The sequence below is a fragment of the Streptomyces sp. NPDC001443 genome, from assembly GCF_053597355.1.
The window spans coordinates 1-187,690 of record NZ_JBSFIA010000012.1 but is presented as its reverse complement, the minus strand read 5'-3'; the positions used below and the strand labels follow the sequence as shown (position 1 = coordinate 187,690).

The 187,690-nt window shown below is 72.4% G+C and carries 145 protein-coding genes and 7 pseudogenes; 92 read left to right on the top strand and 60 right to left on the bottom strand.

Annotation, left to right across the window (positions count from 1 at the left end):
* Nucleotides 1-834: hypothetical protein (locus ACWC24_RS15995; protein ID WP_450663420.1), on the top strand; the 834-nt coding region annotated here is incomplete at its 5' end.
* Nucleotides 835-1,205: 371 nt separating this feature from the next.
* Here the strand turns inward: ACWC24_RS15995 and ACWC24_RS15990 are convergent.
* The 3 genes and pseudogenes from ACWC24_RS15990 to ACWC24_RS15980 form a co-directional block, all read right to left on the bottom strand.
* A pseudogene (locus ACWC24_RS15990) lies at nt 1,206-1,319 on the bottom strand (IS5/IS1182 family transposase); the annotation flags it as partial.
* Nucleotides 1,320-1,671: 352 nt separating this feature from the next.
* Nucleotides 1,672-3,099 (bottom strand): ATP-binding protein, encoded by a 1,428-nt coding sequence (locus tag ACWC24_RS15985; RefSeq protein ID WP_450663419.1) that lies wholly within the window; start codon nt 3,097-3,099, stop codon nt 1,672-1,674.
* A 55-nt stretch (nt 3,100-3,154) separates the two neighbouring features.
* Nucleotides 3,155-3,832: a response regulator transcription factor gene (locus ACWC24_RS15980; protein WP_450663418.1), complete on the bottom strand. Its 678-nt coding sequence runs from the start codon at nt 3,830-3,832 to the stop codon at nt 3,155-3,157.
* Between the two features lie 150 nt (nt 3,833-3,982).
* Between ACWC24_RS15980 and ACWC24_RS15975 the strand changes: the two genes are divergently transcribed.
* On the top strand, nt 3,983-4,570 hold the full coding sequence (locus ACWC24_RS15975; protein WP_450663417.1) for a hypothetical protein: 588 nt from the start codon (nt 3,983-3,985) through the stop codon (nt 4,568-4,570).
* 83 nt (nt 4,571-4,653) lie between these two features.
* On the opposite strand, the gene ACWC24_RS15970 is transcribed toward ACWC24_RS15975, so the two are convergent.
* Both ACWC24_RS15970 and ACWC24_RS15965 read right to left on the bottom strand, forming a co-directional pair.
* Nucleotides 4,654-5,619 carry a M48 family metalloprotease gene (locus ACWC24_RS15970; protein WP_450663416.1) on the bottom strand — a complete coding sequence of 322 codons (966 nt, stop codon included), beginning with the start codon at nt 5,617-5,619 and terminating at the stop codon, nt 4,654-4,656.
* A 4-nt stretch (nt 5,620-5,623) separates the two neighbouring features.
* Entirely contained in the window at nt 5,624-6,052 is a 429-nt protein-coding gene (locus tag ACWC24_RS15965) for a BlaI/MecI/CopY family transcriptional regulator (protein WP_450663415.1), read from the bottom strand.
* A gap of 140 nt (nt 6,053-6,192) precedes the next feature.
* Between ACWC24_RS15965 and ACWC24_RS15960 the strand changes: the two genes are divergently transcribed.
* Nucleotides 6,193-7,578 (top strand): glycosyltransferase, encoded by a 1,386-nt coding sequence (locus ACWC24_RS15960; protein ID WP_450663414.1) that lies wholly within the window; start codon nt 6,193-6,195, stop codon nt 7,576-7,578.
* Complete coding sequence (locus ACWC24_RS15955) at nt 7,575-8,324, top strand: polysaccharide deacetylase family protein (RefSeq protein ID WP_450663413.1); 750 nt, start codon at nt 7,575-7,577, stop codon at nt 8,322-8,324. Before ACWC24_RS15960 ends, ACWC24_RS15955 begins: the two co-directional genes overlap by 4 nt.
* Here ACWC24_RS15955 and ACWC24_RS15950 read toward each other — a convergent pair.
* From ACWC24_RS15950 to ACWC24_RS15935, 4 genes and pseudogenes are all read right to left on the bottom strand, one after another.
* A pseudogene (locus tag ACWC24_RS15950) lies at nt 8,314-9,040 on the bottom strand (IS200/IS605 family accessory protein TnpB-related protein); the annotation flags it as partial. The gene ACWC24_RS15955 and the pseudogene ACWC24_RS15950 sit on opposite strands and share 11 nt — an antisense overlap.
* Nucleotides 9,041-9,223: 183 nt before the next feature.
* Nucleotides 9,224-10,204, bottom strand: coding sequence for a VOC family protein (locus ACWC24_RS15945; RefSeq protein WP_450663412.1), 981 nt, complete (start codon nt 10,202-10,204; stop codon nt 9,224-9,226).
* Nucleotides 10,204-11,100 (bottom strand): ketopantoate reductase family protein, encoded by an 897-nt coding sequence (locus ACWC24_RS15940; RefSeq protein ID WP_450663411.1) that lies wholly within the window; start codon nt 11,098-11,100, stop codon nt 10,204-10,206. The genes ACWC24_RS15945 and ACWC24_RS15940 overlap by 1 nt, the downstream gene beginning before the upstream one ends.
* 377 nt (nt 11,101-11,477) lie before the next feature.
* Nucleotides 11,478-11,960: a winged helix-turn-helix transcriptional regulator gene (locus ACWC24_RS15935; RefSeq protein ID WP_450663428.1), complete on the bottom strand. Its 483-nt coding sequence runs from the start codon at nt 11,958-11,960 to the stop codon at nt 11,478-11,480.
* 194 nt (nt 11,961-12,154) lie between these two features.
* On the opposite strand from ACWC24_RS15935, the gene ACWC24_RS15930 reads away from it, so the two are divergent.
* Complete coding sequence (locus ACWC24_RS15930) at nt 12,155-12,580, top strand: tautomerase family protein (protein WP_450663410.1); 426 nt, start codon at nt 12,155-12,157, stop codon at nt 12,578-12,580.
* A 116-nt stretch (nt 12,581-12,696) separates the two neighbouring features.
* Here ACWC24_RS15930 and ACWC24_RS15925 read toward each other — a convergent pair whose 3' ends face one another.
* Nucleotides 12,697-13,737 (bottom strand): vWA domain-containing protein, encoded by a 1,041-nt coding sequence (locus ACWC24_RS15925; protein ID WP_450663409.1) that lies wholly within the window; start codon nt 13,735-13,737, stop codon nt 12,697-12,699.
* 211 nt (nt 13,738-13,948) lie between these two features.
* Here ACWC24_RS15925 and ACWC24_RS15920 point away from each other — a divergent pair, with 211 nt between their 5' ends.
* Nucleotides 13,949-15,292: an endonuclease domain-containing protein gene (locus tag ACWC24_RS15920; RefSeq protein ID WP_450663408.1), complete on the top strand. Its 1,344-nt coding sequence runs from the start codon at nt 13,949-13,951 to the stop codon at nt 15,290-15,292.
* A gap of 111 nt (nt 15,293-15,403) precedes the next feature.
* On the opposite strand, the gene ACWC24_RS15915 is transcribed toward ACWC24_RS15920, so the two are convergent.
* Entirely contained in the window at nt 15,404-16,624 is a 1,221-nt protein-coding gene (locus ACWC24_RS15915; protein WP_450663407.1) for a metallophosphoesterase, read from the bottom strand.
* Nucleotides 16,625-16,749: 125 nt separating this feature from the next.
* Nucleotides 16,750-17,349, bottom strand: a complete 600-nt coding sequence (locus ACWC24_RS15910; RefSeq protein WP_450663406.1) for a hypothetical protein — start codon at nt 17,347-17,349, stop codon at nt 16,750-16,752.
* Nucleotides 17,350-17,979: 630 nt separating this feature from the next.
* Between ACWC24_RS15910 and ACWC24_RS15905 the strand changes: the two genes are divergently transcribed.
* From ACWC24_RS15905 to ACWC24_RS15880, 6 genes are all read left to right on the top strand, one after another.
* Nucleotides 17,980-18,315 carry a DUF5132 domain-containing protein gene (locus ACWC24_RS15905; protein ID WP_450663405.1) on the top strand — a complete coding sequence of 112 codons (336 nt, stop codon included), beginning with the start codon at nt 17,980-17,982 and terminating at the stop codon, nt 18,313-18,315.
* A gap of 240 nt (nt 18,316-18,555) precedes the next feature.
* A complete protein-coding gene (locus ACWC24_RS15900) occupies nt 18,556-20,805 on the top strand; it encodes an ATP-binding cassette domain-containing protein (protein WP_450663404.1) in 2,250 nt (749 codons plus the stop codon).
* A 163-nt stretch (nt 20,806-20,968) separates the two neighbouring features.
* Nucleotides 20,969-44,920 (top strand): non-ribosomal peptide synthase/polyketide synthase, encoded by a 23,952-nt coding sequence (locus ACWC24_RS15895; RefSeq protein ID WP_450663403.1) that lies wholly within the window; start codon nt 20,969-20,971, stop codon nt 44,918-44,920.
* A gap of 3 nt (nt 44,921-44,923) precedes the next feature.
* Nucleotides 44,924-45,139, top strand: coding sequence for an MbtH family protein (locus ACWC24_RS15890; RefSeq protein ID WP_450663402.1), 216 nt, complete (start codon nt 44,924-44,926; stop codon nt 45,137-45,139).
* 11 nt (nt 45,140-45,150) lie between these two features.
* Entirely contained in the window at nt 45,151-46,398 is a 1,248-nt protein-coding gene (locus ACWC24_RS15885; protein WP_450663401.1) for a cytochrome P450, read from the top strand.
* Nucleotides 46,399-46,428: 30 nt separating this feature from the next.
* Nucleotides 46,429-47,166: an SRPBCC family protein gene (locus ACWC24_RS15880; RefSeq protein WP_450663400.1), complete on the top strand. Its 738-nt coding sequence runs from the start codon at nt 46,429-46,431 to the stop codon at nt 47,164-47,166.
* 142 nt (nt 47,167-47,308) lie between these two features.
* Here ACWC24_RS15880 and ACWC24_RS15875 read toward each other — a convergent pair whose 3' ends face one another.
* The gene (locus ACWC24_RS15875; protein WP_450663430.1) at nt 47,309-48,010 is read right to left on the bottom strand and encodes a hypothetical protein; all 702 of its coding nucleotides are present in this window, start codon (nt 48,008-48,010) and stop codon (nt 47,309-47,311) included.
* Nucleotides 48,011-48,020: 10 nt separating this feature from the next.
* Between ACWC24_RS15875 and ACWC24_RS15870 the strand changes: the two are divergent.
* A pseudogene (locus ACWC24_RS15870) lies at nt 48,021-48,209 on the top strand (transposase); the annotation flags it as partial.
* Here the strand turns inward: ACWC24_RS15870 and ACWC24_RS15865 are convergent.
* Nucleotides 48,201-48,950 carry a hypothetical protein gene (locus tag ACWC24_RS15865; RefSeq protein ID WP_450663399.1) on the bottom strand — a complete coding sequence of 250 codons (750 nt, stop codon included), beginning with the start codon at nt 48,948-48,950 and terminating at the stop codon, nt 48,201-48,203. The pseudogene ACWC24_RS15870 and the gene ACWC24_RS15865 overlap by 9 nt on opposite strands.
* 146 nt (nt 48,951-49,096) lie before the next feature.
* Here ACWC24_RS15865 and ACWC24_RS15860 point away from each other — a divergent pair, with 146 nt between their 5' ends.
* The 15 genes and pseudogenes from ACWC24_RS15860 to ACWC24_RS15790 form a co-directional block, all read left to right on the top strand.
* Nucleotides 49,097-50,842: a DUF885 domain-containing protein gene (locus ACWC24_RS15860; protein WP_450663398.1), complete on the top strand. Its 1,746-nt coding sequence runs from the start codon at nt 49,097-49,099 to the stop codon at nt 50,840-50,842.
* Between the two features lie 294 nt (nt 50,843-51,136).
* A complete protein-coding gene (locus tag ACWC24_RS15855) occupies nt 51,137-51,421 on the top strand; it encodes a DUF5132 domain-containing protein (protein WP_450663397.1) in 285 nt (94 codons plus the stop codon).
* A gap of 117 nt (nt 51,422-51,538) precedes the next feature.
* Nucleotides 51,539-51,661, top strand: a complete 123-nt coding sequence (locus tag ACWC24_RS15850; RefSeq protein WP_450663396.1) for a hypothetical protein — start codon at nt 51,539-51,541, stop codon at nt 51,659-51,661.
* Complete coding sequence (locus ACWC24_RS15845) at nt 51,658-52,455, top strand: thioesterase II family protein (RefSeq protein WP_450663395.1); 798 nt, start codon at nt 51,658-51,660, stop codon at nt 52,453-52,455. Before ACWC24_RS15850 ends, ACWC24_RS15845 begins: the two co-directional genes overlap by 4 nt.
* A 50-nt stretch (nt 52,456-52,505) precedes the next feature.
* A complete protein-coding gene (locus ACWC24_RS15840) occupies nt 52,506-53,648 on the top strand; it encodes an alpha/beta fold hydrolase (RefSeq protein WP_450663394.1) in 1,143 nt (380 codons plus the stop codon).
* Nucleotides 53,649-53,849: 201 nt separating this feature from the next.
* Entirely contained in the window at nt 53,850-54,110 is a 261-nt protein-coding gene (locus tag ACWC24_RS15835) for a DUF5132 domain-containing protein (protein ID WP_450663393.1), read from the top strand.
* 138 nt (nt 54,111-54,248) lie between these two features.
* Nucleotides 54,249-54,401 carry a hypothetical protein gene (locus tag ACWC24_RS15830; protein ID WP_450663392.1) on the top strand — a complete coding sequence of 51 codons (153 nt, stop codon included), beginning with the start codon at nt 54,249-54,251 and terminating at the stop codon, nt 54,399-54,401.
* 161 nt (nt 54,402-54,562) lie between these two features.
* A complete protein-coding gene (locus tag ACWC24_RS15825) occupies nt 54,563-58,261 on the top strand; it encodes a nitrate reductase subunit alpha (protein ID WP_450663391.1) in 3,699 nt (1,232 codons plus the stop codon).
* A 141-nt stretch (nt 58,262-58,402) separates the two neighbouring features.
* On the top strand, nt 58,403-59,728 hold the full coding sequence (locus tag ACWC24_RS15820) for an MFS transporter (protein WP_450663427.1): 1,326 nt from the start codon (nt 58,403-58,405) through the stop codon (nt 59,726-59,728).
* A gap of 776 nt (nt 59,729-60,504) precedes the next feature.
* Nucleotides 60,505-60,990 (top strand): hypothetical protein, encoded by a 486-nt coding sequence (locus tag ACWC24_RS15815; protein WP_450663390.1) that lies wholly within the window; start codon nt 60,505-60,507, stop codon nt 60,988-60,990.
* Nucleotides 60,991-61,306: 316 nt separating this feature from the next.
* Nucleotides 61,307-61,396: a K(+)-transporting ATPase subunit F gene (gene kdpF, locus ACWC24_RS15810; RefSeq protein ID WP_018566520.1), complete on the top strand. Its 90-nt coding sequence runs from the start codon at nt 61,307-61,309 to the stop codon at nt 61,394-61,396.
* 6 nt (nt 61,397-61,402) lie between these two features.
* Entirely contained in the window at nt 61,403-63,082 is a 1,680-nt protein-coding gene (gene kdpA / locus ACWC24_RS15805; RefSeq protein ID WP_450663389.1) for a potassium-transporting ATPase subunit KdpA, read from the top strand.
* A complete protein-coding gene (kdpB, locus tag ACWC24_RS15800) occupies nt 63,079-65,205 on the top strand; it encodes a potassium-transporting ATPase subunit KdpB (protein ID WP_450663388.1) in 2,127 nt (708 codons plus the stop codon). Before kdpA ends, kdpB begins: the two co-directional genes overlap by 4 nt.
* A gap of 24 nt (nt 65,206-65,229) precedes the next feature.
* The gene (locus ACWC24_RS15795; protein ID WP_450663387.1) at nt 65,230-65,898 is read left to right on the top strand and encodes a potassium-transporting ATPase subunit C; all 669 of its coding nucleotides are present in this window, start codon (nt 65,230-65,232) and stop codon (nt 65,896-65,898) included.
* A gap of 129 nt (nt 65,899-66,027) precedes the next feature.
* Nucleotides 66,028-66,105: pseudogene (locus tag ACWC24_RS15790) on the top strand (DNA-binding response regulator); the annotation flags it as partial.
* A 264-nt stretch (nt 66,106-66,369) separates the two neighbouring features.
* Here the strand turns inward: ACWC24_RS15790 and ACWC24_RS15785 are convergent.
* The 3 genes from ACWC24_RS15785 to ACWC24_RS15775 are packed head-to-tail and all read right to left on the bottom strand — an operon-like array spanning nt 66,370 to nt 71,610.
* Complete coding sequence (locus ACWC24_RS15785) at nt 66,370-68,340, bottom strand: potassium transporter Kup (protein ID WP_450663386.1); 1,971 nt, start codon at nt 68,338-68,340, stop codon at nt 66,370-66,372.
* Nucleotides 68,337-70,178 carry a glycoside hydrolase family 15 protein gene (locus tag ACWC24_RS15780; protein ID WP_450663385.1) on the bottom strand — a complete coding sequence of 614 codons (1,842 nt, stop codon included), beginning with the start codon at nt 70,176-70,178 and terminating at the stop codon, nt 68,337-68,339. Before ACWC24_RS15780 ends, ACWC24_RS15785 begins: the two co-directional genes overlap by 4 nt.
* A 13-nt stretch (nt 70,179-70,191) precedes the next feature.
* Nucleotides 70,192-71,610, bottom strand: coding sequence for a DUF2252 domain-containing protein (locus ACWC24_RS15775; protein ID WP_450663384.1), 1,419 nt, complete (start codon nt 71,608-71,610; stop codon nt 70,192-70,194).
* Nucleotides 71,611-71,921: 311 nt separating this feature from the next.
* On the opposite strand from ACWC24_RS15775, the gene ACWC24_RS15770 reads away from it, so the two are divergent.
* From ACWC24_RS15770 to ACWC24_RS15750, 5 genes are all read left to right on the top strand, one after another.
* Entirely contained in the window at nt 71,922-72,566 is a 645-nt protein-coding gene (locus ACWC24_RS15770; protein ID WP_450663426.1) for a GAP family protein, read from the top strand.
* A gap of 127 nt (nt 72,567-72,693) precedes the next feature.
* Nucleotides 72,694-73,644, top strand: coding sequence for a DUF389 domain-containing protein (locus tag ACWC24_RS15765; protein WP_450663383.1), 951 nt, complete (start codon nt 72,694-72,696; stop codon nt 73,642-73,644).
* A 102-nt stretch (nt 73,645-73,746) separates the two neighbouring features.
* Entirely contained in the window at nt 73,747-74,199 is a 453-nt protein-coding gene (locus ACWC24_RS15760) for a DUF6325 family protein (protein WP_450663382.1), read from the top strand.
* 20 nt (nt 74,200-74,219) lie between these two features.
* Complete coding sequence (locus tag ACWC24_RS15755) at nt 74,220-75,968, top strand: cation:proton antiporter (RefSeq protein WP_450663381.1); 1,749 nt, start codon at nt 74,220-74,222, stop codon at nt 75,966-75,968.
* A 272-nt stretch (nt 75,969-76,240) separates the two neighbouring features.
* Nucleotides 76,241-76,540, top strand: coding sequence for an SHOCT domain-containing protein (locus ACWC24_RS15750; protein ID WP_450663380.1), 300 nt, complete (start codon nt 76,241-76,243; stop codon nt 76,538-76,540).
* 107 nt (nt 76,541-76,647) lie between these two features.
* Here the strand turns inward: ACWC24_RS15750 and ACWC24_RS15745 are convergent, their stop codons facing one another.
* Nucleotides 76,648-77,508, bottom strand: a complete 861-nt coding sequence (locus ACWC24_RS15745) for a CAP domain-containing protein (protein WP_450663379.1) — start codon at nt 77,506-77,508, stop codon at nt 76,648-76,650.
* Between the two features lie 589 nt (nt 77,509-78,097).
* Here ACWC24_RS15745 and ACWC24_RS15740 point away from each other — a divergent pair.
* The 15 genes from ACWC24_RS15740 to hypE all read left to right on the top strand — a co-directional run bounded on the left by ACWC24_RS15740 (nt 78,098) and on the right by hypE (nt 93,888).
* Nucleotides 78,098-79,987 (top strand): enoyl-CoA hydratase-related protein, encoded by a 1,890-nt coding sequence (locus tag ACWC24_RS15740; RefSeq protein ID WP_450663378.1) that lies wholly within the window; start codon nt 78,098-78,100, stop codon nt 79,985-79,987.
* A gap of 119 nt (nt 79,988-80,106) precedes the next feature.
* Nucleotides 80,107-81,195 carry an NADH-quinone oxidoreductase subunit B family protein gene (locus ACWC24_RS15735; protein WP_450663377.1) on the top strand — a complete coding sequence of 363 codons (1,089 nt, stop codon included), beginning with the start codon at nt 80,107-80,109 and terminating at the stop codon, nt 81,193-81,195.
* A gap of 146 nt (nt 81,196-81,341) precedes the next feature.
* Nucleotides 81,342-83,126 (top strand): nickel-dependent hydrogenase large subunit, encoded by a 1,785-nt coding sequence (locus ACWC24_RS15730; protein WP_450663376.1) that lies wholly within the window; start codon nt 81,342-81,344, stop codon nt 83,124-83,126.
* Nucleotides 83,127-83,131: 5 nt separating this feature from the next.
* Nucleotides 83,132-83,731, top strand: coding sequence for a hypothetical protein (locus ACWC24_RS15725; RefSeq protein WP_450663425.1), 600 nt, complete (start codon nt 83,132-83,134; stop codon nt 83,729-83,731).
* Complete coding sequence (locus ACWC24_RS15720; RefSeq protein ID WP_450663375.1) at nt 83,728-84,420, top strand: DUF5947 family protein; 693 nt, start codon at nt 83,728-83,730, stop codon at nt 84,418-84,420. The genes ACWC24_RS15725 and ACWC24_RS15720 overlap by 4 nt, the downstream gene beginning before the upstream one ends.
* A complete protein-coding gene (locus ACWC24_RS15715; RefSeq protein ID WP_450663374.1) occupies nt 84,417-85,199 on the top strand; it encodes a DUF6084 family protein in 783 nt (260 codons plus the stop codon). The genes ACWC24_RS15720 and ACWC24_RS15715 overlap by 4 nt, the downstream gene beginning before the upstream one ends.
* The gene (locus tag ACWC24_RS15710) at nt 85,196-86,638 is read left to right on the top strand and encodes a hypothetical protein (protein ID WP_450663373.1); all 1,443 of its coding nucleotides are present in this window, start codon (nt 85,196-85,198) and stop codon (nt 86,636-86,638) included. The genes ACWC24_RS15715 and ACWC24_RS15710 overlap by 4 nt, the downstream gene beginning before the upstream one ends.
* A complete protein-coding gene (locus ACWC24_RS15705; protein ID WP_450663372.1) occupies nt 86,635-87,198 on the top strand; it encodes a hydrogenase maturation protease in 564 nt (187 codons plus the stop codon). Before ACWC24_RS15710 ends, ACWC24_RS15705 begins: the two co-directional genes overlap by 4 nt.
* A gap of 10 nt (nt 87,199-87,208) precedes the next feature.
* Complete coding sequence (locus ACWC24_RS15700) at nt 87,209-87,313, top strand: DUF6893 family small protein (RefSeq protein WP_450663371.1); 105 nt, start codon at nt 87,209-87,211, stop codon at nt 87,311-87,313.
* Between the two features lie 223 nt (nt 87,314-87,536).
* Entirely contained in the window at nt 87,537-87,932 is a 396-nt protein-coding gene (gene hypA / locus ACWC24_RS15695) for a hydrogenase maturation nickel metallochaperone HypA (RefSeq protein ID WP_450663370.1), read from the top strand.
* 3 nt (nt 87,933-87,935) lie between these two features.
* Nucleotides 87,936-88,784 (top strand): hydrogenase nickel incorporation protein HypB, encoded by an 849-nt coding sequence (hypB, locus tag ACWC24_RS15690; protein ID WP_450663369.1) that lies wholly within the window; start codon nt 87,936-87,938, stop codon nt 88,782-88,784.
* Nucleotides 88,781-91,270: a carbamoyltransferase HypF gene (hypF, locus tag ACWC24_RS15685; protein ID WP_450663368.1), complete on the top strand. Its 2,490-nt coding sequence runs from the start codon at nt 88,781-88,783 to the stop codon at nt 91,268-91,270. Before hypB ends, hypF begins: the two co-directional genes overlap by 4 nt.
* A gap of 125 nt (nt 91,271-91,395) precedes the next feature.
* A complete protein-coding gene (locus ACWC24_RS15680; protein ID WP_450663367.1) occupies nt 91,396-91,713 on the top strand; it encodes a HypC/HybG/HupF family hydrogenase formation chaperone in 318 nt (105 codons plus the stop codon).
* Nucleotides 91,710-92,834: a hydrogenase formation protein HypD gene (hypD, locus tag ACWC24_RS15675; RefSeq protein ID WP_450663366.1), complete on the top strand. Its 1,125-nt coding sequence runs from the start codon at nt 91,710-91,712 to the stop codon at nt 92,832-92,834. Before ACWC24_RS15680 ends, hypD begins: the two co-directional genes overlap by 4 nt.
* The gene (gene hypE, locus ACWC24_RS15670; protein WP_450663365.1) at nt 92,827-93,888 is read left to right on the top strand and encodes a hydrogenase expression/formation protein HypE; all 1,062 of its coding nucleotides are present in this window, start codon (nt 92,827-92,829) and stop codon (nt 93,886-93,888) included. Before hypD ends, hypE begins: the two co-directional genes overlap by 8 nt.
* Before the next feature lie 117 nt (nt 93,889-94,005).
* On the opposite strand, the gene ACWC24_RS15665 is transcribed toward hypE, so the two are convergent.
* Nucleotides 94,006-94,638 carry a DUF6629 family protein gene (locus ACWC24_RS15665; RefSeq protein ID WP_450663364.1) on the bottom strand — a complete coding sequence of 211 codons (633 nt, stop codon included), beginning with the start codon at nt 94,636-94,638 and terminating at the stop codon, nt 94,006-94,008.
* Nucleotides 94,639-94,722: 84 nt separating this feature from the next.
* On the opposite strand from ACWC24_RS15665, the gene ACWC24_RS15660 reads away from it, so the two are divergent.
* Nucleotides 94,723-95,025 (top strand): DUF4177 domain-containing protein, encoded by a 303-nt coding sequence (locus ACWC24_RS15660; protein WP_450663363.1) that lies wholly within the window; start codon nt 94,723-94,725, stop codon nt 95,023-95,025.
* An 84-nt stretch (nt 95,026-95,109) separates the two neighbouring features.
* On the opposite strand, the gene ACWC24_RS15655 is transcribed toward ACWC24_RS15660, so the two are convergent.
* Entirely contained in the window at nt 95,110-96,327 is a 1,218-nt protein-coding gene (locus ACWC24_RS15655; protein ID WP_450663362.1) for a GDSL-type esterase/lipase family protein, read from the bottom strand.
* A 154-nt stretch (nt 96,328-96,481) separates the two neighbouring features.
* On the opposite strand from ACWC24_RS15655, the gene ACWC24_RS15650 reads away from it, so the two are divergent.
* Together ACWC24_RS15650 and ACWC24_RS15645 are read left to right on the top strand one after the other, a co-directional pair.
* Entirely contained in the window at nt 96,482-96,952 is a 471-nt protein-coding gene (locus tag ACWC24_RS15650) for a VOC family protein (protein ID WP_450663361.1), read from the top strand.
* A 182-nt stretch (nt 96,953-97,134) separates the two neighbouring features.
* The gene (locus ACWC24_RS15645) at nt 97,135-97,635 is read left to right on the top strand and encodes a DUF3761 domain-containing protein (RefSeq protein ID WP_450663360.1); all 501 of its coding nucleotides are present in this window, start codon (nt 97,135-97,137) and stop codon (nt 97,633-97,635) included.
* A gap of 582 nt (nt 97,636-98,217) precedes the next feature.
* On the opposite strand, the gene ACWC24_RS15640 is transcribed toward ACWC24_RS15645, so the two are convergent.
* The 4 genes from ACWC24_RS15640 to ACWC24_RS15625 all read right to left on the bottom strand — a co-directional run bounded on the left by ACWC24_RS15640 (nt 98,218) and on the right by ACWC24_RS15625 (nt 103,594).
* Nucleotides 98,218-100,002: a protein kinase domain-containing protein gene (locus ACWC24_RS15640; protein ID WP_450663359.1), complete on the bottom strand. Its 1,785-nt coding sequence runs from the start codon at nt 100,000-100,002 to the stop codon at nt 98,218-98,220.
* Between the two features lie 299 nt (nt 100,003-100,301).
* On the bottom strand, nt 100,302-100,910 hold the full coding sequence (locus ACWC24_RS15635) for a hypothetical protein (protein WP_450663358.1): 609 nt from the start codon (nt 100,908-100,910) through the stop codon (nt 100,302-100,304).
* Nucleotides 100,911-101,139: 229 nt separating this feature from the next.
* Nucleotides 101,140-102,585, bottom strand: coding sequence for a glyceraldehyde-3-phosphate dehydrogenase (locus ACWC24_RS15630; protein ID WP_450663357.1), 1,446 nt, complete (start codon nt 102,583-102,585; stop codon nt 101,140-101,142).
* Nucleotides 102,586-102,631: 46 nt separating this feature from the next.
* Entirely contained in the window at nt 102,632-103,594 is a 963-nt protein-coding gene (locus tag ACWC24_RS15625; RefSeq protein ID WP_450663356.1) for an EamA family transporter, read from the bottom strand.
* A 69-nt stretch (nt 103,595-103,663) separates the two neighbouring features.
* Here ACWC24_RS15625 and ACWC24_RS15620 point away from each other — a divergent pair, with 69 nt between their 5' ends.
* Together ACWC24_RS15620 and ACWC24_RS15615 are read left to right on the top strand one after the other, a co-directional pair.
* Nucleotides 103,664-104,527, top strand: a complete 864-nt coding sequence (locus ACWC24_RS15620; RefSeq protein ID WP_450663355.1) for a LysR family transcriptional regulator — start codon at nt 103,664-103,666, stop codon at nt 104,525-104,527.
* Nucleotides 104,528-104,655: 128 nt separating this feature from the next.
* Nucleotides 104,656-105,063 carry an SseB family protein gene (locus ACWC24_RS15615; RefSeq protein ID WP_450663354.1) on the top strand — a complete coding sequence of 136 codons (408 nt, stop codon included), beginning with the start codon at nt 104,656-104,658 and terminating at the stop codon, nt 105,061-105,063.
* Between the two features lie 243 nt (nt 105,064-105,306).
* On the opposite strand, the gene ACWC24_RS15610 is transcribed toward ACWC24_RS15615, so the two are convergent.
* Nucleotides 105,307-106,290, bottom strand: a complete 984-nt coding sequence (locus tag ACWC24_RS15610) for an AraC family transcriptional regulator (RefSeq protein ID WP_450663353.1) — start codon at nt 106,288-106,290, stop codon at nt 105,307-105,309.
* A 200-nt stretch (nt 106,291-106,490) separates the two neighbouring features.
* Here ACWC24_RS15610 and ACWC24_RS15605 point away from each other — a divergent pair, with 200 nt between their 5' ends.
* Both ACWC24_RS15605 and ACWC24_RS15600 read left to right on the top strand, forming a co-directional pair.
* Nucleotides 106,491-107,585 (top strand): hypothetical protein, encoded by a 1,095-nt coding sequence (locus ACWC24_RS15605; RefSeq protein WP_450663352.1) that lies wholly within the window; start codon nt 106,491-106,493, stop codon nt 107,583-107,585.
* A 191-nt stretch (nt 107,586-107,776) separates the two neighbouring features.
* Entirely contained in the window at nt 107,777-109,333 is a 1,557-nt protein-coding gene (locus ACWC24_RS15600; protein ID WP_450663351.1) for an outer membrane protein assembly factor BamB family protein, read from the top strand.
* On the opposite strand, the gene ACWC24_RS15595 is transcribed toward ACWC24_RS15600, so the two are convergent.
* From ACWC24_RS15595 to ACWC24_RS15570, 6 genes are all read right to left on the bottom strand, one after another.
* Complete coding sequence (locus tag ACWC24_RS15595) at nt 109,323-109,739, bottom strand: MarR family winged helix-turn-helix transcriptional regulator (RefSeq protein ID WP_450663350.1); 417 nt, start codon at nt 109,737-109,739, stop codon at nt 109,323-109,325. The genes ACWC24_RS15600 and ACWC24_RS15595 overlap by 11 nt on opposite strands.
* 113 nt (nt 109,740-109,852) lie before the next feature.
* Nucleotides 109,853-110,203, bottom strand: coding sequence for a VOC family protein (locus tag ACWC24_RS15590; protein ID WP_450663349.1), 351 nt, complete (start codon nt 110,201-110,203; stop codon nt 109,853-109,855).
* A gap of 211 nt (nt 110,204-110,414) precedes the next feature.
* Nucleotides 110,415-111,446 (bottom strand): LacI family DNA-binding transcriptional regulator, encoded by a 1,032-nt coding sequence (locus tag ACWC24_RS15585; protein WP_450663348.1) that lies wholly within the window; start codon nt 111,444-111,446, stop codon nt 110,415-110,417.
* Complete coding sequence (locus ACWC24_RS15580; protein ID WP_450663347.1) at nt 111,443-112,348, bottom strand: carbohydrate ABC transporter permease; 906 nt, start codon at nt 112,346-112,348, stop codon at nt 111,443-111,445. The genes ACWC24_RS15585 and ACWC24_RS15580 overlap by 4 nt, the downstream gene beginning before the upstream one ends.
* Complete coding sequence (locus ACWC24_RS15575) at nt 112,345-113,271, bottom strand: carbohydrate ABC transporter permease (protein WP_450663346.1); 927 nt, start codon at nt 113,269-113,271, stop codon at nt 112,345-112,347. The genes ACWC24_RS15580 and ACWC24_RS15575 overlap by 4 nt, the downstream gene beginning before the upstream one ends.
* Nucleotides 113,268-114,587, bottom strand: coding sequence for an ABC transporter substrate-binding protein (locus ACWC24_RS15570; RefSeq protein ID WP_450663345.1), 1,320 nt, complete (start codon nt 114,585-114,587; stop codon nt 113,268-113,270). The genes ACWC24_RS15575 and ACWC24_RS15570 overlap by 4 nt, the downstream gene beginning before the upstream one ends.
* Nucleotides 114,588-114,827: 240 nt before the next feature.
* Between ACWC24_RS15570 and ACWC24_RS15565 the strand changes: the two genes are divergently transcribed.
* The 14 genes from ACWC24_RS15565 to ACWC24_RS15500 all read left to right on the top strand — a co-directional run bounded on the left by ACWC24_RS15565 (nt 114,828) and on the right by ACWC24_RS15500 (nt 130,137).
* The gene (locus ACWC24_RS15565) at nt 114,828-116,849 is read left to right on the top strand and encodes a beta-galactosidase (protein ID WP_450663344.1); all 2,022 of its coding nucleotides are present in this window, start codon (nt 114,828-114,830) and stop codon (nt 116,847-116,849) included.
* Nucleotides 116,850-116,968: 119 nt separating this feature from the next.
* Entirely contained in the window at nt 116,969-118,528 is a 1,560-nt protein-coding gene (locus tag ACWC24_RS15560) for a glycosyl hydrolase 53 family protein (RefSeq protein ID WP_450663343.1), read from the top strand.
* A gap of 189 nt (nt 118,529-118,717) precedes the next feature.
* Nucleotides 118,718-119,005, top strand: a complete 288-nt coding sequence (locus ACWC24_RS15555) for an ArsR family transcriptional regulator (protein WP_450663342.1) — start codon at nt 118,718-118,720, stop codon at nt 119,003-119,005.
* Nucleotides 119,006-119,108: 103 nt separating this feature from the next.
* Complete coding sequence (locus ACWC24_RS15550) at nt 119,109-120,080, top strand: SMP-30/gluconolactonase/LRE family protein (RefSeq protein WP_450663341.1); 972 nt, start codon at nt 119,109-119,111, stop codon at nt 120,078-120,080.
* Nucleotides 120,081-120,168: 88 nt separating this feature from the next.
* Entirely contained in the window at nt 120,169-120,624 is a 456-nt protein-coding gene (crcB, locus tag ACWC24_RS15545) for a fluoride efflux transporter CrcB (RefSeq protein WP_450663340.1), read from the top strand.
* A complete protein-coding gene (locus tag ACWC24_RS15540; protein ID WP_450663339.1) occupies nt 120,621-121,013 on the top strand; it encodes a DUF190 domain-containing protein in 393 nt (130 codons plus the stop codon). Before crcB (ACWC24_RS15545) ends, ACWC24_RS15540 begins: the two co-directional genes overlap by 4 nt.
* Nucleotides 121,010-121,384: a fluoride efflux transporter CrcB gene (gene crcB / locus ACWC24_RS15535; protein WP_450663338.1), complete on the top strand. Its 375-nt coding sequence runs from the start codon at nt 121,010-121,012 to the stop codon at nt 121,382-121,384. The genes ACWC24_RS15540 and crcB (ACWC24_RS15535) overlap by 4 nt, the downstream gene beginning before the upstream one ends.
* Nucleotides 121,385-121,457: 73 nt before the next feature.
* Nucleotides 121,458-122,294 (top strand): undecaprenyl-diphosphate phosphatase, encoded by an 837-nt coding sequence (locus ACWC24_RS15530; protein WP_450663337.1) that lies wholly within the window; start codon nt 121,458-121,460, stop codon nt 122,292-122,294.
* A gap of 192 nt (nt 122,295-122,486) precedes the next feature.
* Nucleotides 122,487-123,215 (top strand): FadR/GntR family transcriptional regulator, encoded by a 729-nt coding sequence (locus tag ACWC24_RS15525; RefSeq protein ID WP_450663424.1) that lies wholly within the window; start codon nt 122,487-122,489, stop codon nt 123,213-123,215.
* A gap of 11 nt (nt 123,216-123,226) precedes the next feature.
* Nucleotides 123,227-124,243, top strand: a complete 1,017-nt coding sequence (locus ACWC24_RS15520) for an asparaginase (RefSeq protein ID WP_450663336.1) — start codon at nt 123,227-123,229, stop codon at nt 124,241-124,243.
* 228 nt (nt 124,244-124,471) lie between these two features.
* Nucleotides 124,472-125,407 (top strand): glutaminase, encoded by a 936-nt coding sequence (locus ACWC24_RS15515; protein WP_450663335.1) that lies wholly within the window; start codon nt 124,472-124,474, stop codon nt 125,405-125,407.
* Nucleotides 125,408-125,482: 75 nt separating this feature from the next.
* The gene (locus ACWC24_RS15510; RefSeq protein WP_450663334.1) at nt 125,483-126,823 is read left to right on the top strand and encodes a hypothetical protein; all 1,341 of its coding nucleotides are present in this window, start codon (nt 125,483-125,485) and stop codon (nt 126,821-126,823) included.
* Between the two features lie 498 nt (nt 126,824-127,321).
* A complete protein-coding gene (gene mptB / locus ACWC24_RS15505; RefSeq protein WP_450663333.1) occupies nt 127,322-128,716 on the top strand; it encodes a polyprenol phosphomannose-dependent alpha 1,6 mannosyltransferase MptB in 1,395 nt (464 codons plus the stop codon).
* A complete protein-coding gene (locus ACWC24_RS15500) occupies nt 128,713-130,137 on the top strand; it encodes a glycosyltransferase 87 family protein (protein WP_450663332.1) in 1,425 nt (474 codons plus the stop codon). The genes mptB and ACWC24_RS15500 overlap by 4 nt, the downstream gene beginning before the upstream one ends.
* Nucleotides 130,138-130,148: 11 nt before the next feature.
* On the opposite strand, the pseudogene ACWC24_RS15495 reads toward ACWC24_RS15500, so the two are convergent.
* Together ACWC24_RS15495 and rho are read right to left on the bottom strand one after the other, a co-directional pair.
* Nucleotides 130,149-131,111: pseudogene (locus tag ACWC24_RS15495) on the bottom strand (D-alanyl-D-alanine carboxypeptidase family protein); the annotation flags it as partial.
* Nucleotides 131,112-131,210: 99 nt separating this feature from the next.
* Nucleotides 131,211-132,356 carry a transcription termination factor Rho gene (rho, locus tag ACWC24_RS15490; RefSeq protein WP_450663331.1) on the bottom strand — a complete coding sequence of 382 codons (1,146 nt, stop codon included), beginning with the start codon at nt 132,354-132,356 and terminating at the stop codon, nt 131,211-131,213.
* 514 nt (nt 132,357-132,870) lie between these two features.
* Here rho and ACWC24_RS15485 point away from each other — a divergent pair.
* Both ACWC24_RS15485 and ACWC24_RS15480 read left to right on the top strand, forming a co-directional pair.
* The gene (locus ACWC24_RS15485; protein WP_450663330.1) at nt 132,871-136,707 is read left to right on the top strand and encodes a S8 family serine peptidase; all 3,837 of its coding nucleotides are present in this window, start codon (nt 132,871-132,873) and stop codon (nt 136,705-136,707) included.
* Nucleotides 136,708-136,822: 115 nt separating this feature from the next.
* On the top strand, nt 136,823-137,827 hold the full coding sequence (locus ACWC24_RS15480; protein ID WP_450663329.1) for a helix-turn-helix domain-containing protein: 1,005 nt from the start codon (nt 136,823-136,825) through the stop codon (nt 137,825-137,827).
* A 75-nt stretch (nt 137,828-137,902) separates the two neighbouring features.
* Here the strand turns inward: ACWC24_RS15480 and ACWC24_RS15475 are convergent, their stop codons facing one another.
* Nucleotides 137,903-138,352, bottom strand: a complete 450-nt coding sequence (locus ACWC24_RS15475) for a MarR family winged helix-turn-helix transcriptional regulator (RefSeq protein ID WP_450663328.1) — start codon at nt 138,350-138,352, stop codon at nt 137,903-137,905.
* 128 nt (nt 138,353-138,480) lie between these two features.
* Here ACWC24_RS15475 and ACWC24_RS15470 point away from each other — a divergent pair, with 128 nt between their 5' ends.
* From ACWC24_RS15470 to ACWC24_RS15445, 6 genes are all read left to right on the top strand, one after another.
* A complete protein-coding gene (locus tag ACWC24_RS15470) occupies nt 138,481-139,314 on the top strand; it encodes an alpha/beta fold hydrolase (protein WP_450663327.1) in 834 nt (277 codons plus the stop codon).
* Between the two features lie 152 nt (nt 139,315-139,466).
* Nucleotides 139,467-140,237, top strand: coding sequence for an SDR family NAD(P)-dependent oxidoreductase (locus ACWC24_RS15465; RefSeq protein WP_450663326.1), 771 nt, complete (start codon nt 139,467-139,469; stop codon nt 140,235-140,237).
* A 197-nt stretch (nt 140,238-140,434) separates the two neighbouring features.
* Nucleotides 140,435-141,922: an MFS transporter gene (locus tag ACWC24_RS15460; protein ID WP_450663325.1), complete on the top strand. Its 1,488-nt coding sequence runs from the start codon at nt 140,435-140,437 to the stop codon at nt 141,920-141,922.
* A gap of 146 nt (nt 141,923-142,068) precedes the next feature.
* Nucleotides 142,069-142,791: a YciI family protein gene (locus ACWC24_RS15455; protein WP_450663324.1), complete on the top strand. Its 723-nt coding sequence runs from the start codon at nt 142,069-142,071 to the stop codon at nt 142,789-142,791.
* Nucleotides 142,788-143,153 carry a YciI family protein gene (locus ACWC24_RS15450; protein ID WP_450663323.1) on the top strand — a complete coding sequence of 122 codons (366 nt, stop codon included), beginning with the start codon at nt 142,788-142,790 and terminating at the stop codon, nt 143,151-143,153. Before ACWC24_RS15455 ends, ACWC24_RS15450 begins: the two co-directional genes overlap by 4 nt.
* Nucleotides 143,144-144,406 carry an RNA polymerase sigma factor gene (locus tag ACWC24_RS15445; protein ID WP_450663322.1) on the top strand — a complete coding sequence of 421 codons (1,263 nt, stop codon included), beginning with the start codon at nt 143,144-143,146 and terminating at the stop codon, nt 144,404-144,406. The genes ACWC24_RS15450 and ACWC24_RS15445 overlap by 10 nt, the downstream gene beginning before the upstream one ends.
* 61 nt (nt 144,407-144,467) lie before the next feature.
* Here the strand turns inward: ACWC24_RS15445 and ACWC24_RS15440 are convergent, their stop codons facing one another.
* The 4 genes from ACWC24_RS15440 to ACWC24_RS15425 form a co-directional block, all read right to left on the bottom strand.
* A complete protein-coding gene (locus ACWC24_RS15440; RefSeq protein WP_450663321.1) occupies nt 144,468-145,244 on the bottom strand; it encodes an SDR family NAD(P)-dependent oxidoreductase in 777 nt (258 codons plus the stop codon).
* A gap of 67 nt (nt 145,245-145,311) precedes the next feature.
* Entirely contained in the window at nt 145,312-146,295 is a 984-nt protein-coding gene (locus tag ACWC24_RS15435) for a LysR family transcriptional regulator (protein WP_450663320.1), read from the bottom strand.
* Nucleotides 146,296-146,519: 224 nt separating this feature from the next.
* On the bottom strand, nt 146,520-147,497 hold the full coding sequence (locus tag ACWC24_RS15430) for a cyclase family protein (RefSeq protein ID WP_450663319.1): 978 nt from the start codon (nt 147,495-147,497) through the stop codon (nt 146,520-146,522).
* Entirely contained in the window at nt 147,494-148,465 is a 972-nt protein-coding gene (locus tag ACWC24_RS15425) for an amidohydrolase family protein (RefSeq protein ID WP_450663423.1), read from the bottom strand. The genes ACWC24_RS15430 and ACWC24_RS15425 overlap by 4 nt, the downstream gene beginning before the upstream one ends.
* A gap of 383 nt (nt 148,466-148,848) precedes the next feature.
* Between ACWC24_RS15425 and ACWC24_RS15420 the strand changes: the two genes are divergently transcribed.
* From ACWC24_RS15420 to ACWC24_RS15410, 3 genes are all read left to right on the top strand, one after another.
* The gene (locus ACWC24_RS15420) at nt 148,849-149,859 is read left to right on the top strand and encodes a fumarylacetoacetate hydrolase family protein (protein ID WP_450663318.1); all 1,011 of its coding nucleotides are present in this window, start codon (nt 148,849-148,851) and stop codon (nt 149,857-149,859) included.
* Complete coding sequence (locus tag ACWC24_RS15415) at nt 149,856-150,797, top strand: VOC family protein (protein ID WP_450663317.1); 942 nt, start codon at nt 149,856-149,858, stop codon at nt 150,795-150,797. Before ACWC24_RS15420 ends, ACWC24_RS15415 begins: the two co-directional genes overlap by 4 nt.
* 294 nt (nt 150,798-151,091) lie before the next feature.
* Nucleotides 151,092-152,993: a hypothetical protein gene (locus ACWC24_RS15410; protein ID WP_450663316.1), complete on the top strand. Its 1,902-nt coding sequence runs from the start codon at nt 151,092-151,094 to the stop codon at nt 152,991-152,993.
* 21 nt (nt 152,994-153,014) lie between these two features.
* On the opposite strand, the gene ACWC24_RS15405 is transcribed toward ACWC24_RS15410, so the two are convergent.
* Nucleotides 153,015-153,413: a nuclear transport factor 2 family protein gene (locus ACWC24_RS15405; RefSeq protein WP_450663315.1), complete on the bottom strand. Its 399-nt coding sequence runs from the start codon at nt 153,411-153,413 to the stop codon at nt 153,015-153,017.
* 96 nt (nt 153,414-153,509) lie between these two features.
* On the opposite strand from ACWC24_RS15405, the gene ACWC24_RS15400 reads away from it, so the two are divergent.
* Nucleotides 153,510-154,253, top strand: coding sequence for a class I SAM-dependent methyltransferase (locus ACWC24_RS15400; protein WP_450663314.1), 744 nt, complete (start codon nt 153,510-153,512; stop codon nt 154,251-154,253).
* Nucleotides 154,254-154,293: 40 nt separating this feature from the next.
* On the opposite strand, the gene ACWC24_RS15395 is transcribed toward ACWC24_RS15400, so the two are convergent.
* The 6 genes from ACWC24_RS15395 to ACWC24_RS15370 form a co-directional block, all read right to left on the bottom strand.
* Nucleotides 154,294-155,151 (bottom strand): GntR family transcriptional regulator, encoded by an 858-nt coding sequence (locus ACWC24_RS15395; RefSeq protein ID WP_450663313.1) that lies wholly within the window; start codon nt 155,149-155,151, stop codon nt 154,294-154,296.
* 159 nt (nt 155,152-155,310) lie between these two features.
* Complete coding sequence (locus ACWC24_RS15390; protein WP_450663312.1) at nt 155,311-156,480, bottom strand: serine hydrolase domain-containing protein; 1,170 nt, start codon at nt 156,478-156,480, stop codon at nt 155,311-155,313.
* Between the two features lie 154 nt (nt 156,481-156,634).
* Nucleotides 156,635-157,603, bottom strand: coding sequence for an acetylxylan esterase (locus tag ACWC24_RS15385; protein WP_450663311.1), 969 nt, complete (start codon nt 157,601-157,603; stop codon nt 156,635-156,637).
* 107 nt (nt 157,604-157,710) lie between these two features.
* Nucleotides 157,711-158,298: an Rv1733c family protein gene (locus ACWC24_RS15380; protein WP_450663310.1), complete on the bottom strand. Its 588-nt coding sequence runs from the start codon at nt 158,296-158,298 to the stop codon at nt 157,711-157,713.
* A 262-nt stretch (nt 158,299-158,560) separates the two neighbouring features.
* Nucleotides 158,561-159,337: a ferredoxin reductase gene (locus ACWC24_RS15375; RefSeq protein WP_450663422.1), complete on the bottom strand. Its 777-nt coding sequence runs from the start codon at nt 159,335-159,337 to the stop codon at nt 158,561-158,563.
* Between the two features lie 43 nt (nt 159,338-159,380).
* Entirely contained in the window at nt 159,381-159,986 is a 606-nt protein-coding gene (locus ACWC24_RS15370; RefSeq protein WP_450663309.1) for a sulfite oxidase-like oxidoreductase, read from the bottom strand.
* A 332-nt stretch (nt 159,987-160,318) separates the two neighbouring features.
* Here ACWC24_RS15370 and ACWC24_RS15365 point away from each other — a divergent pair, with 332 nt between their 5' ends.
* The gene (locus tag ACWC24_RS15365) at nt 160,319-161,068 is read left to right on the top strand and encodes a GNAT family N-acetyltransferase (protein ID WP_450663308.1); all 750 of its coding nucleotides are present in this window, start codon (nt 160,319-160,321) and stop codon (nt 161,066-161,068) included.
* A gap of 18 nt (nt 161,069-161,086) precedes the next feature.
* Here the strand turns inward: ACWC24_RS15365 and ACWC24_RS15360 are convergent, their stop codons facing one another.
* Complete coding sequence (locus ACWC24_RS15360; RefSeq protein ID WP_450663307.1) at nt 161,087-161,530, bottom strand: MarR family winged helix-turn-helix transcriptional regulator; 444 nt, start codon at nt 161,528-161,530, stop codon at nt 161,087-161,089.
* A 283-nt stretch (nt 161,531-161,813) separates the two neighbouring features.
* On the opposite strand from ACWC24_RS15360, the gene ACWC24_RS15355 reads away from it, so the two are divergent.
* Nucleotides 161,814-162,665, top strand: coding sequence for a putative protein N(5)-glutamine methyltransferase (locus ACWC24_RS15355; protein ID WP_450663306.1), 852 nt, complete (start codon nt 161,814-161,816; stop codon nt 162,663-162,665).
* A 39-nt stretch (nt 162,666-162,704) separates the two neighbouring features.
* Here the strand turns inward: ACWC24_RS15355 and ACWC24_RS15350 are convergent, their stop codons facing one another.
* Nucleotides 162,705-164,783 (bottom strand): SpoIIE family protein phosphatase, encoded by a 2,079-nt coding sequence (locus ACWC24_RS15350; protein WP_450663305.1) that lies wholly within the window; start codon nt 164,781-164,783, stop codon nt 162,705-162,707.
* 396 nt (nt 164,784-165,179) lie between these two features.
* Between ACWC24_RS15350 and ACWC24_RS15345 the strand changes: the two genes are divergently transcribed.
* From ACWC24_RS15345 to ACWC24_RS15330, 4 genes are all read left to right on the top strand, one after another.
* Nucleotides 165,180-166,079, top strand: a complete 900-nt coding sequence (locus ACWC24_RS15345) for a hypothetical protein (RefSeq protein ID WP_450663304.1) — start codon at nt 165,180-165,182, stop codon at nt 166,077-166,079.
* Between the two features lie 191 nt (nt 166,080-166,270).
* Complete coding sequence (locus ACWC24_RS15340) at nt 166,271-166,639, top strand: hypothetical protein (protein WP_450663303.1); 369 nt, start codon at nt 166,271-166,273, stop codon at nt 166,637-166,639.
* A gap of 277 nt (nt 166,640-166,916) precedes the next feature.
* Entirely contained in the window at nt 166,917-168,932 is a 2,016-nt protein-coding gene (locus tag ACWC24_RS15335) for an oxidoreductase (protein ID WP_450663302.1), read from the top strand.
* A gap of 30 nt (nt 168,933-168,962) precedes the next feature.
* The gene (locus ACWC24_RS15330; RefSeq protein ID WP_450663301.1) at nt 168,963-169,550 is read left to right on the top strand and encodes a PadR family transcriptional regulator; all 588 of its coding nucleotides are present in this window, start codon (nt 168,963-168,965) and stop codon (nt 169,548-169,550) included.
* A gap of 17 nt (nt 169,551-169,567) precedes the next feature.
* Here ACWC24_RS15330 and ACWC24_RS15325 read toward each other — a convergent pair whose 3' ends face one another.
* From ACWC24_RS15325 to ACWC24_RS15295, 7 genes are all read right to left on the bottom strand, one after another.
* Nucleotides 169,568-170,137 carry a hypothetical protein gene (locus ACWC24_RS15325; protein WP_450663300.1) on the bottom strand — a complete coding sequence of 190 codons (570 nt, stop codon included), beginning with the start codon at nt 170,135-170,137 and terminating at the stop codon, nt 169,568-169,570.
* Between the two features lie 163 nt (nt 170,138-170,300).
* Nucleotides 170,301-171,314 (bottom strand): fibronectin type III domain-containing protein, encoded by a 1,014-nt coding sequence (locus ACWC24_RS15320; RefSeq protein ID WP_450663299.1) that lies wholly within the window; start codon nt 171,312-171,314, stop codon nt 170,301-170,303.
* A gap of 345 nt (nt 171,315-171,659) precedes the next feature.
* Nucleotides 171,660-172,079, bottom strand: coding sequence for a PTS-dependent dihydroxyacetone kinase phosphotransferase subunit DhaM (locus ACWC24_RS15315; RefSeq protein WP_450663298.1), 420 nt, complete (start codon nt 172,077-172,079; stop codon nt 171,660-171,662).
* Nucleotides 172,072-172,671, bottom strand: coding sequence for a dihydroxyacetone kinase subunit DhaL (dhaL, locus tag ACWC24_RS15310; protein ID WP_450663297.1), 600 nt, complete (start codon nt 172,669-172,671; stop codon nt 172,072-172,074). The genes ACWC24_RS15315 and dhaL overlap by 8 nt, the downstream gene beginning before the upstream one ends.
* Before the next feature lie 46 nt (nt 172,672-172,717).
* Complete coding sequence (dhaK, locus tag ACWC24_RS15305; RefSeq protein WP_450663296.1) at nt 172,718-173,710, bottom strand: dihydroxyacetone kinase subunit DhaK; 993 nt, start codon at nt 173,708-173,710, stop codon at nt 172,718-172,720.
* Nucleotides 173,711-173,896: 186 nt separating this feature from the next.
* On the bottom strand, nt 173,897-174,454 hold the full coding sequence (locus ACWC24_RS15300; protein ID WP_450663295.1) for an NADPH-dependent FMN reductase: 558 nt from the start codon (nt 174,452-174,454) through the stop codon (nt 173,897-173,899).
* 170 nt (nt 174,455-174,624) lie between these two features.
* Complete coding sequence (locus ACWC24_RS15295; RefSeq protein WP_450663294.1) at nt 174,625-175,209, bottom strand: Rv1733c family protein; 585 nt, start codon at nt 175,207-175,209, stop codon at nt 174,625-174,627.
* Nucleotides 175,210-175,797: 588 nt separating this feature from the next.
* Between ACWC24_RS15295 and ACWC24_RS15290 the strand changes: the two genes are divergently transcribed.
* Nucleotides 175,798-178,182 (top strand): phosphoketolase family protein, encoded by a 2,385-nt coding sequence (locus ACWC24_RS15290; RefSeq protein ID WP_450663293.1) that lies wholly within the window; start codon nt 175,798-175,800, stop codon nt 178,180-178,182.
* Nucleotides 178,183-178,607: 425 nt separating this feature from the next.
* On the top strand, nt 178,608-179,612 hold the full coding sequence (locus tag ACWC24_RS15285; protein ID WP_450663292.1) for an ATP-grasp domain-containing protein: 1,005 nt from the start codon (nt 178,608-178,610) through the stop codon (nt 179,610-179,612).
* Nucleotides 179,613-179,671: 59 nt separating this feature from the next.
* On the opposite strand, the gene ACWC24_RS15280 is transcribed toward ACWC24_RS15285, so the two are convergent.
* Complete coding sequence (locus ACWC24_RS15280; RefSeq protein WP_450663421.1) at nt 179,672-181,579, bottom strand: PAS domain S-box protein; 1,908 nt, start codon at nt 181,577-181,579, stop codon at nt 179,672-179,674.
* Nucleotides 181,580-182,024: 445 nt separating this feature from the next.
* On the opposite strand from ACWC24_RS15280, the gene ACWC24_RS15275 reads away from it, so the two are divergent.
* On the top strand, nt 182,025-183,047 hold the full coding sequence (locus ACWC24_RS15275) for a zinc-dependent alcohol dehydrogenase (RefSeq protein WP_450663291.1): 1,023 nt from the start codon (nt 182,025-182,027) through the stop codon (nt 183,045-183,047).
* Nucleotides 183,048-183,105: 58 nt separating this feature from the next.
* On the opposite strand, the gene ppk2 is transcribed toward ACWC24_RS15275, so the two are convergent.
* Nucleotides 183,106-183,945 (bottom strand): polyphosphate kinase 2, encoded by an 840-nt coding sequence (gene ppk2, locus ACWC24_RS15270; protein WP_450663290.1) that lies wholly within the window; start codon nt 183,943-183,945, stop codon nt 183,106-183,108.
* A 117-nt stretch (nt 183,946-184,062) separates the two neighbouring features.
* Nucleotides 184,063-184,428: a DUF6479 family protein gene (locus tag ACWC24_RS15265; protein WP_450663289.1), complete on the bottom strand. Its 366-nt coding sequence runs from the start codon at nt 184,426-184,428 to the stop codon at nt 184,063-184,065.
* Nucleotides 184,429-184,554: 126 nt separating this feature from the next.
* On the opposite strand from ACWC24_RS15265, the gene ACWC24_RS15260 reads away from it, so the two are divergent.
* Nucleotides 184,555-184,935: a ferredoxin gene (locus ACWC24_RS15260; protein WP_450663288.1), complete on the top strand. Its 381-nt coding sequence runs from the start codon at nt 184,555-184,557 to the stop codon at nt 184,933-184,935.
* Nucleotides 184,936-185,154: 219 nt separating this feature from the next.
* Nucleotides 185,155-186,333, top strand: a complete 1,179-nt coding sequence (locus ACWC24_RS15255; RefSeq protein WP_450663287.1) for an acyl-CoA dehydrogenase family protein — start codon at nt 185,155-185,157, stop codon at nt 186,331-186,333.
* 351 nt (nt 186,334-186,684) lie between these two features.
* Here the strand turns inward: ACWC24_RS15255 and ACWC24_RS15250 are convergent.
* The 3 genes and pseudogenes from ACWC24_RS15250 to ACWC24_RS15240 all read right to left on the bottom strand — a co-directional run.
* Nucleotides 186,685-186,816: pseudogene (locus ACWC24_RS15250) on the bottom strand (FUSC family protein); the annotation flags it as partial.
* The gene (locus ACWC24_RS15245; protein WP_450663429.1) at nt 186,774-186,902 is read right to left on the bottom strand and encodes a hypothetical protein; all 129 of its coding nucleotides are present in this window, start codon (nt 186,900-186,902) and stop codon (nt 186,774-186,776) included. The gene ACWC24_RS15245 and the pseudogene ACWC24_RS15250, both read right to left, overlap by 43 nt.
* 491 nt (nt 186,903-187,393) lie before the next feature.
* Nucleotides 187,394-187,690: pseudogene (locus tag ACWC24_RS15240) on the bottom strand (aldehyde dehydrogenase); the annotation flags it as partial.

Sequence of the window (187,690 nt, the reverse complement as noted above, 5' to 3'; positions counted from 1 at the left end):
CTCGCCGTTCTCGTCACCTTCGCCCTCGGCACCGCGACCGGCGACTGGACCCTCGAGCTCACCGGCTGGAGCCCGGGAGCCTCGGTCCTGCTGCCGCTCGGCCTCATCGCGGCGATCACGCTGCTGTGGAAGTTCGGCGCCAACCCGGTGCTGTCCTTCTGGCTCGCCTACATCCTGACCCGCCCGCTGGGCGCCAACATCGGCGACTGGCTCGCCTCCCCGAAGGTCGCCGCGAACCCGGGCGAGCCGACCGGCCTTGCGCTGGGCACCTTCACCACCAGCCTGATCTTCCTCGGCCTGATCCTGGCGACCGTCATCTACCTGACGGTGACACGCTCCGACGTGACCGAGACCTACGACGCCACGCACACCCCGCAGCTCACCGCCGACCCGCGCAGGGAGCGCGTCGCGCTGGCGGGCTTCGCCCTCCTCGCCGTGTTCACGGGGTCCCTGCTGGGCTGGGCGCACAGCCAGCCGCACGTCGGCCCGGCGCCGGAGGAGGACGCCACCTCCACCGTTCACCTCGCCCCCGGCCAGGCCGTGAAGAACTTCCCGTCCACGAAGGTCGACGCTCTGAGGGCACTCGCATCGACCTCGCTCAAGGACGCACGGTCGGGGAACGCGACCGGGGCCCACACGGCCGCCCAGTCGCTGCGCGACCTCTGGGACGCCGACCAGGACACGTTGCAGCCGCTGGACAACACCGGCTGGACGTTCCTCGACGCGCAGATGGACCAGGTCCTGAAGACCTTCGGCATCGACCACTCGAACCCGCCGATGCCGCCGGCACAGCAGGAGGCCGAACTCAACACCCTCCTCACAGACATGCGCTGATGTACCTGATCGGCGGCGACTTCCCTGAAGCCGCCGCCGATCACGCTCTCGCGAGGCATGGGATGCATGACGCAATGGGTCGCCGACGCGACAGCCTTGGACCAGTTGCTGCCCGGGCTGCTGCGCATCCCCGACGGGCGCACGGTGCTGCCGTACAACGAGGAACTTCGACCGCGACGTCATCACCACGGCTGCCGACCTGGCCGGCGCGGGAACGCAAAGTCGAGAGGGATCTGTTCCCTGCGCCGCTTCGCGATACGTTTCCGGTCCTCATCGTCCAGGAAGAGGAACCGCTCCAGCTCGGGTCTTGTCAGCTCCCCGGTCGTCCCGCCGGAAGGCCGCGAACAAGCAGCCTGCCCGCACGACGTCTGCCGGTCCGGTACCCGAGGCCTGCCCTCGACCGGCTTCGGCCCAGGCACGGGCAACAACGGCTCGACGAGCGACCACAGTTCATCCGACACGATCCACGGCCGCGACTGACGTATCCCCGTGATCGGACCAATGACCACCCCGGCCGCCGTTCACCAGGCTGTCCCGTCGGGGGGAGCGGTCAGTTCACCGCGTAGGCGATGGTTGACAACAGCGCGTTGGCGGGCTGCCTGCCGTCGAGGCGAGGGTGCTGCACCGTCCGGCCGGTCGGGTTCACCCGGACGAGGATCCTGCAAGCAGATTCCGTACCTCCGGGTACCGGCACCGGCTTCACGTCACCGCATGGACTGAACACTCTTCACCCGGCTTCGATCAAGATCGACCATGGCGGGCCCTCGAACCGGCCCCGACCGTGCAGGTCCTTCCCAGCCGCCTTGTCGGGCCCGGCTCCGGCAGTGTCCTCCGGGTTCATTCCTGGGCGGTGGTGGTGAGGCGGGTGCGGAACGCGGTGCCGTCCGGGGTGTCGAGGACGGTGACGGTGCCGCCGTGGAGGGCGGCGATGTCCGCGGCGATGGGCAGGCCCAGGCCGGTGCCGCCGTCATCACGGCTGCGGGCGTCGTCGAGGCGGGCGAACCGTTCGAAGATCCTCTCCCGGTCGGCGGGGGCGATCGGCGGGCCGTCGTTGGCGACGTCGAGCACCGCGTCGCCGGTGTCCGGGTCCACCGACAGCCGCACCGTGACGGTGTGGCGGGCATGGCGCTGGGCGTTGTCGAGGAGGTTGGTCAGCAGCCGGCCGATCCACAGAGTGTTGCCGGGCACGGTGATGTCGCCGGGGGCGTGGAGGGTGACCGGGTGGGGGTCGGTGGATCGGGCCGCGACGGTGGTGCGGGCGAGTTCGGTGAGGTCGACGACTTCGTCGGGCCGGGTCTGTCCGGTGGCGTCGAGGCGGGCGAGCAGCAGCAGGTCGGCGGAGAGCGCCTGCAGGCGCTCGGTGTCCTGGAGGGCGCCCGCCACCAGGGTGTCGCGCACCTGGGGATCGGGGTGGGTGAGGGCCACCTCCAGCTGGGTGCGCAGTACGGCGAGGGGGCTGCGCAGTTCGTGCGAGGCGTCGGCGATGAACTGGCGCTGCCGCGCGCCCGCGGCCTCCAGCCGTTCGAGCATGGCGTTCATGGTGTCGGCGAGGCGGGCGACCTCGTCGTCGCTTCGTGGTGCGGGGACCCGGCGGTCCAGACCGCGGTCGCCGATGGCGGCGACCTCGGCGCGGATGGCCTCGACCGGCCCCAGCGCGCGACCGGTCGTACGCCAGGTCAGGGCGCCGACGGTGCACAGCAGCAGGGCGCTCAGGGCGGCGAGGGCCCCGGTGGTCACGTCCTCGGCGGCGTCGGCGGTGCGCAGTGAGGCCCCGACGTGGATGGTGACCGGGCCGGTGGGGGTGGTGGCGGTGACGGTGGTGACGCGTTGGTGGTGTTCCTCGCCGAGGGCGTCGAGCTCGTACGTCCGGTGGCCGTCGCGGGTGCCGGTGGAGGTGAGGGCGGGGTGGCCGGTGAGGTTCTGGCTCGCCGCGACGACCTTGCCGTGGGCGTCGACGACCTGGGCGAAGTCGGTACCGGGGGTGAGCGTCAGCGGTTGGGTCAGGCGGCCGTCGGCGGCGAGGCGGGCGACGGTGCGTGCCTGCGCGTGGGCCCCGGTCTCCACGGTGCGTTCGAGGTTCGCCCGCAGCAGCACCATGACGACGGCCGACGCGGCGAGCATGACGACGGCGACGCTCGCGCACGCGGCGAGAGTGGTGCGGGCACGTACGGAGCGCGGCGCCAGCCGACGGGTCAGCGCGGCCGCCCGGGGACGCCCGGTCAGGCGGCGCAGCGCGGTGCGGGCCCGGCGGCGTGCCGCGCGCACGGGCCCAGGGCGGTGCCCCGGTTCACGGGCCGTGGAAGTGGAAGTGGAGTCCGTCTCAGCCACCGTCGGCCGCCAGCCGGTATCCGGCGCCTCGGACGGTCTGCACCGCGGCCCGCCCGAACGGAGTGTCGATCTTGCGTCGCAGGGCGCTGACATGGACCTCTACGGTGTTGGGGTCGCTGTCGGCGCCGCTGTCCCAGACCTCGTCCAGGATCTCCCGCTTGGAGACGGCCTCCCCGGCCCGCCGCGCGAGGTGGTCCAGCACGGCGAACTCGCGCGGGGTGAGCGATATGGACACGCCCCCGCGGGTGCAGGTGCGGGCGGCGGAGTCGACCACGAGGTCGCCCAGCACGGTGCGCCTCGGGGCCCGGCTGCCGATCCGGCGGGCCAGCGCCCGCAGACGGGCGACGAGCACCACGAAGGAGAACGGTTTGGAGAGGTAGTCGTCGGCGCCGGTGTCCAGCGCCTCGGCCTCGTCCCACTCGCCGTCCTTGGCGGTGAGCATGAGGATGCCGACGTCGCTGCCGGTGGCCCGCAGCCGCTGGCACACCCGGTAGCCGTTGAGGCCGGGCAGCATGATGTCCAGCACGACCACGTCGTAGGCGCGCTCGGTGGCCTTGGCGAGCCCGGACACGCCGTCGTGGGCGACGTCCACGCTGAAGCCCTCGACGGTCAGCCCGTGCTGAAGCGCCAGGGCCAGCCGGCGCTCGTCCTCCACCACCAGTACACGCATTCCCCCAGGGTGTCAGGTCGCGGGACGGGCGAGGCACCAAGCTGAAGGCGTCTTCAGGTCTTCAGCAAGTCTTCAGCACCCTCCAGCGATGCTGTCCCCGGACGTCCGGGCACAGGGCCCGGACCCTTTCGGAAGACCAGGGCGGGCACAGTGAGCGAAACCATGGGCGCGGGGGAGCCGCAGGAGCGGACGGACGAGGACGGTCCGGGCCCGACGGAGAAGAAGCCTTCCGGCATGCGCCGGCTGCGCGGACGCAGAGCGCGCTGGGCGGTGGCCGGCGCGGCGGCCGTGGTGGTGATCGGCGGCGGCGCGGCCGCGGCGGCGATCCACCACCACGAGGAGGAGGACCGCGGTGAGCACAGGACGGTGTTCGCCGGGGGACACGAGTGGCGCGACGGGAAGCGGGCCCGGTCCGAGGACCGCGACGGATCCGACGGTCCGAAGGAGCGCGACGGCCGGGTCCGGGACGGCGAGCGCGGCTCGCGCGCCGAGGACGGCCTCGGGCCGTCGGCCGGCGAGGCCCCGGCCCCGCTGCCCTCGCTGTCCGCCGCGGACGCCGTGGACAAGGCCGCCGCCGCGGTCAAGGACGGCAAGGTCGAGTCGTTGGCGCCGGTCACGCAGCAGGGGGGCGGCCAGGCCTGGCGGATCGTGGTCGTCGGCCCCGACGGGGTGCGGCACGCGGTGACCATCGACGGCACCGGGGGCACACTGACCGGCAACACCGTCCTGGACGGCTGAAGCCGGACCACTCGTGCGGCGCGGCCCCGGCCGCGCCGCACGGAACAGAACGGGACACAGGGGCGAACCTCGGTCCGAAGCGGCTACGGCTGGTGGCCGTGACATGCGCAGTGCGGTCCGGCCGGGTGCGTCACGACCGACTCGCACTGCGCGCGTTGCGCGTCGTCGAACATGTCGTCACTGTCGGCAGCGGCGTTGGCCGGGCCGGCACCGCACAGGAGGAGCAGCAGTGCTCCGGCGGCGATGGGCAGCACACGGCGCGGTGGGGGAGGCGCCGGCAGGGCTCGTACCCGCTGAGGCACGGCACCTCCGGTGGCCGCGAGTGCCCCGGTGCCCGCCGCGCGGGACGAGGTGGCCAGTGCCGCGCGTGTGACCGCCCGGGCCACGACACCGCGGTCGCCCACACGGGCGGCGGCGTCCTCATCGGCCCAGCGTTCCAGGGCGAAGGCGCTGGCGGCGAGTGGCCGCAGCAACGGGTTGGCGGCAGCCGTGAGCTGCCACAACGTCTGGAAGTGGTGGTGGCGGTGGAGCAGATGGGCCCGCTCGTGGGCCGGCAGGGCCTCGCACTCATCAGGGGCGAGGCACTGGAACATTCCGCGGGAGACGACGATCCGGCCGGGCGATCCGGGCAGGGCGAACGCCTGCGGCCTGTCGTCGTCGATGACGGACAGCTCGCTCCCTTGGGACAGGCCGGCGCACTCGCGCCGCGCCCACAGGAGCCGGCGGGTGCGCCGAACGAGCGCGAGGCCCAGGCGGACGAGCCCCGCCGCCAGGACGAGAGCGCTGACCGCCGCGACCGCGAGGCGGACCGGGTCCTCGGTCCGCAACGCGGGTACGGACCAGTGCCCTTCGGCGGCCACCTCGGGGATCCGGGCGACGGCGGTGAACGCGAGCAGCACCATGGATCCCGTCCAGCCGACCGTTGCCACCAGCGCGGCACAGGCCAGGGCCCGGACAGCGGTGCGAGGGGCGAGCGGGCGGGCCACTCGTGGTGCGAGCACGCTCAGCACAGCGGTGACGACGAGCGGGACGTACACGCTGATCGACACGGGTTCACTTCCCGTCGTCGGCGTCGCCCCGGCGACCACGGGGTCCCTCGTGCACGGACAGCAGTTCGTGCAGCAGTTGCTCGTCCTGGTCGCTCAGTTCGGATACGAAACGGCTCAACACCGCTTCGCGGTCGGAGCCTTCGTCCAGCAGCGATCTCATGCGCCGGGCGGTGTGCGTGGCCTCGTCGCGAACCGGTGCGTAGGCGTATCCGCGGCCCTCGCGGTGCCGGATGAGCATGCCCTTGTCGTGCAGCCGGGACAGGGTCGTGAGGACGGTCGTGTAGGCCAGGTCGGACGGCAGCCGCTCCAGCACCTGCCGGGCGGTCAAGGGGTGGTGGGCCGACCAGAGGGCGGCGAGTACGGATCCCTCGAGTTCGCCGCGGGCGCGCCTGCCAGGTGTGCCGGAGGCTCCCTGACTCCTGGGGTCCTTCACCGTTCGCCCTTCTGTCGCCGTGCCGTCGAAGAAGGCTACCCCGGCGACCTACTACTAGATGTAGGAGGTATGCTCCGTCCCCGTCTTGACCTACTACATCTTGTAGTCGCTCGATCTTCCATCTATGCAGAGGAAAGTCCATGGCCAACAGCGGACGAGCGCACCTGACACCCGCGGTCGGGGGCGAGTCCCCCGGGCGGGTGCCGGCGGCACGGCCGGACCGCATCGCGATCGTCTCGGCGAGCATCGGCGCAGGTCACGACGGCGCTGCCACGGAACTCCAGCGCCGTCTGGCGGCGGAGGGCATCGTCGTCGACCGATACGACCTGCTCGACCTCGTGCCCGCCCGCCTCGGCCGAACCGCCAGGGACGCCTACCGTCTGATGCTCGACCGCGCCCCCTGGCTCTACCAGCGGATCTACTCCAGCACCGAACGCGCCGGCGGCGGTGGCCGCGGGGCACGCGCCCTGCTGAGGTCCGCCGAGAACCGCGTCGTGAAAGCCCTCCACCCGCAAACCGGTGCCGTCGTCTCGACCTACCCGGGCGCCAGTCGCGTTCTGGGCAACCTCCGGCTCGACGGACGCCTGCGCATCCCCGTTCTCACCTACCTGACCGACTTCTCGGTGCACCCCCTGTGGGTGGCGGACGGCGTGGACGTCCATCTCGCCGCCCACGCCGTACCTGCCGCTCAGGCGCGGGCGGCGGGAGCCGAGGACGTTCGCGTCTGCGGGCCGGTGACCGACCCCCGGTTCCAGCCCTGCGACATGCGGCAACGCAGCCTCGCGCGCATGAGGTTCGGGCTTCCTCCCCTGGCCCCGCTCGCGCTGCTGGTGGCCGGATCGTGGGGGGTCGGTCCCGTCCGGCAGGCAGCCCGGGAACTGCGCGACTGCGGCGCCGTCGTCCCGGTCGTCGTGTGCGGCCGCAACACGGCACTGGCCGCGCAGTTGCGCGCCGACGGCATCGAGCATGTCCACGGCTGGGTCGACGACATGCCCACCCTGATGCACGCGGCCGACGTCCTCGTCCAGAACGCAGGCGGGCTCACCACGCTGGAGGCGTTCTCCGCAGGGCTGCCTGTGGCCAGTTACGGCTGTATACCCGGCCACGGCCTGACCAACGCCGAGGCCCTCGACCGGGCAGGTGTAGCGGTCTGGATACGTCACCAGGCCCAACTCAAGGACGTCCTGGACAACTTGGTCGACGGGCCGCTCGGGCTGAGCCAACGCGACGCGGGGCTCGCGCTCTTCGCGGATTCCCCGGATCGTGGACCGGCGGCCGAGGCACTGAGCGTGCTGCGTTCCGGACGGCCGCCCGCGACATCGCCGCCCGCCACCCGGCGAAGCGCCCGGCTTCTGCGCCTTGCCGCCACGACCGCCGTCGCCTGCGCGGTGTGGGCGTGCGCCGTAGCCGCCGGGGTCGCGACCAGTTACGACGGCAGCGCCCTGATGCACGTGGTGAGCCAGAGCCTCGACCCGGACCTCGACTCCAGCCACGCCGGTCACGGTCCGGACGGACATCACCGATGACGCGTCTGCCCAGGACAGTGCCCCTGCTCACAGCCGTCGCGACCGCCGTTCCGGCCGTGCTGGCCACCGCCCACTGCGCACCGGTCATCTCCACGTTCGGCCCTCTTCGCAACCGCGTCATGCCCCGCCTCGCCGGCAAGGGCCGCGCGGATCACGTGGCCCTCACCTTCGACGACGGTCCAGACCCCAAATCCACGCCCTCGTTCCTGCGACTTCTCGCCGCGAGGCGTGTGCAGGCCACTTTCTTCCTGCTCGGCAGCGAGGCGCGCCGCTCGCCCGACCTGGTCCGTGAGATCGCCGCGGCAGGTCACGAGATCGGTGTGCACGGCTGGGCACACCGCCCGCTGCTGCTGCGCAGTCCGCGCGCGACCCACACCGACCTGGCCCGCGCACGCGACACCGTCGCCGAGATCATGGGCAGGCGGCCCACGCTCTTCCGGCCGCCGTACGGCGTCATGTCCGGATCGGCCCACAAGGCGGCCCGCCGACTCGGACTCACTCCTGTCCTGTGGACCTGCTGGGGCGAGGACTGGACCGCCAGGGCCACCCCGGAGTCGGTCCACCGCACCGTCGTCACCGACCTGTACGGCGGAGGCACCGTGCTGCTCCATGACTCGGACTGCACCTCCGCGCCCGGTGCGTGGCGCTCCGCCCTCGGCGCCCTTCCACGCATTCTCGACACCTGCGAGGCGCGAGGGTACGAGGCAGGCCCGCTGCGTGACCACGGAACCGTTCCTAAGGACTGAGCGGGAGTGAGTCCTGTCTCCAGGACTGTGGTTGCTCGGCCGTGTGCCCCGAACGGTGTTGGGCACGCTGGTCGCCCGCTTTCGCTCCGCTGCCGGGCGGCACGGATCTTGTCCGTGGTCCGGGGATGCGGGGCGGCCCGCGGCCGGAGGCCGCTGATGAACAGCGCCTCACGCTCTCGGGTGTCCGGTCCGGCCTGGGCGGTCCGATGCCCCTGCTCATCGCTCCGGTCGTGTGGGGGCGGTGCCGTCCTCCCCCAGTGCCTTAAGGGCCTGGGAGGTGCCCCCAGCCGGATCGGGTGTCCGAGGGCGCGTCGCCCGATCGCGATGCTCGCGGCATCGTGCCGGGAAACCTTACGGATGTTGCTGGTCAGGGGCTTTTGCCAGTGCTGGGCACCCCACCGGGAGGTGTAGGCCGGATCGACCGCGACCACCGCGATGTTCTGCTCGGCGGCCATCGACACCAGCCGCGCCCTGAGTCTGGCGGTGGGGAAGCGGGAGATGAGGCGGCGGAAGCGTTTGTTGCGGCCGTGCTGCTCCCGGCAGCGTCCGTCGGTGAAGTCCAGGTCCTCGATCGCGACCGCCGCCGCGCCGGTGGCGCGGGTGTGGTGCAGCAGGCGGGTCAGGGCGTGCCGGATCTGCGCGTCCCGGTGCGCCGCCGTACCCGTGAGGTCGTAGAAGAAGCGCCAGGGCTCGCCGACCGGGTTGCCGTCTGGATCAGGTGACCTCGTTCGAGATCCGCGGCGGTGTCGTGACGGCCGTCTACTGCGTCCGCAACCCGGAGAAGCTCACGTCGGTCAAGGTGTGACCCGCGCGCCCTCGAGGCCAGGACCACGGCCGGGACGGGGACTCGGGCCATGCCCGACATCCCTGTCTCACTTCTCGCTGGCCCGCTCACGTCGTCAGGTGTAGGTGGAGATCTCGATCAGGTTGCCGTCCGGGTCGCGCAGGTAGGTGCTGAGGATCGGGCCGAGGGCGCCGGTGCGCGGTACGGGCCCGTCCTCCACGGTTGCGCCGACGGCGGTCAGGTGGGCCAGCACCTGTTCCTGCGGGGTGTCGGTGACCAGGCAGAGGTCGGCGCTGCCGGGGGTCGGCCGGACGGCGTGGGGGAGGACTTCGTGGCCGGCCTGGTGAAGGTTGATCCTGCTGCTGCCGAAGGCCAGCGCGCGGCGCCCGGCCCCGAAGGTGACGGGTCGCATGCCGAGGACCCGCTGGTAGAAGGCGATGGTCCGTTCGACCTCGGTGACGGTCAGCACCAGGTGGTCCAGGCCGCTGATCGCGAACCCGGGTGCGGGTTCGGGCGCGGGCTTGGGCTTGGGCGCGGGCGTGTAGCGGGCCAGCTGCTCGGCGCAGGCGTTCCACGCGGGCGCGGACAGCAGTTCGCGCGAGCGGGCGAACAGCCCGTACAGGTAAGAGCCGTGGCGATCGGCGAGCTCGGCGTCGTGGGCCAGCACGTCGAGCTCGTTGGCAGCTGTGATCTCCACGACGGCGCGTAGGTCCGCCTCGGTCGGTGTGTGTTCCCGGCCCGTGAAGCGGTCACGGAAGACCACGGGATGTCCGTTGCCGAGGCGCGGGTAGACGGCGGACCGGTCGCAGCCGGCGTACGCGTACACCAGGGCCTCCGCGCGCTCGCCGATGAGTTCGGCGAGCATTTCGCGCTCGGAGAGATCCAGGAGCGACCCGTCGAACCCGTCCGTCCCGTAGGCGGCGTGGCACAGACCCGCAAGTCGGACGGCGGGCTCGGCTTCCCAGGTGGAGAGCCGGCGGGCGACTCGGCGCAGGTGTTCCAGCAGCGTGCCGCCCGGGTGAGGTGTCCGGTCGGCGCCGCGGGCGGACAGGAACTCCTCGACGGCGGCCCACGACACGGGATCGGACCTCTCCATCAGGCCACCCGCCGTTCGGCCCGGGCCACTTCGGCGAGCAGCCGGGCAGTGGCCGGCGTGGCGATGTCGTGGGCGGCTCCGGCGCGGAGGACGGCTCCGCCGATGGCGTCGAGTTCGAGCGGACGGCCGGCCTCGGCGTCGCGCTGCATCGAGGACTTCATCGTCCCGGGGACCCGGTCGAAGAAGGAGAGCAAGCCCTCGGCGCTCACCGGCGTGCCGGTGGCGCGGGCCACGGCCGCTACCTCGTCGAGGACGGTGAGCAGTTCGGTACGGTGCCGAACACGGACGGTGCCGACGTCGGCCTGGTGACGAGTGGTCAGCAGGGCGAACGGGGCGAGGAAGGCCAGCTTGTCCCAGAGCATCGCGTTCTCGTCCTCGCGCAGGATCACGCCCAGGCCGGCCTGCCGCAGCGCCTGCGCGAAGTCTTCTACGGGGGCGGCCAGTTCGAGGTTGGCGAACGGACTGGTGTGGGCGACGCGGCCGGGCGCGAGGCGGGTGGCCTCGACCCGGATGGTGCCCGCGACGACCCGGGCCGAGGGGAGGCGCTCGCGCAGCACCGCGATGTGGTCGAGGCCGTTGAGCAGCGGGACCACGACCGTACCCGCGCCGACCACGTCGACCGGGATGCGGTCGAGGGCCTCGGCGAGCGTGGTCTGCTTGACCGCCACGAAGACGGCGTCCACCGGCTCGCGCAGTTCGGTGTCGGCCTCCACCGCCGCGGTGAACTCCCCGTACTGGGTGCTGTCGACGCGCAGTCCGTCCTGGCGCAGCACGGCGACGGTCCGCTCTCCGGTCAGACAGACGACGCGGTGTCCGGCGCGGGCGAGCAACGCGCCGATCAGGCCGCCGACTCCACCTGGACCGAGAACGGCCACGGTCATTTCGCCGGTGCTCATGTGTACTCCTGTCAGGGAGGCCGCGGAATGAGGCGGCCGGAGTCGGGAACCGGTCAGTCCCGTGGCGGGTGGACACCCGCCCGCGTCCGGATCGCGGCAGAGACGGCGGGCGGGTTGTCGCCCTGGGCCCAGAACGATGATCAAACCGACTGCGACTCAAGTCAATCCACGGGTTTTCTGCAACAAGTCCAAGCTTGAGCTTGGGTCTTTGTCTCCCGTCTCCCGTCTCCCGTCTCCCGTCTCCTGTCTCCTGACGATCTCCGCGTCCTTGCCGCAGCCGGCGGAACCGGTTCGCTCCGCGGTCGTTCCGTCCTGAACGCCGGAGGCGTGGCGCTCTGGCGCTGCGGGGGAGCGGGCCGACTCCCCATGAGACGCCCCTAGCCGCGCCGCCAGGCGGGGTTCAGCCGGATCTCGATCTCGTCGGACCTTGCCTCCGGCGCCGGCTCGGCGGTCACGCGGGCCCGTACCGGACGGCCGGTTTCTGCGTCGACGAACGACAGCGGCGGGCGGTCCTCCTGCAGGTACTTGTCGCCCCATTGCATCAGCGACAGGAACACCGGCAGCAAGTCCTCGCCGGCCCGGGTCAGCCGGTACTCGGTGCGGGCCCGGTCTCCCGGCTCCCGATAGAGAACGGGCTCGACGGCACCCGCGGTCTTCAGCTGCTTGAGTGCGCGCGACACCGCGGGTGCCGAGGTCCCGATCCGCGCCACGAAGTCGTCGAACCTGGTTGTGCCGTAGAAGCATTCCCGGACCACCAGGAACACCGTCTTGGTGCTGAGCAGGCCCAGCACCCGCTCGGCCGAGCATCCGTCGCCGATCGACCACGCGTCCCGGTCGCTCAGCCGCTCCTCGAAGTTCATCGCCACCCCGCCATTGTAACTAACGCTTGCGTTATCCAGCGGGGCGTGATTCGATCTGAATAACGAGATCATTAGTCAGGTGGAGATGGCGGCAGTGGAACTGGAGGTCCGCTCGGCCGGCCCCGTGGAACACCTGACCTTCTCGGCCGCCCGCTGAATGCCCCGACCCAGCAATCGAGGAGTGGCGAACCGTCATGCCGTTGTGGACCATTCATCACACACCCGGAATCTTCACCGACGAGGAGAAGCACCGACTCGCCTCACACATAGCCGACCACTACGAAAAGTTCGGGTTGCCCCGGTTCTATGTGGTCACCGTGTTCCATGAGACCCGGCCCGAGGACTTCCACGTCGGAGGGGAGCCCACCCCGGTCGGGGTCCGTATCGCCATCGACCACATCGCCCGCCGCAGCCCCGACCGGGAGAGCCGGCGACGGAACGCCCAGTGGATCAAGGGCATGCTGCAGCCCTACGTCGAACGGCACGCGGGGTTGCACTGGGAGTTCCACGTCGACGAGACCAGCGAAGACCTCTGGATGATCAACGGGATCGCACCGCCCCCGGCAGGCTCCGACGCCGAGAAGCTCTGGGCCGAGAGCAATGCGGCGTCCCCCTACTGACCGCACCACTGGCCTGATCGCCCGCGGTCACAGCGAACTCGGGCTGCGTGACGGCGGTGACGATCCCCTCGTCCACCGGTGGGCCGACGGCCGTGTCCCAGCCGTCGCCCGAGGTGTCAGAGCATGAGCAGCAGTCGCGTGTTCGGTACGAGCTTCCGGTTCACGCTGGTGCTCTGCACGAAGATCGTGAAGTCGTCGTTGTGGTCGGGCTTGACCCGCACTTCCTCGTCCGGCAGGCCGAGCAGAGCGCGGGCCTCGGGCCCCGAGTACACCCGGTCCGTCTTCTTCTCCAGCACCGCGATCTGCTTCCTGGCCTGTATCTTTTCGGACTTGCTCAGCTGGTAGAACGCGCCACCGGTACGGTAGGTGTGCCCGCATTCGACGACCCAGTCCCGGATTGCCGCGTCACGGGCCACCGGGATCAGCTGGTACCGCGACGGATCCATCGCGGCGAGGCCGACCGCCTTGATGGTGTCCTTGTTGACCGCCTCCGCACCCATGGAGAAGACCGTCCGCGATCCCCGGATGCCCTGGGTGCGGCCCACCATGAATTTCTCGGTGGCCTCCCGGATGACCTGCCCGGCCTCCTCCAGCCCCTGTGTGCTCGTGGCGTCCCAGACGGCGATGTTGTCCCTCGGGAAGCCGCACTGCATGGCCTCGCGCTTGCCCATCTGGTCCGGCACGAGGACGGCCAGTGTCCAGTTGTCCTCCTGCGTCGCGATCATCTCGGCCACGGCCTTGACCAGTTCACGAGGATTCCGGGCAGGGGCGCCCGGACAGCGGTGACTCGCGTTCTCCTGACCGTCCGTGAGCACGAACGTCAGGAAGCTGTGGTCGCCGTACAACTGGGCCGTCTGCGCCAGCTCATGCTGCGACTTCAGTGCGGCTGCCAGCAGCGCCGTCATTCCACCGACCCGGTACAACTGCTTCAGCGACGGCATCCGCAGCACGTCCTTGTCGTAGATGACGCACTCCACCTTGTCCGCGAAGACGTACACCGTGACACGGGTCTCCTGGTCGAGTTCCCTCGACCGGCGAGCAAGATACGCAATCTGCTGGTCGGCGACTTCGACGACCTTGCGGCTCAGATGCGACATGGATGAACTGGCGTCCAGCACAAGAGCAACGTGATTGATGTAGTTCTGGCTTCCGGTCATGGCAGCCCCCCTCGTTCCGACTCGATGCCTCCACTGTGTCACCCACCACTGACAATCGATCTTGGCTCCCGGAACGGAGCGGAACGGAGCGGAACGGAGCGGAACGGTCACGGCGACGGTGCTTGTCGGGACACACCTCACGCAACTCCCGGCGGGCGGTCCGCGCGCGTATCGCCTCCGTCGCCGTCGTGCGGGCCGTTAACCTGTCGGTATGTCGGAGCGTGCTGTGCCCGGTCCTGCGGACGGCCTGATCACCCTGGGTGCCGCGGACGCCCTGTGGGTCGGTCTGACGGCCGACAGCGCGGTGCCGACGGCTTCCGGGGCGTTCACCCGTTCTCCTGCCCGGGCCCAGGTGGGGTACGTCCTGCTCGGCGCCCACGTGGTGGCGACCGTGCGGGCGAGCGGCGGCCGGTGGGGTGTCGCTGAGGCCGAAGTGCGCGGGGCGGCCGCGGAACTTGGCGCGGTGGGGATGGACCGGCAGGACCTGGTCCGCATCGGTCCGTTCCGTGGGGTGCCGAGGCAGGAGAGCGACGAGGCGACGCCGCTGCGTTGGCGCCGTCGCGTCGCGGGGGAACTGTACGAGCCGGGCGGCGCCGAGCGGGCAGCACGACGTGACGTCGCCCGGTCGCACCATCTGGCGGGGATCGACTGGCGACACGTACTTGTGGAACGGACCCGCGACGGGACACAGCGGACGTGGTGGCTGCCGCGTGCCCTGGTCCGGCTGCTCGACGCGGCCGAGCACGCCGAGACGCAGTGGGTGCGTGCCGCGCGGACCCGCCGGGCGAGTGCGGCCGCCACCGTGCCGCCCTCCCCGCTTCGGCAGGCCCCGGACGCCGACGGTCGGCGGACGACGGGCCCCGAGCGCTCCACCGCCTCACCACGCCCGTACGACGGAGAGCTGGAAGGCCGGCTGTACTCGGTGCTCAGCCGGAAACCCGACACCTCCCGCAAGGTGGCCGAATGGGCGTGCGCCGTCTGCCGCACCGCGTCCGCCGCGGTCCTCGACCACTGCCACGAACACGGATACGTCCGCGCCCCGCTCTGCCGGTCCTGCAACACCCTGGAACGCCCCGACCACCTGTACAGCAACGACATCCGCGTGGCGAACCGCTACACACGCCTCTTCGACACCGACACCGACGACTGGCTCCGCCACTGGCACCGCTGCCCCGGCTGCCGTGCCCGCACCACCCTGCCCCTGCCCCATCTCGCCGCGTGGACCGCCCACATATCCTGCGGATCGCTGCGCCCGACCCACCCCGCCTCCCGCGGACGCAAGCCCTGCGGGGTCCTGCGCGTGTCCTGGACGGGCAGTCAGAACGCGCCCCGTTCCTGCCTGCTCACGGTCACCGTCGACTTCTGCCCCTCCGGCGAGCACCGCGTCCTGGCGCAGGTCCCCTACCGCGAAGCCGCCGAACGGTTCCGTGTCTGGCTGGCCGGGACGGCCCCTGCCGTGGCCGCCGCGGCCGGTCCCGACCGCCTGGACGGCCTGCCTGCCCAGGCTCGGCCCATCATCGCGGACACCAGCGGCGAGGGCCTGTCACTGTTCTGAGCGAGCACCGCGAGGCTTGGCACCGTTCTGAGCGAGCACCGCGAGGCCCGGCATCCCGGCACCTTCTCGCGACCGCCGGCCCCGACACGGTCACCCCGCACCCGCCCAGCGCTACGGCGAGGTGGGCGCGTCCGGGGAGCGGAGTACGAGCAGGGTGATCTCGCTCGGGGCGAAGACGCGGAACGGCGGGCCCCAGAAACCGGTGCCGCGGCTGGTGTAGAGGAGGGTGCGGCTGCCGTGCCTGCTGAGGCCGGCGACGGCGGGCTGGTCGAGCCGGACCAGGTGGTGGAAGGGCCAGATCTGGCCGCCGTGGGTGTGGCCGGAGAGCTGGAGGTCGATGCCCTCGGCCGCCGCCCGGTCGACGAACTTGGGCTGGTGTGCCAGGAGCAGGACGGGCAGGTCGGGGTCGGCGCCGTCCAGGGCTCCGGCGAGGTGGGCGCGGTGGCCGGCCAGACCGGAGGACTCGGCGGTGACGTCGTCCACGCCGGCGACCACGAGGGTGTCGCCGCCGCGTTCGAGCAGCAGATGGCGGTTGCGCAGCGGCTCCCAGCCCAGCTCGTCCATCAGGTCGACCCAGCCCTGGGCCTCGCTGTAGTACTCGTGGTTGCCGGTGACGTACACGCGCGCACGGGTGGCCCGCACGGTGCCGAGCGGGAGCGCCTGGGCGCGGCGGCGTTCGGCCGTGCCGTCCGCGATGTCGCCGGTGTGGCACACCACGTCGGCCTCCAGCGTGTTCACCGTCTCGCACACCCGCTCCGACCAGCGGGCGCGATCGAGCGGGCCGTAGTGCGTGTCGGTGATGAGGACGACGCGCAGGCCGTCCAGCCCGGCACCCAGCCGCGGGAGTCGCACGTCGAGCCGGCGCACGCGCGGCACGCGGCGGGCCTCGGCGTACCCCCAGGCGAGCAGCAGGGCGCTCACGCCGAGGACGGCCCAGGTCACGATGCGGGCCCGGTCCTGACCCTCGCCGACGCCGGCCACGGTCAGGGCGAGCCGCAACAGGACGCCGAGCAGTACGGACCAGGTGAACAGGACCCAACTGGTGCCCAGCAGGGTGTCACCGACGATCGCCGCCCGGTCCTGCTGACGCCGGCCGTGACCGCGCACCATCGACAGCGACATGGCGACCAGGCCGAGCGCGAACACGGCGGTGGCGACCGGTGTGACGGGCATCGGCCAGTGCTGGCCGCCGTACAGGAGCACCCAGCAGGGCACGGCCCACAGCAGGCCCGGGGCGATCATGGGGATGTAGCGCATCAGGCGGTGCAGTCGGCTCTGCCGCGGCGCTCGCGCTGCACTGTCGGCGGTTCGGGTGTTGCTGGTGTCGGTCACGCTTCCCCTCCCTGACCAGGCGGCCCTCCCGCGCACTGTATCCGGTCGCCCGCGGGTCGGCCGGGCCGGTGTTCACGGCCCGGCCGGCCCGGCGTTCACGCCCGGTGACACCAGGGCACCTCGACTCAGGACACCGACACCACCACGTTGAACCACGGCGTGCTCAGCGAGGACAGCGGCGACCTCAGCTTCTGCATGTCGACCCGGTAGCTCCCGGCCGGGAGCACCCCGCCGCCCGGGTACGGCGCCAGCGGGAGGTAGCGCCCGTTGAGGGCACCGGTCGCCCGGTCCCGCGTCCAGACCCCGGCGGAGGTGTGCAGCCAGGTCACCGGGCCCCTGCTCAACGACGGGTTCACGGCCGAACTCTGCGCGGAGGTGAGTCGGAAGGTGGCTCCGACCAGCGACGGCACCCGGGCGGGCCGGGTCAGGGTGAACGCGAAGTAGCGGTGGTTGTAGGGGAGTCCGGAGGTCAGCGGCGGGCAGTCGACGGCTACGACGGTGCGCCCGGTGACATCGCCGAGCTGCTTCGGGCTGCTGTACGAGCCCGCACCGGCGAGCCGGCGGCAGTCGTACCGGTAGGTCGCGGCCGAGGCGTCGGGGGCGACGGCGCCGACGACCGCGAGGGCCGCCGCGACCCCCAGCCAGGTCACGGTCCGCCGGGTCCCGGTACGGCGCCGGGTCCCGGGGCGGGTGGCGGGAACGGCGGCGGTGCGGGCTCGGTCCATGGAGAGTCCCCCTCGTGCTCGTGCGGTCGCTGGATCGCGGCGTCTCCCCGTCGGTCGTCGCCTCTCCCGGGCGCGATCGCGAGGAGAGTCGGAGCATAGGCGGTCATGTAGGGACTCCTAGTGATCTATGAAATAAGGCCCGTAATTGACCGAAATGGCACTCGGTGTGGCCGGATGTGTTTGTGGTTGATGCCGGTGGTTTACGGAGTCTGGGCGAACGCCCGGTCCGGAACGCGACGTGACGGCCGCCGTCGGCGGGCTGGGCCTCTCGTCGTCGGCGCGGGGCCCCGGATCTCGTGGGGGCGGTCGGGAAACCCGATAGTCCTCAAGGTGGGGGGAAAACGACCCGGCAGGGCGGTCGGTGAGTGCGCGTACGGTAATTCGCGTCGCCCGGAAACGTCAACGGCACTCGCATGAGTGAAACCGGTCTAGGCGATTTGGTCTCGAAGGACACGACTCGGCTACGGTGATGGAGGAGTGGATTCCGGATCCGTCGGTGAGGAATCAACTCCGGCTGGGAAATCGTAAATTCCGAAGATCGGCGCTCCTGTTCGCCCAGTTGTGCGCCGCTCCACTGTTCGCAGTGTCCCGAATGCCTGTCATTTGTATGCCTGGAGAGAATGGAGCGTCATGCCCCCCGTAGTACCGCCCTTCCTGATCGGCCTCGTCGCCGCGCCCCTGGCCAAGCGTCTCTTCAAGCCGTTGATGCGCGGCCTCGTCAAGACGTCGGTGAGCGTCGCCATGGAGGTGAAGAGGGCGACCCAGGAGGCCGGAGAGAACATCCAGGACCTTGCGGCCGAGGTGACCGCCGAGATGGTGGCGGCGCAGATCGCCGCCGGTGACGGTCATGGAGCTGCCGAGAGCGGGATCTCGAACGGCGCGAAGGGTGAGGGCGCCGCCCGGCCCGAGGGGGAGCCGAGGGCTCCGAAGATCCGCGCGACCGCCGGCGTCGGCAAGACGGACTGACGGCTCGTCCGGCGCCCGGGGGTGCCGCCCGGGCGCATATTCCCGTCGGGCCCGATGAAACGCGCCCCCCAGTTGTAGTCGGCCGCAGGCCCGCCGACCGCGTCGCTTTCTCTGGAATTCCCATTCCGTCGCATTGATCCGTCGTGCTCGTGACGGCATTTGCGACCTCCTAAACAGGTGATCGAACACATGTCATCTCTGCCGGGTGCCGCAGCCGGATACCATTCCACGGTTTTGGACGTGCGTCCGCGTTCGGTCATTTCGGGCCGCCAGCGCTGGGACGTCAAGCTGGTTCTCGGTCGGCCGCAGACGGCCGAGGTCCTCGTCGCGGTTCTGCGGCGCATTCCCGGGATCACCGAGGCACAGGCCAGCCCGATCACCGGCGGGCTCCTCGTCCGGCACGACGCGCGGGTGCGAGGTGCCGACGTCGGCGGCCTCGTCCGCCGAGCCGTCGCCCTGGTCGTGGCGGGCTCGGCCGGGGCCCGGCGGCCGGCTCCGGCGCGGCCCGCCGCCGGGCCGGCCCCGAGCACGGGTCGAGGAGTCGTCGGCCCCGCGCTCGCCGTCGGGGGCGGGGTGGCGGCCGGCCTCGCCCTGATCCGCGGGGCGTCACTGACCAAGCAGCTGGTCGCGCTGGGCGGAGTGGCGGTGGCGACCGGGGTCGTGGTCCGCAAGGCCTGGCGCAGGACGGTCGACGCGGCCCTGGACCTTCCCGAAGCCGAAACCGGAGCCGCACGGCACCCCCTGCTGGAGATCGTCGGACCGCACCGCCGACGTCTCTACCGCGCGTCCGCGCTGTCGGTCGCCTGCCAGGTCTCGGAGATGGCGCTCGGCACCTTCCTCGGCTGGACGGCGCTGGTCCTCATCAAGGGCCGGGCCGCGCCGCTCGGCCACCTCGGTCTGACCACCGCGTCCGCTCAACTCTGGGGCCTGGCAGGGCTGGTGGCCGTCGCCTGTGCCGCCGTGGCGGCCCTCTCGTACTCCTCCAACCTCCAGTGGCGCCGACTGGGCCAGGAGATCGAGCACGACTGGCGCAACCGCACGTACGCCCATGTGCAGCACCTCGAACTGCGGCATCTGGAGGGCGAGCGGACCACCCGGATCGCCGGCGCGCTCACCGACGACGTCCGCCAGCTGGGCACCTTCTTCTCCACCGCGGCCAACGACCTGCTGCAACTGGGCACCAGCCTGGTCCTCCTGGTACCGCTGTTCCTGCTGCTGGCTCCTCAGATCGCCTGGATCGCGTTCCTGCCCATCCCGGTCATCGCCTGGCTGTCGTTCCACTACCAGGACAAGGTCGCGGCCGACTACATCGTCTCCGGCGAGCAGCGGGCCAGGCTGCACAGCCAGCTGGTGAACACGCTGGAGGCGGGCGCCACCGTCAAGAGCTTCTGCACCGAGGACTACGAGTCCGAGCGCATCGACCGGCTGAGCGCGGAGGCTCGGGAGAGCAACCGGCAGACCGACCGGAGCACGATCCGCCACGCCGAGATCGTCCGGGTCTGCACGACCAGTTCGATGGCGGCGACCCTGCTGATGGGCGGCCGGTCGGTACTCAACGGCAGTCTGCGGTTCGAGGTGTTCAGTCCGCTGATCGGGCTGCCTCAGATGGTGCTGCTGCGGATGAACCGGCTCGGCGGCATCGTCGACCAGTACCAGCGCACGACCACCGCCTACGACCGGGTCCAGCGGCTGCGTGCCCTGCCCACCGAGCCGGACGGCACCGGCGGACCGCTCGACGCCGGGAAGGTGCACGGGGAGATCGTCCTCGAGGGTGTGACCTTCGCCTACCCGGGCCGGCCGCCGGCGCTGGAGGATCTCTCGCTGACCATTCCCGCCGGGCAGGTCACCGCCCTCGTCGGCGCCACCGGCTCCGGCAAGACGACGATCGCCAAGCTGCTGATGCGGTTCCAGGACGCGGACTTCGGCAGCGTGCTGCTCGACGGGCGGGACGTGCGAGACCTGCCCCGGCACCATCTGCGCCACGCGATCGGGTTCGTGTCCCAGGACCCCTTCCTCTTCGACGGCACCGTCGCCGACAACATCCGTTACGGCAGCTTCGCCGCCTCGGACGAGGCCGTGGTCGAGGCGGCCACGAAGGCGGAGGCGCACACCTTCGTCGCGACGCTGCCGGACGGGTACGACACGGTGATCGGCGAACGCGGCGCCGCTCTCTCCGGCGGCCAGCGGCAGAGGATCGCGCTGGCGCGCGCGATCCTCAAGGACGCGCCGGTCGTGATCCTCGACGAGGCGACCTCCGCCGTGGACAACGAGACCGAGGCCGCCATCCAGCGGACGCTCCGTGCCTTCGCGGCCGACCGGACGATGCTGATCATCGCCCACCGGCTCTCCACGGTCCGCCACGCCGACCGTATCTACGTCATGGACAAGGGCGGGGTCGTGGCCGAGCAGGGCACCCACGACGAACTCCTCGCCCAGCACGGACTGTACGCGTCCCTCTGGCAGCTCCAGGCCGGCGAACTCGCCGCCTGACCGCGGCCGTCGATCCCCGACCGCCGACCGTGTGATGTCACAGCGGTCGGCGCGTCCGGGCGTGCCCCGCGCACACGCCTGCCCCACTCCTCTCCCCCCTGCTTTCCCCCCCCACGCCCCCCACGCCCCCCACTCCTCCCCCCACTCCCGGAGGTATCCCCCCATGTCCCGTCGCGACGGCGACTCCCTTCCCCTGTCGGCGGCCCAGCGTGAGATCTGGCTCGCCGAGCAGCGCGCGCGGACAGCGCTCGACGCCTACCGCATCGGCGAATACCTGGAGGTCCACGGTCCGGTCGATGCCGAGCTGGTCGAGACCGTGCTGCGCCGGGTCGTCGACGAGATCGACGCGCTGCACGTGACGTTCGTCCACGACGGGCAGGAGCCGCGCCAGATCGTCCGTGCGGCATGGCAGTGGGAACCGACGCGGCTCGACCTCAGTTCGGAGCCCGACCCGAGGGCGGCGGCCCTGGCGTGGATGGCCCGGGACCGGATGCGTCCGCTGGACCTCGCCCGCGATCCGCTCTTCAGCTTCGCCCTGATCAGCCTCTCGCCGGTGCACCACCTCCTGTACCAGAACCACCACCACCTGGTGATGGACGGGTTCGGCCTCTCCCTCGTCCGGCGGCGGATCACGCGGGTGTACGCGGCGCTGGCGGCGGGCGACCCGGTCCCGCCGTCGCCGCTGCGTCCACTGGACGACCTGCTGCGCAGCGACGCCGACTACCGTGCCTCTGAGCAGTTCAGCTCCGACGGGTCCTATTGGACGGAGCGGCTCGCGGGCCAGGCGGAACCGACGCAGCTCACCGGCCGGGCTCCGCACGGCGGGAGCGGCCCGCGTTCCGGGGTGGCGCCGGCGATGCTCGGCGTGGACGTGCTGCGACAGGCCGCGGGGGAGACCGAGGTCCACTGGTCCCGTCCGCTGATCGCGGCAGCGGCTCTCTACGCGCACCGGCTCACCGGGGACCGGGACGTACTGATCGGCCTGCCCGTCACCGGGCGCGAGGGGGCCGAACGTGCCCTGCTCTCCGCACCCGGTGCGGTGTCGAACGTGGTGCCCCTGCGTCTGCCGGTACGGCCGGGGACGCGCTGGCAGGACCTCGTCACGCAGACGGCGGGGGAGGTCGACGCGGCCCTGGCGCACCAGCGCTACCGCGGTGAGGACGTGTTCCGGGCCTTCACGGCTCCCGGTGCCGCCGGGGCGGTGTTCCCGCTCGTCGTCAACATCGTGGTCTTCGACTCCGCGCCGAGCTTCGCCGGACATCCCGCCACCCTGCACTACCTGCTCCCGGAGCCGACCACCGGACTGTCCCTCTGGATCACGGGCCGACGGGGAGACAGCGAACTCCAGGTCGAACTCAAGGGTGCGCCCCGATCCTGGAGTGACGACGAACTCGCCTACCACCAGCGGCAGTTGATCGCCCTGCTGGACACCGTCGCGCACTGTGCCCCGGAAGAACGGCTCGGCCGGATCGGCCTGCTCGCCGCGGACGAGGAGCGTGAGCTGCTGGCGCTGGGCGCGGGCTCGGTGGGCCGGGCGTCCGCCGAGAGCCTGCCGGAGGTGTTCCGGGCGCAGGTACGGGCGACGCCGGACGCGGTCGCGCTGGTGGGACCGGACGCGTCGCTGACGTACGCGGAGCTGGACGCGCGCGCGAACCGGCTGGCGCACGCCCTGATCGCCCGCGGGGCGGGGCCGGAGCGGCTGGTGGCGGTGGCCCTGCCGCGTTCGGCCGAGCTGGTGGTGGCGGTCCTGGCGGTGCTCAAGTCGGGTGCCGTCTACGTTCCGGTCGACCCGGAGTACCCGGTCGCACGGATCGGGTACGTGCTCGACGACGCCCGGCCGGTTCTGGTCGTGACGGACTCCCGCACCCGGGAACGGCTGCCCGAGTCCGGTCGTGGCGAGTGGCTGGTGGTCGACGAGCCGGCCACCGCGGGGACGGTGGCGGCCTGCCCGGCCGCGGATCCCGAGGTCGCGGTGGATCCGCGGCAGCCGGCCTATGTCATCTACACCTCGGGTTCCACCGGACGGCCCAAGGGCGTGATGCCGACGCACGGCGGCCTGCTCAACCTGTTCGCCGACCAGCAGCGGACCCTGTTCCCGCCGCTGGTCGAGCGACGGCGACGGCTCCGGGTGGCCCTGACCACGTCGGTCTCGTTCGACGCGTCCTGGAACCAGTTGCTCAGCCTGTTCGCGGGCCATGAGCTGCACGTCCCGGACCAGGCGACCTGGACCGACCCGGACGCCTTCGTCGCGTACGCCGCGCGTCGCCGCCTCGACTTCGTCGAGGCCACCCCCTCGTACCTCCAGGTCCTCGTGGCGCACGGCATGCTGGACGATCCGCAGTGGCGTCCCGCGCTGGTCGCGGCGGGCGGGGAGGCCGTCCCGGAGCGGCTGTGGGAGCGGCTGCGCGCGGCCGACGGGGTGTCCTGCGTGAACTTCTACGGGCCGTCCGAGTGCACGGTGAACTCGGTCGTCGCGCCGCTGGGGTCGAGCCCGCGTCCGGTGATCGGCCGACCGGTCGGCAACACCCGGCTGTACGTGTTGGACGGCGCGCTGCGGCCCCTGCCCATGGGCGCGACGGGTGAGCTGTACATCGCCGGCACGTGCCTGGCACGGGGTTACCTGAACCGGACGGACCTGACCGCCGGGCGCTTCGTGGCCGATCCGTTCGGGCCGGCCGGTTCGCGGATGTACCGCACCGGCGACCTGGTGCGCTGGGGTACGGACGGGAACCTGGAGTTCCTCGGCCGCACCGACGACCAGGTCAAGGTCCGGGGGTTCCGGATCGAGCTCGGTGAGATCGAGGCGGTGCTCGTCGAGCACCCGCGGGTCGCGCAGGCCGCCGTCGTCGTGCGGCAGGACCGGGCGGAGGACCGGCGCCTGGTCGCCTACGCGGTGCCCGTCACCGGGGAGGAAGCGCGACCGGACGTGCTGCGGGCGCATCTGCGCGAACGGCTGCCGGAGTACATGGTGCCGTCGGCGTTCGTGACGCTTGACACGCTGCCGCTGACGCCGAACGGGAAGCTCGACCGCCGGGCCCTTCCGGCACCCGAGCACACCGCGGTCGCCCCGGGCCGTGCCCCGCGCACCGCGACCGAGCACCTGCTGGCCGGGCTGTTCGCCGAGGTTCTCGGGGTGGCGGTGGCCGGCCCGGACGACAGCTTCTTCGACCTCGGCGGGCATTCGCTGCTGGCCACCCGGCTGGTCGCCAGGGCACGGTCGGTGCTGGGCGTGGAGCTTTCGCTGAGCGACCTGTTCGACGCGCCGACGGTGGCGCGGCTGGCGGCGGTGGTGGACGTCGCGGGCCGGGCGCGCCCGGCGCTGGGGCGGTGCGAGCGGCCCGACGCGATTCCGTTGTCCTTCGCGCAGCGCCGGTTGTGGTTCCTGCACCAGATGGAGGGCCCGAGCGCCACCTACAACATCCCGCTGGCGTTGCGGCTGTCCGGCAGCCTGGACCAGCGGGCTCTGGAGGCGGCTCTGGCGGACGTGGCCGAGCGGCACGAGAGCCTGCGCACCGTCTTCCCGGTGGTCGACGGGGTGCCGTGCCAGCGGGTGCTGGATCCCGACGCGGCACGGCCGCGACTGCGGGTGACCGAGACCGGCGAGGGCGACCTGCCGGAGCGGCTGGCGGAGGCGGCCCGGCGCGGCTTCGAGCTGTCCGTGGAACCGCCGCTGCACGCCGAGCTGTTCCAGTCGGCACCCGACGAGCACGTGCTGCTGCTGGTGGTGCATCACATCGCCGGTGACGGCTGGTCGACGGGACCCCTCGCACGGGACCTGGCGACCGCCTACGCGGCCCGCTGCGAAGGGGCGAAGCCGGAGTGGTCGCCGCTGCCGGTCCAGTACGCCGACTACGCCCTCTGGCAGCGGGAGCTGCTCGGCGAGAGCTCCGACCCGGACAGTCTGCTGGGTGAACAACTGGCCTACTGGAAGCAGCAGTTGGCGGACCTGCCCGAACAGGTCGAGTTGCCGTTCGACCGGCCCAGGCCGACGGCGATGTCCTACCGCGGTGCCGTCCTGCCGATGCGGATCGACGCCGAGCTGCACCAGGGCCTGCGCACCCTCGCCCGGGACGGCGGGGCCAGCCTCTTCATGGTGCTCCAGGCAGGACTTGCCGCCTTGCTGGGCAGGCTCGGCGCGGGCACCGACGTCCCGATCGGCACCCCGATCGCCGGACGCACCGACGAGGCCGCGGACGATCTGGTCGGCTTCTTCGTCAACACCCTGGTGCTGCGCACCGACCTCACCGGCGACCCGACGTTCACCGAACTGCTGGGCCGGGTGCGCGCCGACGCGCTGGCCGCGTACGCGCACCAGGACGTGCCGTTCGAGCACCTCGTGGAGGCGTTGAACCCGACCCGGACGCTGGCGCACCACCCGCTGTTCCAGACCATGCTCGCCCTGCAGAACGCGCCGCTCGGCACGTTCGACCTGCCGGGGCTGCGGGTGACGACCGACCTGGTCCACACCGGGACGGCCAAGTGCGACCTGACCTTCATCCTGGCCGAACAGCCCGCTGCGAACGGTCTGTCGGGCGTGGTGGAGTACAGCACCGACCTGTTCGACGAGGCCACCGTGACCGGGATCGTCGAGCGGTGGCTGCGGCTGCTGCGCGCCGTCGTCGCCGACCCCGGCCGGACGATCGGCCAGGTGGACGTGCTGTCCGCGGAGGAGCTCCGCGCGCTGCTCCCCGCGCCCGCCGGCCCGAGTGAGGAGCCGTCGGCGAGCAGCCTGACCGCGCTGTTCGAGCGGCAGGTACGGGCGAACCCGGCCGCCGTCGCCCTCACCGACGGCGAAGTCGCGCTGACCTACGGCGAGTTGAACACCCGCGCGAACCGGCTCGCGCACGCCCTGATCGACCGGGGCGTGGGCCCGGAGCAGCGCGTGGCACTGGCCCTGCCGCGCTCGGCCGAGCTGGTGGTGGCGGTCCTCGCGGTGCTCAAGGCGGGCGCGGCCTACGTTCCGGTGGACCCGCAGTACCCGGCCGCCCGGATCGCCTACCTGCTCCAGGACGCCCGGCCGACGCTGCTCGTGACGACGGGCCGGACCGGCGAACTGCCGGGCGCGGCCGCGATGGACCGGCTCCTGCTGGACGCGGCCGATCTGGAAGGACTGCCGGACACCGACCCCGGCATCCCGCTCGATCCCGGACATCCCGCCTACGTCATCCACACCTCCGGGTCCACCGGCGACCCCAAGGGCGTGGTGGTGTCGCACCGCAACGTGGTGCGGCTGTTCGGCACCACCGAGAAGCTGTTCGACTTCTCGGCCGACGACGTCTGGACCCTCTTCCACTCCTACGCCTTCGACTTCTCGGTGTGGGAACTGTGGGGCCCGCTGCTGTACGGCGGCCGCCTTGTGGTCGTGGACCACGAGACCAGCCGCTCGCCCCGCCGGTTCCTGGAGCTCCTCGCCCGGGAGCGGGTGACGGTGCTCAACCAGACGCCGTCGGCGTTCTACCAGCTGATGCAGGCGGACGAGGAGGCGCCGGAGACCGGCCGTTCGCTCGCCCTGCGCACCGTGGTGTTCGGCGGCGAGGCGCTGGAGATCGCCCGGCTGGCGAGCTGGTACGAGCGGCACCCGGACGACGCGCCGCGGCTGGTCAACATGTACGGCATCACCGAGACCACCGTGCACGTGACCCACGCCGCGCTCGACCGGGACGGCACCGCCGCCGGAGAGATCGGCACGGCGGTCCCCGATCTGCGCACCCATGTGCTGGACGCCCGTCTGCGGCCGGTGCCCCCGGGCGTGCCCGGCGAGCTGTACGTGGCGGGCGCCGGGCTGGCGCGCGGGTACCTGAACCGGCCCGGTCTGACGGCCGGGCGCTTCGTGGCCGACCCGTTCGGGCCGGCCGGCGCGCGCATGTACCGCAGCGGCGACGTCGTACGCCGGTCCGCGGGCGGCGGCCTGCGGTTCGTGGGCCGGGCCGACGACCAGGTGAAGGTGCGCGGCTTCCGGATCGAGCTCGGCGAGATCGAGGCCGCGCTCGCCACCCACCCGGCCGTGGCGCAGATCGCCGTCCTGGCGCGACAGGACCGGGCCGACGACACCCGGCTGGTCGCGTACCTGGTGCCCGCCCCGGGTGCCGCCCCGGCCCCGGCCGGACTGCGCGCGCATCTGCGGGAGCGGCTGCCGGAGCACATGGTGCCGGCCGCGTTCGTCACCCTGGAGAGCCTGCCGCTGACCGCCAACGGCAAGCTGGACCGACGCGCGCTGCCCGCACCCGACCTGACCCCGGCGGCCAACGGCCGCGCTCCCCGTACACCGCAGGAGCAGATCCTGTGCGAGCTGTTCGCCGAGGTCCTCGGGGTGGCCGAGGTCGGTGTCGAGGACAGCTTCTTCGACCTGGGCGGGCACTCCCTGCTGGCGACCCGGCTGGCCGCCCGGGTCCGCGCGACCCTGGGGGTGGAGCTCGAGTTGCGCACCCTGTTCGAGACCCCGACGCCGGCCGGTGCGGCCGCCTCCCTCGCGGGTGCCCGCCGGGCGCAGGTCGCCCTGACGCCCCGCCCGCGGCCCGAGGCCGTCCCGCTGTCGTTCGCCCAACGGCGGCTGTGGTTCCTGCACCAGCTGGAAGGCGCGGGAGCGAACTACCACATCGCCCTGGCGTGGCGGCTTTCCGGGAACCTGGACCGGCGGGCCCTGGCAGCGGCCCTGGCGGACGTGGTCGAGCGGCACGAGAGCCTGCGCACCGTCTTCCCGGCGGTGGAGGGCGTGCCGTACCAGCGGGTGCTGGACGTCGTGGCGGGCCGTCCGCGACTGGAGACGGTACGGACCACGGAGGCCGCCCTGCCGGACGCGCTGGCGTCCGCCAAGGCCCGTCCGTTCGACCTGGCGGACGAACTCCCCCTGCGGGCAAGCCTGTTCGAGCTCGCTCCGGACGAGCACGTGCTCCAGGTGGTGCTCCACCACATCGCGGGTGACGGCTGGTCGCTGGGACCGTTCGCACAGGATCTGACCGCCGCCTACGCGGCACGCCGCCGGGGCGGGGAACCGCCGTGGGCGCCGCTGCCGGTCCAGTACGCCGACTACACCCTGTGGCAGCACGAGCTGCTCGGCGACGCGGCCGACGGCGACAGCCTCTTCGCCCGCCAGGCGGCCTACTGGACCGAGAAGTTGGCCGATCTGCCGGAGCAGCTCCAGCTGCCCGGCGACCGGCCCCGCCCGGCGGTCGCCTCGCACCGGGGCGGCTTCGTGCACACCCGGCTGGACGCGGAACTGCACCGCGGACTGCGCGAGTTCGCCCGTACGCACGGCGCCAGCCTGTTCATGGTGCTCCAGGCCGGGCTGGCGGCGCTGCTGAGCAAGCTCGGCGCGGGCACGGACATCCCGGTCGGCAGCCCGGTCGCCGGCCGGACCGACCAGGCCCTGGACGACCAGGTCGGCTACTTCGTCAACACCCTGGTGTTCCGCACGGACACCTCGGGCGACCCGACCTTCGCGGAACTGCTGGGCCGGGTCCGGGAGACCGCGCTGGCCGGGTACGCCCACCAGGACCTGCCGTTCGAGTACCTCGTCGAGGCGCTCAACCCGGTCCGGTCGCTGGCGCACCACCCGCTGTTCCAGATCATGCTGGCACTCCAGAACGCGCCCCGGGCCGACTTCGCCCCGCCCGGGCTGCGCGTCGGCGACATGCCGTTGACGACGACCACCGCCAAGCTCGACCTGATCTTCACGATGTCCGAGCGGCACGCGCGGGACGGCTCCCCGGCGGGGATCGACGGGCTGGTCGAGTACGCAGGCGACCTGTACGACCCGGCCACCGTCGAGACGATGACCGGGCGGTGGATCCGGCTGCTGCGCGCCGTGATCGCCGAACCGCGGCGACGGCTCAGCCGGATCGGTCTGCTCGCCGCGGACGAGGAACGTGAGCTGCGGACGCTGGGCACCGGCCCGGTGGTGCAGGTCCCCGCCGGCAGTCTGCCCGAGGTGTTCCGGGCGCAGGTACGGGCGACGCCGGACGCGGTCGCGCTGGTGGGGCCGGACGCCTCGCTGACGTACGCGGAGCTGGACGCGCGCGCGAACCGGCTGGCGCATGAGCTGATCGCGCGGGGCGCGGGCCCGGAGCGGCTGGTGGCGGTGGCCCTGCCACGCTCGGCGGAGCTGGTGGTGGCGATCCTCGCGGTGCTGAAGACCGGCGCCGCGTACGTTCCGGTCGACCCGGAGTACCCGGCCGCACGGATCGCCCACATGCTCGACGACGCCCGGCCGGTCCTGCTGGTCACCGACACCCGTACCCACGACCGGCTGCCCGGGGCCGCCCACACCGCACGGCTGGTGACCGACCACCCGGAGACCGCGGTCCGGGTGGCCGACCGCCCGACGACGGACCCGGAGGCGACCGTCGCCCCGGAGCAACCGGCCTACGTCATCTACACCTCCGGCTCCACCGGACGGCCCAAGGGCGTGCTCGCGACGCACGGCGGCCTGCTCAACCTGTTCGCCAACCAGCGGCCGCTGCTGTTCGAGCCGTGGCCGAAGCGGCGGCTGCGGGTGGGACTGACCACCTCGGTGTCGTTCGACGCGTCCTGGGACCAGTTGTTCGGCCTGTTCGCGGGCCACGAGCTGCACGTCCCGGACGACGCCACCTGGACCGATCCGGACGCCTTCGTCGCGTACGCCGCGCGGTGCGAGCTGGACTATGTCGGTGCCACCCCGTCGTACCTGCGGGTCCTGATCGGACAACGGCTGCTGGACGGTCCGCGGTGGCGTCCGGCGATGGTCGCGGCGGGCGGCGAGGCCGTCCCGGAGCAGCTGTGGGAACGGCTGCGTGCGACCGACGACGTGACCTGCTTCAACTTCTACGGACCGTCCGAGTGCACGGTGAACTCGGTCGTCGCACCGCTGGGGTCGAGCCGGCGCCCGGTGATCGGCCGGCCGGTCGCCAACACCCGCCTCCACGTGCTGGACGACGCGCTGCAGCCCGTACTCCCCGGTGTGACGGGCGAGTTGTACATCGCCGGGGCGGGACTGGCGCGTGGCTACCTGAACCGGCCCGGGCTGACCGCCGGGCGCTTCGTGGCCGACCCGTTCGGGCCGGCCGGCACGAGGATGTACCGCACCGGAGACCTGGTGCGGTGGGGAACGGACGGGAACCTGGAGTTCCTCGGCCGCACCGACGACCAGGTGAAGGTGCGCGGCTTCCGGATCGAACTCGGCGAGATCGAGGCGGTACTGGCGGAACACCCGCAGGTCGCGCAGGCCGCCGTGGCCGTCCGTCAGGACCGGGCGGGCGACACCCGTATGTCCGCCCACCTGGTGCCCGTCACCGGGGCGGAGCTTCGGCCGGAGGACCTGCGGGCGCACCTGCGTGAACGGCTGCCCGACCACATGGTGCCCGCCGCGTTCGTCTCCCTCGACGCCCTGCCGCTGACCGCCGGCGGCAAGCTGGACCGACGCGCCCTGCCCGAGCCCGAGGCCACGACGACGCGGTCCGGCCGGCCACCGCACACGCCCCAGGAACACGTGCTGGCCGGGCTGTTCGCCGAAGTGCTGGGCCTGACACAGGTCGGTGTCGACGACGACTTCTTCGACCTGGGCGGACACTCCCTGCTGGCCACCCGCCTGGTGGCCCGGGTCCGTACGACCCTGGGCGTGGAACTCGCGCTGCGCACCCTGTTCCGCACCCCGACCGTGGCCGGGCTGGCCGCCGGGCTGGGCGGCGCGGACCGGGCCCGGATCGCCCTGGCACGGGCCGAGCGGCCCGAACTGGTGCCGCTGTCGTCCGCCCAGCGGCGGCTGTGGTTCCTGCACCAGCTCGAGGACTCCGGCCCGGCCTACAACATGCCTCTGGCGTGGCGGCTCCGCGGACCGCTGGACCGGGGGGCGCTGGAAGCGGCGCTGGCCGACGTCGTCGACCGGCACGAGAGCCTGCGCACGGTGTATCCCCAGGCCGACGGGGTGCCGTACCAGGACGTGCTGGCGGCGCGGACGGTCCGGCCGCCGCTGCCGGTCACCACGGCCGACGAGAGCGACCTGCCGGAGCTGCTGGTGTCGGCCGCGGCGCGCGGATTCGACCTCGCCGCCGAACCACCGCTGCGTGCCGAGCTGTTCGCGACGGCACCGGACACGCACGTGCTGCTGTTGGTGATGCACCACATCGCCGGCGACGGCTGGTCGCTGGGCCCGCTGGCCGCCGACCTGTCCACCGCCTACGCGGCCCGCTGCCGGGGCGAGGAACCGCAGTGGGTGCCGCTGCCCGTCCAGTACGCCGACTACACGCTGTGGCAGCACGCACTGCTCGGCGACGCGACCGACCAGGACAGTCTGTTCGCCCGTCAGCAGGCTTATTGGACCGACCGGTTGGCAAACCTGCCGGAGCAGATCCGGCTCCCCGCCGACCGCCCTCGGCCCGCGACCCCCTCCGACTCCGGCGGCCACCTCGCGATCGAACTCGACGCCGAACTGCACGCCGGACTCGTCCGGCTGGGCCGGGAGCACGGCGCCAGCGTGTACATGGTGCTGCAGGCCGCCCTGGCCGCGCTGCTGGACAAGCTCGGCGCGGGAGAGGACATCCCGGTCGGCAGCCTGATCGCCGGCCGGACCGACCAGGCCCTGGACGACCTCGTCGGCTTCTTCGTCAACACCCTGGTGCTGCGCACCGACACGAGTGGCGACCCGACCTTCGCCGACCTCCTCGGCCGGGTCCGGGAGAGCGCGCTCGCCGCCTACGCGCACCAGGACCTGCCGTTCGAGCACGTCGTCGAGGCCCTCAACCCGTCCCGGTCGCTCGCCCGTCAGCCCCTGTTCCAGGTGCTGCTCGCGCTCCAGAACGTGCCCCGCACCGAGTTCGCGCTGAGCGGTCTGACCGCCGAGATCGTCCTGGTCCGGACGCCGACGGCGATGTTCGACCTCGGCTTCCACCTGCTGGAGCGCGGTGGCACCGGCGGGCCTGCCGAGGGCATCGTCGGGCGGGTCGAGTACAGCAACGACCTGTTCGACCCCGCCACGGTGGAGGCACTGGTCGGCCGATGGCTGCGGTTGCTGGCGTCGGTGGTCGCCGCACCGGACCGGCCACTGAGCCGGATCGACGTCCTCACCGCCGAGGAACGACACGAACTGCTGGTCGTACGCAACGACACCGCGCGTCCGGTGTCCGCCGCCACCCTGCCCGCCCTCTTCGAGGCGCAGGTCCGGGCGACCCCGGACGCCCCGGCGGTGGTGTTCGAGGACACCGTGCTGACCTACCGGGAGCTGAACCGCAGGGCCAACCGTCTGGCGCACGCGCTGATCGCGCGCGGGGTGGGACCGGAGCAGGTCGTCGCCCTGCGACTGGCGCGCTCCGCCGAGCTGTCGGTCGCCGTCCTCGCGGTGCTGAAGACGGGCGCGGCCTACCTGCCGGTCGACCCGGACTACCCGGCCGCCCGGATCGCGTACATGCTGGACGACGCGCGGCCTGCCGTGGTGCTCGACGACCTCGCGGCCGTCACACCGGACGGGGAGCTGCCGGAGCACGATCCGGCCGTCGCCGTGGACCCGCGGCACCCGGCCTACGTCATCTACACCTCGGGTTCCACAGGCCGGCCCAAGGCCGTGGTGATGCCCGCCGCCGGGCTGCTGAACCTGCTGGCCTGGCACCACCGGGCCGTCGGCGGCGAACCCGGCACGCGCACCGCGCAGTTCACCGCGATCAGCTTCGACGTCTCGGTGCAGGAGACACTTTCCGCGCTGCTGTACGGCAAGACCCTCGTGGTGCCGACCGAGGAACAGCGGCGCAGCGCCGAGCTGTTCGCCCGCTGGCTGGACCGCCACGGCGTCGAGGAGCTGTTCGCGCCCAACCTGGTCGTCGAGGCGCTGGCCGAGGCCGCAGGGGAGGCCGGTCTCGAACTGCCGAAGCTGCGGCTGATCGCGCAGGCCGGCGAGGCGATGCGCCTCGGCGGTGCCGTACGCCGCTTCCAGGCCCGTCGTCCGGGCCGGGAGCTGCACAACCACTACGGCCCCGCCGAGACCCATGTGATCACCGCCTACCCGCTGCCGGCCGATCCCGCCGACTGCCCGCTGCCGGTGCCGATCGGCGTACCGATCACCAACTGCCAGGTGTACGTGCTGGATTCGGCGCTGCGGCCCATCGCCCCCGGTGTGCTGGGCGAGCTGTACCTCGCCGGGGCGGGACTCGCCCGCGGCTACCTGAACCGGCCCGGACTCACCGCCACCCGGTTCGTCGCCAACCCCTACGGTCCGGTCGGCGCGCTGATGTACCGCACCGGTGACCTGGTCCGCTGGCGCGCCGACGGGGAGCTGGAGTTCGCGGGCCGGGTGGACCACCAGGTGAAGATCCGCGGCTTCCGGGTCGAGCCGGGCGAGATCGAGGCCGAGCTGACCGCGCACCCGGGCGTCGCCCAGGTCGCGGTGCTCGCCCGCGAGGACCGGCTCGTCGCGTACGTCGTCCCCCTGGCCGGGACCGGGACGACCGCGGCGGCGCTGGCGGCGTACCTGCGCGACCGGGTGCCGGACCACCTGGTGCCGTCCGCGTTCGTGCTGCTCGACGCGCTGCCGCTCACCCCGAACGGGAAACTGGACCGGGCGGCGCTGCCCGCGCCCGAGCCGGTGACCACGGCGGCCGGCCGGGCGCCGCGCACCCCGCAGGAGCAGATCCTGTGCGAGCTGTTCGCCGAGGTGCTGGGCCTCGCCCGGACCGGGGTCGACGAGGACTTCTTCGAGCTGGGCGGGCACTCGCTGCTCGCCACCCGGCTGGTCTCCCGGGTCCGGGCGACCCTCGGCGTCGAGCTGGAGCTGCGCAGCCTGTTCCGCAGCCCGACCCCCGCCGGAGTGGCGGCCGGGCTGCACGACGCCGGCACCGCGCGACAGGCCCTGGTACCGAGGCCCCGCCCCGAACCGATGCCGCTGTCGTTCGCCCAGCGCAGGCTCTGGTTCCTCCAGCAGTTCGGGGCGCCGAGCGCCACGTACCACATGCCGCTCGCCCTGCGGCTGACCGGTGACCTCGACCGGGCCGCGCTGAGCACCGCGCTCGCGGACGTGGTGGCCCGGCACGAGAGCCTGCGCACGGTCTTCCCGCACGTCGCGGGCGTCCCGCACCAGCGGGTGCTGGACCCCACCGAGGCCGCCGTCCCGCTGACCGTACGCGCGGCGGACGAGGCGGAGCTGCCCGCGCTGCTGCGCGAGGCGGCGGTACGGGCGTTCGACCTGACCTCGGAAGTACCGCTGCGGGCGGAGCTGTTCGAGATCGCGCCGGACGAGCACGTGCTGCTGCTGGTGATGCACCACATCGTCGGGGACGGCTGGTCCATGGGCCCGCTGGCCCGTGACCTGGCCACCGCCTACACCACCCGACAGGGCGGTGGGGCGCCGACCTGGCCGCCGCTGCCGGTGACGTACGGCGACTACACCCTGTGGCAGCACGAGATCCTCGGCGACGAGCACGACACGGACAGCGTGTTCGCCCGCCAGGTCACCTACTGGACCGAGGCACTGGCCGGGCTGCCCGAGCGGTTGCGGCTGCCCGCCGACAGGCCGCGCCCGGCCGCCATGTCGTACGGCGGCGATCTGCTCGAACTCCGGATCGATGCCGAACTGCACGCGAATCTGGTGGAGTTGGCGCGGCGCTCGGGTGCGACCCTGTTCATGGTGCTGCAGGCGGCGCTGGCGGCGCTGTACACGCGGCTGGGTGCGGGTACGGACATCGCGATCGGGTCTCCGATCGCGGGGCGTACCGACGAGGCGCTGGACGATCTGGTCGGGTTCTTCGTGAACACGCTGGTGCTGCGCACCGACACGAGCGGTGATCCGAGCTTCGCCGAACTGCTGGGCCGGGTGCGGGAGACGGCGCTGTCGGCGTACGCGCACCAGGACGTGCCGTTCGAGCACCTGGTGGAGGTGCTGAACCCGTCCCGCTCGCTGTCCCACCACCCGCTGTTCCAGACCGGGTTGGTCGTGCAGAACGCGCCGGGTGACGACTTCGGGCTGCCGGGGCTCCAGGTCCGCCGGGTGAGCGTGCTCACCGGGACCGCACGGCTCGACCTGACCTTCGGGTTCGCGGAGGAGCACGGGCCCGACGGCGCGCCGGCCGGGCTGAGCGGTGCGGTCGAGTACAGCACCGACCTGTTCGACCGCTCGACGGTCGAGGCCCTGGCCGCCCGGTGGACCAGGTTGCTGGCCGCGGTGGCCGCCGCGCCCGACCGGCCGATCGGCGCGATCGACCTGTTGTCCGACGGGGAGCGCCGCGAGCTGCTGCCCGCCGTCGAGGGCCGGGTGGCCGGGGCGAGCCTGCCGGAGCTGTTCGCCGCGCAGGTGACCGCGACCCCGGACGCGGTCGCGCTGGTCTGCGGTGATGTCGAGCTGACATATCGTCAACTCGACGTCCGGGTGAACCGGTTCGCGCATGCGTTGATCGCGCGGGGTGTCGGTCCCGAGCGGACCGTGGCGGTGGCCCTGCCGCGGTCGGTGGAGTCCGTGGTGGCGGTTCTGGGTGTGCTGAAGGCCGGTGCCGCGTACCTGCCGGTGGATCCGGCGTACCCGCAGGCGCGGATCCGGTTCATGCTGGACGACGCACGGCCTGCGTTGGTGGTCGACGACCCGGCGACGGTGGGCGAGGGCGACTGGCCGGACACGGATCCCGTGGTCGGGCTGGACGCCCGGCATCCGGCGTATGTGATCTATACCTCGGGTTCGACGGGTCGGCCCAAGGGCGTGGTGGTGAGTCATGCCGGTGTGTCGGGTCTGGTGGCGGCGCAGGTCGAGCGGCTGGGCGTTGCGCCCGGCAGCCGAGTGCTCCAGTTCGCCTCGCCCAGCTTCGACGCTGCCTTCTGGGACCTGTGCAGTGCCCTGCTCAGCGGCGCCGCCCTCGTCCTGGCCCCGTCCGATGCTCCGCTGGAGGCCCTGACCGACCGCGGGCTCGGTGTCACCCATGTGACGCTTCCGCCGTCGGCCCTGGCCGCGGTGGACAGCGCCGATCTCACGGCCACCACCCTGGTGGTGGCGGGCGAGGCCTGCACGCCGGAGCTGGTGGCCCGGTGGGCGCCGGGCCGTCGGATGATCAATGCGTACGGTCCGACGGAGACGACGGTGTGTGCGACGATGAGCGCTCCGCTGGCCCCGGGGGCCGGTGTGCCGCCGATCGGCCGGTCGGTCGCGGGCTTGCGGGTGTACGTCCTGGACGAGCGGCTGCGCGTCGTGCCGCCCGGGGTGACAGGGGAGCTGTATGTCACGGGCCCCGGTCTGGCACGCGGCTATCTGAACCGGCCGGGTCTGACTGCCGGTCGGTTCGTGGCCTGCCCGTTGGGCCCGGCGGGTGCGCGGATGTACCGCACGGGCGACCTGGTGCGCCGTCGGACCGACGGTGAGCTGGAGTACGTCGGCCGTGCCGACGACCAGGTGAAGGTGCGCGGCTTCCGCATCGAACTCGGCGAGATCGAGGCGGCGTTGGCCGAGCATCCCGCCGTCGCCCAGGCAGCCGTGCTCGCGAAGGACGACCGGCTCGTCGGCTACGTTGCGGCGCGTCCCGGCACGGTCGTACGCCCGGCGGAGCTGACGGCGTACCTGCGCGACCGGCTGCCCGACTATCTGGTGCCGTCGACGCTCGTGCTGCTGGACGTGCTGCCGCTGACGCCCAACGGGAAGCTGGACCGGGCGGCGCTGCCCGCTCCCGCTGCCGACGCCGGTTCGGCCGGGGCCGGACGGGCACCGCGCACGCCGCAGGAGCAGATCCTGTGCGAGCTGTTCGCCGAGGTCCTCGGCGTGCCACGGGTCGGGGTCGACGACGACTTCTTCGACCTGGGCGGGCACTCGCTGCTCGCCACCCGGCTGGCCGCGCGGGTGCGCTCGGTGCTCGGGGTGGAGCTGGGGCTGCGCGCGCTGTTCCTGGCGCCCACCGCGGCGGGCCTGGCCGGGGCGCTGGCCGGGGCCGGCCACGCCCGTCCTGCGCTGACCATGCACGAGCGGCCGGAGGCGGTGCCGCTGTCCTTCGCCCAGCGCCGGCTCTGGTTCCTGCACCGCATGGACGCCGCCGCCGCGACCTACCACATCCCGCTGGCGCTCCAGCTGACCGGGACGCTCGACCGGGCGGCGCTGGACGAGGCGCTGGCCGACGTGGTGGCCCGGCACGAGAGCCTGCGGACGGTCTTCCCGGAGGTCGACGGCGTGCCCTGCCAGCGCGTCCTGGACCCGGCCGAGGCCCGGCCCCGGGCGGGGCTGACCGAGGTGTCGGAGGCCGAACTCTTCGAGCGGCTCGCCGAGTTCGCCCGGCGGCCCTTCGACCTGGAGGCCGAGGCGCCGCTGCGGGCGGAGCTGTTCGAGATCGCGCCGGACGTGCACGTGCTGCTGCTGGTGATGCACCACATCGCCGGTGACGGCTGGTCCACCGGCCCGCTGGCCCGTGACCTGGCCGAGGCGTACGCCGCCCGCTGCGAGGGCCGCGCGCCGCACCGGTCGGCCCTGCCGGTGCAGTACGCGGACTACACGTTGTGGCAGCGCGACCTGCTCGGCGACGCCACCGACCCGGAGAGCCGGTTCGCGGAACAACTCGACTACTGGAAGCGCCAGCTGTCCGAACTGCCGGAGCTGCTCCGGCTGCCCGCCGACCGGCCGAGGCCGGCCGTCGCCGGCTGGCACGGGGACCACATCGGCCTGGAGCTGAGCCCCGAACTGCACACCGCCCTGTTGGAGTTGGCGCGCAAGTCCGGCGCGAGCCTGTTCATGGTGCTGCAGGCGGCGCTGGCGGCGCTGTACACGCGGCTGGGTGCGGGTACGGACATCGCGATCGGGTCTCCGATCGCGGGGCGTACCGACGAGGCGCTGGACGATCTGGTCGGGTTCTTCGTGAACACGCTGGTGCTGCGCACCGACACCAGCGGCGACCCGAGCTTCGCCGAACTGCTGGGCCGGGTGCGGGAGACGGCGCTGTCGGCGTACGCGCACCAGGACGTGCCGTTCGAGCACCTGGTGGAGGTGCTGAACCCGTCCCGCTCGCTGTCCCACCACCCGCTGTTCCAGACCATCCTGGCCGTGCAGAACGCCCCGATGGGCCGGTTCTCGCTGCCCGGCCTGGACGTCACCACCTACGCGGTGGCCACCGGGACCGCCAAGTTCGACCTCGGCGTGAGCCTCGTCGAACAGTTCGGTCCGGACGGCGGCCCGGCGGGGATCGTCGGTGCGGTGGAGTACGCCACCGACCTGTTCGACCGTTCGACGGTCGAGGCGCTCGCCCGGCGCTGGACACTGCTGCTGGAGGCGGTCACCGCCGACCCGGACCGGCCGATCGGCGGGATCGAGATCCTCGACGCCGACGAGCGGCACCGCCTGCTGGAGCGGGGCAACGCGACCGCCCGCGAGGTGGCGGCCGTCCCGGTGCCGCGGGCGTTCGCGGCGCAGGTGGCGACGACACCGGACACCCCCGCACTGGTCTGCGGCGATGTCGAATTGACGTACCGTCAACTCAATGCCCGGGCCAACCGGTTCGCGCATGCGCTGATCGCCCGCGGTGTCGGACCGGAGCGGACCGTGGCCGTGGCCCTGCCGCGGTCGGTGGAGTCCGTGGTGGCCGTCCTGGGTGTGCTGAAGGCCGGTGCCGCGTACCTGCCGATCGACCCGGCGTACCCGGCGGCGCGGATCGCGTTCATGCTGGACGACGCGCGGCCGGCCGTGACGGTCGACGACCCGGCGCTGGTGACCGAGGTGTCCGCCTGGCCGGATACCGACCCCGCGGTCGCGCTCGACGTCCGGCATCCGGCCTACGTGATCTACACCTCGGGCTCGACCGGCCGCCCCAAGGGCGTCGTGGTCGCCCACGGCGGTGTCGCCAGCCTGGTCGCCGCACAGATCGAGCGGTTCGCGATCGAACCCGACAGCCGGGTGCTCCAGTTCGCCTCGCCCAGCTTCGACGCCTCGGTGTCGGAGATCTACACCGCGCTCCTGCGCGGCGCGACCCTGGTGCTGCCCCCGACGGCGGACCCGGTGGCCGCGCTGGCCGACCGGGACCTCACGGTCACCCACGTGACCGTGCCCCCGTCCGTCCTCGCCGCCCTGCCGGAGGGCTCGGTGCGGGTGTCCACGCTGGTGGTGGCGGGCGAGGCCTGCCCGCCGGAGCTGGTGGCCCGGTGGGCGCCGGGCCGTCGGATGATCAACGCGTACGGTCCGACCGAGACCACGGTGTGCGCGACCATGAGCGACCCGCTGTCGCCGGGGGCGGGCGTGCCGCCGATCGGCCGTCCGATCGCCAACTCCCGGGTGTACGTGCTGGACGAGCGGCTGCGGCCGGTGCCGACGGGCGTGGCGGGGGAGCTGTACGTCGCGGGCGCGGGACTGGCCCGCGGCTACCTGAACCGGCCGGGCCTGACCGCCGGACGGTTCGTCGCCTGTCCGTTCGAGGCCGGCGAGCGCATGTACCGCACCGGAGACCTGGTGCGGTGGCTGGGCCGAGGAGAGCTGGAGTACGTCGGCCGGGCCGACGACCAGGTGAAGGTACGCGGCTTCCGCATCGAACCCGGCGAGGTCGAGGCGGCCCTGGCCGAGCACCCGGCCGTCGCCCGGGCCGCCGTCCTCGCCAAGGACGACCGACTCGTCGGCTACGTCGTCGCGCACCAGGACGAGGCCCGGGACAGCGGCCTGGAAGCGGACCACGTGGGGGAGTGGCAGGACATCTACGACGCCCTGCCCATCACCCCCGAGGAAGCCGGTTTCGGCCAGAACTTCGTCGGCTGGAACAGCAGTTACGACGCGAGCCCGATCCCGGTCGAGGAGATGCGGGAATGGCGGGACGCCACCGTGGCCCGCATCCTGGCCCTGCGCCCCCGCCGGGTGCTGGAGGTCGGCGTCGGCACCGGACTGCTGCTCTCGCAGATCGCGCCGCACTGCGAGTCCTACTGGGCGACGGACTTCTCCGCCACGGCCATCGACGCGCTGACCGCGCAGGTCGCCCGACAGGACGACCTGGCCGAGCGCATCGTGCTCCAGACCCGTCCGGCGCACGACACCGACGGTCTGCCGGCCGGGCGGTTCGACACCGTCGTGATCAACTCGGTGGTGCAGTACTTCCCGTCCGCCGACTACCTCGCCGACGTGATCGGGAAGTTGATGCGGCTGCTCGCCCCCGGCGGGGCGCTCTTCGTCGGTGACGTCCGCAACCTGCGGCTGCTGCGTCCGCTGGCCACCGCGGTCCAACTGCACCGCACCGGTGCCGACGGCGACCTCGCGGCGGTGCGCCGCACGGTGGAGCAGGCCGTCAGGGTGGAGAAGGAGCTCCTGGTCGACCCGGACTTCTTCACCGTCCTGCGGGAGCGCACCACGGACATCGGCGCGGTGGCCGTGGAGGTCAAGAGCGGCCGTCACCACAACGAACTGACCCGCTACCGCTACGACGTGACGCTGCACAAGACTCCCGTCGTTCCGGCGGTCCCGGGCCGGACGGTCGAGCTGGAGTGGGGACGCGGGCTCGCAGGACCGGCCGAGCTGCGCGAACTCCTCGCCCAGCCGCCCGCCGACGTGCTGCGGATCACCGGTGTGCCGAACCGTCGGGTGGTGCGGGAGTCCGCCCTGGCCCGGGCGGTGCACAACGGCGACGGCTCGCTCGCCGAGCTGCTGGAGCGGCTGCACGGCCCGGAGGAGAGCGAACTCCCCGACCCCGAGGACTTCCGGGCCCTCGGGCCGGAGTTCGACCGCTGGGTGGGCGTCACCTGGTCGGCCGACGCGGCCGACGCCGTGGACGTCGTCTTCGCCGACCCGCGGACCCGGCACGGCGCCCCGGTCGAGGCGTATCGGACGGCCCGGACCGCCGACGGGCCCCTGTCGTCGCTGACCAGCCGCCCGACCGGCAGCCGGGGCACCGGCGCCCTCATCGGAGAGCTCCGCGACTGGCTGCGCGGGCGACTGCCCGACTACCTGATCCCGTCGGCGTTCGTGGCGCTGGAGACCCTGCCGCTGACGGCCAGCGGCAAGCTGGACCGCCGCGCGCTGCCCGCGCCCGACCTCGGCCCGGCCGGAGCCGGGCGGGCGCCCCGCACCCCGCAGGAACAGCTCCTCGCCGAACTGTTCGCCGAGGTGCTCGGCCTGGCCCAGGTCGGCGTCGAGGACAGCTTCTTCGACCTGGGCGGACACTCGCTGCTGGCGACCCGCCTGGCCTCCCGCGTCCGGGCGACCCTCGGCGCGGAGCTCGAGGTCCGGACGCTCTTCGAGACGCCGACCGTGGCCGGACTGGCGGCCCGCCTCGACGGCTCCGGCACGGCGCGGCCCGCGCTGACCGCCCGGCCGCGACCCGAAGGCGTGGAGCTGTCCTTCGCCCAGCGCCGCCTGTGGTTCCTGCACCGGATGGACGGGCCGGGCGCCACCTACAACATGCCGCTCGCGCTGAGCCTGACCGGCGACCTCGACCGCCCGGCCCTGCACGCCGCCCTCGCGGACGTGATCGCCCGGCACGAGAGCCTGCGCACGGTCTTCCGTGAGACGGACGGCGTGCCGTACCAGGTCGTGCTGAGCGCCGAGCGGGCACACCCGGAGCTGCCGGTGGTCGAGCTCGACGAGAGCCGGCTGGCCGAGCGGCTGGCGCGGACGGCACAGCGCGGCTTCGACCTGGCCGCCGAGCCGCCGGTCCGGGCGGAACTGTACGCGCTCGCGCCCGACCGGCACGTGCTGCTGGTCGTGGTGCACCACATCGCCGCCGACGGCTGGTCGATGGGACCGCTCTCCGGCGACCTCGCGACCGCCTACACGGCGCGCTGCCGTGGCGAGGATCCGCAGTGGTCCCCGCTGCCGGTGCAGTACGCGGACTACGCGCTGTGGCAGCGCGACCTGCTCGGCGACACCGCCGACCCGGACAGCCTGTTCGCCAGGCAACTGGCTTACTGGAAGGACGAGTTGGAGGGGCTTCCGCAGCAGGTCCAGCTGCCCGTCGACCGGCCCCGGCCGCCGGTGGCCTCCCAGCGGGGCGGCCGGGTCGGGGTCCGGCTGGACCCCGAACTGCACCAGGTGCTGCGGGACCTGGCCGCCGCGCGCGGCGCCAGCATGTTCATGGTGCTCCAGGCCGGCCTCGCCGCACTGCTCACCCGGCTCGGCGCCGGTACCGACATCCCCGTGGGCAGTCCGATCGCGGGCCGCACCGACCAGGCGCTGGACGACCTCGTCGGCTTCTTCGTCAACACCCTGGTGCTGCGCACCGACACGAGCGGCGACCCCGGCTTCGCCGAACTGCTCGGCCGGGTGCGGCAGAAGGCGCTCGCCGCGTACGACCATCAGGACGTGCCGTTCGAGTACCTGGTCGAGGTGGTCAACCCGGCCCGGTCGCTGGCGCACCACCCGCTGTTCCAGATCATGCTGGCCCTGCAGAACGCGCCGGTGGGCGAGTTCGCGCTGCCGGGTCTTGAGACCGGCCACCTGGAGGCGTCGACCGGCACCTCGCGGGTCGACCTGACGTTCAGCCTGGCCGAGCAGTTCCGTCCGGACGGTGGCCCCGACGGCATGGTCGGCGCGGTGGAGTACGCCACCGACCTGTTCGAACCGGCCACGGTGGAGCTGCTGTTCGAGCGCTGGGCACGGCTGCTGCGCGCGGCGGCCGCCGACCCCGGCCGGCCGATCAGCCGGATCGACATCATGTCCGGCGAGGAACGCCGTCGGCTGCTGTCCGACTCCACCGGCGCCGCGTTCGAGCTGCCGGAGGCCGCGCTGCCGGAGCTGTTCGCCCGGCAGGTGCGCGCCACCCCGGACGCGGTGGCCGTCGTGGCGGGCGCCACCGAGCTGACCTACCGGGAACTCGACCGGCGCTCCAACCGCCTCGCGCGGGCGTTGATCCGCCAGGGCGTACGGCCGGAGTCCCCGGTCGCGGTGCTGCTGGACCGCTCGGCGGACCTCGTCGTGGCGCTTCTGGCGATCATCAAGGCGGGCGGCGCCTACGCGCCCCTCGACTCGCGCTTCCCGCAGTCCCGGATCGATCTGATCCTGAAGGAGGCCGGGGCCGCGCTGGTGCTCACCGAGGACGTGCTGACCGCGCTGATCGAGGGCGAGCCCGACCCGTCCGATGTCGAAGTGCGCTGCGATCAGCGGCAGTCGGCGTACGTGATGTACACCTCCGGCTCGACCGGCCGGCCGAAGGGCGTGGCCGTCACCCACCGCGACGTGGTGGGCCTCGCGCTCACCCCCGAGTACCGGGGCGGCGGCCACGAGCGGGTGCTGATGCACTCCCCGACCGCCTTCGACCTCTCGACCTACGAACTGTGGGTGCCGCTGCTCAACGGCGGCCGGATCGTGGTCGCACCGCCCGAGCGGCTCGACCTCGACCTGCTCCAGCACACGATCAGCACCCACGGGGTGACCGGACTGTGGCTGACCGCGGGCCTGTTCCGCCTGGTCGCCGAGGAGCGGCCGGGCCTGCTCGCGGGGGTGCGCGAGGTGTGGACCGGCGGTGACGTGGTCTCCCCGGCCGCCGTCGCCCGGGTGCTGGAGGTCTGCCCCGGCGTCGAGGTGGTCAACGGCTACGGACCCACCGAGGCCACGACCCTGGCCACCTGCCACTCGGTGGACAGCCTCCCCGAGAACGCCGCGACCGTGCCGATCGGCGGGCCGATGGCGAACATGCGCGCCTACGTGCTCGACGACCGCCTGCGGCCGGTGCCCACCGGCCTGGTCGGCGAGCTGTACCTGGCGGGCACGGGCGTGGCCCGCGGCTACCTCGGCCGCCCCGGCCTGACGGCGGAGCGCTTCACCGCCGACCCGTACGGGCCGCCCGGGAGCCGGATGTACCGCACCGGCGACCTGGCGTGGTGGCCGGCCGGGGGAACCCTGGAGTTCGCCGGGCGGACCGACCACCAGGTCAAGCTCCGGGGTCTGCGGATCGAGCCCGGCGAGATCGAGGCGATCCTGGCGAGCTGCCCGGGCGTCGCCCAGGTGGCCGTCGTCGCCCGCGAGGACCGGCCCGGCGACAAGCGGCTCGTCGCCTACCTGGTGCCCGCCCCCGAGGGCGTGCCCGACACGACCGAGCTCTCCGGGCGGCTGCGCCGTGACCTGCCCGACTACATGGTGCCGTCGGCGTTCGTCACCGTGGACACGCTGCCGCTGACCGCCAACGGCAAGCTGGACCGGGCCGCCCTGCCCGCCCCCGAGTACGGGCCCCAGGGCTCCGGACGTGGCCCCCGGACGCCGCGCGAGGAGCTGCTGTGCGACCTCTTCGCCGAGGTCCTCGGCCGGGAACAGGTGCGCATCGACGACAACTTCTTCGATCTGGGCGGGCACTCGCTGCTGGCCGCCCGCCTGACCTCCCGGGTCCGCGAGACCCTCGGTCTGGAGCTTGGCCTGCGCATGCTGTTCGAGGCGCCGACCGTGGCCGGTCTCACCGAACGCCTGGTCATGGACAACGCCGACGACGCGCTGGACGTGGTGCTGCCGCTGCGTTCGACCGGGACCGGCACGCCGCTGTTCTGCATCCACCCCGGCGGCGGCATCAGCTGGTCGTACAGCGGGCTGCTGAACCACATCGGTCCGGATCACCCCGTCTACGCGATCCAGGCGCGCGGCCTCGGCCGCCCCGAACCGCTGGCGGCGTCCTTCGAGGAGATGGCGGCCGACTACGCCGACCAGATCCGCAAGATCCAGCCCGAGGGCCCGTACCTGCTGCTCGGCTGGTCCGCCGGCGGCCTGATCGCCCACGCGCTCGCCTGCGAGCTGCAGGCGCGCGGCGAGCGGACCGCGCTCCTCGCCATCCTCGACGCCTATCCGGTGAAGGACGTGACGTTCGACGAGATGGCCGTGCCCACCGAGCGGGACGTCCTCGTCGGTGTGCTCGACGTCGACCCGGACGCGCTGGGCGACCGGCAGTTGACCTATGCCGAGGTCGCCGAGGTCCTGAACGAGCGGGGCAGCGCCCTGGCCGGCCTGAGCGAGCGGCAGCTCGAGGTCATCGTCCAGATCATGATCAACAACGCCAGGCTGGCGGTCGAGTTCGTCCCCGCGGGGTTCGACGGCGACCTGCTGCTGTTCAACTCGACGATCGACCGCGACGGGGACGACGCCGGGCCGGCGACCTGGCGCCCGTACATCGCGGGCCGGATCGAATCGCACGAGATCACCACCCGGCACAACAAGATGACCGAAGCCGGCTCACTGGCCCAGATCGGCCCGATCCTGGCCGCCCGCCTCGCCGAGGCCACCGACGACACCACCCTTACCCACCAGGAGGACTGACCCATGACCAACCCGTTCGAGGACCAGGACGGCACCTTCCTCGTGCTCGTCAACGACGAGAACCAGCACTCCCTGTGGCCGCAGTTCGCGGACGTCCCCGACGGCTGGAGCGCCGCCCACGGCCCCGACACCCACGCCGCCTGCCTGGAGTACGTCGAGCGGAACTGGACCGACATGCGGCCCAGGAGCCTCGCCGACGCCATGGACGCCCGGCGATAGCGCGGCTCGCAGTGAACCTGACCGACACCACCGACGAGGCCCGCGGCACCGCGGGCCTCGCCCGGTCCGACGACCTCGCCGCGGCCCTGCTCACGCCCGAGGCCCGCCGGGACCCGTACCCGTTCTACGCCCGCATGCGCCGCGAGGACCCGGTCCACCGCAGCGCCCAGGGCATCTGGTACCTCACCCGGTACGCCGACGTCGAGACGGCCCTGAGCGACCTGAGGCTGTCCAACGACCGGGACCGGATGACCCGCGCCTACACCGCGCTCGGCGGCGACCTCAAGGCCTTCAGCCGGCTCACCGACCGGCTCGGCCGGGTGATGAGCAACACCGACCCGCCGGACCACGCCCGGCTGCGCAAACTGGCCAACCGTGCCTTCACCGCCCGGCGCGTCGAGGCCCTGCGCGACGGCATCCAGCGGATCGTCGACCGGCTCGTCGACGAGGCGGTCGCGGCGGGGCCGTCCATGGACCTGATCGAAGCGGTCGCCTCCCCGCTCCCGCTCTCCGTCGTCTGCGAGTTGTTCGGCATTCCGCCCGAGGACAGAGCACTGGTCAAGAGGTGGTTCCGCCGCTTCGGCAGGCTCTCCGAGGACATCGACAGATCCGAGGCGGCGATCGAGCAGTACGAGGAGTACCTCGCCCGGCTCGTCCACCGACGCCGGGCCGACCCCGGCGACGACCTCATCAGCGCCCTGGTCGCCACCCAGGCGCAGGACGACCGGCTCACCGACTCCGAACTGCTGGCCACCTGCTTCGTCCTGATCACCGCCGGCGACGAGACCACCACCCACCTGGTCGGCAACGGCATGCTCGCCCTGCTGCGCCACCCCGATCAATTGGCCCGGCTGCGCGAGGACCCGGCGCTCGTCCGTACGGCCGTCGAGGAACTCGCCCGCTACGACACGCCGACCCAGGCGATCGTCCGGGTCGTCGCCGAGGACGTCGAGATCGGCGGGCGGACCCTGCGCGAGGGCGAGTTGGCCTACCTGATCCTCGCCGCGACCAACCGGGACCCCGAGCGCTTCGAGGGCCCCGACCGGCTCGACCTGACCCGCCCCGGCAACCGGCACCTCAGCTTCGGCAACGGCCCGCACTTCTGCCTCGGCGGCCCGCTGGCCAAGCTCCAGGCGGAGGTGGCCGTCGGCACGCTGGTCCGCCGGCTCCCGCACCTGCGACTCGCCGACGGCGCGGTCCTCGACTGGCGGCCCAACCCGCTGCAACGGCGGCTCACCGCGCTTCCGCTCACCTACTGACCCATGAACGACCACGAAGGAGAAGTGACCATGGCCAAAGAGTTCGAGGTCCGCCGGGAACAGGACCTGCCCGCCACGCCCCAACAGGTCTGGGACGCGGTCGCCACCGGCGCCGGCAACCTCGGCTGGCTGTACCCCATGGAGGTCGAGCCGCGCGTCGGCGGAAAGGTCACCCGGGCCGACGGCACCGTCGTGGCGTGGGAGCCACCGGGCCACTTCGCCGTGCGGGTGGCCATGGACGACGGGTTCTCCAACACGCTCACCTACCGGATCGAGCCGGTCGACGGCGCGACCAGTCATCTGCGGATGGGTATCCACTGGGTGCACACGGGAGTCGTCGACGACTACTGGGACACCAAGGCGGACGCGGCCGAGAAGCACGTCGACTTCTACCAGCACTCCCTCGCCGAGTACCTGAGGCACTTCGCCGGCCGCCCCGCCGTCTACGTCAAGGCCGCCCGCGCCGAGCGCACCGAGGACCCCGCCGGCTTCGCCGCGCTGCGCCGACGCCTCGGCCTCGCCGACGACACGGCCGTCGGCGACCGGCTGTCGCTCGACCTCCCGGGTACGGACGGCGGCTCGACGGAGGTGGTCGTGGACTGGCTCGACCGTGACTTCCTCGGCCTGCGAGGACCGGACGCGCTGTACCGGTTCTTCAACGGCAGTTCCTGGAACTGGCCGATCTGGCTGGGCCACCACCTGTTCGCCCAGGACACGGACGAAGAACTGGCCACCAAGGCCTGGAACACCTGGCTCAACGGCACCTGACCCCGTCGCACGACCCTGACCCCGTCGCACGACACGACCGAAGGACCTCTGGTGGAAACACTGCTCTACGCCGCCGAACTCGTCCGGGAGGACGGCGCCTACAAACTCGTGGTGCAGGACGTGGTGCGGGACACCGTCCAGGTCACCCCGGTCCCCGAATCCGCGGTGGCCAAGCTCCCGACCTTCCTGTCGGTGCTGAGTTCCAAGCTCGGCGCGGCACCGGCACGCGGCCGCCGGTAGACCGCTTCCGGCTGCGCGGGACCGGTGCCTGACGTCGGCCGAGGACCGCCCCGGAGGCGGCGTCCTCGGCCACGGGCCGTCTGCGGGAGAAGGCGCCCAGGTCGACGACGAGGCCGGTGTGTTCTCCCGTGCACCGCAGCGGATCGCGGTCGTGGTCGTGGCCGGCCCCGACGCGGTCGACCAGGGTGGCGAGGAAGCGGCCCGCCGGGGGAGCGTCCTTGAACTGGTTGCCGCTCGTGCCCATGGCGACGTGGAAACCGGCCAGATCGGTGCGGTCGTGGACGGGCGACCAGTCGTCGGCGGCGTCGTGGACACCGGCGACGCCGGCGGGCCGGTTCGGCACACCGAGGAGCGGGAAGCGGCGTGCGGCCCTGGTCACCCGGGTCTCGAACCGGGCGGGCGTCGGGTGCGGGTTGCACCCGTCGGGATCGTCGAGCCACTCCTTCGGGTCGCGGGCGGGCAGCGTGCCGCCGACGAGGAGGTGTCCGCCGGAGGGGCGCAGACAGGTCCCGAGGCCGACATCGGCCACGATCGGACCGGACCCGGTCCCGGTGCCGCCCGGACCCGAGGCGCTTCCGTCGCCCTGCCGGACCGGCGCGGCCACCTGGTGGACCTCCTCAAAGCGGCTCGGCCGACACCGCTGGGTCGTCGAGAGAGCCGTGTCCTGGCTCGCCGGCTGCCGTCGCCTCCACCGCCGTTACGAGCGCAAGGCTGAACACTTCCTCGCCTTCGTCGGCATAGCCGCAGCCCTCATCTGTCACCGCCGACTCGTCCGTGTGGACGGGCATCACCAGTCAGCGTGAGGCTCCGACACTGCTGACCCAGACAACGAAGGGCCTGATCTCTGGCTCGGTCGCGGTCTGCTCCGAGAGGTTTTGCGCGTCGTCCAGGTCCGACCAGGCGATGAAGCCGGGCTCCCTGTCGGCCAGAAATCCCTCGACGACCGGACCGAGGTCGTCGGAAGCCACATAGGTACCGCTGAACGGCAACGCATCCGGGGGCAGAGAACCGGTCGCGCACCGGAGCTGTCCTGCCTGCGTGTCGTGCCACACATAGAACGTCGCCACCCCGGAGAAGCCCAGATCCCGAACGCGTTCCTGGATGACAGCAGCAGTCCGCTCGAAGGCAGCCACCACCTCGGCAACGGACAACGAACTCCTTTCCTCGGCAGCCGCACCCAGCGACCAGGAGTTGGTCTCCCACTCCATCCGCCGGTCAGTCGGCTCCAGCACCAGAGGCTCGTCCGCCACCTCAGCAATCCACGTCAACAGCACCACAGCAGTATCCCTGCACAGCTCGGCCCGCGAACCTCCCAAAAGAAACGATGTCCAAGGAGCCAGCGAGGAGCCGAACTGCGAGTACGGGTTGAAGCTCGAGGTCTCGGAGGCGGCGGCGATCGTGACGGTGCCGCCGACGACCATCGGAGTGCGCGTGGACGACACGTCGCCGCCGCAACCGGCCAGCACGGCTGACACGGCGGCGGCCGCCGCCACGACCGACCGGGCCCTGGGAGACGACACGGTGCGGCGGTGCATGGCGCTCATCGTGCCACCAGGATCGACGGCGTCCGCCGGGCTTTCCGGGGCCGGACGCGAACGCGCCGGACAATTTCCTCCGTCCGAGTGAGGCCGTCCGACGCGCGGTCCACCCCTTGCTGACGCTGCGTCACCTCGATGCGCACACTGGTGCCATGGTCATCAATCCAGGGGACTCCTCGGACGGCTCGACGGTGCGAGAGACCGACCGGCTCGCGACCTCGTACTGGGACTTCCTGCTCGCCCGCGAGCCCTCGCTGCGCACCCGCCGCGGGCTGCCGGTCGAGTCGCTGCCGGGGGTGTCCGCGGCGGAGGCCGACGAGCGCGCCGGGTTCGCGGCGGGGGTGCTGAGCCGACTGGGGGCGCTGCGACCGGAGGAGCTGTCCGGCCCGGCGGCCGACACGGCGGGCTTCCTGCGGGCGCTGGCCGAACAGGAGGCGGCGGCGGGGCGTTTCCACTGGCTCACCCCCACCGCCACGCCGTACCAGCTCTTCCGCCTCCAGCAGTACGGGGACACCGTCTTCCGCCCGTTCCGCTTCGAGCACCGGGCCGACGCGGACCGGTACGTGACCCTCGTACGGGACCTGGCCCGGTGTGTCGCGACCATCGGCGACAAGGTCGTCGGGCAGGCGGCGCGCGGCTTTCGCGTCCATGCCCCGGCCCTGACCGGTGTCCACACCACACTCACCCGGCTGCGGGAGTCGGCGGCCCGTTACGTCCGGGCCGACGCCGGGCGGCTCACCCGGCTCGGCGCGGCGAGCCGGGGTCACCTGCGCGACGCGGTGGAGCGGCTGGTCACCACCGAGCTGGAGCCGGCGTTCGACCGCCTCGTCGCCCTCGTGGGCGACCCGCACTACCTCCGGCGGGCGCCGCAGGACGTCGGCTGGGCCCGCTACCCGGAAGGCGAGGCGGCCTACCGGGCCTTCGTCAGGACCTACACCTCCGGCGACACACCACCCGAACGCCTCCACGAACTCGGCCGGGAGCACTGCCGCGAACTCGGCGAGCGGATGCGGGAGATGCGCGACAGGCTCGGCTTCGCGGGGACGGAGGCGGAGTTCAACGAACGGCTCGCGACCGAGTCGCGCCTGTACGCCGCCACTCCGGAGGAGGTCGAAGCCCGCTACCGCGGACACCTCGACCGCCTCACGCCGTTGCTGCCGCGCTGGTTCGCGGTCCTGCCCAACGCGCCCTACGACGTGGCCCGCCTCGACCCGGCGCTGGAGGGGTCGATGACGTTCGGCTACTACGAACAGCCGACCGCCACGCAACCGGTGGGCCGCTATCGCTACAACGCCTCGGACCTGGCGCAGCGGTCACTGCTCGGCGCGGCCGCACTGATCTACCACGAGCTGTCGCCAGGACATCACTTCCACCTCGCCCGCCAGGCCGAGAACGCCGAGCTGCCCGACCTGCGGCGCGAACTGGTGGCTTTCAGCGGGTTCGAGGAGGGCTGGGCCGAGTACGCGGCGGGGCTCGGCTGGGAGATGGGGCTGTACGACGACCCGTGGGACGCGTACGGACGACTGGCCCATGAGCGCTTCACCGCGCAGCGCCTCGTCGTCGACACCGGGCTCAACCTCGGCACGATGACGCTGGAGGAGGCGCGCACCTTCATGCGCGCCCACGCGGCAGCCGAGTCCGAACGGCAGATCACGACCGAGTTGTTGCGCTACGCGACCGACATGCCGGGGCAGGCGCTGACCTACCGGGCCGGTCACGCGGAGTTCACGGCACTGCGGGCGACGTGCGAACGCGGCGCCGGTGCCGCGTTCGACGTACGCGCCTTCCACGAGAGCGTCCTGGCGGGCGGCACACTGCCGTTTCCCGCCCTGCGCCGTCGGGTGGAGAGAGAAATGCACCCGGATTCCGGGAGAGAGCCGCTCTACTCGAAGGAGTGAAGGCCACGGGGAATCGGTAGCCGTCTGCTCAACCTCGGATACTCTCTGTGATGAATGGCGGGGGCTCACTGACGCGGAATGCAGGCGTCCCGGCCTCCCGTCGAGTTCTCTCGTGTTCACTCACCTCTCGCAGTTTCACCTCACCGTTCTGTTCTCCGTCACCATCTCCTCGACAGAAGAGAAGGATGTTGTGCCATGGCGCCTGTAGTACCGCCTTTCCTGATCGGTCTGATCACCGCATCCTTGGTGAAGAGGCTCGGTAGACCCTTGATGCGCGGGATCGTCAAAACGTCGGTGGGACTGGGAATCGAAGTCAAGAGGGCCGTCCAGGAAGCCGGCGAGGGAATCCAGGACCTCGCGGCCGAGGCGACCGCCGAAGTGCTCGCGGACCAGACCGCACACGGTGCCGAGCACGGTGTCGGCGCCGCGGAGGACGGCATCGCGGGCAGCGCCGGTGCGGCCACCGGGTCGGCGCCCGCCGCCGCGGCCGCGGACGCGAACGTGGGACAGGCCGCCGGTGAGGACAAGCCCGTCGGCAAGACCCGCGGTGCCGGTGCGGTCGCCGCCAAGGTGCGCTGAGTCGGCCGGCCGACTCTCCAGGACGACACCCTGATGGAGACAGGTCAGATGTCTGCGACCGGAACCCCTCTGTATTCCGCGGAACTCATCCAGGAAGGCGGTGCCTACAAACTCGTCGTGACCGATCGTCAGCGCCACACCGTGCAGACCACCTACGTGTCCAGGAGGGCGGTGGAACAGCTTCCCGCCTTCCTCTCCAAGCTCGACTCCCTGCACCAGCGCGGGCTGCGTCGGCGATGACGGCGACCGAGGCGAAGAAGTGGTTCCGGGTCCACCGGCGGACGGCGGACCCCCGGCTCCGGCTGGTGTGCTTCCCGCACGCCGGCGGCACGGCACAGCTGTTCCACGGCTGGCCCGCGCTGCTGCCGGCGGACATCGAGGTACTCGCTGTGCGGTACCCCGGCCGCCAGGACCGGCTCGCGGAAGCCTGCATCGAGGACATGGCCACCCTGGCCGACACGATCGAGGACATGCTGCGGCCCTGGCTCGACCGGCCGCTGGCGCTCTTCGGGCACAGCATGGGCGCCTGTGTCGCCTACGAGGTGGCCCTGAGGCTGGAGGCCCGAGGCGTCGTCCCCGAGCACCTGCTGGTCTCCGCGCACGAAGCCCCCCAGCGGGCCGAACACGTCGCGCTGCACGAAGCCGACGACGAAGCCCTGATCACCCACGTCCGGCAGCTCGGCGACCTGCACTCGGAGGCCTACGACATCCCGGAACTGCGTGACCTGCTGCTGCCCGCCCTCCGTTCGGACTACCGGCTGCTCGAGGGCTACCACCTCTCGAATCCGGCTCCGGTCAAGGCGCCGATCACGGCGTACGTCGGCCAGGACGACCGCAGTTGCGCGCTCGACGCGGTCCTCGCCTGGTCCGGCCTCACCGCCCCGGGCTCCTTCGAACTGCGGCCGTTCCCCGGCGACCACTTCTACCTGGTGCCCCGGGAGGCCGAAGTCGTCGCGGACGTGGCGGCACGCCTCGCACGCGTGTGCATGGCGCCTGCGGAGTTCTCAGGGGACGATGGTCCTACCGGGCGCTGAGACGCGCGGTGTCCCCGGCAGCGGCCACGAAGGCCGGGACGGAGGGAACCATGCGACCGGGCACACGCGTCGCCGACGCGATACTCCGGCTGCTCAGCCGGGACCGGGCCGGGCTGGCCCTCGCGCTGCCGCCGGCGACCGCGGGTGCCTGGTGCGTCACGCTGGGGACCGGCTGGCGGATCCTCGGAGCCGTGCTGCTGGTTGTGGCCCTCGCGCTCGGCATCGGGTCACTGCGCCATCTGGTGCATGTGGCCCGGATACGGGTGCGGTATCCGCCCCCCGGACGCATGGTCGACGTGGGCGGCTACCGCATGCACGTCCTGGTCGAGGGAGACGCCGGACAGCGGCCCACCGTGGTCTGGATGCCGGGCGGCCATGCCGCCGGGTACGCCATGTACCCGCTGCACGCGCTGGCGCGGGAACAGATGCGTTCGGTCCTGGTGGACCGCCCGGGGTCCGGCTGGAGCGACCCGGGCCCCTTCCCGCGCACGACGGCGGCAGAAGCCGTCGAACTGCTCGAAGCGCTGGAGCGGGCCGGTGAGAAGGGGCCCTACGTCCTGGTGGGGCATTCGTTCGGGGGGCTGCTCATGGCCAACGCCGCCAGGCGCCGCCCCGACCTGGTGGCCGGTCTTGTACTGCTCGATCCCACCCCGCCCGATGCCGTCGCCTTCGGCCCGGCGCTTCCGGGTCTGCGACGTGCCCCGAGGGACCAGACCGTCCTCGCGCTGCGCCACCTCTTCGGCCTGCACGCTCTCGAGGGCGGAAAGGGGACACCTGCCTCCGAGGACCCCGCGCGGATTCTCGCCATGGTCGAGCTCAGGACCAAGGCGAACTGCGCCGCGGCATCGATCCTGCGGGAACTGTCGCCGGACGGCATCACCAGAGACGGCTGGCAGACGGCCGTGCACGACGGGGATCTCGGCTCGTTGCCCCTGCTCCTCGTGGCGCCACGCGATCTGACGGGCGGCGGCGAGATCTTCGACGCGGTCGACGATCCGGAGGAGAGCGCCCGGGTACGGCACTTCTTCCTCACCGTGAGAGAACGGTTTCTGACGGCCTCCAGCAAGGGGCGGAGAATCTATACCCCGGAGGGAACCGGCCACGACTTCCCGGATCGCGTACCCGAATTCGTCGTGGAGGTGGTGGGCTCACTGCTGGACCAGTGCGAGCCGGACGCACCGAAACCGCTCTGATCCCGTCGCGCGGCCCTGGTCCGATCCGGCGGGGCTTCCGCCCGATCGAATGAACAGCGTCGGCGTCCACAGGCGTATCGGCCGAGGTCCGACTACCGTGTTTTCGGTGGGGGCGGAATTCAAGTCCAGCGCTGTCGGCCAGACGGTAAGAGCGCGTGTGGCGGCGGCAGTCGTGCCGTGTACACAAGAGAGGGTTCACCCATGCCCCCCGTAGTTCCTCCCTTCGTCGCCGGCCTGATGACGGCTCCCCTGATCAAGAGAGTGGCGAAGCCGCTGGTGCGAGGCGTCATCAAGGCGTCGGTCGGCCTGACCTTCGAAATCAGGCGTGCGGTCATCGAGGCGGGCGAGGAAATTCAGGGCCTCACCGCGGAAGTGGCCGCCGAGAAGCTGGCGAGTTCGGCTCGCGTACGTCGAGGGCATGTCGACGGTGAGGTGACGGCGCACGGCGCCGCGGTCGGCTGAGTACCGTCGGCCCGCGGGAGGCCGGTGCCCGCCGAGCCGGGGCGGAGCGACTCGGCACGCGTCCGGCGGGATGCGCGGGAAGCAGGCGAGGAAGTCGAAACTGCCGGGCCACGCCTCGCACACTTCGCCTGCCATGCCGTGGCGGAACCCGAGACGCCGTCCGCGGGCCGTCTGCTGGTGCACGACCACCAGTACCGGCCGCTCACCGTCACCGAAACCGTACGACGCCGGCGCGACACCCGGCCCGACAACCCCTCGCTGTGGGCGGCGCACGTGCACTCGGGAGCCTGAGCAGGAGCGTCGGCCCGCACTGCGCCGCAGCCCTGCCGACCGGACCCCGGTACGGGGGCCGATGGTCCCTGTCGTGACCGGCCGGATGAGGCCGGGAGGCCAGGCGGCAGGGACTGCCGGCCCAGGTGCACCACGGCCTGCGGCTTCTAGCGTTCCTGACCATGGGGAACGATCGGAGCGCACGGGGCCTGGCGTCGCCCGCCGGGGAAGGCTGGCCGCTGGCGGCCCGCAGACTGCTGACCCGCCGTGAGGTGTCGGCCGACGGCCGTGCCGTCTTCGGCGAGAACGACCCGAAGTGGGAGACCTTCTACCGGGACCGCTGGGCGCACGACAAGGTGGTGCGCTCCACGCACGGAGTGAACTGCACCGGCTCCTGCTCGTGGATGGTGTACGTCAAGGACGGGATCATCACCTGGGAGCACCAGGCCACCGACTACCCGTCGATCGGCGCGGACTGCCCCGAGTACGAGCCGCGCGGCTGCCCGCGCGGCGCGTCGTTCTCCTGGTACACCTACTCGCCCAGCCGGGTCCGTTACCCGTACGTACGGGGCGAGTTGCTGAAGCTTTGGCGCGAGGCCCGCGGACGGCTCGGCGACCCGGTCGCGGCCTGGGCGGAGATCACCTCCGACCCGGCGAAGGCGCGGGCGTACAAGCGGGCACGCGGCAAGGGCGGTCTGGTGCGCGCCGACTGGGACGAGGCGACCGAGCTGATCGCCGCCGCCCAGGTGCACACCGTCAAGACGTACGGTCCCGACCGCGTCGCCGGCTTCTCGCCCATCCCGGCGATGTCGATGGCGTCGTTCGCGGCCGGGGCGCGGTTCCACTCGCTGCTCGGCGGCACGCTGCTGTCGTTCTACGACTGGTACGCCGACCTGCCGATCGCCTCCCCGCAGGTCTTCGGCGACCAGACCGACGTACCGGAGGCCGCGGACTGGTGGAACGCGGGCTATCTGGTCATGTGGGGCTCGAACATCCCCGTGACCCGCACGCCCGACGCGCACTTCCTGACCGAGACCCGCTACAACGGCACCAAGGTCGTCGCGGTCAGCCCCGACTACGCCGACAACGTCAAGCACGCCGACGAATGGCTCGCCCCGCACCCCGGCACGGACGGGGCGCTGGCGATGGCGATGGGACACGTGATCCTGCGCGAGTTCCTCGTCGACCGCGAAGTCCCCTACTTCCAGGACTACTTGCGCAAGTTCACCGACGCCCCGTTCCTGGTGACCCTGCGCGAGCACGACCGCGGACTCGTCCCCGGCGGGTTCCTGACCGCCGCGGATCTCGGACACGACACCGAGAACGCCGAGTCCAAGACGGTTCTCCTGGACCGGGCCACGGGCGAACCCGTGGTTCCCAACGGCTCGCTCGGCTTCCGGTGGGGGGAGGCCGGGCGAGGCCGCTGGAACCTCGACCTGGGCGACGTCGTACCCGAACTGACCCTGCTCGAACGCGCCGAGGAGACGGTCGAGGTCGCCCTGCCCCGCTTCGACGAGGGCGCCACGGAGGGCGGCTCGGTCCTGGTGCGCGGGGTGCCGGTGCGCCGGATCGGCGGCCGCCTCGTCACCACGGTCTTCGACCTGATGCTGGCGCAGTACGGTGTCGCCCGCCCCGGCCTGCCGGGCAGTTGGCCCACCTCGTACGACGACGCGAACGAGCCGTACACCCCGGCCTGGCAGGAGACGATCACCTCGGTTCCGGCGGAGCAGGCGGCCCGCATCGGCCGGGAGTTCGCCCGCAACGCGGAGCGCACCGAAGGCCGGTCCATGATCGTGCTCGGGGCCGGCACCAACCACTGGTTCCACTCCGACACGATCTACCGCGCCTTCCTGGCACTGACCACGATGACCGGTTGCCAGGGCGTCAACGGCGGCGGCTGGGCGCACTACGTCGGCCAGGAGAAGGTCCGCCCGGTCACCGGGCAGCAGCACCTGTCGTTCGCCTTCGACTGGCAGCGGCCCACCCGGCACATGGCGGGCACCTCGTACTGGTACCTGAACTCCGACCAGTGGCGCTACGAGGCCTTCGGGCCGGCCGAGTTGGCCTCCCCGCTGGGGGAAGGGCGGTTTAAGGGCAAGGGCTTCGCGGACACGCTCGCGCAGGCGGTCCGGCTGGGCTGGACGCCCGGACACCCCGGGTTCGACCGCAACCCGCTCGACCTGACGGACGAGGCGCGGGACCGGGGCAAGCCGGTGGTTGAGCACGTCGTCGACGAACTGAAGTCCGGGCGGCTGCGGTTCGCCGTCGAGGACCCCGATGACCCGGCCAACTTCCCCCGCGTGCTCACCGTTTGGCGGGCCAACCTGCTGGGCTCCTCCGGCAAGGGCAACGAGTACTTCCTCCGCCACCTGCTGGGCACCGATGCCGCCGTCCGCTCCGAGGAGACCCCGCCCGAGGGCCGCCCGAAGGACGTGGTGTGGCGCGAGGAGGCCCCCGAGGGCAAGCTCGACCTGCTGGTCTGCATGGACTTCCGGATGACTTCCACCGGCCTGCTCGCCGACGTCGTGCTCCCGGCCGCGACCTGGTACGAGAAGGACGACCTGTCCAGCACGGACATGCACCCCTTCGTGCACGCCTTCACCCCGACCATCGCCCCGCCCTGGCAGGCCCGCACCGACTACGACACCTTCCTGACCATGGCCGACCGGTTCAGCGAACTGGCCGCCGAGCACCTCGGCACCCGCACCGACGTCCTCGCCGTGCCGCTGCTGCACGACACCCCCGACGAACTCGCCCAGCCGGGCGGGGTGGTGCGGGACTGGAAGGCCGGCGAGTGCGAACCCGTTCCCGGCCGGACCATGCCGAAGCTGGTCGTCGTCGAACGGGACTACGCCGCCATCGCGCAGAAGATGCGCGCCGTCGGCCCGCTGCTCGACACCCTGGGCACGACCACCAAGGGCGTCACCGTCCACCCGGACCAGGAACTGGAGGAACTGCGGCGGCGCTGCGGGACGGTCAGGGACGGGGTGGCCGCCGGCCGGCCCTCCCTGGCCACCGCCTCCGACATGTGCGAGGCGATCCTCGCGCTGTCCGGCACCACCAACGGCCGTCTGGCCACCGAGGGTTTCCGGGAGCTGGAGCGGCGGACCGGCAGCGAGGGTCTGGCCGAACTCTCCGCCGAGCGCGAGGCCGAGCGGATCACGTTCGCCGACACCCGTACCCAGCCGCGCTCGGTGATCACGTCGTACGAGTGGTCGGGCTCGGAGACCGGCGGACGCCGCTACTCGCCGTTCGTCATCAACACCGAGCACAAGAAGCCCTGGCACACCCTCACCGGCCGCCAGCACTTCTTCGTCCAGCACGACTGGATGGCCGAACTGGGCGAGCAACTACCCGTCTACCGGCCCCCGCTGAACACACCCCGGCACTACGGCGACGAGCAACTGGGCGAGAACGGCCGGGCCGAGGTCACGGTCCGCTATCTGACCCCGCACTCGAAGTGGTCCATCCACTCCAACTACCAGGACAACAAGTACATGCTCGACCTGTCCCGGGGCGGACCGACGATCTGGATGTCCACCGCCGACGCCGAGAAGATCGGCGTCAAGGACAACGAGTGGATCGAGGCGTACAACCGCAACGGCGTCGTCGCCGCCCGGGCGGTGGTCACCCACCGCATGCCCGAGGGCACCGCGTACATGTACCACGCCCAGGACCGCACCGTGAACGTGCCGAAGACCGAGGTCGGCGGCAGACGTGGCGGCATCCACAACTCGCTCACCCGACTGCTGCTCAAGCCCACCCATCTCGCGGGCGGCTACGCGCAGTTCACCTACGCCTTCAACTACTACGGCCCGACCGGCAACCAGCGCGACGAGGTCACCGTCATCCGCCGCCGCTCGCAGGATGTGGAGTACTGAGATGCCCCGTGGCGAAGCCACCGTCGGACGCGTGATGGCCCAAGTGGCGATGGTGATGAACCTCGACAAGTGCATCGGCTGCCACACCTGCTCGGTCACCTGCAAGCAGACGTGGACCAACCGCAACGGAGTCGAGTACGCCTGGTTCAACAACGTCGAGACCAAGCCCGGCGTCGGCTACCCGCGCCGCTACGAGGACCAGGAGCACTGGAAGGGCGGCTGGACGCTCGACCGGCGCGGCCGGCTCGTGCTGCGCTCCGGCGGCAGGGTCAAGCGGCTGCTGTCGATCTTCTCCAACCCCGACCTGCCCGCCATCGAGGACTACTACGAACCGGTCACCTACGACTACGACAACCTCGTCGACGCCCCCGCTTCAAGGACAGCCTGGACCTGACCTCCTTCCAGCAGTCGCTGCTGGTCGCCGTGCCGGTCGTCGTCGGCTCCCTGGGCCGCATACCGGTCGGAGCGCTGACCGACCGGTTCGGCGGACGCGTGATGTTCCCGATCGTCTCGGCGGCCACCATCGTGCCCGTGCTCTACCTGAGGTCGGCCGGACACTCCTCCCTCACCGGGCTGCTCGTCGGTGGGCTCTTCCTCGGCATCGGCGGCACCGCCTTCGCCGTCGGCGTGCCCTTCGTGAGCGCCTGGTTCCCGCCCGAGCGGCGGGGCCTGGCCATCGGCGTCTTCGGCATGGGCATGGGCGGCACCGCGATCAGCGCCCTCACCACGGTGAAGCTGGTCGACGCCCACGGCATGGCGAACCCCTTCCTGATCACCGCGGGCGTCCTGGCCGCGTACGCCGTCCTGGCCGCGCTGGTCCTGCGCGACGCCCCCGGACGCACCGTGCCGGCCGAACCGCTGGCCCGACGCCTGGCCGACACGCTGCGCCTCGCCGTCACCTGGCAGGCGTCCGCCCTGTACGCGGTGGCCTTCGGCGGCTACGTCGCCTTCTCCGTCTACCTGCCGACCTACCTCAAGACCGGCTACGGACTGCCCCAGGCCGACGCGGCCGACCGGATGGCCGGGTTCGTGCTGCTCGCGGTGGCCATGCGGCCGGTGGGCGGCTGGCTGTCGGACCGCGTCGGCCCGGTACGCGTGCTGGCCGGTGCCCTGGGTGTGGTGCTGGCCGGGGCGCTCGCGCAGTCGTTCACACCGGCACTGACGCCGGTGGGCACGATCGCGTTCCTGGCCATGGCCGCCGCGCTGGGCGCGGGCAGCGGCGCGGTGTTCGCGCTGGTGGCCCTGCTGGCCCCGGCGAACAGGGTCGGCTCGGTCACCGGAGTCGTCGGCGCCGCGGGCGGCCTGGGCGGCTTCGTGCCGCCGCTGCTGATGGGCTCGCTGTACGGCACCTACGGCTCGTACGCGATCGGCCTGGCCCTGCTGGCCGTGGTCGCGGCGGCGGCACTGGCCTTCACCGAGACGGGGGTCCGGCACGCCCTCACCCGGCGCACACCCGGCGTCCGCTGAACCGGCGTGGAGCAGAACGCTGGATCTGCTGGAACCTGCGCTGGGCAAACTGCCCAGAAGTGAGTTCGGCTCTACCAGGACTCCGACCTCAGGATTCGCTCAATTCTGAACACAGCTCACTCGTATTTTCCGTAGGATCCGTGATCGGCGGCCTGACCAGCCGCTTTCGTCTTCGGGAAACGGGGGGAACGAGTGGGCCTGCTTGCAAGTTCGATAGCTGTCACGAGCGCCGGCATGGGACGAATATGGATCGTCATTCCGGTGGCTATCCTTGCGTTGGCCGGGTGCACCGGTGCGACTCCAACCGAGAGTCGAGCCCCTGAGAGAGGGACGCCGGTCGAAACGAATTCGTCCGGAACTCCTGCCGTCGCTCCTTCCATTGCCGCAGATCCTGGCACTGCGCCCCAACTCCCGGACGCGCTGAAGGAATTTATCAAAGCAGGCGGAAAGACCGGACCTCATTCTTTTCCCGAGATCCCTCGGATCGAGAAGGGCACTCTGGAAGTCGCGGTGATCTGTTCGGGCGTCGGGACGGTCGACGTCAACGTCGGCTCTCTCGTGAGCTTTACCGTCGTCTGTGCAAATGGTGACCCCGGACAATACAACGAAGTGGCTCTCGGTCGCAGTCACCGGGACGTCGCCGTAACGGTCACCAGCAGGACGAGCGGGTCTTGGGGGCTATCGGTGGGATGGACCAGAACCGTTTCTCCCCCCCGGATAGCCGCGGCGGCGGTGCCCACGTCCGAGACCGGTTGGAAGTACTGGGAGGCCTCGTCATGACCTTTGTGAGCCTGCGGGCCCGGTTTGCTGGATGCGCCCTGGTGGCGTCGATGTTCCTCCTCGCTGCGTGCACGTCTGCGGGTGGCCACGGCAAGGCTGCCGACTCGCCGCGTCCTGCGTCCCGTACCTCTCACGCGTCCGCTGGTTCATCAGAGGCAAAGCTGACCGAGCGGGCTCAAGCGGCCCTTGCCGCGGTCGGCAGCGGGACGCTGGTGGAGGCGGGATCGGAACGTGTGACCGATGGCATCCACGCCGAACCCACGCTGACCGAGGGGAAGTCCTACAGGCTGAACCTGATATGCGTCGGCACTGGAAGCGCACGAGTGGAGTTCACGCCGACCGTCAGCGCTGCGAAGACCACGGTGACGTGTGACGAGTCGGTGGTGCAGCAGCGCATCACCGCACCCAAGTCGATTCGCATCGACGCCGATGGGGCCAAGGGCGCCACCGGCGTGATCGCCTGGCGGATCGACGCCCTCTGATCGCGGCAAGGACGGGAACGGGTCCGGTCGACGACGTGACCGGCCTCGACTGCTCCCGTGAGGCGTGACCGACGGTCATGATCGCCTATTGGCCGGTATGGGGCAGCGGTCGTAAGGGACCCGTCAAAGCCGGAAGTGTCGCCGTAAGGGAGCCGTCAACGGTGGTCGAATCCGGTCGGGGAGGCGGTTTGCTCTAAGCGTCCGAGCTCAACCGCACCTCACTCCAGGAGTCCACGATGGCCGATCTGGCCTTCGTCGTCACCGTGCTCGCCGCGTTCGCGCTGGTGGCCCTCGTCGCCAGGGGGGTGACGAAGCTGTGACCGCCGAGAACGTCGTGGGCCTGATCGTGGCCGTCGCCCTGCTGGGCTATCTCGTCCTCGCCCTGATCTTCCCGGAGAGGTTCTGAGCAGGCATGGGTTCCGTACTTGCAGGCGTCCTCCAGTTCCTCGCCCTCATCGGCGCGCTGGCGCTCGTCTACGTGCCCTTCGGCAATTACATGGCCAGGGTCTACTCCACCAAGAAGCACCTGCGGGTGGAGAAGTGGATCTACAAGGGCATCGGTGCCGACCCGGACACCGAGATGACCTGGCCCGCCTATCTTCGCGGGGTCCTCGCCTTCTCCGCGGTCGGTGTGCTCTTCCTGTACCTGCTCCAGCGGCTCCAGGGTGTCCTGCCCGGCTCGCTCGGCTTCTCGTCGGTCAACCCGGCGCAGTCGTTCAACACGGCCGTGTCGTTCGTGACCAACACCAACTGGCAGTCGTACTACGGCGAACAGACCATGGGCCATGTCGTGCAGACCGCCGGTCTGGCCGTGCAGAACTTCGTCTCCGCGGCCGTCGGCATCGCCGTCGCCGTGGCGCTCGTGCGGGGGTTCGCCCGGTCCCGCACGGGTGAACTCGGCAACTTCTGGGCCGACCTGGTGCGCGGCACCCTGCGCATCCTGGTGCCGCTCGCCGTCGTCTCGGCGGTGATCCTGGTCGCCTGCGGGGCGATCCAGAACTTCTCCGGCATCCATGAGGTCGGTCAGTTCTTCAATGGGCACGGCATGGGTGGCTCGCAGCAGTGGAACGGCGGCGCGGTCGCCTCGCAGGAGGCCATCAAGGAGCTGGGCACCAACGGCGGCGGCTACTTCAACGCCAACAGCGCCCACCCCTTCGAGAATCCGACCCCGTTCACCAACCTGTTCGAGATCTTCCTGATCCTGGTGATCCCCTTCGCGCTCACCCGCACCTTCGGCGTGATGGTCGGCTCGGTGAAGCAGGGTTACGCGATCCTGGCCACGATGGCCGCCATCTGGATCGGTTTCACCGCGCTGATGATGGCGACCGAGTTCCACCACCACGGTCCGGCCTTCGACATCGCGGGCGGAGCGATGGAGGGCAAGGAGACCCGCTTCGGCGTCGGCGCCTCGTCGATCTTCGCGGTGGCGACGACCCTGACCTCGACGGGCGCGGTGGACTCCTTCCACTCGTCGTTCACCGGCCTCGGCGGCGGCATCACCATGCTGGGCATGCAGTTGGGCGAGATCGCGCCCGGCGGCACCGGCTCCGGCCTCTACGGCATGCTGATCATGGCGGTCATCGCGGTGTTCATCGCCGGTCTGATGGTCGGCCGCACGCCCGAGTACCTGGGCAAGAAGATCGGCGGCCGCGAGATGAAGCTCGCCGCCTGCTACATCCTGATCACCCCGGCGCTGGTGCTGGTCTTCACCGCGGCCTCCATGGCGCTGCCGACCCCGCCGCACTCGATGCTCAACCCCGGTGCGCACGGGTTCTCCGAGGTCCTCTACGCCTTCACCTCGGCGGCCAACAACAACGGCTCGGCGTTCGCCGGCCTGAACGCGAACACCGACTGGTACAACACCATGACCGGACTCGCGATGCTGCTCGGCCGCTTCCTGCCGATGGTGTTCGTGCTGGCGCTGGCCGGCTCGCTCGCCGGGCAGAAGCCCGTCCCGGTGACCGCGGGCACCCTGCGCACCGAGAAGCCGCTGTTCACCGGTCTGCTGGTGGGCGCGGTCCTGATCGTCACCGGTCTGACCTACTTCCCCGCCCTCGCTCTGGGCCCGCTGGCCGAGGGGCTGGCGTCATGACCACCCGAACGGAAGACCACGAGGACGCAATGTCCACTCCCACCCTTGCGCCCCACCAGGACGCACCGACCGGGTACAAGCCCGCCGAGGGCCGTGTCGGAGCGGGCCTCTTCGACCCCAAGGCACTGGTCAAGTCCCTGCCGGAGGCGTTCCGCAAGCTCGACCCGCGGGTGATGGTCAAGTCGCCCGTCATGTTCGTGGTCTGGATCGGCTCGGTCCTGACGACCGTGTTCTCCTTCCAGCACCTGGGGGACTGGTTCGGCTGGACGATCAGTGCCTGGCTGTGGCTGACCGTCGTCTTCGCCAACCTCGCCGAGGCCGTCGCCGAGGGCCGGGGCAAGGCGCAGGCCGACACCCTGCGCAAGGCCAAGACCGACACCGTCGCCCGCCGGCTGCTGAAGGGCGGATCCGAGGAGCGGGTCCCCGGCACCGTGCTGACCATCGGTGACCTGGTGGTCTGCGAGGCGGGCGACATCATCCCGGGCGACGGTGACGTCGTCGAGGGCGTCGCCTCGGTGGACGAGTCGGCGATCACCGGCGAGTCGGCTCCGGTCATCCGGGAGTCCGGCGGTGACCGCAGCGCCGTCACGGGCGGCACCAAGGTGCTGTCCGACCGGATCGTCGTCAGGATCACGACGAAGCCCGGCGAGACCTTCATCGACCGGATGATCGCACTCGTCGAGGGCGCGGCGCGGCAGAAGACCCCGAACGAGATCGCGCTGAACATCCTGCTGGCCTCGCTGACGATCGTCTTCCTGCTGGCGTGCGCCACGCTGCCGCCGCTCGCGGACTACGCGGGCACACACCTCACGATGGTCGTCCTGGTCGCCCTGCTGGTCTGTCTGATCCCGACCACGATCGGCGCCCTGCTCTCCGCGATCGGCATCGCGGGCATGGACCGCCTGGTCCAGCGCAACGTGCTCGCCATGTCCGGCCGTGCGGTCGAAGCCGCCGGCGACGTCTCCACCCTGCTGCTGGACAAGACCGGCACCATCACCCTCGGCAACCGCCAGGCCGCCGAGTTCGTCCCGGTCGGCGGCGCCGCCGAGGCCGAGCTCGCCGACGCCGCCCAGCTCTCCTCGCTGGCCGACGAGACCCCCGAGGGCCGCTCCGTCGTCGTACTGGCCAAGGAGCGGTACGGGCTGCGCGAGCGGCAGCAGGGCGAACTTGCCGGTGCCGAGTGGATCGAGTTCACCGCCCAGACCCGTATGTCGGGTGTCGACGTCGACGGCCGCAGGGTCCGCAAGGGCGCCACGGCCTCGGTCCTCGCCTGGGTGGAGGAGCGGGGCGGCACGGTCGCCGGGGACGCGGACACCGTCGCCGACCGGATCTCCGAGGCCGGCGGCACCCCGCTGCTGGTCGCGGCCGACGACGAACGGGGCGCCCGCGTACTGGGTGTCATCCACCTCAAGGACGTCGTCAAGGAGGGCATGCGCGAGCGGTTCGACGAGCTGCGCCGCATGGGCATCAAGACCGTCATGATCACGGGCGACAACCCGCTGACCGCGAAGGCGATCGCCGAGGAGGCGGGCGTCGACGACTTCCTCGCCGAGGCCACCCCCGAGGACAAGATGGCCCTCATCAAGCGGGAGCAGGCGGGCGGCAAGCTCGTCGCGATGACCGGCGACGGCACCAACGACGCCCCGGCCCTGGCCCAGGCGGACGTCGGCGTGGCGATGAACACCGGTACGTCGGCCGCCAAGGAGGCCGGCAACATGGTCGACCTCGACTCCGACCCGACCAAGCTGATCGAGATCGTCGAGATCGGCAAGCAACTGCTGATCACCCGGGGCGCGTTGACCACGTTCTCCATCGCCAACGACGTCGCGAAGTACTTCGCGATCATCCCGGCGCTGTTCGCGGCGGTCTACCCGGGCCTGGACAAGCTGAACATCATGGCGTTGTCCTCGCCCGACTCCGCGATCCTGTCGGCCGTCGTCTTCAACGCGCTGATCATCATCGCGCTGGTCCCGCTCTCCCTCAAGGGCGTGCGCTACCGGCCGGTGAGCGCCGACAAGCTGCTCCGCCGCAACCTGGGGATCTACGGCCTCGGCGGCCTGATCGCCCCCTTCATCGGCATCAAAGTCATCGACCTGCTCATCTCCCTCATCCCCGGGCTGTAACTCCTCGAAGGCGTGCTGATCGTCATGAACAACTCCGTAACCAACACAGCCCGGTTGCTGGGGGCGGGCCTGCGTGCCCTCCTCGTGCTGACCCTGGTGACCGGCGTCATCTACCCACTGGTGGTCACCGGCATCGCGCAGGGGCTGTTCGGCAACCGGGCGAACGGCTCGGAGATCAAGGCGGACGGCAGGGTCGTCGGCTCCTCCCTCATCGGGCAGTCGTACAACCTGCCGCTGAAGAAGGGCCAGGAGGCCCCCGACCCGGACCTGAAATGGTTCCAGGGCCGGCCCGCGAACGGACTCGGCAGCAACAGTGTCAACACGCAGTACAAGCTGCTGCTGTCCGGCGCCACCAACCTCGCCGCCGACAACAAGGTCCTCGTCGAGCAGGTCGAGGACGCCAGGGCCGCCGTCGTCAAGGACAACTCGGTGCCCGGCTACACGGTCAGGTCCTCGGACGTCCCCGCCGACGCCGTCACCTCCTCCGGCTCCGGCCTGGACCCGGCCATCTCCCCGCAGTACGCCGAACTCCAGGTGCACCGGGTCGCCGCGAAGAACGGCCTGTCCGTCGCGCGGGTCGAGAAGCTGGTCGAGGACCACACACAGGGCCGCACCCTCGGCTTCATGGGCGAGCCCCGCGTGAACGTCCTCGAACTCAACATCGCGCTCAAGGACCTCGCGGCGAAGCAGTGACGGCGTCATGCGACCCGCACGGGAGTCGGCGGCCGGGAGACAGCCCGTACCGCCGGCTCCCGGCGCCATGAAGCCGGCCGCCCCGCCTTCCGGCGCCCACGGCCCGACGCACATGCGCGGGCGACGTACATGCGCAGGAAGCCGGAGACGGACCCCGCGCACCCCCGCCACCTGATCACCGAACCCGGCACGGGCTATCGCTTCGAAGGACGACATGGCACGCGGCAAGCTCCGGATCCACCTCGGCGCGGCACCCGGCGTCGGCCGCATCGTCATCGACAGTCCCTCCGAGATCGCCCGCCCGTCGTCGCCGTCCGCGACGGACAGGCCCGACTGCTGGTCCGGCGGGAGTCCCTGGAGGACATCCGCCGCCGTGACGTGGGCCTGTGACCCGCCAGGACCACTGATCTCCCGGGCGGGCCGGTCATCCCTCCCTCGCCGACCGGCCCGCCCGGGATCCGCCCGCAGGTCCTAGACGTCGATCTGCGAGCCCATGATGACCGTGCGGTCCCGGGGGAGGCCGAAGTACTCGGCGGCGTCGGCGGTGATGTAGGAGGTGGCGATGAACAGCCGCTTGCGCCAGGGCGCCATCGTCGGCGCCTTGCCCCGCCGGAGCTCGATCTTCGACAGGAAGTACGACGCCCGGTCGAGCTGGAGCGGCCCTTCCGTCAGGGCGGGATCGAGCGCGATCAGCGTGCTGGGCACGTCCGGCGTCTCCATGTAGCCGAACCGCGCGGTGACGTGGAAGATGCCGTCGTCGGAGTAACCGAGATCGTCGACGACGAGCCGCCGGTCAGCCGGGACCCGGGGCACCGGCTCGGTCTCCAGGGACAGGATCACGACATGGTCGTGCCGTACGTGGTTGTGCTCGACGTTGGCCCGCATGGCCAGCGGGGTGGTCTCCTTGCCCCGGTTGAGGAAGACGGCCGTTCCCGGCACGCGCAGCGTCGACGCCTCATCGCTGCGCAGCCGCTCGATGAACTCGGGCAGCGGCCCCTCGTCCCGTACCCGTGCCGTGGTGACGATCTCGCGTCCGCGCTGCCAGGTGGTCATCACGGTGAACGCGGTGAGGCCGATCAGCAGCGGCAGCCAGGCGCCGTGCACGAGCTTGGTGAGGTTGGCCGCCACGAAGAGCAGGTCCACCAGGAGCAGCGGGCCCGCGCCGAGCGCGACCAGCCACAGCGGCCTGCGCCACTTGGCGTGTGCGACGTAGAAGAACAGCAGGGTGGTGATGGTGATGGTCCCGGTGACCGCCATGCCGAACGCGAAGGCCAGGGCCGTGGAACTGCGGAAGGCGAAGACCAGGGTGAGGACCGAGACCATGAGCAGCCAGTTGATCCAGGGCACGTAGATCTGGCCGATGGTGGACTCGGAGGTGTGGGCGATGCGCAGCCTCGGCAGATAGCCGAGCTTGGCGGCCTGGGAGGTGACGGAGTACGCGCCGGTGATCACGGCCTGGGACGCGATCACCGTGGCCGCCGTGGCCAGCAGCACCATCGGCCACCTGCCCCAGTGGGGCACGAGCAGGAAGAAGGGGCTGCTGATGTTGCGGGGGTCCGCCAGGATCAGCGCGCCCTGGCCGAAGTAGCTCAGGATGCACGCCGGGAACACGAGGAACATCCAGCCGCGGGTGATGGCCCGGCGGCCGAAGTGCCCCATGTCCGCGTAGAGCGCCTCCGCGCCGGTGACCGAGAGCACGACCGCGGCGAGGGCGAAGAAGGCGGTGCCGAAATGACCGACCAGGAAACCCACGGCGTACGTGGGTGACAGCGCCCTGAGGATCGCCGGATGGCCGATGATGCCGACCACGCCGCAGGCGCCGATGACCACGAACCAGGTGACCATGACCGGCCCGAAGATCCGGCCCACGGACGCGGTCCCCCTGCGCTGCACGAGGAACAGCAGGACGATGATCACCGCGGTGACCGGCACGACCGCGCTCTCCAGCGACGGCTCGACGACCTTGAGGCCCTCGACCGCGGAGAGCACCGAGATCGCCGGAGTGATCATGCTGTCGCCGAAGAACAGCGAAGCGCCGAAGACGCCGAGCGCGGCCAGTACGCCCGTGGTCCGACGGCCACGCCGCGAGCCCCATCGCCGTACGAGCGTGATCAGCGCCATGATGCCGCCCTCACCGTCGTTGTCGGCGCGCATCGCCAGCAGCACGTAGGTGACCGTCACGATGGTCATCACGGACCAGAACACGAGTGACACGACGCCGTACACGTTGTCCGTGGAGACAGGGACCGGATGCGGGTCGCTCGGATTGAACACGGTCTGAAGGGTGTAGATCGGGCTGGTCCCGATGTCACCGAAGACCACGCCGAGAGCACCGATCACCACCGCGAGACGCACCGCGTCGTGCGCGCCGGGACCATGTCCCTCCGGTTGCGGCGCCGCCGGTCCGCCGTCCGGCGCGGCCCCGTGCCGGGGATCGGTCATGGCGTGCTCCTTCGCTCGGGGCGTTCGTCCAGGGCCTCGTCCAGGGTCTTCGCGGCCATGATGAGGGAGAGATGGGTGAACGCCTGCGGGAAGTTGCCGAGTTGCTCGCCGCTGGGCCCGATCTCCTCGGCGAACAGGCCGACATGGTTGGCGTACGTCAGCATCTTCTCGAAGGTGTAGCGGGCCTGCGGGAGGCGTCCGGCACGGGCGAGGGCGTCGACGTACAGGAACGTGCACAGGCTGAACGTCCCCTCGGAGCCGCGCAGTCCGTCCGGGGAGGCCGCGGGGTCGTAACGGTAGACGAGGCTGTCGGAGACCAGGACGCGGTCCATGGCGTCGAGGGTGCTCAGCCAGCCCGGGCTGCGGGGGGCCAGGAATCCGACCCGGGGGGCCAGCAGCAGGGAGGCGTCGAGGACGTCGCCGTCGTAGTGCTGGACGAAGGCGCGCTGCCGTACGCTCCACCCGCGCTCCATGACCTGCTCCAGGATCTCGTCCCGGGTCCGCGTCCAGCGCGCGAGGTCGGCCGGCCTGCTGAACTCGGCCGCCAGCTTCAGCCCGCGGTCGAACGCGGCCCAGCACATCACCCGGCTGTAGGTGAAGTCCTTGCGACCGCCCCGGGTCTCCCAGATGCCCTCGTCGGGCCGGTCCCAGGAGTCCGCCAGCCAGTCCAGGGTCCTGGCCAGGTTCTTCCACCCGTGATAGCCCGCCTGCTCGCCGACCGCGCGGCCCTCGGCCAGGGCGTAGAGGGCCTCGCCGTATATGTCGAGCTGGAGCTGTTCGGTCGCGGCGTTGCCGATCCGCACCGGGCAGGACCCGCGGTAGCCCTCGAAGTGTTCCAGGGTCTGCTCGGGCAGATGCGGGTTGCCGTCCACCCGGTACACGATCTGGAGGGGTTCGTCGCCAGGACCGTCGCCCCGTTCCAGGCGTTCGCCGAGCCAGCGGGTGAAGCGCGCCGCCTCGTCCACGAAGCCGAGGTCGAGCAGGGCCCGCACCGACAGGGAGCCGTCCCGCACCCAGGTGTAGCGGTAGTCCCAGTTGCGCTCGCCGCCGATCTGCTCCGGCAGTCCCATGGTGGCCGCGGCGACCGGCGCGCCCGTGGGGGCGTACGTGAGGAGTTTCAGCGTGATCGCCGAGCGGTGCACCATGTCCGTCCAGCGGCCGCGGTAACGCGAGGTGCGCACCCACCGCTGCCAGAAGTCGACGTTGTCCCAGAGTTCCTCGGTGATCCGCTCGGTGCTGGGGGGCGGTGGCGGCTGTCCGCCCGGCGCGCAGACGGTGAACACCGCCACCGCCGTGTGCCCGGCCCGCAAGGTGATGCCGCCCCGGGCGTCCTGCCCGTCCCGTCCGTCCCGCTCGAGGGGGACACCGGTCTGGAGGTGGGCCGTGGTCCCCGGGGCCCGGAACGTCGCCGTGTGGGGCGTCAGTTCGAGTTCGTGCGCCGCCCGCCCGTAGTCGAACCGCGGCCGGCACTCGAGACCGAAGTGCACGGTGCCGCGCACCGCGCGCACGACCCGCACCAGGGTGTGCCGGTCGGTCGCCGTCGGGCCCTGCAGCACCGGCATGTAGTCGATGGTCTCGCCCACGCCGTCGGGCGACATGAACCGGGTCACCACCACCGCGGTGTCGGGGTAGTAGAGCTGCTTCCAGGACCCCTCGGGGTGATCGGGCGCGAGCCGGAAGTGCCCGCCGCGCTCGTGGTCGAGCAGGGCGGCGAAGACGCTCGGGGAGTCGAAGCGCGGAGCCGCGAACCAGTCGATCACCCCCTGGGACGACACCAGGGCCGCGGTCTGGAGATCACCGACGAGACCGTGCTCGGCGATGGGCGGATAACGGTCCATCCCGGCCTCCTCGTCACGCCGTCCCGGCCGTCACCCGTCCGCCGCGGACGGCGTCCAGGAGTGCCTGGTGGTCCCTCTCGTTCTGGTCGGCGTAGCGCTCGGCGAAGGGCACCAGCGCCCGGTCGAAGACGTCGCCCCCGCCCAGATAGGAGGCGATCGCGATCCGGTCCCCCGACCTGGCGTGCGCGCGGGCCAGCGTGGCCCCGCACAGCTCGCCGAAGGCCCGCATCCCGGCCGGCACCATCGACTCGGGCTGCGCGGCGCCCTTCCAGTCCCGCAACTGCCGTACGTAGAAGTCGCGCCGGCGGCCGTCGATGCCGTCGGCGCGCTCCCAGCCCAGGAAGATGTCGCTGGTGGCCTGCATCAGCCGCTGGCCGGAGACCACCCGCTCGCCCTGCGTGCGGTGCTCGCCGGCCCCGGCGAACGGCGCCAGCACCGAAGGCGCCGCCTCCTTGGCCTGGAGGATGAGCGGATCGTCGTCGTCCCGGCCGAGCAGCAGCACGATCCAGCACCGGGTGCCCACGCTGCCCACCCCGACCACCTTGCGGGCCACGTCACCGAACCGGTACTGCTCCAGCAGGAACCGCCGGTCCGACTGGAGACTGCGGCCGTAGTGCTCGATCAGCCCGCGCAGCTGCTCCTCCAGCGCCCCGCGTTCGACGTCCGGCAGCAGTTCCTGGAGCGGGGTGATCAGCGGCGGGTCCGCGGCGATCCGGGGCCTGCCGTCGACGACGCGGGTGAGCTTGGCGAAGGCCTGGCGGCTGTCCCTGGTACGCGCCTTCGCCACCGACTCCTCCCAGCGGGCCCGGGTCCGCGCGCTCCCCTCCTTGACGAAGCGGTCCCGCACCCACTCCTCGTCGAACCGGGCGTACCAGACGGGCAGATCGCCCATTCCGGCGTAGCGCCGCATCCACTCCCGGTAGGACCGGACCGTCGACCGCACGACGCCGGCCCGCTCCTGGGCGTTGAAGCCGTTCGCCCGGCCCGCGACGACGAAACTCGCCGACAGCCGCTTGACGTCCCACTCCCACGGGCCGGGCAGGGTCTCGTCGAAGTCGTTGATGTCGAACACCAGCCGGCGCTCGGGCGAGGCCAGCAGCCCGAAGTTCAGCAGGTGCGCGTCGCCGCACAGCTGCGTCCTGAACCCCGACCGGGGCGTGTCGGCCAGGTCCCCCGCCATGACGGCGGCCGCCCCCCGGAAGAAGCGGAACGGCGAGCCGGTCATCCGGCCGTAGCGGAGCGGGACGAGTTCGGGCACCCGGGTCGCCGACTGCGCCTCGAGGACGGCCACCGGATCCGGCCGCTTCACGGCGGGCGCGAACTCGGCGTGGCTGGAGCGGGGCACGGACGACCGGGCGGCCTTGCCCAGCGCGGCGCGCTCCTGCGGAGTGCGGTGCCGGGTGCCCGCATCGGTCGGGTGGGGGGTGGTCATGGCACTCGCTCCGAGTGTGGTCGCCGGCGCGCGGGGCGCGGGCGAGGCGGTCGGCGGGGGACCGGCCGCGCCGATGCCCCGTGAGGATGCCTTGTGCCGACGTCCTCGGAGCGTGTCAGGACCCGCCGGGAGAAGCAGACGTCTCAGCCGGACACCACGGTAGCCCCGGGCCCCGCGCCCGGCGAGTCGAGCCGGGCGGGACGGCCGCCGAGAGCCGGGTGCGGAGTTGTGGGTGGGGGAGGGGGCGGCGACGATGAGTGCATGTGCGGTTCCACGGCCGGGTGCCGCGGGCGGTCCCCGGGGCGGCGGCGATGGTCCTCGACCTGCTGATCCTCGGTCTGGCGATCGCCCTGAACCCGTTTCCGGTCACCGGCTTCGTACTGGTGCTGTCGGCCCGCGGCGGGATCTGGAACGGGCTGGCCTTCGTGTCCGCCTGGCTGGCCTGCTTCGTCGGGATCATCGCCGTGGTGCTGCTCGTGACGGGCGGTCAGCCGCCGCCCCCGAGGTCCCCGCCGTCCACGGCGGCGCTGGCCGCCAAACTCGCCATCGGTCTGGGGCTCGTGTGGTACGCGGAGCACGCCCGCCGCAGGATGGGCACCCGGCCGAAGTCGTCCGGGACGATGTCGCGGGTCGACCGGATCAACCCGTGGAGCGCCGCCGGTCTCGCCCTGCTCCTCCAGCCGTGGGGCTGTGTGGCCGCCGGGGCCGCCACCGTGGTGCAGGCCGACCTCTCCCACGCGGCCGCGTACGCGGCACTGTTCGGCTACTGCCTGCTGGCCAGCTCCAGCCTGCTGACGATGGAGATCTACGCGACCTTCGCCCCCGAAGCCGCCGCTGAGCGGCTCGGGAAGCTGCGCGTATGGCTGGAGGGGCACAAGGATCAGACGATCGTCGCGGTGTGCCTGCTGGCGGGGCTGTGGCTGGTGGCCCGGAGCCTCTACGGGCTGACCTCCTGAACCTGCGCCGGCAGGTGCCGTACGGCCCTACGCCGAGTTGCCGCGTCCGGGCCGCGCCGCGTTAATGGTGGGGCGCCCGGCCCGGGCCGTGACCCGGCGCATCCCGCTGTGTCACACGGAGGTCCGGATGGACATGATCCACGTCCGGGCGGTGAGCCCCCGGGACCTCACGGAACACGCCATGGCCCTGCTGCGGGCCGAGCCGTGCGTGGTGAACCTGGTGCTCCAGCCGGGCAGCGTATTCAACCCCGACGGCGACGCCATCGAGTGCGACGTCCTGACCGGCGCCGCGAACGACGTGTTGCGCGGCCTGCGCGACCTCGGACTCGGGCGGCGCGGCTCGATCGTCCTCGACCCGGTCGACACCGTGTTCTCCGACCACGCGGCGAAGACGGGTGCCGAGGTGTTCGGCGCCCGGCTGAGCGCGCCGGTGTGGGAGCAGGTGGAGTCAAGGATCCGGGCCGAGGGCAGATACCCCCCGAGCTTCTACCTCTTCCTGCTGATCGCCGGGATCATCGGCGCGGTGGGCATCTTCACCAATTCCCAGATCCTGATCGTCGGGGCCATGGTGGTCAGCCCCGAGTACGGGGCCGTCACCAGCGTCGCCCTGTCGATCGACCACCGCTCGCGGCGGGGGGTCCGGCGGGGACTGTGGGCGCTGTTCGAGGGCTTCCTGCTCGTGATCGCCGCGACCTTCCTCTTCGCGCTCCTCGTCCGCGGCTTCGAGCTGCAACCACAGGCGTTCGCCATCGGGCTGAGGCCCGTCTCGAACCTCATCCACACGCCGAACTTCTTCTCGGTCGTGGTCGCGGTGCTGGCCGGGATCGCCGGCATCGTCTCGCTGGCCGAGGCCCGCACACAGGCACTGCTCGGCGTCTTCATCTCGGTGACCACCATCCCGGCGGCGGCCGACATCGGCGTCTCGTGCGCGTTCGCCGAATGGACCGAGGCCCGCGGATCGCTGCTGCAGCTCCTGCTCAACATCGTGGTGCTGATCGTGGTGGGGACCGGCACGCTCAAGTGTCAGCGCGCGATCTGGCGGCGGGTCGGCGCACGCGGCCGAGCCCGGTCGGCGTGAACCGAAATGCGGCCGCATCGGTGCGGTGATGCAATGGACTCCGATTCAGGGACAACGCCGTGACCAGCCAGAGGTGACATCGTGGGCGATGAGTTTGTCGAGATGGGACCGATCGATTACGCGGTCGTGGAGTTCCCCGGGAACCACATGACCGGCGAGGGTTTCCCGCTGCTGGTCGAGCTGGTCGAGCGCGGCATCATCCGGATCCTCGATCTGATGTTCATCGGGAGGGAACAGGACGGAACCGTGGTCGGTATGGAGATCACCGACTTCACCGGTGACGGGGCGCTGGACCTGGCAGTCTTCCAGGGCGCGTCCTCCGGACTCCTCGGCCACGACGACGTGCAGGAGGCGGGCGCCGCCCTGGAACCGGGCAACTCCGCCGGGATCATCGTCTACGAGAACCTGTGGGCCGCGCCCTTCGTCTCAGCGCTGCGCCGCGGCGGCGCGCAACTGGTCGCCTCCGGACGCATCCCGGTGCCGGCCGTCCTGGAGGCGCTCGACCTGATGGACGAGGCCGTCGCGGCCGAGACCGGGCAGTCCCCGACGGCCTAGCCGCATCGACCCGCGGCGCGGTGACGGAAGACCAGGTACTCCTGGGCCTCGCCCTGATCGTCGTACTGGCGACGGGCTCCCAGGTGATGGCGCACGTGCTGCGCATCCCCGCGCTGATCGTCCTGCTGCCGGTCGGCTTCACGGCCGGCACGCTGACGGACCGCGTCAACCCCCAGGCGCTGCTCGGCGACGCCTTCTCCCCGCTGGTCTCGCTCGCCGTCGCGGTGATCCTCTACGACGCCGGGCTCGGCCTCGACCTCGGCAGGCTCCGCAACCACACGCGTCGCGTCGTGGTCCGGCTGATCTGGATCGGGGTGCTCGTCACCTGCGTCTCGACGGTCCTGGTGGCCATGCCGCTGCTCGGCCTGTCACGCAGCGCGGCGGTGATGCTCGGGGCGATCATCGTCGTCTCCGGACCGACCGTCGTCGGCCCGCTGCTCGGCTTCGTCCGGCCGACCGAGCGGCTCCAGCGGATCCTCGTCTGGGAGGGAACGCTGATCGACGCCGTGGGCGGCGTCCTGGGCGCCCTGGTCTTCCACGCCATCGTGGCGGGCGAACACCGGGGCGTCGCGGGCCGGCTCGGGCAGTTCCTGCTCAGCACGGCGGTCGGTGTCGCGGGAGGCGTGGTCGGAGCGGCCCTGCTGGTGGCGGCGCTGCGCAGGCTCGGGCTCGGCGAGGTGCTGGGTACGACGGTGCAACTCGCCCTGGTGGTCGGCGTGGCGGCCGTCTGCGACCTGGTGCGGGACGACACCGGACTGATCGCCGCCGTCCTGATGGGCCTGGCGGTGGCGAACCTGCCCGGCCTGGACGAAGCCGTCCGCAGGCCGTTCTTCGAGACCCTCGTGAACCTGGTCATCGGCCTGCTGTTCATCTCCATCTCGGCCACCGTCACCCCGCAGTCCCTGCGGCATGTGCTGCTGCCGACCCTCGGGCTCGTGGCCGTCCTGGTCCTGGTGAGCCGGCCCGCGGTGGCGGCCCTGTCCACGCTGGGGACCGACGTGCCCGCCGGGGAGCGCCGCTTCCTCGGGTGGATGGCACCGCGCGGGATCGTCGCCGCCGCCACCGCCTCGACGTTCTCGGCCACTCTGGTCGACAAGGGGATCGGCGGCGCGGCGAGGATCCTGCCGGCCACCTTCGTGGTGATCGTGGCCACGGTCACCCTGTACGGGCTGAGCGCGGTGCCCGTGGCGAAACGGCTGGGCGTGGTGCGCCCGGCCCGTTCGCGCCCGCTGCTCGTGGGCGGTGATCCCTGGGTGGTCGACCTGGGCCGGGCCCTGCGGTCGGTGGGCCTCGACGTGGTCATGTGGACGGCGCGCGATGCGGAGCGCGACAGCATCAGGGCCGCCGGGATCGAGCTCGCCGAGGGGGAGTTCATCGCCGCGGCCACCGGCGCCGGCGCGGAGGCCGAGGGCCTCACCGGGGTCCTGCTCCTGACCGGCGAGGACGACTTCAACGTACTGGCGGCCATGAACCTGGAGGGCAGTGTCGAGGGCACGGTCTACCGGCTCGGGGCGTCCGTGGAGAACCAGGGAGTCATCGCCCCCTCCCTCCAGGGACGGGTGCTCTTCGCTCCCGAACTCACCGCGCCCGAACTGGCCCGCCGTCATGCCGGGGGCGCCCGTGTCGTGACCCGCCGGGTCGAGGGCCCCCTGGAGGCCGGGGCCCGGCTGCTGTTCCTGGTCCGCGACGACGGCAGGCTGCTCCCGGTCACCCGTACGGGCGGCCCGAGTCCGCGGCCGGGGGACATCGCCGTACTCCTCACGGCTTGAGGGCCGGGCCGGGCCGGCCGCGCGGGGGCCCGGCGTACCGAGACGGCCCGGGTACGGCCGACTCGGATCGGACGGCCGGGGTCCGCTCGACTCGGATCGGACGGCCGGGGTCCGCTCGACTCGGATCGGACGGCCGGGCCGAAGTGCGGTGGTACCCGCGCGGTGCTCCAATGGAGTCCGGCGAGCGCGCGGGCAGCCGCGCGCCGGCCGCAAGCCAGGCAGATCGGAGGCCGGACGGGCAGTCACGCGCCTCCTGCGAGAAGGGAACCGCCGTGCCAGGTCTCCTCCGCGGGGTAGCCCGCACAGCCGTGGTGGCCGGCACGGCCACCGCCGTGTCGAACCGAGTCTCACGCCGTCAGCAGGGCCGCTGGGCGGAGCAGGAGTACCAGCAGGCTCAGGCGCAGGCCGCTCCGCCGCCCGTGGCGCCTGCTGCCCCGGCCGCGACCACCACCCCGCTCACGGACGACATGAGCAGCAAGATCGATCAGTTGAAGCAGCTCGGGGACCTCAAGGCCCAGGGCGTTCTCACCGAGGCCGAGTTCGCGGAGCAGAAGCGCAGGCTTCTCGGCTGACCCGGGGCCACGGGCGCGTACCACGAGGACGCGGTGAGGCTCCCGACGACACCCGCGCGCGGTCGCGCGGGCGGGCATCGGGAGCCTCACCGCCGGGGCGAGCCGCCTCAGCGGGCCGTGCCGAAGTCCTGCGTCCAGTAGCTGCCGGGCTGCGCGAGACCGACGCCGATTTCCTTGAACGCGCAGTTCAGGATGTTGGCCTTGTGGCCGGGGCTCGCCATCCAGCCGGCCATGACCTGCTCGGGGCTCGCGTAACCGAAGGCGACGTTCTCGCCGTAGGCGTTCCAGATGTAGCCCGCCCGGGTGATCCGGTCACCGGGGGCGGACCCGTCGGACCCGGTGTGCGACATGTTCTGGTGGGCCGCCATGTCGGCGCTGTGCGCCTGGGCGGCCTTCGTCAGGGTCGCGTTCACGGTCAGGGCCGAGCAGCCGGCCTTGCTGCGCTCGGCGTTGACGAGCTGGACGACGCGCTCGGTGGCCGCGGTCGCCGTGGCGCCGGCCGAAGGCGTCGCGGACGGCTTGGAGGTGTTGGCCGGCTGCGGGGTGACGGCCGGCTTCGGCGTGCTCGTGGCCGTCTGCGCGGGGGTGGCCGTCTGCGCGGGGGTGGCCGAGGCGGGCGGTGCGGTCCACGGAGCGTGGGTGCCGTGTCCGGCCGTCGCAGCCGTCGCGGCCGCCTTGGGCTTGTGGGTCTTGGTCTTCGCCCGGTGAGAGGGGGCGCCGGCCGTCGCTGCTGCCGTCGCGGTGGGCGTGCCGCTCTCGCCGTCCCAGGCGCGGTTCCAGGCGAACTGGTCCCGCCAGTCCGCGCCCAGGGTGTGCGCCGCGGTGGGGGTGGACGCGGTGGACGCAGCCCCGCTGCCCGGCCAGTAGTCGACACAGGCCATGGCGGCGGACGGCACGCCCACGGTCGCCACGGCGACGGCGGCTATGACTATCCGCCGGAACTGCTTGCTCTTGCGATGCCTTGCCATGCGTGACCTCACTCGGTAGTCGCGGAGCGCCCTAGTGCGGCTGGCTCTGCGCGGACTCCGCTTCTGCGAGCGCGGAGACGTCCTGCCGGTCGACATTCTTAGGACGTCCTCACATAGGGCGCAAAGGGCGCGTGCACCCCCTCGCTACTACCTCGCTTCGTAGGCTTTGAGGGTCCTTGTCGCGGGCGTAGGGGCGTGCTGACCGTGCGTCCGTGGCGCCCTTCGCGCGCCTGTCGACACGTCAGAAAGCCTCAAGAGCAGGACGGTGGGGGCGTACGCCGAGCGGGTGGATCTCCATGGCTTCGGGCGGAATGCCCGCTTGGACCAAGGCGGACAAATCTCATATGTCGCCAGAGCGGCATCTACTACCCGGCATGGTTGGTACCGGGGGCCCGGGTGACGCATGTCACGGAACCAGGTCTTCCGGTTCTGGCCGGACCCCGTCCGGCGCTCGACGCGTTCCTGCCAAGCCTGCGCGTGCTTTCAGGTGACCTCACCGCCTGTCTCCGCGGCCGAGCGGCCCGGCAACCCCGACCATCGCAGTCGGCGGGGACGCACTCGCCCGCACCTCGCCCTCCGGGAGGCAGTTGTGCACATCCTGCTCGTGGCCGACGGGTTCAACAGCCTCACGCAGCGTGTCCATGCCGAACTGCGGGATCGCGGTCACACCGTGTCGGTGGAGCTCGCGCTGCCCGGCCGGTCCCTGCCGGAGGCCGTCCGGCGGCACGCGCCGCAGCTCGTCCTGGCGCCGATGCTGAAGACGGCCATTCCCCGGGAGGTGTGGTCGGCGCACACCTGCCTGATCGTGCATCCGGGTCCGGTCGGGGACCGGGGTCCGTCCTCGCTCGACTGGGCGATCCACGAGGGCGCCGACCGATGGGGTGTGACGGTCCTCCAGGCAGAGGAGGAGATGGACGCCGGTGACGTGTGGGCGTCCGTCTCCTGCCCGCTGCCCGCGGTGGGCAAGAGCGACCTGTACCGAAACGAGATCGCCGACGCCGCCCTCGCGGCCGTCCTGCTCGCGGTGGACCGCTTCGTGAGCGGAACCCATGTGCCGCTCAGCCAGCGGGACCCCGACGGAGGCGGCCTGACGGAGGCCGTCCCCGCGTCCGCGGCGGAGGCCGTCCCCGACTCTGCGGCCGAAGCCCTCCCTCCGTCCGTGGCGCAAGACGCCCCCGCTTCCGCGGTGGAAGTCCTCCCCGCCTCCGCGGCGCAAGCCCGCCCCGCCTCCGTGGCGGAAACCGTCCCCCCGTCCGCACGCGCCGGCCTGCCCGGGCTTCCGGCCGCCATGGTCGTCCCGCCGCGCGCTCGTCCCTACCTGGACCAGAGCGTCCGGCGCATCGACTGGTGCGCGGACGACACGTCGACCGTCGTGCGCAAGCTGCGGGCCGCGGACTCGCGGCCCGGGGTGCTGGACGTGCTGCTCGGCGGCGAGTGGTACCTCCACGGCGGTCACCCCGAGACGGGGCTGCGCGGTCGCCCGGGCGAGCTGCTGGCCACCAGGGCCGAGGCGGTGTGCCGGGCGACGAAGGACGGCGCCGTGTGGATCCCCGAACTGCGGCCCCGCCGTCGGCCGGGCGGGCCGCGCACCTTCAGGCTGCCCGCCGTGCAGGCCCTCGGCGACCGGCTGCCCGCGCTGCCGGAGGTGCCCGCGCCCCCGTTGTCGTCCGCGCGGGCGCACCACGGCACCTGGACGGACATCCGTTACCGCGAGGACGGCGAGACGGGGTTCCTGTCGTTCTCCTTCCCGGGCGGCGCGATGAGCACCGGGCAGTGCCGCCGGCTGCTCGCCGCCTACCGGGAGGTCCGCGAGCGGCCGACCACGGTGCTCGTGCTCGGCGGCCGACGGGACTTCTTCTCCAACGGCATCCACCTCAACGTCATCGAGGCCGCCGCCGACCCCGCCGCCGAGTCCTGGGCGAACATCAACGCCATCGACGACCTGGTGGAGGCGGTGCTCACCACGACGGACCGGCTGGTGGTCGCCGCCGTGGCGGGCAACGCGGCGGCGGGCGGCGTGATGCTCGCGCTGGCGGCCGACGAGGTGTGGTGCCGTTCCGGCGCGGTCCTGAACCCGCACTACCGGCTGATGGGTCTGTACGGCTCGGAGTACTGGACGTACACGCTGCCGCGTCGGGTGGGCCCCGCCACGGCCGGGCGGATCATGAGCGAGGCGCTGCCGATGAGCGCCGTGGGCGCCCGGCGCGTGGGCCTCGTGGACCAGGTGCTCGAGTGCGCTCCGGAGGACTTCCCGGCGCGGGTCGGCGCCCTGGCGGCCCGGCTGGCGTCCCTGCGGGGCACCGGGGCGCGCATCGCCGCGAAGAAGGCGGAGGCGGAACGCCGGGAGGGCGTGGCGCCACTGGCCGGCTTCCGGGAGCGGGAGCTGGCCCGGATGCGACGCACGTTCGAAGACCCTGACGCTCCCTACCACGCGCTGCGTCGCGCGTTCGTCCGCAAGGAGGGCCCGCTGCGTTCATGACATCACCGTCACCGGAACGGCCCACGCAGACGATCCATCGGGTCCGGATCGCTGGTAGCAAGAAGAGTGATGGTCGAAATATAGGTCTTTGTTCCTCAACGCCACGAGGAGGCGGTCCCATGACTGCAGCAACGCCGCACCCGGTCGACGCTGCGGACGGCGGAAGCGCGCCCGCAGACGAGGCACCCACGATCCACATCCTCTGGATCAACGCAGGGCTGAGCTGTGACGGCGACTCGGTCGCGCTGACGGCCGCCATGCAGCCGAGCATCGAGGAGATCGTGCTCGGCGTGCTGCCGGGCCTGCCGAAGATCCAGGTGCACTGGCCGCTGATCGACTTCGAATGCGGTCCGGTCGGCGGCGCGGACACGTTCATCGAGTGGTTCTTCAAGGGGGAGCGGGGCGAGATCGACCCGTTCGTGCTCGTCGTCGAGGGGTCCATCCCCAACGAGGCGATCAAGCCCGAGGGTTACTGGTGCGGCTTCGGCGACGACCCGGAGACCGGTCAGCCGATCACGACCAGCGAGTGGATCGACCGGCTGGCCCCGAAGGCGCTCGCGGTCGTCGCCATCGGCACCTGCGCCACCTACGGCGGCATCCACGCCATGGCGGGCAACCCGACCGGTGCCATGGGCGTGCCCGACTACCTCGGCTGGGACTGGAAGTCGCAGGCCGGCATCCCCATCGTGTGCGTGCCCGGCTGTCCGATCCAGCCCGACAACTTCTCCGAGACGCTCACGTACCTCCTCTACCAGGCCGCCGGTGCCGCCCCGATGATCCCCCTGGACGACAAGCTCCGTCCGGCCTGGCTGTTCGGCGCCACCGTGCACGAGGGCTGCGACCGCGCCGGCTACTACGAACAGGGACAGTTCGCCGAGACGTACGACTCGCCGAAGTGCCTGGTCAAGCTCGGCTGCTGGGGTCCGGTCGTCAAGTGCAACGTGCCCAAGCGCGGCTGGATGAACGGCATCGGCGGCTGTCCGAACGTCGGCGGCATCTGCATCGCCTGCACCATGCCCGGTTTCCCCGACATGTTCATGCCCTTCATGGACGAACCGCCCGGGGCCAGGGTCTCCAGCACGGCGAGCGGCGCGTACGGCGCGGTGATCCGCAAGCTGCGGTCCGTCACGGCCAGGACCGTGGACAAGGAGCCCAAGTGGCGTCAGACCGGGGAGCGCATCACCACCGGCTACCGGCCGCCGTGGTGACCCCCCGCCCCACGTGAGCTCCCGCCCCATATGAGCCGTCGGTCCACGTGAGCCCCCGGTCCATGTGGGTCACCGATCCACGCAGCCCCCCGACCCGACCCACCTCCCCCCACATCCGCGCGCGACGAAGGGCACGGCACACCGAGATGGCACCGACGACGAAAGCGGCCGGCGACGGCACCGGCCTGGTGGAGATGGCCTGGGACCCGATCACCCGGATCGTGGGCAGCCTGGGCATCCACACCAAGATCGACTTCAAGCAGAAGCGGGTCGCGGAGTGCTACAGCACCTCGTCGGTCTTCCGCGGCTACAGCGTCTTCATGCGCGGCAAGGACCCGCGCGACGCGCACTTCATCACCAGCCGGATCTGCGGCATCTGCGGTGACAACCACGCCACCTGCTCGGTGTACGCCCAGAACATGGCGTACGGCGTGAAGCCCCCGCACCTCGGTGAGTGGATCCTCAACCTCGGTGAGACCGCGGAGTACATGTTCGACCACAACATCTTCCAGGAGAACCTGGTCGGGGTCGACTACTGCGAGAAGATGGTCAAGGAGACCAACCCCGGTGTCCTGGAGCTGGCCGAGCGCACCGAGGCCCCGCACGCCGGCGAGCACGGCTACCGCACGATCGCCGACATCATGCGCTCGCTCAACCCCCTCGAGGGAGAGTTCTACCGCGAGGCCCTCCAGGTCAGCCGCTACACCCGGGAGATGTTCTGCCTGATGGAGGGGCGCCATGTGCACCCCTCCACGCTCTACCCGGGCGGCGTCGGCACGATCGCCTCCGTACAGCTCTTCACGGACTACCTCAGCCGCCTGATGCGGTACGTCGAGTTCATGAAGCGCGTGGTGCCGCTCCACGACGACCTGTTCGACTTCTTCTACGAGGCACTGCCCGGCTACGAGGAGGTCGGCCGGCGACGCGTGCTGCTCGGCTGCTGGGGTGCGCTGAACGACCCCGAGTACTGCGACTTCACGTACGCCAACATGACGGACTGGGGCCGGCGGATGTTCGTCACGCCCGGTGTCGTCGTCGACAACAAGCTGGTCACCAACGACCTCACCGAGATCAACCTCGGCATCCGCATCCTGCTGGGCAGCTCCTACTACGAGGACTGGCAGGGCCAGGAGCAGTTCGTCACGCACGACCCGCTCGGCAACCCGGTGGACCCGCGCCACCCGTGGAACCAGCACACCATCCCCGCCCCGCAGAAGCGGAACTTCGACGACAAGTACAGCTGGGTGATGTCGCCGCGCTGGTTCGACGGCAAGGACCACCTCGCCCTGGACACCGGCGGCGGCCCCCTCGCCCGCCTGTGGTCCACCGCCCTGTCGGGGCTCGTCGACATCGGCGGCGTCAAGGCCACCGGGCAGAGCGTGGTCATCACCCTGCCGCGCACCATGACCAAGCCGGAGACCACCTTCGAGTGGAAGATCCCCCCGTGGTCCAACGCGCTGGAACGCAACCGCGCGCGCACCTACTTCCAGGCGTACTCCGCCGCCGTCGCCCTGCACTGCGCGGAGCAGGGGCTCGCGGAGGTCCGGGCCGGACGGACCCAGACCTGGGAGAAGTTCGAGGTCCCGGACGAGAGCATCGGCTGCGGCTTCACCGAGGCGGTCCGCGGTGTGCTCTCCCACCACATGGTGATCCGCGACGGCAAGATCGCCAACTACCACCCGTACCCGCCCACCCCGTGGAACGCCAGCGTCCGCGACTCCTACGGCACCCCGGGGCCGTACGAGGACGCGGTCCAGAACACCCCGATCTTCGAGGAGAACCCCCCGGAGAACTTCAAGGGCATCGACATCATGCGGGCCGTCCGCAGCTTCGACCCCTGCCTGCCGTGCGGCGTCCACATGTACGTGGGCGGCGGCAAGACCGTGCAGAAGATGCACGTGCCCACCGGACTGAGCGGACTGGGCGGTTGAGCGCGGTGACGTCGACGGACGCGCTGCCGTCGACGAACGCGACGAACGCGACGACCAGGGTGAGCGCCGAGCAGACCGGTCGCCGGGTCGAGGAGGTGCTGGACCGGCTGGCGGCCACCGGGGACCGTGCCGCCGCCGAGGCGGCCGAGGAACTCGTCAGGTCCCTCATGGACTTCTACGGCGCCGGGCTGGCCCGGATCGTCCGGCTGCTGTCGGCGAACGGGAGCCGGCCCCCCGGGGGCGAACCCCTGGCGGCCCTGCTCGGCGACGAACTAGTGGCGAGCCTGCTCGTCCTGCACGAGCTGCATCCCGAGGACCGGGACACCCGTATCGCCCGCGCGCTGGACAGCGTCCGGGAACAAGCCCTGGAGGTCGCGGGCTTCGACGAGGCGACCGGCACGCTGGAGCTGCGGTCCACCGCGGCGGACTCGGGCTGCGGCTGCGCCTCCGGCGGCGGATCCGCGCGGCAGGCCGTCGAGGACGCGCTCGCCTGCTTCGCGCCGGAGGTGCGGGCGGTCGACATCCGCACCGCCCCCGCGGGACCGCCCCTGCTCCAGATCGGCAAGGGCCCGAGCGGCGCCCCCACGGCGGCGAGGACACCGTGAGCGCACCCCACGACGGCTCCGGCGGTCTGCGCAGATTCCTGACCGAGCGGCCGCCCCGCCCCGAGCGGTGCGAACTGTGCGCGGTGGCGGTGCCCGAGGAGGACCACCGCCACCTGGTCGACATCGAGAAGCGGGCCCTGGTCTGCGCCTGCGCCGGCTGCGCCCTGCTGATGGAGCGGCCGGGCGCGGCCGCCGGCCGCTTCCGGGCGGTCCCGGACCGCTACCTCACCGACCCCGACCACCACCTCGACGAGGCCGCGTGGGAGGCGCTCCAGATCCCGGTCGGCGTCGCCTTCTTCTTCCGCAACGCGGCGCTCGACCGGCTGGTCGCCCTCTACCCGAGCCCGGCCGGGGCCACCGAGAGCGAACTCGAACCGGCGGTCTGGACGTCCGTCCTCGGCGACAGCCGCATCGCCGGACTGCTCGAACCCGACGTGGAGGCCCTGCTGCTGCGGCGCGTCCACGGCCGGTGCGAGAGCTACCTCGTACCCATCGACGTCTGCTACGAACTGGTGGGCCGCATGCGGCTGTTGTGGCAGGGCTTCGACGGCGGGGCGGAGGCCCGCGCCGCCCTGGACACCTTCTTCGCCCAGATCGCGCTCCGTGCCAGGCCGGTGAGCCGGGCCGGGACGCACGCGACCGAGACGTCCGCGAGCGAGCCGTGCGCGGCCGAGGCGGGCCGACCGTGACGGAGTTCTCGTTCGCCTGCACCGGCGTACGCGCCGACCGGTACGCCGCCGGACCGACCCTCGTCTTCCGGCTGCGCGTCACCGCGTCCGGCGGCGCCCGCGTGCACGCCCTCGCGCTGCGCTGCCAGATCCGCATCGAACCCGCCCGGCGCGGTTACGAGCCCGCCGAGGCCGACGGCCTGAAGGACCTCTTCGGCGAGCGCTCGCGCTGGGGAAGCACCCTCCAGCCGGTGCAGTTCGCCCAGGTCCCGGTGATGGTGCCCGGTTTCACCGGCGAGACCGAGACGGATCTCGTCGTGCCCTGCACCTACGACCTGGACGTCGCCGCGAGCCGCTATCTGGACGCGCTCGACGGCGGCGAGGTCCCGCTGCTGATGCTCTTCTCCGGCACGGCGTTCACCGGCACCGGAGGATTCCGGGTCGAGCCCGTGCCCTGGGACCGGGAGGCGTCCTTCCGGATGCCGGTCACGGTCTGGCGGGAGATGGTCGAACAGCACTTCCCCGGCTGCGGCTGGATCCGGCTGCCCCGCGACACCATGGACGCGCTGCTCGCCTACCGCTCCCGCCACGCCCTGCCCTCCTGGGAGGCGACCCTGCGGGCACTGCTCGACGCCGGCGCGACCGCCCACCCACCCGGCACGGACCCGCCTCGCACGGACCCGCCTCGCACGGACCCGCCCCGAACGGACGGTTTCCGTGCGGACGGCTTCCGTACGGACACCGTCCCCGCCGATCCGTTCGCGGCGCTGACCCGAAGCACCGGAAGGACCGCCCCGTGACCGTGACCGCCTTCACCCCGGCCACCGAGGAACGGTTCGCCCTGGCCCGGCAGGTCGCCGACGCCGTCCTCTTCGAGGGCTACGTCCTCTACCCGTACCGCGCCTCGGCGGCGAAGAACCGGCTGCGCTGGCAGTTCGGGGTGCTGGTGCCGCCCGCCTGGGGCGCCGAGTGCGAGGAGCACGAGTTCCAGCACACCGAATGCCTGATGGAGCCGAAGGCGGGCGCGACCCTGTCGGTCGAGCTGCGCTTCCTGCACGCCAGGCGGCGGACCGTGCAGCGGCTGAACCCGGACGGCGGCTTCGAGACGGTTCCCGAACTGAGCCTGGACGACCGCGTCCTGGTCCCCTGGGACGAGGGGGCCGAGGAGCACGTCGAGGTCGTCGCCGCGGTCGACGACCTCCTGGGCGACGGCGTCACGGCCCCCTTCACCCGGCCCGCCCGCGAGGAGACCGAGCCGGTGCTCGACGCGACGGGTCGCACCGTCGGCCGGCTGGTGCGCCGGTACGAGCGGGTCGACGGCGTCGTACGGCTGTCCGCCTGCGAACTCGACGGCCCCTACCGGACGCTGCGGCTGACCGCCGTGGTCGAGAACACCAGCGACTGGACACCCCCGGACGGGCGGACCGCCGACCGGGAGGCCGCGCTGCCGCACTGCCTGGTCGCCGCCCACCTGCTGATGGGCCTGAGCGCCGGGTCGTTCCTGTCCATGACGGACCCGCCGGAGTGGGCGAGGGGCGCGGTCGCGTCCTGCCGCAACCTGCACACCTGGCCGGTGCTCGCCGGCGAACCGGGCCGCGCGGACCTGGTGCTGTCCTCACCGATCATCCTGGACGACCATCCCGCGATCGCCCCGGAGAGCCCGGGAGCGCTGTACGACGCCACCGAGATCGACGAGATCCTGGCGCTGCGCACCGCCGCCCTCACCGACGAGGAGAAACGGGAGGCCCGCGGCACGGACGAGCGGGCCGCCGCGGTCATCGACCTGGCCGACTCGATGCCCCCCGAGGTCCTGGAACGCCTGCACGGGGCGGTACGCGGCCTGCGCGAGGTGACCGGCTCCGGACCGGCGAACCCGGTCGGCGCCGCGGGCCCGGGATTCCCGGACGAGTTCGGCGTGCAGCGCCAGGACACGCCCTGGTGGGATCCGGCGAGCGACGCCGGTTTCGACCCGGCACGCGACCGCGTCGTGGTGGAGGGCCGCTCGCTCGGCGCGGGCAGCCGCGTACTGCTGCGGCCCGGCCTGCGGCGCACCGACGCCCAGGACCTGTTCCTCCAGGGCCGCAGCGCCAAGGTCGAGGCGGTCCTGCACGACGTGGACGGCGCGGTGCATCTGGCCGTCACGGTCGAGGGTGACCCGGGCGCCGACATCCGCCGTGAACAGGGCCGGTACCTGTACTTCCAGCCCGACGAGGTCACACCGCTGGAGGACCCCGCATGAACGCGCCCCCGGACCGGACCGGCGCACCGGACGGCAAGGTCCTGGTCGCCGGCATCGGCAACATCTTCCTCGGCGACGACGGCTTCGGGGTCGAGACCGTGCGCGCGCTCACCGGCAGCCGGCTGCCCGACCGTGTCGAGGTCGTGGACATCGGCGTACGGGGCGTGCATCTCGCCTACCAGGTCCTCGACGGCTACGACACCCTGATCCTGGTGGACGCCACCCGGCGCGGCGAGGCACCCGGAACCCTGTACCTGATCGAACACGACGGCGCGGCGGAGGAGGCGGCGCCGCCCGGTGCCGCGCTCGACGGGCACCGTATGACCCCCGACACCGTGCTCGCGCTGCTGGGGACCCTGTGCGCCGGAACCGGCGGCAGGCCGCCCCGGCGCACGCTGGTGCTCGGCTGCGAACCGGCCTCGGTGGAGGAGGGCATCGGCCTCAGTGCGCCGGTGGCCGCCGCCGTGCCGGAGGCCGTCCGGCTGATCGAAGAGTTGCTGCGGGCCGACGAGCCGGGAGAGTCCGCGCCGCGGGCCACGGTCGGCGAAGCCGCGAAGTGAGGAGACAACCATGCTGAAGACCCTTGTCTGTGGCGCGGCCGCGGCCGTCGTCGCCGCCGTCCTCGTGCAGTCCCTGCCGGACATCAGGCGCTACCTGCGCATGCGCGCCATGTGATCCGGTGCCCTCCCGGCCGGCCCTCTTCCAGTCGGCTGCCGGGAGGGCACCGGCGCGCGTTGCGGCGAACGGCGTACCCGCCCGGCCGGCGACGGCGTGCCGGGCCGCGTCCCCCGGACGGCTCCTCTCTAATGAGGACGGCGGACGCTCCGCCCGACGGGCCGGTCGACCCCCTGGCGGTCGGCGGCGGTCGGCGCGGACCGGCCCGGGCGGAGGGAGACCGGTGCACGAGATGTCCATCGCGCTGGCGGTGATCGGCCAGGTGGAGGAGGCGGCCGAGCGGGCCGGTGACGTCACGGCCGTGCGCTCGGTACGGCTCCTGGTGGGCGAACTGGCCGGCGTCGTGCCCGACGCCCTGGCCTTCTGCTTCGAACTGGCCTGTGCCGGGACCGTACTCGAAGGCGCCGAACTGGTCACCGAGACGGTCCCGGGAAGGGCCCGCTGTACGCCGTGCGCGCACGAATGGGCCGTCGGCATCCCGCCCCTGCTGAGCTGCCCGCAGTGCGGCGGAGCCGGCACCGACCTCCAGGCGGGCCGTGAGCTACAGATCGCCGCCGTGCACTGGGACGACGGCACGACGTCCGCACGGGCCCGCGAACCGATCCCCGAGGAGCGCTGAACCATGTGCCGTGTGGTCGACCTGAGACAGGCCGTACTGGCGAAGAACGACGCGGGCGCGCAGGCCCTGCGCGCCGAACTGACCGCGCGCGGGACCGCGGTCGTCAACATCCTCTCCAGCCCCGGCAGCGGCAAGACCGCCCTGCTGGAACGTGAGCTGCTGCTCGCGCGCGAGCGGTCGGTGCCCGTGGCGGCGCTCACCGCCGACCTCGCCACCGAGAACGACGCCGTACGGCTCGCCCGCTCGGGCGTACCGGTCAAGCAGGTCCTCACCGACGGGCTGTGCCACCTGGAGTCCGCGATGCTCGCCGGACACCTGCGCGGCTGGCTGCCCGACGACACCCGACTGCTGTTCGTGGAGAACGTCGGCAATCTCGTCTGCCCCGCCTCCTACGACCTCGGCGAGACACTGCGCGTCGTCCTCGCCTCCGTCACCGAGGGCGAGGACAAGCCGCTGAAGTACCCCACCGCCTTCGGCCTCGCCCAGTTGGTGGTCGTCACCAAGACCGACCTCGCCGAGGCCGTCGACTTCGACGAGGCGGCGTTCCGCGCCCATGTCGAGCGGGTCAACCCCGGCGTCGAGGTCGTGCTGACCTCCGCGCGGCACGGCCGGGGAGTCGGCGCCATGCTCGACCGGGCGCTGGCGGTGGCGGACGGCGCGCCCCCGCACGTCCCGGTGATGGCCCGCACCGCCGACGCGCACACCCACGCCCATGCGCACCCGCACGCGCAGTCGCTTCAGGAGGGCCACACGCACGAGCACCCGCCCGGCCACAGCCACGGCCAGACCGGCACCCACGCCCACGCCCGTCCCGGCGCCCATGCCGACGCCGTGCCCCGCACCCACCCGTGAGCGCACCACCGTCCGCGCCCGCGCTCGCCGGTGACCGGCCGCAGCGCCGCCGCGTCACCGTCCGCGGAGTGGTCCAGGGCGTCGGCTTCCGGCCCTACCTCTACACCCTCGCCACCGCGCTCGACCTGACCGGCCATGTCACCAACACCCCGGAGGGCGTGGTCGCCGAGGTCGAGGGGACCCCCTCGGCAGTCGCCTCCTTCTGCGAGCGGATCGCCGCCCAGGCGCCACCGCTGGCCCGGGTGGAGTCCGTCGACCACCAGGAGGTGCCCGCCACCGGCGGCGGCGCGTTCACCATCCTGGCCTCCCACACCGAAGGACCCGCCCGCACCCTGGTCTCGCCCGACACCGCCACCTGCGCCGACTGCCTGCGCGAACTGGCGGACCCGGCCGACCGCCGCCACCGCCACCCGTTCGTCAACTGCACCCACTGCGGACCGCGGTTCACGATCGTCACCGGTGTGCCGTACGACCGGGCCCACACCACCATGGCGGACTTCGCGATGTGCGCCGACTGCGCCCGGGAGTACGCCGATCCGGCCGACCGCCGCTTCCACGCCCAGCCGGTCGCCTGTCCCGCCTGCGGGCCCCGGCTGCGCCTGCTCGTCCCGGCCGGGGCACCCGGCGGCCCGCCGCGGCCCGCCGCCGGGACGGACCCGGTGGTCGACGCCCGCGCGCTCCTGGTGGCCGGAGCCGTCCTCGCGGTGAAGGGCCTGGGCGGCTACCACCTCGCCTGCGACGCCACGAACCCCGACGCGGTCGCGACGCTGCGCCGCCGCAAGGCCCGCGGCGACAAACCGTTCGCCGTCATGGCCCGGACGGTGGACGACATCGCGCACCTCGTCCGGCTGGGACCCGAGGAACGGGCCCTGATCGAGGGCGCCGCCCGGCCCGTCGTACTGCTGCGCCGACGGCCAGGGCCCGACCCGCAGTCGCGGCCGGGCGAGGCGCGGCCGGCCGCCGCCGTCGCGCCCGGCAGCCCGGACCTCGGCGTGCTGCTTCCCTACACGCCCGTGCACCACCTGCTGCTCGGTCTGCCGGGCGATCCCGACGGCCCCCGGCTGCTCGTCATGACCAGCGGCAACGTGGCCGGTGAGCCGATCGTCACCGACGACGCCGAGGCGCTGCGCCGGCTGGCGCCGCTGGCCGACGCCTGGCTCACCCACGACCGGCCGATCCAGACGCCGTGCGACGACTCCGTCGTACGGATCTGCGACGGCGAGCCGCTGGTGATCCGGCGCGCCCGCGGCTACGCGCCGCTGCCCGTGCCGCTCCCGGTGCCCGTACGGCCCGCCCTCGCCGTGGGCGGCGACCTGAAGAACGCGTTCTGTCTCGGCGAGGACCGCAGGGCCTGGCTGTCCGCGCACATCGGCGACATGGACGACCTGAGCACCCAGCGGACCTTCGAACGGGCCACGGCGCACCTGGAGTCGATCACCGGGGTACGGCCGGAACTGCTGGCGGCCGACCGGCATCCCGGCTACCGCTCGGCCGGCTGGGCCGATCGCAACGCGCGCGGGCGGACCGTCGTACGCGTCCAGCACCACCACGCCCATGTCGCCGCCGCCATGGCCGAACACGGACTGGACGGCGGCCGCCGGGTGATCGGCGTCGCCTTCGACGGCACCGGGCACGGCGACGACGGCGCGGTGTGGGGCGGCGAGATCCTGATCGCGGACTACGACGGCTTCACCCGGTTCGGCCATCTCGCCCAGGTCCCGCTGCCCGGCGGCGACACCGCGGTGCGCCGCCCGTACCGCATGGCGCTCGCCCATCTGCGTGCGGCCGGCCTCGCCTGGTCGGCCGACCTGGCCTGCGTCGCCGCCTGCCCGGCGGACGAACGGCGGGTCCTGGAGCGGCAGTTGGAGCGTGGACTGAACTGTGTTCCCACCTCCAGCATGGGCCGGCTCTTCGACGCCGTGTCCTCGCTCCTGGGGGTGTGCCACCGGTCCGGTTACGAGGCGCAGGCCGCCGTCGAGCTGGAGGCCGCCGCCGTACGGGCGTCCGAAGAGGACACCACCGCCTACGCGTTCGCCCTGCGCCCCCGGACACCCGACGACGGCCCGTACGGCTTGTACGACGGTGGCTCGCGCAGCGGGTACGACGACGGTACGGGCGGTGGCGGCACGGACGGCGACGGCGTGCTGCACGCCGATCCCACGCCCGTCCTCGCGCGCATCGTCGAGGAGTTGCGGGCGGGCGTGGACGCCGGTGTCGTGGCGGCCCGCTTCCACCGGGCGGTGGCCGCCCTCGTGCACACGAGCTGTGTCCGGGCCCGCGCCCGGCACGGGCTCGACACGGTCGCCCTGACCGGCGGGGTGTTCGCCAACACCCTGCTGTCCTCGGCCTGTTCGGCCCTGCTGCGTGCGGACGGCTTCACGGTCCTGCGCCACCGCCTGGTCCCGCCCGGCGACGGCGGACTGGCGCTCGGCCAGCTCGTGGTGGCCGCCCGCGCCAGGGCCCGGCCCCACGACACCGACGGGTGAGCGTCCGGCCGCCCGCACCGTCGGCCGGACGACTCCCCGTCATCTCAGCCCAATTGTCCGACACCACCGGATCGTTGCCCCGGCAGCCCCGGGCGACGCGAACGACCCACAGCGAGGAGAGGCCCATGTGCCTGGCGGTACCCGGCCGAGTGCTGGACATCGAGGAACGCGACGGCACCCGGATGGCCAACGTCGACTTCGGCGGCGTGGTCAAGGAGGTGTGCCTGGAATACCTGCCCGACCTCCAGGTCGGCGAGTACGCCATCGTCCACGTCGGGTTCGCCCTGCAACGGCTGGACGAGGAGTCGGCGAAGCGGACGCTGGAGCTCTTCGGCACCCTCGGCATGCTCCAGGAGGAGTTCGGCGACCCCTGGGAGGCTGCGGCGGGCGCGGCCGCCCCGATCGAGGCCGGCGGGCACGTCATCGAGGAGACGCGGAAGTGAAGTACATCGACGAGTTCCAGGACCCCGAGCTGGCCCGCAGGCTCCTCGACGACATCCATGCCACGGTGACCCGGCCGTGGGCCCTGATGGAGGTGTGCGGCGGACAGACCCACACCATCATCCGCCACGGCATCGACCAACTCCTCCCGGACGAGGTCGAACTGATCCACGGGCCGGGCTGTCCCGTCTGCGTCACCCCGCTGGAGGTCATCGACAAGGCACTGGAGATCGCCTCCCGCCCCGAGGTGATCTTCTGCTCCTTCGGCGACATGCTGCGGGTCCCCGGAACCGGACGTGACCTGTTCCAGGTGCGCGGCGAGGGCGGCGACGTACGCGTGGTCTACTCGCCGCTCGACGCGCTGCGGATCGCCCGGCAGAACCCCGACCGCCAGGTCGTGTTCTTCGGCATCGGCTTCGAGACGACCGCGCCCCCCAACGCCATGACGGTCCATCAGGCCCGAGAACTCGGCATCCGCAACTTCAGCCTGCTGGTGTCGCACGTACGGGTGCCGCCCGCCATCGAGGCGATCATGCGGTCCCCGAGCTGCCGGGTCCAGGGCTTCCTCGCCGCCGGTCACGTGTGCAGCGTGATGGGCGTGGGGGAGTACCCGGAGCTGGCCGAACGCCACCGGGTGCCGATCGTCGTCACCGGGTTCGAGCCGCTCGACATCCTGGAAGGGGTACGCCGTACCGTCCGCCAGCTGGAGCGCGGCGAACACACCGTGGACAACGCCTACGCCCGCGCCGTCCGCCCCGAGGGCAACGCGGCCGCCCGGGCCATGCTGGAGGACGTCTTCGAGGTAACCGACCGCGCCTGGCGCGGCATCGGCGTCATCCCCGACAGCGGCTGGCGGCTGTCCGCGAAGTACCGGGCCTACGACGCCGAGCACCGGTTCGCCGTCACCGGCATCCGCACCCTCGAACCGAAGGAGTGCCGCAGCGGCGAGGTCCTGCAAGGACTCCTCAAGCCGCACGAGTGCGAGGCCTTCGGCACCCTGTGCACCCCCCGCACCCCGCTCGGAGCCACCATGGTCTCCAGCGAGGGCGCCTGCGCCGCGTACTACCTCTACCGGCGACTGGACATCCCCACCGCTGCCCGGGAGGCGAGCCCCGTTGTCTGAGATCACCCTCGACCCCGAGACCTGGAGCTGCCCCGCCCCCGTGCGCGAGCGGCCCCGGATCGTCATGGGCCACGGCGGCGGCGGGGCGCTCTCCGCCGAGCTGGTACGGGACATCTTCGCGCCCGCCTACGGGGGTGCGGCCCTCGCGGGCATGGGCGACGCCGCGGCGCTCACCCTGGGCGGCGTACGGCTGGCGTTCTCCACCGACACCTTCGTGGTGCGGCCGCTGTTCTTCCCCGGCGGCAGCATCGGAGACCTGGCCGTCAACGGCACCGTCAACGACCTCGCGATGAGCGGCGCCCGCGCCGCCTACCTCTCCTGCGGGTTCGTCCTGGAGGAGGGCGTCGAGCTGGAGGTGGTCGACCGGGTGGCCAAGGCCCTGGGCGCCGCGGCGCGGGCCGCGGGCGTCGAGGTGGCGACCGGCGACACCAAGGTGGTGGAGGCGGGCCACGGCGACGGGATCTTCGTCAACACCGCGGGCATCGGCCTGATCCCGGCGGGCGTGGACCTGCGGCCGCAGCGGGTCGTGCCCGGTGACGTCGTGATCGTGAGCGGCGGGATCGGCGTCCACGGCGTGGCGATCATGAGCGTCCGGGAGGGCCTGGAGTTCGGCGTGGAGCTGGAGAGCGACTGCGCGGCGCTGGGCTCGCTGGTCGAGGCGATGCTCGCGGTCACCCCGGACCTGCACGTGCTGCGCGATCCCACCCGCGGCGGACTGGCGGCCGCGCTCAACGAGATCGCGGCGGCCTCCGGTACGGGCGTGGTCCTCCGGGAGCGCGACGTGCCCGTCCCGCCGACCGTCGCCAACGCCTGCGCCATCCTGGGCCTGGACCCCATGTACGTCGCCAACGAGGGCAAGCTGGTCGCCTTCGTCCCGCGCGAGAACGCCGACGCGGTCCTCGCGGCCATGCGAGCCCACCCGCTGGGCGCGGGCGCGGCGATCATCGGCGAGGCCGTCGAGGAACACCCCGGCATGGTGGTGGCCCGCACCCCGCTGGGCGGCACCCGCGTGGTCGACCTGCCGATCGGGGAACAGCTGCCTCGCATCTGCTGACGCGGACCCGCCTTCACCGGGTGGCCCCGGCCGTCGGGGGTGCCACCCGGTTCCCCGCTCCCGCGCGCGGACGGCGGGTACGTGACCTCGTACCGCAGCGGTGCGGCGACAACCGGGTCACCTGCGCGCCGGCACCGCCGGAGCCGGGCGGGCGCGCACCCAGCCGAACACCACCACCGAGCACAGGGCCGCGAGGGCGCACCAGGTCGAGACGAACTCCAGGCGCCACAACGCCCAGCAGACCGCCGCGCCGACGCCGACCAGGACGCCCAGCACCAGCAGCCGCCGGTCGCCGGACAGCAGCAGCGAGCCCACGGTGGCCAGGAGATAGCCCACGACGAGCACGGGCGCGCGGGTCGGACCGAGTGCGTAACCGACCGTGTGACCGCGGATCTCGGCCGTCACGGTTCCGGTGGCCAGGGCGTACGCGAGGGCCGCGGCGGTGAGCACCCCCGCGACGAGGGGCAGGACCAGGCGCCGGCGGGCGGCCGGCGAGGCGGCGCACAGCACCGCGGCCGGCATCCACAGCGCCAGCAGGGGCATCGCGATGACGGCCCAGACGACCGTGGCGGGTCCGCCGCCCCCGCCCGCGTGCCAGACCGACGCCTCCACGAGCTGATGCGCTCCGAGCAGCAACGGCAGCGCGGCCAGCGGCAGTTCCCGGACGTCGCGGACCCGCGCCACACAGGCCGCCCCGACCGCCGCGATCCCGGCGCCCGCCACGAGGTCGGCCGTCGCGCTCCAGCACATCAGGCCACCCCGGCTTCGTCGTCGGGTCCGTGCACTTCGGCGCAGGCCACGCTGTGTCTCTCCCCGGTGGAGGCGGGGGCGCCGATGACCGGCGGCCTTGAGGATGATTGGCTGGCCCAGGCCACCACACCACAACCCGGCACCGCCGGACCGCAGGAGGACCTCGCCACCATGAGCAGCCCCTACACGTACGAGTACAAGGTCGTCACCTTCCGGGAGTCGCTGATCGGCGACGCGCTGGACAGCGACAAGCTGGAGAAGGTTCTGAACAAGCACGCCGAGGACGGCTGGGCCCTCAAGGCCATCACCGCCGCCGACGTCAAGGGTCGCATAGGTCCTGGAGCCGTCGAGGGACTGCTGCTGACCTTCGAGCGTCCGCGCGGCTGACGGCCCCTGAAATCAGGGCTGTCGGGCCCGCCTCGGCGGTCGGCGCGATCACTGCGCCGACCGCCGAGCGCCGCTGACGACACGTCAGTCGTTCTCGTGGGCGGCGAACGGACCGCCGGTTCCGAAGGCCAGCTCGGCGAAGCGCTCGCCGATGCGCCGGTGGGCGGCCGGGCCCGGATGCAGCAGGTCGGGCAGCGGCAGTTCGGCGAAGTCCGCCTCGCCGTACAGGTCGAGACCGTCGAGATGGTGCAGATGAGGGTCGTCGGCCGCCCGCGCGGCCGTGATCCGGGCGAGTTCGTCCCGGATGACCCTGAGCGTCAGTTTCCCGGCGGCCCGCTCCGCGGGATCGCCGGCCGCCCGGAACGTCATCCTGCCGTCCTCGAAGTCCGGGAAGGTGGGCCCCGGCGTGTCCTCGTGCAGGGGGCAGTGGATGGGGGAGACGACCAGCAGCGGGGTGTTCGGGTGCCCTTCGCGGACGGTGTCGAGGAAGCCGTGGACCGCGGGGGTGAAAGCACGCAGCCGCATCAGGTCGGTGTTGACCAGATTGATGCCGATCTTGACGCTGATCAGGTCGGCGGGAGTGTCGCGCAGGGCGCGGGCGGTGAACGGGTCGAGCAGGGCGCTGCCGCCCAGCCCCAGGTTGATCAGCTCCACACCGGCGAGGGAGGCGGCGAGCGCGGGCCAGGTCGTGGTGGGGCTCTCGGCGTTGGAGCCGTGGCTGATCGAACTGCCGTGGTGCAGCCACACCTTGCGGCCCCGGTCCACCGCCGGCTCGACGGGCGCGTCCGTGCGTACGGCGATCAGTTCGGTGATCTCCGTGTACGGCAGCCAGATCTCGACGTCCTTCGCGCCGGACGGCAGTTCGCCGAACCGGACGCTGCCGACCGGGCCGGGCCGGGTCTCCCGGGTGCCGGTGGCCATGTCCACGCTCAGCACATTCCCGCCGGTCGCGACGGCCCGGCCGGCCGGACGGCCGTCGACGAGGAGGTCGTACACGCCGTCGGGGCGGGAGGGCAGGCCCGGATACTCCATCTTGGTGGGCAGCACGTCCAGCTCGACGGCGGTGGCCCGGGTACGGAAGACCAGCCGCACGCCGGACGGTTGCGCCTCCGCCATGGCGAGCTGCTCGTCGGAGCACTGCGCACGGGCGCGGGCGGGCAGCCGGTGCGGCAGCAGGCCCCGTTCGGTGTGCTCCAGTTCGAGGGCACCGCGTACGAGCTCCGCGGTGACAGGGGTGGTGATCCAGTCCGTCGTCCCGGCCGCCGCGGCGGATCCGGTGATGTCGTCACGCTCGGTGGTCATGATCGCAGCCTGCCAACCGGACGCCCGCTTCCGCAAATGTCTGCGGTGCGGCGAAGTCGTCTGCTCCTCGGACAGCCGACGAACCACCGATGAGTTCTGCCGACCGGGCAGGTCTACAGGACGTACGCCATTGAAACGCAGACTGGAGACCACCATGACCACTCCCGCCCACGCAGGCCGCATGCTGTTCGTGAACATGCCCGTCACGGACCTCGAACGCAGCAAGGAGTTCTTCGCGAAGCTCGGATTCGACTTCAACCCGAAGTTCACCGACGAGACCGCCGCCTGCATGCTGGTCGGCGAGCACGCCTTCGTCATGCTGCTCACCCGCGAGAAGTTCGCGCAGTTCTCGAAGCTGCCGATCGCCGATCCCCGCACGCACGCGCTGGCGCTGTACTGCTTCAGCGCGTCGTCCCGCGCCGAGGTCGACACGGTCAGCGCCGCCGCGCTCGCGGCGGGCGCCACGGAGGCGGACGGCGCGGAGGACTACGGCTTCATGTACTCGCGCAGCTTCTTCGACCTCGACGGCCACGGCTGGCAGGTCATGTGGATGGACCCGGCGGCGGTGGAACAGGGCCCCGAGGCGTTCGCGGCGTCCACGCAGGCCACCGACGCTCCGGTCTGAGGCTCCACGGACCGCCCTCGCGTGCCGGATCCGCGGCCTCGCGCCGCAGGGCATCGGCCGGCTCGGCGGGGGTAGTTGAGAGTTGCATTATTACAACTGAATCACCATCTTCACTGATCCCCCACATTTAACGGGCCTGAGTGGATAGTTTCACCTCTCACGTACCGAAACAGGGGGGTCCCGTGAGCTACTACCAGCCTCAGCCGCCGTTCCAGCCTCCGCCCGGACCGCCGGCCGTCCGTCCCGCACCGAAGTGGGCCCGCAAGCGATACGTACTCCCTGCCCTGGGCCTGGCGTTCATCATCGGCGCGGGCGGCGCCGGCGGCGACGACGAGAACACGAACGCGACGAAGTCGGTGGCGAGCGACAAGGTGCGGCCGACGGCTACGGCCACGGTCACGGTCACCGCGACGGCCACGGCGACGGAGACCGCGAAGCCGAAGCCCGCGCCGACGGTGACGAAGACGGTCAAGGTGAAGGTGACTGTCACCGCGCACGCAGCTGCCGCGGGGTCGGGAACGTCCGGCGGATCGTCGTCCGGCGGCGGGTCCAGCTCGTCGGGCGGCTCCACGTCTGCGGGCGGCGGCGCGACGGCTCTGTGCAATGACGGTACGTACTCGTACGCCGCGCACCATCAGGGGGCCTGCTCGCACCACGGCGGCGTTGACATCTTCTATCGATAGCCGACGTCTCAGGTGCGCGGTCGGCTTCCGGGGTTCCAGCTCTGAATGGTTGCATCCCCGGCCTGTCCGGGGGCGGCCCGGAGAACCGTCCGGGACCCAACCGGCGGCCGGGCTTCGTCGACGGCCGAGCGGTGACCTGCCGGCGCCGGCCGCGCAGGAAGCCTGGACGCCCTACGCCATCGAGGGTTCGCGGGGATCGGCTCGGGCTTCGGGCCGATCGGCGCCGACTGCTCGCCCGGGGGCGGGACGCACGGACGCGCGGCCGGCGGAACGGCTCGGGGGCGTGACCTCGTCCTTGTCGGGTCGATCACGGGTAGCGGCCGGCGTGAGCGAACGTGTGCTGCGCCTCGGCCGGTCACTGATGCGCGGCCTCGACCGCTGCTGTCCGCGGCTGTTGGTGTCAGCCGGTGGTGTCAGGATCGCGGGCCGGCTCCGCACGAGGCCACGTTGCCGACTCGCGCCCATAACGGACAGCGAAGAACACGAGTGCCGAGGCCTGCATGAATCGCAGGATCGCGTCGAGCAACTGGCCCGCTCCCGCCTCGGCGCGGACCTCGCCGACAGCCGGTACCCGGGGCGTTGTTACGAGCCGCACAGCGAGACGACCTTCTGCTCTTCCTCCGAGAGGCTCGGGGCGGGTGTGGGTGTGGGTGCGGAGCTCCCGGCTTCGCTCCGGCTCCCGGCGGCCTTCCGGCGCTCGCTCTCCTTCTTGCAGGCGGAGGCCTGCACGGACAGCTCCTGGACTTTCCTCCGGGCGTTCGGCAAGTCGCCCTCCGCGATCGTGTTCTCGACCAACTTCTGCTGGTAGGGCGGCAGGTACCTGAGTTCGATCTCGGGGTGGTCGTTCTCGACCTTCGACAACGACATCCAGGCCAGGTCCTGTTCGATGCCGCGGTAGAGCGCTACGTGGTCGCCGTTCGCCCCGACGTAGTACTGAGTCCGAGTCCACTGGTAGCAGCCGATGAGGCCGCCGACGAGGACTGTGAGGCCGATGCCGAGCGGGATCACTCTCTTGAGCGGCCAACGGACGCGGAGGCGTCGAGCGGCGGGCGCCGGGACCGGAGCGGCGGTGTCCGGCGGCCTGGCAGGCACAGGCGGGATCCACGGCAGGCCTGTCCGTGCGGCGGCCGCCGTGGACGGCACAGGGGCCCGGCCGAGTGGCTGGGGCGCAGGGCCTGTCGCGGGTGGTTCTGCCGGGCGGGGAGGGGTGTTGTCGGGGGCGGGCGGGAGCGGACGGCGTTGTCGGGGCCCGACGGGAGCGTGGTGTGTCCCGGGTGCTGCCGGGGCGGACGGCGCGGCCGGCGGTGAGGGGTGGGGCAGGTCGCTCGACGACGGCGGGGGTGGCCATGGTGGTGCGGAGGCATCCGGGGTCGCAAGGAAGGGATTGCGGGGAGTCTCGGGCTGCGTGGGGCCCGCATTCGGCGGTGTCGGAGGCAGGGTGTGGGGGATGGGGGTGGAGGCGTGCTCCTGGACGAACCGGGCGACCGGGGCGGGCATCCAGCCGGGCTCGTCGAGCCCTGGCGAGGCGGTGGAGGCCCGGCTGTCCTCGTCCGCGCCGTCCGTGCCGGTGAGTTGGTCGAGAAGGTGGGCCACGGTGGGGCGCCGCTCGGGCTGCTTGTCCAGGCAGGCGGCCACCACCTCGCGCAGTTCGGGCGGGAGGGCCTCCAGGTCGGGCGGTTCGTGGACGACGCGGTAGTGCAGGGCGTGCGGAGTGCCGGTGCCGAACGGGCCGACCCGGGTGGCGGTGCAGGCCAGCAGTACACCGAAGGAGAAGACGTCGCTGGCCGGCCCGACCGGCTGCCCGGTGATCTGCTCGGGAGACATGAAGCCGGGCGTGCCGATCGTCATGCCGGTGTGGGTCAGCACGCTGGCCTCGCCGGCCGCCGAGATCCCGAAGTCGATGACACGGGGGCCGTCGGCGGCCAGCAGTACGTTGGAGGGTTTGAGATCGCGGTGGACGATGCCGGCTGCATGGATCGCCTCCAGCGCCTCGGCGAGCCCCGCGCCCAGGGCGAAGACGGGCCGCGCCGGCCAAGGACCGTGCCTGGCGATCGCCTCCCCCAACGGGATGCCGGGGACGTAGACGGTGGCCAGCCAGGGCGGCGAGCCATCCGCATCGGCGTCCACCACGCCGGCGGTGAAGGCCCCGTTGACCCGTCGGGCCGCGGCCACCTCGCGGGCGAACCGGCGCCTGAAGTCACCGTCCTCGGCCAGCTCGTGGCGCACCGTCTTCACCGCGACCGCACGCCCGCCGGGCGAGCGCGCCAAGTACACCTGGCCCATCCCCCCGGCACCGAGCCGTGCCACGATCCGGTAGCGCCCCACCTGCCGTGGGTCCTCCGGCTCCAGGGCTTTGAACGTTGCCATCCCAGATCCCCCTGTGCCCTGCTCCACGGCCCCCGGGCTGTGCCCGGAGATGGCGCACCATTCCCGACATTCCCCCTCATGTTCAATCCAGGATGCAGGCAGACGGCTCGAGAGGCCCCCCGCTTCCCGAAACAGGAGGGGCGCTCCACGAGGGGGCGGCTGGGGCCGGCGCTCGATCAGGGTGCCGCCATCGCGGCGCGTGCCGATCCGACGCCCCGTGCGCCGAGTGCATCGGTGGCCCGTTGCCGCGCCGTGAGCTGCTGGTTCAGCACCTCTACGCCTGCCACCTCCTCAGGCACTCACTCCCATTCGGCCAGCGCCGGGGCCTCGTGTTCAGCGAACAGGCCGCTGGCTCGCATCGCCTCGGCGGCTCGTGGGTCCATCAGGAGGACGAATCCGTCGTTCCCGCTCGGGCCGAGGGTGTGGGCCCGCAGCGCGCTGCGCCCGGCGGCGGCGAGCAACCGGTTGACGACAGCCAGGGGGCGGATGGTCGCCAGAGCCCACGTATCCGCGTCCCGGTCCTCGGACCCCAGAACCACGCAACGGATCCCGTTGATCGAGACTGTGTAGTCTTCGGCGTCCCGGATCGTCTCGACCTCCAGTGCCACGCCGTATCGCAGCAGGGCCGGCGCCAGCGTTCGAAGGAACCTGTCGACCCCGCCCTCGGCCATCTCCTCTCCGTCCGAGAAGAACGCGATCCGGTCGAGGAGATGGTCCCATTGCAGTGGATAGCAGCCGGTCGCGACCTCGGCCATGGCGGACTCGCGCAGCTCCGCCGGCAGGTGGTCCCACAACCCGTAGCGGTTCAGCGCTTCGGCCATCACGCGATGACGCTCGTCGCCCCGCCACGGATCGTCGCCCGAGTCCTTGGGGCGAAACCGCCTGTCCGTCTCTCCGTCGGTCGTCATGGGCCGACGCTACCCGGTGGCACGGACAGTGGGCTCGGCTTCCCGTTCAAGGCCGAGGCCGCGGACACCGACGACCGGCCCGTGGCTGAGGGCCGCCGTCCGCGGTGCGGGTGGCGGCCCTCAGGGGTTGGTCACGGCAAGCGCCTGTCGGCTGTGCCGGTCAGGTGGCTGCCGCGACCGGCCCGGCCCCCGCTCTCCGACCAGAGAGGGGCCCGGAGTCGGTCGACGTTCAGACGGCCGGGGCCGGGTACGTCGGGTACTCGACGCCGGAGACGTGCTGGACGACGCGGATGACCTGGCAGGAGTAGCCGAACTCGTTGTCGTACCAGAGGTAGAGGATCGCGTTGTCGCCGTCGACCTTGGTGGCGCCGGCGTCCACGATCGACGCGTGGCGCGAGCCGATGAAGTCGCTGGAGACCGCGTCGGGCGCGGTGGTGAAGTCGATCTGGCGCTTGAGAGGCGAGGTCAGCGAGACGTCGCGGAGGTGGTCGAGGACCTCCTCGCGGGTGGTCTCCCGGCCGAGGCGCAGGCTCAGGATCGCGATCGAGACGTCCGGCACCGGAACCCGGATCGAGCTGCCGGTGATCGGCGCCTTCAGGTCGGGCAGCGCCTTGGCGACCGCGGAAGCGGCGCCGGTCTCGGTGATCACCATGTTGAGCGGCGCGGACCGGCCGCGGCGGTCGGCCTTGTGGTAATTGTCCAGCAGGTTCTGGTCGTTGGTGAACGAGTGGACGGTCTCCACATGGCCGCGCAGCACACCGTACTCGTCGGCCATCGCCTTCAGCGGCGGCACGATCGCGTTGGTGGTGCAGGACGCGCAGGACAGGATCTGCTCGTCCGGCTTGATGGTGTCGTGGTTGACGCCGTGCACGATGTTGGGGACGTCGCCCTTGCCCGGCGCGGTCAGGACGACCTTGTCGATGCCCGGACGCAGGTGCTGCGACAGGCCCTCGCGGTCGCGCCAGCGGCCCGTGTTGTCGATGAGGATGGCGTCCTTGATGCCGTACGCCGTGTAGTCGACCTCCGACGGGTCGCCCGCGTAGATCACCTTGATCTCGTTGCCGTTGGCGACGATGGTGCTGTTCGCCTCGTCCACGGTGATCGTGCCCTGGAACTGCCCGTGGATGGAGTCGCGGCGCAGCAGCGAGGCGCGCTTGACGATGTCCTGCTCGCCGCCCCGGCGCACGACGATGGCGCGCAGCCGCAGGCCGTTGCCCGAACCGGACTTCTCGATCAGCAGCCGGGCGACGAGACGGCCGATGCGGCCGAAGCCGTAGAGGACGACGTCGCGCGGCTCGCGGCGCTCGATCTTGTTGCCGCCGGTGGCGCCGGCCACGGCCTCGGAGGTGAACTCCTCGACCGAGAGGCCCCGGTCGTCGTCGCGGTACGTCGCCGCGAGCATGCCGATGTCGATCTGGGACGGCCCGAGGTCGAGCGTGGTCAGGGCCTGGAGGAACGGCAGCGTCTCGGTGACCGAGAGCTCCTCACCGGCGATCTGACGGGCGAACCGGTGGGTCTTGAGGATGCTGACCACCGACTTGTTCACCAAGGAGCGGCTGTGCAGCAGGACCGTGACGTCCCGCTCCCTGTGCAGCTTCCCGATCATCGGGATCATGGACTCCGCGATCTCCTCGCGGGTCTTCCAGTTCGTGAACGAGTCCTCGTTGACAGTCACAAGTCCATCTTTCGAGCTAGGCAGTGCTCAAATGATAACCGGTGGCTCATTCGAGCTCCGAGCAGGGGTTCGATGTCTCGACTCCGGGGACCGGCGCGCGGTCGGCGCGAGGGTCCGGCGCCGTCCGGCGCCGTCCCGCGAGCATGCTGACCGCGTTGGCGACGACGACCGCGCCGATGCCCGCCGTCTCGGCCCAGCCCAGCCGCTGGCCCAGGACGACCAGGCCCGACAGCGCGGCCAGCACCGGGTTGACGCTCATGAACAGGCCGAAGGCCTGCGCCGGTACGCGGCGCAGCGTGAACAGGTCCGCGAGATAGGGCACCGCGGACGACAGCACACCGGCGGCCACCGCGCACCCCGCGGCCGCCACGGTCGGCGGATGCGCGACGGCGACCACGGCCCCGACGGGCAGGAACACCAGGGCGGAGACACCGGCCGCGGCAGCCGACCCCTGCGCGCCGGGGATCCGCCGGCCGACCGTGCGGTTGAGGAGGATGTACGACGCCCAGCAGACGGCGGCGAGCAGACCGAGCCCCGTCCCGAGGTAGTCCGCGGAGGGCCGCGGCCGCATCAGGACGGCGACACCCGCCGCGGCGACCACCGCGCAGTACGCGTCCACCCGCCTGCGCGCCGCGGCCAGCGCGATGGCCAGCGGGCCCAGGAACTCCAGCGTCACCGCGAGACCCAGCCCGATCCGGTCGATCGCGCTGTACAGGGACAGGTTCATCGTCCCGAACACCAGGGCGAGCAGCAGTACGGGCCACCACTGCTCCCGGGTGAAGCCGCGCAGCCGGGGCCGGGCCACCGTCAGCAGGACGGCCGCCGCCACGTACTGGCGGACCGCGACGACACCGACGGGACCCAGCACGGGGAAGGCGAGGGAGCCGACGGCGGCACCGACCTGGTTGGACAGACCGCTGCCGACCATGGTGCCCACTGCGGCCGGTGCGCCGCGGGCGCCCTCGGCACGGTGGACCGGGGCCGGCGGACGCGGGGGAGTGTTGCGCATACCCCGAGCGTCGGCCACGCCTCCCGCCCACGAAAAATGCATAGGCTGATCCGTCTATACGCTTGAGTCATGGACGGCACCCAGGTCGAGCTGCGGCAGTTGCGCTGTCTCGTCGCGATCGTCGACGAGGGCACGTTCACGGACGCCGGCATCGCGCTCGGCATCTCCCAGGCGGCGGTCTCCCGCACCCTGGCCTCGCTCGAACGCGGCCTCGGGACCCGGCTGCTCAGGCGCACCTCCCGCGAGGTGACCCCGACGGCGGTCGGTCTGCGGGTCGTCGCGCACGCCCGGCGGGTGCTCGCCGAGGTCGACGGCCTGGTCCGGGAGGCCACCTCGGGCCACACCCGGCTGCGGGTGGGCTACGCCTGGGCGGCCCTCGGACGGCACACCCTGGCCTTCCAGCGCCGGTGGGGCGACACGCACCCGGAGACGGAACTGGGGCTCGTGCGCGCCAACTCCGCCACGGCGGGCCTGGCGGAGGGCGGCTGCGACCTCGCGGTGGTGCGCAGGGACCCGGGCGACCAGCGGTTCGACTCCGCGATCGTCGGACTGGAGCGGCGCCTGTGCGCCCTTGCGGCCGACGACCCGCTGGCCCGCCGGCGCTCGGTGCGACTCGCCGAACTCGGCGGCCGCACCCTCCTCGTCGACCGGCGCACCGGTACCACCACCCCCGAGCTGTGGCCCGCCGGCGCCCGCCCGGCCGTCGAGGAGATCCACGACGTCGACGACTGGCTCACCGTGATCGCCACCGGGCGGTGCGTCGGCATGACCGCCGAGTCCACCGCCAACCAGTACCCGCGCCCCGGAGTGGTCTACCGGCCGGTACGGGACGCCGAACCCGTCGCCGCACGGCTCGCCTGGTGGCGCGACGATCCGCACCCCGCCACCCAGGCCGTGATCGAGGTGCTCACCGAGCTCTACCGCCAGGGCTGACGGGCCCGCTCCGCTTGTTGCGCCGAGGTGTGCATGGCCGCGACCGTCGTGGGTACGCGAACCCAGCCGCGCCCGGTGCCCGTGCGGGCGGGGCAGACCCGAAGACCGCCGCTACCAGGGGATTCGAGATGGAGACACCCGCCCACCACGAGGCCGGCAGCACCGCCCGACGGGCGCTGACCGCGTTGGCCGAGAACACCCAGGACATGATCGCGCTGGACGCACTCGCGCACAGCGACGTGCTCGTGCCGGTACCCGACGACGCCCCCGAGGAGAGCGCCGCCGATCTCACCACCGTGGCCCTGCCCGTCCTGGAGTACCAGGGCGGGGAACCGGTGGTACCCGTGTTCACCTCGGAACCGGAGATGGCCCACCTGCTGCCGTTCGTCTCGCGCTACCGCCTGGTGCCGCTGGGCGCGCTCGCCGCGCAGTGGCCGGACGACGAGCTCTCGCTCGCCATCGACGGTGCCGCGGACCACGCCCTGACGCTCACGTCGGAGGGCGTGCGCACCTTGCTGGCCCGGCCTGGGGGCTGAGGGGCGCACCCCGGCGGCCGACGGGACCCGACCGCCGGATCTCGGGGGAAGCGGCCGGTCCCGAAGAGCGCGGGCGTTCCACGCGCCCTCGCGCGCCCCGGCTCTGCCTGAGGTGAGCGGCGCCGACCCCGTTCACCCCATTCGATCAAGCCTAGGCCGCCGCGACGGCGCGCACGCTCCGGAATGCGAAGCCGATGTCCGTATTCCGCACCCGGTTCGCCGCCCGCCGTTCCTGGTAGGCCGTCACCTGGTACGCAGCGTCTGCGACGGCGACTCCCCGAAGCGGGCCCGGTAGCGCTGCGCGAACCGCCCGAGGTGGCCGAAGCCCCACGCGTAGGCCACGTCGGTGACCGTGGTCGTCCGCGGATCCGCGGTCCGCAGTTCCTCGCGCACCCGCCGTAACCGCACCTCGCTGACGTACGACATCGGGGACATGCCCACATGCCGGCGGAAGGCGTCCTGGAGGGTGCGCACGCCGACCTGGGCGATGGCGGCGAGGCTCGTCGCGTCGTACGGTTCGGCCGGCCGGTCGTGGACGACGTCCATCACCCGTTTCACCGGCGCGGGCCGCAGCCGGGGGCCGGGGATCTCCAGCTCCTCCCGGTAGTTGTGCCCGGCGGCGTACAACATGCCTTCCAGCAGCGTCCGTTCGATCGACGCACGGATCAGCGGCTGGCCCAGCAGCCCGCCCGGCACGTCCTTCTCCGAAAGGGACCACCGCGCCAGGTTCGCCCAACTCAGCCCAGGGCCCCGCGTGATGTCGACGCACGGCGCGAAACGGGGACGGACCACGAGCGGTCTGCCGAGCAGGCCCTCCAGCCGCCGGTGCAGCGCCGCCCGGTCGAGCTTGACGGCCAGGGTCCGGCAGTCGCGGGACCGTTCGTCGACCTGGACCGGACGGTCGGGGTCGAGGAAGAGGGCCCGGTCGGGAGTCGCGTACGAGGCGGCCCCGCGCCCCTGTTCGACCCGGAACCGGCCGGTGAGCGGCAGGGCCACGTGGTAGGCGCGCGGCTCGACGAACTCCATCACCACCTCGGTGCCGAAACCGAGTTCTCCGACGGTGAGTTCACCGAGCTCGACCACGCTCATCTCGGTGAGGAAGGTGTCCGGGGAACCCGGCACGTCCATACTCAGGTCGTAGTAGTGGTTCGCGATCGCGTCATGGGACTCGTCCACGGATCGCGTGCGGTAGCTGCTGAACCGGACTGCCGGCTGCTCCTGGCCCATGGCGACGCTCCCTGCTGCGGCCTTTGCCGTCCTGTGCGGCATTCGTGGAGCATGATGGCACCGCGGGCGGGTCGCGCCGACCCTCGCGGCGGCGTGTTCGTCACCGACGGAGCGAGCTGCCGCATCCCGCTCGGCACGTCCGTACCGACCGCGCCGCCCGTCGACCGCCGACCGGCCGCGGCGCGGTCCAGAATGACCTCATGCTCTGGATCTCCGGCGTGGCCGGCGGGCTCGTCCTCCTACTCGTCCTCAGCAGCATCCTGCGCACCCTCGTGGTGCCGCGCGGTCTCTACTCCGTACTGGTCTTCCGGCTCTGGTGGCTGCTGCGCCGGCTGCTGCGGCTGGCCGCGCCGTCCGGCGACTACCACGCCGTCGACCGCGCGCAGACCTGGCTCGCCCCGCTCATGCTGATCGGCATGCTCGCGACCTGGCTGGGCGGAGCCCTGATCGGCTACGGCATGCTGCTGTACGCGCTGTCCCCGCTGTCCTGGACGACCGCCTTCCGCGAGGCGGGCTCCAGCCTGTTCACCCTCGGATTCGCCGGCGGCGCCCGGATCAGCCTCTCGGCGCTCGACTTCGTCGCGGCGGCCACCGGCCCGGTCGTCATCGCCCTGCAGATCGCCTACCTGCCCACCCTCTACGCCGCCTACAACCGGCGCGAACTGGAGGTCACGCTGCTCCAGTCCCGGGCCGGGGAGCCCGCCTGGGGCCCGGAGATCCTGGCCCGGCAGTGGCTCGTCGACACCGAGACGGCCCTGCCCGAGCTGTACCGGTCCTGGGAGCGGCTGGCCGCCGACATGGGCGAGAGCCACTCCACCTATCCGGTGCTGCTCGCCTTCCGCTCGCCCCGGCCGTACCGCAACTGGCTGGTCGGACTGGTGGCCGTGATGGACGCGGCGGCCATGCAGCTCGCGCTCACCCCGCGGGTCGCCCCGCCGGAGGCCCGGCTGGTGCTGCGCGCCGGGTTCACGGCACTGCGGGACATCGCCCGCTCGGTCCGGGTCCCGTTCGACGCGGACCCGGCACCGGACGCCCCGATCCGGCTCACCTTCGCCGAGTTCGAGGAGGCGGTGGCGATGCTGGAGCGCACGGACTTCCGTGCCGAGCGCTCACCGCGCGAGGCCTGGCCGCACTTCCACGGCTGGCGGGTCAACTACGAGGCCATCGCCCACGAGCTGTGCCGCCGCTGCGACGCGGTACCTGCGCCGTGGACCGGCCCCCGGGACTTCCGGGCCGCCTCGGTCTCGCCGCAGCGCCCGGCCGACCGACGGCCGCAGTCGCCCGCGGCGGGTTAGCACGGGGACGTGGTGATGCGGTGATACGGGGCGGTTCCGGTCGCCGGTGTGCCGCTGACATGATCCGATCCGCCGCGTTATGCTCCTGGCGCTTGCGACGGGGGAGCGGCACCGGGGGGGTGCCGCGGTACGCAACAGGGCGGGGGCCACGGATGGTTGAGGACGCGCGACCGCGCGCAGGGCGGGGACCGGTGCGGGCCGCGGCGGCCGTCGTGGCGGCGGGTGCCGTCATCGGGCTGGCGGCGGAGTTCCACTGGCTGGGGTGGACGTCCATCCCGGGGGGTTCCTGCGGCGGCGACCTCGACCCCTGCCCCGACGGCACCGTTCCGACCATCCTGCTGGCATTTCTGTGCACCTTCGCCGGGGTCGGCGCGACGGGCGCGGCCGTCGCCGCGTTCACCCGGATCCGTCCCGGCCGGACGCTGCCCACCGTGCTCGTCTCGGTGGGCGTGCTGCTCGCCCTGTGGCCCGGCGGACAGTTCTATCTGTGGCTGCGCGGTCCGGTCCTCGACCCCGTGTGGCAGGCCGACCGCGACCGCCCGTCGACGGTGCGCGGCCTCGGCGTGTGGACCGTGGGCGAGAACGCCGCCACGGTGGTCCGGGTGCGCGGCGACGCGCTCGTCGCGTACGACTCCCGCGACGGGGACCGGCGCTGGTCCCTGACGGCGCCGGTGCGCGCGTCGGTGTGCGGGATGAGCGCGAGCGTCGTCGACGGTGTCGGACTGGTCGGCTTCGGACGTTACGGAAAGCCGTGCGACACCGTGTGGGGAGTCGATGCGCGCGCCGGCCGCAAACTGTGGGAGCGGAAGATCAGCGGTGTCCCCGAGTTCACCACCTCCGCCGACAGCCTGCTCACCGCCGACCGCGGCGTGGCCGTGGCACTGGCGGACGGCGCGGTGCACGGCTACGGCCTCGCCGACGGCACGCCCCGCTGGACCGCGAGCCTGCACGGGGCGAGCGCCACGCGGGACGGCGGCGCGGACAAGGACAAGGGCGGCACCGCGGACACCGGAGCGGATGCCGGAATCGAGTGCGAGCCGCTGGTCGGCTCCGCCGCCGGTGGCACCACCCGGGTGGTCGTCACATGCGCCGGGAGCGACGCGACGACCACCTCGGCCCGGCTGGTGACCCTGGACAACGCCACCGGACGGGAGCTCGGCAGCCGCCCGCTGCCGGTGGAGAGCCCCGTCGACACCGTGATGGTGGTCTCGGCCGACCCGTTCACCCTGCTGCTGAAGGAGCGGGACGCACGCGGCGTCGCCGCCGTACTGGCGTACCCCGGCACCGGCGACGGCGACCCGGTGCAGATCCCGCTCAGCGGGGACGAGGAGGACCTGGCCGTCGCTCCGGAGGCCGACGCCTTCGCCGCGCGGCCCGCGCTGCTGGCGACGGTCGGTGACGGCAGGCTCGTCGTGGCGGCCGCGCGGCCCGGTGCCGACGGGCCCGACCGGGTCGCCGGCTATTCGCTGCGGGACGGAAAGCGGCTGTGGCACCAGGACCTGGGCGGCACGGTCACCGCCCTCGCGCCCGCGGGCCGTGGTCAGGTGGCCGTGCTCGGGGGCGCGGACCGGCTGTGGCGGCTCGGCATGGCCGACGGGCACCGCCTGGGGGCGGCCGACGGCACCATGGTGCGCGACATCGACGGCAAGGTCGAGAACACCGCCCAGCTCCTGAGGACGGACGACACCTGGATCGTCGTCAACTCCGACGGCGACAGCCGTCCCCCGGTCCTCGGGGTCAGGGGATGACGGGTGGTTCGGCCCGGTCGTCCGCCAGCATCCGGGCCAGCACCGCGCGCTGCAACGGCAGCACCTCGGCGTGCAGGTCGCGCCCCTTGCGGGTGAGGGCGACCCACACACCGCGGCGGTCCTCCACACAGACGGAGCGCTCGACCAGACCGTCCTTTTCCAGCCGCCCGATGAGCCGGGACAGCGCGCTCTGACTCAGATGCACCCGCCCGACGAGGTTCTGCACACGACAGTGGCCGCCCTCCTCGGGCGACTCGGCGTCGAGGAGGTCGAGCACCTCGAAGTCGCTCGCGCCCAGGCCGTGCGGATGCAGCACACGGTCGATCTCGCACATCGTGCGCGCGTGCACCGACAGGATGTCCCGCCACCGTTGTTCGAGCCGGGCGGTCGCCGTGTTCACTGCCATACCCGCACGGTAACACCGAACCGACCATTTGTTGACTATGCAACTAGTGCATGCGCAAGCGGCGGAACCGGCAGAACCCGGTCCCGGGGCACCGGGTCACCGGGGCACCGTGCTCAGGCCGCCGGGTCCTCGAGGAGTCCCATCATGTTCCCGTCGGCGTCCTTCACCGACGCGATCAGCCGGCCGTTGCCCACGTCGTGCACGTCCTGCACGGTCTCGGCGCCCGCCGCCTGCAGCGCCGCGAGCCGCGCCCGGATGTCGGTGACGTGCCAGAACGGCACCGGCCCGGTCAGGCCCTGGCCGTGTCCGTTCGGGTTGAGGCCCACGTCCTGGCCGGCGTCCTTGTAACCGACGTAGTAGGGCTCGTCCACGTACGGCTCGACTCCCAGCAGCGCGCTGAACAGGGTCTTCGCCTGGGCGAGGTCCTTGACGGGGTAGATGATCGTCTTGACGCCCGCGGTCATGGCGTACTCCTCGGTGAGGTGGCGGCGACAGGCCGACGCGCCGCGCCGGTGTCGTACCGGCGCGTTCCGCCGGTGCTCTCACGTTAAGCCGGGCGACCGCTCGGCGGCTTCTCCGATCCTGACCGGTCCTCGAGCGTCCGGCGGACGGCCGCCCCACCGGCCGCTCACACCGGCGCCCGGACAGCGACCGAGGGCCCGCGCCACCTGCCGCCTACGTCGATTCCCGCTTGACCAGCTCGGTCGGCAGGATCACCGCGGCCGGGTCCTCGCCGCCGATCTGGGCGAGCAGCACCCGCACCATCTCGTTGCTGATCCGGTCCCAGGGCTGACGGATGGTGGTGAGGGCGGGCGTGGCCGCGACCGCCGCGGGGGAGTCGTCGAAGCCTCCGACAGCGATGTCATCCGGCACCCGCAGACCGGCCCGCCGCAGCGCGGCCAGCACGCCCTGGGCCATCAGGTCGGAGGCGACGAACACCGCGTCCAGGTCCGGGGCCTGCGCGAGCAGCCGCTCGGCGCCCGCCTCGCCGCTGGCCCGGCTGTAGTCGCCGGGGACGACGAGCCGCTCGTCGAGGTCGACGCCCGCCTCGGCGAGCACCTCCCGGTAGCCGGCGAGCCGCTCCACACCGCCCGGGGTGTCGAGCGGACCGGTGACCACGCCGATCCGGCGGCGGCCGAGCGACAGCAGATGGCGCACCATGTCCCGGGCGCCGTCCCGGTCGTCGGCGGCCACGTAGCTCACCTTGGAGCCGAGCCCGATCGGCTTGCCGCACGCGACCAGCGGCACGCCCGCCGCGCACAGCTCCTCCGCCACCGGGTCGCCGGAGTGGCTGGAGACCAGCAGCACCCCGTCCACGTGCCCGGCCGTGATGTAGCGCGCTATGCGCCGTCGTTCGTCCTCGGTGCCCGCCAGCATCAGCAGCAGCGGTATGTCGTGCGCGGCCAGCGCCTGGGTGCAGCCGCGCAGCAGGATGTTGAAGTTGGGGTCCTCGAAGAACCGCTCCTGCGGCTCGGTCAGCAGGAAGCCGACCGAGTCCGACCGCCCCGTGATGAGGGAACGGGCGTGCCGGTTGACGACGTAGCCCGTGCGACGGATGGCGGCGTTGACCGCCTCCTGTGCGGCGGGGCTGACGTAGTGGCCGCCGTTGAGCACGCGCGAGACGGTGCCCCGGGAGACCCCCGCCTCGCGCGCCACGTCATGGATGGTCGGCGGCCTGCGCCGTCCCCCCGCATTGTTCATGGTCACGACTTTACGGCCCCGGACAGCAGATCCAGGCTCCAGAACCGTTGGACGACCAGGAAGAGCGCGACCAGCGGGAGCACCGCGAGGAAGGCGCCGGTGATCACGAGGGTGTACAGGGCCGGGGTGTTGGAACCCTGTTCCAGCAGGGTGTACAGGCCGACCGTGATCGGGAACTTCTCGTCGTCGCTGAGCATGATGTACGGCAGCAGGAAGTTGTTCCAGACCGCCACGAACTGGAACAGGAACACGGTGACCAGTCCGGGCACCATCATCGGCAGCGCGATCCGGGTGAAGATCCGCCACTCGCTCGCCCCGTCCATCCGTCCGGCCTCGACCACGTCGGAGGGGACCGCGGCGGCGGCGTAGATCCGGGCGAGGTAGACGCCGTAGGGGGCGAGGATCTGCGGCAGCAGCACGGACAGGTGGGAGTCGGTGAGGTCGGCCTTCGCCATCAGCAGGTACTGCGGGACGGCGAGGATCACCGGCGGCATGAGGACGCCCGCCAGCAGGATGTTGAACAGGGTCTCCCGGCCGCGGAAGCGGTAGATCGCCAGCGCGTAGCCGCTGACGGCGGAGACGGCCGTCGACAGCAGGGCGCCCAGGCCCGCGTAGAGGGCGGAGTTGCCCATCCACTTCCAGTAGACGCCGTCGCGGTAGGTGCTCAGCTCCTTGACGTTGTCGGCGAAGCCGCTGCCCGGCAGGAAGGTGAACGTGGAGAAGAGTTCGTGGCCGGACTTGGTGGACGCGATCACCACCCAGGCCACCGGCAGCAGGCAGTACAGCGCGCCGAGCAGCAGGGTGACGGTCGGGACCAGCGCGATCCGGCGGTGCAGCGGCGGTCCCTGGGCGGTGCCCGGGGTGGTGCCGGCGGCCGGTGCGGCCTTGCGGACGGCAAGAGAACTCATCGTGCTGCCTCCTGCTTGTTGCGGCGGTTCGCGGCCCGCAGGAACCCGAAGGACAGCACGAGCGTGACGACGGCGATCAGCGTCGCCTCGGCGGCGGCCGCATAGATGTCCCCCTTGCCGAAGGCGTCCTGGTACACCTTCATCAGCGGACTCCAGGTGGTGGGCAGGGAGTTGGTGAGCGGATGGAGGGTGGTGGGTTCGCTGAACACCTGGAGCGTCGCGATGATCGAGAAGAAGAAGGTCAGCACCAGCGAGGGCGCCACCATCGGGATCTTGATCCGCAGCGCGATCTGGAGCGGGGTGGCGCCGTCCAGCTCGGCCGCCTCGTACACCTCGGCCGGGATGGCCCGGAGCGCGGTGTAGATGACGATCATGTTGAAGCCGGTGCCGCCCCAGACCGCGATGTTCGACAGGGCGAGGTACAGCGGACCGCCGTCCAGCAGGTCCGGCTGCGGCAGGCCCAGTCGCTCCAGTACGAAGTAGAAGGGGCTGACGTCCGGCAGGTACAGGAAGCCCCACAGCAGCGCGGCCACGACGCCGGGGATGGCGTACGGCAGGAAGATCGCGAGCCGGGTGAACGGGGCGAGCCGCACCTTGTCGGAGTCGAGCATCAGCGCGAAGAGCAGGGCGAGCCCGAGCATCACGGGTACGACGATGCAGCCGTAGCCGAGGACGTGCAGCGCGCCGCCGAGCAGTTCGTCGTCGGTGAGGGCGGCGGTGTAGTTCCGGAACCCGGCCCAGACCTCCTGCCGGGCGCCCGACCCCAGGCCGAGCCCGGAGACGTGCACCTTGCGGAAGCTGAGCCAGACCGCGTACCCGATGGGCAGCGCGAAGAACAGGCAGAAGAGGATCGTCGCGGGGAGCAGGAAGGCGTACGGGGCCCCCTTGACCCCGTACGGCCTCCGGTGTGCGGGGGTGGTCACTGAGCGACCCCGAAGCCCTGCTTCTTGAGGTCGGCCACCGTGTCGTCCTGCATGGTGGCCAGGGCGGCGGCGAAGTCCGACTTGTTCTTCGCGGCGGCGCCGAAGGCGTCGTTGAACGACGCGTAGGCGACGTTCACGTTCGGGCCCCACGCGGACGGTGCGGTGGTCCCGGCGATCTTGGCGGCCTGGGTGTAGAAGTCGGCCTGGTCGGAGAAGTAGTCCGGCGGCGTCAGGAAGGCACCGCTGGTCTGGGCGGCCGTGGAGGCCGGGTAGATGCCGCCCTCCTTGGCCAGCGCGTTCAGCGCGTCCTTGTCGGTGTTGAGCCACGCGGCGAACTCGGCGGCTGCCGCCTGGTGCTCGGAGTCCGTGGTGACGGCCGTCGAGGAGCCGCCCCAGCTGCCGGTGACGTTCTCGCCCGCGGACCACTGGGGGAGCGGGGCCATGGCCCACTTGCCCTTGGTGTCGGGCGCCGCCGTGGTGAGCGTGCCCGGCGCCCACACGGCGCTGACCCAGGCGATCTGCTTGCCGGTGTCCAGGGCCTTGTTCCAGGCCGGGGTGTACATCGGCTGGTTGTCGATGACGCCCTCCTTGACCAGGCCGCCCCAGAACTTGGCGACCTTCTGGCTCGCCGCGTCGTCGATGCCGACCTTCCACTTGTTGCCGGAGGCCGTCCACCACTTGGCGCCGGCCTGCTGGGCCAGGCCCGCGAAGAGGCCCGAGTCGTTGGCGGAGAACGTGGTGAGGTCCGTGTCCGGCGAGGCCTTCTTCAGCTTGCGGGCGGTCTCGGCGAACTGGTCCCAGGTCGTGGGAACGGTGAGGCCGTACTTCTTGAACAGGTCCTCGCGGTAGTAGAACATCATCGGCCCGATGTCCTGCGGGATCGCGTAGACCGCGTCCGTGCCGAGCGTGGTCTGCTGCCAGACGCCGTCGGCGAACTCGCCCTTGGCGTCGCCGACGTTCTTGGATATGTCGGCCAGCGCGTCATTGCTGACCAGGGTAGGCAGCGCCTGGTACTCGGCCTGCACCAGGTCCGGCGCCTGCTTGGCCTTGTGCGCGGTGAGGATCTTGGTGACCAGCGAGTCGCCGGAGGCCTGCTTCTTGACCGTGACGGTGATCTGTTCCTTCTTGCCCCGGCCCTTGTTCCACAGGTCGACGACCTTGTCCATGCCGGGCGTCCAGGTCCAGTACGTGAGCGAGACCGGCCCCGACGCGGCCTCGTCGGAGTCGTCGGACGAACCGCAAGCGGCGAGGGCGGTGGCGCCGAGGGCGACGGCGACGGTGGTGGCCACGAGGCGACGGCGCTTCGTGTTCGGCATGGATCTCTCCCCTGACCTGGGGCCCCCGCCCTGATGCGAGGGCCTGCCATGCTGCTGTGAGCGTTCACATGATCATGGTCCTCATGCGTGATGACGACCTTGCCATGCGTCTGTGAGCGTTCACAGTAGAGAAACATCCCAGACACTTGTCAATGGTTGTTGCTGTGCGGTTATGTTGGGCTCGCGCCGCCAATGATGTGTGTGCACGTTCCCAAATGATCGATTAAACGGGAGAGATCCATGCCGGACACCACCCCCAGGGGCCTCACCAGGCTCGCCTTCGGTGGGGACTACAACCCGGAGCAGTGGCCGGAATCCGTCTGGCACGAGGACGTCCGGCTCATGAGAGAGGCCGGCGTCACCATGGTGAGCGTCGGGATCTTCTCCTGGGCCCTCCTGGAGCCCGCACCGGGCGTCCACGACTTCGGCTGGCTCGACCGGCTCCTGGACCTGCTGCACGAGAACGGCATACGGGCCGACCTGGGCACACCCACCGTGGTCCCGCCCGTCTGGTTCTTCCGCGCCCACCCCGAGGCGCTGCCCGTGACGGCCGACGGCACGCGCTACGCGTTCGGCTCGCGCGGCGCCGTCTGCCACAGCAACGCCGCCTACCGGGCCGCCGCCGCGGACATCACCACCCGGCTCGCGACGCGCTACGCCGATCATCCGGCGCTGGCCATGTGGCACGTGCACAACGAGTACGGCGTCCCCGTCTCGGCCTGCTACTGCGACTCCTGCGCCGCGCACTTCCGGCACTGGCTGGCGGCCACCTACGAGACCGTCGAGGCGGTCAACGAGGCCTGGGGCACCGCCTTCTGGGGCCAGCGCTACGCCGCCTTCGACGAGATCGATCCGCCCCGGCTGACCCCCACGGTCGGCAACCCGGGCCAGGCGCTGGACTACAAGCGCTTCGCCGACGCCACGATGCGCGAGAACTTCGTGGCCGAGCGCGACATCCTGCACCGGCTGGCCCCCGGCGTCCCGGTCACCACGAACTTCATGACGGCCCTGAGCCAGTGCGACTCGGTCGACTACTGGGCCTGGGGCCGCGAGGTCGACATCGTCAGCAACGACCACTACCTGATCACCGACGGCCGTCGCACCCACGTCAACCTCGCGATGGCCGCCGACCTCACCCGCTCGGTGGCCGGCGGCGCCCCCTGGCTGCTGCTCGAACACTCCACCTCGGGCGTCAACTGGCAGCCCCGCAACCCCGCCAAGGCCCCCGGCCAGATGGCCCGCAACTCCCTCGCGCACGTGGCCCGCGGCTCCGAGGGCGCCATGTTCTTCCAGTGGCGGCAGTCGCGACGCGGCGCCGAGAAGTTCCACTCGGCGATGCTTCCGCACGGCGGCACCGACACGCGTGTGTGGCGCGAGGTCGTCGAACTCGGCGCCGCGCTCGACTCGCTCGGCGCCGTCCGCGGCACCCGCACCCGGGCCGACGTGGCCGTCCTGTGGGACTGGCACTCCTGGTGGGCGCAGAACCTCCAGTGGCGCCCCAGCGAGGACCACGACCCGCGCGAGCGCGCCGACGCCTTCTACGAGGCCCTGTACGACCGCCACCTCACGGTCGACTTCGCCCACCCGGAAGCCGACTTGTCGGCCTATCCCCTTGTCGTCGTACCCGCCCTCTATCTGATGACCGAGGCGGCCGGGAACAACCTCCAGGAGTACGTCGAGAACGGCGGCACGCTCGTCGTGTCCTACTTCTCGGGCATCGTCGACGAGCACGACGCGGTGCACGAGGGCGCCTACCCCGGCGCGCTGCGCGACGTCCTCGGCCTGACCGTGGAAGAGTTCTCGCCCCTGCTGTCCGGCGAGTCGGTGCGGATCACCGGCCCCGACGGCGGCGAACTCGGCGCCGACGTGTGGACGGAGTTCGTCGTGCCGCGCGGCGCCGAGACCGTCTGGACGTACGCCGACGGCCTGACCGCGGGCCGCCCGGCCGTCACCCGCCACCGTCTCGGCGAGGGCACCGCCTGGTACGTCTCCACCCGCCTGGGCCCCGAGGGCCTCGACGCGCTCCTCGGCCGCGCCGCCCAGGACGCGGGTGTCGCCCCGCACGCCGAACTGCCCCGCGACGTCGAGGTGGTGCTGCGCACCGGCGAGACGGGCGACTACCTGTTCGCCTTCAACCACACCGCCACGGACGCCAAGGTGCCGCTCCAGGCGCACGGCACCGAACTGCTCACGGGCGAACGCGCCGCCGGCTGCCTCGCGCTCCCGGCGGGAGCCGTCCGGGTCGTACGACTCGACGGCTGAGCCGATTCTCCCCTCCGTCCGTGCGAGCCGCGAGCCGCGGGCGGAGGGGTGGCGCCCCCTCCCCACCGCACCACCGGGGGCGCTTTCACCCCACCACGTCGAAGGGACGACGGACGAAGATGTTCCATCCCAGACGCACCATCAGGGCCCTGCTGCTCCCGCTCGTCGCCGGGCTCGCCCTCCTCGCGCTGCCCGCCCAGAGCGCGACGGCCGCCAGTACTCTCACCAACGGCGGCTTCGAGACCGACGGCACCGGCACGGCCGTACCCAGCGGCTGGTCCGAGTCCGGCTCCACCGCCGCCTCGTACGTGGAGGCCGGCGGCCACGGCGGGAGTTACCGCCTGAGCCACTACGCCTCCGCCGCCTACAAGGTGGAGACGTACCAGTACCTCTCCGGCCTGACCAACGGCGCCTACACCCTCACCGCCTGGGTCCGCTCGGGCGGCGGCCAGAACTCCGCCTACCTGGCCCTGAAGAACTGCGGGAGCTCCGAGCAGCGCACCGATCTGCCGGTCTCGACCAGCAGTTGGATACGGATCGTCACGTCGGTCAATGTGACGAACAACCAGTGCACGATCAGCATCAACAGTGACGCGAACGCGGGCAACTGGATCAATGTCGACGACCTGACCTTCACGTCTGGCACGACCGGACTGTCGATCAAGGGATCCGACATCTCGTCCCTCGCCAAGAGCGAGGCCTACGGCGGGGTCTACAAGACCAGCTCCGGCACCACCGGGGACGCGCTCGCCATCCTCAAGTCCGCGGGCATGAACTACGCGCGGCTGAAGGTCTGGGTCGACCCGGCCGACGGCTACAACAACAAGACCCGTGTGCTCACCATGGCCAAGCGCGTCAAGGCGCAGGGCATGAAGCTGCTGGTCGACTTCCACTACTCGGACTCGTGGGCCGACCCGGGCAAGCAGACCAAGCCGGCCGCGTGGGCCGGGCACTCGTACAGTCAACTGAAGACCGACGTGTACAACCACACCTACGACGTGCTGAACGCGTTGAAGGCCCAGGGCACCACGGCCGACATGGTCCAGGTGGGCAACGAGATCAACGGCGGCATGCTGTGGTCCGAGGGTTCGACCGACAACTGGTCCCAGCTCGCCGGCCTGATCAACTCCGGCTACAGCGCGGCCAAGGCGGTCTCCTCCGGCACCCAGGTCGCCCTGCACCTGGCCAACGCCGGTGACGACGCCACCGTGCGCTGGTGGTTCGACAACGCGGCCGCCTACGGGATCAACTACGACGTGATCGGCCTGTCGTACTACGGCTACTGGCACGGCACCCTCGCCGCGGCGCAGACCACGCTCGACGACGTCGCCTCGCGCTACGGCAAGCCCGTCTTCGTCGCCGAGACGGCCTACCCGTTCCGCCTCGACAGCGACGACTCGCTCACCAACCAGATCGACACCACCGCCGAACTGGTCTCCGGCTACCCGGCGACCGCGGCCGGCCAGTTGGCCTGGATGAACAGCGTGGCGAACATCGTGGAGGCCGTCCCGAACGGCCGTGGCCTCGGTGTCTTCTACTGGGAGGCGACCTGGACCGCGGTCACCGGCAACGGCTGGGACCCGACGGACGCCACCTCCGGCAACGGCTGGGAGAACCAGGCCCTGTTCGGCTTCGACGACAAGGCGCTCTCGTCGATGGCGTGGTTCAGCCACCGCTGAGCGGGTGAGGGGCCCGGCCGTGTGCACGCGGCCGGGCCCTTCCGCGTCCCACCAGTCCCGTACTCGAACTCCCTTACCGCGCAATGGAGTTCGATACCGGTCAGGAGTGGCCGACAGGGGGACGGGACGGTCCGGGCTGCGCCACAGTGGGAGGACGCGGTTCGAGCAGGCTCGGACGGAGGGAGCGAGATGCTGAGGGCTCCGGTCGGCGACAGGCGTCTGGACATCCTGGAGTGGCTCAAGGATCCTGCCGCGCACTTTCCTCCGCAGCGGCACGGCGACCTCGTCCGGGACGGCGTCACCGCCCACGCCGTCGCCGTGAAACTCGGCGTACGACGCCGGGTCGCCGAGACCCACCTCGACCTGCTGGCCGGCCTCGGCCTGCTGCGCACCACCCGGATCCGGCGCCGCACCTGCTACCGGCGGGACGAGGTCCGGATCGCCGAGGTGGCCCGGATGTTCGAGAAGGGCTGGTAGGACCCCGGGACGAGGAGGCAGGGCCCGGCACGGGCGGCGCGTCTGCGATGATCCGGTGGCTCCCACCGACATCGCCCGATCCCGAACGAAGAGGCAGGCGCCCGTGGCCCGTTCCACCGATCTGGTTCCCGTCCGCCGTGTCGCCGTCGGCGGCCGCGGACCCGAGGACGTCGTCGTCGACCCCCGCGGCCGGGTGCTGACCGGCGTCGAGGACGGCCGCATCCTGCGCCTGGACGGAGTGACCGGGCAGGCGCCGCCCCGGGTCGAGGTGCTCGCCGAGACGGGCGGCCGACCCCTCGGTCTCGAACTCCTGCCGGACGGCGCCCTGTTGGTGTGCGACGCGGAACGCGGACTGCTCACCGTCGACCTCGACCACGGCACCGTCCACGTCCTCGCCGACTCGGTGGCGGGGGAGCGGCTGCGGTTCGCCAGCAATGTCGTCGCCGGGCCCGACGGCACCCTCTACTTCACCGTCTCCAGCCGCCGCTACCCCCTGGGACAGTGGATCGGCGACCTGGTCGAACACACCGGCACCGGGCGGCTGCTGCGGCTGGCCCCCGGTAGCCGGACACCCGAAATACTCCTGGAGGGACTCCAGTTCGCCAACGGGCTCACCGTCAGCGCCGACGGTTCCTTCCTGGTGATCGCCGAGACCGGGGCCCGACGGCTCGTCCGTTACCGGCTCACCGGACCGGAGGCGGGCCACGCCGAACCCTTCGTCGAAGATCTGCCGGGGATGCCGGACAACATCGGGCGCGCGGGTCCCGAGGGCCCGATCTGGGTGGCGCTGGCCGGCCCGCCCGTCCCGCCGCTGGACCTGCTGCACCGCGCCGCGCCGGCCGTGCGCCGGGCCGCCGCCGCGGTGGCCGTCCGCGCACCCTTCCGCCCGGTCGGCACGTCGGGCCTCCTCGCCGTGGACGACGAAGGACGGGTGCTGCACCACCTCACCCACCGCCGCCCCCCGTTCCGCATGATCACCGGTGTGTGCGAGACCGAGGGGCACCTGATCCTGGGGAGCCTGTGGGAGCGGGGCGTCGCGGTGTGCGAGGCACCGGCTCCTCCGGCTCTCGGATGAACCCGCCCCCGGCACCCGGCGTTACCCTGTTGACCAGCCGTGGTCACCGTTCTGGTGCGACGAGGCGCCCCAGCGGGAGACGTACGACATGACAGCCGGACAAGCCGAGAGCGTCCGCACCTCCGCCGTGCGGCGCGACGCCCTGCGCGGACAGCTCCCGGTGGTCGGGGTGGTCGCCGTCGGCGGTGCCCTCGGCGCCGTCGCCCGCTACGCGGTCTCGCTGTGGTGGCCCGCGCGGACCGGCGGCTTCCCGTGGGCGACCTTCTCGATCAACGTCGTCGGCTGCGCCGTGATCGGCGTGTTCCTGGTGCTCGTCACCGAGGCGTGGCGCCCCCACCCGCTGCTGCGCCCGTTCTTCGGCACCGGGGTCCTCGGCGGCTTCACCACCTTCTCGACGTACGCGGTCGACATCCAGAAGCTGCTCCGGGCGGGGCACCCGGGCACCGCGTTCGGCTATCTCGCCGCGACCCTGTGCGCGGCGCTCGCGGCGGTCTGGCTCGCCGCGACGGCGACCCGCCGCGTCCTGACCTGGAGGCAGCCATGACGGGACCGACCCGGGGCGCGCTGCGCCTGACCGTCTTCGTCGGCGAGAGCGACCGCCGGCACCACAAGCCCCTCTACTCCGAGATCGTCCACCGGGCCCACCGGGCCGGTCTCGCGGGCGCCAGCGTCTTCCGGGGCATCGAGGGCTTCGGCGCCTCCTCCCGGATCCACACCGCCCGGCTGCTGTCGCTGAGCGAGGACCTGCCGATGGCGGTCGTGATCGTCGACACCGAGGAACGCGTACGGGCCTTCCTGCCGCAGCTCGACGAACTGGTCACCGAGGGGCTGGTGACCCTCGAACCCTGCGAGGTGGTCCGGTACGTCGGACGCACCGCAGAACCGGGCAGGCCGGGTGAAGGCGGCGAAACGGAAGGTAAGAAGTCGTCGTGAACTGGGTGCTCGTCGTCGTCGGAGGCATGGTGGGTGCCCCGCTGCGCTATCTCACCGACCGGGCGGTGCAGTCCCGTCACGACTCGGTCTTCCCCTGGGGCACCTTCGCCGTCAACGTCGTCGGCTGTCTCATCCTGGGCCTGCTGACCGGCGCCGCGACGGCCGGCGCCGCCGGGCCCCACCTCCAGCTGCTGCTGGGCGCCGGTCTGTGCGGGGCCCTGACGACGTACTCGACCTTCTCGTACGAGACACTGCGGCTGACCGAGACGGGCGCCGGGTTCTACGCCCTCGCCAACGTCGTCGCGAGTGTGACGGCGGGTCTCGGCGCGGCCTGCGCGGGGGTGTGGATCGCCCAGGCAACGTGGGCGTGACTGTTCCGGGCGGCCCCGGACGTAGTAAGACTGTCTACAGCACTGTCGACCAACCTCCTCAGAACTGGATTCCATGAGCGCCATCTCCGTCGGCCAAGCCGTCGTCCTCGGAGTAGTCGAGGGAGTGACCGAGTTCCTCCCCGTCTCCTCCACCGGCCACCTGAAGATCACCGAGGGGCTGATGAACATCCCCGTCGACGACGACGCCGTCGTCGGCTTCTCGGCCGTCATCCAGGTCGGCGCGATCGCCGCCGTGCTCGTGTACTTCTTCAAGGACATCGTGCGGATCGTCTCCGCGTGGGGCCGCGGACTGGCCAACCGCGAGGAGCGCCACAACCACGACTACAAGTTCGCCTGGTGGGTCATCTACGCGACCATCCCGATCGTCGCCGTGGGTCTGGCCGCCAAGCCGCTCATCGAGGGGCCGCTCGCCTCGCTGTGGGTGGTCGCCGGCTCGCTGATCGCAGGCAGTTTCGTGATGTGGGCGGCGGACCAGATGGGCCGCCACAAGCGCGGTGAGGACGACACCTCGTTCAAGGACGCGATGCTGGTCGGCAGCTCCCAGATCCTCGCGCTGCTCTTCCCGGGCTTCTCGCGCTCCGGCGCCACGATGTCCACGGCGCTCGTCCTGGACCTGGACCGGGTGGCCGCCACCCGCCTGTCGTTCTTCCTCGGCATCCCCGCCCTCACCGGCGCGGGCCTGTACGAGCTGAAGGACGCCCTGGGCGCCGGCGTGGGCGCCGCCCCGCTGGTGGTCGGCACGGTCGTCTCGTTCGTGGTCGCGTACGCCTCCATCGCCTGGCTGCTGAAGTTCGTCGCCAAGCACTCCTTCAACGCCTTCGTGATCTACCGGATCGTCGTCGGTCTGGCGCTGTTCGGTCTGCTCGCCGGCGGTGTGATCGACGCCTGAGCGGGCCGGCCGTGCTCGACGGCCGAGTGCGAAGAAACACCAGGTGCGGGGTGTGAAGCGGGTTTTCAGGCTTCACACCCCGCACCTTTGCTTTCGGCTGCTTGACAGGTTGCGCCCGTCAACCGCAGGATCGTTCCTGTGAACCTGTCAGACAGCCAGACAGGTGGTACGGCACCGCGGCGCGTGAGCGCCATGGAGGCGGTGCTCGGCCACCTGCGCGGTGCCATCGAGAGCGGCACCTACGCGATCGGCGACAAGCTCCCCTCCGAGGCCGAGCTGTGCCGCACCCTCGAAGTCTCCAGGCCCGTGCTGCGCGAGGCGCTGCGCGCCCTGCAGACGATGGGGCTGACCGTCTCCAGGACCGGGAAGGGCACCTTCGTGGTCGCGACCGCCGTCGAGGACCCCACCTTCGGCGACTACGCGGCCAGCGACCTGCTGGAGGTGCGCCGTCACGTCGAGATCCCGGTCGCCGGGTACGCGGCGCTGCGCCGCACCCCGGAGAACCTCGACCATCTGGCCCACCTGCTGGACCGCATGGAGCGGGAGACGGACACCACCGCGTGGGTCGCGATGGACACCCTCTTCCACCTCGCCGTCGCCGAGTCCGCCCAGAACCCGGTCTTCCGCCGGGTCATCGAGGAGATCCGCGACGCGCTGGCGCGCCAGTCCGCGTTCCTGACCGAACTGGCCGGCCGGCGCGAGCAGTCCAACCGCGAGCACCGGGCCATCCTCGAAGCGCTGATCGACGGCTGCGAGTCCGACGCGGTGGACGCCATGTCCCACCACCTCGACCGCGTCGAGACCACCCTCACCGACATCGTGCGCAACACCCGCACGGGCCATCCCACCCGTACGGACCACCCCACCGAGAGCCGGCCCGGGGCGATCCCCGCGGGCCGGTCCCCGTCCCTCCACCAGTGAGTCGGCCAGTGATGCACAGCAACGACCTCGCGGACGCCCCCGTGACCCGCGAACCCCGCCACGTCCCCGTCGCCCACCTCATACGCGCCGGGCTGGTCGAGGGCACCCACTACGGTTCCGTCGTCGTCCTCGGCCCCGAGGGCGAGGTCCTCCTCCGGCTCGGCGACATCGAGGCCGCCTTCTACCCGCGCTCGGCCCTCAAGCCCGTCCAGGCCGTGGCCATGGTGCGGGCCGGGCTGCCGCTGGACGGCGAACTGCTCTCGCTGAGCGCCGCGAGCCACTCCGGCGAGGAACGCCACCTCGCCGGCACCCGGCGCATCCTCGAGCGGGCCGGCCTCACCGAGGACGACCTGCGCAACGTGCCCGACCTGCCCTACGACCCGGTCGTCCGCGACAACTGGGTGCGCGAGGGCAGACTGCCGTCCCGGCCGGCCCAGAACTGCTCCGGCAAGCACGCGGCCATGCTGTACACCGCCAAGCTCAACGGCTGGTCCCTGCACGACTACCTCGACCCCGGCCACCCCCTCCAGCAGGCGATCGCCGCGAGTGTGGAGGACCTGACCGGCCAGCGCGTCGCCCGCGTGACCGTCGACGGCTGCGGCGCCCCGCTGTTCGCCGTCTCCCTCCACGGTCTGGCCCGCGCCGCCGCCCGTATCGCCGCCGCGCCGTCCGGCAGCCCGGAGCGGCGGGTGGCCGACGCGATGCGCGAGCACGCCGAGATGGCCTCCGGCAGCGGCCGGGACGTGGCCGGGCTGATGCGGGCCGTCCCCGGACTGCTCGCCAAGGACGGCTTCGAGGGCGTCCAGGTCGCCGCGCTCCCGGACGGCAGGGCCGTCGCCGTCAAGATCGCCGACGGCGCGAACCGCGCCCGCGTCCCGGTCGCCGCGGCCGCCCTCGCCCGCGCCGGCGTCGACCCGGAGCTGCTCACCGCCTTCGCGGGCGAGACCCTGCTCGGCGGCGGCGAGCCGGTCGGCTGCGTACGACCGGTCGACGCGCTGGACCCGGCGGAGCTGTCGGTCTGCGCCTGAGGCGGGTCGGATCCGGTGCCGCCGTCGGCCCGTGCCTGAGCGGATCGGGTCGACGACACCTCCGCACCGGTGCCTGGTGCCTGATGCCAGGGGCCTGATGCCACGGGCCGGGAGCCGGGAGCCGGGAGCCGGGAGCCGGGAGCCGGGAGCCGGGGGCCGGCGGATCGGGGAGCGACGGTGGACCCGGTCCGTCCCGTGGCGGCGCGCCCGGACCGGTCCGGAGGGAGAATGGCGATCATGACGACGTCGTCCCTCACGTTCCAGCCGGTGCTGGAGCGCATCGCCGACGAGATCGGGCGCACCCCCGGCCGCGGCCGGCCCGCCGACTACATCCCGGCACTGGCCGCCCGCGACCCCCGCAGCTTCGGGATGGCCGTGGCGGAACTGGACGGCACGGTGTACGGGGTGGGGGAGTGGCGCGAGCCGTTCTCCACCCAGTCCGTCACCAAGGTCTTCACCCTCGCCCTCGACCTGGCCCGCGAGGGCGACGCCCTGTGGGAACACGTGGGCCGCGAGCCCTCCGGCAACCCCTTCAACTCGCTGGTGCAGCTGGAGTACGAGCACGGCATCCCGCGCAACCCCTTCATCAACGCCGGCGCGCTCGTCGTCACCGACCGCCTGCTGACCCGTACCGGCGACGCGGCGGGCGAACTGCTCACCTTCCTGCGGGCCGAGAGCGGCAACCCCGATCTGTCCTTCGACCAGGAGGTCGCCGCCTCCGAGACCGCGTTCGGCGACCGCAACGCCGCCCTCGCGCATTTCATGGCGTCCTACGGCAACATCGACAATCCGGTGCCCCTGCTGCTCGACCAGTACTTCCGCCAGTGCTCGATCACGGCCTCCTGCGCCGACCTCGCGCTCGCGACCTCCTTCCTGGCCCGGCACGGCATCCGGGCCGACGGCACCCGGCTGCTCACCCGCAGCCAGGCAAAGCAGGTCAACGCGGTCATGCTGACCTGCGGCACCTACGACGCGGCGGGCGACTTCGCCTACCGGGTGGGCCTGCCCGGCAAGAGCGGGGTGGGCGGCGGCATCATCGCCGTCGTACCGGGCCGCTGCACGCTGTGCGTGTGGAGCCCGGGGCTGGACGAGCGCGGCAACTCGGTGGCCGGGGTCGCCGCCCTCGACCGCTTCACGACCCTCACCGGCCTCTCGGTCTTCTGACCTCACAGGAACCCCGAAGGCCGCGCACAGAAAAGCGGTTGAACGGGTTTCGGACGGTCGGCGAAGATCGCCGGTATGTTCTCGCGCAGGAATCGCCGTGACAGGTCCGCGGAAGCCCGTCCGAACTCCCCCGAACTGACCGAAGCCTGGGAATCCCTGGACCGGGGAGACATCCCCGGCGCCCTGCGCTCGCTGCGGGCGTACGCCGAGCCGCTGCCGCCGGGCGAGGTCGCCGTCGTCGTCGCGCGGGCCGCCCGCGAGGCCGGCTTCGACGACCTGCACACCGCCGCGACCGCGCTCGCCGCCCGCCCCGACCGGGCGCAGGAGCTCTACTCCTACGGATACGCGTGCGTCGAGCGCGGCGTGTCCTACCTGGCGATACCCGCCCTGCGCGCGGCCCTTGACCGGGCGCCCGACTCCGGGGCGGTGCTGCGCGAACTCGTCTCGGCGTACGAGCGCGAGGGCCGGCATCCCGAGGCCGCCGAGGCGCTGACGGCGCGTGAGAGCACCCTGGGCGACTGGCCCGACCGCTATCTGCTGGTCCACAACGCGCTGATGGCGGGCGACCTGGAGCTGGCCCGCCGGCAGCACGCGCTGCTGCCGGACCCGGAGGACGAGATCTGGCTGGGCGCCCAGGACCGCCAGCGGCGGATGCTGGAGCGGGCCGCGGTGGCCGAGTCGGTCACCGCGCTGGACCGCCGCGACCTGCGGGGCTGGCAGTTCGTGATGGGCGGCACGGTCCTCGGGACGTTGTCCCCGTACGGCTTCGACGCCGGGATGACCGGACGGTTCGCCTGGCTCCAGGACACCCACGACCAGTGCCTGCGCGGGCTGCTGCGACTGCGGACCGCGCTGGCGGCAGCCGAGGTGCGCCCGCGTTCGGTGTCGCTGCTGCCCGGCCGCGGCAGCCGCGTGCTGGGCCTGGCCGCCGCCGAGGTACTGGACCTGCCGGCCGTGGAGTTCGCCGCCGACCGGCAGGACACCGTCGTCATCGCGTACGACCTCGACGAGGTGGCCCGTGCCGACCAGGGCCCCGAGACCCTCGGGCAGCTCCTGGAGCGGACGCCGGGCCAGGTGCTGCACGAGCACGCGAGTTCCTGGACCGACCGGCCGGTCGTCACCGCGGACAGCGTCACCCTGCTGTACCAGTCGGTGACGGCACCGTGGGAGGGGCAACTGGGGCAGGGGGCGGACGGCACGCTGGGGCGCGGGGCGCCCGACGACCGCCCCGCGGAGGACGTCGCCGCGGAGATCGTGGCGGCCGACCCGACGCCCGACGAGGGCGACGGCGGCACACCCGCGGACCCCGACGACCGGCTCGCGGACTTCGTCGCGGCCGTGCGCGGCACCTGGCTGCACGGGAACCGGACCGGCCTCCGCTCGGCGGGCCCGGTCCCCAGTTCCCGGTTCGTCTGACGGCCGGGTCCGCTCCACGGCGCCGGGCCGTCCCATGTTGCCGGGCCGTGCCACGGCGCCGGGCCGTCCCATGTTGCCGGGCCGTGCCACGGTGCCGGGCCGTGCCACGGTGCCGGGCCGTGCCACGGTGCCGGGCCGTCCCGTGTCGAAGGGCCGTCCGAGGTGCTTGGGTCGCCCGTCGTCTTCGGTCCGTCCGAGGTGCGCGGCTCGCCCGGCGCCTTCGGTCCGTCCGAGGTGCTCGTTCCGTCCGGCGGAACCGATCCGCCCGGTGCCCGCGATCCGTCCGGCGGACCCGGTTCGCCCGGTGCCCGCGATCCGTCCGACGGACCCGGTTCGCCGCGTGTTCGCCGTCCGCCCGCCGTTCCGGAGGACGGAAGCGCGAGGTCCGCCGGTGATCGCGGGAGCCGATCACGCGTCGGTCACGCGTAGGTCGCCGTGCGGCAGGCGGTGTGTCGCCTTCCGGCCATTCGGCGTTGACACGCTGAGCGAGTGTTGGCCATGGCATTTCCTGTCGATCTCCGCCGCTGCCAGGCTCTGGGCCTGGCCGGTACCGCCGTCCTCGCGCTGGGCGGTGAGACGGCCGGTGCGCTGCCGGCCCGGGAACTGCCCGCCCCGGCCTCGATCCAGGCCGCTGTCGGCCTGGTCGGTGTGTACTTCGGCGTCGTCCTGCTGATAGCGGCCTGGGTGCTTCTGGGCCGTCTGGTCCGCAGCGCCGACCCGCCGAGCCCGCGCGCCCTGCTGCTGGTGCTCGCGGTCTGGGCGACACCGCTGCTGATCGCGCCGCCGCTGTTCAGCCGGGACGTCTACAGCTATCTCGCCCAGGGCGCCATGGTCGACGCCCACATCAACGTCTACACGCACGGCCCCGCACAGTTGGGCGGCCCGCTCGCGGAGGAGGTCGCCCCGCTGTGGCAGCACACCGCGGCCCCCTACGGTCCGGTGTTCCTCGGCGTCGCCTCCGCGCTGTCCGGCCTGACCCGGGGCGAGATCCCCGCCGGGCTGCTCGGCATGCGGCTGGTCGCCCTGTTCGGGGTGGCCCTGATGGCGGCCGCGCTGCCCCGCCTGGCCCGGCACTGCGGGGCCGATCCGGCCGCCGCCCTCTGGCTGGGCGTACTGAATCCGCTGGTGCTGCTGCACCTGGTCGCGGGCGCCCACAACGACGCGATCATGCTCGGGCTGCTGGGGCTCGGCCTGGTCGCGGCCCTCGGCGCCTGGCCGGTCCTGGGGGCGGTCCTGGTCACCCTCGCGGCCCTGGTGAAGGCACCGGCGGCGCTCGGACTCGCCGCGGTGGTGGTGCTCCAGATCCGGGCGGGCCGCCGTCCGGCCCGCGCCCTGCTGACGACGACGGCGGCCTGCGCGGCAACCACGGTCGCCGCGACCGCGATAGCGGGCACCGGATACGGCTGGACCCGCGCCCTGGGAACCCCGGTCTCCCCGCACAACTGGGCGCTGACCAGTCTGCTGGGCAGTGCCACCGGAGCCCTGCTGAAGCGACTCGGCAGCGACCTGGCGCCGCTGGCCATGCCGGCCTGGCACGTGCTCGGTCTCGCCGTGACCGGGGTCGTGGTGCTCGCCATCTGGTGGCGGCTGCGCCCGCACCCCGTGTACGCGCTCGGCCTGAGCCTCGCCACGGTGGCCGCGTTCGGCCCGGCGATCCGTCCCTGGTACGCCCTGTGGGGCCTGTTCCTCATAGCCGCCGCCGCGCCCAGCACCTCGGTACGGCACCGGGTGGCCGCCGTGACGGCGGTGCTTGCACTGGCCGTGCTGCCCAGCGGCGGCCCGGCCGACGTCGGGCAACTGGTGCTGGCGGTCTCGGGCGGGGCCCTCGCCCTCGTCGTCCTGTGGCAGGCCCATCTGGCGGCGCACGCACCGGCACTCGGACGGACGGCATGAGATCACCTCGCACCGACGCGGCCCGGCTCCTGGCCGTCCTGGTCCTCGCGTCCGCCGTGGCCGTCTTCACCGCCACGGTCCCGCTGCTGCGCGACTGGTTCGACCTGCGCGTCTACTACGGCACGGTCGACAGCTGGATGCACCACGGCGGCCGGATCTACGACTACCAGGTGCCCGGCACGACCTACGGCTTCACCTACCCGCCGTTCGCGGCCGTCGTCATGCTGCCGATGGCCGTGCTCGGCCTGCACACCGCGGTCGTCGTGGCCCTGCTGCTGAACCTGCTGGCCCTGGCGGCGGTCCTGCGGATGCTCACCGGCCGGGCGTGGCGTCGCCACGGTTGGTACGGCTGCGCCCTGGCACTGTGCGCCCTGGCCCTGTTCGAGCCGCTGCGGGACACCTTCAGCTTCGGCCAGGTGAACCTGCTCCTGCTGGCGCTCGTCCTCCTCGACGGCTGGCTGCTCGCCACCGGGCGGGGCCGCCGGGCGGGCGTGGGCATCGGTCTCGCGGCGGCCGTCAAACTGACGCCCGCGCTGTTCATCGGCCTGCTGCTGGTGGCCAGGCGATGGCGGGCGGCGGCGGTGGCGACGGCGGTCGCGGTCGCGGCGACCGCGCTGGCCGCCCGGGTGGACCCGGACGCCTCGCGCTTCTACTGGACCGAGGCGCTGTGGGACACCAGCCGGGTGGGCCGCCTCGACTACATCTCGAACCAGTCCCTCCAGGGGATCCTGGCCCGCCTGGGGGTCCTGGACCGTGCGGTCTGGGCGACGCTGGTCCTGGCGGTGCTGGCCGTGTGGGTGCTGCGGTCCCGGCGGGCGGTGGCGGCCGGCGACTGGCAGGCGGCCTTCGCGCTCACCGGGCTGACGGCGTGCCTGGTCAGTCCGATCACCTGGGTGCACCACCTCGTGTGGCTGCTGCCGTCGTTCGTGGTCCTGGTGCGCAGCGGGCACCCGAGGGTCGCGGGTGCCCTCTACGCGGTGCTGTGCAGCAGTGTGGTGTGGCTCTGGTTCGACGACTCCTCCGGTGCGGACGGCTTCGTCGGCGGCAACACCTACGCGTGGATCACCCTGGGCCTGCTGCTGTGGCTGCCGGTCGGTCAGGCCCGTGGCGCACGCGATCTCTTCGCCCGCAGAACCAGCACCAGCGCCCCCGCGCCGAGGCCCGCGACTCCCGGGATCGCCCAGGTCCGCAGCGGACCGGGACCGTCCACCGCGGCGGCGGGACGGGCGACCGGGACCGTGGTGGCGGCGGCGGACGGTTCCGGGGTGGAGCCGGCGTGCGGTACCGCGGTGGAGCCGGCGTACGGCGTGGGCCGCGGCACGTCGAGCGACCCCACGGGATCGACCCGGCCGGCCGCCGCGAACCCCCAGTCGAGCAGCTCGCGGGCCTCCTCGTACACCGCCAAACCGCCGCCCTCCTGAGGGTTCATCACCGTGACGACCAGGGTGCGCCCGTCCCGCTTCGCGGCGGCGACGAGCGTGTTCCCGGCATTGCTGGTGTAACCGTTCTTGATGCCGATCAGCCCCGGGTACGGCGCCACGCCGTCCTCGCCGGTGAGCAGCCGGTTGGTGTTCCTGATCCCGAACGACGATCCGGCGTCGCCCGGGAAGTGGGCCTCGACGGTGCGGCAGTACTGCGCGAACTCCTTGTTGCGCAGCCCTTCCCGGCCGAACACGGCCAGGTCGTACGCGGAGGACGCCTGGCCGGGTGTGTCGTAGCCGTCGGGGGAGACGACGTGGGTGTCGCGGGCGCCGAGGGCGCGGGCCTTCTCCTGCATCAGGGCGGCCGTGGTGTCCCAGCCCCCGCTGAGCGAGGCCAGTACGTGCACGGCGTCGTTGCCGGAGTTGAGGAACACACCGCGCCACAGGTCGGCGATCCGGTAGGTGTGTCCTTCCTCGACCCCGACGAGGCTGCTGCCCGGTCCGATGCCTTCCAGCTCCTGATGCTTCACCGTGTGCTCCATGCCCTCGGGCAGCAGCGGCAGCACCGTCAGGGCGAACAGGGTCTTCAGGGTGCTGGCGGGCGGCAGCGGGCGGTGCGCGTCATGGGCGGCGAGGACCGCCCCGGTACGGGCGTCGGCCACCGTCCAGGACAGCGCGGAGACCTCCGGGACCTCGGGAGCTCCGGGGTGGAGCCGGACCTGCGTGCCGGGCTGCCGCAGCGGATCGGACTGCTCCGCCCCGGACCGGGCAGCTCCGGCGGCCCCGGAGCCCGCGTCGGGTGCGGCGCTCTCCTCAGGGCCCGCGGCGGGTGCGGAGCTCGCCCCGGAGGCCGTGCCGGTCCCGGAGGCCGTGCCGGTCCCGGCGGCCGTCGACACGGGGGCGAGGGCGAGCACGCCCACCACACAGAGTGCGCAGGCCGACCGAGCCAACCGAGGTGAGAATCCGATTGTCATACTGCAAACGTAGAAACGGACCGCTACGGGGTCGCGCTGTCAGGGCCGAACGTGACCCGCGAGCACCCGGATGCCGCACGAGGGGGCGGATCCGACGCCTCAGACGGCGGGCAGCGTCGGCTGGATCCGGCGCAGGAAGGCCGCGTTGTCGGGGGTCGCGCGCAGCCGCTCCAGGAGGGTCTCCAGGTTGGTGTGGCCGTCGCGGGTCAGCAGGGCGCGTCGCAGCCCGCGCGTCGCGGCCAATTCGGCCGGGGAGAGCAGGAGTTCCTCGCGTCGGGTACCGGAGGTGCCGATGTCGACCGCCGGGAACACCCGGCGCGCGGCGAGTTCGCGGTCCAGGCGCAGTTCCATGTTGCCGGTGCTCTTGAGCTCCTCGAAGAACAGGTCGTCGGCGCGGGAGCCGGTCTCGACCAGGGCGGTCGCGAGGATGGTGAGCGAGCCGCCCTCCTCGGCCCGACGGGCGGCGCCGAACAGCCGCTTGGGCCCGTGCAGCGCGGCCGCGTCGACGCCGCCGCTGAGGGTGCGGCCGCCCGCGCCGGCGGCGTTGTTGTGCGCCCGGCACAGCCGGGTCAGCGAGTCGAGGAGGACGACGACGTCCTCGCCCGCCTCGACGAGCCGCTTGGCCCGCTCGACGACGAGCTCGGCGAGCGCGATGTGCTGCCGGGGCGTCCGGTCGAAGGTCGAGGCGTACACCTCGCCGCGCACGGAGCGCCGCATGTCGGTGACTTCCTCGGGGCGCTCGTCGAGCAGGACCACCATCAGACGGCACTCCGGGTGGTTCCCGGCGACCGCGGCGGCGATCTGCTGGATCAGCACGGTCTTGCCGGTTTTCGGCGGAGCCACGACGAGCCCGCGCTGGCCCTTGCCGACGGGGGCGAGCAGGTCCATGACCCGGCCGGTGAGCCCGGACGCGGGGTGCTCAAGGCGCAGCCGTTCGTGCGGGTGCAGCGGGGTGAGGTCGGCGAAGTTCCGGCGGCGGCGCGGCTCTTCGGGCGTACGGCCGTCGACGCGCGCGACCTCGGCCAGGGCGCGCCGGTCGCCGCGCACCCCTTCGAGAAGGTCGCCCTTGCGCAGGCCGTACCGGCGGATGAGGGCGGGGGAGACCTGGAGGTCCTCGGGGGTGGGCAGGCAGTCCGCGGCACGCAGGTGCCCCTTCCCGCCCGCGTCGATGTCGAGGACACCGGTGACGGCCGGGGCGGCGGGGGCCTGCTGCCGGAGGGGAGGGTGCGGAAGTGTGGTGGTCATCGGTGCGGTCCTTTCGCGGACGGCGGGCATGAGACATGCGGAGGGAAGAGAGGGAAGGGCCGCGAGGGGAGAGGCGGTCGTGCGCGTCTCCGGGCGGCGGGAACCGCGCCTCGGGCGACGGAGGAGCCGTCTGCGGGAGCAGTACGGCTGCGTCGGCGAGGTGGTGCGGAAGAGCTGTCGCGCCTGCCGGTCACGGCGAAGGGGCGGAGCAGCACAGAGAAATGAATCGGCATCGGCGCCCATGAAGGGCGTGCACTGATGCTCGCTGCACTGTAGCACACGCAGGGTTGGCAGAGCGTCGGAACGTCGGTCACGGGGCATCGGCGGGCGGCTGCGGACCGTCGGTGGGGGACATGTCCCGAGTCGGCCGGGAAGGGTCGCGGAAGCAGCCCTCGGCAGGCAACTCCCGTGACCCGTAAGCACGTAGACCACGGTGGCGCATGTGGGACGTGGCGCTTTCGCGCCACCGGTCTGCTGTTCCCCCCGAAGGTTTCCGACCGGTAGGAACCGCAGCATGACTTCCCTCATACCTCCCCGCCGCAGACGTCGGCGGGCACTCGCGGCGGCGGTCGGCACCGTGGCCGTCCTGACGTCACTGGCCGGGCCGACCGGCCCCGCGGTGGCGAGCGTGGCGACGAGTGCGGACGCGGCCCACCCCGCCGCGGCGGTGGACACCACGGACACCGGCGTACACACCGTCACCCTGCTCACCGGTGACGTCGTGCGCGTCACGCAGGCCGGCGGCGGCAAGCAGACCGCGGACGTGACCCGCCCGAGCGGCGCCACCGGCGGCGTGCGCACCGAGACCGTCGGCGGCGACCTCTACGTCTACCCGGACGAGGTGCTGCCCTACCTGGCCGCGAACCGCCTCGACAAGCGGCTGTTCGACGTGACCTCCCTCATCGAGCAGGGCTACGACGACGCCCACAGCGACGGCATCCCGCTGATCCTGAACTACGGTGCCAAGACCGCGACCGCCGACCGGACCACCCCCACCGGCGCCACCAAGGTGCGCTCCCTGCCGACCATTCGTGGCGCGGCCGTCCGGGCCGCGAAGAAGCGCGCCCGGACGGTGTGGAAGTCGGTCGCGCCCGCGGCCGCCGCTCCCACCGCCTCCGCCACCACCGGCGACGCTCCCGCGGCCGAGCTCGGCGACGGCCTGGCCAAGATCTGGCTGGACGGCAAGGTCGAGGCCACCCTCAAGGACACCACCGCGCAGATCGGCGCGGCCACCGCCTGGGCGAAGGGCTACGACGGCAAGGGCGTCAAGGTCGCCGTGCTCGACACCGGCGTCGACCTCAACCACCCCGACCTGAACGGCCGGGTCGCCGAGTCGCAGAGCTTCGTGCCCGGCGAGACCGTCCAGGACGGCCACGGCCACGGCACCCACACCGCGTCCACCGTCGGCGGCAGCGGAGCCGCCTCCGACGGCGCCGAGAAGGGCGTGGCGCCCGGCGCCGACCTGCTGATCGGCAAGGTCCTCGCCGACGGCGGCTACGGTCAGGACTCCTGGATCATCTCCGGCATGGAGTGGGCCGTCGACCACGGCGCCCGCGTCGTCAGCATGAGCCTCGGCTCGTCCGATCCGTCCGACGGCACCGACCCGATGAGCCAGACCGTCGACGAGCTCACCGAGAAGAGCGGCGCGCTGTTCGTCATCGCGGCCGGCAACTCCGGCAGCGAGGCGAGCATGGGCAGCCCCGGCGTCGCCGACGAGGCGCTGACCGTCGCCGCCGTGGACTCCGCCGACAAGCGGGCGTCGTTCTCCTCCCAGGGCCCCCGCCTGAACGACTACGCCCTCAAGCCCGACATCTCCGCCCCCGGCGTCAACGTGCTCGCCGCCAAGGCCGGCGGCAGCGCCGCGACCGGCTGGTACCAGACGATGAGCGGCACCTCCATGGCCACCCCGCACGTCGCCGGAGCCGCCGCGGTCCTCGCCCAGGAGCACCCGGACTGGAAGGCGCGGCAGCTCAAGGACGCGCTGATGAGCACCTCCAAGCAGCTGACGGCGTACACCGCCTACCAGGTGGGCGTCGGCCGCGTCGACCTCGCCGCCGCGACCGCCGCGACGGTCACCTCGACCGGCTCCGCGTACTTCGGCATCGACTCCTGGCCGCACAGCGACAGCACTCCGCTCGACCGCACGGTGACGTACACCAACACCGGTGACACCGACGCCGAGCTGCACCTGTCGCTGAACGCCTCCGTCGCCGGCGGCCCGTACGACACCGACCCGACCGCGGGCAAGGGCACCCCGGCCCCCGACGGGATGTTCACCCTCTCCGCCGACACCGTGACCGTCCCCGCCCACGGCACCGCGACGGTCACCGCGACCGCCAGGCCGAGCCTGGGCGCCGACGGCCGTCGCTACCTCGGCCAGATCACCGCCACGGACGGCTCGGGCGCGACCCTCACCCGTACCCAGGTCGGCCTGTACCGCGAGGATGCCCGTCACACCCTGCACGTCGCCCTGAAGGACCGTTCCGGCAAGCCGGCCGCGGGCTGGGTCGAGATCCAGCGCCTCGGCAGCACCGAGGACCCGTACTCCGCGACCATCGACGACAGCGGCAAGGTGGACCTGCGCCTGCGCGAGGGCACCTACAGCCTCCTGACGTACCAGGACGTGACCGGCAGCCACGGCCCCGACTCGCTCGGCATGGCGGTGATGGGCGACCCGGAGGTCGTACTCGACCAGGACCGGACCGTCGATCTCGACGCGAGCCGCACCCGTGAGGTCACCGCTCAGGTCCCGCGCCGCACCGAGGACCGGGCGCTGTCCATGAACTGGTACCGCGCGGACGGCCAGGCGGCCAACTCGTACGGCGTGGGCGTCGTGGAGGTGCAGTACCTGCTGAACTCCTACTACGACAGCATGTTCGTGCTGCCCACCCGCAGGACGACCCAGGGCACCTTCGAGTACGAGACCCGCTGGCGCAAGGCCCTGCCGCTGCTCACCGTCACCGACGACGGCAGGCCCGTCCAGGTCAACGCCCAGGCCAACTCCGCGCGGTATGACGGACACAAGCGCCTGGAAGCGGTGTACGCGGGCACCGGCACCCCCGCCGAGTACGCCGGGCTGAAGGCCAAGGGCAAGGTCGTGCTGGTGACCCGCTCGGACGCGCTCACCGGCGCCCAGCGGGCGCAGGCGGCGGCCGACGCCGGGGCCGCGCTGCTGCTCGTCGTGAACGACAAGGCGGGCAAGCTGATCGAGTCCGTCGGCACCTCCGCCGCCGACAGCGCCGTGCCCGTGTTCTCCGTGACCGCCCGCAACGGGGCCCCGCTGATCGCCGACGCCAAGCGCGGCCGACTGCGGCTGGACGTCGACGGCGTGCCCAACTCCCCGTACGTGTACGACCTTTCGGACCCGCACCCCGGCCAGATCCCGTCCACCGGGCTGACCTACCGTCCCCGTCCGTCCGAACTGGCCACGGTGGAGATGCGGTTCCACGGCGCCACCGCCACGCAGAGCGGCGAGTGGCGGTCCGGCTTCCGTCCGTACCGCAAGTACGGCTCCGGGTACCTGCTGCGTCAGGACATGCCCGGCACCCGCACCGACTACGTCTCGGCGCAGGAGGGGACGCAGTGGGTCGAGACCTCGGGCACCGGGCCGGGCCTGCTCCTGTCGAGCCAGAGCACGCGCACCGCGTACGAGCCCGGCTCGTTCCAGGTCCGCAACTGGTTCAAGCCGGTGACGCGCCCCGCCAACGGGGGCACCTACTGGTGGTCGCAGCGCCAGAAGACCTCGCTGGCGTTCAACGTCCAGCCCTGGTCCGACAGCGACGGCGGCCACGGCGGCGTCATCCAGAGCAACGGACCGGCGAAGACCAGTCTGACGGTCTACCAGGACGGCGTCCTGCTCAAGACCGTCAACTCGTCGGCCCTCACCATCACCAGGCCGCCGACCACTCCGTCGGTCTACACCCTCGACCTGACCGCCGAACGCGACGCGGACACCTACCGGCTTTCCCCCCGCACGCACACGGTGTGGCAGGTCAAGTCCGACCCGGTCACCGACCCGACGGTGATCGACCGGGTGGCGGTGCTCCAGATGGACTACGGCGTCGACACCGACCTGGCGGGCGACGCTCGTGGCGGCCGCCAGACGCTCCGGCTCACCCCGCATCACCTTGACGGCGCGGCGGGTGCCGGAAAGATCCAGGGCGCGACACTGTCGGTCTCCTACGACGACGGCGTGACCTGGACCCCGGTCGACACGAAGGGCAAGTCCGGCACCTGGACGGCCCGTTACGACGCCCCGCACCACGGCTATGTGTCACTGAAGGCCGAGGGCTGGGACGACGCGGGCAACCGCATCAGCCAGGAGGTGATCCGCGCCTACGGTCTGAAGTAGGCGGCCACAGGCCGGAGTCGGAGGCTGTCGAACCCCCGTCGAGTCACCCCAGGTGACTGACGGATCGGCAGCCTCCGTATTCTCGTGGGGACTTCACAGACCACGAGGAGGTCCCGTGCTCTCGGTGCTCGGGCTCGGCCCGGCCGAGGAGGAGATCTACCGTCTCCTGGTGTCGCGGGCGGGCGCCACCGCCGACCGACTCGCGGACGAGACCGGCCGTGCGCCCGGCGAGACGCTGAAGCTGCTCGTCGCGCTGGCCGGCCGCGGCCTGGCCGCGGCGGCCACGGACGCCGCCGACGGCGTCGACGGCGAGCCCGGCCCGGCCACGGTCTTCACCGCCGCGCCCCCGGCCGTCGCTCTCGGCGGCACGCTGCGGCAGCGCCGTGACGACCTGCGGGCCGCCGAGGAGGCGCTGCTCGCGCTCACCGAGGAGTACCGCAACGCGGCGTCGGGCGGCAGCATCGTGGAGGTCATCACCGACCCCGTCGCGGTACGCCACCGCTTCATGCAGCTCCAGGAGTCCGCCCGGCGCGAGATCCGGGCCATGATGGTGCCCGAGTCCACCGTCGTGCGGCGCGAGCACAACACCGCCGAACACGCCGGGGTGCGCCGCGGTGTCCTCTACCGCACCATCGTGCAGCGCGACATGTTCGGCCAGCCCGGCATGGTCGGTGAGGCGCTGGCCGCCCTGGCGTCCGGCCAGCACGTCAGCGTCGCCGAGTCGGTCCCGGTGAAGTTCATGATCGCCGACCGTGAGCTGGCCATGCTCCCGCTGCTGCCCGGCCGCCGTACCGCCCCCGCCTCGATCCTGGTGCACCATTCCGGGATGCTGGAGGCCCTGATCGCCTACTTCGAACTCGCCTGGGAGCGCGCCTATCCGCTGTCTCCCAACACGGTGGACGGCGGTGGTGTCACGGAGGCCCGTCCGGACGGACTGGACGAGATGGACGCCCGTGTCCTCGCTCTCGTCCTCGCCGGTCTCACCGACCAGGCCGCCGCGGGTCAGCTCGGCGTCTCCCGGCGCACGGTGCAGCGCCGGATCGGTGAACTGATGCTCAAGGCGGGGGCGGAGAGCCGCATACAGCTCGGCTGGATCGCGGCCCGCAGAGGGTGGGCCTGACACGGCCGGTGGGAGCGACGGCCGGTGGGACCGACGGCTGTCGCGCCCGGTCGCCGCGCCCGCCCGCGGGCGGGCTCAGCGCGGGCGGCCCGGAACTCCGGGTGACAGCCGCGCGGCGAGCTGCTCCAGCAGGGCCACCGTCCGCGCGATCTCCTCGGCGTCCTCGGTGCCGAGCGCGGCGCCGAGCGCCCCGTCGACCGGTGTGGCCGCGACCTCCGCGCGACGGCCGGAGACCTCCGGGTTCTGGCGCAGCAGGGTGCGCCGGCGGTCGGTGGGGTCGGGTGCGGCGAGGACCGAACCCGTCTCCCTGAGGCGGGCCGCGCAGCCGGAGACCGCGCTCTGCGGCAGGCCCGTACGGGCCGCGATCTCGCCGACGGTGGTGTCCGGGTGGGCGTACACGTCGAGCATCACGACCAGCATCGACCGGGTGCTGGTGGCGTGGTCCTCCAGCCCCTCGGTGGGGATGGCCTCTTCGCCGATCTTCATCAGGGTGCGGCCGAGCAGGAACAGTTCCACTCCGTTCATGGACCCAGATTACATCAGGGCTGATGTATCGATCGAGATGCATCACTCTTGATGCATCAGAAAAGATGGATTATCTTTCGGGTGTCGCCTCGGCGTCCCGGGGTGCCACCACGACGAAGGAGTCCGTCATGAACGCCGTCCGCAAGGCCGCCCTGACCGTCCCCGGCGCCACCCTCCACTACGAAGTCCGCGGCAGCGGGCCGCTGTTGCTCGTCTCCCAGAGCGGCGAGGGCGACGCCAACCGCAGCGACGCGATGGTCGACCACCTCGTCGACCGCCACACCGTGGTGACCTACGACCGCCGCGGCCTGTCCCGCAGCGTCCTCGACGATCCCGCACGAGGAGCCACCCTCGACGAGCACGTCGACGACGTGCACCGGCTGCTCGCCCACCTCACCGACGAGCCCGCCCGGATGCTGGGATGCAGCATGGGGGCGGTCATCGGGCTGCGTCTCGCCCAGCGCCACCCCGACCGCTTGGCCCTGCTCGTCGCCCACGAACCCGCCATACCCGGACTGCTCCCGCATGCCGAACGGCTGCGCACGCACAACGAGTTGGACGAGATGCGCACGGTCTTCCAGCGCGACGGCTGGCTCGCCGGGGTGCGCCGGATCGGCGAGCTGCTCGGCATCGACCCCGCCCGCCAGGAGACCGAACCCGGCGCCCGGCTCGCCCCGTTGGACGCCTCACGCGAAGCCGACTTCCGCTTCTTCATCGAGCACGACGCCCTGACCATGCGGCACGCCGAACTCACCGCCGACGAACTGACCGCCCTGAAGGACGGTCCCGTCCGCATCGTGCCCGGAGCCGGACTCGCCACCCCGCGCACGGTCTTCGACTACCGCTGCGCCGAGGAACTCTCCGCCGGACTCGGCACCGGCCTCGTCCACTTCCCCGGCGGCCACAACGGCAACATCACCCACCCCGAGGGCTTCGCCGAGGTGCTGCGCGGACTGCTGTGAACCGGCGGGGGCCGTCCCGCCGGAGGCCGGCCATACCAGCCATACGAACGGGTGATGCCCCTTCGGCGACGGATTTCTTGTTCTGGCCAAAAGCCCTCCCTACGCTGCCACCACCGCACTCCGGCGGCACGGGACAAGGGACTGCACCGATCATGGGTCGACTGGACGGGAAAATCGCCTTCATCAGCGGCACGGGAGCCGGAATAGGAAGAGCGGCGGCCCTGATATTCGCGGCGGAGGGCGCCCGCGTATTCGGCTGTGACATCGACGCGGACAGCGCGGCGGAAACCGTCGAACTCGTCCGTAAAGCCGGGGGAGACATGAATTCCCTCGCGCCGGTGGACGTGTCCACCGAGGCCGGTGCCCGGGAGTGGATCGACGCCGGGATCGCGGCGTTCGGTGCGATCGACATCCTCTACAACAACGCCTCCGCGCTGCGGAACGGGCCGTTCGAGACGATGCCCGCCGAGGACTGGTACTTCACCATCAGGAACGAGCTCGACATCCCGTACTTCTGTACCCGGGCCGCCTGGCCGCACCTGATCGCCCGCGGCGGCGGAGCCGTCCTCAACGTCGCCTCCGTGGCCGCCGTGCGCGGGGCGCCCTTCATGCCGATGGTGCCGCACGGCGCCGCCAAGGGCGGGGTGCTGGCGATGAGCAAGCACCTGTGCGCGGCCGGTGCCCCGCACGGCATCCGGGTCAACACCATCGCCCCCGGCATGACCCGCACCCCGGCCACCGCCCCCTTCCTGGACGACCCGGACGGTCCGAGGGAACAGCTCGAGGCGCGGATCCCGGCCGGCCGGGTCGGCGAGCCCGAGGACATCGCGCGGGCGGCGGCCTTCCTCTGCTGCGACGAGGCCGCCTTCGTCAACGGCGCGAACCTCATGGTCGACGGCGGCGACAGCGCGATGGCGGGCTGAGCCGCGGTGCGCACGCGACTCGACCTCGAACCCGCCGGGCGGCTCGAACTCGCGGAGGAGTTCGAACTCACGGAGAAACCCGAACCCGAGGCGAAGTTCGAAACCAGAGAAATGAACGTCGGACAGCAAACCGACCGGACGCCGGAGCGAGGGCACGCACAATGACGGAAACGACCTCCCTGAAAAGACTCGACATCGTGACCCTCATAGCCTGCTGTCTCGCCGTGGCGGCGGCGCAGATGTGTATTACGGTGCCCTCGCCCATCAACGGAGAGATCCAGGCCGCATTCGGCGCCTCGGGTTCCCAGGTGGCCTGGGTGACCTCCGCCTTCATCCTGCCCACCGCCATTCTGGAACTGAACTTCGGTGTGGTCGGCGACCTCTTCGGGCGCAAGCGCCTGCTGGTGCTGGGCGGTTTCGTCCTGGCCGTCGGCGAACTGCTCAACGCCACCTCCCAGAACATCACGATGCTGTGGACCGGCCAGGCCCTGGCCGGCATCGGCGCGGCCGCGCTGTTCCCCAGTTCCCTCGCCGTGATCGCGGCCGCCACCCCCGGGGAGAAGGACCGCGCCAAGGCGGTGTCCACCTGGGCGCTCAGCATCTCCATCGCCTCGGCCGTGGGCCCGCTGTCCTCGGGCGTGCTCGCCACCGTCGCCGACTTCCGCTGGGCGTTCGTGCCGCCGGTCGTCCTCGGCCTCGCCGTGGGTGTCGCCTCCTGGTTCCTCGTCACCGACTCCAAGGCCCCCGAGGGCCGCGCCCTGGACTGGCCGGGCCAGGTCACCGTCGCCGTCGGCCTCACCGCCCTGCTGTGGGGCATCATCGAGGGCGGCGACCGCGGCTGGAGCAGCCCCGCGATCGTCGGCGCCCTGGTCCTGGCGGCGCTGGCCCTGGTCGGCTTCGTGATCGCCGAGAAGCGCGCCGAGTCGCCGATGTTCAACCTGGACCTGCTGAAGATCCCGTCGTTCGCCGCGGCCGCCGTCGTCGCCCTGGCCGGCATGTTCGGCTTCATCGGCACCGCCTACTGCGTGTCCATCCGGCTCGGCGCCGTCATGCACCTCAGCGCCCTGCGGGCCGGTCTGCCCTTCGTCATCCTCCAGCTGATCCCGCTGCTGCTGGCACCGGTGCTCAGCCGGATGCTCACCCGCATCGACGCCCGCTGGCTGCTGATGGGCGGTCTGCTGCCGATGGCCGCGGGCCAGTTCTGGATCGCCGCGCTGCCCATCACGACGACCTCCCTGGCCGCGTTCATCGGACCGGTGCTGCTGCTGGGCGTCGGCTTCATCTGCGTGGTGTCCTCGCTGACCTCCGCCGCCGTCAACGCCGTACCGATCCGGATGACCGGCATGGCCAGCGGCGCCACCAGCCTGGTCCGCGAGTTCGGACAGGGCCTCGGACCGGCCGTCATCAGCACCATCGCGATGAGCGCCGCGTCCTCCGCGCTGGCCGGCAAGCTCGGCGGCGCCGACGCGGGCATGGAGGCGGCCGCCGGACCGCTCGCCGTCGTCAACGCGGGCAGCGCCGGCGCCCGGGCCGCCGCCCAGAGCGCCCTCGGCCACGGCATGGCCCTCGGCGTGGTGATCTGCGGCTGCGCCTCCCTGCTCGGCGCGCTGGTCACCCTGCTGCTGGTGCGCAGGAGCGCGACCCGGGTGACGGCGGGGGCGGCGGTGCAGCCCGCCTCCGCCTGAGCACCGTGCCGCGAGCGCCGTCGACGGCGGGAGGCCGGGGGCCACGGATCCCGGCCTCCCGCATTTTTTTCCTGCCCCGGGTGTCGATCCGGCGGGGTGCCGTTCGTCGGTGGGGTGTAGGAAGCTCGTGAGGACCGGGAGGAACCATGAAGTACATGCTGCTGGTGTGCGGGGACGACACCGCCGACGCCTCGGAGATGGCACCCGTCGAGCCCTGGGTCGAGGAACTCGGTGCCGAACGCGGCGTACGCCTGCACGGCCATCGCCTCGCCGCCCCCGCGGACGCGGTGACCGTACGCGTGCGCGGCGGCGAAGTGCTGCGCACCGACGGCCCGTTCGCCGAGACGAAGGAGTACGTCGCCGGTTACGACATCCTGGAGTGCGACAGCCTGGAGGAGGCGGTCGAGGCCGCCGCGAAGCACCCGGTGGCCACCATCGGGGCCATGGAGGTACGCCCCTACTGGGAGGACGAGGACACCGAGGGCGCGATCCGCCGCCTCGACGCCGAACTGACCGAGGCCGCCGCGCAGCGGGACGTCGACCGGGCTCTGGCCTGCTACACGGCCGACGCCGGGATCGTCCTGCCGGACGGCGGGCCGAGTCCCCTCGACACCGAGGCCCTGCGCAAGACCCAGCAGGCCGCCTACGCGGACCTCGTCGGCCCGGTGCGCCGCGAGGTGCTCTCCTTCCGGCTGCGCGTCGACGAGAGCGTCGCCTTCGCCCACGCCCTGGTCCGGATCCGCGCCGACCGCGCCCAGGGCACCCCGCTGGACCGGACCCTGCACGTGACCACCGGCTACCGAGCCGTCGGCGAGCGCTGGCTGATCGCCCACGAGCACGTCTCGGTCCCCGCGGACGGCGGGTCGTGAGGTACGCGCTGCTGGTCCGCGCGCAGCCGGCCGACGCCGAGGGGACCCGGCCCGGCCGGATGCGCGGCGGCATCTGGCTGCGCCCGCCCGCCGACGCCACCACCGTGCGCGTCGAGGCCGACGAGATCCTGCTCGACGACGGCCTGTTCCCGGACTTCGGCGACGGCCTGTCGCCGTCCCACGGCGAAGGCCCGGTCCCGGACCTCGGCGACGGTCCGGTCCCGGACCGCGGGCCGGCCGGTCACGTCGCCGGGCTCGACCTCGTCGAAGCCGCCGACCTCGACGAGGCCATCGCCCTGGCCGCCGCGCACTCCCGGGCGTGCGGCGGCGCGGCGGTGGAGGTGCGGCCGGTGTGGGAGTGACCGACAGGGACGTCGAGGAGGCGGTCGCCGCCGCCTTCCGCGAGGAATGGGGCCAGGTCGTCGCCGGGCTCATCCGGCTGACCGGCGACTGGGACCTCGCCGAGGAGTGCGCCCAGGACGCCTTCGCCCAGGCCCTGGACCGGTGGCGGCGCGACGGTGTGCCGCGCCGCCCCGGCGCCTGGCTGACCACCACCGCCCGCAACCGCGCCCTCGACGTGCTGCGCCGGGAGGCGGTCGGGGCGCAGAAGCTGAAGGAGCTGGCCGTGCTCGCGCGCACCGACGACCCGTACGGCCCCGAGGACCCCGACGAGGGCAGCGGGGTCACCGACGACCGGCTGCGGCTGGTCTTCACCTGCTGTCACCCGGCCCTGCCGATCGAGGCCCGGGTGGCCCTGACCCTGCGCACCCTCGCCGGGCTCACCACGGCGGAGATCGCCCGTGCCTTCCTCGTCCCGGAGGCGACGATGGCGCAGCGCCTCGTCCGCGCCAAACGCAAGATCCGGAACGCGGGCATCCCGTACCGGGTGCCGCCCGCGCACCTGCTGCCCGAGCGCACCACCGGTGTCCTCGGCGTGCTCTACCTGCTCTTCAACGAGGGGTACGCGGCGACGGACGGCACCGACCTGGTCCGTACCGACCTGTGCGCGGAGGCGATCCGGCTGGCCCGGCTGCTGGCCCGGCTCATGCCCGACGAGCCCGAGGCGCTCGGTCTGCTCGCCCTTCTGCTGCTGCACCACGCCCGCCGGGCCACCCGGGTCGACGCGGCCGGCGACCCCGTCGGCCTGGAGGAGCAGGACCGCACCCGCTGGGACCGGACGGCCGCCGAGGAGGGCACCCGCCTCCTGGAGACCGCCCTGCGCCGGAGCCGCCCCGGCCCGTACCAGGTCCAGGCGGCCATCGCGGCCTGCCACACCACCGCGGCCACCGCCGCCGAGACCGACTGGGCCGACATCGCGGCCCTGTACGGCGAACTGCTGCGCCGGATGCCCACTCCCGTGGTCCGGCTCAACCGCGCGTTCGCCGTGGGCATGGCCGACGGCCCGGACCGGGGCCTGGCGCTGGTCGCGGAACTGGAACGGGAGGGCGACCTGACGGACTACCACCTGCTCGCGGCCACCCGCGCCGACCTGCTGCGCCGCGCGGGGCGGGCGCGGGAGGCCGCCGAGGCGTACGGACGGGCACTGGAGCTCGTACGCAACGCGGCGGAGCGCCGGTTCCTGGAGCGGCGGCTCGCCGAGTGCCGCCCGGCGTGAGACCCGCGGTGCGGGACCTGCGGGGACCTCCGGGACCTGCGGCGGCGGGCGGGCCGACGGTTCAGCCGTCGGTCCCGTCCAGCGCGTTGGTGATCGCCCGTACCCCGCCGTGCGCCGCGTAGCCGCCGTCCACCGTGATCTCGGCGCCGTTGACGTACGACGCCTCGTCGGAGAGGAGATAGACGACCAGCGGCGCCACCTCGTCCACGGTGCCCGCCCGGCCCTGGGGCGTCATGGACACATGGGCGCGCACGAACACCGGGTTCGCGGACGCCATCAACGGCGTCTCGATGTACCCGGGATGGACGACGTTCGTGCGGATCCCGCGCGGGGCCAGCTCCAGCGCGGCCACCCTCGACAGGCCCCGCAGCGCCCACTTGCTCGCGGTGTACGCGACCGCGTGATGCGCCGTCAGGCCCGCCACCGAGCCCACGTTCACGATCGACGCCCCGGCCGGCATCAGCGGGGCCAACGCCTGGATGCCCAGCAGCGCGCCCGCGCAGTTCACCGCGAACGCCCGGTTGAAGTCGGCGAGTTCGACCTCGCCGAGCCGGGCCCGCATCGGGATGCCCGCGTTGTTCACCAGCCCGTGCACCCGGTCGAGCGAGGCGGCCAGCGCCGCCCAGTCCCGCTCCGACGACACGTCCAGGTGCCGGTAGACCACCTCGAGGCCCTCGGCGCGCAGGGCCGCCGCCAGCTTCTCCCCGGGCCCGTCCAGGACATCGGTCGCGATCACCGTCGCGCCCTCCCGGGCCGCGGCCGCCGCCTCCGCGGCCCCCTGGCCCTGCGCTGCTCCGGTGACGACGACGGTACGGCCCGCCAGGCGGGTACGGCTCACGGCTCCTCCACTGGGCGCGGGATCTCTCCCGACCGGATCTCTTCCGACCGGGTCTGCGCCGTCCACGCTAGGAAGCCACGGGCAGCTCCGGAAACGCGTGTTCGTCATGGCTGGCATCCGCGCCGGCGATCTCCTCCGGCGCCGGTTCGTCCAGCGAGGCGCCCACCCTGCGCACGGTCTCGCGCAGCCACCGGTGCGCCGGGTCCGCGTGCCGGTTGTGGTGCCAGTACATGGCCTCCACCAGCGGCACGTCCGGGAACGGCGTCGGTACGACGGCACAGCGCGCGAAGCCCTCGTAGCGCCGCGCCAGCCGCTCGGGCACCAGGGCCACCAGGTCGGTGCCGCTCACCAGGAACGGCAGCACGCTGAAGCCCGGCGTGCTGACCTGCACCCTCGGGGTGATGCCGAGCGTCTCCAGCTGGCGTTCGGCCGGGGTGTGGCTCTTGCCGATGGCGCACGCCGCGTGCGGCATCTCCGCCAGGTCGCGCAGGCCGAGCCGGCCGCCCCGCAGACGCGGGCTGTCCGGGTCGACGAGACACACGAACCGGTCGTGCATCACGGCCTCGCTGACCCCCGGCAGCCGATAGCCCAGCGGCACGATCATCAGGTCGTGACAGCGCAGATGCGTCTCCGTCTCCAACTGCCCGTCCACGATGGGATGGACGTCGAGGCGGACGCCCGGCGCCTCCTGCGCGACGACCCGCAGCAGCGGCTCCACGAGCACCGACATCACATAGTCGGACATCACCACCGAGAAGCGCTGCCGGCTGCGCTGCGGATCGAAGTGCCGGGTCAGCGACAGCGCCTCCTCGGCCTTGTGCAGGGAGGCCCGGACGACCGGCAGCAGCCGCTCGGCGAGCGGGGTCAGCTCGTACTCGCGGCCCACCCGCACCAGCAGCTCGTCGTTGAAGTGACGGCGCAGCCGGGCCAGCGAGCCGCTCATCGCGGACTGGCTGGTGGACAGCCGGACCCCCGCGTGGGTGACGTTCTTCTCCTCCAGGAGCGCTTCCAGCGCCACCAGAAGATTGAGGTCGATCGCCCCGAGACCCATCAGTGTGTCCTTCCGGCCGCGTCCTTGAAGCTCGGTGAAACCGGAGCGTAACCAGCGGTTCCACGCCGAGGAAGACTCCCGGTGGCAACTCACAGGGATCTGATGGCAACCATCGGATCCCCGGATGTGCGCAGGTCAGACGGGTGGTCGGGGCACAGCCGCGAGGGCCGGCCCGCGGTACGGCGGCCGGTGCGCGGCCGCCTGCTTCGCGCGGATCGGCTCACTCACTTGAGCGCGATCGGGTTGACGGGGGCGCCCACCGCGCCGGTCACCGGCAACGGGGCGGCCACCAGCAGGAACTCGTGGACGCCGTCGGCGGCGCAGTCGGCCGCCAGCGCCTCCAGGTCCCACATCTCGCCCAGCGGCAGCCCCATGTTGGGGATGGCGATCTGGTGCAGCGGCGACATGGCGGGTTCGGCGAACTCGTACGGGCGTACCTCAAGGCCCCAGGTGTCGGCGGCGATCGCGGCGATCTCCGTGCGGTGCAGCCAGCCGAGGGTGGTGAAGGACAGGCCGGGAGCGTCCCCGGCGGCGTACGTGCCCCAGGAGCCCTGCCTCCGCACCCGGCCGAGCTGTCCGGTGCGCACCAGCACCAGATCGCCGCGACGGACGCCCGACGTGGCGCCCTGGGCCTCGATCGTGGCACGCAGATGCTCCTCCCGGACGGCGAACCCGTCGGGGAGTTCGCCGTGTTCGTCGCCGAACGCGCGGCCCACGTCGAGCAGCACTCCGCGTCCGGTGAAGGCGTCCCGCATGTGCTCGATCCCGGTGACCGAGTCGCCGTCGCCGTTGACGACGGTGCACGGACGGCCGTTCCAGGCCCGCTTGTCGTCGAAGATGTGGCCGAGGCCGTCCCACTGCGTGGAGGCCTGCAACGGCATCACGACATGGTCGTCGGCGCCGCCGAAGCCGTGCGGGAAGCCCTGGGTGCCGGCCGCGGCGTCCGAGCCGGTGTCCTTCATGTAGTGCACGGGGTTGATACGGCCGCGGAAGCCGCGCTGCGGCCCGTCCTCGTTGAACTCAAGCGCCAGTGAGAAGGACCGGCCGCGCCGGACCAGACCGGCCGCGTGCGCCCGTATCGCGTCGTCGAGGAAGTTCAGTGTGCCGAGGACGTCGTCGGGCCCCCAGCGCCCCCAGTTGCGGTAGGCGGCGCGGGCCTTGGCGAGTTCTTCGGCGACGGGGCCGAGGGGGGTGCGGGTCATCGGGTACGTCCTTCCGTCAGCAGGCCGAGGGCGTTGCCCCCGGCGATCGCGGCCCGCTCGGCCGGGGCGAACCCGGCGGCGTCCAGCCGGGCCACGGGGTCGGTGACACCCATGTCGAAGGGGTGGTCGGTGCCGAGGACGACCCGGTCGGCGCCGACCTCCGCGACCAGGTGGCGCAGGGCCCGCGGGGTGTAGACGAGCCCGTCGAACCACATGCGGCGCAGGTAGGAGCTGGGCGGTTCGGCGCAGCCGCGGGCGTCCTCGCGCACCCGCCAGGCGTGGTCGGAGCGGCCGACGTACGTCGGCAGATAGCCGCCGCCGTGCGCGGCCACCAGCTTCAGGCGCGGGAAGCGGTCGAGGACGCCGGCGAAGATCAGGTGTGAGAGGGCGACCGTCGTCTCGACCGGCTGGCCGACGGTGTTGCCCAGGTAGTGGCTCGCCAGCCGCTCGCCCAGCGAGCAGCCCCACGGGTGCACGAAGACGACCGCGCCGAGTTCCTCGGCCCTGCGCCAGACGACGTCGTGCGCCGGGTCGGCGAGCTCGCGGCCGTCGACGGCGGTGGAGACGCTGATCCCGTACAGGCCGTGCTCGGTGACCGCTGTGTCCAGCAGGGCCACGGCGAGGTCGGGGTGCTGGAGGGGGACCGTGCCCAGGCCGTACAGCCGGTCCGGCGCGGCGGCGCAGTGCCCGGCCACCGCCGTGTTGGCGGTACGGGCCAGCCGCGCCGCGAGATCCCGGTCCGCCCAGTAGTGGTGCATGGGCATCGGGCCGACCACCTGGATGTCCACCCCCATCGCGTCGAGATCGGCGATCCGTGCGTCGACCTCGGTCAGCTTCGGTGCCAGGCGCTGGAGTTGGGCCAGGTTGACGGCCGTCGACGCGGGGGAGTGGCCGCGCCGCTCGGCCGCCAGTTCGGCGGCCAGGCCCGCGCTGCCCGCGACGAGGGCGTCGGCCGCGGGAACGGCCAGATGACCGTGGAAGTCGACGACCGGGACGGCCGGTCGGGCGTGAGGTCCGGCGGGAAGGACGGCCGGCCCGGTTTCCGCGGCCGGCCCGGCATGCTCGACGACCACGTCGGTCTCCTGTCGATCTTCTCGGACGACGGACGCTCCGAGCCTGCGTGGCGGCCGGTGCGGTGGTCAACGGATCGAGGCATCGGCAAGGGGCACGTCATGCATCCCGTACGACGATGGCGGCGCCGTCCCTCGGCGCCGTGCCCCGTCGCCGTACGTCGGCGCAGGCCGGGACGGGGGCGGCCGCCGATGGCAGGCATCGCCAACGGCCATTTCCGCCGGGGCTCCGCGCTGCCTAGCGTCGAGGGCGAGCCCCCACCCGTACGAGGAGAGCCGCCGTGCCCGATCACCCTGCCTCCCCCGAGCCCCCGGCCCCGCCCGGCGCGCGGGACGCGCCCCTCGCCGGACCGTTCGCGCTCGGCACCTTCGTGAGCGAGTCGGCCGGCGGTGCCTTCCCCGGCCTGGTCGTCGGGGCCCGGGTGCGCGACCTGTGCGACCTGGTGCCGTCCGTGCGCGCGCTGGTCGAGGACTGGGACGGACTGCTGCCCCGTCTCGGCGGACTCGCGAGCCGCGCCGACGGGACCTGGCACGACCTGGCCGCCCTGCGCGTGCTGACCCCGATCGAGCCGGGCCAGATCCTCCAGAGCGGCGCCAACTACCGCAGGCACGTGGTCGATCTGGTCGCCGCCGAGAAGGAGAGCGTGCACGGCGCCACCCCGGAGGCGGCCCGCGCCGACGCCGAGAAGATGATGGACGAGCGGAGCCGCAACGGGGTCCCGTACCTCTTCCTGGGCTCCCCGCGCGCCCTGTGCGGCCCCTACGACGACATCGTGCTGCCCGCGCTCGGCGAACAGCACGACTGGGAACTCGAACTCGCCCTGGTCATCGGCAGGACGGGCCGGAACATCCCCGTCGAGGAGGCGATGTCGTACGTCGCCGCCTACACCGTCAGCAACGACCTCACCACCCGCGACCGGCTCTACCGGCCCGACCTGAAGGCCATCGGCACCGACTGGTTCACCGCCAAGAACGCCGACACCTTCCTGCCCACCGGCCCCTTCCTCGTCCCGGCCGAGTTCGTCGGCGATCCGGGCGACCTGCGGATCACCCTGCGCCACAACGGAGTCGTCCGGCAGGACGAGTCCACCAAGGACATGATCTTCGACATCCCCCGGCTCATCGCCTACGCCTCCACGACCACCACCCTGCGCCCGGGCGATCTCCTCCTCACCGGCTCGCCGGCCGGCAACGGCGCCCACTGGGGCGTGTTCCTCGAGCCCGGCGACCTCCTGGAGGCCTCGATCACCGGGCTCGGGCACCAGCGCAACACCGTCAGGAGTGCACCGTGACCAGCAGCTTCCAGCCCATCACCCATCTGCGCCATGTCGACCTGGCCGTACCGGACTTCGCACGGCAGCGCGCCTTCTACGGCACCACCTGGGGACTGACGGAGGTGGCGAACGACAGCGGTATCGCGTTCTTCGCCGCCGAGGGCAGCCCGGAACAGTACGTCGTGCGGATCCGCGAGGACGAGCGCAAGCGGATGGACCTGGTCGCCTTCGGCGCCGACTCGCCCGCCGCCGTGGACGAACTCGCCGTACGGCTCGCCCGCGCCGGAGTCCGACTCGTCCATGAACCACGAGCGTCGGACACTCCGGGCGGCGGCTACGGCCTGCGGTTCTTCGACCCGGACGGGCGGGTCGTGGAGGTCTCCGCCGACGTCGCCACCCGGGCCCACCGCAGGATCGAGGAGCGCGAGGCGATCCCCGTACGCCTCTCGCACTGCGTGGTCAACTCCCCGGACCCCGCGGGGCTGCGGGACTTCTACACCGAACACCTCGGTCTCCGGCTCACCGACACGCTCTACTCCCCGCACATGGGCGACCTCATGTACTTCCTGCGGTGCAGCCCGCTGCACCACTCCTTCGCCATCGCCCGCGGCCCCCATGTCTCCCTGCACCACGCCTCGTTCGAGATGCGGGGAGTCGAGGAGTACATGCGCGGCACCGGGCGGGCGCTTCGGGCCGGGACCCGGCTCACCTGGGGTCCGGGCAGGCATCTCGCCGGCGACAACACCTTCGCCTACTTCCACGACCCGCACGGCAACACCGTCGAGTACACCACCGAACTCGCCGTCCTCGACGAGGACCTGTGGCACCCGGGCCGCCACGACGTCGACGACCCGCTCACCCAGGACCAGTGGGGCACCGCCGACCCGATGAGCGAGTCGGTGGCCAAGGAGCAGTTCAACGACCCCGACGTGCTCTTCGAGGCACCGCCCGTCTGATCCGGACGGCCCGGTGGACACCGAGGCGGGACGGCCCCACGGCCGCCCGCCTCGCCACCATGCGCGCCACGACCGGCTGTGGCCACTCTGTGTGATCGCCATGCAGTGGGCGGCCCGATCCGAGGCATCGGGTTCCGGGATGCGTGCGCGACCCGCCTGTTCCCAGGTGTGCACGGCTGCTTCACTCCATCGAACGCACCTCGGGTGCCTTGACCCGAGCCCGGGCCGCCCCGCGTGCGGCGGCCGGCTCGTCACGCTGCGCAAGGACGCATTCGAACTGTGGGAAGGCAAGCAATGACGCTGATCACCCGACGCTCCCTCCTGGTCGCCGGTACCGCCGCGGCCGGTGCCGTACTGGTCCCGGCCGCCTTTGCCACCGCCGCGCCGAAGACGGCGGGCGGCCGGATCACGGTCGGACCGGGGGAGACGTACCCGCTCACCGCGACGACCCGGGTCGGCCTCCTGACCGTCGCCGAGGGCGGCACGATCACCGCCCCCGACGGCCACGGCGTCACGCTGACCGTCGACGGGGTGGAGACCGGTCAGGCGCTGACCGCCACCGGCGGGACCCTCACCCTGATCCAGGCCGGCACCTACCGCGGCGACGTCGTCCTCACCGTGACGCCGGACAACGCGGTGACCTACCAGACGCTCACCTTCCCCTTCCGCCAGGCGCTGTACGTCGGTGCCGACGGCGTCGACCGGGACCGGTCCGTCCTCTCGGCCGTGCGCGGCGGCAAGGTGACGGACACCCTCGCGCGCGGGGTGTCCGTCACCTCCACCGGCGAGTGCTTCGACGCCGTGTACGTGAAGGACGCCTCCTACACGCTCAGGCGGCCCACCATCTCCCTGACCGGCAACGGCCGTTGCGACTTCGCCGGCTACGGCGCGGCGGTCGTCGGGAGCGGCCCGGGGACCACTCTGGTGCTGGACGGCGCGCGGATCGGCACCAAGGGAGTGGTCCGCACCGGTGTCATGGCGGACGACGGCGCCGCCGTCCTCGTCAAGAACTCCACCGTCCGCACCCGCAACGGCGTGCTGCCCGCCGACTACCGGGCCACCGTGGAGACCCCGTACATGCAGTCGGTGCCCTGGATGCTCGGCCTCGACGGCAACGTCCGCGCCACCAACCTCGTCGGGAAGAACAGCCGCGCCACCTACCTCAACTCCACGGTGTTCTCGGAGACTTGGGGCGCCCTGTCGGTCGAGGGCGGCAGCGGTCTGAAGCTGACCGCCGTCAACTGCCATGTCGGAAACACGGGTGAGTACGGGTACGGTACCTACGCCATCGGCGACGCGACCGTACGGGTCCTCGGCTCGCGCTTCGACGTCGGCAGCTACGCCACCATCATCGCCGGGCCCGCCGCGGTGGTGCACTACGGCGACAGCACCCGCGAGGCGGTCGCCGCGCTCGACACGGAGCTGGGACTCGGTCTGTCGAAGGCCGAACTGGCGGCCCTGCCGGTGCGCAACACGGTCGTACGTTCGGGGCACTTCGGCTACATGTTCTTCGGCGCGGGCACGCTGACCCTCGACGGCGGCACGGTGATCGAGTCCGAGCGGGCCACCTTCCTCAACAAGGGCCAGCAGACCGCCATCTCCGTCGACGGCTCGAAGGGCGCCCGGCTCGAACCGCGCGACGGGATCATCCTCCAGATGATCGAGCTGGACGACCCGGGCCCGGTCGACGTGGGCGGCAGGATGATGAACGTCGGCGTCTACACCGAGCCGGCCGGCGACCCGGCGAAGGACACCGGCTTCGACGTCACCGCGGCCCATCCCACCGACGGGGCCGCCACGTTCACCGCCATCGCGCTGAAGGGCGACTTCTACAACGGTGTGCGCAAGGGCAAGAACATGGTCCTCACCTTCGAGGGCTCGACGGTGGAGGGCGTGATCTCCGCGTCCGGGGCCAGGCACCGGGTGTCCACCATCGACGCGGCGAACTTCCAGGAACTGGGCGTCGTCACCAACACCGTGCGGGCCGCCGTCAACAACGGCGCCGTCGTCCGGCTGAACGGCGGCTCCGTCTGGACCGTCACCGGCACCTCGCACCTGACCTCGATCGCCCTCGCCGCCGACGCGGCCGTGCAGGCGCCGCGCGGCAAGAGGCTGACCGTGACGGTCGACGGCACCGCCACGGTCCTCGGGCCCGGCACGACCCACACCGGAGCCATCGTGCTCACGGTGGCCTGAGAGCCGGCGGAGGCGCGCTGATCAGACGGAGCGCGCCTCCGCCTCCTTCGTGATCCGGTCGAACCGCGCGCCCATGGCCGCCGCGAGGGCCTGGAGGCCGGACATCGGACGGACCATGACCGTGAGCGCGTCGATCAGACCGTTCTCGTCGACATGGATGAAGTCGCAGCCGCTCAGCTCGCGGTCGTCCACCCGCGCGGTGAAGACCAGCGCGTGGTCACGCCCGTCGGCCGACGTCAGCTCACGGTCGTAGCGGAAGTCCTCGAAGACACCGGCGACGGTACGCAGGATCGCCGCGGTGATCGCCTTGCCCTGGTACGGCTTGAACACCGCCGGGCTGCTGAAGACGACGTCCTCGGCCAGCAGTGCCTCCACGGCGTCGAGATCGCCGGCCTCGACCGCCTCGCGGAACGCGCGCATCGGATCACCCCATAGTCAATTAGTTGAGTATTGGTGGGTCAGGGTAGTCACCGGTCGTCAGCGTGTCCACGGCCCGGTTCCCCTACGCTGATCGGGATGTTCAGCCCCGAAGGCCCCAGTCTGCGAGAGCTCGCCGTCCAGGCGCTGTCCTCCGTCGAGCACGGCTACGACCTGCTCGCCCCCAAGTTCGACCACACCCCGTTCCGCACCCCGGACTCCGTGCTCGACGCGGTGGCGGCCGCGCTGGAGTGGGACGGCCCCGTGGACGACGGCCTCGACCTGTGCTGCGGCACGGGCGCCGGGGTGGACGTGCTGTCCCGGGTGTGCCGCAGGAGTGTCACCGGCCTCGACTTCAGCGCGGGGATGCTCGCGCGGGCCCGCGGGCGCACCGCGGGGGCGGGGCCGCGCATTTCCTGGGTGCGGGCCGACGCCCGCGCCCTGCCGTTCGGCCCCGCCTTCGACCTGGTGGTGAGCTTCGGGGCGTTCGGGCACTTCCTGCCCCATGAGCTGCCGGGCCTGTTCGCCCAGGTCCACTCCGTGCTGCGGCCCGGCGGCCGCTTCGTGTTCCCCGTGGTCGCCCCGCCGCGCCCGTCGTCCCCGGCGTTCTGGACGCTGGCGGGTTTCGACGCGGCGATGCGGGTGCGCAACGCGGTGTGGCGGCCGCCGTTCGTCATGTACTACCGCGCCTTCGGGCTCGGCCGGGTACGACGGGAGCTGGCGGGCGCCGGGCTGCGCACGAGTCTCCAGCCGCTGCCCGAGTTCGGCCGACGGCGCGACGGCAGCCCGCGCGCCCGGCTGGTCACGGCCGTGCGGCCGGACAGGGCGGCCGTACGGGCGTGAGGGCCCCGCCGTCCCTCGGGCCGACCACGGGTCCGGGCCGTCAGCCGGCCGCCGGCATCGTGAACTCGTACACCAGGGCGTCCTGCCGCGCGTCCACGACCAGGTCCGTGATCTCCAGCGGACGCGCGTACTGGTCGTGGACGCGTCGGGTCACCCGCATCGAGGGCGCGCCGTCCAGCCGGGTGATGGAGTCGCGGTGGTGCAGGGTCAGGCCCGCCCTGCGCATCCAGTCGTAGGCCCGGCGGAGCTGGGCCGTGCCGGTGCCGTCGGCCCGGTCGCGATAGCGGCCGAGCTCCGCCACCTCGGACAGTGCCACGGCGGAGAACGAGGTCACGGCCGAGCGTCCGCCGCCCCCGTCGGCGGCGGCCCACTCGTAGCGGTGCACGAGGGTCGGATGGTGCGGGGCGAGGCCCAGGGCGCGGGCGTGGTCCGGCGGGGGCGGCTCCCAGGCGACGGTGGCCCGGTCGACGGCGCCGGGATCCGGGCTGCGGACGCCGACCGGGAAGGCGAGCGAGGCCGGGTCCTCCAGCGGGCGGCCCGCCAGGGTGGCGTGACTGCCGCGCCGGTCGGTGGCGACCAGGCCGTCGTGCCGCAGCACCTCCAGCGCCTGCCGGACGGTCAACCTGCTGACGCCGAAGCGCTCGGCGAGCCGCCGCTCGCCCGGCAGGCGTTCACCGGGCGGGATGGTCCCGTCCCGCAGCTCGCCGAGCAACGCGGTGGCGACCTGCCAGTACAGGGTCCCGCCTTCGGTCGGTGTCCGGTCCTCGGGTCGTGCGCGGTCTCCGGGTCGCGTGCGGCCGTCGGTCGGTGCGTGGTCCGCGGTCGGCATGCGGTCGTCGGTTCGCGGGTGGGCGGGGTGGGCGGGGTGGGCGGGGTGGTGGGGGGTGGTGCGGGCCATGCCGCGCCTCCTATGGTGACAAGACGTAGCCGTGCGAGCTCATTGCGCGACCAGATCTACCATTGGTCTAAACCAGTTGGGAAGGTCGGTCCGCAGGTTCGGCCGAAACCGACCCACGGCCGACCCGTGCGCCCCACCCGCCACAGAGCCCACGCGGCGTCACAGCGCGCCGTACGCGGCCTCCACCAGTGCCGTCTTCCGCGGGTCGTCGGCGATCCTCGACCCCATCCGGTTCATGACGTATCCCAGGGACAGCCCCGCCTCCGGATCGGCAAGGCCGCAGGACCCGCCGAAGCCGTCGTGCCCGAGGGCTCTCGGGTTGGGCCCGTACGAGCCGTTCGGGCCGCTGAGCCACAGCCCGAGCCCGGCCTCGGTCTCATGCGCGAAACCGGACCCGATGACCAGGTCGCGGCAGCTGCCCTGCCCCTCGCGCACCCGCTCGGCCGCCTCGGGGGACAGGACGCGGTGACCGTCGAAGGTGCCCCGGCCCGCGAGGATCCCGTACAGGGCGGCGACGGCCCGGGCCGTGCCGTGCCCGTTCGCCGCGGGGATCTCCGCGGCCCGCCACTCGGGCGAGTTGGCCTCGGCCGCGCCCATCGGCGGGTTGGTCAGGGCGGCGACCGCCACGGGCGCCAACTGGCCGAAGACCGCCGCCCGTTCGCTGCTCGACGCGGTCGGCGGAGGCACCAGCTCGGCCGCCCGCCCGGCCTCCTTCTCCGGCAGCCCGACGGTGAAGTCGACGCCCAGCGGCCCGGTCACCTCCCGTTCCAGGAACGCGCCCGGCAGCAGCCCCGACACCCGCCGCACCACCTCGCCGACCAGGTGGCCGTAGGTCAGCGCGTGATACCCCGACCGCGTCCCCGGCTCCCACCACGGCTCGGTCGCCGCGAGCCGACGGGTCGTCAGCTCCCAGTCGTAGAGCTCGGCGGGAGCGTGCGGTTCACGCAGACCGGCCAGGCCCGCGCGATGCGACAGCAGATGCCGTACGAGCACCCGCTCCTTGCCCGCCGCCGCGAACTCGGGCCAGTACGCGGCCACCGGCGCGTCGAGATCGAGCAGCCCCCGGTCGGCGAGGACGTGCGCGCACAGGGCCACCGGCCCCTTCGTCGTCGACCACACGTTGACCAGGGTGTCCCGCTCCCACGGCCGGGTGCGCGCCGGGTCGGCCCAGCCGCCCCACAGATCGACCACGGTCCTGCCGTCGAGGGTGACGGTCACCGCGGCGCCCAGCTCGTCCCGCTCGCGGAAGTTCTCCTCGAACGCCGCGCGCACCGCCGCGAAGCGTGCGTCGCAGTGGCCGTGGACCCGTGGCTCGTGCTGCTCGGACATGTGTCCTCCGTCGTCCGCCGGAACGCCGGGCCGCACCGCCGCGGCCCGGGCCCCAAGAACGTACCGACTGGTCGGACTGGAAGGGAAGGCCGCCCGAGGCGTCCTGTGTCCCCGCCCGGCGGCTCGGTCGGTGGCCTGTGTCCCCGCCCAGCGCTCAGGCGTACGACCGTAGCCAGCGCACCTTGGCCGCTTCCTGGTAAGGGCCGCCGCCCTCGTGGTCGTTGAAGTCGTACACCTCGATCGCCTTGTCGTCGTGCGCCCAGGCGTTGAAGGCCGCGAACACCGTCGAGGGCGGGCAGGTCTGGTCCTCCAGGGCGGCCGAGAACAGCGCCGGCGCCCGGCCGCGGGCCGCGAAGTGCACGCCGTCGAAGTAGGACAGGGTGCGCAGGGCGTCCTCGCCGCGGCCGCGGTGCGTCTTGAGGAAGAGACCGATCTCCCGGTAGGGGTGGCGGTCGGTCAGCGTGGCCGCGCGCGGGAAGTCGCACAGGAACGGCACGTCGGGGGCGACCGCGACCAGGTCCGGGACCAGGCCGCCCACCGCGAGGGTGATGCCCCCGCCCTGGCTGGCGCCGAGCGCCACCGTGCGGGACGCGTCGGCCAGCGGGTGCGACCGGGCGGCCTCGACGGCCCGCACCGCGTCCGTGAACACCCGCCGGTAGTAGTAGTTCTCGGGCGCGTCGATGCCCCGGGTCATGAACCCGGGGTACGCGGGCGCCCCGCCCACCGGGTCGGCGGTGCCACCGCCGCCGCCCCACGCGCTGCCCTGGCCGCGGGTGTCCATGACGAAGTGGGCGCGGCCCGTCGACGCCCACAGCAGGTGCTCGTGCGGCAGGCCGCGCCCGCCGCCGTACCCGACGAACTCCACCACCAGCGGCAACGGCTCCTCGGCCGCGGCGGGCAGCGTCAGCCAGGCCTTCACCGGGTGGCCGCCGTACCCGGCGAACGTCACGTCGTACACCCGCACCGTGGAGAGTCCCGTGTCGACCGGCTCGAAGCGGGCGTCGAGGTCGTGCTCGCGTGCCTGCTGCAACGTCTTCGACCAGAACGCGTCGAAATCCGCCGGCTCGGTGGACTCGCTGCGGTACTCACGGAGCTCGTCGAGAGCGAGGTCGAACAGGGCCATCGAGAACCGCCTTCGGTGCGAACGGAGCGTACGGTTGATCACACCGTACGTGTGCGCGCCGGGCGGGCGCCAGGCCCCGTGAAACGGTTCAACGGGACGGGCCGGGCTCACGACTGGTGACGTCGTGTCCACTCCGGCTCGGTGTGCGCCCAGTCCCGTTCCCACTCGGTCATCCGGTGCCGCATGGCCACCCGGCGGATCACGCCCTGCCCGAGGAGCACGAGGGCGGCGGCGCCGCCCGCCGCGCACACCCCCGAGGTGAGCGTGTGCTGCCAGACCGCCGTCCGGCCCTGCGGCGGCCCGACGCTGCGCCCCTGCGCGTCGAACCACACGTCGACCATGTCGCCGCGGAGCGTCCCGGCCGGTACCCGCGCCATGGCGCTGCGCACCCTGCCGTCGTCGTCCGTCCAGCGCACGGGCACGTGATAGGTCTGCCGCCGTCCGGCGTCCACGGACGGCAGGGTGTCGGGCGTCTGCCCGGTCACCTCGGCGCGCACCCGATGACGCTCCGCGCGCTGGGCGGCGCCGAGCGCCCGCGCCTCGCCGTGCGCCCACCAGCCTGCGGTCGCCCCGGCCAGGGGTGCGCCCAGGCACAGCAGGACGGTCATGAACAGTGCCGTCCACACCTCGACGACGTCCGAGCGCCGCCGCAGCGCACTGCGCCGCAGGCGCCGCAAGCGTATGCGGGTTCGCATGTCGGCCGACCTCCTCGCCGTCAGCGGTGCCGAGGGGGCGGAGGGAAGCCGTGCCCGTCGGCCGGTGCGCCACTCCTTCCGTGCAGCGTGCGAGAGTCACAGGGGGTTGTACCCCATTCGGCGGACATTGATCCCAAATCTGTACATATCGGAATCGGAGGCGACGTGAGGCGGGGCGCAGGTGAGGCGGAGGCAGGGCGGGGGGCTGCTGCTCGGGGCCCCGGAGCGCCCCTCGCAGAAGAGGCCGGCAGCCGGCCCGGCGTCAGCCGAAGCGTTCGATCCGGATGCGGTCCACCGGCTGGCCCGCCGCCACGAGCAGCCGCGAGGCGTGCTCGGCGAAGGCGTTGGAGCCGCACACGTACGCCTCCCACCCGCCCTCGGGCCGCTCGGCCAGCAGCGGTGCCACATGGGCGGCCGTCATGCGCCCCACCGGCACCCCCGCGGGCGCGGTCCGGGTGAACACGGGAGTGGTCTCGGTGCCGTACTCGCCCGCGTAGACGAGCTCCCGCGGACCGCGCGCCGACACCAGCAGCCGCAGCGGCACCGACAGACGGCGCTCGCGATGGTGGCGCACCATCGACATCAGCGGTACGACGCCGGAGCCGGCCCCGATCAGCAGGGCGGGCCGGTCGCCGGGCCAGGCGAAGAAGCCGCTGAGCGGGCCGCGCACCTGCACCTGGTCGCCGGGCCGTGCCTCGGTGTGGAACCAGCCGGACACCTCGCCGCCCTCGACGTGGTCCAGGGTCAGCTCGACGTGCCCCGAGCGGTCCGGCGCCGAGGCGATCGAATAGTGCCGCTGGGCCACGTACCCGTCCGCGGCGGTCAGCCGCAGCATCAGGTGCTGCCCGGGCAGGTGCCCCGCCCAGGCGGGCACCGCGAACCGGAAGGTCGCCGCGCGCGGGGTCTCCCGCCGGATCTCCGTGAGCGTGGCCGTCTGCCACTCGGCGGCCGCCTCGCCGGCGTCGATGCGGCCGGGCACCGCGAAGCGCGTGGGCGGAACGAAGCCCGTCCGCGCCGTCGTCGTTGCCGTCTCGGTCACCGTCGTCCTCTCGGTCACGGCCGTCGTCTCGGTCACCGTCGTCTCAGTCACCGGAGTACCGCTGCTCTTCCCAGGGGTTGCCGCGCGCGTGGTAGCCGTTCTGCTCCCAGAAACCCGGCTCGTCGTGGTCGAGGAGGGTCAGCCCGGCGATCCACTTCGCGCTCTTCCAGAAGTACAGGTGCGGCACCAGCAGCCGGGCCGGGCCGCCGTGCTCGGCGGGCAGCGGCCGTCCGTCGTACTCGAACGCGATCCAGGCGCGCCCGCCGGTCAGGTCCGCGAGCGGCAGGCTCGCGGTGTAGCCGGTGTGCGAGTAGGCGACGGCGTGGGTGGCCGACGCGTGCGGGCCCACGGCCGCCAGGAACGTGTCCAGCGACACGCCCCCGAACCGCACCCCGAACTTCGACCAGCTCGTCACGCAGTGGATGTCGCCCTCGTAGGCGGACGCCGGCAGCGCGTGCGCCGCCGCCCAGTCCCAGGTGTGCGGCCGCTCCACCAGACCGTCCACCCGGAAGGTCCAGTCCGCTGCCGCGAGGTCCGGTGTGACCTCGGCGGACAGCACGGGCCAGTCGTCGCCCGCGTCGTACTGACCGGGTGGCAGCCCCGGATTGTGGACGCGAGGGCGCCCGGTGAAGCCTCGGGTGACGTTCATGGGGGAGACGGTGCCTGCCTACGAGCTGATGCGGACGGATCGCTTGCTCATTCAACCGTACGTGCATTCCGGACCCCTCCCGCACCGGCCCGGCCGGCCCGGTACCGGCAGGGGAATAGCGGGCCGGAGATCGTCCTTGCACGTGACGTGCCCCGTGCCGGTCGCCCGCCCGACCGATGGGCCGCGACAGCGCAGGACGACAGCGAAGGAGAGTGGGAGCAGATGCCGAAGGCGTGCGTCTTCACGAGGTGCGGCGACCTCCGGACCGGGGCCGGGACCGTCACCGTCACCGGGAGCGAGGCGTCGGCCGAGGCCGTCCGGGGGGACGCCGCATGAGCGTCGCTCGCCCCACGGGCACCGTCGGACAGGCCCGGCCGCACGTCCTGGACAACCCCGCCCGCGCCGCCCTCACCGGCCCGCACGCCCACTTCGCCGAGCGGTACGGCCGGGTGCTGCGCTACCCCGTCGACGTCACGCCCTGGCTGGCCCTGTCCGACGAGCCGGACGCCGACGACTGGGCGGATCTCGCCGCGCTGGCCGGCCCCGGCGCCGAGGTCCCGCTGCTCGGCTTCCGCGGACAGGTCCCGCCCGACTGGGAGATCACCTTCCACATGGCGGGTGTCCAGCTGGTCGACGACGGCCTGGCCGCCGCCCCGGACCCCGAGGCGGTACCGCTCGGTCCCGCCGACGTGCCCGAGATCCTCGACCTGGTCGCCCGCACCCGGCCGGGCCCCTTCGAACCCCGCACCATCGAGATGGGTTCCTACCTGGGCATACGGCGCGGCGGAGCGCTCGTCGCCATGGCGGGGGAGCGGCTGCGCCCGCCGGGGTGGACCGAGATCAGCGCGGTCTGCACCGACCCTGCCGTACGCGGCCAGGGCCTGGCGAGCCGGCTGATCCTGGCCGTCGCCCACGGCATCCGCGAACGCGGCGACACGCCGTTCCTGCACACCGGCGCGGACAACGCCGGCGCCATCCGGCTGTACGAGTCGCTCGGCTTCCGACTGCGGATGCGGACGGCGTTCCTGTCGGCGCGCGTGCCGGAGCGGATGACGGAGGAGCGGACGGTGGCGGTGGGGTAGGGCTCCCGCGCCCGGGGCTCAGTCGCCCTCGGCGCCCGGCGTCGCACCCGCGGCGTTGTAGCGCTCCAGATACCCGGCGAACAGCTCCAGATCCTCCTCCGGCCAGTCCGCGAGCCGTTCCCGGAAGGCGGCCCGGCGGCGCTGTGTGACCTGGAGGAGGATGCCGCGCCCGGCCGCGGAGAGATGAAGCACCTGGACCCGGTGGTCCTCCGGGTCCTGCCGGCGCTCGATCAGGCCGGCCCGCTCCAGCGCGGCGACCTGGCGGCTGACGGTGGACTTGTCGAGGGCGTAGTGGGCGGCCAGGTCGGTGGCCCGGCAGCCGTCCATCTCCTCCAGATGGCCCAGCAGCGTGTACGAGACGAGCGACAGCTCGGGGTGCATACGGCCGGCCGAGGCGCGGGCGCGACGGGCGAAGATCGTCATTTCCCGCTGGATGGTCTCCACGGCCTCGGTCGCTGTCACCTGATCTCCCTCGCGCGCATCCCCCTGGTTGCAGAATACAACTGGATCACGAGGGGGCGACCCGAGCCGACTGCGCGGAGTGGGCGGAGTGGGCCGTTCGGTGCGCATCGCTGCGGTAGGGTAGCCGTCCGGCTGCGGACCGCCACAGCCGACGCGGACCGAGGAGGTGGGACCCATTACCGCTTGTCAGGTCGGGTGCTCTCACCTCGCCACCATGGCACGGTCCACCGACCGCGGCTGACCGCGAGAGCGCCCTTCGGCTTCCGAAAGGCTCTCGGCTTCCATGCCCTCTTCCCTTCCCCCGCCCAAGCACGTGCCCTCGTCCTTCCCTTCGCGCCCCCGGACCGTCGCCGCGCTGCGCGCCGCCGGATGCGTCTTCGCCGAGGACGAGGCGGAGCTGATCCTCACCACCGCCCGGACGCCGGACGAGGTCACCACCATGGTGGACCGCCGCGTGGCGGGACTGCCCCTCGAACACGTCCTCGGCTGGGCCGAGTTCCACGGTCTGCGCATCGCCGTGGAGCCGGGTGTCTTCGTGCCCCGTCGCCGTACCGAGTTCCTCGTCGGCCAGGCCCTCGCCCGGGTCCCGCGGGCCGCCGTGGTCGTGGACCTGTGCTGCGGCTCCGGAGCGGTGGGCGCGGCCCTGGCCGCCGCCCTGGGGCCGGTGGAACTGCACGCCGCCGACATCGACCCGGCCGCCGTGCGCTGCGCCCGCCGCAACGTCACCGGTCACGTCCACACGGGTGACCTCTTCGCGGCGCTCCCGGACGGACTGCGCGGCCGCGTCGACGTGCTCGCCGCCAACGTGCCCTACGTCCCCACCGGCGAGGTGGCGCTGCTGCCCGCCGAGGCGCGTGAGCACGAGCCGCTGACCGCTCTCGACGGCGGCGCCGACGGACTCGACCTGTTGCGGCGTGTCGCCGCCGGGGCGCCCGACTGGCTCGCTCCCGGCGGCTGTCTGTTCGTCGAGACCAGCGAGCGCCAGGCGCCGGCGGCCGTCGAGGCCTTCACCCGTGCCGGGCTGACCGCCTCCCTCGTCGAGTCGGAGGAGCTGTACGCGCACGTGGTGGTCGGCGCCAGGGCCGTCCGGAAGGCGGGCGGCGGGCGCGCCGCGGGCCGGTCCGGGTCCGGCTGACGGCACACGGCGGTCCTTCGGCGCGGGCCCCTCGGCCGGTCAAGGCTCCTGCCGTGCCCGGGCCACCAGCAGGGCCACGTCGTCGTGGTTGTCGGGGTGGTGCAGGGTGTCCAGCAGGTGGTCGCACATGCTTTCCAGCGGGCGCGCCGGGTCGTCGAGGAGGGCGAGCAGCATGGCGAGGCGTTCGTCGAGGGAGTGCCGGCGCGTCTCCACGAGCCCGTCGGTGTAGAGGACGAGCTGGTCGCCGGGCGCGAAGTCGACGGTGACGGTGGTGAACTCGACACCGCCCACGCCCAGCGGCGCCCCGGTGGGCAGGTCGAGCAGCTCCGGGGCCCGGCCGGGCCGGAGCCGGGCCGGCGGCAGGTGTCCCGCGTTGGCGATCCGGCACTCCCGCCGCCCGGGGTCGTGGACGACGTAGACGCAGGTCGCGATGTAGTGGTCGAGGCCCGCCGTGATGCGGTCGAGGTGGGTGAGCAGGACGGCCGGGTCGAGACCGAGCGAGGTCAGTGTGTTGGTCGCGGTGCGCAGCCGGCCCATCGTGGCGGCGGCGCTGATGCCGCTGCCCATCACGTCGCCCACGACGAGCGCGGTCCTCGCGCCGTCCAGCGGGATGACGTCGAACCAGTCGCCGCCGACCTCGGTGGTGGCGCCCGCGGGCCGGTAGCGCGAGGCGACCTCCAGGCCGCCGGTGACGGCGGGGTGGCTGGGCAGCAGGCTGCGCTGGAGGGCCAGCGCGGTGTTGCGGGCGCTCTGGTACCAGCGGGCGTTGTCGATCTGCACGGCCGCCCGGGAGGCCAGCTCCCGGGCGAGCAGCAGATCGTCCTCGCCGAACGGCAACGGGTTGCGGACCCGCTTGAGGTCGAGCGCGCCGAGCACCTCGCCGCGGGCGATCAGCGGCACCGCCAGATACGAGTGGACGCCCGCCCGGGCCAGCAGCTCGGCCGCCGCGGGGGAGCGGGCGATGCGCGGCAGGTCCTCGTCCTTGACCTGCGTCACCATGACCGCCTCGCCCGTGCGGACGCACTCGGTGACGAACCGGTCGGGTCCGTACCGGGCCACCTGGCCGGCCGGGTCGGCCGCCGCCAGCGCCTCCGGAGCGTCCTGCGCCTGTACGGCCAGTGCCCGGATGACCGCCGCCTGCGCGGGGCCCAGACTGCTGGGGCGGCCCTCCACCACCGCCTCCAGCAGGTCGACGGCCGCGATGTCGGCGAGCTCCGGCACGGCGACGTCGGCCAGTTCCCGAGCCGTACGGTCCAGCTCCAGGGTGGTGCCGATCCGGGCGGTGGCATCGGCGATGAGGGCCAGCCGCCGCCGCGCGGCCTCCGCCTCGACGCCCGCCCGGTACTGCTCCGTGACGTCGACCGTCGAGGCGGCCACCCCCAGCACGGTCCCGCGGGCGTCCTCCAGCCGGTACAGGGACATCGCCCAGGCGTGGTCCTCGTCCGGGTCGGCCGGGGTGCGGCCCATGATCCGGCGGTGGGCGACCGGCCGTCCGGTCCGCAGCACCTGACGTGCCTCGGACTCCAGGACGTCGGAGTCCAGCAGCGGCAGCACCTCGGGGAACGTCCGCCCGAGGTGCTCCTCGGCCGGGACGCCGTCGAGCCGCTCCAGCGCCGGGTTGACCGACACGAACCGCAGTTCGGTGTCGAGCACGGCAAGGCCGGTCGGCGACTGCTCCACCATCCGTGCCGTCAGCGCCACGTCCCGCTCCAGCCGGCGCACGGTCGACCGGTCGGTCGCCAGCCCCAGGGCGTAGACGTCGCCCCGGTCGTCCAGCAGCCGCATGTTGCGGAACTCCACGAGCCGGGTGGTGCCGTCCTTGCGCCGGATCGGGAAGGCGCCGGCCCAGCCCTCGCCGGTCGCCATGACGTCGGCGAACAGCTTGACGACCATGTCGACATGCTGTTCGTGCACCATCACATGGGCCGCGTACCGCCCCAGCGCCTCCCGAGCCGGGTAGCCGAAGAGCTCCTCGGCCTGTGGGCTCCACAGCGCGATGCGTCCCTCGGTGTCCAGCACCACCGAGGCCACGTTGAGCACGTCGAGCAGTCCGCTCGGCTGTTCCGGCCCGCGCACGGGCTCGCCGCCGCGGTCCGCCGGTGATCCGGCTGCATCCATCAAACGCACCGCCTTCGGGCGTCCGCGCGGCACGTCGGCTTCGATGCCGACTCCCCTGTTCTACCGCGCACAACCCCTTCTCCTACGCCTCCGGGGCCCTCCTCCACCATCCCTCGGCACGCACGGATCGTCTGCCGGAGAGAAAACCGCGCGGAGTGTCCGGACGGGCACGACGGGTCGCCGAGCGGACGACGGACGTTCCGGTACGGGGTGACGGGCGTTTCGATGCGGGGTGACGGACGTTCCGGTGCGGGGGCGACGGGCGTTCCGGTACAGGGCGACGGGCGTTCCGGTACGGGACGGCAGCCGTTCCTCTCATTGGTCTGTACATGGTGAAAGTGCGGCGGAAGACTGTCCGCCGAAACGCGTGCCCACCCCCCATGGAGGAGCCGTCCGATGTCCCTGCGCCACCGTCCCGCCCGACATCCCAGACATTACGGTCATGTCGCACTGACGGGCCTGGTCGCCCTCGCCACCGCCGGCGTCGTCGCGCTGTCGGCCGCCCCGCAGGCGGCCGCCGCCGACACCTGGACGGAGGTCGGCTCCGACCGTGCCGACCCGCTCACCGAGAGCCAGGGACTGGCCTCGGTGGAGGTCCCCGCCGGAAGCCCCAACCACTACACGGGCATCGGCACGATCCCCATCGGCGTCTCCAGTCGCGGCTGGAACCATGTGGGTGACCCCGACGCCTCGTACGACGGCCACTACGTCGAGCCGTACCAGCGGGACTCCGGCGGCGCGAAGATGTTCCGGGTGCAGGCGCCGGGCGGCGGCTGGTCGGAGTACGTCCACACCCTCGGCTCCGGTGAGGCGATGAACAACTCGTGGGTCGCGATCTCGCCGGACGGCCAGTGGATGCTGTCCGGCGAGTACGGCACGATGACCCGCTTCCTGGTCTTCCCGACCCCGGGCGTCAACCCGGCCACCTCGCCGTCCGTGAACCTCCCGCAGGTCTCGACCGTGAACCTGGACCACCCGGTGCGGGACGTCCAGGGCTGCGACTTCACCACCCCGACCCAGCTGCTGTGCTCCTCCGACGACCCGGAGGGCACCCTGTTCGGCGTCACCAAGCCGCTCCTCCAGGTCGACCTGTCCGGCCAGGCGAACGGCACGTCTGACGTCTCCGGGCACGTCACCGCCCTGCGCCGGCTGCCCCTGCGCAGTTCCTGCTCGGGCACGTTCGAGGCGGAGGGCATCGACTACGACCGCCGCACCGGCACCCTGCGGGTCATCGTCGTCTCCCCGGGCTTCTGCGTCCTGACCGACAGCAAGACCTACCGCTTCACGCGCAGCTAGGTCTCCCGGGACCGCGGGATCGGGCGGGGGCCGTCCGCCGCTCGGCGGCGCGGCCCCCACCCGCCCGCTCGCGTCCCGGGCCGGCGCCGGTGGTCCGCGCCGACCGGTGGTGCTTTTCTGGGGGAGAGGGGCGCGCTGTCGTGGGGAACCCGTGACAGCGGCACACCCCCGCCAGGAGAGGAGCGATCACGATGGGCAGGGAAGAACCGCACCCGCAGTCCGTCTCCGTCGAGATCAGCGACTGCACCAAGGAGGACGCCCGGATCGTGTTCGACACGCTGTGCGCGTGCTACGAGTCCGACCGGTGCGCCGAGGACGTACCGCAGCAGATCCACGAGACGCGGCCCATGGTCTGGCTCGGCACGTTCGACGTGGCCGACAGGCACCGCTGCGGCAGCCCGCCCCGGCTCGCCGGGTCCGTCACGGCCGACGTGCAGGGCGGCTACTGGGCGATCGACCGGATCCGGGTGACCCTGGACGACCTGTTCGCCGTGCACGAGCTGAGCGGAGCCTCGGGCGACCAGGAACGGGAGCTGCACATCCGGCTGAGGAGCAGGTAGCCCACGCCCCGAACCGGGGGCGGGCGCAGGCCGCGAACCGGCCCGCACCCGCCCCCGGCCCGCACCCGCCCCCGGTCCGCGCCTGCGTCCTGCCCCCGGTCCCGCGCCTGCGTCCTGCCCGCGCCGGCCCCCAGCCCGCGCCCGGCCTTCCGCGGCCGCGGTCACCCGTGTCGCGTGACTTCCGCGACATGTCCCCGTACGCGTTATGCAACTAGTTGCACAAGCGGCGACCGGTCCTCTACAACAGGAGGTGACCACACCGCGCACGGAGGCCTCGATGAGCCGTTACCCCCACCTGCTGAGCCCGCTCGACCTGGGCTTCACCACGCTGCCCAACCGCGTCCTGATGGGCTCCATGCACGTCGGCCTGGAGGAGGCCGAGCGCGGCTTCGAGCGCATGGCGGAGTTCTACGCCGCCCGGGCGCGCGGGGGAGTGGGCCTGATCGTCACCGGCGGCATCGCGCCCAACGACGAGGGACGCCCCTACGAGGGCGGCGCCAAGCTCACCACCGACGCCGAGGCCGAGCAGCACCGCGAGATCACCGAGGCCGTGCACCGCGAGGGCGGCCGGATCGCCATGCAGATCCTGCACTTCGGCCGGTACGCCTACCACCGCGACCTGGTCGCGCCGAGCCCGCTCCAGGCGCCCATCAGCCCCTTCCCGCCCCGTGAGCTGACCGACGCCGACATCGAGCGGACCATCGGCGACTACGCCCGCGCCGCCCGGCTCGCCCGGCAGGCCGGCTACGACGGCGTCGAGATCATGGGCTCCGAGGGCTACCTCATCAACGAGTTCATCGCCCGCCAGACCAACCAGCGCACCGACCGCTGGGGCGGCGCCTACGAGAACCGGATGCGCTTCCCGGTGGAGATCGTGCGCCGGGTGCGTGAGGCGGTCGGCGAGGACTTCATCGTCATCTACCGGCTGTCCATGCTGGACCTCGTCCCCGGCGGCTCCTCGCTCGACGAGGTGATCACGCTCGCCAAGGCCGTCGAGGCCGCCGGTGCGACGATCATCAACACCGGCATCGGCTGGCACGAGGCCCGCATCCCCACCATCGCCACCTCCGTGCCGCGCGGCGCCTACACCTGGGTCACGAAGAAGCTGATGGGCGCGGTCTCCGTGCCGCTGGTGACGACGAACCGCATCAACACCCCCGAACTCGCCGAGCAGTTGATAGCCGACGGCGGCGCCGACATGGTGTCGATGGCCCGTCCGATGCTGGCCGACGCCGACTTCGTCGCCAAGGCCGCGGCCGGCCGGCCCGAGGCCATCAACACCTGCATCGGCTGCAACCAGGCCTGCCTCGACCACACCTTCAGCGGACAGATCACCTCCTGCCTGGTCAACCCGCGCGCCTGCCACGAGACCGAGCTGGTCCTCGCGCCGACCCGGCTGCGCAAGCGCGTCGCCGTCGTGGGCGCCGGTCCGGCCGGCCTCGCCTGCGCCGTGAGCGCGGCCGAACGCGGCCACGCCGTCACCCTGTTCGACGCGGCCGGCGAGATCGGCGGTCAGCTCAACGTGGCCCGACAGGTGCCCGGCAAGCAGGAGTTCGACGAGACGCTGCGCTACTTCCGCCACCAGCTCGACGCGCACGGCGTGGACGTACGGCTCGACACCTGGGCCGGTGCCGCGGACCTCGCCGACTACGACGAGGTGGTCGTCGCCACCGGTGTCACCCCGCGCACCCCGGAGATCCCCGGCATCGACCACCCGAGCGTCGTGGGCTACCTGGACGTCCTGCGCGACAAGGCCCCCGTCGGCGACCGCGTGGCGATCCTCGGCGCGGGCGGCATCGGCTTCGACGTCGCCGAGTACCTCACCGACGGCGGCGACAAGGCGCACGAGGACCCGGCGACGTACTTCCGTCAGTGGGGTGTCGACCTGGACTACCGCGCGCCCGGCGGCCTGGCGGCCCCCGAGCGGCCCGCCCCGCCGCGCGCCGTGCACCTGCTCCAGCGCAAGACCAGCAAGGTCGGTGCCGGTCTCGGCAAGACCACCGGCTGGATCCACCGCACCGAACTGAAGCACCGCGGCGTCACGATGGTCCCGGGCGTGCGCTACGACCGGATCGACGACGCCGGACTGCACATCACCGTCGGTGACGAGAGCACGGTCCTCGCCGTCGACACGATCGTGCTGGCCACCGGGCAGGAGCCGCGCCGCGGCCTGTACGAGGAGCTGCTCGCCGCCGGCCGCAGCGCGCACCTCATCGGCGGCGCCGACGTGGCCGCCGAGCTCGACGCCAAGCGCGCCATCAAGCAGGGCACGGAGCTGGCGGCGGCCCTGTAGGCGCCGTCCGCGCGTCCCTAGGATGACTCCATGTCACTCCCGCACGCGATCCTCACCGCCCTGCTAGAGAAGCCGTCGTCGGGCCTGGACCTGACCCGCCGCTTCGACAGGTCGATCGGCTACTTCTGGTCGGCGACGCATCAGCAGATCTATCGCGAGCTGGGACGACTGGAGACCGAGGGGTACATCCGCGCCCTGCCGGCCGAACAGCCGGTCCGCGGGCAGAAGAAGACCTACGAGGTCCTGCCCGCGGGCCGCGCGGAACTGGCCCGCTGGACGGCCGCCGCCCAGGACCCGAAACCGCACCGCGACGCGCTGCTGCTGCGGCTGCGGGCCGCGGCCGTGGTCGGCACCGCGGGTCTCGAGGCCGACCTGCGCCGTCATCTCGACCTGCACAGAAGCCAGTTGGCGGAGTACCGGCAGATCGAGGAGCGGGACTTCCCGCCCGGCGCGGACGACGACCAGGACCGGCTGAGGCACCTCGTGCTGCGTGCGGGCATCGATCTGGAGACGTTCTGGACGGGCTGGCTCACGCACGCGCTGGCGGAGTTCGCGCAACTTGAGCAACGGCTTGAGCAGCGGCGTGAGCAACAGCCGGAGTCCGACGACCGGGTGTGACCACCGGTTCCGCGGCACTAGAAGCGGCGCGGCCGGGAGCGGCGGCGCAGGATGAAGTACGTGGCGACGAGGCCGCCGCCCACCAGCGCTCCGCCCGCCGCCGTCGGCAGGTCGCCGAAGTCCCGTGTGCCGCCGCCGAGGCCTCCCAGGACGCCGCCCGTCGGCGGGGCCGTGGGCGAGGGGGCGGGCACCGGCAGGGACGTCGAGGTGGTGGCCGCCCCGGACTGCCCCGAGACGATCACGGACTGGGTTCCGGCGGTGGCGCCGTTCGAGCAGGTGACGACGACCGTGTAGGTGCCCGGGGCGACGCTGGACCAGGCCGCGGACTGGCCGCCGGCGGTGCCGGAGAGCGTCGCCTGCCGCCCCTCGGAGAAGGCCCCCTGGTTGGGAGTGAGGAGGGAGGCGGTGCCCCAACTGCCGTTCAGCTGCGCGCACGCGCTGGTCGTCACCGAGACCGCCGTTCCGGTCGTGCTCACCGAGATGCCCGGCCCTCGGGCCAGAGCCTGCGCGGGGGCCAGGGCGAGCGGGAGTGCCACGGCGGCCGCGCAGGTCGGGCCGGCGCGCAGAAGGAGGTGGGCAGTGCGCATCGGTGTCCTCCGGCGGCACGGTCGGCGGAACGTCCTGGCGCCGCCGAGGATCGGGGAAGGCCGTGCCCCTCAGATGCAGCCAACGTGCCCGCGGATCGGCCCGCATTCCGGCCGCCCCCAGACAGGTGACCGGATCCGTTGCACGGCGGACCGCGCCGGGAGTTCAGGGTGCCGTCGTGCCGTCCGTGCTCGTCGTGCTCGTCGTGCTTGCCGTGCTTGTGGTGCTCGTCGTCACCGTCAACTCCGGGGAGAATCCGCCCCAGGTGCCGTCCGGCAGCCTGGCCCGCAGCCGTACCCGGTGCCGCGTCCCCGCTTCCCGTCCCACGTAGAAGCTGTACGTAGCCCGGCCGCGCGGCGGGGTCCCGCCCCAGGTCAGGGAGGTGGCCGGACGGCCGTCGAGCTGGATCTGATACTCGGTGACCAAGCCGTCCGTGCGCGGCGGGACCCAGGACAGGTCGAGGTAGCAGGCCCCGTCCGCCGTGCGGGTCGTCGCGCGGAAGGCGGACGGCGCGGTGTCCCGGCCGTCGTCGCTGCCCGGCGCGGTGGTGAGCGCGACGGTGTCACTGGCGGGCGAGAGATTGTCCGAGGCGTCCCGGGCCCGGACGGTGAAGGAGTACCGTGTGCCCGGCCGCAGTCCGGTCACCACCGTCGCCGTCTGCCCGCCACCGACGCTGTGGATCTTCGTACCGCCTTGGTAGACCTCGTACGAGACCACCTTCCGGTCGTCCGTCGAGGCGGACCAGGACAGCTGGACGGCCCGCCCGCCCGCCGCCCGCCCGGCGAGGCGGCCCGGACGGGTCGGGGCCGAGCGGTCCGCGGCCACGGCCGGGGGAGTCGTGGCCCGTACCTCGCGGCTGCGCGGCCCGAGCCGGCCGGCGGAGTCCCGGGCACGCACGGTGAAGACGTACGCGGTGGACGGGTGGAGCCGGACGACGTCGACCATGTGCGTGGAGCCGGGCACCTCCGTCACTTTCGTGGGGCCGCGGTACACCTCGTACCCGTCGACCCCCTGACCCGCGTTCCACATGACGTGCACGCTGGTCGCGCTGCCCGCGACGGCGGTGACCCCGGTCGGCGCGCCGGGCATCCGGCCGGTCTCCTCCTCGGCCCCCGACCAGCCGCAGGACGCGACCAGTGCGACCAGCAGGACCCCGTACAGCGGCAGCACACGGCGCACGACTCGCCTCCCGTCAGGCAGGGCACGGCGGCAATGGTCCGGACCAATATGGCGCCGTTGTTGCCGTCCCTTCAAGAGGGCGGTCGTCCGGAGGTCCCTGCGGCAGTCCGTACGGCGGCTTGTGCGGCGGTCCGGGGGGCGTCATTGGTGACAGCGCGGGGAGGTTACGTATGCTGAACTTCCTCACGGCCGAACTCTCCGGACAGAGCGGGGAGTTCACGCCTGTGGCGCGGACCGCTGTCGTCGCTGATCCCGCGCCGGTGCGGGTGTCCGGGCGGCCGGGACCTGGAAGGGTTCCGGCCCCCGGCCCCGGTCGGACCGTCGGAGCGGGCTGCGCGGCCGCCCTCACACCTTGCGGTAGGAGTACGCCTCCACTGCCGCCGCCTCCACCGCGCCGAGGTCGGCTCCCGTCGACGCCGTGACGACGGCGGCGACCGCGCCCTCGACGAACGGCGCGTCGACCAGGCGGGTGTTCTCGGGCAGCTCGTCGCCCTCGGCCAGCAGTGCCTTCACGGTCAGCACGGCACTGCCGAGGTCGGTGAGGACGGCGACCCCCGCGCCCCCGTCGACGGAAGCGGCCGCGGCGGCGACGAGCTCGGCGCTGGTCCCGAAGCCACCGCCCGTGGTACCGCCCGCCGCCGCGACGGACACCGCCCTCCCGCCGCCCGCCAGCCCCTGCGCCAGCTCGGCCACGGACTCGGCCACCCGCGCACTGTGCGACACCAGCACGATCCCGACCAGCTTCGTGTCACTCGTTTCACTCATCGCCCGCCTCCACGAGAGCGGCGATCAGCAGCGCCGACGAGGTCGCACCGGGGTCCTGGTGGCCGATGCTGCGCTCGCCCAGATAGCTGGCCCGGCCCTTGCGGGCCTGGAGCGGGACGGTCGCCTCGGCACCCTCCTCGGCGGCGGCGCCGGCCGCGCCGAAACCGGCGTCCAGGGCGTCGACCGCCGGCACCAGGGCGTCGACCATGGTCTTGTCGCCGGGAGCGGCACCGCCGAGCGCCATGACGGCGTCCACGCCCGCCCGCAGGGCCGTCGCGAACTGCTCCTCGTCCACCTCGGCGGCCTCGCCGAGCGCCTTGCCGGTGCGGCGCAGCAGGGTTCCGTAGAGCGGTCCGGACGCGCCGCCGACGGTGGAGATGAGCTGCCGTCCGGCGAGCGTCAGGACGGCGCCGGGCGTCTGCGGCGCGTCCTTCTCCAGCGTGGCGGTCACCGCGGCGAACCCCCGCTGGAGGTTGCTGCCGTGGTCGGCGTCCCCGATCGGCGAGTCGAGGGCGGTGAGCCGTTCCGCCTCACGGTCTACGGCAGCGGCGGCCGCCGTCATCCAGCGGCGGAAGAAGTCGGCGTCGAGCACGGGATCTCCTTGCGTGGTAGGTACCTCGGCCGTCGGTTCCACCGGGTCAGACGCCCCAGCGCAGGCCCGGCGTCCTGACGGGCGCGTCCCACAGCCGCAGCAGTTCCTCGTCGACCTGGCACAGCGTCACCGAGGCGCCCGCCATGTCGAGCGAGGTCACGTAGTTGCCGACGAGCGTGCGGGCGACGGGCACCCCGCGCTCCCTCAGCACCCGCTGCACCTCGGCGTTGAAGCCGTACAGCTCCAGCAGGGGTGTTGCGCCCATGCCGTTGACCAGGAGGAGGACGGGGTTGCGTACGGGCATGTCGTCGAGGATGGCGTGGACGGCGAAGTCGGCGATCTCGCCCGAGGTCATCATCGCCCGGCGCTCCCGGCCCGGCTCGCCGTGGATGCCGATGCCCAGCTCCAGTTCGCCCGGCGGCAGGTCGAAGGTGGGGGAACCCTTCGCGGGCGTGGTGACCGCGCCGAGCGCCACACCGAAGCTGCGGGAGTTCTCGTTGACCTGCCGGGCGATCGACTCCACCTGTTCCAGCGGCCGTCCCTCGGCGGCGGCCGCCCCGGCCAGCTTCTCCACGAACAGCGTGGCCCCGGTGCCGCGGCGGCCGGCCGTGTACAGACTGTCGGTGACCGCCACGTCATCGTTGACCAGCACCTTGGCGATCCGGATGCCCTCGTCCTCGGCGAGTTCGGCTGCCATGTCGAAGTTGAGGACGTCCCCGGTGTAGTTCTTCACCACGAACAGCACCCCGGCACCGCTGTCCACGGCAGCCGCCGCCCGCACCATCTGGTCCGGAACCGGGGACGTGAAAACCTCGCCCGGGCAGGCCGCGGAGAGCATCCCGGGACCCACGAAGCCGCCGTGCAGGGGCTCGTGCCCCGACCCGCCGCCCGAGACGAGGGCGACCTGCCCGGCCACGGGGGCGTCCCGCCGTACGATCACGCGGTTCTCCACGTCCACGGTCAGCTCCGGATGGGCCGCCGCCATGCCCCGCAGAGCGTCCGCGACCACGGACTCCGGGACATTGATGAGCATCCTCATGGGTACCTCCCGATCAGATCGACTGAGGAGCTTCTGTCAGGTGCGTGTCGCGATGAGATGCGGTTCGACGGGAGAGCCGTCATCCCCAGTATTGACCTTGCGGTGGCGAAGGTCACGTGTGGACGCCCGGCGGCCGTCGTCCGGTACGAGCGGGACCCGCGCGCCCGGCGGGGAGGTCCGCCGGGTTCAGGAGGCGAGTACGTCGTTCTCGCCCCGGGTCCTGGCCACCGCCCGGGCGAGGTCGTCGAGCAGGTCCTGAAGTGCCGTCAGGGTGGGCCCGTCCGCGAGGCGGCCGTCCACCACCTTGCGGGTGGCCCCGGGGATGCCCAGCCCGTCCGGGAGGACCTTCGCGCCCATCACGGTGAGGGTCTCGGCCAGCCAGGCACGGGCCCGGTCGCCGCCGGTGCCGGCCGGGGACGCGCTCACCAGGGCCACCGGCTTGCCGTCGATCTCGCCGCCGCCCACCAGCCACTCCAGCGCGTTCTTCAGCACGCCCGAGGTGCCGTGGGCGTACTCGGGGGTGGCTATCAGCAGGCCGTCCGAGGCACCGAGCCGGGCGCGCAGCTCCGCCACGACCTCCGGGAGGTCGTTCTCCTCCACGTCCGCGTCGAAGAAGGGCAGACGGCCGAGGTCCGGCTCGACGGTGATCTCCCACGGCTCCACGAACAGGTCGGCGGCCGACCGCAGTACGGCCGCGTTGAGCGACCCCGACCGCAGACTTCCGCACAACGCAAGGATCTTCATGCCGATCAGCCTACGTTTTCCCGCGTCGCCGGTTCGAAGGTCACCGGAAGGCAGGAGAGGGCGCGGGAGACGGTGGGGCCAGGGCCTCCCGTCCGGATCGGGCCGGCCTGATCACCGACGGCGACGAGTGGGCGTATTCCTGCGCCGGGACGCCCGTGTTCCCGGGTCGGTCAGCCGGTCTTGTGGCCCCATCGCGGACCCACCAGGTCCCATTCCCTGCCCCACCGGTCCATGCGCCGCCGGTCGAGGCGCCACCGGACGACGGACCCGGCACCGACGACCAGTCCGGCCAGCCCCAGCGCCGCACCCGTGCCGAGCAGGGCCGACTCGAAGGCGCCCTCCGCGACGCTCGGCGGCTCGGCGCTGAGCGTGCCCCGCGCGTTCAGCCAGACCGTGACCGCGGTACCGGCCCTCAGCCCGCCCGGCACCGGAGCCTGGTCCGAGTGGGTGGAGCCGTCGGCCGCCGTCCAGCGGATCCTCGCCGGGACGCGCCCGTCCACTCCCTCGGTCGTGGCGGTGGGCGGCGCGACGTCGTCGAGGACGACGGCCGCGACGGAGTACCGTTCGGCGCGCTGGCGGGCGAACTCCTGGTCGGCCGCGTGCGTCGTCACCAGACCTGCCAGCGTTCCACCCACCACGACGGCCACCCAGACGGCGAGCATGACCCATGCCTCGACGATGTCGTCACGCCGCCGCAGCGGACTGCTCCGCCACCGCCACAGGCGGCGCTTCCTGTTGCCGTTGCCGCTGCTCATAGGCTCGCACCTCCCCTTCACCGTACGCTCGTGCCGCCGGGGCCGCATGGGGCCCGAGGACCTCGCCGGTACGACCCGCGGCCCCCTCGGCCGAGACACCGGCCCACCGTTCCGGCCTCCCGTTCCGGCCTCCCGTTCCGGCCTCCCGTTCCGGCCCACCGTCCCGGCCTCCCGTTCCGGCCCACCGTTCCGGCCCACCGTTCCGGTCCCCGCCCCCGTCCGCGCCCCGACCCGGCCGCCGTCCCCGGCCTTCGCCACCTCGGCCCCGGGCCCGGACTCAGGCCCCATCCCTGGCCTCAGGTCCCACCCCGGCCTCCGGCCCGCTCCCGCGTCCTTCCGGACACCCGCACGGGCTCTCCCGGACACAGGGGCGCAGCCTTTCCGGCACCGGCAGCGGCACCACCCCTCCCGGCCGTCGCTGGACACCGGACCGGCCCCCGGTCGTCCGGGGGTGCCGTGTCCCCCGGACGGTTGCCGGGATTCGGCCGGATGGGCCGGTACTCCTGCCCGCTCCGCGCCGGACGGAGGAGGGTGGGAGTCACACGGACCGGCACCTCCGACGAACACCGATCCGGAAGGGGATCCAAGATGTCCGTCGACACGCGGCAGGAGTCCGCCGCGCTCACCGACGACGAGCTCAGGACGCTCGACGCCCACTGGCGCGCGGCGAACTACCTGGCCGTCGGCCAGATCTACCTCATGGCCAACCCGTTGCTGTCCGAGCCGCTGCGCGCCGAGCACATCAAGCCGCGGCTGCTCGGCCACTGGGGCACCTCGCCCGGACTGAACCTGGTGTACACCCACCTCAACCGCGTGATCCGGGCCCGCGACCTGAACGCCCTGTGCATCTGGGGCCCCGGTCACGGCGGGCCCGCGGTGGTCGCCAACTCGTGGCTGGAGGGCTCGTACAGCGAGACGTACCCGGACATCACCCGGGACGCGGCCGGCATGGCCCGGCTCTTCCGGCAGTTCTCCTTCCCCGGCGGTGTCCCGAGCCATGTGGCGCCCGAGACCCCGGGTTCCGTCCACGAGGGCGGCGAGCTCGGCTACGCGCTCTCGCACGCCTACGGAGCCGCGTTCGACAACCCCGACCTGCTCGTCACCTGCGTCATCGGCGACGGCGAGGCGGAGACCGGGCCGATGGCCACGTCCTGGCACTCCAACAAGTTCCTCGACCCCCGCAACGACGGCGCGGTCCTGCCGATCCTCCACCTCAACGGCTACAAGATCGCGAACCCGACGGTGCTCGCCCGCATCCCCGAGTCCGAACTGGACGAACTGCTGCGGGGCTACGGCCACGACCCGATCCACGTCACCGGCGACGACCCGGACACCGTCCACCGGGCGATGGCCCGCGCCCTGGACACCGCGGTGGACCGGATCGCGGCGATCCAGCGCGTCGCGCGCGAGGAGCACGCCACCGAACGCCCCCGCTGGCCGGTCATCGTGCTGCGCACCCCGAAGGGCTGGACGGGCCCGGCGACCGTCGACGGCGTGCCGGTGGAAGGCACCTGGCGCGCACACCAGGTGCCGCTGGCCGGCGTCCGGGACAACCCGGAGCACCTGGCGCTGCTGGAGGCGTGGCTGCGCTCGTACCGTCCCGAGGAACTGTTCGACGAGCACGGCCGCCCCCGCCCCGACGTCCTGGCCTGCCTCCCCGCGGGCGCCCGCAGGCTGGGCGCCACCCCGCACGCCAACGGCGGGCTGCTGCTGCGCGAACTCCCGCTGCCCGCGCTGGAGACGTACGCCGTCCCGGTCGAGAAGCCGGGCCTCACCCTGCACGAACCCACCCGGGTCCTGGGCGAGTTGCTCCAGCACGTGATGGCGTCCACCGCCGACCGGCGCGACTTCCGTCTCGTGGGCCCCGACGAGACCGCCTCCAACCGCCTCGACGCCGTCTACTCCGCCACCGGCAAGGCCTGGCAGGGACAGACCCTCGACGTCGACGAACACCTCGACCCGCACGGGCGAGTGGTGGAGATGCTGTCCGAACACACCTGCCAGGGCTGGCTGGAGGGCTATCTGCTCACCGGCCGGCACGGACTGTTCTCCTGCTACGAGGCGTTCACGCACATCGTCGACTCGATGGTGAACCAGCACATCAAGTGGCTGCGCGTGACCCGCCGGCTGCCCTGGCGCGCGCCCGTCGCGTCCCTCAACTACCTGCTCACCTCGCACGTGTGGCGCCAGGACCACAACGGCTTCTCCCACCAGGACCCCGGTTTCGTCGACCACGTCCTCAACAAGAGCCCGGAAGTGGTGCGGGTCTACTTCCCGCCGGACGCCAACACCCTGCTGTCGGTGGCCGATCACGCGCTGCGCAGCCGCGACTACGTCAATGTGATCGTGGCGGGCAAGCAGCCCTGCTTCGACTGGCTGTCCATGGACCAGGCCCGCGTCCACTGCGCGCGCGGCGCCGGCATCTGGGATTGGGCGGGCACCGAGGACGGCAGCCGGGAACCGGACGTCGTGCTCGCCTGCGCCGGTGACGTCCCCACCCAGGAGGTGCTGGCCGCCGCGCAGTTGCTGCGCCGGTATCTGCCGGAGCTGGCGGTGCGCGTGGTGAACGTCGTCGACATCGCCCGTCTGCTGCCGAAGGAGGAACACCCGCACGGGATGAGCGACTTCGAGTTCGACGGCCTGTTCACCCCGGACCGGCCGGTGGTCTTCGCCTACCACGGCTATCCGTGGCTGATCCACCGCCTCGCCTACCGGCGCAGCGGCCATCACCACATGCACGTCCGCGGCTACAAGGAGATCGGCACCACCACCACGCCGTTCGACATGGTGGTCGGCAACGACCTCGACCGCTACCGCCTGGTCATGGACGTCATCGACCGGGTCCCGAACCTCGCGGTGCGGGCGGCGGGCGTACGGCAGCGGATGGAGGACGCCCGGCAACGTCACCACGAGTGGATCCGCGAGCACGGCGTCGACCTCCCGGAGGTCGCGGAGTGGGCGTGGGAGGGCTGAGCGCCTGAGGCGGATCCGGCCGCGAGGGGCCGAGCCGATCCGGTCGGGGTCGGTGCACACGGTCCGGTCGGGGACCGCGGAGGCGGTGGTTCGGCAGGGCGCACGCACGGGGGCGGACGGCGCAGAGGCAGGAGCAGGCGCGGTCCGGGCATGCGCCCTGTCACGGCCTCTCGCCGGGCGCCTACAGTGTGGCGCCACGGCTCTGCGAGGGGGATGCCGCAGGGCCGAGTCCCAGCACGTGGTCCCCGGCCGTCCCGCCAGGCCGCCGACCGTACCGGGCGCGGCCGCGCACACCGGCTCGGCTCCATCGGAGCGCAGGGGTGCCGTCGGCCACGCGTGCGACAGGCACCACCCCTGTGAATCCGCTCGGACCGCGACGTCGGCAACCCCGCGGACCGAGCGCGCGTCGATCCCTGGAGGCCGCTGTGTCCCGACCGTGCATCGCCCTGATCGCCGACCCCACGTCCACCGAAGGCTGCCGGGAGTACCTGGCCGAGGCGGTGGAACTGCTCACCGGCGCACCGCCGGTCCGGATCGACGCCCGGCACTTCGGAGCCGGCGGGACGGGCCGTGGCGTCCTCGAAGGGGACCGGTTACGGCTGTACGTCCCGCAGGAGGGGACGGACGTGCTCCCCGACGTGGTCGTGCTCTACGAGATCCAGCCCCACCGCCGTCACGAACTCGCCGCGCTCCAGCGCCTGCTGGAGGCCCCGGAGGTGGTGTCCCTCGGCACCGGCCCGGCCGCCTGGCGCACGGCGACGCAGAAGAACCTGACCGTGGAGCGCTTCGCCCGCGACGGCGTCGCCCAGATGGAGACCGTCGTCCTGTCCCGGCCCGGACGAGCGGAGGCGGCCGCCGCGTTCGGCCGGCTCGGCGGTGACGTCTGGGCCCGGCCCGTGGTCGGCACCGGCGGCAACGACACCTTCCACATCACCACCGGGGCCCAACTCGACGACGCCACCGACTACTACGCGCGATGCGGCTCCGACTGGCTGCTGTCCCGCGACGCGGGCAACGTCACCGCGGACGGCATGCGCCACCAGTTCCGGGTGTTCGTCCTGGGCGGGCGGGTCGTGCACGCCCGTGAGCACCTCCAGCCGGAGCCGGACACGCCCTGCAACACCTGCCGGGGTGCCACTCCCGTCCATCTGACGCCGCAGGAGCTGCCCCCGCGCCTCGCCGAACTCGCCGTCGCCGCGACCGAGTCGGTCGGGCTGCCCTTCGCCGGAGTCGACCTGGCGGTCGAGAACGGGGGAGTGGTCTTCGAGGTCAACGTCCAGCCCGCGTTCGTGGACGGCGAACTCCAGGCCGTGGCCGTCCCGTACATCCAGGCGCATCTCGACGCACTCGCCCTGCTGCGCGGGGAGCGTCAGGTCCTTCCGCACCCGGCCCGGCCGGCCCTGGACCGGGGCGGTCAGCTCTCCGCCTGAACCAGCCGGGCCGCGGCATGAACACCCCGCCGCGGCCCGAGGGCGGGTCGCGGCGGCCCTCACAGCTTCAGGGTGAACCAGGTCGTCTTGCCCTCGTCGGTCGGCCGGACGCCCCAGTTGTCGGCGAGGGTGCGTACCAGGATCAGGCCCCGGCCGGACTCCTCGTCCTCGCCGGCCAGCCGTGGCTGGGGGAGTTGCGGACTGCGGTCGCTGACCTCGACGGTGAGGTCGGTGGCCGTGCGGTGCAGATGCAGCCCGAGCGGGCCCTGCCCGTGCTGGACGGCGTTGGTCAGGGTCTCCGAGAGCAGCAGGAGGGCGTCGTCGGCGCCGGCCGTGCAGTTCCACGAGGTGAGCGCCTTGTACAGCAGGGCGCGGCCCTCGGGCACCGAGGCGGGCAGGGCCGCAAGGTCGGCGGTGACGGCCGCGAGCGGCGCGGCCGGCAACTGCGCCAGCAGCAGCGTGACATCGTCGTTGTGGCTCTCGGCGTCCGGCAGCAGGCTCGCCAGCACGTGGTCGGCGGCGGCCTCCAGGCACGGGGTCCCGGTGAAGAAGCTGTTGAGTACGACGGTCAGTTCGCCCAGCCTGACCTCGATGTCGCTGCCCGGCGTCTCGATCAGACCGTCCGTGTACATCACCAGGGTGGCGCCCGGCGGAATGGCGCAGCTGGACTGCTCGTACAGGATGCCGCCGACGCCGAGCGGCGCGTTGACCGGGGCGGGGAGGTCGCGGATCATGTTCCCCGCTCCGGCCACGAGGACCGGCAGATGCCCGGCCGAGCAGACGGTCACCGTGCCCGCGTCGGGGGCGATCACGAGGTAGCAGCAGGTGACCAGTTGGTCGGGGACGTCCAGGTCGGTCACGCAGGTGTCCAGGGCCTGCATGAGCTGCCGGGGCTGCATCCCGGTCTTGGCCAGCGCGTGCGCGGCCGAGCGCAACTGGCCCATGACCGCCGCGGCTTCGAGTCCGCGGCCCATGACGTCGCCGATCAGCACCCCGACCCGGTCGGCGCCCAGCGGGATCAGGTCGAACCAGTCGCCGCCCACACCGGCGCCCTGGGTGGCGGGCCGGTAGCGGCTCGCCGTGGCTAGCCCCGGCAGGGCGGGCGGGGTGCCCATGAGACTGCGCTGGAGGGTGAGCGCGATGTGCCGCTGCTGTTCGTACAGCGCGGTGAGCTCGGCCTCGGCCCGTTTGCGGTCGCTGATGTCGCGCACGATGGCGCAGGCCCCGACCACCGTGCCGTGGGCGTCCCGGGTGGGCCAGAGCGTGACGTCCACGTCCAGCAGCCCGCCGGTCCTGGTGACCCGCAGGGTCTCGAAGTGCTCGACCCGCTCACCGTGCCGCAGCCGTTCCAGCAGCGCGCTGATCTCGTCCTCCAGTTCGGAGGGGGCCAGCAGCGAGACGTGCCTGCCGATCGCCTCCTCGGCCGTGTAGCCGTACAGCCGCTGGGCGGCCGCGTTCCAGTAGGTGATGTACCCGTCGAGGGTCTTGGCGAGGATCGCGTCCTGGGAGGACTCCACGAGCGCGGCCAGCTCGTTGATGCGGGCCTCGGCGGCCTTGCGGTCGCTGACGTCGCGCACGGCGGCGGACACGAGCAGCCCGTCCGCGGTCTCCAGCGGGCTGAGGCTGATCTCCACGGGGAACTCGGTGCCGTCCTTGCGGATCCCGTGCAGCTCGAGCCCGGCCCCCATGGGACGCACCTGCCGGTTGGCCGTGTAGCCGCCGCGGTGCTTGGTGTGCTGGGGGCGGAAGCGTTCCGGGATCAGCAACTCGACCGGATGCCCGAGGAGTTCCTCGCGGTGGTAGCCGAACAGGGCCTCGGTCTGGGCGTTGACGAGCTTGATGACCCCGGTGTCGTCGACGATCACCATGGCGTCGGGAGCGGCCTCCAGCAGGCCTCGGAAGCGCTCCTCGGCCCCACCGGGCACACCCTCCGGCGTCCGGGTCCCGCAGCGGCACCGTTTCTGCATCTGGTGCTGCCTCGGGCCGGGCAACGGCGCCGGTCCCGCCTCAACCAAGTCGGTCATCTCTCACCCCATCTGCGTAACGGTCTTGGACATCTCAGCGTCTTCCGGCCACCCTCATGGCGCGATGTCGCTTACTGTCCGTGTCCTGCTCGAACCTGTCCGTCATCGGCCCCTCCCGGCTGGAGGTACGAGGCACCCGCGGCCGGCGGCTCCGCAGCGGGTGCCGTGCGCGGCCGGGCCGGCCGGGCGGGTCGGGCCCCGGCGCAGGTCGGCGCAGGTCGGGGCGGTCGGGTCGTGGGACGGCGGTCCGCGCGGCTCTCGCGCTGCGGGCGGCCGTGGCCACCGGCACCCTGGGAGACGGCGGTGCCGAGGAGCGAGCGCCGGCCGCCGACGATCCCCGGCCCCTTCCGCGCCGGCCGGGTCGGCAGGGACACGGAGGAGCTGAACCATGAAGGCAGCAGTCGTGCGGGCTTTCGGCCGGCCTCTGGTGATCGAGGACCGCCCCGATCCCGTGCCCGGCCCCGGCCAGGTGCGGGTCCGGGTCGAGGCCAGCGGCCTGTGCCACACCGACATCCACGCGGCGCACGGCGACTGGCCGGTCAAGCCGAGCCCGCCGTTCGTGCCCGGCCACGAGGGGGTCGGCCTGGTCGAGGAGCTCGGTGTCGGCGTCACCCACCTGAGCGTCGGACAGCGGGTCGCCGTGCCGTGGCTCGGCTGGGCCTGCGGCCGGTGCGAGCACTGCCGGTCCGGCTGGGAGACGCTGTGCGAGCAGCAGATCAACACCGGCTACGGCTGCGACGGCGGCTACGCCGAGAAGATGCTGGCCTGGGCCGACTTCGCCCAGCCGGTGCCCGACGGGGTCGGCGCCCTCGACGCCGCCCCGCTGACCTGCGCGGGCGTCACCACGTACAAGGCGCTGAAGGTCGCCGGTGTGCGGCCCGCGCAGCTCGTGGCGATCTCGGGTGTGGGCGGGCTCGGGCACCTCGCCGTGCAGTACGCGAAGATCGCCGGAGCCACCGTCGCCGCCGTCGACATCTCCGACGACAAGCTGCGGCTGGCCACCGAACTCGGCGCCGACCTCGTCATCGACGCCCGCACGGAGGACGTGGGCGCGGTGCTCAAGGAGCACGGCGGTGCGCACGCCGCCGTCGCCCTCGCGGTGAACGAGGACTCGTTCGCGGCCGTCAACTCCGGACTGCGCCGGGGCGGCAAGCTGGTCATGGTGGCGCTGCCCGCGCACGGCACCGTCCAGGTCCCCGTCTTCGACACGGTCCTGAACGGCACCTCGGTGATCGGTTCGATCGTCGGCACCCGCCAGGACCTCGCCGAGGTCTTCGAGCTGCACGCGGCGGGCCGTACCAGGGTGATCTACGAGACCCGGCCGCTGGACACCGTGAACGACTCCATCGACGAGGTGCTGCGGGGCCGGGTCAAGGCCCGGATCGTCTTCGACCTCGGCGCGGCGGGCTGAGGGCGGGGGCCGGGGCCGCCCGAGCGGAGGTCCGGGACCGCTCGGCCGGCCCCGGCCGTCACAGCCCGGCGCAGTGGTCCGGGACGTAGGTCCGCAGTTCACGCGGTGGCCGGGTGTACCCGGTCGACGGGGGACGTTCCGGCAGTCGCAGCACCGGTGGCGGAACGTCGCGGTAGGGCAGGGATCCCAGCAGATGGGCGATGGTGTTCAGCCGTGCCCTGCGCTTGTCGTCGCTCTCCACGACGTACCAGGGCGCCTCACGGGTGTCGGTGTGCACCAGCATCTCGTCCTTGGCCCGTGAGTAGGCCTCCCAGTGGGTGATCGACGCCAGGTCCATGGCGGACAGCTTCCAGCGGCGCAGCGGGTCCTCCAGCCGGCGCCGGAAGCGCTCCTGCTGCTCGGTGTCGCTCACCGAGAACCAGTACTTGCGCAGCAGGATCCCGTCCTCGACGAGCATCCGCTCGAAGACCGGGCACTGGCGCAGGAAGAGCCGGTACTCCTCTCCGGTGCAGAAGCCCATCACGTGCTCCACCCCGGCCCGGTTGTACCAGGACCGGTCGAACAGCACGATCTCCCCGGCGGCCGGCAGATGCTCCACGTACCGCTGGAAGTACCACTGGGTGCGCTGGCGCTCGGTCGGTCTGGGCAGCGCGGCGATCCGGGCGACCCGGGGGTTGAGGTACTCGGCGACCCGCTTGATCGTGCCGCCCTTGCCGGCCGCGTCCCGCCCCTCGAAGACGACGACGAGCCGGGCGCCCTCCGCCCGGACCCACTCCTGGAGTCTCACCAGCTCGGTCTGGAGGCGCAGCAGTTCCTGCTCGTACGTCTTGCGCGGCAGCCTCGCCGTGTCCTTGGCGTCCTTGGCGTCCTTGGCGTCCTTGTCCTCCGTGTCGGCCATGCCGTCCCTCCCGCTCTCCGACCGGTCCGTGGCCGCGCCCGCGCGGACGGATCCGGGGCCGGCGTTTCGACGCCGGCCCCGGATCCGTGCCCTGTCGGGCGTGGGTTCAGTGGTGGTTCAGTGGCCCCCGAGCCCGCCGCCGCCGAACGACCCGCTGGTGCCCCTGGCCCAGCGGGGCCGCGTCGTGGAGGTGCTGCTGCGGGTGCCGAGATTGCCGTACCCGTGCAGGTCGTGCGGAAGCACCCGGCCGGGGCCCTTGGGCATCTCGTCCGGTTCGCGGTTCTCCTGGGCCTCGCGGACCGCGCCGCCCGGCGGGAGGTGCGGTTGCTCCTCAGGAAGTGGTGGGCGCGACTCACGGCGTCGCACGATGGCGCCCCAGTAGAAACCGCTCAGCAGGATGACCACGACGGCCAGTCCCGCCAGCAGTGGTCCGAGGTACAGCCAGCCGCTTGCCGCGGCAATCTGCTCGTTTGCGGTAATCATGCCCTTCGGATACCCGCTGGGATCGAGGTGAACCGTACATTCCGCTACGGTTTGCCCGGTTTCGTGTTCCGCCGCGCTCCGCCGGGCTTCGGGTTTGGCCGGGGGTGACGCGGCTACCCGCAGGGTGTGGCATTGACGACATCTGAGCAGGAGTTGTTCCGGTTCCTGGAGGACCGGTTCGCGTGCGCGCAGACGTGTGCCGACTGCGCCCGGGTGTGTGCCGTACGCGCGAGCCTGGTGGATCCGGGTGGGAGTAGTGAGGAGCGCGAACTCGTACGACGCAAGGCGATCATGTGCGCGGAGGTGTGCGACGCCACCTGCCGGGCGCTGGCCGAGCAGGGTGACGACGCGGACGAGGCGGGTGTCCGCATCCAGCTGGAGTGGTGCCGCACCGTCTGTCTGGAATGTGCACAGATGTTCGACGAGCAGCCCGAGGCGGAGGCGGCGGCGGACACCTGCCGCGCGTGCGCGCGGGCCTGTGCGGACTTCATGACCGCGCTGGGGTGAGCCGACGCGGCCCCGCCGTACCCGTGCCGGTCCGTGCGGACTCCTCCGCTCGGGCTCGCACGCCCGGCGGCTCCCCGCGCGCGGGTGGGTCCGCGCGGGCGTGCGCCCCTGCGCCGGTCCGGCCGTGCGCGACCGGTGGTGTGAGTCCCGTTCCCAATTTCTGGAACACGTTCTACGGTGTGCGCCGACAGGACCGGCCGAGCGGAACCTGGAGGCGCCGTGCACCTCGATCACACGCCCGATCAGCAGCGGCTGCGCACCGAACTGCGCGCCTACTTCGCCGGGCTGATACCGGCCGACGCCTCCGCCCGCCATGCCGAGCCCGCCGCCCAGAAACGGTTCTACCGGGAGACCGTCCGGCGGCTCGGGTCGGACGGCTGGCTCGGGGTGGGCTGGCCGAAGGAGTACGGCGGACGCGGCCTGTCGGCGATGGAGCAGTTCATCTTCTTCGACGAGGCCGCCCAGGCGGGCGTACCGCTGCCGCTGATGGCCCTCAACACCGTCGGCCCGACGATCATGCGGTACGGCACCGACGAGCAGAAGTCGTACTTCCTGCCGCGCATCCTCTCCGGCGAGATCGACTTCGCGATCGGCTACAGCGAGCCCGGCGCCGGCACCGACCTCGCCGCGCTGCGCACCCGAGCGGTACGGGACGGTGACACCTACGTCGTCGACGGGCAGAAGATCTGGACCACCAACGGGGACACGGCGGACTGGGTGTGGCTCGCGACGCGCACCGACCCGGCCGCCCCGCCCCACAAGGGCATCACCATGCTGCTGGTGCCGACCACGGACCCCGGCTACTCCTGCACCCTCATCAACACCCTCGCCGGACACGACACCACGGCCAGCTACTACGAGAACGTCCGCGTCCCCGTCTCGCGCCGCGTCGGCGAGGAGAACCAGGGCTGGCGGCTGATCACCAACCAGCTCAACCACGAGCGCGTGACCCTCGCCGCGCACGGCACCATGGCCATCCGGGCCCTGCACGACGTGCAGCGCTGGGCGCGGGAGACCAAGCTCGCCGACGGCCGACGGGTGGTCGACCTGCCCTGGGTGCGCCGCCGGCTCGCGCAGACCCACACCCGGCTCGACGCCCTCAAGCTCATGAACTGGCGGATGGTGAGCGCCGTCCAGGACGGCACCCTCACCCCGCAGGAGGCCTCCGCCGTCAAGGTGTACGGCTCCGAGGCCCGACGTGACGCCTACGCCTGGCTGCTGGAGATCGTCGGAGCCCCCGGCGCGCTCCAGGAGGGCTCCGCGGGCGCGGTCCTGCACGGCGAACTGGAACGCGGCTACCGCTCGGCGGTGATCTTCACCTTCGGCGGCGGCAACAACGAGATCCAGCGGGAGATCATCGCGTGGATCGGCCTGGGGATGCCACGGGTGCGCCGGTAGCCGCGTGTGTGACGAGGCTTTTCGGTTGGCACAAAAGCGGGATAGGCGGCACCGCACCGAGGGCGCGGACCGCGGAGGGCGGCGGGCCTGGCTTGCAAACTGTCCGAAGCGGCTGACCTGCTGTTTCCTCGGAGCTGGTGAGGTTCGGGCGTGCTGTGCGTTCGTATCTTCCACTCGATGCTCGTGCGTAGGGAGACACGAAGGCGCAGCTTCTGGTCGCAGGGAGTCCCTACGGGTCTCAGGCGTCTGCGTCAGCAGAGCTGCTCGCTGCTTCGTCCCCCCAGTGCGAGGCCTGTGATCGTCGCGCTGGGGTCAGCCTCGGGACGGGGCACCCCCAGCATGCTGAATGTGCGCGTACGTCCGGTGGAAGTCCGGCCGCATCACCATCACCGAGGCGATGGGCGCCCAGTAGCCGTGGCCCAGAGGGAGCCGGGCGGCGATCAGACAGCCGAGCGTGGCCACCGCCGCACCCCGGCGGCCGTGCGCAGCGCGAGCAGGGGCTCCAGCCGCGTCTCCTCGATCGTGAGCCCGGATCGCACGACCTTCCCGAAGGCCCGCAGCCACGTCACGGATGTGAGCCTGGCCGGAGCGCCCTGTCAGGTCGCGTCGGCCGCGCCGCTTCCTGTGCGCTGCGGACAGGCGGGCGCACACCCCGGATCGGGCCGAACCCCTGCACCACTTCCCGGACGCGACCTGACATGCCGGACGCCACTACTGATTCCCAATGTGGTTGTCAACGCTTGACCCGTGACTGGCTGTAGCTGGCTCAGCTTGACGGAAGTTCTCGCGGGCCGGCGAAGACGGCAACCGTGGCTTTGACTTCAGGAGCGGGTTCGGACCCGGCCTGTCGAGTACGCGCCCGGCAAGCCGGTCCAAGGGAGGCGCGGGAGGCGTCTGCCATCCATGGAACCGGGCCGGGCGCGGGCGATCGCCCCTGGTCCAGGTCCGGCCGGAGAGCAAGCGAAACGCCGTCCGTCAGTGCCGGTGGAGCCGGGGTCGGTCGCCACTCGTCGGCCGGACCCGTCCCCGGGAACAGGCGGACGGCAGCCCTCGGGTTTCCTTACCGCTTGTGGCCGTTGCCGTGTCCGTTGGGATGCAGGACCACCTTGGTCCAGCCCTCGTCACGGGCGTCGAAGTGCTCGTAGGCGGTGGGGGCCTCGTCCAGGCTGAGTTCGTGGGAGACGACGAAGCTCGGCTCCGCCTTCCCGCCGGCGATCAGGTCCCGCAGCGCCCGGTTGTACCTCTTCACCGGCGCCTGCCCGGTGCCCATGTGCTGGCCCTTGAACCACATCATGCCGAAGTCGATCGGGACCTTGCCCTGAGCCTCCAGCTCGCCCTGGGCCTCCGCGCCGCCGGG

What these genes read in the sequence shown, in the direction of transcription:
- ACWC24_RS15980 (WP_450663418.1), bottom strand. Translation starts at nt 3,832, where the DNA reads ATGCGTGTACTGGTGGTGGAGGACGAGCGCCGGCTGGCCCTGGCGCTT.
- ACWC24_RS15960 (WP_450663414.1), top strand. Translation starts at nt 6,193, where the DNA reads ATGGCCAACAGCGGACGAGCGCACCTGACACCCGCGGTCGGGGGCGAG.
- ACWC24_RS15955 (WP_450663413.1), top strand. Translation starts at nt 7,575, where the DNA reads ATGACGCGTCTGCCCAGGACAGTGCCCCTGCTCACAGCCGTCGCGACC.
- ACWC24_RS15945 (WP_450663412.1), bottom strand. Translation starts at nt 10,204, where the DNA reads ATGGAGAGGTCCGATCCCGTGTCGTGGGCCGCCGTCGAGGAGTTCCTG.
- ACWC24_RS15940 (WP_450663411.1), bottom strand. Translation starts at nt 11,100, where the DNA reads ATGAGCACCGGCGAAATGACCGTGGCCGTTCTCGGTCCAGGTGGAGTC.
- ACWC24_RS15935 (WP_450663428.1), bottom strand. Translation starts at nt 11,960, where the DNA reads ATGAACTTCGAGGAGCGGCTGAGCGACCGGGACGCGTGGTCGATCGGC.
- ACWC24_RS15930 (WP_450663410.1), top strand. Translation starts at nt 12,155, where the DNA reads ATGCCGTTGTGGACCATTCATCACACACCCGGAATCTTCACCGACGAG.
- ACWC24_RS15925 (WP_450663409.1), bottom strand. Translation starts at nt 13,737, where the DNA reads ATGACCGGAAGCCAGAACTACATCAATCACGTTGCTCTTGTGCTGGAC.
- ACWC24_RS15920 (WP_450663408.1), top strand. Translation starts at nt 13,949, where the DNA reads ATGTCGGAGCGTGCTGTGCCCGGTCCTGCGGACGGCCTGATCACCCTG.
- ACWC24_RS15910 (WP_450663406.1), bottom strand. Translation starts at nt 17,349, where the DNA reads ATGGACCGAGCCCGCACCGCCGCCGTTCCCGCCACCCGCCCCGGGACC.
- ACWC24_RS15905 (WP_450663405.1), top strand. Translation starts at nt 17,980, where the DNA reads ATGCCCCCCGTAGTACCGCCCTTCCTGATCGGCCTCGTCGCCGCGCCC.
- ACWC24_RS15895 (WP_450663403.1), top strand. Translation starts at nt 20,969, where the DNA reads ATGTCCCGTCGCGACGGCGACTCCCTTCCCCTGTCGGCGGCCCAGCGT.
- ACWC24_RS15890 (WP_450663402.1), top strand. Translation starts at nt 44,924, where the DNA reads ATGACCAACCCGTTCGAGGACCAGGACGGCACCTTCCTCGTGCTCGTC.
- ACWC24_RS15880 (WP_450663400.1), top strand. Translation starts at nt 46,429, where the DNA reads ATGGCCAAAGAGTTCGAGGTCCGCCGGGAACAGGACCTGCCCGCCACG.
- ACWC24_RS15865 (WP_450663399.1), bottom strand. Translation starts at nt 48,950, where the DNA reads ATGAGCGCCATGCACCGCCGCACCGTGTCGTCTCCCAGGGCCCGGTCG.
- ACWC24_RS15860 (WP_450663398.1), top strand. Translation starts at nt 49,097, where the DNA reads ATGGTCATCAATCCAGGGGACTCCTCGGACGGCTCGACGGTGCGAGAG.
- ACWC24_RS15845 (WP_450663395.1), top strand. Translation starts at nt 51,658, where the DNA reads ATGACGGCGACCGAGGCGAAGAAGTGGTTCCGGGTCCACCGGCGGACG.
- ACWC24_RS15840 (WP_450663394.1), top strand. Translation starts at nt 52,506, where the DNA reads ATGCGACCGGGCACACGCGTCGCCGACGCGATACTCCGGCTGCTCAGC.
- ACWC24_RS15835 (WP_450663393.1), top strand. Translation starts at nt 53,850, where the DNA reads ATGCCCCCCGTAGTTCCTCCCTTCGTCGCCGGCCTGATGACGGCTCCC.
- ACWC24_RS15825 (WP_450663391.1), top strand. Translation starts at nt 54,563, where the DNA reads ATGGGGAACGATCGGAGCGCACGGGGCCTGGCGTCGCCCGCCGGGGAA.
- ACWC24_RS15815 (WP_450663390.1), top strand. Translation starts at nt 60,505, where the DNA reads ATGACCTTTGTGAGCCTGCGGGCCCGGTTTGCTGGATGCGCCCTGGTG.
- kdpA (WP_450663389.1), top strand. Translation starts at nt 61,403, where the DNA reads ATGGGTTCCGTACTTGCAGGCGTCCTCCAGTTCCTCGCCCTCATCGGC.
- kdpB (WP_450663388.1), top strand. Translation starts at nt 63,079, where the DNA reads ATGACCACCCGAACGGAAGACCACGAGGACGCAATGTCCACTCCCACC.
- ACWC24_RS15795 (WP_450663387.1), top strand. Translation starts at nt 65,230, where the DNA reads ATGAACAACTCCGTAACCAACACAGCCCGGTTGCTGGGGGCGGGCCTG.
- ACWC24_RS15785 (WP_450663386.1), bottom strand. Translation starts at nt 68,340, where the DNA reads ATGACCGATCCCCGGCACGGGGCCGCGCCGGACGGCGGACCGGCGGCG.
- ACWC24_RS15780 (WP_450663385.1), bottom strand. Translation starts at nt 70,178, where the DNA reads ATGGACCGTTATCCGCCCATCGCCGAGCACGGTCTCGTCGGTGATCTC.
- ACWC24_RS15775 (WP_450663384.1), bottom strand. Translation starts at nt 71,610, where the DNA reads ATGACCACCCCCCACCCGACCGATGCGGGCACCCGGCACCGCACTCCG.
- ACWC24_RS15770 (WP_450663426.1), top strand. Translation starts at nt 71,922, where the DNA reads ATGGTCCTCGACCTGCTGATCCTCGGTCTGGCGATCGCCCTGAACCCG.
- ACWC24_RS15765 (WP_450663383.1), top strand. Translation starts at nt 72,694, where the DNA reads ATGGACATGATCCACGTCCGGGCGGTGAGCCCCCGGGACCTCACGGAA.
- ACWC24_RS15760 (WP_450663382.1), top strand. Translation starts at nt 73,747, where the DNA reads ATGGGACCGATCGATTACGCGGTCGTGGAGTTCCCCGGGAACCACATG.
- ACWC24_RS15745 (WP_450663379.1), bottom strand. Translation starts at nt 77,508, where the DNA reads ATGGCAAGGCATCGCAAGAGCAAGCAGTTCCGGCGGATAGTCATAGCC.
- ACWC24_RS15735 (WP_450663377.1), top strand. Translation starts at nt 80,107, where the DNA reads ATGACTGCAGCAACGCCGCACCCGGTCGACGCTGCGGACGGCGGAAGC.
- ACWC24_RS15730 (WP_450663376.1), top strand. Translation starts at nt 81,342, where the DNA reads ATGGCACCGACGACGAAAGCGGCCGGCGACGGCACCGGCCTGGTGGAG.
- ACWC24_RS15705 (WP_450663372.1), top strand. Translation starts at nt 86,635, where the DNA reads ATGAACGCGCCCCCGGACCGGACCGGCGCACCGGACGGCAAGGTCCTG.
- ACWC24_RS15700 (WP_450663371.1), top strand. Translation starts at nt 87,209, where the DNA reads ATGCTGAAGACCCTTGTCTGTGGCGCGGCCGCGGCCGTCGTCGCCGCC.
- hypB (WP_450663369.1), top strand. Translation starts at nt 87,936, where the DNA reads ATGTGCCGTGTGGTCGACCTGAGACAGGCCGTACTGGCGAAGAACGAC.
- ACWC24_RS15680 (WP_450663367.1), top strand. Translation starts at nt 91,396, where the DNA reads ATGTGCCTGGCGGTACCCGGCCGAGTGCTGGACATCGAGGAACGCGAC.
- ACWC24_RS15665 (WP_450663364.1), bottom strand. Translation starts at nt 94,638, where the DNA reads ATGTGCTGGAGCGCGACGGCCGACCTCGTGGCGGGCGCCGGGATCGCG.
- ACWC24_RS15660 (WP_450663363.1), top strand. Translation starts at nt 94,723, where the DNA reads ATGACCGGCGGCCTTGAGGATGATTGGCTGGCCCAGGCCACCACACCA.
- ACWC24_RS15655 (WP_450663362.1), bottom strand. Translation starts at nt 96,327, where the DNA reads ATGACCACCGAGCGTGACGACATCACCGGATCCGCCGCGGCGGCCGGG.
- ACWC24_RS15650 (WP_450663361.1), top strand. Translation starts at nt 96,482, where the DNA reads ATGACCACTCCCGCCCACGCAGGCCGCATGCTGTTCGTGAACATGCCC.
- ACWC24_RS15640 (WP_450663359.1), bottom strand. Translation starts at nt 100,002, where the DNA reads ATGGCAACGTTCAAAGCCCTGGAGCCGGAGGACCCACGGCAGGTGGGG.
- ACWC24_RS15635 (WP_450663358.1), bottom strand. Translation starts at nt 100,910, where the DNA reads ATGACGACCGACGGAGAGACGGACAGGCGGTTTCGCCCCAAGGACTCG.
- ACWC24_RS15625 (WP_450663356.1), bottom strand. Translation starts at nt 103,594, where the DNA reads ATGCGCAACACTCCCCCGCGTCCGCCGGCCCCGGTCCACCGTGCCGAG.
- ACWC24_RS15620 (WP_450663355.1), top strand. Translation starts at nt 103,664, where the DNA reads ATGGACGGCACCCAGGTCGAGCTGCGGCAGTTGCGCTGTCTCGTCGCG.
- ACWC24_RS15615 (WP_450663354.1), top strand. Translation starts at nt 104,656, where the DNA reads ATGGAGACACCCGCCCACCACGAGGCCGGCAGCACCGCCCGACGGGCG.
- ACWC24_RS15610 (WP_450663353.1), bottom strand. Translation starts at nt 106,290, where the DNA reads ATGGGCCAGGAGCAGCCGGCAGTCCGGTTCAGCAGCTACCGCACGCGA.
- ACWC24_RS15605 (WP_450663352.1), top strand. Translation starts at nt 106,491, where the DNA reads ATGCTCTGGATCTCCGGCGTGGCCGGCGGGCTCGTCCTCCTACTCGTC.
- ACWC24_RS15595 (WP_450663350.1), bottom strand. Translation starts at nt 109,739, where the DNA reads ATGGCAGTGAACACGGCGACCGCCCGGCTCGAACAACGGTGGCGGGAC.
- ACWC24_RS15590 (WP_450663349.1), bottom strand. Translation starts at nt 110,203, where the DNA reads ATGACCGCGGGCGTCAAGACGATCATCTACCCCGTCAAGGACCTCGCC.
- ACWC24_RS15580 (WP_450663347.1), bottom strand. Translation starts at nt 112,348, where the DNA reads ATGAGTTCTCTTGCCGTCCGCAAGGCCGCACCGGCCGCCGGCACCACC.
- ACWC24_RS15570 (WP_450663345.1), bottom strand. Translation starts at nt 114,587, where the DNA reads ATGCCGAACACGAAGCGCCGTCGCCTCGTGGCCACCACCGTCGCCGTC.
- ACWC24_RS15565 (WP_450663344.1), top strand. Translation starts at nt 114,828, where the DNA reads ATGCCGGACACCACCCCCAGGGGCCTCACCAGGCTCGCCTTCGGTGGG.
- ACWC24_RS15560 (WP_450663343.1), top strand. Translation starts at nt 116,969, where the DNA reads ATGTTCCATCCCAGACGCACCATCAGGGCCCTGCTGCTCCCGCTCGTC.
- ACWC24_RS15555 (WP_450663342.1), top strand. Translation starts at nt 118,718, where the DNA reads ATGCTGAGGGCTCCGGTCGGCGACAGGCGTCTGGACATCCTGGAGTGG.
- crcB (WP_450663340.1), top strand. Translation starts at nt 120,169, where the DNA reads ATGACAGCCGGACAAGCCGAGAGCGTCCGCACCTCCGCCGTGCGGCGC.
- ACWC24_RS15540 (WP_450663339.1), top strand. Translation starts at nt 120,621, where the DNA reads ATGACGGGACCGACCCGGGGCGCGCTGCGCCTGACCGTCTTCGTCGGC.
- ACWC24_RS15530 (WP_450663337.1), top strand. Translation starts at nt 121,458, where the DNA reads ATGAGCGCCATCTCCGTCGGCCAAGCCGTCGTCCTCGGAGTAGTCGAG.
- ACWC24_RS15525 (WP_450663424.1), top strand. Translation starts at nt 122,487, where the DNA reads ATGGAGGCGGTGCTCGGCCACCTGCGCGGTGCCATCGAGAGCGGCACC.
- ACWC24_RS15520 (WP_450663336.1), top strand. Translation starts at nt 123,227, where the DNA reads ATGCACAGCAACGACCTCGCGGACGCCCCCGTGACCCGCGAACCCCGC.
- ACWC24_RS15515 (WP_450663335.1), top strand. Translation starts at nt 124,472, where the DNA reads ATGGCGATCATGACGACGTCGTCCCTCACGTTCCAGCCGGTGCTGGAG.
- ACWC24_RS15510 (WP_450663334.1), top strand. Translation starts at nt 125,483, where the DNA reads ATGTTCTCGCGCAGGAATCGCCGTGACAGGTCCGCGGAAGCCCGTCCG.
- mptB (WP_450663333.1), top strand. Translation starts at nt 127,322, where the DNA reads ATGGCATTTCCTGTCGATCTCCGCCGCTGCCAGGCTCTGGGCCTGGCC.
- ACWC24_RS15500 (WP_450663332.1), top strand. Translation starts at nt 128,713, where the DNA reads ATGAGATCACCTCGCACCGACGCGGCCCGGCTCCTGGCCGTCCTGGTC.
- rho (WP_450663331.1), bottom strand. Translation starts at nt 132,356, where the DNA reads ATGACCACCACACTTCCGCACCCTCCCCTCCGGCAGCAGGCCCCCGCC.
- ACWC24_RS15485 (WP_450663330.1), top strand. Translation starts at nt 132,871, where the DNA reads ATGACTTCCCTCATACCTCCCCGCCGCAGACGTCGGCGGGCACTCGCG.
- ACWC24_RS15475 (WP_450663328.1), bottom strand. Translation starts at nt 138,352, where the DNA reads ATGAACGGAGTGGAACTGTTCCTGCTCGGCCGCACCCTGATGAAGATC.
- ACWC24_RS15470 (WP_450663327.1), top strand. Translation starts at nt 138,481, where the DNA reads ATGAACGCCGTCCGCAAGGCCGCCCTGACCGTCCCCGGCGCCACCCTC.
- ACWC24_RS15465 (WP_450663326.1), top strand. Translation starts at nt 139,467, where the DNA reads ATGGGTCGACTGGACGGGAAAATCGCCTTCATCAGCGGCACGGGAGCC.
- ACWC24_RS15455 (WP_450663324.1), top strand. Translation starts at nt 142,069, where the DNA reads ATGAAGTACATGCTGCTGGTGTGCGGGGACGACACCGCCGACGCCTCG.
- ACWC24_RS15435 (WP_450663320.1), bottom strand. Translation starts at nt 146,295, where the DNA reads ATGGGTCTCGGGGCGATCGACCTCAATCTTCTGGTGGCGCTGGAAGCG.
- ACWC24_RS15430 (WP_450663319.1), bottom strand. Translation starts at nt 147,497, where the DNA reads ATGACCCGCACCCCCCTCGGCCCCGTCGCCGAAGAACTCGCCAAGGCC.
- ACWC24_RS15410 (WP_450663316.1), top strand. Translation starts at nt 151,092, where the DNA reads ATGACGCTGATCACCCGACGCTCCCTCCTGGTCGCCGGTACCGCCGCG.
- ACWC24_RS15405 (WP_450663315.1), bottom strand. Translation starts at nt 153,413, where the DNA reads ATGCGCGCGTTCCGCGAGGCGGTCGAGGCCGGCGATCTCGACGCCGTG.
- ACWC24_RS15400 (WP_450663314.1), top strand. Translation starts at nt 153,510, where the DNA reads ATGTTCAGCCCCGAAGGCCCCAGTCTGCGAGAGCTCGCCGTCCAGGCG.
- ACWC24_RS15395 (WP_450663313.1), bottom strand. Translation starts at nt 155,151, where the DNA reads ATGGCCCGCACCACCCCCCACCACCCCGCCCACCCCGCCCACCCCGCC.
- ACWC24_RS15390 (WP_450663312.1), bottom strand. Translation starts at nt 156,480, where the DNA reads ATGTCCGAGCAGCACGAGCCACGGGTCCACGGCCACTGCGACGCACGC.
- ACWC24_RS15385 (WP_450663311.1), bottom strand. Translation starts at nt 157,603, where the DNA reads ATGGCCCTGTTCGACCTCGCTCTCGACGAGCTCCGTGAGTACCGCAGC.
- ACWC24_RS15380 (WP_450663310.1), bottom strand. Translation starts at nt 158,298, where the DNA reads ATGCGAACCCGCATACGCTTGCGGCGCCTGCGGCGCAGTGCGCTGCGG.
- ACWC24_RS15370 (WP_450663309.1), bottom strand. Translation starts at nt 159,986, where the DNA reads ATGAACGTCACCCGAGGCTTCACCGGGCGCCCTCGCGTCCACAATCCG.
- ACWC24_RS15365 (WP_450663308.1), top strand. Translation starts at nt 160,319, where the DNA reads ATGAGCGTCGCTCGCCCCACGGGCACCGTCGGACAGGCCCGGCCGCAC.
- ACWC24_RS15355 (WP_450663306.1), top strand. Translation starts at nt 161,814, where the DNA reads ATGCCCTCTTCCCTTCCCCCGCCCAAGCACGTGCCCTCGTCCTTCCCT.
- ACWC24_RS15350 (WP_450663305.1), bottom strand. Translation starts at nt 164,783, where the DNA reads ATGGATGCAGCCGGATCACCGGCGGACCGCGGCGGCGAGCCCGTGCGC.
- ACWC24_RS15345 (WP_450663304.1), top strand. Translation starts at nt 165,180, where the DNA reads ATGTCCCTGCGCCACCGTCCCGCCCGACATCCCAGACATTACGGTCAT.
- ACWC24_RS15340 (WP_450663303.1), top strand. Translation starts at nt 166,271, where the DNA reads ATGGGCAGGGAAGAACCGCACCCGCAGTCCGTCTCCGTCGAGATCAGC.
- ACWC24_RS15335 (WP_450663302.1), top strand. Translation starts at nt 166,917, where the DNA reads ATGAGCCGTTACCCCCACCTGCTGAGCCCGCTCGACCTGGGCTTCACC.
- ACWC24_RS15330 (WP_450663301.1), top strand. Translation starts at nt 168,963, where the DNA reads ATGTCACTCCCGCACGCGATCCTCACCGCCCTGCTAGAGAAGCCGTCG.
- ACWC24_RS15325 (WP_450663300.1), bottom strand. Translation starts at nt 170,137, where the DNA reads ATGCGCACTGCCCACCTCCTTCTGCGCGCCGGCCCGACCTGCGCGGCC.
- ACWC24_RS15315 (WP_450663298.1), bottom strand. Translation starts at nt 172,079, where the DNA reads ATGAGTGAAACGAGTGACACGAAGCTGGTCGGGATCGTGCTGGTGTCG.
- dhaK (WP_450663296.1), bottom strand. Translation starts at nt 173,710, where the DNA reads ATGAGGATGCTCATCAATGTCCCGGAGTCCGTGGTCGCGGACGCTCTG.
- ACWC24_RS15300 (WP_450663295.1), bottom strand. Translation starts at nt 174,454, where the DNA reads ATGAAGATCCTTGCGTTGTGCGGAAGTCTGCGGTCGGGGTCGCTCAAC.
- ACWC24_RS15295 (WP_450663294.1), bottom strand. Translation starts at nt 175,209, where the DNA reads ATGAGCAGCGGCAACGGCAACAGGAAGCGCCGCCTGTGGCGGTGGCGG.
- ACWC24_RS15290 (WP_450663293.1), top strand. Translation starts at nt 175,798, where the DNA reads ATGTCCGTCGACACGCGGCAGGAGTCCGCCGCGCTCACCGACGACGAG.
- ACWC24_RS15280 (WP_450663421.1), bottom strand. Translation starts at nt 181,579, where the DNA reads ATGCAGAAACGGTGCCGCTGCGGGACCCGGACGCCGGAGGGTGTGCCC.
- ACWC24_RS15275 (WP_450663291.1), top strand. Translation starts at nt 182,025, where the DNA reads ATGAAGGCAGCAGTCGTGCGGGCTTTCGGCCGGCCTCTGGTGATCGAG.
- ppk2 (WP_450663290.1), bottom strand. Translation starts at nt 183,945, where the DNA reads ATGGCCGACACGGAGGACAAGGACGCCAAGGACGCCAAGGACGCCAAG.
- ACWC24_RS15265 (WP_450663289.1), bottom strand. Translation starts at nt 184,428, where the DNA reads ATGATTACCGCAAACGAGCAGATTGCCGCGGCAAGCGGCTGGCTGTAC.